The following is a 226,088-nucleotide window of genomic DNA, read 5'->3' as shown; positions in this document are numbered from 1 at the left end:
CACGCCGCTGGCGGCATAATCCAGCGCTTCGCCGAGCGTTTCGAAATCGGCCAGGCGGCGCGACAGCACGTCGTCGGTCGGCGTGGCGACCAGAGTCGCCGCGGCAACCCGCTCATCCTGTCGCCCATCCGATGGTAATATATCGGTCGTCATGTATTTTTGCGCCCTGGTAGCGGCGCTTCGCGTGCCGCTTTTATAAGCGTGCACCTCTGCTCCGCGCTGGCGTTCAAAATCGGGTCCGACTGTGGCACAATGATGGCGCATGCCTAACGACCGGCCTTTCAAGCAGCGCGAGCGGCGCGTTGCCCCGCCTTTGGACGCCGCCGCGCTGGATCGACTCGCGCTGCGCTATGTCGAGCGTTTCTCGACAACCCGAGCCCGCCTCGTCGACTATCTGAGGCGCAAGATCCGCACGCGCGGCTGGGACGGAGAGAGCGCCGACCCGGCGGCGATCGCCGAGAAGATGGCCGAGCTTGGTTATATCGACGATCGCGCGTTCGGTGAGGCGCGGGCCTCGGCGATGGCGCGGCGTGGGCTGGGTAAGCGGCGCGTGACGGGCGCGTTCCGCCAGGCGGGGATCGGAGAAGAGGATGCCGAGGCACTGGCGCCGGCGATCGAGGCGCGGGCGCTCGATGCGGCGCTGACCTTTGCACGCAAGAAGCGCATCGGCCCGTTCGCGCAGGACCAGGCCGATCGACCGCTGCGCGAGAAGCAGATTGCGGCGATGATTCGTGGCGGACATGATTTTACCCTGTCGCGACGCATCGCGACGATGGCCCCCGGAGGGGATGTCGGGGACCTGTCCAGCGATTGATCGCGCGGCACGTCGAACTGGGGCTTTTTCCCGCCGCAACGATCGTGCTATGGCGGTTTGCGGGGGAAGTTACGTATGCGTATCGAAACGCAACCGGTGGACTGGGACCGGCTTAACGAAGCGACTGTGTCTGACGCAATGGGGTCTGACGCACCGGACGGGGATTCTGTCTCCGACGGAATGTTGTATGCCGGTACGCTGAAATGGTTCGACGTGACGCGGGGCTTTGGTTTCGTGGTCGGCGACGATCCATCGGTCGGGGATATATTGATCCATTTCTCCGTGTTGCAGCCGCATGGTCGCCGTAGCCTGCCCGAGGGCGCGCGGATCGAATGTCGTGCCGTGGTGCGTGACCGCGGCCTGCAGGCGGTCGAGATCGTCTCGATCGACCTGACCAATGCGGTCGAGCCAGCGCCGCGCACGCGATCCCCGGGCGACCGGATCGACCCCGTGGCGCTGATCGAGGCCGCCGGGCCGTTCGAGGCGGTGACGGTCAAATGGTTCAACCGATTGAAGGGTTACGGTTTTCTGGTGCGCGAAGCCGATTCTGCGCATATATTCGTACACATGGAAACATTGCGCCGGGCCGGGTTGATCGAAGTCGATCCCGAGCAGCGGTTGCGGGCGCGGATCGTCGAAGGGCGTAAAGGCCCGCTGGCAGTGGCAGTGGAAGAGGAAGCACGATGAACACCGCTCGGCCCCTGATGGCGGCGCTCGCGCTCGGCGTGATGGCGTTGACCGGGGGATGCACCAAGGAAGGCGCCGCTTCGCCGGCGAGCGAGGTCGCCGCGGCAACCATTGTCACGATCAAGAGCGCTAATGGCGCGCATGTCTTCAAAGTCGATCTTGCCGATACCGTCGCCCAACAGCAGCGCGGGCTGATGTACCGCACCGGCATTCCCAAGGACGGCGGCATGCTGTTCGCACCCTATCCGCCCGAGGGCGGTGGCCCGCGCGAGGCGAGCTTCTGGATGAAGAACACGCCGAGCACGCTCGACATCATCTTCATCCGGCCCGATGGCACGATCGCGCATATCGCGGAGAATACCGTACCCTTTTCGGAGAGCCCGATCCCGTCGGGCGAACCGGTCGGCGCGGTGCTCGAGATCAACGGCGGACGCGCGCTGGAGCTTGGCATCGTCGAGGGCGATAGTGTCAGCTGGACGAAGAAGGCCGGTTGATCGCGGTTGATGACGGCCCACTGGACGGCTAAGCGCGGATCATGGGCATCAATCTCAATCCATTCACCTGGTGGAACGGCGCCAGCTGGGGCACCATGATCGGGCTGCGCGGCAAGGTCCGCGTCGGCGACGACGCGCTCGGCAACGTCTATTATGAGGGCGGCAAGGACACTAACGGCAATCCGCGCCGCTGGGTGATCTATGCCGGCGCGAACGATTCGAGTCGCGTCGCGCCCGAATGGTTCAGCTGGCTGCATCATCAGGTCGATGATTTGCCCGATCGCTCGCTCCCCGCGGCGCGGGTGTGGGAAAAGCCCGCTTTGCCTAACCTGACCGGTACGGCGCTCGCCTATCGCCCGTCTGGCGCGCTCGAAAAGGGCGGCCGCCGCGCCGCCGCGACGGGTGATTACGAAGCCTGGACGCCTGAAGCGTGATCGATCGCCGCTGGTTGCTTGGGGGCGGGCTTGCCCTGGTCCTGGGGATTGGCGGCTGGCTCGGTTACGGGTGGTGGCAGGACCGCGCCCGCACCGCCTCGCCCGGAGCACGCCCCACGCCACGGACCTCGCTCGATGACGAAATACCTTCGTCCGACGTGACCACGATCGACGTGTCGTCGAGCGTCGATCCCTCTTTCGGCGCGACGCCGATGGCGCAGCGAATCGCGGTGATCGGCCTGCTCAACAAGCGCAACGGCGTGTCGCGCGACCTGAAGCTCAAGCCGGGCCAGGCGGTGCGCGTCGGCGATGTCGTGATCCGGCTGCGCGCCTGCGAACGTACCGCGCCGTGGGAGCAGCAGCCCTATACCGGCGCGTTCGTGCAGGTCGATGTCGAGCAGAACAACAAGAGCTGGCGGCGGGTTTTCTCGGGCTGGTTGTATAAAGAACGGCCGCAGCTAAACGTCGTGCTGCACCCGATCTATGACGTGTGGACCAAGAGCTGCGAGATGACCTTCCCCGAGGGCGGGCCGGATTCGGTGAGCGCCGGCGATAGCGCGCCGAAGGATGGTACCGCGACGCCACGGTCGAGCGAGAAGAAGTCCCCCGCCGCGCCCGAAGCGACTCCTTCGCCGGTGCCGACCACGCCCGCGATCGCGCCGGTCAACAACCCGACATAGTCGCTTCGCGTGATTTCCACCGCGCCGAGCGAGGCGAGGTGGTCGGTCATGAACTGGCAATCGAGCAAGATGAATCCGCCGACGCGCAACCGCGCGACGAGCCACGCGATCGCCACTTTCGACGCGTCGCGCGCGCGGCTGACCATGCTCTCGCCGAAGAACGCCTTGCCGAGCGCGAGACCATAGAGTCCGCCGACCAGATCATCGCCGTCCCACACCTCGATCGAATGCGCGAAGCCTATCGTGTGGAGCTTGAGGAAGACGTCTTCGATCTGCGTGTTGATCCAGGTGTCGGGACGGTCCTGTGCGGATTCGGCGCATAGTGCGATGATCCGCGCAAAGGCGGTATCGGCGGTGACGCGGTAACGGTCGGCGACGATCGTCTTCTTCAGCGAGTGCGAGAGGCGGAAACCATCGAGCGGGAGGATCGCGCGCTCCTTCGGTTCGACCCAATAGACGCTGTCCGCGTCCCGCGCATCGGCCATCGGGAAGACGCCGACCGCATAAGCGCCGAGCACCAGATTGGGGTCGAGCGGAACAAGGTCGAACGCCGCGTCGGGCGTCCCCTTCATGCCGCGAGCCGCTTCTCGATCGCCTGCCACAATTCTGTAAAGGCCTGCCCGCCGGCCGATCTGGCGGCGAAGCTGCCGACCGGTGCGCGCCTTACCGCCATCGATTCGACCACGCTTGCCATCGGCACCACCGGCCAGTCGGGGTGGCGGGCGAGCGCCTCGGCATGGAGCTTGCGGCGGCGATCGACCATCGAATGGACCGGGAGGAGGTTGGCCTTGCCGCCGAGATGCTTCACCACCTCGGCATAGGCGCGCTCAGACAGCGGCGATGGAATGACCGGAATGACGATCAGGTCGGCGGCGCGCATCACCTGGTCGCTCGTCTCGGTCAGCCCGGGCGGGCAATCGAGCAGGATGCGGTCATAGGATTTGCGCAAGCCTGTGAGCAGTTTTTGCAGCCGTTTCTTCTTGTCGAGTTCGTGGAACAGCAGGTCGAGCCCGCGCAACGAGGCGTCCGCGCCGATCAGGTCGAGCCGCTCGATCGTGGTCTTGCGCACCAGCTTCTCCGGCTCGACATCCTTGGAGAAGACCGATTGGGCCTGCTCCTTCGTCTTGCCGTCGGACAGAAGGAAGCTGCTCGCGGCCTGCGGGTCGAGATCCCAGAGCAGGGTACGACGCGACGACTGGATCGCCGAGCACCAGGCAAGATTGACCGCCAGCGTGGTCTTACCGACACCGCCCTTCAGGCTGTAGATCGCGATCGTCGCCACGCGCGTCCTTCCGCTGTTGCCCGCGCATCGTGCCGGAGGGTTGTGACGGAGGCAAGGCGATGGATGGGCCTCACCTGAATTTCCGCTGTATCATGACTCGATTCCCTTGGCTTCAGGAGCCTCCTGCAGAACCAGGGCGGTCCGCTACGAAAGCAGATATGGCAGGGTCCGAGCGTGAGGTGAATCGATCTCTGATCTCTAGGTCAGCGCGGCGAGTTTGGTGGACGGTCGGGCGAGATATGGGACACCCTATGTTGCATATCTCCGGGGTCGGATGATTGCAGTAAACCTATGATATATAACAGGATTATGGTAAAAGTTATGGCGCGCGCAAGGCTGCGCTAATTAGTATTGTGTCCCCGAATTACCGTGCCGCCACGCCCAGCCGCCGATAAGCCTTGCGCCAATCGTATAGCAGCTTGCGCCGCACACCCAGCTCGATCGCCAGCGCTGAAAACTGCTCGCCAGCTTCCAGCCGCAAAACGGCCCCCTCCTTGAACTCTGTTGTGAACACTCGGTTCGTTCGTTCTGACACGCTACCTCCTCGGATACCGTGTCACTCAATTACCCTGTCTCACTCAAGGGGTGCACTCCAATTTTGTGCCCAAAATAGGAGCAGGGCTCCCGGTGATCGGCGCGCTATGGCAAGCGCTCAGGTCGACAGTCAAATGAGGCCGTGGCGCCCGACAAATTCAAAGTGATGAACGTGCGCCGACCTACGTGCCGAACATCGATGCTTGGGGAACCCAAAGCAACTAAATGCCAGACAATTAGCGGGGTGCCATTCGTTTCATCAACAATACGGCCCGGTATCCCGTTTAGCGACGCCGTCGCCCTTTTAAAGTCGAGTATCAGTCTAACCGACTTGTCTTTTGCTGAGACCCGATTGCCGAGGCACAACGAGTCCGGCTCATCGGAGCAGGCACCCTGTCCAGACAGGGTGCAATTATATCGCCCTTGTTCGACAGATGCGGCAATACTTGGGCTGGCGAGCGCCGCTGCCCAAACCATAGAAAGACGTGGATCGATCTTCATTGGCAGAAGGTGGCACGCCGAACGGCCTTTGCAATTAGAAATGTCCGCATAACCATCTTTCCGATGGAAAAGACGGGGCCGTTGCAAAGTCGCTCTGAGCGGACATCGATGATCGCGTTTTCCAATCATCACAAAAAAGGCCGGTGGATCGCTCCACCGGCCGCTTGTTTCGTTTACGCGTAACCGTTCAGGCGCGGCAGGTGAGCGTGCCCTTGCCCGGCTGGGTTAGCGTGATGTTCTTCGGGTTTCCGGTCAGCGAGTAACCCTCGGCGACCAGTGGCTTACCGGCTTCGTCGGCCTTGAGCACGATCGTCGGACCGGCCTTTTCCAACTTCAGCATCGCCTGCTTGTCGCCCTGGAAGAAGGTGACATAGGCCAGGCTGTTGTCCTTGCAGCGGAAAGTGACCTCCGCCTTCATCGCCGGCGGCAGTTCGACCGGCGCGCGGTTGGCGATCGCTTCCGCTTGAGGATCGGATGAAACGCTGGTCACCACTTCCGGTGACTTGCTGTTGTTACAAGCCGACAGCGCGAGCAGCGCGACGGCGACGAGCGGGATGGTGCGGTTGATCATGTCGAGGGGACGCTTCGCGCACGCGAAAGAGTTCGTCAAGAGCGCAGATTTCCGGCCGAAGCGAGCCTTTTGCGCTGCAGCAAATGGACATTTATGTTTGCTGAACAAACAACTGGTTATTCATGGAATTCGTCGAGATCGGGGATGCGGCCAAACGCGATCTTGGTGCCGACGCGGTCGATGCGACCGCCCGATTGCGGGCCGAGGCTGACCGCGTTGCGGCCGAATTTCTCATTGATGCGGTCCATCGCGCGGCTGAGCGACAAGGTGCGAGTCTCGCGGGCGAGCGGATCATTGGGGTCAAGCAGGCCGAACAAGGATTGTTGCTCGCCGATAACCGGCTCGATCTCGGCCAGGGTCACGCCGATCATGCGGATCTGAAAATCGCCGGGGCGCACCTTGCCGGCCGCATAGAGCAGGGGAAACAACGTCTCGAGCGCGGCGAGGACGGCGAAGCTGTCCTGAGTCGAGGAGAGTTTACGGCTCGCGCGCCAGGTCGATTTGTCGTCCTCGAACCGCGCATGGAGGATCAGCAGTCGGCTGCGATAGGATTTCCGGCGCAAGCGGCTCGTCGCCTTGAGTGCGAGGCGGCGCGCGGTGAGCCGTACCGCCTCGGCACCGCGTTTGCTCGGCGACAGGACATGGCTGTGGCCGATCGAGCGGCTCTGCGTGGCTTTTTCGGGCAAGTCGACGCCGTGCAGCAGATACCAGAGCCGGTCGCCATTGGTGCCGCCCCAGGCGTTGCCGGCATCGCGCGGGCGGCGTTCGCACAACTGGCGGATGTCGTTGACTCCGTCCTGTGCGAGCCGTTTCTCCATCTTCGCGCCAATCCCGCAAATGTCGCGTAAAGCAAGATCGTAGAGCCGTTCGGGTAGGGTCTCGGCGTCGAGGATGACCAACCCATCGGGTTTCTGCATGTCCGAGGCGAGCTTGGCGAGCAGGCGGTTGGGCGCTATGCCGACCGAACTGGTCATGCACTCGCCGATATTGGCGTGGATCCCCGCCTTGATGCGGTGGGCAAGTGCGATCGCGTCGACGCGGCTATTCTCATTGTCGAGCAGGCGGCAAGCGACTTCGTCGATCGAACAGACCTTTGTCACGGGCACATGCTTCCAGACTTCCGCGACGATCGCATCGTGGAACTCGACATATTTCTCATGTCGGGCGGGCGTGATGATCAGGTCGCGACACAATCGTTTGGCTTCCCAGACCGGCGTGCCGGTGGTGATGCCATAGCGCTTCGCCTCGACGCTGGCGGCGATCGCAACGGTGGTATCGCTATCGACCGGCGCGACCAGCACCGGCTTGCCGCGCAATGCCGGATCGAGCTGCTGTTCCACGCTGGCGAATTAGCTATTCAGATCGAGGAACAGCCAACGCAGCGGCCGCGGGGGCAGGATGAGCGAGTCGTTGGGCATAATCGGAACAATAGCAGAACATATGGGCACGCAACAGGATGCCGTAGCGTCGGATAATTCGCTGAACGCGCGGCGAAATTAATCGCAACGACACGCTTTCGGCCCTATATAAGAAAGGTGAGCACCGCGATTCCCCACCAGTACAGCGTCGGCATCGATCCGGCGGACATCGACTTTATGGGTCATGTGAACAACGCATCCTACCTGAAATGGGTACAGGACGCGGTGGTCAACCACTGGCAGCGTTTCGCGCCGGCCGAGGCGGTATCAGGGCATCTGTGGGTCGCGCTGAAGCACGAAATCACATATCGCAAGCCGACCTTTCTGAATGACGAAGTGATCGCCACCGTGCTGCTCGAAAAGGTGCAGGGCGCGCGCGCCTTCTACCAGACGATCATCAAGCGCGGCGAGGAAGTGCTTGCCGAGGTTCAGTCGAGCTGGTGCTGCCTCGACGCCAAGACTTTGCGTCCGGCGCGAATCGCCGAAAGCATCTCGGAGCTGTTTTTCCACAAGGATTGAGCCTTGCGGTCATGTGGCGAGCACGACAGGCAGCGTGAATTTCCCATAGAGCAATTGGCACGCCCGAGACGATCGTGGCCGGCGGCCGCAGCTTGATCGGATAGCAATTGCTCCAATCCGGTGCGTGTAGCGCTGGCCGCGTTTCGTCATCGGCGCTAGGGTCGTGGCGGGGGATGAGCCTTGTCCGCCAGACAGGCGGGGGCGCCCTATGCATAAACCGTTCAATTTCGTTCAGGCGGCGATCCTGAAGGCGATGACCGAGGCGCTGTTCCACGGTGTCGATATGAAGATATCCTCACCGCAGGTCGTCGCCAATATCCAGCATCAGTTCGGCATGGTTGTGGGCGGCAAGCCGAAGCAGATCGGGTTGTCGCTCTATCTGATCTGCCTGGTGATGGGTGGGCCGTTCTTCCTGCTGTTCGGACCGGCGTGGCGCGCGCGACGGGTGGAGAAACGGCTGCATATGTCGCGTAACAATCTGATGCAGGATCTCGCGCGGACCAGGGGCATTATCTATGCCGGTTATTACGGTCATTGGGACGGCGTCAGCGAAGACGATAATCGCGACAATGTGGTGCTGGCGTCAATCGGTTTCACGCTGCCCGGGCATCGCGTGCGCGCGCCGGGCGAGGTGCCGATCGTGCCGTTTCTTGGCCGCGAGCTGGGCGATGGCGATATTCTCGGCATGGATCAGGTGCCCGACTCCGCGGGCGTGATCGTGATTGGGTCGGGCGCGGGCGGGGCGGTGGCGGCGGCGAACCTCGCCGCGCAGGGCCATGACGTGTTGATCATCGAGGCGGGCGCGCATTTCCCGTCGAGTGCGATGACCCATGAGGAGCGCAAGATGACCGCGCGGTTGTTCGTCGATGGCGGCGTGCAGACCAGCCGCGACAATGACGTGGTGCTGTTCCAGGGACGCTGTGTCGGCGGGTCGACCGCGATCAACAACGGCATCTGCCTGCGGGTGAAGCAGGACGGCCTGACCCATCCGGCGGCGCGCGACGTGTTCGCGAGTTGGGCCGCGCTGGGCGGACCGGTAGACGAAGCGCGCTTCGTCAAAGCCTATGAGGCGGTCGAGACGCGGCTGGGGATCGAGCCGGTCGATCCGCAAAGCGGGCGCAACAACGGCACGCATTTGCTGCGCGGCTGGGCGGCACACGCCGCATCGAGCGACGATCCGATCGATGCGGGGGCGGTCGCGACCTGGTTCAGCAAGAATTATGGCCCGCGCAGCATTGGGGCTGCGTGCGCCTATTGTGGTTATTGCAACACCGGCTGCCCCTATGGCCGCAAACAGGGGATGGCGCAGTCCTATCTGCTCGATGCGCGGCGCGCCGGAGCGACTATCCTGGCGGACACGACGGTCGGCCGGATCCGTTGGCGGCCCGGCCTGACAGGCGACAAGCGCGTCGCCGACGGGGTCGAAATCAAATTGGCCGACGGCGGCACGCGGTTCGTGCGCGCCACCACCGGCGTGGTGGTCGCGGCGGGGGCGATGGCGTCGAGCCGGCTTCTCGCGGCGAGTGATGTGGGGAATAGCGGTACCGGTATTTCGCTCAACATCGCCTGTCCGGTGGTCGCGCTGATACCCGAAGGCACGGGCATAGCCGGGGACATGCGATCCTGGGACGAGGACCAGATGGCGACTTATGTCGATCGCGGCGACTTCCTGCTCGAATCGCATTTCCAGCCGCCGATGAGCATGTCGACGCTGATGCCGGGCTGGTTCGACACCCATGCCGGGCGGATGCGCCAATATGGCCGGCTGGCCTCGGCCGGCGTCCTATTTCCGGTCGACCGGCAGGGCAGCATGAAGGGGGGCAAGCTGCACCTCAAGTTTCGCGAGGATGTCGAATTGCCGCTGCTGCGGCGGGCACTGTCCACGCTGGTGCGGGTGCATTTCGCGGCCGGCGCGATCGAGGTCTATCCCGGGCTGGCGCGGGGACAGACGTTGCGGCCTGACGATGATGTCGAGGCTTTCTTCGATGAGGCGATTCAGGCGGCGGACGATGTCGTGCTGTCGAGTTCGCACCCGCATGGCGGCAATGCTCGTAACGCTGATCCCGAAAAGGGGGTGGTCGATCTCGAATGCCGGTTGCATGGGGTGAGCAATGTGCTGGTTACCGACGCGAGCACGTTCACCAGCTGTATTCGCGTCAATGCGCAGCTGACGACGATGGCGATGGCGCACTATGCAACGAGCCGGGATCCGTTTGCCGGGGTGTGATCGGCGGTTGGCATCGACCCGATATTCCTTTGTGGGAGGGAGGGCTTAGCGGCGGGTGGGGCTCGATGCCCCGTTCGACGCTTCGCGTCGAGCGATGCGCTTCGCGATCGCACCCTCCCCCGGCCCCTCCATAAAGGGAGGGGAGAAGGGTGGTGGGGCTTACTGGGCGATCAAATAAGCCTGCAATGCCTGCCATGCGGGAAGTTTCGCGGCCAGCCCGACGGTGTGCAGCGGGCTGCTCGAGGGCAGGGCGATCCGAGCGATGTACGGCGCGGTGTCGCCGATCTGCGCCACGCCGTGGCGATAGGCGGTGGCGCCGTTGAAGCCGATTGCGCGGAGCTCGGGCAGGGTGCGGATCAGCGCGGTCAGGTCGTTGGCGACATGGTCCTGGATCGCCGCGTCGCTGCTGCCTTCGCGCCGCGCGCTGGCTACGACATCCCACAGGCCGATATGCGCATCGCGCAGCGTGGCGAGGCGCCCGTCATAGTTTAACGGGACGAGATCGCGAGCGATCACCGCCGACATCAGCCACCAGAACTGGTTCTGCGGATGCGCATAATAACGCGCCTCTGCGAGTGACCGATCACCGGGCAGGCTGCCGAGTATGAGCAGGCGGGTGGCTGGATCGGTGATGGGCGGGAAGCTGCGCTTGGTGGTCATCTGTCCAGATTTAGGTCGGTCAGACGGCGCGTCCAGCGTCGATCTGGTCCAGGCGCGACTGTAGGAATCGGCGCTCGGCGGGCTGGCGGGTGAGGTGGAGCGCAGTCCAGTAGGAAGTCCGTGCCGCCGCGGTGCGGCCGAGCCTGCGCTGCATGTCGGCGCGTGCGGCATGGGCGAGGTGATAGGTGTCCAGCGCGCCCTGCGCGAGGATCGTCTCGACTGCGGCCAGGCCGACCTCGGGACCGTCGCGCATGCCGAGCGCAACGGCGCGGTTGAGTGCGACCACCGGCGATGGATCGAGGCGGTGCAGCACGTCGTAGAGCGCGACGATCTGCGGCCAGTCTGTCTGTGCGCTGCTCGGGGCGTCGGCATGGATCGAGGCGATCGCGGCCTGGAGAAGATAGGGGTCGATGCGACGCGAAGCCGTGCCGCGCTCGATCAGCAACTGCGCCTCGGCAATGCTGCCACGATTCCACAAGGACCGGTCCTGATCCTCGAGCAGGATCAGGTCGCCAGCGGCATCGACCCGGGTGGCGCGCCGCGCGTCGTGTAGCAGCATCAGCGCGAGCAGGCCTAAAGCCTCCGGGTCGGCTATCAGCTCGACGACCAGCCGGGCGAGGCGAATCGCCTCCGATGACAGGTCGGGGCGGGTCAGGCTCGGGCCGTCGGTCGCCGCATAGCCTTCGTTGAAGATCAGATAGAGGGCGCGCAGTGCGCTATCGAGCCGGGCCGGCAGATCGGCGGGCGCCGGCACTTCATAGGGGATCGCGTTGTCGCGGATCTTCGCCTTGGCGCGCACGATGCGCTGCGCGATGGTCGGGGTGGGGGTAAGATAGGCGCGCGCGATCTCCTCGGTAGTCAGGCCGCCGACCTCGCGCAGGGTCAGCGCGATGCGTGCATCGGGCGCAAGCGCGGGATGGCAGCAGATGAAGATCAGCCGCAGTTCGTCGTCCTGGATGGTGTCGGGCATGACCATTTCCTCGGCCGGCTCCGTATTCGGCTCGGTCAGGGCGACGAGGTCTGGCAGGACGTCCGACAGCCGCGCCTGTCGACGCCAGCGATCGATCGTCTTGAAACGCCCGGTGGAGACGAGCCAGGAATAGGGGTTCGTCGGCACGCCTTCACGCGGCCAGCGGTCCGCCGCGGCGGCAAAGGCCTCGTGCAAGGCTTCCTCCGCCGCGTCGAAGCCGCCGAGCAGGCGGATCAGGGTCGCCAGCACGCGCCGCTTTTCGGTGCGATAAGCTGTCTCGACGGCGGCGCGTGCGTCGGCGGTCATGATCCCGGGCTCAGCGTGCCAGGCTCAAAGCATTGGTCGGGGCTGGCTATAATCGACCACCGGCCGAACCTCGATCGAGCCGATCCTGGCCAGCGGGTGACCGCTGGCAACGCGTACCGCCTCGTTCAGGTCGGGCGCTTCGATCACGACGATGCCGCCCAATATCTCCTTGGTTTCCATGAACGGTCCGTCGATCGTCGACATCTTGCCGTCACGGACCTGCAGAGTCATCGCCTCTTCCGGGAAGACCAGCGCCTCGCCCATGACGAAATGGCCGCTTTCGCGCAGCACGACATCGTAGGTCGAGCATTCGGCAAGTGCCGCATCAGCCTCGGGACTGCCGCCGAACAGGGTCTGGGGGTGATAATAGATCAGGCAGGCGTAGCGCATGATAGGGCTCCTTTGGTTAGCGCCGTCAGTGCCACTGGTCGTTCGCGATCGGGCGGATTCGACAATTCCCGAAATCTTTTTTTAGGGTGGGGGAGACGAGGCGGCATTTGCGGCCGCCTCATTTCCAAGCAAGGGGTTAGGCTGCCCCGAGATAATCCAGCTTGCCCACCGGCACGCCGTTATGGCGCAGGATCGCGTAGGCCATGGTGATGTGGAAATAGATGTTGGGCAGCGCGAAGGTCAGGACATAGCTGCGGCCGGTGAAGGTGAGGGTACGGCCCGGCGTCTGGAACGAGACCTCCGCCTCCTCCTTGCCGTCGAGCGAGTCGCGCGGGACGGTCGCGAGCAGCGCCTTTGCCTTGGCGATGCGCGCCTGGAGTTCGGCGAAGCTGGTTTCATTGTCCTCGAACACGACATTTTCGACCCCGCCGACGCGAGTCGCCACGCCCTTGATCGAATCGGTGACGCGCTGCACCTGAGCGGTGAGTGTCGCCATGTCGGGCGCGAGGCGCGAGCCGAGCAGCACCGCCGGATCGAAGCCCTTTTCGACGGCGAAAGCCTCGCCCTTGATGAGCACGCCCGAAAGGGCATCAAGTGCGCGGCCGAAGACGGGCACGGTGAGGTCGTAGAGTGATGTTGTCATGGCGGCGGTCTAGGCCGACGCCGGCGTCGCGTCGATGGGTTTTTGAGCTGCGAGCGCCCCATTCGAATGGAGGATGCAGTGATCGCCGACGTGCGTCACCAAGCCCAATAATCAAAGGAATTCGATATGCGGCTTGTCTTACCTGCGATCATCCTCGCGAGCATCATGGGCCATCCCGCAAGCGCCTCCCCGACCGATTGCAGGCAATTCCTGGCCGGCCATTGGGTGGGCAAGGGAAAGGTCGAGGGATTCGGCAAGCCGGTGCAAGTCGACAATGACTATAGTTATAGCAAGGATGGGTCGTTCGCGACGATCAACCGCTATCTCGGGAAGAACGGGCGCTGGAACAAACAGCGGCTGGTCGGCACCTGGAAGGTCGTCGCGGGCAAGGGAGCGAACGAATGCACGCTCACCCTGACCGGGACAGGCGTGAGCATGGGATCGAGCTCCACGTCCGATTTCAGCATCATCGACAGCGACACATTTCGGTCGCTCGGTTTCGACATGAAGCGCGTGCGGCAATAGCCATATCACATGAAGGATATCGACCGGAGATATCGCGGCTTGGCATCGCAGAAGGGCTCGTTTAGCCTGTGACGATGGCGGAAAAGATCACCAGCTATGCGGAATTCTGGCCCTTCTATCTGCGTGAGCATGCGAAGATGGAGACGCGGCGGCTGCACTATATCGGCACGACGCTGACCGTCCTGTTCCTGGCGCTCGCGCTGGTAAAAGGCGGTTGGTGGTGGGCGGTGGTGCCGATCGCCGGATATGGCTTTGCCTGGGTCGCGCACTTCACCGTCGAGAAGAACCGCCCGGCGACCTTCACCTATCCGCTTTGGTCGCTGGTCAGCGATTACCGGATGTATCTCCTGGCGGTGACCGGGCGGCTGGCACCGCATCTGCGCACAGCAGGGGTGGTCTGACCACCCCGCTTCAGCCGCGCGGCCGGTGGCTGCCGCCACCGCGATCGTAGCCGAAGGCGAAACCGGGGATGCCGCATTTGACGACCTTGCCGTTGCGGCTCGACTGAAGCTCGAGATAGGCGTTGTTCGACATGTTGAACGGGTAGGATGTCGAGTTCACATTGCTGACCGTGCCGACCAGTTTGGTGTCGGTCCAGGTGGTGAAGCTGATGATATAGCCGCCCTGGCCGGCGACGAAGGGCGGAGGGGCGCCCCAGAGCGTCGCCATGCTGTAATCGCTGCGCGGGCCGAAGCCGGTGCCAGTGATCGTCACCATGCTGCCACGGATCAGGCGGCCGGGAAAGCGGCTGCCATTGATGCTGTAGATCGTCGCGGGAAATGCGGGGCACGAGGCCATGGCGATGCGCAGCCGTGGCGACACCGTGTCCGTAGCGATGTCGCCCGGGCGCGGGATAACGCGGATCGGTTGGGTGGAGCGGGGCGTGGCGGCCGGCCGGGGCGGATGTATCTGAGTCAATGCAAGGGCAAGCAGAATGATCATGGCATGTCTCCGAACAGGGTGACGGCACACCCGAGGATTGGAGATGCGCAGTCGATTCCGTTCGAGCAGGGCGAAGATGGTTTGGCTTCCATCGTTTGTAGGAGGCCTGTGCTTGCCGATCGGGCATCGCCGCCCCTATCTAGCCCGATGACCATCGTCCCCAATACGCTCGCCCTGATCGGCAACACCCCACTCGTTCGGCTGAACGGGCCGAGCGAGGCCAGCGGCTGCGACATTTTCGGCAAATGCGAATTCGCCAATCCGGGCGCGTCGGTGAAGGACCGCGCCGCGCTTTATATCGTGGAGGACGCCGAGGCGCGGGGCGCGATCGAGCCGGGTGGGACGATCGTCGAGGGCACGGCGGGCAATACCGGGATCGGGCTGGCGCTGGTCGCCAATGCCAAGGGTTACAAGACGATCATCGTCATGCCCGAGACGCAGAGTCGCGAGAAGATGGAGACGCTGCGCGCGCTCGGTGCCGAACTCGTGCTGGTGCCGGCCGCACCCTATTCGAACCCGGCGCATTTCGTGCACACCAGCCGCCGCATCGCGGAAGAAACGCCGAATGCGATCTGGGCCAATCAGTTCGATAATATCGCCAATCGCCGCGCACATATCGTCGGCACCGCGGAAGAAATCTGGACGCAGATGGACGGCCGTATCGATGGCTTCACCTGTGCGGTCGGGACCGGCGGGACCCTGGCCGGGGTCGGCCTGGGATTGAAAGCCAAGGACGAGGCCGTGTGCATCGCGCTGAGCGATCCGCACGGCGCCTCGCTGTACGATTATTATGCGCATGGCGAGTTGAGGTCGGAAGGGTCGTCGGTGGCCGAGGGGATCGGGCAGGGGCGGATCACCGCCAATCTCGAGGGCGCGCCGGTCGATACCCAATTCCGCATTTCCGACGCGGAAGCGATGGGGTGGGTGCGCCGATTGCTCGCCGAGGAGGGGCTGTGCCTGGGGCTCTCGTCGGGGATCAACGTCGCCGGCGCGATCGCGCTCGCGAAGCAGCTCGGGCCGGGCAAGCGTGTCGCGACGATCCTGTGCGACACTGGATTCCGCTATCTCTCGACGCTCTACAATGCCGAATGGCTAAAGGCGAAGGGCTTGCCCATATTGCCATGGCTCGCGACGGATTGAGCCTTGGCATCGACAAGATGGTGCTCATGCGATAGTTTTGCCCGATAAGCATGAAAATGGTCGCACCGGATCCTGGACAGAGGACGCAACGCGTTAAGGTCGGTATGATCGGCCTTGCCGCCGTTCTGCTGCTGATTGGCCTTGCCGCAGCGATTTTCGCAACAGCAAGCCGCGAGCGTGGCGTGCTCGGTGGTGCAAACCCCGATGTCGTCGCCAATCTAACGATCAGCAACGACATGGTTGCGGTCGGCGATGGCAGCGAGCCGCTCGCCGATCTCGGCCTGACGCCAAGCACCGCTACCGAACAGGTCAACGTTGCCGAGATTGCCAACAACGCGGCCACGCCGCGGTGAATCGCGTCGCGGCCATTGTGGATTCGGCCGGGTGGCGCGGGGAAATCATGGTCGATGACTCGGTGGGGCCGGGCGGTTGCCGCTTCTGTAGGCGAATGAGCGTGAACACACAGAGAACAGATTGTTATGGTTAAGAAAAAATCGTCCTGAATCCCGTCAGGATAGCCAATTACCCCGGTTTTCCCGCGAATTCCCCTTGAATCCCCGGCTCACCCAAAGTAACCTTCTTTTCTTAGAGGGGCATACTCTTTCGCCTGCGCGAGACAGGGCCACGAGGACGGTTAACGCCGCTTTCGTGGAACGGAGGTTTGTGTCTGCCTCACATGGGGTAGGCTTTGGTGGATCGGATCGACTATCAAGGGGACGGTATCGGACTTGTCGATGACAAGTGCCGGGTCGCGATCCCCTCGTCGCTTCGGGCGGCGCTCGCCACCAACAGCCCGCGTGCCGACGGCAAGGACGGCGGCACCGTCATCATCGGCGTTCACGAAAGCAGCCCCTGCCTGATCGCCTATGACGAGGGTTATCGCACCGTCCTGAAAGATCGCGCCGCCCTGCGCGAGGCCGCTTACATGGCCGAACACGGTGCGCATAACCCCAATTTTCGCCGTGAAGCCTCACAGGGCGAGCCGGTGCCGTTCGACGGCAGCGGTCGCTTCATCATGCCCGCCTTTCCCAGGTTCCACGCCAATATCGACACCAACGCCTTCTTCTACGGCACGTTCGACTGTTTCGAGATCTGGGACCCGAAGACCTTGCTCGAATCCAACGTGGCCGACGTAATGAAGTCGTGCGTGCGCTTCCACTGCCAGCAGAAGGGGATCGTGCTGTGATCTCCGACGCCGCTCTCGACGCCCCTCATGTCCCCGTCATGCTCGCCGAAGTCATCGACGCGCTCACCATTGCCCCCGGTGAACGCCATGTCGATGCAACCTTTGGCGCCGGCGGCTACACCAGGGCGATGCTCGCCGCCGGTGCGCGCGTCTATGGTTTCGACCGTGATCCCGACGCGATTGCGGCCGGCCGGGCGTTGGAGGCGCAGTCGAGCGGCGCGCTGACGCTGGTGCCTGCGACCTTTTCCTCGATGGAGGCGGAGCTGGCGGCGCGCGATGCGATGCCGGTCGATGGCGTGACGCTGGATATCGGCGTGTCCTCGATGCAGCTCGACCAGGCCGAGCGCGGTTTTTCGTTCCAGACGGACGGGCCGCTCGACATGCGCATGAGTCAGGAGGGCCCCACTGCGGCCGACTTCGTCAACACCGCCGACGAGAGCGACATCGCCGATGTGCTGCATGATTATGGCGATGAGCCCCGCGCTCGCCGCGTCGCGCGCGCGATCGTCGCGGCGCGGCCGATCACGCGGACCGGCGAGCTGGCGCACGTCGTGCGCCGTGCGCTCGGCTATAAAGCGCATGACAAGAAGGACCCGGCGACGCGCACGTTCCAGGCACTGCGCATCGAGGTCAATCGCGAGCTCGGCGAACTGGCCGATGGGCTGGCTGCGGCGGAGCGTGTGCTCAAGCCCGGTGGGACGTTGGCGGTGATCACCTTTCACTCCGGCGAAGATCGTCTGGTGAAGCGCTTCCTGCGCGAACGGAGTGGTTCGATGCCCGGGGGTTCGCGGCATCTTCCCGAGTTGTTGGCCAGAGAAAAGCCGAGTTTTGAAGACGTTGGACGCGCAGTGCGGGCCGGCGATGCCGAAATCGCCGGCAATCCGCGGGCGCGGTCGGCGACATTGCGGACGGCGCGGCGGACTTCGGCCGCAGCGTGGCCCAGTTCGGGGCCGAGCACTGGGCCGAGCACCGGGCCGAGCACTGGGCCGAGTAAAGGAGCGTAACGATGTTGGCAGTTGCATGGAAAGGTCTGGGCTGGTTCCTCGGCAGCGTCGCCGTGACTCTGGGGTTCCTGCTGGTCCCCCTGCAGGTTGCGGCCGAGCGTAAGAAACTCGACCGGACGGTGAGCGAGATCACCCGGGCACAGCGTGACATCCGCGCGCTCGAGACCGAGTTCGAGACGCGTGCGAACATTGCCCAGCTCGAAAAGTGGAACGGCGATACGCTGCGCCTCGGTGCGCCGGTGTCGATGCAGTTCATGCCCAACGAGGCGGCGCTGGCGCAGGTCGATTTCACGCGCCCTGCGCAGGGCGGTGCAGAGGTTCAGATGGCGTCGCTGGTGCCATCGCGTGGCGAAACGATTACGCCTGCGGTGGCGACCAGTGCCCCGACCGCCATGGCGACCTCGATCGCTGTCCGCCCCGCAATTGCTGTCGCTTCGGTCACGTTGAGTCGGCAGGTCAGCCAGCAGACGGCGGTGGCGGCGCCAGTGCGCACCGCGACGATCAGGCGTCCGAAGCTTCAGGCCGTGGCGATGCTCGATCGCCAGTTGCTCAGCGATACGGTCCTGGGTGATCTGGCCACCGGTGCCTCGCGGGAGTCTCGCTTGCGGTGAGTGTCCTCGTCGCCCGTCCCCTGCCGCAACGGCGCCTGACCGGCCAGCGTCATGCGCTGGTCGCGACTGCGCATATGCGGCTGATGATCCTGATGCTGTTGTTCACCGCGGCGATCGCTGTGGTGCTGATCCGGCTGGCGGTGTTCGGTCTGTTCGCCGAAGCGTCCACGCCCCGCCTCGCGCAGATCGGGCCGGATTGGGCGCGGGGTGACATCGTCGATCGTAATGGCGAGCCCCTGGCGCGCACCATCGAGGCCTGGGCGATCGGGGTCCATCCTGACAAGCTGCTTGGCGACAAGCACGAGCTTGCGTCGCGTCTGGCCGAACTGATGCCGACGCATGACGCCGGCTGGTTCTATCAGCGCCTGATGCTCGACGTGAATTTCACGTATCTGGAGCACCACGCATCGCCGTCGCTGGTCGAGCAGGTCCATGCATTGGGCGAGCCGGCCTTGGTTTTCGACAAGGAAGCCGAGCGCCTCTATCCGCAGACCACGCTGGCGGCGCATGTTCTAGGCTTTCTCGGCCAGAACAAGGACGACAAGCGCATCATCGAAGGACAGGGCGGAATCGAACGCGCGTTCGAAGAACGGCTGACCGATCCGGTGCAGCGCGGCACGCCGCTGGCGCTCTCGATCGATTATCGCGTGCAGGCCGCCATGGAGAGCGAACTGGGCGCGGCGATGGCGTCGTTCCAGGCCAGGGGCGCGACCGGCGTGGTGCTCGACGTACACACCGGAGAGATTATTTCGATGGTGTCTTTGCCGGTATTCAATCCCAACAAGGTCGGTGCGGCCAACCGGGAATCGCTGCGTAACAACGTGACGCAGAGCGTCTATGAGCTGGGCTCGACTTTCAAGCCGATCACCATGGCGGCGGCGATCGAGAGCGGCGTGGTTACCTCGATGTCCAAGCGTTACGATGCGACCCAGCCGCTGCACGTCGGCGGGTTCACCATCCATGACGACCATTCGCAGAAGCGTTTTCTCAACGTGCCTGAGACACTGATCCATTCGTCGAACATCGTCACCGCGCGGATCGCCGACGAAATCGGCAAGGACCGCATGCAGGCGATGTTCAAGGCGATGGGGTTCGATACCAAGCCCGATATCGAGATCCGCGAGAAGCAGAAGCCGATCTGGCCCGTGTTCTGGGCGCGCACTACGGTGATGACCACGGGATATGGGCACGGTATCGCGGTGACGCCGCTGCATCTCGCCAACGCCTATGCGACATTGGTCAATGGCGGCATCTGGCGGCCGACGACCCTGGTCAAGGTTGCGCCGGGCAAAGCACCGACCGGCCGCCGCGTACTGTCCGAAGCGACCAGCGCGCGGATGCGCCAGTTGTTGCGGCTGATCGTGACGCAAGGCACCGGCCGCAAGGGAGAGGCGCCGGGTTACCGCGTCGGCGGCAAGACCGGCACTGCAGAGGTTGCCGGCGCGGGCGGTTATTCGAAGAAGGCCAATGTCTCGACCTTCGCTGCGGCCTTCCCCATGGACGCGCCGCGCTATGTTGTGGTCGCTATGCTCGATTCTCCCGTCGGCAATGCTCAGTCCTTCGGCTTGACCACCGCCGCCTGGACCGCCGCGCCGGTGGTCAGCCGTGTGATCACGCGCACCGGGTCGATGCTCGGCGTGATGCCGGACAATGGCCGCGACGTGGACGTGTCCGACCTGCTGCCGTTGCTCTGGCATGCGCCGGGCGAAAACTCGGCTGATCCGGAATGAAACTCGGCACGCTGACCGGTGGCGGCGAGATCGGCACGGTCAGCGGCTTCGCGATCGACCACCGCAAAGTGGCGAACGGCACGATCTTCGGCGCGTTCGAGGGCGCGAAGGTCAATGGTGAGGATTTCATTCCCGCAGCGGTGACATCGGGCGCGATAGCGGTCGTTGCCCGGCCCGAAGCCAAGGTGGTCGGGGCGGTGCATATCGCGGATGCCAATCCGCGCCGGAAATTCGCCCAGCTGGCTGCGCGATTCTTCGCGCCGTTTCCGGAAACTGCGATCGCCGTGACGGGGACCAACGGCAAGACCTCGACCGTCGAGATGGTGCGGCAATTGTGGCGCATGTCCGGCTATAATGCCGCGTCGATCGGCACGCTCGGCGTGGCCACCGCCGACGACCGGGTGTCGACCGGACTGACCACGCCGGACATCGTGACTTTCCTGTCCAACGTGGCGGGCCTGGCGCGCGAGGGCGTGAGCCATGTCGCGTTCGAAGCATCGAGCCACGGCCTGTCGCAATATCGCATCGAGGGGCTGCCGGTATGCGCGGCGGCGTTTACTAATCTGAGCCGCGACCATCTCGATTATCACGGTACGATGGAGGCCTATCTGCAGGCCAAGCTGCGGCTGTTCTCCGAAGTGCTAGAAGGCGATGGCGTGGCCGTGGTATGGGCTGACGATCCGAGTTCAGCACGCGTCGCGGAGATTATCAAAGCGCGCGGTATCCGCCTCGTCAGCGTTGGCACGCAGGGCGAGACGCTGAAGCTGGTGTCGCGCGACCCGACCCTGCTTGGCCAGGGTCTGGTGATCGAGGCGGAGGGCAAGTCCTACAAGATCAACCTGCCGCTGATCGGCGCTTATCAAGTGGCTAACGCACTGACCTCAGCCGGGCTGGTCATCGCGACTGGCGGCGATATCGCGGCGACGCTGGCGACGCTGTCACGGCTGCAGCCGGTACGTGGGCGGCTCGAGCGTGCGGTGATCGCGCGGTCGGGCGCGCCGGTCTATGTCGACTATGCGCACACGCCGGATGCGCTCGAAGCGGCGATCGCTGCGCTCAAGCCACATGCGGCGGGGCGATTGATCGTGGTGTTCGGTGCAGGCGGCGACCGCGATCAAGGCAAGAGATCGGCGATGGGCGCGATCGCGGCGTCGATGGCCGACAAGGTCATCGTGACCGACGACAATCCGCGTTCCGAAGACGCCGCGGCGATCCGCGCAATGGTCATGCACGGCGCACCGGGCGCGACCGAGATCGGTTCGCGGCGCGACGCGATTGGCGCGGCGATCGCCGAAGCCGGGCCGCAGGATATCGTGCTGGTCGCGGGCAAGGGGCATGAGCAGGGGCAGATCGTCGGCGACATGGTGCTGCCGTTCGACGATGTCAGCGTCGCGCGGGAGATGGCGGCGTGACGGGCCCGGGCATCTTATATCCCCTCTCCCCTTGTGGGAGATGGAGGGGCCCAAGCGAAGCTTGGGAGGGTGAGGGGAACTGCCTTAGCTGTTCCGCACATCATTCCCCCTCATCCGGCCCTTCGGGCCACCTTCTCCCACGGGGGGAAAAGGAATGAGTCTCTGGACCTCCGCCGAGATCGCCGCTGCGACCGGGGGCACCGCCTCATCGCCGTTTGAAGTGACCGGCGTGACCTTCGATTCGCGCGAAGTCGGCCCCGGCGATTTGTTCATCGCATTGTCGGGCGAAGCGACCGACGGACATAAATTCCTCGATCAGGCCTCCGAGCGGGGAGCGTCGGGTGCGATCGTCGCGCAAGCGACGACGCACCCGCATGCTCCGGCGCACACTTTACCGTATGTGCTCGTCCCCGACACGATGGCGGCGCTCGAAGCTCTCGCTATCGCGTCGCGTGCGCGGACCAAGGCACAGATCATCGGAGTGACCGGATCGGTCGGCAAGACCAGCACCAAGGAGGCGCTGTTCGCGGCGCTCGACCGGGGCGATCCAGGTGCCGCGCATCGTTCGGTCAAGAGCTACAACAATCATACCGGCGTGCCGCTGAGCCTTGCCCGCATGCCGGCCGATGCGCGTTTCGGGGTGTTCGAGATGGGCATGAACCATGCCGGCGAACTGGCCCATCTGACCAATCTGGTCCGCCCCAATGTCGCGATGGTCACCGCGATTGCGCCGGCACATACCGCATTCTTTCCCGACGAATCGGCCATTGCAGACGCCAAGGGCGAGATTTTCGCCGGACTTGAGCCAGGCGGGATGGCGATCATCCCGTTCGACAGCCCACACCGCGACCGGTTGATCGCCGCGGCGCTGCCGCATGCCGACCGGATCGTCACGTTCGGGCTCGACGATGGTGCCGATGTCTGCGCGATCGAAACGATGCGCCTGTCAACCGGCGCGACCTTCGTCACGGCGCGGGTCGGCGAACGCGAATTGAGCTTCACGATGGCGCAGCCGGGGCTGCACTGGGTCTCAAATGCACTGGGCATGCTAGCGGCGGTCGATGCGGTGGGCGGTGACTTGGCGCTGGCCGGTCTGGCACTTGCCGAACTCGGCGGGCTGCAGGGACGCGGCGCACGCTTCATGGCGAAGATTGCAGGCGGTGAAGCGCTGGTGATCGACGAGAGTTATAATGCCAATCCGTCATCAATGCGCGCGACGCTCGCCGTGCTCGGCGCGGAGACGGTGCCGCGCAAGATCGCGGTGCTCGGCGAGATGCGCGAACTGGGCGAGGGAAGTGCGGCCTATCATGCCGCTCTGGCCGAACCGATCGACGAAGCGGGCGTGGCGTACGCCGTACTGGTCGGTCCGGAAATGCTGTACCTCGCGAACACGCTTGAGGGTCGCGTGCAATTCGTTCATGTGCCCGACACCGCTGCTGCCCGAACGAGCCTGATGAAAATATTGGCGCCGGGCGATGCGGTGCTCATCAAGGGATCGAACGGAGTGGGGCTTTCGGCATTGGTCGCAAGCCTCGCGAACGGGACAGCATAATGCTTTATTTCATCGCCGAGTATCTGGGTTTTCCCGGGGCACTGAACCTCATCCGCTATCTGTCGTTCCGTTCCGGCGGAGCGGTGACGACGGCACTGGTGATCGGGCTGATCATCGGGCCGAAATTCATCGGCTGGTTGCGCGTACGGCAGGGCAAGGGCCAGCCGATCCGCAGCGATGGGCCGCAAAGCCATCTCGCCAAGCGCGGTACCCCGACCATGGGCGGGCTCATGATCCTGACCTCGATGGTGCTGTCGAGCCTGTTGTGGATGGATCTCCGCAGCCCATTCGTTTGGGCGTGCCTGTTCGTCACGTTGGGCTTCGGCGCGATCGGCTTCCTCGATGACTACGACAAAGTGAAGAAGGCGAGCGCCGCTGGCATCTCGAGCCGGATGCGCCTGATCGCCGAGTTCGCCGTCGCTGGGATCGCGAGCTGGATCATCGTCGGGCAGAACGGCACGCACCTGTACGTGCCGTTCTTCAGCGGCGTCTCGCTCGACTTGGGTTATTTCTACATCGCTTTCGCCGCATTCACGATCGTGGCGTTCGGCAATGCGGTGAACCTGACTGATGGGCTGGATGGCCTCGCCACCATGCCGGTCATCATTGCGGCGGTCGCGTTCATGTTGATCGTGTATCTCGTCGGGCGCGCCGACTACGCCCATTATCTCGGTATTCCGCACGTGCCGGGGGCGGGCAATCTGGCGATCTTCTGCGGCGCGATCGTCGGCGCGGGGCTTGCCTTTCTGTGGTTCAATGCGCCGCCGGCGGCGGTGTTCATGGGCGATACCGGCAGCCTTGCGCTGGGTGGCGCCCTCGGCGCGATCGCGGTCGTCGCACATCACGAACTGGTGCTGGGCATCATCGGCGGCCTGTTCGTTGTCGAGGCGTTGAGCGTCATCATTCAGGTGTTCTTTTACAAGCGCACCGGCCGCCGCGTGTTCAGGATGGCGCCGATCCATCACCATTTCGAACAACTCGGTTGGAGCGAGCCGACGGTCGTGATCCGTTTCTGGATCATCGCGCTGGTACTAGCGCTGGCCGGGCTTTCGACGCTGAAGCTCAGGTGATCACCTCGCCGACCTGGCGCGGCAAACGCTTTGCGGTACTAGGGCTGGCGCGCTCCGGCGTCGCGACGGTGCGCGCGTTGGTGGCGAGTGGCGCGCAGGTAACGGTATGGGATTCGAAGGAGACGGCGCGAGCCTCTGTCTCCGGCGTCGATATCGCCGATCCGGAGATGATCGATCTTGCCAGCTTTGACGGGCTGGTCGTGTCACCCGGTGTGCCGATCAACCGTCACCCGGTGGCCGATAAGGCACGTGCGGCCGGTGTTCCGATCATCGGCGATATCGAATTGTTCGCCCAGGCACGTCGCGACCTGCCGACGCATAAAATTGTCGGGATCACCGGCACCAACGGCAAGTCGACCACCACCGCGCTGATCCATCATATCCTGGAAACCGCGGGTATCCCGGCGCGGCTCGGCGGCAATATCGGCAAGCCGATCCTCGGCGAGGAGCCGCTGGCGGCCGGCGGTGTCTATGTGCTCGAACTGTCGAGCTATCAGATCGACCTCACCTTCAGCCTCGATTGCGATGTCGCGATCCTGCTCAACATCACGCCCGACCATCTCGACCGCTATCACGGGTTCGCGGGGTATGCCGCATCCAAGGCGCGGCTGTTCGCGATGCAATCGCCCGAGCATGCCGCGATCATCGGTATCGGTGACACGGCGTCGGCGCAGATCGCGCGCGGCCTGTCCGCGCGCGTCGAGCACCTCACCAAGATCGCGCCCGGCCTGTGCATGGATCAGTCGCGCTGGCCTTCGCTGCAAGGCCCGCACAACGCGCAGAACGCACTTGCCGGGATCGCCGCCTGCCAGGCGCTTGGCGTGAGCGAGGCGCTGATCGACCGAGGGCTGGAAAGCTTCAAGGGCCTGCCGCACCGAATGGAACTGGTCGCCACACGGAACGGCGCTGCTTTCGTCAACGACAGCAAGGCGACCAACCCGGATTCGACCGCGCCGGCGCTGGCCGCGTTCGATCGCATTCATTGGATCCTTGGTGGACAGGCCAAGTCGGATGACCTCGATGCCTGCGCCCCGCATTTCGGTAATGTCGCACGCGCCTATACGATCGGGGAGGCCGGACCGCGCTTCGCCGCGCTGCTCGCCGACGAATTCCCGGTCGAACAAAGCAATACGCTCGCGGCCGCGGTGATGAGTGCCGCAAGCCATGCCGCGTCGGGTGAGACGGTGCTGTTGTCGCCCGCTTGCGCCTCGTTCGACCAGTTCCGCGATTTCGAAGATCGCGGCGACGCCTTCCGCGCGGCCGTGGCGGCGCTGGCATGACCGACCTGCGCACCCAGGGCCGCAAGGGCGGCATGTGGAGCCGGATGAAGGATCGCGGCGGACGTGGCGATCGCTCGCCGCTTGGCCTGTGGTTCTGGGATATCGACCGCGTGCTGCTCTTGCTCGCGCTGTTGCTGATCGCGATCGGATTGGTCGCGGTGGGCGCCGCATCGCCTGCCGCCGCGCAGCGTTATTCGGACGAGAAGCATCATATCCCGCCGCTCTTCTATCTGTGGTGGCAGCTCGCCTGGGTCGGTGTGTCGCTTCCGGTGTTGTTCGTCGTGTCGATGCTGCCAGTCGCGTTCGCGCGGCGCATGGCATTGATCGGCACAGTGGTGTGCCTCGTGCTGCTGATGCTTGTGCCGTTCTTCGGAATCGAGCGTAACGGCGCGACTCGCTGGCTCGACTTTGGTGTTTCGCTGCTCCAGCCGTCGGAATTCCTCAAACCCTTTTTCATTGTCACGACGGCGTGGCTGCTCTCGTTGCGTGCGCAGGACAGCGACCTGCCTGTGGTGACGATCACCGGCGCGCTGACCGCGCTGGTCGCGCTGCTGCTGATGATGCAGCCCGATTTCGGCCAGACCGTGGTGTTCGCGGCGGTGTGGCTCGCGCTGCTGATGATCTCCGGCACGCCGGTAAAGGTCATGGCGACGCTGATCGGCTGCGTGCCCGCCGGGCTGCTCGCGGCCTACATCTTCTACGATACCGCGCGGGTGCGGATCGATGCCTTCCTGTTTCCGGGCGCTGAGGGCGGATCGGACAATTTCCAGACCAATGCCGCGCACAATGCGATCACTGCGGGCGGCTGGCGGGGTACGGGGCCTGGCGGCGGTTCGATGAAGTTCCGCCTGCCGGAAGGGCATACCGACTATATCTTCTCGGTGATCGGCGAAGAGTTCGGACTGGTCGCCTGTGCGGTGATCGCGATCCTGTTCCTGGCGATCGTGGTGCGGGTGTTCGTCAAGCTGCTCGATGAGCAGGATGAGTTCCGTTTGTTCGCCGCCGCCGGCCTGGCGACCCAATTCGGGGCACAGGCGCTGATCAGCATGGCGGTCAATACCGGCCTTGCGCCTTCGAAAGGCATGACTTTGCCGTTCATCAGCTATGGCGGATCCTCGCTGATCGCCTTGTCGATCGGCATGGGATTGCTGCTTGCCTTTACCCGCCGAAATCCGTTCGTATCGCGGTCACCCTATATCGCACGGTGGAGCGGCGAATGAGCAAGACACGGCATTTCGTCCTCGCGGCGGGCGGCACCGGCGGCCATATGGTGCCGGCGGCAGCGCTGGCGACTGAGCTCAAGGGGCGTGGGCACCATGTTTCGTTGGTCAGCGACGAGCGCGGCGTGCGGTTTCCCGGTCTGTTCGAAGGCATCCAGACACACATCCTGCCCGCCGGGCGGTTGAGCGGCGGCCCGGTCGGCTGGGTCAGAGCGGCATCGGCGATGTATAGAGGCCGGGCGCTGGCGATCGAGCTCTATCGGCATCAGCGTCCCGCAGCGGTGATCGGCTTTGGCGGGTATCCCGCGCTCCCGGCCCTGCTCGCGGCATTCAATCAGGGCATTCCGACCGCAGTGCATGAACAGAATGCCGTGCTCGGCCGGGTCAACCGGCTGGTCGCAGGCAAGGTCAGCGCGATCGCCACCTCCTATGCCGAGGTCGAGCGACTGAAGGACGCGCATCGCGGCAAGACCCATCTGGTCGGCAATCCGGTACGCGACGTGGTGCTCGCGCTGCGCAACCAGCCTTATCCGCTGCTTGAGGAAGACGGTATCTTCCGCGTGCTCGTCACCGGCGGCAGCCAGGGTGCGAGCGTGCTGAGCCAGGTCGTGCCCGACGGGCTGTCACTGCTGCCGATCGGCTTTCGCCGCCGCTTGCAGGTGACACACCAGGCGCGGATCGAGGATATCGACGCGGCGCGAGCGAAATATGCCGAACTGTCGATCGCTGCGGATCTCGCGACGTATCTGCCCGACATGCCGGAACATCTCGCTTGGGCGCATGCGGTGATCGCGCGGGCGGGTGCGTCGACGATCGCCGAACTGACGGCGGCGGGACGGCCCGGTATCCTCGTGCCCTTGCCCACGGCAACCGACGATCATCAAACCGCGAATGCGCGCGAGATCACCATGGCGGGCGGCGCTCGCACGATCGAGCAGCGCAATTTCACTCCCAAGGAACTGGCCAAGCAGATGCAGCGGCTCGGGCTCGATCCGGCGGCACTTCAGAATGCGGCCGGGCGCGCGCGCAGCTGCGGGCGGCCCGATGCCGCGCGCGATCTCGCGGACCTAGTCGAGAGCCTCGACGCGCCGGCCGGCGATATGCTGATCGGCGAGGGGCGCCCCAAGAAATTCGGTGATAAGGCGGCATTCGCATGAGAGGTGTCGCGACAGATATCGGCACGATCCATTTCGTCGGCATCGGCGGTATCGGCATGTCGGGCATCGCCGAGGTGATGAAGAATCTCGGCTATGACGTGCAGGGGTCGGACGTGGCCGAGGGTTATGTCGTGCAGGGGCTGCGCGACAAGGGCATCGTGGTGCACATCGGCCATCATGCCGACAATCTTGGCGATGCGGCGGTGGTCGTTACGTCGACGGCGATCAAGCGCGACAACCCGGAAGTGAATGCCGCACTCGAACGGCGCATCCCCGTCGTCCGGCGCGCGGAGATGCTGGCCGAACTGATGCGGCTCAAATCGACCGTTGCGGTGGCGGGAACGCATGGCAAGACGACGACGACCTCGATGGTCGCGGCGTTGCTAGATGCCGGCGGGGTCGATCCGACCGTGATCAATGGCGGGATCATCAACAGCTATGGTTCCAACGCGCGGCTCGGCGCGAGCGACTGGATGGTGGTCGAGGCCGATGAGAGCGACGGCAGTTTCCTGCGGCTCGACGGCACGATCGCGGTGGTCACCAATATCGATCCCGAACATCTCGACCATTACGGTTCGTTCGATGCGGTGAAGGCCGCGTTCGTCGACTTTATCGAGAATGTGCCGTTTTACGGCGCGGCCTTGCTGTGCCTCGATCATCCCGAAGTGCAGGCGATCATCCCGCGTGTGCGCGATCGCCGCGTCGTGACTTACGGCTTTGCCGCACAAGCCGATGTGCGCGGCGTCAATGTGACGCCGATCCCCGGCGGCAATCGCTTCGAATGCCTGGTGCGCAGCCGCGACGGATCGGTGCGCTCGATCGAAGGGATCGAAATGCCGATGCCCGGCCGGCACAATGTGCAGAACGCACTGGCGGCGATCGGCGTGGCGCTGGAACTCGGCATCGACGATGCGACGATCCAGCAGGGCTTCGCGAAGTTTGGCGGCGTGAAAAGGCGCTTCACCAAGGTCGGCGAGGTTCCGGTCGAAGGCGGTGTGGTCACGATCATCGACGATTACGGCCATCACCCGGTCGAGATTCGTGCCGTGCTTGCCGCGGCTCGCGAAGGCGTGGAGAACCGAGTCATCGCGGTTGTCCAGCCGCATCGTTTCTCGCGTCTCGGCAATCTGATGGAGGAGTTCCAGCAGGCGTTCAACGATGCCGACATGGTGCTGGTTACGCCGGTCTATGCGGCGGGCGAGGTACCGATCGAGGGTGTCGACGCCGATGCGCTGGTCGAGGGACTGAAACGGCGCGGGCATCGCTCGGCCGCAACCGTTGCCGACGCCGATGCGCTCGCGAGCGTCCTGGCGACGGCGATCCAGCCTGGCGATATGGTCGTATGTCTTGGCGCCGGCGACATCACCAAATGGGCGGCGGGCCTGGCCGACGCGATCGAGGCAAAGCGGTGACCGTCTGTTACGCTCTTCCACCCATGCGTGGTGCGGCCACGCATGAGGGCAGCCTTGCCGATTTCATCTGGTTCCGCACCGGCGGGCCGGCGGAATGGCTGGTGCGGCCGGAAGACGTGAATGACCTTGCCGCGTTTATGGCCGGACTCGATCCGTCCACGCCGGTGTTGCCCGTGGGTGTCGGATCGAATCTGATCGTGCGCGACGGCGGCGTGCCCGGTGTGGTGGTGCGCCTGCCCAAGGCAATGGCCAAAGTTTCCGTTGAGCCCGGCGCTAGCGGATCTTGGCGCGTTCGCGCTGGCGGCGCGGCGATGGGTATTTCGGTGGCGAGCGGTGCGCGCGATGCTGGCATTGCCGGTCTCGAATTTTTGCGTGGCATTCCGGGCACGGTCGGCGGCGCGGTGCGCATGAATGCCGGTGCCTATGGCCGCGACACGAGCGATATCCTGATCGAAGCGACGATTGTGACGCGCGACGGATCGGTCGAGATCTGGCCCGCGGCGAAACTTGGCTACACCTATCGCCATTCCGATCTGCCGGTGGGTGCGGTGGTGGTCGAGGCCTTGTTCGAGGGTATGCCCGGCGATCCCAAGGTGATCGGCGCGGAGATGGACCGGATCGCGGCCGAGCGCGAAGCGTCACAGCCTTTGCGATCGCGCACCGGCGGATCGACTTTCAAGAATCCGGAAGGGCACAAGGCCTGGGCGTTGATCGATGCCGCCGGATGTCGTGGCCTGATGCGCGGCGATGCGCAGGTCAGCGAGAAGCATTGCAACTTCTTGCTCAATCTCGGGTCGGCGACCAGTGCCGATATCGAAGCGCTGGGCGAGGAGGTTCGCGAGAAGGTAAGGGCTCATTCGGGGGTGGTGTTGGAGTGGGAGATTCAGCGTGTCGGCGTGTTCGCCGACGACGCCAACAAATACAGCATGGGGGTCGTCACGTGAGCCAGCTCCACGTTGCAGTCCTGATGGGCGGCTGGTCCGCCGAGCGTGAAGTGTCGTTGATGTCGGGACGCGACATCGCCAATGCGCTGGAAAGCCGTGGCCACCGCGTGACACGGATCGACATGGGACGCGATGTCGCCGCGAAGCTGACCGAAGCCGCGCCGGATGTCGTGTTCAACGCGTTGCACGGCACGCCCGGCGAAGACGGCACCGTGCAGGGCATGCTCGACCTGATGGGGCTGAAATACACCCATTCGGGGCTCGTCACCTCGGTCATCGCGATCGACAAGGTGCTGACCAAACAGGCGCTGGTGCCGCACGGCATTCCGATGCCCGGCGGCCGCATCGTCAAGAGCGCGAGCCTGTACGAAGGCGATCCGCTCACCCGGCCCTACGTGCTCAAACCAGTCAATGAGGGATCCTCGGTCGGCGTCGCGATCGTCACCGACAGCGGCAATTATGGCAATCCGATCGCGCCGGGTGCGGTGGGGCCGTGGCAGGAATTCGACGAGTTGCTTGCCGAGCCGTTCGTGCGTGGGCGCGAACTGACCACCGCGGTGCTGGGCGGCGAGGCGCTTGGCGTCACGGAACTCAAACCGAAGAGCGGTTTCTATGATTACGAATCCAAATATACTGAGGGCCTGACCGAGCATATCTGCCCGGCCGACATTCCCGACGAGATTGCCGAGGCGTGCAAGGTGATCGCGGTCGAATCGCATCGGCTGCTCGGCTGCAAGGGCGCGTCGCGATCGGACTTCCGCTGGGACGACGAACGCGGCGTGGACGGGCTGTTCCTGCTCGAGATCAATACTCAGCCGGGCATGACGCCGCTTAGCCTGGTGCCCGAACAGGCACGGCATATCGGCATGAGCTATGCCGAGCTGGTCCAGAGAATCGTCGATGACGCGCTCGTTGGGGGAGACGTGTAATGGCCGCTACGCTCAAGCGAGCACCGGCGCGGCGCCCGGTCCAGAAGCGCAAGCAGCCGCGTACCTCGATCATCGATCGCATCATCGCCGCGCTGCCGATTAGCGAAGCAATGCTGCACCGTATCGCGACCTGGTCGATCACCGGCGCGGTGATTGCCGGGCTAGGGATGTTCGCGGTCTGGATGGGTGTGCCCGGCGCGATCGGCGTGGCGGTGGCCGAGGGGGTCGGCCGCGCGGGTTTTCGTGTCGAGCAGATCGAGGTGACCGGACTGAGCCGGATGGACCGGATGTCGGTCTATGCCGTTGCGCTCGACCAGCAATCGCGCGCGATGCCGCTGGTCAGCCTGGAGGAAGTGCGCACCAAGTTGCTGAAATATGGCTGGATAGCGGATGCCCATGTCTCGCGCCGGCTGCCCGATACCTTGCTCGTCCATATCGTCGAGCGGCGGCCTACCGCAGTGTGGCAGGACAGGGGGCAATTGTCACTGATCGCGGCGAACGGCGTGTGGCTCGAACCGGTCCGGGCCGATGCGATGCCCGATCTGCCACTGGTCATTGGCCCCGGCGCGAACGAACAGGAGGCGGCGTATCAACGCTTGCTCAACGCGGCGCCCGCGCTGCGCCCGCTGGTCAGGGCGGCGACCTGGGTCGGCAACCGGCGCTGGAACGTGACCTTCGAGAGCGGCGAGATATTGCTGCTGCCGGAGGGCAATGCGCCCGCCGCGCGGGCGTTGGTCAAGTTCGCGGAGATGGATGGGGTAAAGCCCTTGCTAGGCAGGGGCTTTCTGCGGTTCGATATGCGCGATCCATCGAAGATGGTTGCACGCAAGCCGGGCGAGGAAACGACGCGGACGATCGCGGATCCGACCGATGAGAACGCGGCACCGCGACCGGCGGTGATCGAAGCGAAGAAACATGTTGGCGTAACGGGGCAGGGGTAATTGGCATGGCGAAGGTAGCACCAGAGGGGTTGATCACTGCACTCGACATCGGGTCGTCGAAAGTGTCGGCGATGATCGCGCAAAAGGGCGATGGCGGCGAGTTGATCGTGCTCGGCACCGGCCAGCGCGAGAGCCGCGGCGTGAAGCGCGGTTATATCGCCGATGCCGACGCGACCGAGGCAGCGGTGCGCGAAGCGGTCGAGCAGGCCGAGCGGATCGCCGGGGTCAATATCCAGAATGTCTGGGTGAGCTTCTCGGCTGGCGGGCTGGTGTCGGATGTCGCGTCGATCGAGTTCGAGCTGGGCGGCCACCGCGTCGAGCAGTCCGACATCGATGCATTGCTGCAGGCCGGGCGCGAGTCGATCGATCCGGCTGGTCGAATGGTGCTTCACGCACAGCCCGCGCTCTACACGCTCGACGGCCTCACCGGCGTCAAAAAGCCGCTCGGGCTGCATGCCGACCGGCTTGGCGTCCATATCCACGTCGTCGCCGCCGACGGATCGCCGGTGCGCAACCTGGGCCTGTGTGTCGCCAATGCGCATCTCGAAGTGAAGTCGATCATCGCGTCGCCGGTCGCGACCGGCATGGCCTGCCTGTCGGATGACGAACGCGAGCTGGGTGTAGCGCTGGTCGAAATGGGTGCGGGCGTGACCAACGTCTCGCTTTATGCCGGCGGCATGCTGGTCGGACTGACCTCGATCCCGTTCGGCGCGTCGGACATCACCAGCGATATCGCCTCGACCTTCGGCATGACGCCCGCCCAGGCGGAGCGGATGAAATGCTTCTACGGCTCGGCCAATGCGTCACCGCGCGACAATCACGAGATGATCGAGGTCGCACCGATCAACGCCGAGGACGATGTCCGCGAAGGCAGCCGGATCACCCGGGCACAATTGATCGCGGTGATTCGCCAGCGGCTCGATCACTTGATCGGCGAAGTGCAGAAGGCGCTGGTCGATCTGAAATTCTCCGGACCCGTCGGGCGCCAGGTGGTGCTGACCGGCGGCGGGGCGGAATTGAAGGGCATCGCCGATTATGCGCAGCAGGCATTGGGGCGCTCGGTCAGGATCGGGCGGCCACGTGGACTCACCGCCCTGCCGGAGGCGCATAGCGGCCCCGCTTTCGCGACTCTGGCAGGGCTGGCTTATTACGCAGCATCCGACCCGATCGACCTGCGCGAACTGTCGCCCGCACATACCATGGTGCATCGGCCAAAGGGTTTTGCGGTGATTCGCCGTTTGATCGCGATGGCTCGGGCCAATTATTAAAGAATTACGACATTCTGTATCTTTCCCGCTGGATACACCGCTAGCGATGGTGCAGAACGGAACAGACTAATTGGCGCCGCGGGGTTATTGGGGCGCAGTGGAGACGAAGGTCATGAGCATCGAATTCCTTCCACCCGAAGTTGACGAACTGACGCCACGTATCGCCGTTATCGGCGTGGGTGGAGCCGGCGGCAACGCGATCGCCAACATGATGCGCGCCGACGTGCAGGGGGTCGACTTCCTGGTCGCCAACACCGACGCGCAGGCATTGAAGCAGTCGGACGCGCCGCACCGTATCCAGCTCGGCGCGAAGATCACGCAGGGCCTCGGCGCCGGAAGCCGGCCGGAGATCGGTCGTGCCGCGGCGGAAGAGACGATCGACCAGCTAACTAAGACGCTGGAAGGCGCGCATATGTGCTTCATCGCCGCCGGCATGGGCGGCGGCACCGGCACCGGCGCCGCACCGGTCATCGCCAAGGCGGCGCGCGACATGGGCATCCTGACGGTCGGCGTCGTGACCAAGCCGTTCGCTTTCGAAGGAAGCCGCCGCGCCAAGGCGGCCGAGGCCGGCATCGAAGAATTGCAGAAATATGTCGATACGCTGATCGTCATCCCCAACCAAAATCTGTTCCTCGTCGCCAATGCCAACACCACCTTCAAGGAGGCGTTCCAGATGGCGGACGAGGTGCTCCAGCAAGGCGTGCGCGGCATCACCGACCTGATGGTCATGCCAGGCCTGATCAACCTCGACTTTGCCGACGTCCGATCGGTGATGCAGGAAATGGGCAAGGCGATGATGGGCACCGGCGAAGCGTCGGGCGACAATCGCGCGATCGAGGCGGCGTCGAAGGCGATCGCCAACCCGTTGCTCGACGGCGTCAGCATGAAGGGCGCAAAGGGCGTCATCGTGTCGATCACCGGCGGCGACGATATGCGCCTGCTCGAAGTCGATGAAGCGGCCAATCATATCCGTGAGCTGGTCGACGAAGACGCCAACATCATCTGGGGTTCGGCATTCAACCCCGACCTTGAGGGCAAGATTCGCGTGTCGGTTGTCGCGACCGGCATCGAAGCGACGGCTCGCCCGATCGAATCCGCGGCGCCAGCATCGCGCGCCTTCACCTTCTCCGCACCGAAAAAGGCGGAAGAACCAGCTGCTGAAACGCTCGAGACTTATGGATCGGCGATGACCGACGCTGAGGTTGCCGCAGAGCCTGCCGAGGCCGATGCCTTCGCCTCCGAGGCGGTCGAAACGTCGGATACCGACGAACTGATCCTGGGCAGCGAGACCGAGGTTCCAGCGGCAGATGGCGAAGAAGCGCAGCCGATCAAGGTATTCGGCGACGACATGCCGGCCGCCGCCGCGCCGGCCAAGGATGTCGGGGCGGCCACCGATGGCGGCGCCCGCCGCCGCTGGCTGTCGCCTGGAACACCCGTTGCCGAGCAAGAAGCGGCCGCCGAAACGCCGGCCCCGCCCGCCGCGCCACGAGTCAAGCTCGGCGGCACCTTGTTCGAACGCATGTCGGGCGCGTCACGCGGTGCCGCGCGTGAGGAAGAACCGGCCGACAAGGACCCGCTCGACATCCCTCGTTTCCTGCATCGCCAGAATAATCAGTAAGATCGCACGGCGCGCGCCCAGCTTGTCGTCGGCGCGCGTCAGCTGGTCGCGCAGGGGCGATGACAGACATTGTCGGCGCGGCATCGTTCAGGTCTAGGCAAGATGATCTGCGTCAACCCGGACCTGTTCCGGCATCCACTGTGCCATGCGCCAGCCCATGGTGTGATTACGGAACAGCGGATGCTGGACAGGTCCGGCATGACCACTTCTCTGGGACAGGCAAGGCGCTGAGCTGACACATTGATGCACGCCCGGCGTCTTCATATCCTGGCCCTGATGGCCTCTCCTTTGCCGTTCATGGCGGAATCGCCCGCGTCCGCGCAATATGAGGTCGTTCAGGCGGCGACGCCTGATGCCGACGAACTTGCCTCGGAAATGCGATCGCTCGCGGTAAACCCTGCCGATCTCAACGCCCTTATTCGCGCCGGCGAGCTGACTCTAAAGCTCGACGACACGACCGCCGCGTCGGGCTTCTTTGCACGCGCGGAACGGCTTGATCCCCGCAATCCGCGCATCAAGGCGGGAATGGGAACGTTGCTCGTCAAGGCCGGCCGACCGGGCGAAGCATTGCGCCGGTTCGCCGAAGCCGAATCGTTTCGCGGCGACGTGCGGCGCTTCGCTGCCGATCGCGGACTCGCCTATGATCTCATCGGCGAACAGGAGCGTGCGCAGCGCGATTACCGCCTTGCCCTCAACGATGGCGCGATGGACGAAACGATCCGTCGCTACGCCTTGTCGCTGGGCATTTCCGGCAGGCGCGACGAAGCGCTGGCAAAGCTCGAGCCGCTGCTTCGCCGCAGCGACCGCGGCGCATGGCGCGCGCGCGCTTTCATCCTGGCGATGACCGGTGATGCGCCGGGCGCGGAGCGCATCGCGACCAGCATGATGCCGGGTGGTCTCGCTCAAGGGTTGGGGCCATTTTTCCAGCGCCTGCCGCAACTCGGCGCGGTCGATCGCGCCTTTGCGGTGCATTTCGGCGAAGTGCGCGGATCACCACAGCGGACCGCAGACGCGCGGCTGGCGCCGGCGATGCCGGCGTTGCAGCCCGAACCGGGACGCCCGGTCGTCATGGCGAGCGCAGTGACGACTTCACCCGCGGCCGAAGTGAAGAAAGATCGCCGCGACCGCAAGAAGGACAAGAAGAAGCGCGGACCGGATCGCTTCCAGGTCGCCACCGCCACACCACCAGTGCCGTTGCCCGCGCCGCCTGCTTATGTCGGATCGCCGGCCGGCGCTGAAGTCGTCCAGGAAATGCCCGGTCGCTCCGAGGTGGTGCAACAGATTCCGGGGCGGACGGAGGTCGTGCAGGCGCTGTCAGGCCGGAACGAGGTCGTTCAAGCGGCGGCGCCAACTCAGTTGCAGTCAAGTGATCGCGCACCGCTGCCGTCGGTCGCTTATGCATTGGCAAGACCGGTGACGGTGACGGCAATGCCCGCACCGCGCCGTGTAGAAGCCTCGCAGGCGGCGCAGCCGCCAGGCCGACTGGCCGCCGACGCGCCGGCGCCAAGGCCATCGACTGAGGCAAAGCGCGTCCCCGAGCCCGAGGTCGCCGATAACGAACCGGATGTGGTCGAGCCAGACACTCAGCCGGTCACGAACGTCGCTGCACCGAAGCCGGTCGAGAAGTCCGCCAAGGTAGCGTCCGAGCCGGTTTCTGGACCGCCGGCAGAGCAACCGGTCGCGCCCGCTCCCACGCCTGCCGCATCCACTCCCACCGCCGCTCCCGCACTCGAACTGCGCACGCCACCATCCGGACTGGCGCGCGGCGAGGATTCGATCCTGGCGAAGATCATTGCCAATATCACCGTGCCCGGCTCCGAACTCGACGTCGAACCGGCCACGCTCGCGCCGGTCAGGGTTGCCGAGGCGGCCCCGGCCAGGGTCGAACCACGGCCAGTCGCGGCAGCGGGGGCTGGTCCTGACAGTTCGGCGGCCGACGCCCAGGCGCTGGCCGACCAGAAGGCGGCGGACAAGAAGGCCAGCGACAAGAAACTTGCCGACAAGAAACTGGCGGACAAGCAGGTCGCCGACAAAAAGCTTGTCGACAAGAAGCTCTCCGATGCCAAAAAGGCGGAGGAGCTGAAAAAGAAGAACGATCCCAAGATCCTGGAACCGGCGCGTATCTGGGTGCAGGTGGCGGGCGGTGCCAATGAAGCGAGCCTGGCCAAGGCGTGGGAGCAAGTCAGCGCCAAGGCGCCGGTCGCGTTCAAGGGCAAGGCGGGCTGGACCACGCCGCTCAGGCTGACCAACCGCGTCCTCGCTGGTCCTTTCAAGACCGGCGATGAAGCACGCTCCTTCGTCAATTTGATCGCGAAGTCGGGCATTTCCGGTTTCACCTTTACCAGCGAAGCTGGCCAGAAGATCACCAAGCTCGGCGCGAAGTGAGGAACCCGGCACCTTGGGCTTTGGAACCGGCGCGCAGCAGAGGGCGCCTGCACAAGGAACAGGGCGACAGCGAACGCGGGCCGCGCGACGCGTTCCAGCGCGACCGCGACCGGATCGTCCATTCGATCAGCTTTCGCCGGTTGCGCCACAAGACCCAGGTATTCCTCGCCCCCGACGGCGATCATTTCCGCGTCCGCTTGACGCACAGCATCGAGGTCGCGCAGATCGGCCGGACGATCGCGCGTGCGCTGGGGTTGAACGAGGATCTGACCGAGGCACTGTGCCTGGCGCATGATATCGGCCATCCGCCGTTCGGCCATGCTGGCGAGGATGCGTTGAAGGCTGCGCTGATCGGGCAGGGCGGTTTCGACCATAATGGTCATACGCTGCGCGCTCTGATGGAGATCGACAGTCCTTATCCGCGCTGGAACGGGCTGAACCTGACTTGGGAAACGCTGGAAGGGCTGGCCAAGCACAATGGGCCGGTCAAGGCACCCGGATGGGCATTGGCCGAGGCGGATGCCGCCTTTCCGTTCGACCTTGGCCGCTGGCCGTCGCTGGAGGCGCAGGTCGCGGCGATCGCCGACGATATCGCTTATGACAATCACGATATCGACGATGGCCTGCGCGCGGGCCTGCTGACACTCGATCAGTTGCTCGACGTGCCGGTGATCGCACGCGGATGGGCTCGCACCCTGGCGCGCTTTCCCGATGTCGCTGTAGAAAGGCTCACCGGTGAACTGGTGCGCAGCCAGATCGGCGCCATGGTCAACGACGTCATCGCGGAGTCTCGCGCGAGACTGACTGCGGCTGGCGTCGAAACCGCCGACGATGTTCGCGCGGCGGGGCAGCTCGTCGGCTTTTCCAGGGCGATGCGCGACGACGAGCGTGCGCTGAAGAAATTCATGTACGCGTGCCTTTATCACCATCCGCGTCAGATGGCGGCGGCCGACGCGGCGCACGGCGTGGTCGCGGGCCTGTTCGCTGCCTATCTTGCCGACCCCGCGCTGATGCCGGATGACTGGGCCTCGCGCCTCCCCGAAAGCGAACCCGCGCGCAGTCGTCATATCGCCGATTTCATCGCCGGTATGACCGACCGCTATGCCGTGAACCGCTATCGCAAAGTGGTCGGCCCGGTGGATTTGCCCGAGGGATTCTAAAAGCCTATGCCGCCGACTGCGGCAAGGGTGCAATCTTGCGCTGGTCGCCCGCAAGGCTCTTCTGACCGAGCAGGACAATGATCAACGCTATGGTTCCGGCGGCCACCGACACCCAGAAGCCGTTATACGCGCCGAATTTATCCACCACCAATCCTGTCGCAAACGACCCCAGCGCCATGCCTATACCGATACCGGTCGTCACCCAGGTCACGCCTTCTGTCAGCATCGCCGCCGGCACGCGGCGCTCGATCAGGCCGAACGCGGTAATGAAGGTCGGCGAGACGCCAATGCCGCTGACGAAGATCGCCAGAGCGAGCATCGGCACCGTATTTGCGACCAGCAGAGGCAATGTGGTGAGCGCGATGATGCCGACCGCGATCGCGAGCTGACGCTGCAGCGGCATGCTCAGCTTCAGCGCGCCGACGATCAGGCCGACGGCGAACGAACCAATCGCGTACACACCGATGACGAGCGTCGCGGCACTCGGCTGACCTAACTCCTTGGTGATGGCTACCGCGCTGATTTCCGCTGTTGCGAAGATCGCGCCGACGAAGATCAGGGCGAGGGTGATGATCTGTACCGGGCGCTGCCGGATTGCGGAACCGCTACCGCCTTGTCCGACCTGCCTGACGCTGGGCTCCGTCGATCGTTGCAGAATGAACGCCGCCGATCCGAATGCGAGGAACAGCGTGCTCGCCAGCACACCCGCCTCGGGAAACAAGGATACGCTGAGGCCCACCGACAAGGAGGCACCGGCGATATAAACGAGCTCATCCGCCGCCGATTCGAACGCAAAGGCGGTATTGAGTTCAGGGTGATCGCGAAAGATTTCGGTCCAGCGTGCCCGCACCATCGCTGGAATGCTGGGCATGGCCGCGGCGAGCAGCGAGGATACGAACAGCGTCCAGATCGGCCAATGCTGATGGGTCGCAACCAGCAGCGCCGCGAAGGCGATCACCGAAACAACTATAGTCGGCACGACCACTCTCGTTTGGCCAAGACGATCGATCAGCCGCGAAATCTGCGGCGCAATGACGGCGTTGGTCAGTGCATAGGTCGCCGAGACGGCGCCGGCGAGCCAATATTCCCCATGGGTCTGCGACAACATGGCGATGATGCCGATCGGTGCCATGGCGATCGGCAACCGCGCGACGAAACCAGCGGCCGCAAAGCCTTTCGTGCCCGGCGTGCGGAAGATTTCTCCATAGGGGTTGGGCATTGCAGGCTCCAGAATATCAGGACCGCAAGATTGACATACGCGGCGTATGAAATTTGGCTAATTGCATACGTTGCGTATGTCAATTAATATACGTCCCGTATGTGAAGGAAGTCCAATGGCACACAGGCCACGCAAGGAAATGATCGCGGAGACACGCGCCAAACTGGTGAGCGCGGGGCGTCATGCGTTCGGCACGGTCGGCTATGCCGAGGCGTCGATGGATGATTTTACCGCCGCTGCCGGCCTGACGCGTGGTGCGCTCTATCATCATTTCGGCGACAAGAAGGGGCTGTTTAGAGCTGTCATCGTCGAGATCGACGATGAGATGGCGGCGCGGGTCAGCGAGGTCGCCCGGAGGGCGCTTACGCCCTGGCAGGGCTTTGTCGACGAATGCACCAGCTATATCGAAATGGCGCTCGAGCCGGAAATCCAGCGCATCATGTTCCGGGACGGCCCCGCCGTTCTGGGTGATCCGTCACACTGGCCGAACGCCAGCGCCTGCGAGGCCGCAATCGCGGGCCATCTTATCGCTCTGCAACGAGAGGGGGTGGTCGTCGCCGATCTCGATCCCGCCATAGCGGCGCGGTTGATCAACGGGGCAAGCAGTCAGGCCTCGCAGTCGATCGCGAACTCAGATGACCCCGAGGCAATCTCCGGAAAGGTCGTTACGGCGTTCAAGGCGCTGCTGGAGGGATTGCTGATCAAGCCCCGATAACGCCGGCCGCATCGATTGAGCCGGGCAGCGGCTAAAGCGATCAGTCGAGGCACGCGGGCGACGAGCTGTCGGCTTGGCATATTCTTGCGACAAACGGCGCCTATTCTGGCTGTGAGCACAGTCCGGGAATGAGCATATGTCGCAGCAAAGCATCGCCCTTAACCGCTTTGGGCTTGGCGCACGGCCGGAAGAAATGGTTTCGGACGCTCCGGAAAAGTGGCTGCTGGCGCAGTTCGACAAGTTCGAGATAAAACCCGCGGTCATTACCGCTCTGCCCGGGCGTCGTCAGATCGCGGGAGAGCTGGCCGACTATCTGGTCGAGACGAAACAACTGCGCGCGGAAAAGGCGCCACGCCGCAAGGCCGCTGTGAAGACCGCAACCGCTCCTATGATGGAAGACGGCCCGGTATCGATGATGGCCGACCGTCCGGCAGCGCCGGATGCGGAGAAGGCCGATGGCAATCCAAAGGACGCGGTTCAGCAGGCACGGCAATTCGCGCGGCAGCAGGGGCGCGGCAATTATGTCGATGCGGTCGGTGCCCGGTCGGTCGTTGCGCTGACCGGCCCGGCGCCGTTCGTCGAGCGGCTGGTTCATTTCTGGGCCAATCATTTCGCTGTATCGGCCGACAAGCTGATGGTGATCGGCCTTGCCGGCCTGCTTGAATTCGAAGCGATCCGGCCGCACGTGCTGGGCAAGTTCGGCGACATGCTCGCGGCGGTCGAGCGCCATCCGGCGATGCTGCTCTATCTCGATCAAGTGCAATCGATCGGCCCCAACAGCCAGATCGGCAGCCGCGTCGCCAATCGGCCCAACCGCAAGCTCGGGCTGAACGAGAATCTGGCGCGCGAGATACTCGAGCTCCACACGCTGGGCGTGCGCACCGGCTACGGTCAGGCCGATGTCACCGAATTCGCTCGCGCCATGACCGGCTGGACCGTGGCCGGTCTGACCAGCGGCGTCGTCGCGCGGATCACCGGATCGGAGGGCGAGCCCGGAGATTTTATCTTTGCCGAACGGATCCACGAACCGGGGACGCGCACGATCATGGGCAAAGGCTATGCGCACGCCGGCGAGCGCCAGGCACAGGCGGTGCTGTCCGACCTCGCCGTGCATCCGGCGACGGCGACGCATATCGCCACCAAGCTGGCGCGGCATTTCACCGGTGACGTCCCGCCGCCCGCTTTGGTCGAACGGCTCAAGACGGCATTCCTGTCGTCAGGCGGCGACCTGCCGACGGTCTATCGCGCGCTGATCGATTCGCCCGAGGCCTGGATCGAGCAAAGCGCCAAGTTCAAGACACCATGGGACTGGTCGATCTCGGCGATGCGCGCGCTGGGCACGAAGACAGTGCAACCCCAGGCGGTGACCGGACTGCTCAACCAGCTCGGCCAGCCGATCTGGCGGCCCGGATCGCCGGCCGGTTATGACGACATCGCGGGAAGCTGGGCCGGTTCGGACGCAGTGATGCGCCGGGTCGAGGCGGCGGAACGGTTCGCGGCGCGCAGCGGCGGAACGATTGATGCGCGCGCGCTCGCGCCGAAATTGTTTCCGGCGGCGGTGAGCCCGGCAACGACCCAGGCGCTGGCGCGAGCGGAAAGTCCGGGACAGGCGCTCGCGCTGCTGCTCGTCGCGCCCGAATTCATGCGGAGATAGGTGATGATCGATCGTCGTTCCCTGATTGGTACTGGCGCGATGGGCGCGCTCGCTTTGCTCGCGCCACGCATGGCCTGGGCCAAAGCAGAAACCGATAAGCGCTTCGTATTCATCATCCAGCGCGGCGCAGCGGATGGGCTCGGCACGATCGCACCGGTCGGTGATCCGGCATTTGCCGGCGCGCGTGGTGTTCTCGCAGCGGATTTCGATGGCGCAGCGAAGCTCGATGCTATGTTCGCGCTGCATCCGTCGCTGGCCAACCTCGGCGGGCTTTACACTCGGGACCAGGCGCTGTTCGCCCATGCCATCGCCTCGCCCTATCGCGACCGGTCGCACTTCGATGGGCAGAATGTACTCGAGACGGGTGGGGCGGGGGCGTATCGGGTCAAGGATGGCTGGATGAACCGGATGCTTGGCGTGATCCCTTCGGGCGAGGCGAAGGCAATCGCGGTCGCGGCGACCGTTCCGATGGCGCTGCGCGGATCGCGCGAGGTCGCCTCCTATGCGCCCTCCGCATTGCCCGATGCTTCGGACGACCTGCTGCAACGGGTGACTATGCTGTACGAGGGCGACAGCCAGCTCCATTCGCTGTGGAGCGAGGCGATGAGCACACGCAAGCTGACCAGTGATTTGGCCGGCGACAATGGCCGTAACGCCGCGGCGACCGGGACGCTGGCCGCGAAATTGCTTGTGGCGCCCGATGGCGCGCGGATTGCCATGATCGAGACTGGCGGCTGGGATACGCACGCACAACAGCGCGGGCGGCTCGGTGCCCAGCTCAAAGGCCTGGATGCGATGATTGGCGCGCTGCAGGCTGGGCTTGGCCCGCTTTGGGCCGACACGATGGTGCTTGTCGCGACAGAATTCGGGCGAACAGTGGCGGTCAACGGAACCGGTGGAACCGATCACGGCACCGCGAGTTCAGCGATGCTGATGGGCGGTGGTGTAAAGGGGGGACGGGTGATCGCGGACTGGCCGGGACTTGGGGCAAGCGCACTTTATGAAGGTCGCGACTTGAAACCCACGATGCAGCTCGACGCGTTTATCGGCGGAGCCGTCGCAGGTCATTTTGGGGTCGATCCCAAACGCACGATGATGACGCTTTTCCCCAATACACCGGGCACGCCGGTGGTGCAGGGGTTACTACGCGCCTGACCGGCGTGCGTTCAGTTCCTCCTCTCGGGGAGGGGGTCGGCGGGGTGCCGCTATTTCGTAGGCTCAACCAAACGGTGTTGGTGCCCCGTCGATCCAATATTCTCCTCCTCCCCGGCACGGGGAGGATTTGGAGGCGCCAGCAGCTTCCGCTAAGGGCCGCGCTTGTTCTCAATCGACCGGACCAATGATGACCCTGTATACCCGTTTTGCCGCGCATCTCGATGCGGCGCTCGACACGCTTGTCGCCGCGGGCGACCTGCCCGCCGGGCTCGACCGCGGCGCCGTGACGGTCGAGCCGCCGCGCGAGGTGACGCATGGCGATCTTGCCACAAATGCCGCGATGGTACTGGCTAAGCCCGCCGCGACCAACCCGCGCGCGCTGGCCGAAAAGATCGCCGCGGAACTGGGCAAGCTCGAAGAGGTCGAAAGCGTTTCAGTCGCGGGGCCGGGGTTCATCAACCTCGCGCTGACCGAGGATACGTGGCGCGCCGAACTGTCGGCGATCCGCGACGAGGGTGATGATTATGGGCGCTCGACGCGCGGCAAGGGCATCACCGTCAATGTCGAATATGTTTCCGCCAACCCGACCGGACCGATGCACATGGGGCATTGCCGGGGCGCGGTGGTCGGCGATGCGCTGGCCACCTTGCTGCAGTTCGCCGGGCACAAGGTAATCCGCGAATATTATGTCAATGACGCGGGCGGGCAGGTCGACGTGCTCGCGCGCTCGGCGCATCTGCGCTACCGCGAGGCGCTCGGCGCGGACATTGGCGCGATCCCGGAGGGCCTTTACCCCGGCGACTATCTGGTCCCGGTCGGCCAGGCGCTCGCCCAGGAATTCGGCGACAAATATGTCGACGCCCCCGAAAGCGAATGGCTGGCGCTGTTCCGCAAGACCGCCGTCGCGTCGATGCTCGTGCTGATCAAGGCCGATCTGGCGCTACTCGGCATCCATCACGACCTATTCTCGTCCGAGGCCGAATTACAGGCGGCGGGCAAGCCCGAGGCGGCCGAGGCGGCCTTGCGCGCGCGCGACTTGATCTATGACGGCGTGCTCGAAGCGCCCAAGGGCGAGACGCCGGAGGATTGGGAGCCGGTCGTGCTGCCGCTGTTCCGCTCGACCCAGTTCGGCGACGACCAGGATCGACCGATCCGCAAGTCATCGGGTGAATGGACCTATTTCGGCGCCGATCTCGCCTATCATTACCAGAAGGCGCAGAATGCCGATGCGCTGATCGATATCTGGGGCGCGGATCATGCCGGCACGGTCAAGCGCATCGTCGCGGCGGTGCAGGCGCTGACCGGCGGCAAGACGCGCTTCGACGTAAAGCTCGTGCAGATGGTGCGGCTGCTGCGCGCCGGTGAACCGGTCAAGATGTCCAAACGCTCGGGCAATTTCGTCACGCTTGCCGATGTCGTGAGCGAGGTCGGCAAGGACGTCGTTCGCTTCACCATGCTGACGCGCAAGTCGGATGCGCAGATGGACTTCGATTTCGCCAAGGTGATCGAGGCGTCGAAGGACAACCCGGTCTTCTATGTGCAGTACGCGCATGCACGGATCGCGTCGCTCGGTCGCAAGGTGGCCGAGGCTGGGATCGTATGCGGTTCGGTCGATCTGTCCCAACTTGACACGCAGGAGCTCGCGCTGGTCAAGCTCGCCGCGCAGTTTCCGCGGATCGTCGATACTGCGGCAGCGGCGCGTGAGCCACACCGTATTGCCTTCTATCTCTATGACTTGGCTGGATCTCTTCATTCATTATGGAATCTCGGCAAGGATGATCCCGCACGGCGGTTCCTGATCGCCGACAATGCCGACCAGACATGCGCGCGGCTTTTCTTGGCCGAAGCAATAGGGCAGGTTATCCGCAACGGACTTGGCATCATGGGGGTGCAGGCGGTCCAGGAGATGTGACAGATGGCAACGTCGAACGATTTCGACATGCGCGATGAGGACCGGCTGCCCTGGCTGGAAACCGTCGATGAGGATTATGAAACGGGACCCAGCCCGCTTCGTATCATTGCGCTGATTGCGCTTGCTCTTGCGGTCATCGCCGCGGCACTGTTTGGCTACCAATATTACCATAAGGCGCGTGGCGAAGCCGGCAATGGCGCGCTGATCAACGCTCAGGAGGGCGATTACAAGGTGAAGCCCGACGATCCCGGCGGCCTGAAGGTCGAGGGTGAAGGCGATAGCGCGATCGCAACGAGCGACGGCGCCGCATCGGGCGACGCCAAGATCAATGCCGAAGCTGTGCCCGAGGCGCCGGTCGCCGGCACCAAGGCGAAGGCCGGGGCCGCCACAACAGGCGCGGCCAAGGCCGTCACGGCGATTCCGGCATCCGGCGGGGCACTCAAGGCGGCACCGACCGGCCCGGCCCGCTCCGCATCAGCAGGCACTTCGGGTGGCGCGCTGGTGCAACTCGGTTCCTTTCCCGACGAGGCATCGGCCAACGCCGCCTGGACCAAGACATCGAAGCGCTTCACCTATCTCGCGCCGCTCGGCAAATCGGTGCAGAAGGCCGATGTGAACGGCCGGACGATGTACCGTTTGCGCGTCAACGCGGGCAGCGCGGGACAGGCGTCGAGCCTATGCGGCAAGCTCAGGGTGGCGGGCGAAGCCTGCTTCGTACCGAACGACTGAGTCTCTTTTTCACCCCTCCCTTGAAAGGGAGGGGCTTGTTATGACGCGATTGCGGCGCATCAACTCGCGCGCGCCGTTTGGAGCCGTCTCGCAATGATTCCCGTTATCTATGGCCTGTCCGGCCTGACCATTACTGCCGATGAACGCGCTTTTTTCAGTGCGTCGAACCCGGCCGGTTACATCCTGTTCAAACGGAACATCGAGAATCGCGCGCAGGTCAGGGCGCTGACCGATGATCTGCGTGCGATGACCGGGCGCGGCGACCTGCCGATCCTGATCGACCAGGAAGGGGGGCGCGTCGCCCGGATGCAACCACCCGAATGGCCCGCCTTTCCCGCCGGCCCCATTTTCGACGCGCTTTATGAAACCGCACCGATCTCCGGTATCGAGGCGGCGCGCGCCAACGCCGAGGCGATCGCGCTGACACTGACCGAGGTCGGCATCACCGTCGACTGCATGCCGCTGCTCGACGTTTCACAACCCGATACGACTGAAGCGGTTTCCAGCCGTGCGCTGGGCAGTGAACCGATGCGCGTCGCGGCGATGGGGCGGGCGATCATCGACGGGTTGCGGCGCGGTGGCGTGGTCGGCGTGGTCAAACATATGCCGGGACATGGCCGGGCGAAAATCGACACACACTATCATCTACCCACCGTCACCGCATCGGAAGTGGAACTCGAGGTCGATCTTGCGCCGTTCAAGGCGCTGGCCGGCGCACCGATGGGCATGACATCGCACATCGTGTTCGAGGCATGGGATCCGGAACGGCCAGCCACGCTGTCGCCGATCGTGATCGAGGAGGTCATCCGTAAACGCATCGGCTTCGATGGACTGCTGATGACCGACGATATCGACATGAAGGCATTGAGCGGCAGTGCGGGCGACAAGGCCGCCGGCGCGATCGCCGCAGGGTGCGACCTGGTGCTCGATTGCTGGGGTCGAATGGACGAGATGGAGGATATCGCCGCTCGGCTCGGCGGGATTTCGGATTTGTCGCGCGCGCGGCTGGACAGGGCGATGGCGACGATCGCGGGCGTGCGGGTCGATGGCGATCTGGCGGCGCTGATCGCCAAGCGGGATGCGTTGCTGGCGGTGGCGTAGCCAGCGCTTGAGCCTTAAGCGAGTTCCGGCCGATGGTCTCCTGCCCGCGAGGACTGCGTCGGCGACGATTGCGTCGTCCCGGCCTTCACGCTTACACCTAGGCGTAATGACCGAAGAAAGCCTCAACCTCGACCTCGACGGATGGGAAGGCCCGCTCGACCTCTTGCTCGCGCTTGCGCGGCATCAGAAGGTCGACTTGCGCGAAATCTCGATCCTCGCGCTGGTCGAGCAATATCTGCGCTTCATCGAGGAAGCAAAAGCAATCAAGCTCGAACTAGCCGCCGATTACCTCGTGATGGCGGCATGGCTCGCTTATCTCAAATCGGCGCTGCTGCTGCCGCGTGACCCACAGGTCGAACCCGATCCGGCGGAACTTGCGCTGCGGCTGCAATTGCGCCTCGAGCGGTTGAGCGCAATGCGTGAGGGCGGTGCCCGGCTGATGGCGCGCGACCGCACCGGGCGCGACGTCTTCCTGCGCGGCGCGCCGGAAGGGCTGCGCACCGTGCGCAAGGCGCTGTGGCAGGCGGAGATTTACGATCTGATCGCTGCTTACGGCAGAATTACCGCGCGCACCCGGCCCGTGATGCATATCGTTGCCAACAGGCCGGTGATGACGCTCGACGCCGCGTTGGAACGCGTGTCGCGCCTGCTCGGCGAAAGGATCGACTGGAGTATGATCGAGAGTTTTCTGCCCGAGAGCGCGACCGGCATCTTCCGCAAATCCGCGCTCGCCTCCAGTTTTGTCGCGACGCTCGAACTGGCGCGGCAGGGCAGGCTGGAGTTGCGGCAGAAATCGCCCTTTGCGCCGCTTTATATCAGGGCGCCAATATGAATCTGCCGGTATGAATCCGCCCGACGATCTGACTCGCGCGGTGGAGGCGGTGCTGTTTGCGGCGACCGCGCCGATGACGGCGGAGGCGATTCGTGCGCATCTGAACGACGCGGCCGGCGTCCGAGAGGCGCTCGATGCCGTTCAGGAGTTTTACGCGGGGCGGGGAGTTGAACTCGTGCGGCGTGGGGAGCGCTGGCATTTCCAGACTGCCGCCGACATGGCGCACCTGCTGCGCCGCGACCGCGAGGAGCCGCGCAAACTGTCCCGAGCGGGCATCGAGACGCTGGCGATCATCGCCTATCACGAACCCGCGACTCGGGCCGAGATCGAGGCGATCCGCGGCGTTCAGATATCAAAGGGCACGATCGACGTTTTGATGGAGGCCGGCTGGGTGCGGCCCGCCGGCCGGCGCGAGGTGCCGGGGCGACCGCTGCTTTATGCGACGACGCCGGAGTTTCTGGCCCATTTCGGGCTTTCGAGCCGGCGCGACTTGCCCGGAATCGACGATCTCAGGGCGGCGGGCCTGCTTGATCCGGTAGATTTGGCATTCGAGCAGCTAGAGGTGGAAACTTCCGACGAGGAGGACTAGATAGGATCTGAAATTAGGAGATTCTGTAATGGGCGGCCTCAGTATCTGGCATTGGCTCCTCGTCGGCGTGGTCGTCATGCTCTTGTTCGGCAAAGGCCGTTTCTCCGACTTGATGGGTGACGTCGCCAAGGGCATCAAAAGCTTCAAGAAAGGCATGGCCGAGGAAGACGAGAAGCCAGAGCCGACGCGCATCGACGCTCAAAAGGCTGCTGATCCGGCGTTCGACCGCGATGGTGAAAAGCTCCGCGAGGAACGTTGATTCCGTTTCCGTTGGACCATTGAACCGCGCGATTGCGCTGACAGGCCGTTTGAATGTTCGACGTCGCGCCTACCGAACTCCTCCTCGTCGCGGTCGTCGCGCTGGTTGTTATCGGACCCAAGGACCTGCCGAAGGCGATGCGCTTCGTCGGTTATTGGGTTGGCCGGGCGCGTGGTGTGGCGCGGCAATTCCGCTCCGGCTTCGATTCTATGGTTCGTGAGGCCGAACTGCAGGATATGGAAAAACGCTGGGCCAGCGAGAATGAGCGGATCATGCGCGAACATCCGCCTACGCCCGCCCAGCATATGTTGCCGATCTCTCCGACCGATGCTCCGGGGAACGCCGAGATTGCTGCCGAAGGTGATGGTGCCGCGGTGATGGTGGAAATGCCGGTTGTCGCGCCGGCATCCGTGGATACGTCGCCTACGGCATCGAAAAAGCCGCGTGCGCCGCGCAAGAAGGCTGCATCGTGAGCGATACTGGTGAGCTCGACTCCACGCGAGCTCCTCTGCTCGATCACCTGATCGAGCTGCGCCGGCGGCTGCTTTATTGCGCGGCGGCACTGGTCGTCACCTTCGCCATCTCATTCTATTTTTCGCGGACGATCTTGTCGTTCCTGCTGCACCCGCTGGTCGTCGCGGGGCAAAGCAAGATCATCTACACGCAGATATTCGAAGCCTTTTTCGTCCAGATAAAGGTCGCATTCTTCGCCGCGATGATGGCATCGTTCCCGGTCATCGCGAACCAGCTGTGGCAGTTCGTCGCGCCGGGCCTGTATCGCCAGGAAAGGCGCGCCTTGCTGCCCTTTCTGCTGGCCACCCCCGTGTTGTTCATCATGGGTGCGGCGATGGCCTATTATATGGCGGTGCCGATGGCGCTGCATTTCCTGCTGTCGTACCAGGGTGATCTTGGCGGCATCAAGCAGGAAGCATTGCCGGCGATCGGCAATTATCTCGATTTCGTGATGCAGTTCCTGTTCGCCTTTGGCCTGTCGTTTCTGCTGCCGGTGCTGCTGATGCTGCTTGAGCGGGCCGGGATCGTGACGCGCAAGCAGTTGGTCGGCGCGCGGCGTTATGCGATCGTGGGCGCCTTTGCGATCGCCGCCGTTCTGACGCCGCCCGATATCGGGTCGCAGTTGCTGCTCGCTGTGCCGTTGGTGATGCTTTACGAGATTGCCTTGATCGGTATCTGGTTCACCGAGCGCAAGCGCGCCAAACTCGCAGCCGATACCGAGGCCGCAGAAGCCCCTTAGGCGAGAAAAAAGCCCCCTCCCGGTGCCGGGAGAGGGCTTGCCCTACGCCATTGCTGGCGAACGGGTTAGGCGAGTTGTTACTTGGCGTCGTCGGCCGTTTTCGCAACCGTATCTCCGGCAGACTTGACGTCTTTGCCGACGCCTTCGACAGTGTTACATGCGCTTACCATCAGCGCAGCCGCCACAAAGGCCATTCCCATAAGTTTGCGCATCTTTATCTCCTGAACCAAAGCTTCTTGCCGAAGATCAATGATCGACAGCGGAATTTCGTTCCGCAGTCGACATCGATTTTCGGTTAAGTGCGGGAAACGATTTGGGCCCGGATACGCCACCGGGGGGGAGGTTGACGCGTCCGGGCCCATGTCTTGGATAGCGAGAGCGGGGGGGCATAAAGTCACTATCCGAATAGCAAAACGTGCTTCCACAAATCGAGTTCCAACGATTTCGAAAAAAATTCGGAATCTTTCGAATCAGTCACGCCCCGTGACCGGAATGATGATTTCATAGGCGCCGATCAGCGGATCGTGATGGAGTTTGGAGCGAAGCTGGCGCGACAGTCCCTCGATCACGCGACCATAACGCTCGGTCACGATATCCCGCAGCATGTCGCCTTCGATCAGCGCGGGCGAGCTGACGCGCAGTACTGCACGTTCGGTTACTTCTGCGGCCTTGACCGAGATCCTGATCTGCGCCGCCGGATTGCAGCTCATCGCCAGCTCGACGATTTCGGTGATTAGAAAAGCGATGGCGGTCGCGACATCCTGATTGACCAGATAGGGCTCGACATCGATTACGATGCCGATCTGTGACGATCCTTCGGGGGCGGTCGCGCGAATGTTCGAGGCGAGCTCGCCGACGACCGAGCGCAGCGAGAGACCGCGATGCTCCTCCATTTCGGCGAAATGGTGGCGATGGACCACCGCGAGCGCATCGACGCGGCGCTGGATGCCGGCATAGGCGTCGGTCGCCTCACGCGATTTGGCACCACGCGCATGGAAATTGATCAGGCTGGCGATGACCTGAAGGTTGTTCTTCACCCGGTGATGGACTTCGCGGGTGAGACGGGTCTGCCGCACCAGCCCCTCGGCCAGACCGGCTTCATGTTCGGCAACGGTGCGGCTGATCGTGCGGAAAGTGTCGCCGAGTTCGCGTATCTCCTGAGCCGGGAGAGCACGAACCTGCGCCGGGTCGATCAGCTCACCCGGAACATAGGCGGCGACGCTAGCGCGCAATTGCCGCAACGGGCGGATCAACAGCCGGTCGACGATGAACCAGCTGATACTGGCGGCGGCCGCCCACATCAGGATCGGCAGCAGCAGCGCGATCAGCAGCGGCGAGGTGATCGGCAAGCTGCGCACACTCATCTTAAGGCTCAACTCGCCGATGCCGAGCGGCTGAATTTGCGTCTCGCGCCGCTCGAGCGGCCCGCTGGAGGGCAGGGAAACGAGTCGTAGCGATTCGACTTCGCGCACCAGTGTCGCGGCAAAAGGTGGTGTGAAACCGCTTGGCTGGCCGATCTCGGCCAGGAATTTGGCGGGAAAATAAGCACTCGCGGTCGCCGCGCCACTGGGGCCCTTGATCACAAGTACCAGTCCCTTGTCGGGCACCAAGCGGGCGGCGATCGCCGCTTCGCTGACGGCTGCCGATAGATCCATATTGGCTGGCAATGCGCTGCCGCACAGCACGCGGCCGGCCCGGTCGGTGATCACAAAGCGTGTGCCGGCGGCCGCCTGTTGGGCAAAGACGCCTTGAACGCGCGCGCAGTTCGGCGCATCGCCCGGATCGCTGTCGAGCGCGTTGAGCGCGACGCGCAGCGCGGTCATGTCGCCAACCAGCTCGATCGCCACCTTGCGCGCACTTTCGGATATCGCGACGCGCAGCCGCGCGCGGGCATCGGCGTCGGCGTTCTGGGTGGTTTTCAACGTTGCGAAAAAGGCGATGATAGCCAGCGGAAGCAGGGCCGTACTCAGGATCAGGAAGATTTTGGCGCCGGTCGGGATCTGCGACAGAAACAGCGATGACCGTCTGGCCAAAGCTGTGCGCTCTGATGTCGGTTCGATCACGCCGCCGTCAGTCGAGTTTACCCAGAAGGTCGAGCATTTCGGCTGGAATTGCCTCTTCTACCGTCTTTTGATAGACGGTGCGCAGCGCTGCTCCCATGTCGCGGTCCTTGCTCTGGACCTTGGCCGTGCCGGAAGCTTGCGGCTTTTTCGAAGACTCTTCGCCCGAACTCAATGTCGTCCCCCCTGAGCATCCGGCGAAAACCGGGCATATCGGAAAATCGACCGGAAAGAGTCCCGGCGATCCGTCGCGCATACAGTCCGCGACGATAGCATGAAACAAAAGATCGTCTCGATGGTTCCACGTCCGATGCGAAAAAGCCCGGCACTTGTGCCCGGGCAATTTAAACGCGTTGCATTGGCGTAATGTCCCTTCCAAAAGGACGACGCTTTCACGTCAGGAGACCCCGACAGCCATGTCGCTTGGACAGCAGCTTGCCCCTCATCTTCCCTTCCTGCGCCGTTACGGTCGCGCCCTGACCGGTAGCCAGTCGCATGGCGATCGCTATGTCCGTGCCACGCTGGAGGCAATCGTCGCGGCACCGGCAGAATTTCCGCGCGATGTCGATCCGCGCCTCGGTCTCTATCGGACTTTTCAGGCGATCTGGAATTCGACCAATTTTGACGAGACGCCGGAGAATTCGGGCAGCGAAGACTATGAATCGATCGCGCGCGCGCGGCTGGCGCGGATGACGCCCTTGTCGCGTCAGGCGCTATTGCTCACCGCGATGGAAGGTTTCACGCCGGAGGATGCGGCCTATCTGATCGAGGTCGAGAAGAGCGAAGTCGATACGCTGGTCGCTGAGGCGCTGACAGAGATCGAGAAGCAGACTCGCGCTCGTGTCCTGATTATCGAGGACGAGCCGATCATCGCGATGGATATCGAGGCGATCGTGCGCGATCTGGGGCATGACGTGACCGGCGTCGCCGTCACCCGTGACGAAGCCGTCGCGCTGGCGATGGAGGACCGTCCCGGTCTCGTGCTGGCCGACATCCAACTTGCTGACGACAGTTCGGGAATCGATGCGGTCAAGGACATCCTGGCCGAATTCCAGGTGCCGGTGATCTTCATCACGGCTTTCCCGGAACGACTGCTGACCGGCGAGCGGCCTGAGCCGACCTTCCTGATCACCAAGCCGTTTCAGCGTTCCACGGTCAAGGCGGCGATCAGCCAGGCTCTGTTCTTCGATCAGGCGACCGTTCCGGCCGCCTGATCGGGCGGTCGACCCAGGGTTCGTATCGGGGCGTGTTTTCGAAAAATCGATCGACGCTCAATAACGATACGGACCCAAAACGGTTTTCGCGGGTTGACCTTGCATGACCGACCAAGAAGAAACCCATATTGATGGCCAGGACGCTCGTGCAGGCGCGACGCCGAAGATGACGCGCTATATCCTCGGCATTTCCTTGCCGCTGGTTATCGTGATCTTCGCCATCATCGTGCTCTGGCGCTGACACCAAGCAGTTGAAATCATGGCAAGTGCTGGCATTCGTCCGGCGCTCTGCCTATGTTTGTCGTACGCGACACCAAACCACGCCATACGAAACGGATGTGCATGACTGATGCCGATGCGAGCGACGACGAGATCGGCCAGGAGCAGGTCGAACACGTTCCGCTTTCCGATCCCGAGTTCAAGAAGGAACTGGCGCAGGTCATTCCGCATTTGCGCGCCTTTGGCCGCTCGCTGTCGGGCAATCGCGACTTGGCCGACGATCTGGTGCAGGAAACGCTGATGAAAGCCTGGGCGGCGCGCCAGCGCTTCCAGGCCGGCACCAATATGCGCGCCTGGACCTTCATCATCCTACGCAATCTGTATCTCAGCCAGATGCGCCGTGCGCGTTTCAAGGGCGAATGGGACGATCTCGTCGCCGACCGCATCCTTGCCGCACCGGCGAGCCAGGACAAGCACGTCGAACTGGGTGATATGCAGCGTGCATTGCTTCATTTGCCGCAGCCGCAGCGCGAGGCGCTGATTCTCGTCGGCGCAGGCGGCTTCGCTTATGAAGAGGCGGCCGAGATTTGCGGCGTCGCTGTGGGCACGATCAAGAGCCGCGTTGCGCGCGGCCGTGTGGCGCTTGAGACGATCCTGAACGATGGATCGTTGCCGTCGCGGCGCACGCACACCAATGAGCCAGGAATGACGGCGCTCGATACGATCATGGGGGATGTCGAGGAACTGAGCCGCGACCGTGGCTGAGACGGTTCGGCAGAGCCTTTGTTGCTTACGACGCGGCGCGCCGTCTAAATCGCCAAGGTTCTAATTTCGCGCCGGAATTGCCTCGACATGATCGAGGCACCTGAGCAGCGCGAGCATATCGTCTGGCGTGCCATGCTGGTCGAAAACCGACCGCAAAGCGCAACCAATCGGGTCGCCAGCCCGAGGCGAACTGACCATGAAAGCGCCTTCGGTGCTTGCTCTTGGCGTCAAGGATATTGGTTTCGACATGTCCCCCCAACGTCTGGCGTTACGAATTGTTGCTTGCCAAGTATTTGTCCTTAGGCCGATGTCCGGTCTGAGCCGATGAACAACGCCCCGCCAGACCCCCGGATCATCGCTGCCGCAGGGCGCGCGACGGCCGACGCGCCGTTCCTCGCGATGATCATGGGTCGCGAGCCGGAACTCGCGGCGAGCTTGCAATATGGCGTGTTGCCAGCGCTCGACAATGTGATCATCGACGATGCGGCGATGCCCGTCGCGCGACGGTTGCGGCTGGAGCGGCGCCGGCTCGCGCTGATCGTGGCGCTGGGTGATCTCGCCGGCGTGCTCGATCTCACCGCGGTGACTGGAGCGCTCAGCGATTTCGCCGATCGCGCGCTCGATACCGCGATCCGTGCCGCGATCCAGGAACGGACACCAGGAGCCGCGCCGGCCGGCTTTGCCGCGATCGCGCTGGGCAAGCAGGGTAGCCATGAACTCAATTATTCGTCGGACATCGATCCGATCCTGATCTTCGATCCTGAAACCTTGCCATGCCGGCCGCGTGAGGACCCGCAAGAAGCGGCGGTGCGGATCGGCAAGCGCGTGGTCGAACTGCTCCAGGCGCGCGACGGCGACGGTTATGTCCTGCGCGTCGATCTGCGCTTGCGGCCATCGCCTGAGGCGACGCCGATCGCGTTGCCGGTCGAGGCGGCGATTGGCTATTATGAATCGCAGGCATTGCCTTGGGAACGCGCCGCCTTCATTCGCGCCCGCGCTGCGGCGGGCGATGTCGTCCTGGGGCGCCGTTTCCTCGAAGCAGTGCGCCCGTTCGTATGGCGGCGCGCGCTCGATTTTGGTGCGATCGGCGAGATCAGGGGCATTTCGCGTCGCATCCGCGACCATCATTCGCAGGGGCAGGCGTTCGGCCCCGGCTTTGACCTGAAGCGTGGGCGCGGCGGTATCCGCGAGGTCGAATTCTTCGCGCAGATCCATCAGTTGATCCATGGCGGCCGCGACCCCGTGCTGCGTGCGCCAGCGACGGGTGATGCGCTGGCCCGGCTGGCCGAAGCAGGATGGATCGGCAGTGACGAAGCTGCGGCGATGACGGCGGCGTACACGCTGTTCCGCACGATCGAGCACCGTGTGCAGATGGTCGATGATCGCCAGACTCATCACTTGCCGGTCGGCACGGCGCTCGATGGGGTGGCGCGCTTGCATGGCGTTGCCGATGCGGCGGCATTGCTCGACCTGCTTCGTCCGCACGTTGCGCGCACGGCGCAGATCTATGATTCGATCGAGCCCGACGATGATGCTGCCCTGTCGAGCGACCGGGAACGTCTCGCTGAGCAGCTTGGCGCGGCGGGCTTCACCGACACCGACATCGACGGCGCGGTGCAGCGCGTAGTACAATGGCGCGCGGGCAGCTATGCCGCACTGCGCAGCCCGGCCGCACTCGAGGCACTCGAAGCGGTACTCCCCGGGCTGGTCGAGGCGCTGGGAACCTCGCCCGACCCTCATGCCGCGATTCTGCGGCTCGATGCGATGCTGGCGCGGCTGCCCAGCGCGATCAATTTCCTCCGGTTGATCGAAGCGCGGCCGGCGCTGGCCCGGTTGCTCGGAGCGATCCTCAGTCACGCCGCGCCGCTGGCCGAGGCGCTCGGGCGGCGCGCGGAGCTACTCGACGGGTTGATCGACGCGACCGCGCTTGATCCCGTTGGATCGGTCGCGGCTCTGGCGGCAGAGATGGCGGCGGGTGAAGGCGATGCGGACTATCAGGCGCAGCTCGACCATGTCCGCAAAATCGTCGGCGAGAAGCGTTTCGCGTTGGGCACTCAGATCGTCGCCGGGGCGTCCGATCCGCTCGATGTCGCGGCTGGTTATGCACGCGTCGCCGAGGCGGCGATCGAGACGCTGGCGCGCGAAACGGTTACCGACTTCGCGCTGCGCCACGGCCATGTGCCGGAAAGTGAATTGGTGATTCTGGCGCTTGGGCGGATGGGCGGTGGGGCGATGACCCACGCGTCGGACCTTGATCTGATCTATCTCTTCACCGGTGATTTCGCTGTCGAGTCCGATGGCGAAAAGCCATTAGGTGCAGTGCTTTACTATAACAGGCTCGCACAACGCCTTACCGCGGCTCTGTCCGTCGCGACCGCCGCCGGCCCGCTCTATGAGGTCGACACACGGTTACGTCCGTCGGGCACGCAAGGGCCGCTGAGCGTCTCGCTCGACGGCTTTGCGCGGTATCAGCGCGAAAGCGCCTGGACCTGGGAACATATGGCGCTGACGCGGGCGCGGCCGGTGTTTGGATCGGCGGATGCGCGTGCGGCGGTGATTGCTGTAATCGATGAGGTTCTGGCCGGTGACCGGCCCCAGCGCGACATCGTGGCGGAGGCTGCCGGGATGCGCACCGAGATGGCTGCGCACAAGCCGCCACAAGGACCGCTCGATGCGAAATTGCTGCCCGGTGGCCTGGTCGATCTCGAATTCGCGGTCCATGTCGCGCAACTCACCCATCTTGCCGGGTTCGATCCGCATCTCGGCCGGGCGATCGACAAGCTCGTGGTCGCCGGTATCGCCCCTGCCGCGATGAAGCCGGCGCACGATCTGCTGACGCGCATGATCGTCACGCTGCGGCTGGTCGCCCCCGACGCGCAAATGCCCGCGCCGGCGACACAGGCGCTCATCGCCCGGGCGCTCGGTTTCGAAAACTGGGATGCGGCCATTGCCTCCTTCGAGCGGACCCGGCAGGAAGTCGATGATTTCTGGCGGTCGGTAGTGGGCAGTAATGGGCGGTAGTGGGCAGTAATGGGCGGTAGCGGACAGTAGTTGGCGGTAGCGGGGAGGGGATGATGGCGAAAACGATCGAGGAAGGCGCGACGCTGCCGGATATCGACTTGGCGACGCCGGGCGGCGGACGCGTCAATCTTCGCGGTTTTGCCGGCAAGCCGTTCGTGCTGTATTTCTACCCGAAGGACGACACGACGGGCTGTACGCGCGAAGCGCAGGACTTCAGCCTTCTCTATCCGGAATTTCGGGCGCTCGGCGCCGAAATCCTCGGCGTGTCGCGTGACACGCCGGCCAAGCATCAGAAATTCATCGACAAATATGACCTGACCGTACCGCTGGCGACCGACGATAAGGACGCGGCGATGGCGGCGTTCGGCGTGTGGATCGAAAAGAGCCTGTACGGCAGAACCTATATGGGGATCGACCGCTCGACCTGGTTGTTCGATGCGCGGGGCGTGCTGGTGCGCCTGTGGCGGCGGGTGCGCGTGCCGGGGCACGCAGCGGCGGTACTGGCGGCGGTCAGGGATCTCGGCTGAAGCCGCCAAACGCGCTGGTCGGGTCATCAATTCGGCGTCAAACGCGCGAACCGGCAATTGGTTCATCGCAATTTTCAGCATGATTACGCCAATGTTCAACGACTCGCCGTGCGACTCAGCCGGTTGAGCCCGGTAAACCACCCAAGCCCTTGCCGTATAGTGACAACGTGGGTCAGAACCCCAGTCGTCAAGAACGCGGAGGGGCTGCGATCGAGACATAAAGTCGGATACCGGCGATCCTCCCGGTGTCTTAAAATGGTCGTTGGGGACTCAATGAGCAAGATTTCAGTCGCGTCTACCGCGAATCTTATCGCGCGGTTCCGGACGTACTTCACGACCCGCGACGTGATCTTTCACGATGGCCGCGATCTTCGCCGCTTCAGCATCGGCGGCCGTACCCAGGCCCTGATGGCTGGCATTGCCGGCATCACCCTTTGTTTTTCGGCTTATGGCGTAGCGCAGGCCGCGGTCGGCGCGGTGGCGTTGAGCGGGATCGTCGATGCGCCGTTGTCGCCCGAAGCCAAGGTCGCCCAGATGCAGGCCCGCGTCACGAAGATGCAGGCCGATGTCGCCACGATCAAGAATGTCGCCCAGGCCCATGCCGTCCGTGTCGAACAACGCCAGGCGCTGATCTCTGCCGTGATGACCGGCAGGGCCGACCCCCGCGCCCTGTCGATGGCCGTTCCGGCGATCGATCCGGAGGATGCGAAGGTTGCCGCTGACGTGATCAAGCCGCTGCAACAGGTCGAAAATCGCCAGGTTTCGTTGGCGATGAGGGCGCGCAATGCGGCCGAACAGCGTTACGCGATGACCATCCAGCATGTCCGCCGCCTGGGCATCGCGCCCGAGCGCTTCGCCGGCCGCGCGTCCAAAATGCCCGCCATGGGTGGCCCGTTCGAGGCCGCCGACAGCGCCGAGGCGACCGCGGAAGCGCGCGCCGACCTGCAGTTCCGTTCATTGTTCATGACCTGGAAGAAGCTCGATTCGCTTGAGCAGGGCGTGATCGCGATCCCCTCGGCCCAGCCGGTCGCGCATGTCAGCTTCACCAGCAATTATGGCGTCCGCTCCGACCCGTTCCGTGGCACCGCCGCAATGCATGCCGGCGTCGATATTCCCGGCCCGATGGGCACGCCGGTCTATGCCACCGCTGACGGCATCATCGGCCGCGCGGAGCGTTCGGGCGGTTACGGCAATCTGGTCGAGATCAACCACGGCAAGGGCATCCAGACGCGCTACGGTCATCTGTCGAAAATCCTCGTCGTCGCCAATACCCGGGTGAAGCGCGGCCAGTTGATCGCGCTGATGGGTTCGACCGGACGTTCGACCGGCTGCCACCTTCATTATGAGGTCCGCATCGACGGCCATGCGGTCAATCCGATCCCGTTCCTGCAGACCGCCGACTATCTGCAGACGGTACAGGATCGTGCGGTTAAGCTGACGTCGACATCGATCGGCGGACCTGCCGGGCAGTAGTTTTCTTTCCGTCTGCCGTTTGCGGGGGCGAGGAGAATTGATCGGCTGGTTGCCGTCCCACGCGCGACCGCCTATCTCTCGATGATGGCCACATTAGCTCAAGCCGAGATCACCCTGACACCGTCCGCGGCGTCGCGCGTCGCGGCGATTGCCGCGCGGCAGGGAAAGCCCGCCATCCTGCGTCTGGCCGTCGATGGCGGTGGATGTTCGGGTTTTCAGTACAAGTTCGAACTCGCCGACACCGTTGCGGCTGATGATACCGTCGCGGAAACGCTGGCGGTCAAGCTGGTGGTCGATCCGATCAGCCTCGATCTGGTGCGCGGTTGCGCGGTCGATTATGTCGAATCGCTCGGCGGCGCCGCCTTCAAGGTCGAGAACCCCAATGCCGCATCGGGCTGCGGTTGCGGTTCGAGCTTTTCGGTCTGATCCGAGTTGAAGATCGTCAGCTATAATGTGAACGGTATCAAGGCGCGGCTGCCGCGCCTGATCGAGTATCTGACCGAGCAGCAGCCCGATGTGGTGTGCCTGCAGGAATTGAAGTCGAGCGACGAAACATTCCCCGAAGAAGACATCCGCGCCGCCGGTTACGGTGCCATATGGCATGGGCAGAAAAGCTGGAATGGCGTCGCGGTGCTCGCCAGGGGCAGCGATCCGGTTGAGCGCCAGCGCGGTTTGGCGGGCGAGATCGAGGACGATCATAGCCGTTATCTGGAGGCTGAGGTCGACGGCGTGGTGATCGCCTCGATCTACCTGCCCAATGGCAACCCGCAGCCGGGGCCGAAATTCGATTACAAGCTGCGCTGGATGGAGCGGCTTGCCGCCCGCGCGCGCGACTTGCTCGCCGAGGAAAAGCCGGTGGTTCTGGCGGGCGACTATAATGTCATCCCGAATGACGACGACACTTTCTCGGTACGCGCGATGCAGGACGATGCGCTGATGCAACCCGAAAGCCGCGAGGCCTTTCGCCGTCTTGTCGCGCAGGGCTGGACCGACGCGCTGCGCACACGCCACCCCAAGGGCGGCGTATGGACGTTCTGGGATTATCAGGCGGGCGCCTGGCAACGCGACGCGGGGTTCCGCATCGACCATCTGTTGCTCAGCCCGATCGCTGCCGACCGTCTGCTCGATGCGGGTATCGACAAGGATTATCGCGGGCGCGAAAAGGCGAGCGATCATGCCCCGACCTGGGCACGGCTGCGCTAGGTTTCTGACCGCGCTTTTGGTCGCGACGCGCGGCCGATCCTTCGATAATATCCCAATTTTCCAATAATACTGGAACAAGGCGGGAGAAAATCTTTGCGGATCAACGTCATGGTTGCGATCGCGGCGGCAATGCTCGGCTCATCCGCCGCCTCTGCTGAGGAGCGCGATTATTGCCCTGCGCGCCCTGGCATCGGCACGCCCGCCTGTACGATCGCGCCGGGGCGCGTCTCGGTCGAGACCGGGTTGGCGGATTGGACGCGAGAGGAAGATTCGAGCCAGCGTAGCGATACGATCCTGATCGGCGATACGCTCGTTCGGATCGGCCTGACCGATAGCATCGAGGCGCAGATCGGATGGACGCCGTTCGGGCATGTCCGCAGCCGCGACAAGCTTGTCGGAACGATCGATCGCGCGGACCGCGTCGGCGACGCGCTGCTCGGCTTCAAGGCGAACCTGCACAACCCCGATGGCAGCGGCTTCTCGGTGGCGGTACAGCCGTTCGTGACGCTGCCGGTGGGGCGCGGGCCGGTCGGGGCAGGGGATTGGGGGGGCGGGCTGATCGTGCCGCTTACCTATGACTTGAGCGATAAGCTGAACCTCCAATTCACACCCGAAATCGACGCCGCGGTCGATCAGGATGGCAATGGCCGGCATCTGGCCTTCAGCGGCACGGCGGGGCTTGCCGCCGCGATCAGCGACGCGTTGACGGGCACGGTGGAATTCCAGGCGCTGCGCGATCAGGATCCGACCGGCAGGACGACGCAAACGCTTGCCGGCCTGTCATTCGGTTGGATGACGAACAAGGCGACGCAATTCGATATCGGCGGCGCGGTGGGGCTCAATCATGTCAGTCCCGATGCCGAAATCTATGTCGGTATCTCGCGACGCTTCTAGAAGGGATCGAACTTGGCGACGGATCAGTTGCTGCCGGGAGAGCATATCCGCTGGTCGGGTCAGCCGGCGCGTGGGATCGTGTTCAGTGTACAGGACATCTTCCTGATTCCGTTCAGCCTGATGTGGTGCGGCTTCGCCATCTTCTGGACCTTCGGCGCGACGAGCAGCGGGGCGCCGGCCTTCTTCACGTTATGGGGCCTGATGTTCGTCACGGTCGGCAGCTATTTCGTGGTCGGGCGGTTTGCCGTCGATGCATGGCTGCGAAGCCGCACGCGCTACGTCGTGACCGACCGGCGCATCCTGATCGAACGCGCGCCGCCGTTTTCCGCCTCCGCAGCGATCGGTCTGGCGCAATTGCCGGATCTTGCGTTGCGCGAGGGGCGTAATGGGCGAGGCACGATCCGCTTTGGCCCATCGGCCAACGCGTTCGGCAATCGAAGCTTCGGCATCTGGTCGCCCACGCTCGATCCGACGCCTCAATTCATCGCGATCGACGATGTGCGTGGCGTGTACAACCTGATCCAGCGGCTGGCCAACGATCGTTCGCGAGCCTGATCGATGCTTCGTGCCGCGCAGAGTGGCTGCAAGAGCGATACGATCCCGCGCTCGACAAGCGAGTGCGGTAAGCGTTGGCGGGCGCAATGCACATTGGGCCGCGATCCAATCCATGGATCGCGGGTTCGCCCTCTTATCAGAGCGTCCGTTCGTAAATCTCGTAACGCTTGTTGACCGTGCATTCGATGATTTCGGCGATCGAGCGCATGCCCTGATTGTCGTCGAGGATCCAGCCGATCTCGCCGCGCGTGGCGCCGAAATTGGTCACCGCATCGCGGCGGATATATTCGATCATCATCAGCGCGAGCTGGCTGGCGAGGCGCGACGCCTGCATGCGTTTGACCACGCCCATCAACGGCACGCGCATCGTGCGTACTTTCGGCGCGCGCAGCCAGAGCAGCAGCTTGGCCCAGCCGAATGGGAGCAGATTGCCGTTGAGCGGCCTGATCGCCTCGTTAAGGTCGGGAAGCGTGATCATGAAGGCGACCGGCTCGCCATCGACTTCGGCGATGCGGATCAAATCCTCGAACACGATCGGCTTCAATTTCTTGCCGACATCGTCGATCTCGGGCTGGGTCAGCGGCACGAAGCCCCAATTGTCCGACCAGGCATCGTTGAGGATGGCCAGGATGAGCGCCGCCTCATCGGCGAATTTCGCCTTGTTGACCCGGCGGATCGTGATGCGGGCGTTCTTCTCGCCCGCCGCAATGATGCGCTGGACGATCGGCGGGAACTGCTTCGTGATATCGAGCTCATAGGTGTAGAGCGTCTTGACGCCCTTATATCCCGCTTCCTCGATCCATTCCTGATAATGCGGCTTGTGATGCCCCATCATCACCGTCGGGGGATGGTCATGCCCCTCGACCAGCAGGCCGGGTTCTTCCCAGATCGACAGGCTGATCGGCCCGAGCGCGCGGGTCATGCCCTGTTGCTTGAGCCAGCCTTCGGCCGCCGAGATCAGCGCGCGCCAGACGTTGCGATCCTCCGCTTCGACCATGCCCCAGCAACCGACGCCGGGACCAAAACCCTGTTCGGGGGGCAGGGTGAGCGCAAGCGTGTCGATATGCGCGGAGATGCGTCCGACCACCCGGTCGCCACGCGTCGCGATGAACAATTGCGCGATCGCATGGCTGAACCAGCCATTCTTCTTCGGGTCGATCTTGCCCGCCTCTTCCGACTTCAATGGCGGCACCCAATTGGGGTCGTCGCTGTTGAGCCGATAGGCGATGTCGATGAACGCCTTGCGGTCGCGCCTGGTGGCGACGGGGCGGATGGAGAGGGGCAGGGTGGCCAAGATGTGATCGCCTTTTTCAGGTGCGGCATCCAGTCCCGCCTGCATGCCATTCTGTCAAGCGGGCAGCGGGCGCTCCGGGTATAACCCTGTTATTGCCACCATCCCGCCACTATCTTTGTGCAATGCAACGACCCATGGACAGCTCTCTTACTCTGGACCGGCGCGCCGCGACGGCGCGCCTCGACGCCGCGGTTCGCGCCCGTACTCAGGGCATTGCCGACGACAAGGCCATGCTGCGCACCGCTGCGGATCTGACGCGTGAGCTCAACGCGCCGCGCGCGTGGATTTACTGGTCGGACCTGGTCGCATCCGCGCTGGTCGGCTTTGCCGCGCTGGCGGCGGCGATCCTGCTCGCGCCGACCGGCTGGGCGATCCTTGCCGGGGTCGTGGCGGTGCTCGCGCTCTATCGCGCGGAAAGCTTCATCCATGAACTGACTCACATCAAGCATGCCGCGCTGCCCGGTTTCCGGTTCGGCTGGAATGTTTTGGCCGGGATTCCGCTGCTCGTGCCGTCTTTCATGTATGAAGGCGTCCACAACCTTCACCATGCGCGCACGCGCTATGGCACGGCGGAAGACCCCGAATATCTGCCGCTTGCGCTGATGAACCCCTGGACCTTGCCGCTGTTCGTGCTCGCCGCCTTGCTCGCGCCGGTTGCGCTGCTGGTGCGGTTCGCCGTGCTCGCGCCGCTGTCCGCGCTGATCCCCGCTTTGCGCACCATCGTGGTCGAACGCTATTCGGCACTATCGATCAACCCGTCGTTCCGCCGCCGCGCGCCCGAGGGCGCCGCGAAGACGCAATGGCTCTGGCAGGAAGCGGCGGCGAGCGTGTGGGCGATCGCGCTGCTGACCATGGTCGCGACCGGTGTCGTGCCGCTGCGCGCGTTCCTGATCTTCCTTGCGGTGGCTTCGAGCGTCGCCCTGATCAATCAAGTCCGCACGCTGGTTGCGCATCTGTGGGAGAATGAGGGCGAGGTCATGACCGTTACCGCCCAGTATCTCGACACGGTAAATGTGCCGCCGCCGGCACTGCTGCCGATGCTGTGGGCGCCGGTGGGCTTGCGCTATCATGCGCTGCATCACCTGCTGCCGGGCGTGCCCTATCATGCACTGGGCGAGGCGCATCGCCGCATCTCGGCCGCGCTCGATGGGCAGTCGCCTTATCACAAGGCGAGCTATCCCGGCCTGCCCGGCCTGGTCGCGAAGATCGCGCGCAGCACGATGGTGGCGCGCTAGGAGCTGGCCGGTTGCGATGGCGTTCTGGCTTGTTCATCGCGCTGCCGGAACGGCGAGGGGAGAAGTCGGGTCGTGATCTCTTGAGGCCAGAATGACCGCTAACGCCCGTTTGCGGACGCTGTGCGAATATTTTTCCCTAGGCTGCTTCATTCCGCTAATCCTTGGAATATTGATGCGGAGAAGATGATATGGATATCGTGTCCAGGGGGTGCGACCGGTGAGCACGTTCGGCGCCCCTATGTTATCGCTGGTTTCGGCATTGTTGGGTGCGGACACCCCACAAGCCAATCTCCAAGCGGCGCTGCGATTTCAGGCCGCGGTTGCGAGTCAGAATATTGCCAAGATCGAGTCGCTCACTCGCGGCGACATTAGTTTGCAAGGTCGTCAAATCACAGCATCCGAGCTTATCGAAACCCTAAGGCATTGCTCGGGTGAAGACCCGAAGGACTCTGGTAGGATGGGGTCGCTTAATTATCGTTGCGATACGGTGCCGAGCTTGCCCGGCAAATGTAAGGCGCCCGCCTACGCAGTCTTGGTTTATCCAGACATCACGCATGTGCGGATCAACTTATTCCCCTTGCTGCGAACGGATGGTGAGTGTGTCGCCCCGAGGGCTCCGGTCACAGGATGAAAGACAAGGCTGCCGCAAGATAACTGACGCACCTCGAATCTCCACCGAAACCCGCGCGCTGCGGCGCCTCTTAGACAGATTGGTAAAGGCAGCGTCGCCATGACCGCTTTCCACCATTATCGGAAATTCCAAATGTGGCTCCGTAATGCGGATTGCCCATAAAATATTTTGGCGAGTTATCCGGGCCAAGTTGCGAAGATCGCACGCAGCATGAGGGTAGCGCGCTAATCCCCGGAGCGTTCAACGATCGCGCTGCCGGCCATCAAATCCTCCCCGTACCGGGGAGGAGCGGCTTCGGGTGTTCAATGTTCAACCGTTCAATCTGCTATACATATTGAACGGTTGAACATTGAACACCTATGTCGCCCCGTCTCCGTCCACCTCCCCGTTCTCGCGCCGCGCCTTTTTGACCAGCCGGTTGACCGTCCCCGGCGAGACGCCAAGCTCGGCCGCGACCTGGCGTTGGCTCAGGCCGTTGCCGATCAGGTCTATGATCTCATCCTGCAAGCCATTTCCGTCCGCGCCCCGGATGTCGGCGATGTCGCGCATCGTCCATTGGTTGTCGCTGAACCCCGCCTCGAACGGGGCCGCGTCAGCGCCGGTGAAACCGCGGTTCTTGGTGAAGGTGACGACGAAGCGCGCGCCATCGGTTGCGAGATAATCGTCCGGCCGGCTGAGCCGCACCACGCTGTCCATCACATCCTCGCGGCGCGAGGTGCCGCGCTGCTCGCCGCCCTTGCCGGCATGATGGACGAACAGCACGCTGCGTCCGGCGCGGCGTTGCGCCAGCGCCCAGTTTTGCACCGATGCCCAACTTTCCGCTTCATTTTCGCGCCCCGAACGGCAGATGGTCGACAGATTGTCCACCACGATCAGCTCGGCGTCGCGGATCACCGGCTCGATCTGGCGCTGCCCGACCGGTGTGGAGAGATCAGGAATGCCGAACGGGCACAGATCGGATGCCAGCACGCGCAACCCGCCATCGGCCATGCCGCCGCTCTGGTCATTCTCGGTGATCCTGGCGAGCCGCTCCTGCAGCGCGACCGCCGGCATTTCGCCGTCAAGCAGCAGCACGGGCCGGGCAGCAGGCGCTTGCCAGCGCAGGAACCGGCCGCCGGTGGCGATGGCATGGGCCACACCCAGAGCGAAATGCGTCTTGCCCACGCCGCGCGGCGCGAACACCATCGCCAGCCCCTTGGCCGGCAACCATGGCGCCAGCAACATCTCGCGGCGGGGGAAGTCCATCTGCAGGAATTCGCCGAGCGACAGCGACACCAGGCCGCCGTGCGGTGCCTGATCGTCTTCGGCTCGATCGTCTCCCATAAGGTCAAGGTCGGCAAAGTTGATCAGCATGTCGATTTCTCCTGAGTGACGATGATATTGGGGCGGCGGATGCGGCGCTCGATGATGGTATGCAGCGCGGCGGCCAGTGCCGGCGTGGCGCAGCGGATCGTGTCATGGGCGATCAGCCCGGACAGTTCGGGCGCACCCCAGTCGAGGATCACCGACCCGCGCCCCGCGGCGCGCAGCCAGTCGAGCGCGCTGACATGGAGCATCGGCTTTGCCCAGCCGACCGCGCGCAGTTCGGGCTCACCCAACGCCCAGGCGACGCCGTACCGCAGCCAGTGACGCAGCGGCTCGTCCGGTCGCCACGCGACGAGATCGATCAGCATGGTCCCGTCATGGACCGGCTGCACGAGATAGCTCCTGGTCCCGCCCGGTTCCCAAATGCCCTGGCGATCGGTCTGCGCCATCGTCAGGCCGATCGGCGGCAGGTCGATGGTGGTGCGCGCCAGCGCCGCTTCGCTCACGCCAAGCCTGGCGAGATAGTCGAGCAGGCGTTTGTCCACTGCCTCGGCCATCGCGATCATCTCTTTCTTCAAGACAGCCGTCCGCATTGCCCCGATCCCTCTGGTTCCCGAGCCTGACCGGCGATTCGCCGATGCCGGGCATGGCTCTGGCAGGAGTCGTGATGCGGTTGAATCGACGGTATCTGGAGCGAGATGGCTCCAAAGATATTTTCGTCCCTCATCCCCGTGAAAACGGGGATCCCGCTGCCTTGGACCGTGATGCTGCAGAAGAAGAAGCGGGATCCCCGTTTTCACGGGGATGACGGCGGTAGTTCATCCTGCTCGCGGGAGAAACGACGGGACCGGCCACCATTGCCCAGCGCGAGCAACCGCGCGGGTGTTCAATGTTCAACCGTTCAAAATGTATAGCCGATTGAACGGTTGAACATTGAACACCGCCCACCGGACCGGCGGATTATTCCTCGGTCCGCACCAGCACCGCTTCGCCGATCAGGAAGAACAGCAGGAACGGCGCCCAGGCGGCGAGGAAGGGCGGATAGGCGCCGAGATTGCCCATCGCGAGCGCGAAATTATCCGCCACGAAGAAGGTGAAACCAAGCATCATGCCGATCACCGCGCGCAGGAACAGCTTGCCCGATCGCGCCACGCCGAACGCCGCGACCGCGCCGAGCAGCGGCATCAGGATCGACGAAAGCGGCCCCGACAGCTTGTGCCATGCCGCGCCCTCCAGCGCCTTGGTCGGCCGCCCGGCATCGGCGAGATCGCTGATCGCCGCACGTAACGCACCGAAGGACAAACCATCGGCATCGACGGTGGCGAGCGTGAACTGGTCGGGGCGAACGCCCTGCGCCATGACGATCGTGCCGAGCGTGACAAGCTTTCCGCTCTTGACGTCGAACCGCGTCGCGCCCTCGATCCGCCAGTCCTTGCCGGTATAGGCCCCGCGCTTGCCCTCGACGATGCTGACCAGATTGCCCTTCTCGCGGTCGTACAGCCTGATACCGGCGAGCAGCGCGCCCGCGCCCTTGCCCTTGATCTGGTCGACCTGGATCAGGTCGTCACCGTCGCGCACCCAGACATTGGAACGGTCGCCACGATCGATCGGCAATGGGCCATAATCGACCTTCTGCCATTGATTGAGCGTCGCGGTCGCGCGCGAGACGATCCGGTCATTGAAAGCGAACGAAATGACCGCCACGGCGAAGCTCGCGATGATCAGCGGGGCCAGCACCTGATGCGCGGACAGGCCCGACGCCTTGAGCGCGATGATCTCGCTGTTCTGGTTCATCTGCGTCAGCGTCAGGATGGTGCCCAGCAGCACGGAGAAGGGGAGCACAAAGGCGATGATCTGCGGCGCACGCAAGCTGACATAGCGCCAGATCTCGGCATCGCCATTGCCGGCATGACCCAGGATATTGCCGGTCTGACCGAGCAGGTCGAGCGCCTGCAGCACGAGCACCATCGCGGCCAGGATCGCAAAGGTCCGCACCATGAACAGTCGCGCCATATAGACGGCGACCACGCGCGAGGGGAAGAATTGCAGAAAGTTCATGTTGCGGCCTCGGGCCGACGTCCGGGCAGGCGCCGCATGATCGCCTTGCCGATCTTGCCGATTACCCGTTCGAGCGCGCCGATCGGCTGGCCATCGGGGACATAGGCGATGGTATAGTACATCCACAGCACCAGGCCGGCAAAGATCAGGAATGGCGTCCACAGCGCGATCAGCGGGTCGATCCGGCCAAGACCGCCGATCGCCTCCGCATATTGGTTCACCTTGTGATAGGTCACGACCATCACGATCGCCAGGAACACGCCGAGCGCCGACGACGATCGCTTCGGCGGCACGCCGAGCGCAAGCGCGAGCAGTGGCAACAGGAACATCGTCGCGACTTCGACGACGCGGAAGTGGAAGGCGGACCGGCTGGTGTCACGCAATTCCGCGCCCGCCTTCGGATCACCGCCGATCCGCGCAAGTTCGGGCAGGGTCAGTTCGAGATTGCGTTCGCCACGCTGGCGGAAATTGCCATATTTGGGTAACGGGATCGGCAAATTATGTGTGCTGAAGGTCAGCACCCGGGGCGTCGCGATGCCTGGCGCCTCGTTGATCAACACGCCGTTGCTCAGCTGGAAGACGATCTCTTCGGGATTGTCGGTGGCGAGGAACTTGCCGCTTTCTGCGGTCACAGCATAAGCGCTGCCGTCCTTTGTCACCGCCTTGACGAAGATGCCCGACAATTTGCGACCCTGATCGCGGCTGCGCTCGATGCGCACCGTCATCCTGTCACTGAAATGCGTGAACTCGCCGACCTTGATCGACGCGCCAAGCGCCCCGGTGCGAAGCTCGAAGCGCAATCCTTCATAGGCATAGCGCGCATAGGGCTGGACGAAGCCGACGATTGCCAGATTGACCGCCGCGAGGAAGATCGCGAACATGTACGGCACGCGCAACAGCCGCCAATAGCTCATGCCCACGCCGCGCATCACGTCGAGCTCGGAAGTCGTGGCAAGCTTGCGAAAGGCGAGCAGCACGCCGAGCAGCAGGCCGATCGGAATGCCCAGCCCGAGATATTCGGGCAGCAAATTGGCCAGCATCTTCCACACCACGGCAACCGGCCCGCCCTCGGTGGCGACAAAATCGAACAGGCGCAGCATGCGGTCGAGCACCAGCAGCATCGCCGAGATGACGAGTGTGGAGATCAGCGGCACTGCGATAAGCCGGACCATGTAGCGATCGATGGATTTCATCGGGCGGGGGACGGGCTTTCAGGAAAAGGGCGGGATACCCAGCTAACGGCGTCAACGGGCTATATCGGGGGCGCGACGCTACGTCAGCCGGAAAATCATTCGGCCGCAATGCTATGAGTGGGATGCGCATAGTGCGGTGCGGCGGGCCGATCCAATGCCATGGCGGCGGCGATGCCGCGTTCGAGCGCGGTCATGGTGAAGGGTTTGCGCAGCACATGATTCCCGCCGAACTCCGCTTCGCTCGCCTCGCCGGCAAAACCCGTCACGAACAGCACCGCGATATGCGGGTAATCGGATCGCAGGCCGGCGATCATCTCCGGGCCGGTCTGCCCCGGCATGAGCACGTCCGACACGATCAGGTCGATATTGCCGGCCGCCCGCAGCAGCGCCGGCGCGCTCAGAGGATCGCTGCAGGCGACCGGGCGGTGGCCGATCTCCTCCAATGCGCCCATCGTCGCGGCGAGCACACGCTGGTCGTCCTCGACGACGAGAATGTCGAGCAAGGCCGGCGCCACCGGTTCGGGGGGCGCGGCGAGGGGCTCCTTGACCGATGATTGCGCGGCGGTATCGCGGGGCAAATAAAGCGTCACGGTGGTGCCCTTGCCGAGATCGGACTGCAGGCCGATCTCGCCTTCGGCCTGACGTACAAAGGCGAATATCTGGCTGAGGCCAAGGCCCGTGCCCTTGCCCACCGGCTTAGTCGTGAAAAAGGGTTCGAACACGCGCTCCATAACCTCGGGGGTCATGCCGTATCCGGTATCGGTGACCGCGATCGTCACATATTGGCCCGCCGGGCAACGGCCCACCGCATGTTCGGCCAATTGCGTGCCCGCAGTGACGATGGTCAGCGTGCCCCGGCCCTCCATCGCATCGCGCGCATTGACCGCCAGGTTGAGGACAGCATTCTCAAGCTGATGGCGGTCGGCACGGGTCAACCAGCCCTGGCCCTGGTCATGCGCGACAACGGTGATCGCATCGCCAAGCGTGCGATCGAGCAGATCGGACATGCCGGTGATCAATTCGCCCGCCGCGATCGGTTCGAGACGCAGCGATTCCTCGCGCGAAAAGGCCAGCAACTGGCGAGTGAGCGCGGCGGCGCGGTTCGCACCCTCCATCGCGCTTTCGATATGGCGCAGCGCCGGGCTGGACGCCTTGCTCAAATTGCGTTTGGCGAGCTCAAGTCCGCCGAGAACTACGGCAAGCATGTTATTGAAATCATGGGCAATTCCGCCGGTGAGCTGTCCCACTGCTTCCATCTTCTGGACTTGGCGCAGCTTGCTTTCCTGCAGGCGCAATTCCTCGGTCGCCTTGGTCACCGCGGCTTCGAGTTCAAGCGAACGTTCGCGCTCCGCCTCCGCTTCGGCCCGGGCGGTGGCGCGCTGGCCGAGCGCCTCCACGGTCAGCCAGCCGAGCGCGATCGCGCCAAGCACGATCAGGATGCCGAATATGACAAGCACGCGTGCCACGTTGTTCGACTGATCGACCGAGCGCATCGCCGTGCCGGTGCGCCGATCGAGCAACTGCCGTTCCTCCGCGATGATGCCGTCGAGCTGCTGGTTGATCTCGGTCAGCGAGGTCGCTTTGCGTGCCTGGTAATACCGCGCAAGGGCCTGGTTGTTCTTGCCGTAATTGGTGCTGAGCGCGGTCAGCGACAATTCGCTGCCGCGCTCATTATAGGCGTGGCGGAGCGCGTCGATCCGTCGTTGTTGCGGCGGATTGTCGCCGGTAACCACGTCGAGCCGGTTGATCTGCTGGCCGGCCAGCTGCCATTCCTCGAAATAGAGCCGGCCAAGTTCCTTGTCGGCGCTGATCACGTAACGGCCGAGCGATGCCTCCGATCGCGCGATCGTTCCCGACAGGGTGCGCGACAGGATCATCACCTCATAACTATGTGATTGTGCCCGGGTTGCCTGCTCTCGCTGGCGGTTGGCCTCCCCCAAAGTGAGCACGAGCGCGATGAGCACGGCAGCGCCAAGCAACGCCATCATGACCAGCATGATGGTGCGCCAGGGGGTTTGCCGCCCTGTCGAAACCTCGATCTCGCCCTCGGTCCAACTCATCGGAGGCGAAACTACACGCTCGCGCAACTCGTGGGAAGCCGCCGCTTCGGTCTTAGAGGCTGCTGGGAAAATGCGCCGGCAGGTGCATTTGGCGGTATCGGCCCGCCCCCCCTCCCGGCCACCCATTCAGGATATGCTGTGGGTGGCCGGGAGGGGGAGCGGGCCGGCACTGCCTTGAAATTCGCTCTTTCGCGAATTTTCAAACAGACTCTTAACCGATCACGCCCACGGCCCGGCCTGCGGCCTTGAACATGCCGAGAATGGTGTCGATCTGCTCAGTCGTGTGTTCGGCGCAGAGCGAGCAGCGCAGCAGATAGGTGCCGGCCGGTGTCGCCGGCGGCCGCGCCATGTTGACGTACAAGCCGCCATCGAGCAGCGCCTGCCACATCGTCACCGCTTGCTCCTGATCCTCCAGGATCACCGCGATGATCGCGCTGTCGGGCTTTTCGGTGCCGAGCTTGAAACCCATCGCGGTCAGCCCGCCGTGCAATTTGCGAGCGTTTTCCCATAGATGCTGGCGCTTGTTATGGGCGTAACGCAACTTGCGGATCGACGCCGCCGCGGTCGCGACGACCGAAGGCGGCAACGATGCGGTGAAGATATAGGGGCGGCAGGCAAGCCTGATCGCTTCGAACTTGGGGTGGTTCGAGACGCAGAAGCCGCCGACCGTGCCGACCGATTTGGAGAAGGTGCCGACGATGAAATCGACATCGCCCTCGCAGCCCTGTTCCTCATAAACGCCGCGGCCATTGGGGCCGTAAAAGCCCATCGAATGCGCTTCGTCGGACAATATCATCGCGCCGTGCTTCTTGGCGACGGCGACCATTTCCTTGAGCGGCGCGATGTCGCCGAGCATCGAATAGACGCCCTCGAGCACGACCAGCTTGCCCGGTTCCCTGGGCAAGCGGCCGAGGCGCTTGTCGAGATCCTCGACATTGTTGTGGCGGAAACGCACGATCTCGGCATTGCCCTGCTGGCAACCGTCATAGATCGAGGCATGACTGTCGGCGTCGAGGATAACATATTCGCCCTTGCCGGCGAGCGTCGAGATCATGCCGAGATTGGCCATATATCCCGTCGAAAAGACGATAGCCCCGGTCACGCCATAGAATTCGCGCAGTGCTTCCTCGACATCCATATGGTCGCGGAACGTGCCGTTGAGCATGCGCGACCCGTTGGTGCCCGATCCGAACTGGTCGAGCGCATCCTTGCCCGCCTGGATCACGTCGGGGTCGAAGGTCATGCCCATATAGTTATAGGTGCCGAGCAGGATCGTATCCTTGCCGTTGATCACGGCTTCGGTCGGCGATTTGACCTGGTCCATCACGATCGCGAACGGGTCGGTGACGCCGGTATCGATTAGTGCCTGGCGTTCGGCGATCAGTGCATCGAACTTCGACATCAGATCACGCCCAGGTGCATTGGCCGACGCGACCATGGGCGGATCGGAGGGCAGTTTCTCGGTGGTCTGGCCGGCATCGGTCATCGGCTCAGCCCTTCAGTTTCTCGACGGCATCGACGAGCTGGCCGACGGTTTCGATCTCGGCCTGCATGTTCATCGTGATGATGATCTCGAACTCGTCCTCGATCGCGGCGACGAAATCCATCACGGTCAGGCTGTCCCATTCAAGATCGCCCTGGAACGTCGTCGCATCCGACAGCGCCACACCCTTCTTGTTGAACGGCTCGATCTGGGCGGCGACGGTGTCGAAAATCTGCTGGCGGTCGCTCATGATGGTCCTTTGATGCATTTGGGCATGATCTGTCGGTGCCATCCGTGACAAGTAAATGCGGCGGCTTTCCGGCGGACTTATAGCAAGGAGTGGGCGCGATACCATGCCGCGGTCGCGGCCAGGCCCTGCGGGGTCGGTATCTGCGGCTGCCACAGGCCGGGGGCAGGGCGTTTCGCCGGATCGACCGTCCAGTCGGGATAGCTGAGATAGTCGACGCGATCCTGGGTCAGCTTGGCTTTGTCGCGGCGGAAAAACCGGTCGCCCTTTGCGGCGAGCGACAGGATTCCCTTGGGTAGGGCGAGCGGCATTATACGCTGACCGACCGCCGCACCGATCGCGCGGGCGAAGCCATCATGCGTCCAGCCGCCTTCGACGCCGTCATCGGGCTCAAGGATGACGCGGCCGGGATTCTCTGCGGCAAGGGCCAGCAACAGCCGCGCAAGATCCTCGACATGGATGATCGAAATCTTGCCCGGCGGCGGGAGCAGGGCAATGCCTCGCTTGGCCAGGCGGAACATGTCGCGCATTTCCATGTCGCCGGGACCATAGACGCCCGGTGGCCGGACGATGGTCCAGTCGAGGTCGCTGTTCTCGACCACCCGCTCCGCCTCGGCCTTGGACCAGCCATAGGCTGACAGGCCGGGTTCGCGCGCGGCGAGCGACGATACTTGGATAAATCGGCGCACCTTGGCGGCAGTCGCGGTGGCGACGATCGCGCTTGTGCCGGCGATATTACCCGCCGCAAAACCCGCGCGATCGGGGGCGTTGACCACGCCGGCGACATGGATTGCGACGTCGGCGCCGCGCATCAGGTCGCCGGTCGCGTCGAGCGATCCCTCGATCCAGCTCACGCCGTCACGGGCAGGCTGCGGTCGTCGGGTGAGAGCGCGAACCTGATGGCCCGCTGCAAGTGCCAGGTCGATCAGCTTGCCGCCGACGAAACCGGTCCCGCCGGTGACGGCAAGAACGCTCACAGCACCGCCATATGGTTGCGATGAACCAGCGCGGCACGTGGCGCGTAACCCAGGATCGCGGTGAGTTCTTCACTGCGTTTACCGATGATTCGGAGCGCATCGGCGGCATCATATTCACTCAGGCCGCGCGCGAGGGGGGTGCCATCAGGGCCGGCGATGGCGATCAGGTCGCCGCGCGCAAAGCTGCCGTCGATCCGGGTCGCACCCGCCGCGAGCAGGCTTTTGCCGCGCTTCAAAGCGGCGACCGCGCCGGCATCGATGTGCACCGTGCCGCGTGCGGTCAGGCCGCCGGCGAGCCAGGCCTTGCGTGCCGGCGCTGTCTTTTCCGCCACGAACACCGTGCCGCGCCCGGTATCGGCAAAAGCGGTAAGGGGGTTCGGCACATGGCCGGATACGATCGCGAGATGTGCGCCCGCCGCCGTGGCGATGCGTGCGGCGGCGATCTTCGACAACATGCCGCCCGACCCCATCCCCGATGCGGAGCCGGTATCTGCCATTGCCTCAATGCGCGCGTCGATCCGCTCGACCCGCTCGATCATCGTCGCATTCGGGTTGGTCGTCGGATTGGAATCGTACAGGCCATCGACGTCCGACAACAGGATCACGCCCTGTGCCCCCGCCGCCTGCGCAACACGAGCGGCGAGCCGGTCATTGTCGCCGAAGCGGATTTCGGCGGTCGCAACGCTGTCATTTTCATTGATCACCGGCACGACGTTCAGGCCAAGCAAGCGGCTGAGCGTGGCGGCGGCGTTGAGATAACGGCGACGGTCCTCAAGATCGTCAAGCGTGACGAGGATCTGCGCGGCGATCAGGCCTTCCGCGCCGAGCAGTTCCGCCCAGATCTGGCTGAGTGCGATCTGGCCGGTCGCAGCGGCGGCCTGTGCGTCTTCGAGGCTAGCACGCCCGCCCTTGGCGAGTTTCAACCGACGCGCACCCAGCGCGATCGCGCCGGACGAGACGACGGCGACCTGCTGGCCGGCCCTGGAGCGTGCGGCGATGTCGGCGACCAGGCTCGTCAACCATTCACGCCGCACCGCGCCCGATGGATCGACGAGCAACGCCGATCCGACCTTGACGATCAGACGGGGGCAAAGCGTTGGGGTGAACACGCCTAGAGCGGCGACCATTCGACCTGGTTTCCCTCATCGTCGATGTCGCGTTTTACGGGTGCCGCTTCGACCGGCCCGATCGCCTCGATCAACTTGTCGAGAATGCCCTCGACGCCGGCGCTGGTCGCGCCGGAGATCGGAAACACCTCCGCGCCGCTTTCCTCGCGCAGCTCGCCCAGCAGCATCTCGACGATATCCGCTTCCATCACATCGGTCTTGTTGAGCGCGATGACTTCGGGCTTGTCGATCAGGCCCGCGCCGTAATTTTCAAGCTCGGCGCGCACCACGCGATATGCCTCAAGCGGATCGTCGCCGCTCGCATCGACCAGATGGAGCAGAACCTTGCAGCGCTCGATATGCCCCAGGAAGCGGTCACCGATCCCCGCGCCTTCGGCCGCGCCCTCGATCAGACCGGGAATGTCGGCGACGACGAATTCGCGATTCTTGTGGCTCACGACGCCAAGCTGCGGCCGGGTGGTGGTAAAGGGATAATCACCGACCTTGGCCTTGGCATTGGTCACCGCGTTGATGAAGGTCGATTTGCCCGCATTGGGCAGGCCGACCAGCCCGGCATCGGCAAGCAGCTTGAGCCTGAGCCACACCCACATCTCTTCATAGGGCCAGCCCGTACCATGCTGTCGCGGCGTACGGTTGGTCGAGGTCTTGTAGCTGGCGTTGCCGCGCCCGCCGTCACCGCCGCGCAGGAACATCACGCGCTGCCCCGGCACGGTGAAGTCGGCCAGAACCTCCTCCTTGTCCTCGGACAGGACCTGCGTACCGACCGGCACGCGGATGACGATATCCTCGCCGCCCGCGCCGGTCATGTTCTGGCCCGCGCCCGGCGTGCCGCGCGGTGCGCGGAAATGCTGGGTATAGCGGAAATCGATCAGCGTGTTGAGGCCGGCGATGGCCTCGAACACGATGTCGCCGCCCTTGCCGCCATTACCGCCATTGGGGCCGCCATATTCGACGAACTTTTCACGCCGAAAGGCGACGGCACCGGGGCCGCCCGCGCCCGATCGGACGAAGATTTTTGCTTGGTCGAGGAAATGCATGGGCGCCCCTTAACCCGAAAGGCGCACAATCGCCAGCTTGGCGGCATTATGCCGTAGCGGCGCTCGCGTGTGAGGCGATCAATGTCTGTAGCGCCAGTTCGCGTGCCGCGGTTCGTGGCAGGCCAAGCGCCTTGGCCATCGGCCCGCCAAGCAACGCATCGCCGAGCGCGGTCAGCACCAGTTGCAGCGTCTCTTCATGGATCGAGGGGCCGTCATGCACATGGCCTTCGGCCAGATCATCGACCAGCCGGTGGATCGCCTCCAGAATCGGATCGAGCGCATCCTCGTTACCCGTCAGGATCATCCAGCTCGCCATCGCACCGGCACCGCGCGCAAACGCATCGAAGGTCATGTCGACCACTTCACGCGGATTCTGATCACCGGCGCGGGCGCGCTTCGCCGCTTCTCCGATCTGCGCTGTGATCGTGTCCGCCAGATGGGCGATCAGGGCCCTTTGCAGATCGGCGGCCGAACCGAAATGATGCAGCAGATTAGCGTGAGTGCGCCCGATACGCGCCGCGACGGCCTTCAATGTGACGGCCTGCGGGCCGAACTCGACGAGCAGGGCGCGTGCTGCTTCGATCGCGGCCTCGCGCGATTCTTCGGGGCTAAGGCGTCTGCGGGTTATTGACACGAGTGTAAGTAGGCCTTAATTGACAGTCTTGTAAGTAAATATCCGAGGTTCCTGTTTGGAGGTTTTCGTGGCGAAAGCAACAACTCCCGCCGATCTGACGATCACGCCACGTGATCTGCGCTTCGGTCGTGGCCGCGCGATGAAGCGCTGGTGGCTGAACGACGATCCGTTCGCGACCGCCTTCTATAATTCGCTGTCGGTCACTTTCCCAAAGGGGGAAGGGTTCTTCATCGATAGTGTAAGGAACTTTCGCGAGGGAACATCGCCGCGCCTCGCAGCCGAGATTCAGGCGTTCATCAAGCAGGAAGTGATCCATACCCGCGAGCATGTCGCGTTCAACCGGCACGTCACCGACCAGGGTTATGACATCTCGATGCTCGACAAGCATATCGACGCGGCGCTTGCGCTGACCAAGGGCCGCCCACCGATCGCCAGCCTCGCCGCGGCGATGGCGCTCGAGCATTTCACCGCGATCATCGCCAACCAGCTGATCGCCAATCCGCGCCACCTCGCCGGCGGCGACGAACAGGCGGTCGCGCTGTGGCGCTGGCACGCGGCGGAGGAGATCGAGCATAAGGGCGTCGCCTATGACACCTGGCTGCACGCGACGAAGGGCTGGTCGCGCTGGATGCGCTGGAAGATCAAGGCGCTGGTCATGCTCGGCACGACCGCGCGTTTCTTCGAAGGCCGGTATCGCGGGATGCTCGAACTGTTGCGGCAGGACGGCATCACCGGTTTCAGGGCGCATCGCGGCATTCTGTGGTACGCGCTCGGCCGCCCCGGCATGGCGCGCAAGGTGCTCGGCGCCTGGGTCTCGTTCTTCCTGCCGGGCTTTCACCCATGGAAGCATGACGACCGCAACCTGATCGGCCTGGCCGAGAGCGATTATCAGGCCGCCATCCTATCGCGTGAAACGGTGGCGGCCTGATTTCGTTTAAGCCGCCAGACACATGTCCGCGGTTCGGTCGTCCTCATCGAGGTCGAGGGCCATCTTGACGCTCGCCACCTCGCGTCCGCGCGCCACGCAATAGAGCGGCGCGCGGCCGGTCTCGCGGAAGCCGAGCTTGCGCAACACATTGCCCGAGGCGGGGTTGTCGATGAAATGGCCCGAGGTCAGCTTCTTCAGCCCAAGCGCGTGCCGCGCCATGTGCAGTACGGCGCGGCCCGCCTCGGTCGCGTAGCCGCGACCCCAGGCGGTCGGCGTGAGCCAATAGCCGAGATCGAACATGCCGGCTTCCTCGCGCAGGCCGATGCCGCCGACGATGCGGAAATCATGCTCGTGGCTGACGATGACGAAGTCGGTGTGAGTCGCGCTGCGCGGCTGCGACAGCCACGCGGCCGCATCGTCCTGACGATAGGGCCAGGGCAGGCGGGCAAGCTTCATCGCCACGCTTTCGTGCGCGATTGCATTGGTCAGTGCAGGCGCCTCTTCCGGCCAGCCGGGACGCAGCGTCAGTCTGGAAGTCCGAGCGAACATCGATACTCTCCTCGTCTCGCCGTCGCCAAGCACGCCAGCATGACGTGACGGCGACAATGGGTGGGGAGGGAGCATGAAAAAAGGGAGGCGGGGCGACCCGTCTCCCTTTTTAAGGTTTCCTGTTGGAAACCCGGGTCGCCCTGCTGGGCAACCCGAATGGTGCCCGTTTATTCGGCCGCGGCCGCCATAATTTCTACCGAGCAGAATTTACGTCCAAGCTTGCCTTCCTTGAAGGTGACTCGGCCGCCGGTCAGCGCGAACAGGGTATGGTCCTTGCCCATGCCGACATTGGTGCCCGGATAGAATTTGGTGCCGCGCTGACGCACGAGGATGTTGCCCGGGATGACCGCTTCGCCACCGAACTTCTTCACGCCAAGGCGACGACCGGCCGAATCACGACCGTTGCGCGATGAACCGCCTGCTTTCTTATGTGCCATCTATTCTACTCCCGGCTCAGGCGGTCGCTGCCGGGGCGTCGCCCTCGGTCGCTTCCGGCTTGGCTGCGGCCTTTTTGGGCGCTGCCTTCTTCTTTTCCTCGGCACCGATCGCAGTGATCTTCAGGATCGTGTGCTGCTGGCGATGGCCATTCTTGCGGCGATAATTGTGGCGGCGCTTCTTCTTGAAGACGATGACCTTGTCGGCCTTCGCCTGAGCAATGATCTCGGCGGAGACGGTCAGCCCCTCGACCGACTTCAGCTCGCTGCCTTCGCCGGCGAGCAGAATGTCGCTGAACGAGATCGACGAACCTGCTTCACCGTCGAGTTTCTCGACGACGATCTTGTCTCCGGCGGCGACGCGGTACTGCTTGCCGCCTGTGCGCACGACTGCGAACATGGCCTTACATCACTTTCAAAACGATAATGGCCCACGTCAGGCAAGCCCGACGCGGGAAAGAGTGGCCAGCTAGGCGAGGAGGGCGCGGCTGTCAACCGCGAAGGGAGTCGTTTTGGTGTGTTGCGGCGCAGCAACACGGTCACGGCAAAACCGTCGTGGATCAAGATGACACTTTGATTGCAGCGCCTCCAAGCGCAGGCTTGGCTCAAGATAATTATCATCCAGGGGAAACTTCATGCGCCGCGCGTTCATTGCACCGCTATTGCTTTCGACATCGCTGCTCGTCGCGCCCGCCATGGCGCAAACGGTCACCGAAACCGCCGATGAAACTGCGGTCGCGCCGACCGAGCCAGGCACGGACATCATCGTCATCGGCACGCGTGCGCGGGATCGTACCGTTGCACAGAGCGCGGTGCCGATCGATGTGATCGGCGGCGACGCGCTGGTGCAATCGGGCTATACCGAAACCAACAAGCTGCTCAATCAGCTCGTCCCGTCATTCAACTTTCCACAGCCCTCGATTACTGACGGTACCGATGTGGTCCGCCCGGCAACGCTGCGCGGGCTCTCCCCGGATCAGACGCTGGTGCTGGTCAACGGCAAGCGCCGCCACACCACTGCGCTGCTCAACCTCAACGGCTCGGTCGGGCGTGGTTCGGCTGCGGTCGATCTCAACACCATTCCGGCGCTGGCGATCGACCGGATCGACGTGCTGCGTGACGGTGCAGCATCGCAATATGGTTCGGACGCGATCGCCGGCGTGATCAATATCCAGCTCAAGAAGCGTGAGGGCGGTCGTGCCCAGGCGACTTATGGCAAGTACATCACCAACATGTCCGGCGTGCAGGGTGCGACCGGCATCCAGACCAGCGGCGGCGCACCCGTCGTGCGTGGCAGCGACGGCACCTTCGTTCTCAATACCGACGGCAAGGATTTGCACGTCGAGGACGGCGAGACGATGACCTATGCGGCGAATATCGGCCTGCCAGTCGGCACGAGCGGATATTTGAACGTGACTGGCGAATATCGCGATCGCGACGCGACCAACCGCGCCGGATTCGATCCGCGCCGCGCCTATCCGCTGGTCGGTGGCGTGCCCGGTGCCTTCGATCCGCGCGAAGCCACGTTCGACCGTCGCGGTCATCGTTATGGCGATGCGAAGACGACCGATTTCAACTTCTTCGTCAATGCCGGCGCCGATATCGGTTCGGCCGAGCTTTACACATTCGGCAGCTACAGCATCCGTGACGGTGAGAGCGCGGCCTTTTACCGCCGCGCCGCGGGAGTCGAGCCCAATGCGGCGATTCGCGGTACGATCCAGGATCTGCGCAACTGCAACTTTGCCAGCGGGGTCTGCGTGCCATTCTATGCCGATGGCTTCCTGCCGCTGATCACCAGCGAGATGGAGGATTATTCGGCGGCGGTCGGCATCAAGGGCGACCTGGCCGGGTTCAAGTATGACCTGTCCTATGTGTACGGCCACAACCGCTTCGATTTCACGATCGAGAATAGCTACAACGCCTCGTTCGGCCCCAACAGCCAGAAGCGCGTCTATGCCGGTGGCACCCGCGTCGGTCAGAACACGGTCAACCTCGATCTGCAGAAGGACCTGAACGTCGGCTTCCTCAAATCGTTGAGCCTCGCGTTCGGTGGCGAATATCGCAACGAGAATTATGTATTGGTCGCGGGTGACCTGCAAAGCTATGCGGCGGGCCCGTTCGCGACGAGCAATCTCGCCCCGGCCGGCTTTCAGGGGTTCCCGGGTTTCAAGCCGTCGAACGAGGTCGACACGTCGCGGGACAGCGTTGCCGGCTATCTCGAGCTGGATGCCGATGTCAGCGATGCCTTCAGCATCCAGGCCGCCGGCCGGTTCGAACATTTCTCCGATTTCGGCAGCACCGTGAACGGCAAGCTTGCCGCGCGATTCGCACCTGTGTCATGGGGCGCGATTCGCGGCTCGATCTCGACCGGCTTTCGTGCGCCGAGCCTTGCGCAGCAGTTCTTCTCCTCGTTCGCGACCAACAACGTCAACGGCACACTGGTCGAGGTCGGTACTTTCGCCGTCGCTGATCCGGTCGCGGTCGCACTGGGGTCGAAGCCGTTGAAGGCGGAGAAGTCGCTCAACTTCGGCGGTGGGGTCGCTCTGACGCCGGGCGGCGGGTTCACGCTGACGGTCGATTATTACAACATCAAGATCGACAATCGCATTCTGCTGACCGAGAATCTGCAGGGAGCGGCAGTGGTTTCGGTGCTCCAGGCCGCCGGCATCAACAACATCACATCGGCTCGCTTCTTCATCAACGGTATCGACACTCGCACCCAGGGCGTCGAGGCGGTGGCGAGCTATCGCGTGCCCGATTTCGGCGCGGGCAAATTCACGCTGACCGCCGGATACAATTACAACACGACGAAGATCACCAGCCGAAACGTTCTCTCGCCGATTCCCGGCGTCACGCTGTTCGGTCGTCAGGAATCGTTGCGCCTCGAACAGGGCCAGCCGCGCACCAAGCTCAATCTCGGGCTGGATTGGATCGCGGGCATCGCCGGCGCAACGCTGCGCACCAATCGTTATGGCGAAGTGCTCTCGCCGGGCGGTGTGGCCGTCAACGACGTCGTGCTGCAGCCGAAATGGATCACGGACGCGGAAATCCGCGTGACGCCCGGCCAGTTCGAGCTTGCGATCGGCGCGAACAATTTGTTCGATGTCTATCCGACCCGCGTTCCGACCAACGGAACCGCGGCGCAGATCAACAATTATTTCATTCCCTATTCAAGCTTCTCGCCGTTCGGTTTCAACGGCCGGTATCTTTATGCTCGGGTCGGCGTGAAGTTCTGATCGTACGCGATCGACCAACGGAAAAGGGGGCCCTTTCGGCCCCCTTTTTTATGTCGTGATGGGCTCGCCTCAGTGCCGGTGTTCGCGCCGCAACGTGTAGCGGCCATCGGCATAGTCGGTGAACAGACCGGAGATCGCCGGATGGTCGATCGGCTCGTCGCTATCGTCGGGAATCAGATTCTGCTGGCTGACATAGGCGACATAACTCGACTCCATGTTCTCGGCGAGCAGGTGATAGAAAGGCTGATCCTTGCGCGGCCGGATATCCTCCGGAATCGCCTCATACCATTCCTCGCTATTGGCGAAGATCGGATCGACGTCGAAGATCACGCCGCGGAAATCGAACACGCGATGGCGTACGACATCGCCGATCGTAAAGCGCGCGTGCGCAACCGGCGGCATGGCAACGTCGCGGTCAGCAGGCGTCATGGGAATATGTGATCGGGGCATTGGGCCAATCTAGTCACTGTTTTGCGCCGCACAAGCGATGATGCGGCTGCACCCGCTTGTCAGCCAATGCGCGGTACGTTAGAGGCCCGCCTTCATCGACCGGTATCGCTTCGGACTTCCATCCGGAGAGGCATCAAATGACCTTGCGGAGAGGTGGCAGAGTGGTCGAATGTACCGCACTCGAAATGCGGCGTGCCCTCACGGGTACCGTGGGTTCGAATCCCACCCTCTCCGCCAGTTTTATGTTACAGACGCGCCCGAAAGGCTCGAATACCGATGGCTTACAAGGAACCCAGCTTTCAGGACCGCGCCGCGCTCGCCGCACAGGCCAAGCAGAAGGCGTTGGACAAGCTGAAGGCCAAGCCGCCGATCGACCCGGCGGTCGCTGAGGCACGCGCCGCGGCGCGTGCCGCGAAGGAAGTGGCCGACGCCAAGCGCCGCGCCGACAAGCTCGCGGCTGTGGAACAGGCCAAGCTCGACAAGGTCGCCAAGGCCGAAGCGGTGCTGGCCGAGGCTGCGGCCGTCGTCGAACGGGCGCAACTTACCGAAGCCGAGAAAAAGGCTGCGCGAGACGCGCGATATGCCGCTCGGAAAAAAGGCAAGAAATAAGGGCGGCGAGGGGTCGGCTCTCGTCGGTGAGGCTAGTTACAGATGTCGGCGGTCAGCCAATAAGACGTAATCCTCCAATCCATCTCGATCGGCGTTGAGATGCGGTGCGGCTTTTACCGCACGCGAAGCGGCCTTGTGTCAGGCTTGCCTGGCGCGAGGCTCCTAATGCCTCGACGGTAAGCGCGGCGAACAAAGTCGCGCGGATCGTGCCGACAAATCATCGGCCCGCAACGTCCAGAACCGCAAGCCGGGATTTACGGCACATTCTTTGCCAGTTCGGCCAGCCACGGCGCCGCTGTCCCGTCGGAGGGTGCACGCCAATCCCCGCGTGGCGACAATGCGCCCCCGGCCGAAACCTTCGGCCCGTTGGGAATCGCCGACCGTTTGAACTGGCTGGTCACGAAGAAGCGGAACAGGAATTTCTCCAGCCAGCCCGTGATCGTCGCCAGGTCATATTGGTGGCGCCCGTCACGCGGAAAATCGATCGGCCAGCGCCCGGCCTGCACATCGCGCCACGCATGCAGGGCCAGGAATGCGATCTTCGACGGCGCCATGCCGTGGCGGATGGTGTAATGCAGGAAGAAGTCGTTGAGCTCGTACGGTCCGATCCGCGCCTCCGTGCTCTGCATCGCGCCATCGGTATCGGCCGGGATCAGCTCGGGCGAAATCTCCTGCCCCAGGATCGCTTCGAGTACGGCATCGGTTTCGCGGTCGAACTGATCGGTCTTGACGCACCAGCGGATCAGGAACTGGATCAGCGTCTTGGGCACGCCGGCATTGACCGCATAATGGCTCATCTGATCGCCGACGCCATAGGTGCACCAGCCGAGCGCGAGTTCGGACAGGTCGCCGGTGCCGACCACCAGCCCGCCGCGCTGATTGGCGAGGCGGAACAGATAATCGGTGCGCAGCCCGGCCTGCACATTCTCGAACGTCACGTCATAGATCGGCTCGCCCTTGGCGAACGGGTGTCCCATGTCGCTCAGCATCTGCTGCGCAGCAGGACGGATGTCGATCTCGTCGCCGGCCACGCCAAGTGCGCGCATCAACCTCCAGGCATTGCTCTTGCTGCTCTCGCCGGTGGCGAAGCCGGGCATGGTGAAACCCAGGATATGGTCGCGCGGGCGGCCGAGCCGGTCCATCGCCTTGGCCGCGACGATCAGCGCATGGGTCGAATCGAGCCCGCCGGACACACCGATCACCAATGTCTCGGCCCTGGCCGCCTCGAACCGCTTGAGCAGCCCCTCGACCTGGATATTGAACGCCTCGAAGCAATCGGCATCGAGTTTTTCGGGCGTGTTGGGCACGAACGGAAAGCGCCGGATCGCGCGTTCAAGGCCGATATCGGCGAAATTCGGCTTGTGCTCGAACGCGATGCGGCGGAACCGCGTTTCGGGGTGGCCGGCGAGCACCGCGCTGTCGTTGAAGGTGCCGACGCGCATCCGCTCCTGCAGCAGTCGCCCGCAATCGACATCGGCATAGACCGTCTCGGCATCGCGCTTGAAGCGCACAGATTCGACCAGCAACTCACCCAGTTCATGGATCATTCCCTGGCCGTCCCAGGCAAGATCGGTGGTGCTCTCGCCCGGCCCGGCGGCGGAAAAGACATAGGCGCAAGTCGCCCGCGCCGATTGCGCCGCGCACAACATTGCGCGCTCGCGCGCTTTGCCGACCACGATGTTGGAGGCGGAGAGGTTGCAGCAGATCAACGCGCCGGCCAGCGCGCCCATCGTCGAAGGCGGGGTGGGGGCCCAGTAGTCCTCGCAGATCTCGGCATGGAAGATGAAATGCGCCAGGTCGCTCGCCGCGAAGATCAGGTCCGGTCCGAACGGCACATTCTGCCCGGCGACGAAAATCTCGCCAGAGAGCCCGGCACCACTCGCGAACCACCGCTTCTCATAATATTCGCGATAGTTGGGCAGGAAGGTCTTGGGCACGACGCCAAGGATGCGGCCGCGCGCAATCACCACCGCGCAATTATACAGCCGCCCGTTACGCGGCAGCGCCGCGCCGACCAGCAGCACCGGATGGAGCTTCGTCGATGCCGTGACGACCTTTGCCAGGGCCGCGTCGGTTGCGGCGTGCAGCGCGTCCTGCAGGTGCAGATCGTCGATCGCATAGGAACTGATATTGAGTTCGGGAAAAACCAGCAGGTCAGCGCCGCGCTTGTGTCCGTCCCTGGCCAGCGCGATCGTCGCGGCGGCATTGGCCGCTGGATCGCCGACGCTCGCATGCGGGGTACAGGCGCCCGCGCGGATCAGGCCGTGACTGTGGATCGAATGAAATGGGTGTGTCTTCGCCATGGCCCCGCGTTTAGCGGCTTCTTGGCGAGAGCGCCACGCCAGCCGCATGGACTATCGCGACGGCCTAACGCCCCGGCTTGGCAAGCGTTTCTTCGGTCGCACTGAACGCGGATCGCGTCCCCGGCATTACCGGCACATCGGTCGCGAAATAAGCGACACCTGTGCCGTGCCTGCGATCGATCCACAGGCCTGAGAGCAAGCCATAGGCTTCGCCGGCGTGCCCCATGCGCGGCTGCCCATCGCCAAACGGATCATCACGACAGCCTTTGAGGTTCGTCGCCAGGAACGCCACGCCAAGGCCGTAACCGCAATGAAAGCCGTTCAACGTATCGGCATTGGTGCCGTCGAATTTCCATAACGGCTTTTCGAGCTGCGTCATCGAACGCGGGCCGAGCAGCCTGACGCCATCCACCGTACCGCCGTTCAGCAGCAATCGACCGATCTTCGCCAGCCCCCGTGCGGAGATACGCAAGCCACCCTGGGGCGAAAAGATTCCGCCATTCATTCCGGCGCGCCAGCGCGAGAGATCGCAGCTTCCGTCGCTGGCGGGCTGGACCGGGCAAGTCGGTTTGGCGCCGTGATTGTCGTCCTTCACCGGCTCGCCCGCGCGGTATTGCACGACCGCCCGGGCCGCGACGGCATCGGAGCAATTCGCCCAATTATAGCAGGCCTTGATCGCGAGCGGTGCAAGCACGAGGCGGTCCATCAACCGGTCGAACCGCTCGCCCGTCGCGCGCTCCATCACCGCCGCTATGATTGGCGAATTGAGGTTGGTGTAGCGGAAGTAGCTGCCCGGTGCATGGTCGGCATCCCATGCCTTGGGATCGGCAACAACCGTACGAAGATCGGCGTCGAGCGGCAGGACATAATCGACACCATCGGTCAGGCTCGACCGGTGCGACATCAACAGCCGCAGCGTGATCTTGCGGTCGGGAAAGGCGGGATTGCGCAACGGCCAGCTGAGCAAGGTCGAGACATCGGCATCGAGATCGAGCTTATGCTGCTCGACCAGCCGCACCACGCCGATCGCCATGACCATTTTGGAGATCGAGGCGACCCGCACCGGGTCGTCGGCGGTCACCGGACGGCCAGTGGCGAGATCGGCCACACCCGATGTGCTGGCCGAGGTCTCGCCCTTGCGATCGAAAGTCACGCGAACGGTCGCGACCGGCTGGGCGGCGGTAAGCAGGACGATCGCAAGCATCATTCGATGTGCTTATCGCTCTCTTCGTGGCGACCGCTGCGTTTGGTCCGGAAGTCTGCTTTGAAACTCGCGACATCGCGAACGAGCACAAGCGCGTTCGAAGCAGAGCCTGACGATGCCCGGCTCCATCCTTTGTGGGATGGAGCCGGCATGCCGATCAGCGCAGCTTGATACGGACGCCGACGCGGAAGGCGCGTCCGAGCAGGTCCGAATAGGTGCTGTTCGCCGCTAGGCCGGTTTCGGGTACCAGTAACGGCTCGCGATTGAACACATTCGTCACGTTGAAGAACATCTCCGCCTTGGACGAACTGCCGAACGGGATCTTTTGCGTCAGGTTTAGGTCGACGTAGAACAGCCCCGAGACGTGGTTTTCGTCATAGGTTGGCTGCTGTGTCGTCGAAAGCGGACAGCCGGTCTGACACTCGATGCCGCTGGCGACATATTTGCCCGAGCTTACGCCGCGGCCCACCACGCTGAGCGACGTGGTTTCTGAGTCATAGCCTGCGCTCCCGCGGAAGATCCAGGTTGGCGTGCTGCCTTGGCCTCCGTTTGTACCGACCGTATTAAATACGAGAGTACCGGGAATGCCGGGATCGCTGATGTTCTCGATATAGCGCGTCGCCACGCCCCGCAGGGTGAAGCTGCCTCCAGCACTGGCAAATATGTCGCTGAGCGGTACACGATATGAGGCGTCGAAATCGACACCGCGAACCAGTTTGCGAGAAAAATTGAACGGCTGGCTGCGGATCAGGATGCGTGGCGCGCTGTTCGGGTCCTGCGTGATGATGGCGCAATACTCTGCCCGCCCCTCGAAGCAGCGATTGACGATATCTTGCGCGCTAAGCGTGTCGATCGCGTCCTTCATGTCGATGCGGAAATAATCGACCGACAGGTTGAAGCCGCGCAGGAACCTCGGGGAGATGACCGCGCCAATATTCCAGGAATTGGCCTTTTCGGGACGCAAGTTCGGGTTGCCCACGTTCAGTGCCGAATAGGAGATGCTCGTCCCATAATTACCTCCATTTGGTCCACCGCCTGCTAGGAACGGATTGTTTACAGAATCGGTGTTCGACGAACCGGCCTGATACAACTCATTGAGGTTGGGCGCGCGGATGTCGCGCGAGCGCGTCACGCGGAACCGGATGTCCTCGATCGGCTGCCAGGTCGCGCCGAGCTTCCACGTCGTGACATAGCCGGACGTCGAATAGTCGGTCGCGCGCACCGCGCCGTTGAACTCCAGGCCCAAGCCAAGCGGAATGACGGTCTCGAGATAGGCTTCCTTCACGTTGTATTTGCCGTTGGTCGGCAGGTAGTTACCCACTGACCAGGTGTTTCTCGTGGTGAGGCCGCCGGTGGGGTTGGCGATGACGGTCGGCTGGAATTCAGCGGGGACGAAACCGCTGATCTTTTCCTCGCGATATTCGCCGCCGACCGCGATACTGACGTCACCCGCCCAGGTCGCGAACGGCGTCAACGACAGATTGGCGCCGACTACGGTCTGTTCGGCAACTTCGTCGCGATAAGGATTACCAAGGATGTACGCGATAGCCGCTGGATCGGCGACCCCGATGCCGAGCCGGTTGAGCGGCCGGCAATTGGAATCGTTGTTCGTGGCGCTCGCATCGACGTTGATGCGGCACTGGATCGAACCCACGGCATAGCCGCCGGGATTGCCCGCCTGGGCGAATACGGCGTCGACCGCGCTCGCCGTACGCTGCGTGTGCATGACGTTGGTCAGTTCTTCGTGCAGCTCGGCGCGACCATATTGCCCGTAAATGTCCCAGCGGGCCGCCTTGCCGAACGCCTCGAACTTGCCCTCGGCGCCGATCACATAGCGCTGCACCTTCCGTTCATTCTTCACGCCGCGGAACGGCAGGTCGGCCGCCGTCGTGCCGATCGTCACGCCGGTGATCCCCGCCAGCGCTGCGGCGCCGAGCGCGTTGATCAGATAGGCGTTGTCCGCCGCCAGCGTGCTGGCACCGGCCGCGCCGGTGCCAACATTGGCAAGACTGAAGGCCGTCGAAGTGGACGCAAGGTTGGGACCGGCGTTGAACACAACCTTCTGGCGGTTGTACGACCCCTCGGCGAACAATTCGATACTATCGCCGATCTCATAGCTGAGCCGCGCGAACCCGCCATAGCGATCATCCTGAGGATCGAGACCGATCCGGCGGCCGGAATCGTTGACTTGCCAGCTGCCGCCCTGAGTCAGCGACGGCGGAGTGGTGCCATTCGGCGAGGCAAAGGTCAGCGCGCCATATTGATATTGCTGGACTTGACCGCCCTGGCCAAAATAGGTGCCGCGCAGCCGGTTGGCCACGCCGCCGGATGAATTGAGGATCAGGCTGCCCGGGGTCGAGTTCGCCGCACCGACCTGACGGCGGATCAGATATCGCGGCGTGGTGCTTGTGCTCGTCCAATTGGGATCCTGGATGCGCACATAACCCGTCGCGTTCCAGTCGCGATCCACGCTGAAGATGCCGTCGCGGTGTGCGATCTCGCCGCTCAGCAGAATATGGCCGCGCCCGCCAGCAAACGAATGACCAGCGGTTGCCTCGAACGAATAGTTGCCGCCGTCGCCATAAGTCGTGATGCCGCTGTCGGCGGAAAGTTTCAGCCCTTCATACTTTTTGTCGAGGACGAAGTTGACGACGCCGGCAACGGCGTCCGAACCATAGGCCGCCGACGCGCCGCCGGTAACGATCTCGACGCTTTTGATCAGTCCCTGCGGGATCGTGTTGACATCGACCAGTCCGGTAATCGTCGAGCCGACCGAGCGCCGGCCGTCGAGCAGCACCAGTGTGCGGATCTCGCCTAGATTGCGCAGGTTGAGTGCGTTGATGCCGGCCTGCCCGCTGCTGAGGTTGAGGCGGGAATTGGCCGGTCGCGTCGATCCGGCGAGCGCCGGCAACTGGTTGACGAAGTCGGCGATGTTATTGGACGGCGACTGGTTCTCGATCTCTTCCTGCGTCATCACCGTGAGCGGTGTCGGCGCCTGGAAGCCGTCGCGGACGATGCGCGTGCCGGTGACGACGATCTCGCCACGGTCTTGGTCGTCGGCAGGCTGGGCCTGCGCGTCCTGGGTCGGCGCTACCTCGGTTTGCGCGAATGCGGCGCCCGGAATCGTGCAGGCCAGGGCGGCAAAAGCGGTGCCCGAAACAAGGACCGATTTGAGCGACTTGGAACTAATCATGTTAAAAACCCCCTGAGCCACGTATTCCCGTGTGATCCTGGCTATTAAGTAACAAGAATGTTGCGCTGCGCCATAGTTTCTGTGGGGAGAGCCATAGCCATATGGCATGTATCCCATGAAACATGGCCAATATCGTTGCGCCTGTGCCACACTGCGGCATTGACTGATCTCGACCGGGCGGTCGAGCCTGTGCCGACCCTCGCTGATGGAGCCGTGATGCCGCCTGTTTTGCCCATTGTTCGGGCTTTCCATTTTGGCTGACGGCGCGCTGACCGGGGGCGCTGCACCCGCTATCCGGCCGGGCCTCGGACGCATGGCTTTGTATGTGCTGCTCGGCTTCTCCGCCGGCTTGCCCTTCTACATGTTCTCGACGGTGTTGCAGCTGCGCCTGACCGCGCATGGCATCGAACTCGTCGTGATCGGTTTCTTCGGCTGGGTGCAATTGCTGCCGACGTTCAAGTTCCTCTGGGCGCCGCTGCTCGACCGGTTCGACGTGCCGGGCTTTGGGCGCTTCTGGGGCAAGAGGCGCGGCTGGATCATGCTGTCGCAACTCGGCATTTTCACCTCGATGGTGGCGATGGCGTTTACCGCTGCCGACAAGAGCCTCGCCGTGACGGCCCTTTTTGCTGTGTTGCTTGCCTTTTGGACAACAACGCTGGAGGTCGCGGCCGATGCATGGCGCATCGAACTCGCGCCGACCCAGGACGAACAAGGGCCTATCGTCGCCGCCAACCTTTGGGGATATCGTACCGCAATGGTCGCCGCGGGCAGCGGCGCGTTGATCGTTGCCGACCGGACCGGCTGGACACAGGCATATCTGTTGATCGCGGCCGCCGCGTTCCTGCCGTTTCCGTTGCTGGTGGCGATGCGCCCGGAGGTAAAAGGCGGTGGCGGCCGCTGGGTCGCATTGGCTACCGGGCTGGTCGCGAGTGTTGTGATTCTCGCGATCGCGACGGCTGTGACGGCGGCAATAGGGTCGGTGGTGCTGCACCTCGCCGTCGCTGCCGGGATCAGTTCGAAGAGCAATGTGACCCCGGTGGTGCTGATCATCTGCATGGTGCCGTTCATCATCATGGCACTGACGTTGCGGAAGATCCGCGGTGCCCCGCCGACCGCCTGGTTCCGCAAATCTCCTGCAATCGGTCCTTATGTCGATATCTTCTGGCGCTACGGTTATGGCGCGCTGGCGATCCTCGCCTTTGTCTCGCTCTACCGGATGGGCGACGTTCTTGCGCTCAATCTCTCCAAGCCGCTGGTCAAATCGATCGGCTATACGCTGACGGAGATCGGCACGGCGGATGGCGCGGTCGCGCTGGTGTCGAGCATGGCGGGCGTGGCGCTGGGTGGTTGGCTGACGACGCGCTGGTCGCAGTCATGGACTCTGGCGCTCGGCGCGGCACTCGCGGCATTCGGCAATTTCGGTTTTGTCTGGCTGGCGCATCAGGCCCCGAGCCATTCGGTTCTCTACATCGCGACCGCCGCGGATCAGTTCGGCAATGGTTTCGCCGGTGCGGTGTTCGTCGTCTATCTCTCGATGCTGGTGAACCCGCGTTACCCGGGCGCGCAATATGCCTTTCTATCGGGCTTTGCGTTCCTGTTGGCGCGCCTTCTTGCCGGTGCGGTGGGCTCGATGCAGAAAGCCATCGGCTATGATTCGTTCTTCGTCATGTCGGGCGTGCTGAGCCTCGCCGCGATCCTGTTCCTGCCGGTCATCGGCCGGATGAAGCCGCGCGCTCCGGATCACGAAACGATATGATGGAAGAACTGGTCGAACAGGCTTTCGCGCCCGCAGCTGCGGCCGTCGTTGACGGACGCATTCCGGGTGCGACGTTGGGCATGGTGACCGCAGACGGACGGCGCGCCGTGAAATTCGCCGGTCATGCCGCATTGATGCCGGAGCCGGAGTTGCTGACCGAAGCGCACTGGTTCGACCTTGCCTCGGTCTCCAAGGTCATCGCCACCACGACGATGATCCTGCGCCTCGCCGATCAAGGCCGCATCGACCTCGATCGCCCGCTGACCGACGCGATCCCCGACCTGCGCCAATATGACGTCCTGGGCGCGGCCGAGCGCCGGCTGACCTTCCGCGACTGCCTCGCGCATCGCAGCTTCCTGCCGGCGGTCGAGCCGATCTACACCTATGGCGATGATCCCGCCCGGCTGCGCGCCTTTGTGCTGCAGCGCGAATGGAAGCAGGGTCCGCTGGTCTATTCCGACATCAATTACATCCTGCTGGGCATCGCGATCGAACGCGTCACTGGTGCCTCGCTCTCGGCATGGCCGCTCGGCCCCGGCCTGAGCTACGGTCCACCGCCGGGGCCGGCAGTCGCGACCGAGGCCTGCACCTGGCGCGGCCGCGTGCTGAAGGGCGAGGTGCATGACGAGAATTGCGCCGCGCTCGGTGGCGACGCGGGGCATGCCGGCCTGTTCGGCACGGTCGCGGGCGTGCTCGATTTCGCGCAAGGATTGCTCGACGGCAGCGGTGCCTCGCCGGCAATGCTGCGCGCGATCCGCTATCCGGTAAATGGCGACCGCACCTGTGGCTGGGAACGGCACTTCATCGGCTGGCACGGCGGCAATGCCTGTTCGCCCGAAACGATCGGCCATACCGGTTTCACCGGCACCGGGTTGTGGGTCGATTTCGATCGCGGCCTCGCCTGGACTTTGCTCACCAACCGCGTGCACCCGACCCGCCACCGCGACAGCGGCATCTTCGTGCTGCGGCCCGAAGTCGGGGATGCGGTGGTAAATACCTGGGAAGCGAAGTGGACCAAGGGAATCTATGCTTAGTATCTGATATATAACGATATTAAACGATACTCTCGCCGGGGTAGGGGACTGAGAAATGTCACATACCGGTGTAACATATCTCTCGCCGCCCCTCCGCATCGCTCTGCGGTCGGCAGCGATTCAACCATGAGACATGATCGGGCATGCCCTCCCTGCCAGGCTTATACCGGTGCGCTCTCAGTGTCGGAAACAGGATTGCCACAACGCCACCACGTAATTGCCTCCGGAACTCAGTTCGCCGCCGCAATGAGCTCCAGCGCGCGGTCCACCAGCTTGGTCGCGCTGGTCCCGTCGGGCATGTCATTGGCATAGGCCGAGAAGATCAGCGTCCGCCCGCTCTGACTCGTCATATACCCCGACAGTGCCGAACTCGCGTTGAGCGTGCCCGTTTTGGCGAACAGCTTGCGTTCGAGCAGCGTTCCGGTGAAGCGTTTGGACAGCGTTCCATCCACGCCGCCGATCGGCAAGGTTTCGCGAAACGCCGCGCCCCAGGGCTGGCCCGCGATCCAGCGCAGCAGGATCGTCACGCCGCGCGGCGCGACACGATTATAGCTCGACATGCCGGAGCCGTCGGCGAAGTCATAAGCGGTGCGCGGCACACCGGCGCGTTCCAGCATCGCCCGTACCTCGGCCGCTCCATCGGCGATCGATCCGCTGCCGGCGCGATGGCCGACACGGCGCAGCATCAATTCGGCATGGAGATTCTGGCTGACCTTGTTGATCAAGGTCAGATCCTGCGTCAGCGGCAGCGGGGCGAGCTGGGCAAGTGCTGCCTCGCTCGGAGGACGTGGCGCCGGCGCTCCCTGGCGTATCGCCGGGTCGTCGGTCGGGCCGAGCGGGCGATGCCGCGCGGTCACCGTGCCGGTAACCCGAACGCCACGCGCGGCCAGCAAGCGTTTGAATGTCCAGGCAGTATAGTGCGCCGGATCGTCGATACCGAGGCGCAGCAATTCTGGCTTCGCACCGGCGACGATCGTCCCGCTCAGGCGCAGCAGGAACCCGTTGGGGGCGCGGTCGAATTCCAGATTGGTCTTGCCCGTCGCGACCGTCACCGCGCGATTATCGACGGTGTAATAGGGCGGCAGGTCGAGCAGAGGCGCCGCACCGACCGCGCCCGGCGTCACGCTCAGCGGCAGCTCATTGTCATCGAGCGTCAGCGCCGATGTCGCGGTGCCCGAGCGCGTCGGGATATTGTTCCAGCTCATCCCCGGACCCCAGCGCTGGTCGGGATAGAAGCTGTCGTCGCCGATCACGTCATGCACCACGCGCGCCTTGGCGGCGACCGCGTCGGCCAGCGTCGCCAGGCAGTCGGTAGCGCAATCGGCCGCGCTGGACAGGCGTGCGTCGCCACGGCCCTCCACGATCACGTCGGGCACGCTTTTGCCCGCGCCGTCGAGCCGCACCGCGGTACCGCCGTCCGCATCGGGCTGGTCCAGACCGCTCAGGGTCGCGAAGGCGGCGGCGGTCGTGAAGACCTTGGTGTTCGATGCGGGAATGAAGCGCTGGTCGGGATTGATCGCGATGATCTCGCGCCCGTCATCGGTCGTGACGACCAGGCCGAAGCGCGTGCCGGGCGCCGCCTCGGCCAGTGTCGTTTCGACGCGCTGCTTGAGCGACGGTGCCTCCTGCGCGGCAAGCGGGGAGGCGAGCGTCAGGCCCAGTATCGGGGCCAGTATCGCGGCCAATATCGCGGGGGTCATTTTCGATGGCGTCATTGACCGAACCTAGAGGGAATGGCGCGGGGAGCAACCGGGCACCGCTCATACAGAGCGTTGGCGCGGCCATAACCGATGCGCATAGCTGCGGCGTTCCGCGCTTGTCGGGGGGATGCACGCGGGTCAGAACAACCGGTATGGCATGGAAAACGGCTTTTCGACTGATCGCGTGCGCGGTGGCGCTGACGCTGACAAGCGTGTCGGCTTCGGCCGACTCCGATGATCTGGCGGTCGCGCTGGCGCTGCCCGTGGCCGGTGACCTGACCGGCGCGCGCGACGCGGCGCGCTTCGCCTGGGTCGCGAACAAAGCCGGCGTGCGCAATGTCTGGGTCGCAGATCGTGGCAAGCCGGCACGACAGGTCACCGCCTTTGCCGGGGATGACGGACAGCAACTGCACGATGTCGCGCTGAATGGGGATGGCACGCGCATCGCGTTTGTGCGCGGCGGTGACGAGGAATTTCCCGACGGCTCGATTCCCAATGCGAACGCCGCGACGACGCTGCCAAAACAGCTGGTATTTGTCGGCAGTGCTGACGGCGACGCGCCGGTCGCGGTGGGCGAGGGGCATTCACCGGTCTTCGCCCCCGACGGCACCCGGGTCGCTTATACCCGCAAGGGCACGATCTGGCTGTGGGACGGGACAAAGCCACGTCAACTGGCGAGCGTCGAAGGAGAAGTGACGCGGCTGCAATGGTCGCCGGATGGCGCACGGCTGTTGTTCGTCGACAATCGTGACGATCATGACTTTGTCGGCCTGCTCGACATCGCCGGCACGGCGGTCCGTTATCTCGATCCGTCGCTCGGTTCCTCGGTCGAGCCGGTTTTCTCGCCCGACGGCACACAGGTGGCCTTTATACAATATGTCGATCCGCCCGCCAGTGCGGCGGCGCAGAGCGGGCCTTACTGGTCGCTGCGCATCGCCGACGTCGCGAACGGCATATCGCGCGCGCTGTGGAGCGCGCCGGCGGGCGAGGGCGCACGCTATTACGGTACGCGCAGCCGCAACCTGTTCTGGGGCGCGGACGGACAGCTTGTCTTCCCCTGGGAACGAAGCGGCTGGCTGCATGCGTTTGCGATCGACGCGGCAAAGGGCGGCGAGCCGCGCGACCTGACCCCGGGCGCGTTCGAGGTGGAGAGCTTCCTGCTCGGCAGCGATGGGCGCTCGCTGATTTATGCCGCCAATGCCGGCGACATCGATCGCAGGCATATCTGGCGCGTACCACTCTCCGGCGGCGCGCCGCTCCGCGTGACGCAAGGATCGGGCATCGAGAGTTTCCCCACTCTGGGCGGCGATGTGCTGGCGGCGATTGCGACCGATGCGACGCACCCCGCGCACCCCGTGCTGGCGGGCCGCACGCTGACGCCGCTAGGGAAAAGGGCCGAGGCACACGCTTTCGTCATGCCAGAGCCCGTGCTCTTCAAGGCCGCGGACGGCGTAGAAGTCCACGCGCAGCTGTTCCGAGCCCGCGGCTCGGGCAAGCATCCGGCGCTGATCTTCGCGCATGGCGGGCCGCGACGGCAGATGCTGCTCGGCTTCCATCCCAGCGGTTATTATTCCAACGCCTATATCCTCAACCAGCATTTCGCCGCGCAAGGCTATGACGTGCTGGCGGTCAATTACCGCAGCGGCACGGGCTATGGCCGCGCCTTTCGCAATGCCCCCGATATCGCTCGCGACGGGGCGTCGGAATATCGCGATATCCTTGCTGCCGGGCGCTGGCTTGCCGCACAGCCTCAGGTCGATCCCACAAGGATTGGGATCTGGGGCGGCAGCTGGGGTGGGTATCTGACCGCATTGGCGCTGGCGCGGAACAGCGACCTGTTCGCCGCCGGGGTGGATTTTCACGGTGTGCATACCATGCTGCGCCGGGCCGACGACAGTCTCTCACCCGATGCGCAGGCGACCGCGCGCCAGTTGCAATGGACCTCCTCGCCAATGGGCTCGATCGATCAGTGGCGCTCGCCGGTGTTGGTGATCCATGGTGATGACGACAAGAATGTCGATTTCGCCCAATCGGTGCTGCTGGTGCGCGAACTGACCGCGCGCCATATCCCGTTCCGCTTCCTCGCCTTTCCCGACGAGCGTCATGAATTCCAGCGCTACGCCAGTTGGCTGGCCGGCTATCGCGCGACCGATGCATTCCTGGCGCAAACGCTGATGCGCAAGGAACCTTTGCCCTGACCTGGCTGCGCAACACGGTCGCTTTGGTCGCGGCAGTCGTCGGCGTCGGCGCAGCGCCGGGGGACGACCGCGCCACGCTGATCCGTGGTGCCCGCGTGTTCGATGGCACCGGCGCATCCGCGCTGGTCGAGAACGTGCTGATCAAGGGCGACCGCATCATCGCGGTCGGTCGCGACATCCGCGCGCCGTACGGCAGCCGTACGATCGACGCGCGCGGGCTGACCCTGATCCCCGGGCTGCACGACCTGCACACTCATATGCGCTCGCCGGCGTTCGACGCGCCTGACGACCTGCCCAAATCCTATGCCGGTTATTTGAGTTACGGCGTCACCACGGTGAACGAATTCTCAGTATCGGGCGAGATGCTCGAACCGATCCGCGAGATGACCGGGTCGGGCGCGGTTATCGCGCCCAATCTGAAGCTCGCGATCCGCTTCGGCGTGCCCGGTGGGCATGGCACCGAATTCGGCTGGGGCAATTTCTTCACGCTGCAGGTACAGACGCCACGCGCCGCGCATCTCGCGATGAAACAGGCGCTGGCTTACAAACCGGACCTGATCAAGGTGTTCGCCGATGGCTGGCGCTATGGCCGCGGCTCCGGACTCGACAGCATGAACCAGCCGACCCTGGCGGCAATCGTTCAGGATGCGCACGCTGCCGGCATCCCGGTGATTACTCATACCGTGACGCTTGCCGGCGCCAAGCTCGCGGCGGGCGCGGGCGTCGATGCGGTCGGGCACGGCGTCGGCGATGCGCTGGTCGATGACGAGCTGATCGCGCTGATGAAGGCGAACGGGACCGCCTATATTCCGACGCTGGTGGTGTACGAGCCGCAGGAGGACCGCAAGTTCGAACCCGCCGAATGGCGCGAACTGCGCCCCGGCGAGCGCGCCCAGGAGGAGGAACGCCTCGCCCAGCCGCCACAGCCGATCGCCGAGTTGGTATCGAAGCGCTGGACGATCATGCGCGAGAATGTGCGTCGGTTGAAGGCGTCCGGCATCCGCATCGGTGTGGGCACCGATGCCGGGATCGGCGGCGTCTATCACGGCACCTCGACGATCCGCGAGATTCGCTGGCTGACCAGGCTCGGCCACACCCCGGCCGAAGCGCTCGCGGCGGCGACCTCGACCAGCGCCAGTATCCTGCGCGAGAGCGCCGATCATGGCCGCATCGCGGTCGGCCAGCGTGCCGACCTGGTGCTGGTCGGCGGGCGCCCCGACGAACGCATCGATGATCTCTACGACGTGCGCCGCGTCTTCGTGTCCGGTCGCGAGATCGCGCTAAAGGCGCTGAGGAAAGCGCTCGACAGCGACACCATGTCGCCGCTGCCGGTGCACAGGATGGCCGGCCCGATCGATACCGGTGCCGGCCCGCCGGGCCGCACTGATCTCGATACGCTACCGGTCGAAAGCACCGAGGCGGGCGTCGACCACAGCCATCTCGATATCGTTCGCCCCGACCATGATTCCGACAAGCGCCTGTTCATGCTTGCACATCTCGGATCGGCGCCACGGCCCTTCGCGCAACTGATCCTTCCGCTGACCAAAGGCGCGGTCCAGCTTGCCGATGCGCGCGGATTCACCGGGGTCGCGTTCGACGCGCGCGGGGTGGGGCAGTACCGGCTCGAATTCGACAGCTATGGTATCCAGGATCGCGCGGCGTTCGTCGCGCCGTTCGCCGCGGACCAGAACCGGCGCGAAATCCGCATCCCGTTCAGCGCATTCCGCAGCCGGGATGACTACGCGACGCTCGACCTGGCGCGGCTCCGCGCGTTGATCGTGCAGCTCGACGGCGAGCCAGGCAGCAAGCCGTGGCTCGAGCTGGCGAATCTACGCTTTTATTAGGGCGCAGATAGCGAGCGGTTGGTTCGCCCCTCAGCCGCCGAGTTGCGACCAGCTTTGCCAGATGCCGATCGCGTGGACGATCGCGAAGACCGCGACGATCGCCGAGCTCCACATCAGGAAGGTGGCGCTCCGATCCGGCATGGCGGCGAGCATCACCGGCAGCGCGGCCGCGCGTACCGCGTAGATCGCGGCAATGGCGATCAAAGCGGGGCGGAGCAGCGGCAAGCGCGGGGTCAGCCCGGCGCCGGAAAACGCATAAGCGGACCAGGCACCCAGCATCGCGGCAATGCCGATGGTGATGATCGCCGGGCGCCAGAACCCATGCTCGGCAAGCCTCGCCATCTTCTCGCCTGCCCCGAAAAAGCGGTACCAGGACGGGCCGCCGACGATGCAGCCGAGATGCAACAGCGCGGCCAGCGCGTCGAGCGTACCGGCCGCGATCAACCAGTCATTGCGTGGCATGCCCCTGTCTCCCGCCCGCATTTTCCGGGGCTCGCTCCAGTCCTAGCATGGAATCGAGCGACCAGCGCCCGCCGCCGCGCGCGATCAGCGGCAGCAGGATCGCCGCCCAGCTGAGATGCGTCGGCCAGGCATCGGGATAGACGAAAACCTCGATCACCAATGTCATGCCGAGCAGCGCCGCGGCCGCGCCGCGTGTGCACAGGCCGAGGACAAGGAGGATCGGAAAGAAATGTTCGGAATAGGTCGCGGCATGTGCGGCGACCTCCGGCGGCACCAGCGGTAGCGCATAGTCGGTACGGAATAGTTCATAGGTCGCGTCGGTGATCGTCAACGCGCCCTCGACCTTGGTGCGTCCCGACAGGAAAAAGATCGCGGCGATGCCGATCCGCGCGACGAGCAGCAACAGGTTGCGTGATATATGCACGTCCAGCCAGTCGGCCAGCCGGGCATAATGCTTCGCCAATGCGGTCATCGCGTCTCTCCTTCCCGTCGGGTCGATGTCATGCTTTCGGCGTCAGTGAGCCGACGCCCTTGGGTGTCTTGGTCTTGACGCAGGTGCCGACCGGCACGAGCTTCCAGGCATTGCCCTGATAAGCGGTGCGGGATGTTCCGGCGCAGCTCGTGCCGGCGCCGGCCTTGCAGTCATTCTTGCCGGCCTTGGCGATGCCGTAGCATTTTTCCATTGGCTTGGCGGCCTGGGCGCCGCTCGTGGCGAGTGCGAGCGCGACGATCGCGGCGAGCGCCGCTGGGGTGGTTGGCGACATGGGTGATCCTTATGGATGACGGCCTCACGTACGGCGGAGGGTTTGGGTAACCGACTCCGCCGCACGGCGACCCGGGAGGCCTTGTGGGCGGGGTCACGACAGCTTCTTCGCCGTGTCACAACATCCGGTTACACGGATAATATATCGTCATGGCTTTGTAACTTCCGCCGCGGCGCGTACGAATGGCTTGTCGGGAGTGTATGTGCGGGCGAGCGAAGATCAGCTCAGGGTCATGATGATCGGTGGTCTCGATGGAGACTCCGGCGCCTATACCGCCTTGCTCGGTGCGCTCGTGCCCATGCTGCGATCCTTTTTCGGCCGGCGCCTCCGTGGCGCCACCGATGATGTCGAGGATCTGGTGCAGGAAACAATGATGGCAATTCATACCCGCCGGGCGACCTATGATCGCACCCGCCCTTTCGCCGCCTGGGCCTATGCGATCGCGCGCTACAAGATGATCGACCATTTCCGGCGCAGCCGCACCACCATCTCGATCGAGGGGCTGGAGGACATATTGGTCGCCGAAGGATTCGAGGATGCCTGTTCGGCAAGGATGGATGTCGCGCGGTTGCTCGAGGGAGTGTCGCCGAAACAGGCACGTGCGATTCGCGATACCAAGATCGACGGGCTGACTGTGTCCGAAGCGTCGGAACGCGGCGGACTGAGCGAAGCCGATGTCAAGGTTTCGGTGCATCGCGGCCTGCAGGCGATCGCGCGCCGGCTTGGGGTGCGCCACTGATGCGTACCGAGGATCTGGTCCTGTCGCTCGGCGGCGATGCGCCGCGTGTATCGCGGCGCGCAGTGCCGCGCCGGCTGGCAATCGGGCTTGCGGGAGGCGCGATCGTCGCCCTCGCGATCATCGCCGTCCGCATCGGATTCCGCCCCGATCTTGGCAATGCCCTGCTCGGGTCCGCATTCTGGATGAAATGGAGCTATACGCTTGCGCTCGCGGCCATTGCCATCGCCGCGACGCTCCATCTGTCGCGGCCCGAGGCGAATAGTCCGCGCTGGCTGTGGCTGCTTGCGGTGCCGGTCGTTCTGCTGGCCGGGGCGGCGATGATCGAATTGGCGCGCACGCCGGTCGCCGGCTGGTGGCCGATGCTGGAAGGGATCAGCTGGAAAAGGTGCACGGTGCTGGTGGCGTCCTATTCGCTGCCGGTGTTTGCCGGCCTGATCTGGTCGTTCCGGCAGCTCGCACCGACCCGTCTGCGGCTGACTGGCGCGGTCGCCGGCCTGGCGTCGGGCGCCTGCGCCGCGACCTTATACGGCCTGCATTGTCCCGAGGTATCGGCGACGTTCGTGCTGGTTTGGTATTCGCTCGGCATCGCCGCGGCGACGCTGTTCGGGGCGCTGACCGGTCCGCGGCTGTTACGTTGGTAAGCGTGTAACCGAACGCGAGGCGCTCCCGAAGAACAGATGCCAACCCGGCATTCAGCCTTTTCAGGAGACCCTCACATGAACACCATCCTCGGCACCGGCTTTGCCGCCACCGCAGCCCTTATCGCCATCTCCGGCGTCGCCACCACGGCTCCTGCGGTCGCCGCCGGCGCCAAGATCCATTGCTACGGCGTCAACACCTGCAAGGGGACGTCGGACTGCAAGACCGCGAAGAGCGATTGCAAAGGCCAGAATGCCTGCAAGGGGCAGGGCTTCAAGGAAATGACCGGCAACAAGTGCACCGCCGCCGGGGGTAGCCTGACCGCACCGCAATAAGCCTTTTATGCGAGCCCGGTCGAATGCCTGGGCTCGCACCTTTCGGGATCGCACTCATGATGCAAGCACCGACATTCCAGGGTTTTGGCCTCGGCCTGCGCCCGCCGCATTATCCGGACTTTATCGAGCATCGGATTGCGGTCGATTTCGTCGAAGTGATCTCGGAAAATTTCATGATCGGCGGTGGACGCCCGCGTCATGTCCTCGACCGCGTGCGCGAGAATTATCCGGTCGCGCTGCACGGCGTGTCGATGTCGATCGGATCGGCCGACGGGCTCGACCGCGATTATCTCGCGCGACTCAAAGTGCTGGTCGATCATGTCCAGCCGCTGTTCGTGTCCGACCATCTATGCTGGACGCGGATCGACGGGTTCAACTCGCACGATCTGCTGCCGTTACCCTATACAGGGGAAGCGCTCGGCGTCGTGTGCGAGAATATCGATCAGGCACAGAATGTGCTCGGCCGCGCCATGCTGATCGAGAACCCGTCGACCTATTTGCAATTCGCTGGTGGAGCGACCGAATGGGATTTCATCGCCGAGATGTGCGCGCGCACCGGGTGCGACCTGCTGCTTGACGTCAACAATATCTTAGTCAGCGCGACCAATCACGGTTTCGACCCGATCGACTATCTCGACGGCGTGCCGGCCGGGCGCGTTCGCCAGATCCATCTCGCCGGGCATAGCCAGGGCGCAGACCTGCTGATCGACACGCACGATCGTGCGGTGCCGCCATCGGTCTGGTCGCTGTACGAGGCGGCATGCGCTCGCGTCGGACCGGTCGCGACGATGATCGAGCGCGACGACGACATTCCACCGCTCGCCGACCTGCTCGGCGAGCTGGCCATCGCCCGCGCTCTGGGCCGGCCCGGTATGAAGGCTGCGGCATGAGGATTGCGGCATGAGCCTGGCGATGCTTCAACGCGCCTTTGGGCAGGATCTGGTGCGCGACCTCGATCCCGGCGAAGGGCCGGGCTTCAGGGTTTATCACAACGCTTATCGCGCGCAGCTCGCCGATTGCCTCGCCGAGACGTTCGAGCAGGCCCGCGCCTGGCTCGGCGATGCGGCGTTCATGGACGCCGCACGCGACCATATCGAACATACGCCGCCCAGCGGATGGACGCTCGGCGTTTACGGCGACGGGTTCGATCGAACGCTGGCGCGACTATATCCCGACGATCCGGAAGTCGCCGAACTCGCGTGGCTCGAATGGGCGCTCGGCCGGGCGTTCGAGGGCCGCGATGCGGTCGCCCTGGCCGCCGATAAACTGGCAGATACCGACTGGGATCGAGCCATACTCAACTTCGTACCGACGCTTTGCCTTGGTCATGCGCGCACCAATGCCGGCGCGATCTGGTCTTCATTGTCGAGTGGCGATGCTCCGCCCCCCGCCATCGTCCTGCCTGAGCCCGGCGCTATGCTGGTCTGGCGGCAGGAATTCATGCCATGTTTCCGGTCGATCGAAATGATCGAACATGGGGCTTTGGCAATGATGTCCGGCGGCGCGACTTTTGCCGCGATGTGCGGCACGCTGGTCGAGACGCAGGGCGAAACCGCCGGAGTCGCGACCGCCGGCGCAATGCTCGGCCAATGGCTGGCCGATGGACTGATCAACGATATAACCGAGGAATGACCATGCGCACGATCCTGCCCGCACTGCTGCTCTGCACCGCCGTCACCGCATCCGCCCAGGCTCCGGATACACCTTCGCCGGTCGTCGTTGAACTGTTCCAAAGTCAGGGTTGTTCGTCCTGCCCGCCGGCCGATGTCGTGCTCAACGCGCTGGCCGCGCGACGCGACGTGATCGCACTGAATTTCGCGGTGACCTATTGGGACTATCTCGGCTGGAAAGACAGTTTCGCCAAGCCCGCCTTCACTGAACGGCAATGGGATTATGCGCGGGCCGGCGGTCGCCGCAACGTATCGACGCCGCAAATGATCGTCGGTGGTCGAACCGCGATCGTCGGTAGCCGCGCGAGCGACGCCGACGCGACGATCGCCCGTGCTCGCGCCGCTGCCGCAACCGGTCCCGCGATACAGGTCGCCGGCGACACGGTGGCGATTGCTGCCGGGAAGACCGCGGCGCCAGCGACGTTGTGGCTGGTGCGCTATGACCCGCGCACCATCGCCGTGCCGATCGGCGCGGGCGAGAATGGCGGCAGGACCATTCCGCATCGTAATATCGTCCGTCAGATGGCCGCGCTGGGCACCTGGCGCGGCACGGCGGCGCGCTTCGCCTTGCCAAAGCGTGAGGGCGCTCTTGAGAGTGTCCTGCTGTTACAGGCCGGCAAAGGCGGTCCGATCGTGTCGGCGCGACGGCTGTAATCGGCGACCGTCGAGCAGATTCTCAGACGTAATGCGGCTCGCCATGTTCGCGCAGCGCTTCGTAATGAACCAGCGCGGGTTCCGGGCCGAATGCTGCCGGTTTGCCGTCGCGGAACGCCCATTCGCCCCGGTCGCAATCCTCGGCGCGGACATAACCGTTGATGTACAGCCGACGCTGGTGCGTCGACCGGTTGGTGCCAGAGCCGTGCACCAGATGGGGGCTCCACAGCGCAAGGTCACCGGGATCGAGGATCACATCGATCGCATCGTCGAGCGACAGGCCGGCCGAGAGCAAAGCTGAATCACTCATCGACCGGCCAAGTACTTCGACCGAAACGTCCAGATCGATATCGCCGCGCAAATGGCTGCCGGGAATGAAACGCATGCAGCCGGTTTCGGGCGTATGCGGATCGATCGCGAGACCGGTCTGGATATAGGAGGTGCCGAGGTTGCGATACGCGTCGTCGGGCTTGCGAAAGCGTGAATCCTGGTGCCAGGCGAAATCGCCCTGACCGCCCGGCGCCTTCCAATGGAGCTGGTTGATGATCTGCTTCAGGTCGCGGCCGATCAGCGGCGCGAGGATTTCCACGATGCGCGGATCCGTCCGCACGTCGTTGAGCACCGTTTGATGATAGGATGGCCATTGCACCATGCGCACCAGCGGCCCGTTGGATCCTTCCGCGACATTGTAGAACAGATTGCCGTGCCGGAAGCTGCGACCGTGCGCGACGCCTTCGGCATGGACACGGTCGACAGTCGCGCCGATCGTCTCGATCTCGGCCGGGGTAAAGACGCCGCGCACGATCGCATAACCGTCACGTTGATAGGCGGTGCGAAGGTCGCCGCCATCGATATTCGCCATGCCTATTCCTTCCATCGGTCACCTCAATCGTCGTTTGGCGATCGGTAGATTTCTTCATCGAGCTCGCCTTCCCAGCGCGCGACAATGGTCGCGACGGTGAGGTTCGCGCTCGCGCTTGGTACGGTGCGGGTCATGTCGAGCAACCGGTCGAACGGCAGCACGAAGCCGACCACCAGCGCGGTCTGTTCGGGCGCGACACCGACCGCCGACAGCACGGCGGCAAGCATGAACAGCGAGGCGGAAGGAACGGGTGCGGTACCGAACGCGGCGAGCGCGCCGGTCAGCAGCACCAGACCATAGACGCCGGGGGTGAGGGGCGTGCCGAACGCCTGCAGCGCGAACATGCTGAGCAGGCCGACATACATCGCCGTGCCGTCCTTGCCGATGCTCGCACCGAGCGGCAGCACGGTCGAGAAGACGGGGCGGCCGACACCGAGATTTTTCTCCGCGACGCGCATCGCGACCGGCAAGGTCGCGGAACTTGACGCGGTCGAAAAGGCGACGACCAGCGCATCGACGATGCCGCGAAAAAAGGGCAGCACCGGCAAGCGCGCGGCGAAGCGGAGCAACAAGCTGTGCACCACGACGATCTGGATCAGCGAACCGAGCACCACGGCAAGCGCGAGCCAGCCGACATGTACGAACACCGCCGCGCCATTGGCCGCGACCGCGCCGGCGATCAGCGCGAACACGCCGAACGGAGTCGCCTCCATGACGATGCCGACGATGCGTAGCAGCACCGCAGAGAGCGACTGGAGCAAGGCGGCGAAGGGTTTACCTGCTTCACCCGCGATCACCGTGCCGGCCCCGAGCAGGATCGCGACGAAGATCAACGCCAGCATGTCGCCCTTCGCCAGCGCCTCGACGATGTTGAGCGGGACGATGCCGATCAACTGGTCATAGGGTGTGACCGGATCGCCCAGCGGGTGTGCCACCGCGGTGCCGATCGGCGCGCCGATTCCCGGCCGTAGCAGTGCCGCGACCGCCATGCCGACCGATACGGCGATCGCGGTGGTGAAGGCGAACAGCCCGATGGTCTTCGCACCAAGTCCGCCGAGGCGCCTGGGATCGGCCAGCGCGGTGATGCCCGATGCGATCGTCACCAGCACGATCGGCGCGACCAGCATGCGGATCGCGCGCACGAACAAATCGCCCATGAACGCCACCGCCGGAGTCGCCGATGGCCAAACCAAAGCGAAGATCAGGCCGAGCGCCAGCGCGCCTAACACGCGCTTCCACAAGGCGATCGCGAACCAGGTGCGCAGCACGGTCAAGGGCAGGAACCGGGTGTCGGTTTATGCGGCAGGGCACGTCCGCCCGCCCGGCGCGTCAGCACGCCCTTGTCGACCGTCAGCACGCCGTTGACGATCACCGTGCCGACCCCGACGGTCAGCAACGTCGGCTGTTCATAGGTCGCGCGCGGCGCATAGCGTTTCGGGTCGAACACGACGACATCGGCGAACGCGCCGGGCTTGAGGTGTCCGCGTCCTTCGAGATGGAAAGTGTCCGCGGTCAGTGCCGAGCTGCGCTCGATGAACTCGCGCAAGCTGATGACCTTATCGGCAACGACATATTTCGCATATTTGCGCGCGAAGGTCGCATAGACGCGGGGGTGCCCGGTCGAGGCGTCGGACCCGGTCATCACCCAGGGCTGCTTCATGAAAGCGGCGATGTCGGGCTCGATCTGGTTGAACGACGCGACTGACGGGTCGTGCAGGCGGATCAGTGCGATCGCGGCGGCGAGCGGGTCCTGTTTGCGCGTCCTGGCGATGTCGGCGAGGGTGTGGCCCTTAAACTGGCCCTCAGTGATCAGCAGCGATGCCGCGCCGCCGCGCTTGCGCAGGTTCTCCGTCATGCCGGTGCGCATTCGTTCGGCGAGCTTGGGATCGTCGAAGCGCTTGAGCAATGCGACGCGTCCGCCATCCTGAGCCCAGAGCGGGATCAGCGATGCGACCAGGCTCGTGCCCGATGCCGACCAGGGATATTGATCGGCGGTAACGTCCTGGCCCGCGCGGCGCGCGGCCTCGACCTTGGCGATGATCGCGCCGGCCTGGCCCTGCACATCGACGCCAAGCGCCTTGATGTGTGAAATATGCACCGGCAATTTGCCCAGCCGCCCGACCTCGATCGCTTCGCCGATCGCCACCGCGAGGCCGACCGTATAGCTCGATTCATCGCGGATATGGCTGTCATAGATGCCGCCGCGCTTGCCCGCCTCGGCGGCGAGCGCAGCCACTTCGTCGGTCCTGGCGAAACTCTGCGGCGCGTAGAACAGGCCGGTCGAAAACCCCATCGCGCCCTGGCACATCGCGCTTGCGGTCAGCGCCTTCATCCGGCCCAGCTCGGCAGCGGTCGGTGCGCGATCGACCGCGCCGATCACGCGCCCACGGATCGCGCCGAAGCCGGCATAGGCAGCGAAGTTGATCCCGACCGGCAATTTCTTCGCGCTGGCCAGCACTTGGGCGACATTCGGATCGCCACCGCCGTCATTGCCGACGAATGCGGTGGTCACGCCCTGCATCAGGAACGGCGCGATCAGGCGCGTTGCGGCCGACCGGTCGGTCAGCGATGTCCCGACATGCGTGTGCGGGTCGATAAAGCCCGGCGCGACGATCATGCCGGTCGCGTCGATCGTCCGTTTGGCGGTCACATCGGCATGGCGGCCCACGATGCGGATGCGGTCGCCGCTGATCGCCACGTCACCGACGAACGGCGCGTCCGATCCGGTATAGACGGTGCCACCTTGGATCAGGATATCGACACTTTGCGGTGCCGGTGCCGCGCCGGGTGCAAGCGCGACGATGGTTGCCACGGCGGCGATGCGCACGATGCGTTTCATGTCGTTCCCCAGAAGCCCTTGGTTGGTGGAGCGAGCATGCCGCTATCGTCCCTGACCCCGCCCGGGCGATCCTCCCTGAGCCAGATCGGACCGTCAAGGTCGACAAAGTCCGACAGCCGCGCGATGTGCAGGGCGGGGGCAATCGACAGCGACGAACTAACCATACATCCGGTCATCAGTCCAAGCCCGCGCGCGCGCGCCGCCTGAGCCAGTTCGAGCGCAGCGGTCAGCCCGCCGGCCTTGTCGAGCTTTACGTTCACATGACTGTAGCGCCGCGCGATCATCTCCAGATCTGCGGCGACATGCACGGATTCATCGGCGCAGATCGCGATGGAGGACTTGAAGCCTTCGAGCCATGCATCGTCATCGGCCGGAACGGGCTGCTCGAGCAGGTCGACGCGTGCCTCGATCAGCACCGACTGCATCGCTTCGACCAGCGCCTGATTCCAGCTCTCGTTCGGATCGACGATCAGTGCAGCATTGGGTGCAGCATTTCGCACCGCGCGGATCTGTGCGGCAGGGTCGTTCGCGTCGACCTTGATCTTGAGCAATGGCGAGTCGGCGACCGCAGCGGCGGCCAGGGCCATCGCCTCGGGCGTATCGATCACGATGGTCAATGCGCTGGCTATCCGGCCTGGTTCGGGCATGCCGATCAGGCTCGCGACAGTCCGGCCCGATCGGCGCGCTTCAAGGTCCCAGAGCGCGCAATCGACCGCGTTGCGTGCTGCACCCGGGAGGAGCAGGGACAACAGATCTGCCCGGCTCCCGCCCAACTCGATCACCGGACGCACATCATCGATCGCGTGCAGTGCGTTCTCGATGCTTTCGCCATAGCGCGGATAAGGAACGCCTTCACCACGACCGACCAGGTCGCCATCGGTGATCGTCACCGTCACGACATCGGCAGCGGTCTTGACCCCGCGCGCGATGCGAAACGGCGCGATCAGGTCGAACCGGTCGTGCTGCGCGTGAAGGGTCAGCGTCATGCGAGCAATCGGTCGATCACGCTCTCGACCCCGAAGCGCATCGGATCGGTGCAGGGCAGGCCGAGCCGCGCGGCCGTGGCTTCGCACTGCGCCCGCGCCGCCTCCGGCGTCATCGCCGAGGTGTTGAGACACACGCCGACCGCGCGTACCGCCGGGCTGGTCAGCCGCGCGACCTGCAGATTCATCGCCAGGCATTCCTCGATGCCGGGAAGCGCGCGTCCCGGAATGCCGCGCATATCGGTGCGCATCGGATCGTGACACATCACGATCGCCTCCGCCTGGGCACCGTGCAGCAGGCCGGTCGATACACCGGCAAAGGACGGGTGGAACAGCGAACCCTGTCCTTCGATCATGTCCCAGCCATCGTCGTCGCGTGCCGGGGCAAGCTGCTCGATCGCCCCTGAAATGAAATCGGCGACAACCGCATCGACCGGTACGCCGCCGCCCGCGATCAGGATGCCGGTCTGCCCGGTCGCGCGGAAGTCGGCGGTGACGCCGCGTGTCCGCAGCGCGGTGGTCAGCGCCAGCGTGGTGTACATCTTGCCGACCGAGCAATCGGTGCCGACGGTCAGCAAGCGATGGCCGGCACGGGCATAACCATTCCCGACGATAAGGTCCGCCGGCGGATCGCGCACGTCGAACAATTGCAATCCGCGTTGCTCGGCGAGCAGGGCAAGGCGCGGCACGTCGCGCAGCCGTTGATGCAGGCCGGCGGCGACATTCATCCCCACCTCGAGCGCGGCGATGGCATCGGCGATCAGGTCTTCGCCCATCTTGCCGCCGGAATTGGCGATGCCGAGCACCAGGGTCCGCGCACCCGCCACTGCGCCTTCGACCATGTTCATGCGCGGCAGGTCGAGGGTGAACGGGCAGTCGTCGTAGCGGAATTCACCAACACAGGCGTCGGGGCGGAACACGGCGAGTCCACGCGAGGTCTTGATGCCGACGGCGTCGGTGCTGTGACCGAGATACAGGAGATAGGGTGCAGGGATCATCCGAGCGATCGTATCGCCGCCCCGCGCCGTCTTCGGCATAATGAGTGCGCGGCTGGCTATAGCTTCGCGTTATGGAGCGTCGATCACGCGCGCCAGCGTGTTGAGGAAATCGGTCGCCAGCGCGGTCGGCGGGCGATTGACCAGGAACATGGCATGCACGTCGAAGGTAAGCTGTGGTTTGAGCGGCCGGATCGACAGCCCGGGCGCAAGCGACGCCTGTGCGGTGAAGCTGTCGACCACCGTCATGCCGACGCCTTGCCGTACTAAGGCAGCGGCGATGTAGAAGGTACGCGCCGACACCATTTCATCGAGCTCGAGGTCGAGCCGCTGCAGTTCCTGGGTGAAGAGTTGTCCCATGGGGCCACTTCCCGCCAGGCTGATGAAACGCCGTCCACGCAAGGCCTCGAGCTCGATCCGCGGCGGTGCGTCGGGCATATCCTGTTCGCGATACAAGACGACCAGTTCGCCTTCGCCGAGCCAGCGATGGCTGATCGGCGTTGCCGGCGGCACCTCGAACGCGAGCGCGATATCGGTCTCGCGTTCGTACAATTTTCGCAGCAGATCGTCGTGATGGACAGTTTGCAGGTCGAACCGCACTTTTTCATGGGTACGAAGAAAGCGCGACACCGCAGTGGGCAGGGCATCGAGCGCGAGTGACGGCAATGCTGAGATGCGCAACATGCCGGTCGCGCCACGCTTCAGATTCCGCCCGGCCTCGCGCAGCGCATAGACCCGGTCCTGGATCTCGCTCACTTCGGCGAACAGGCTATGCGCGTCCTCGGTTGCGACCAGCCCGGCATTGGTACGCTGGAACAGCGGGAAGCCGAGCAGCGATTCCGCGTGGCGCAGCATCTTCGATACCGATGGTTGCGAGACGTTGAGCGCGCGCGCGGCGGCGCTGACCGAGCCGTTGACATACACAGCGTGGAAGATTTCGATATGGCGCAGGTTCATCGGTGGCCGGCTTTCGACATGAGATCAGCCTAGGGAGATTTGCCGATCATGCAAACGGCCGGCTGATCGTATCTAATCGACCGGATCGCACGGCGTTTGAATCGCGCCGCACGATGGCGGCGGCGCGCGGGGAGATATGACACACCGTAATGTGTCATATCTCGGCTGAGGTCAGGGACGGCATCGCGCGCGCCACTGTTCAAAAAGGCTGTTTATTATCAGTTGGTTAATAGCTACTGATGTTGAAATCACAGCTGCCGAAATCGTATCGCGTCTCAACAGGTCGTCAGTCCTGGACGATCCGCCCGTCATGAAAACGACCGGCTGATCGCACTCGATCGGCCGGCCGTTGGTAATGGTTGCGATGACCCGTTGGTGACCTTCAGGCCTGAGCGCCGATCACGCGTACATGGCCATTGCCGTGCGACATGCGCTTCAGGCCGGGAATGGCGGTCATCATATCGGCGAGCATGGCACCGCGACCGCCAAGTGCGGAAGTGCCACTGGTTGCCTTGAGATCGGGCACGATCGCGAGATAACCGTCGAGCGCATGGCGACGCGCTTCATTCTCGGTTTCGGCGTCGAGCGTGTCGCCCCTGGTCATGAGCACCACGACGTTGAGCTTGGTCTTGCCGCGCGGCGAGGCGAAATAACCTTCGACGATCTTGCCGTTGGCCAGCGCATAGCGACCCTTGAAGATGCTGAGGCGGCTATCGGTCGGGTCGATTGCCGCTGCCATTGATGGCGCGGCCATGGCCGGTGCGCTGAATCCGGCGACTGCCGAGGCCGCGATCGGTACGGCGGCCATTCCGCCGACCACGCTGCGGCGGTTGAGCGGCTTGGTAACGATGGTTTCCACCGGTGCTGCACCCAGATCAGTTTCGTTCGACATGCTGGCCCCCAAAATGTCACCACAACCTTATTATCGTCAGCGTAACGATACATTCAGATCGTTACAACCATTTGCTCTACCCACTTGTAACCCGGGCAAGCTTATCGAACGAGCATCACCTCGGCGATATGTCGCCGGCCGCCGGAGCGTGCGAGCTGCACAAACACATCGACGGTGCTGCGGACATAATGATGCACATCTTCGCGGCCAAGCTGCGTGCCGGTTTGCAGTACGAGCAAGGTGATTTGTTCGATCGCGCGTTCGGTGCTGTCGGCGTGAACCGTGGTCATCGATCCGGGGTGCCCGGTGTTGACCGCGCGCAGGAAAGTATAGGCCTCGTTACCGCGCAATTCGCCGACAATGATGCGATCAGGCCGCATGCGCAGCGATGCCGCGAGCAGGTCGTCGGCGGTCACCCGTGCTTCGCCGAGTTCCCCGCGCGCCGCGAGCAGGCCGATCGCGTTTTCGTGGCGCAGCTTCAATTCGGGCGTGTCCTCGATCAGGATCAGCCGTTCCGCCTCGGGGATTTCGCGGAGCAGCGCGTTGAGAAAAGTGGTCTTGCCGGTCGATGTGCCGCCGGACACCAGGATGTTCTTGCGCGACCGCACCGCCAGCGCGAGCATCGCGGCGATGTCGCCCGCATCAAGCAAGGCGGCGAGCTTGATGTCGATTTCGCTGCGAGCCGAAAGATCGCCATGCCGCGTATCGGCGAACGCCCCGGTCGCGACATAATCGTCGAGCGTCAGGTCGGGCGAGACATGTTTGCGTATCGCCAGCGCCAGACCCGACCGGGTCGCCGGCGGGACGACGATCTGCACCCGCGCGCCGTCCGGCAAGGACGCAGAAAGCAGCGGATGTTCGCGGCTGATCCCCTGGTTGGACAAAGCCGCGATCTGCCGCGCGAGCCGCGCCAATGTCGCTTCGTCCAGGCCGGGCGCGTCATGGCGTTCGATCGCGCCCGCCATGCTTTCGATCCACACTTCGCCGGGACGGTTGACATAGATGTCGGTGATATCGGGCCGCATCAGATATTCGGCGAGCGGTGCGAGATAGCTTTGCAGGTAGAGCGGGCGATCGCTGGTAATGGTGCTCGCGCTCATCGCCGTCCCTCGACCCCGGTGAAATCGAGATCGCGCGCGACGAACACGCTGATCGCGGTGCCCTGCCGGACACGCAAGGTCGGCTGAATCTGCGAACCGTTGGTCAGCGGGGCGGCACTGTTCTGCACCGCGCCGGGCAGGGCGACCACGACAGCGGAATTATTGCCGCCAACCCGCGAGGCGAGATTGACCCCGACATCAAGCGTCGATTGCAGGATCGCCGCGCCGAAACGGGCGAGAAAATGGCTGTTGACCCTGCCCTTGATGCCGACTTGGCCGAGCGGGTCGGCGGCGGGCGAATTGAGCGCGATCGTCACGCCGTCGGGGCGCACCAGCCGAGTCCACATGACTAATGCGCGGTTCTGTCCGGGCCGCAGATCGGCCTTATATTCGCCGATCAGGCGACTGCCGCGCTGGATCAATATCTTGCTGCCGTCGAAGCCGCGCACATCGCTTTGCACCAGCGCACGGGCCAACCCCGGCCGAGTCGAATCGAGCGCTGTTTCGAGCACCGCGGGGATCAGCGCGCCCTGCGGCACGGTGGTCGCGCGATTGCGCATGTAACCGGCGCGGACGCTGGCGCCACCGACTCCACCTGCGGTGCCGGCGCCCGCGCCATCGGGTGCCGCAGCCGGCGCTTCGCCGCTGCCGAGATCGACCACCAGCACAGGATCCGCCGTGCTGCGCGCCGCAACTGGCGGCGCAGGCGGCCCTTGGTATTGCGGCGGCATCTGCTGCATCGGCGGCGGCATATAAACGATACGAGGCTGCGGCGCGGGCCGAGGCGGCGGCGGAGCCGTCGTCGGCACAACCAGCGGCTGGGGTGCGACGAGAACTGCCTCCGGGGGGATATAAAGCGGCGCGGGCTGAACCGCCGCGCCGCCCGACAGGTCGGAGGCGCGCGCCTTGGTCGCGGGCGCGGTCAGTGCGCGGCGTCGGCCATCGAGGATCGTGAACAGCAGCACTGCGGCGATCACGATGCCGATCGCGATCACCCAGATCGGCACGCCCGAAGACGGCATCGCGACTACCGGACGGATATCGCCCTCACGCTGGCCGGCGATGCGTGGATCGCCACCGGATGGCCTGGTCGCCATCAGTTCTTGGCCCTGACGCGATCGGCGCGGGCGATCTTCTTGTCGAAGCGAAAAACGAGCCTTTGCTGCACGCTGTCGATGACATATTGGCCATCGCGCATCGCGCCATCGACCAGCGTTTCGCGCTTCCTCGAATCGAGTGCGAACACCGCCGGAAGCGCGCTCTCCATGGGCCAGGAGATGAAGGTCTTTTCGCCATCGTCGTCGATTGCGCTCGGCCAGATGTCGCGCGCGCCGCTCAGCTTGTAGCGTCCCGGCTGTTTTTCGGCCGTGGTCGCGACCGATGCGACGGCGGGTGCGGGGTAGGTGAAGCGCACAGTGAACGCCATGTCGGGCAGCGGACCATAAAGCGGCAGTAGCTCGAAATTATAACTTCGTGCGTCGGTCACCACCGTCATGTTGGTCGACACACCATTCTGCACCGCCTTGATGAACAGATGGTCACCGCGCTTGTTCGGGGTCACCTGCCATGCACCACTGTCCCCGACCGCGACATTCTCGACCCGCTCGCCGGGGCCGAATTCGACGGTCAATTGATAACCGCTCGCGACTTGCAGCGAGACGACCTGCGCCGCGTCGTACGCGACCGTCTGGATACGCGGGTCGCCGGGGCCAGGAACGGGACGCGTTTGTGCGGTGGCCGCGAGCGGGGCGGCGAGCAGGCAAAGAGCGAGCAATAGCCTCAAAGCGTGACCCCGCTGCCGCCTGATCGCCGAGGTGCGGGGGCCTGTTGCGGGATGCTGTTTGGATAGGCGCGCACGGCGGCGCCGGTCGGCGCTGACTCTTGCTGGATCACTACCGTGCCCGGAGGAACAACGACCACCGGATCGGCCGGAGCCAGCGCTTCGGCATCGCGGCGATAGCGCAGCACCTGGAAACCGAGCGGGTTCATGAAGCGATCCTCACGCTGCATCGGCTCGCCCGAGAAGCGATAACGGATGATCGATACCCAGGCTTGTGGTGGCTTGGCTTGGCCACCCGCGTCGCGTCGCTGCGTTTCGAACCGGACCAGCGCCGAATTGCCGCCTAGCGGGGAGATGCTCTTCACGCGGGTCGAGATTGTGGTTGATTTCGGTAGTCGCGCCAACGGGCTGTCAGGGTTGGAATATTGGACGCTCGATACATATTCCGATCGCGCCGGATCGGCCGACCAAAGCGACGCCTTGCGATAATTGGATTGCAGCGCGTCGATGTCGAAGCTTTCGCGGGCGATGACATATTGCACCAGGAACGACTGAGTCAGCGCCTTGTCCGGTGCGATCGTCGCCGCATCGAGCGGCTTCAGCGTCTCGACAAAGCCGGTGTTGCGATCGACCAACAGCGTATAGGGCACCACCGTCTTCAGCGGCATTAGCACGATCAGCGCGATCGCCTCGAACAGGGCGATCACAATCGCAGCGGTCGCAACGATCCATGCGACCTTGCGCGACGCGCGCAACGCTTCCTGCTGGTCGTTGGCCCAGGTTTCCGCAGCCTTGTAATAGCTTTCGCGCGGTATCTTCGTGGTCTTGTTCATCTGTTCCCGTCCCGCCGCGCGGCCCCTGCCGACACACGCCCCCTGGTGCGGCGGCGATTGCTTTGGCCGAGCGGCGTCGCCGCCGCCACCGGAATGTCACGCGACACCGCCTGGCTGCCGATCCGCGCACCGATCTGCGTCACCGGCGGTGGTGGTGCCGCGGCGTCGCGCCGCTGGCTCGCGGCGACCGCGTCGGCGATCGCGATCGCGCGCGAACGCGGCTCGTCCGCAATTGCCGACCGGCTCGGCGCGGGCAGCAATGCCTGTCGCCGGTCCTGACCGGACAGCGCATCGGCGAGGCGGGTAGGGGACAGCCGCCATGTATCGGGGATGCGGAAGCCATGCGCGACTTTCGCCACCGCGATCAGCGTGGCGATCAGCGTCAGCGCGAACACCAAAGTCATGACGAGCAATTCGACCGGTGCGGCCGGCGTCGAGATATCGGCGTAGCGTTGGGTCAATACGTTCGCCAACCACGGCTCGATCAGCGCCAGTTCGACACCGAGGATGATCGCGGTCGACAGCGCGCCAAGCGTCGCGCCAACCACGCCTCGCACCCATCCCTCGAACAACCCACGGGTTGCATCGAACAGCAGGAACAGTGCGAATAACGGTCCCAAGGCGAGCAACAGCCCGGCAACCAGGCGCACCGAGGCGAACCCGGCGATTGCGCCGGTGAGATAGAGGGTGCGCGCCTGCCCGAGCCGGTCATTATCCTTGGCCGGATCCCAGCGCGGGCGTTGCAGGCCGCGTTGCAGCCTTTGCTGTTCCTGCTGCTGCTGTTGCGGGGTCAGTGTCTGGGTCGGGCCGGCGATCACTTCGGCATCGTCCGGCTTGCCCGTGCCGATCGCGATCAATGCCGCGATATTATTATCGACGCCCTGCAGCCGTGCGATCAACCCGCCGCCAGAGCCCGGTAGCCCGGCCGGCTGGCCGATATTGGCCGCGAGCTGCGCCGGGCCATGCATCGCGACATTATAGGCAAGCGCACGGAATGCCGGCCAGCTCGTCGCCAGCACCAGCACCAGCCCGATCTTGACCACCGCCGCTACGCCATCGCGCGCATCGGGTGTCTGGCCCAGGATCATGCGATAGCCGAATAGCGCGATGAACAAGGTCAGCATGCCGCCGAGCATCAGCGACACGCCGGATCCCGGCGTCGCCAGCGCCTGATATCCACCCTGGCCGATCGCTTGCGCCTGGCAATCGACATAATTGAGCACGCCCGCCAGGAACGCGTCGCCGGAATAGATTGACGGACAAGCCATCAGGCGCGCTCGAGCAATTTGGGGATCCAGTCGACCGGATCGTCGCCGCTGGTCTGGCGGATCTCGTCGAGCAATCGCACCGTGCGTTCGCGCCCCGATAATATGGTCAGCAGGTCGCGCTCGCCGGTCAGGTTGAGCCGTGCGACGACGCTGTCGGTGCCGTGCTTGACCAGGAAGCAATGCGCATCGTCGGGCAGCGTTCGCACCAGTTCATATTCGTGCGGCGTCAGCCCGAAGCCGTCGATATAATCCGCCGCCCGCGCCTTGGGATTGGTCATGAAGATCTGCGTCGCGGCCTGCTCGATGATCGCGCTGGCGATCTTGCTCTCCAGCGCGTCCTGCGCGCTCTGTGTGGCGAAGCCGACGATGCCGTTGCGTTTGCGGATCGTCTTTTCCCAGTCCTTGATCCGGCGCACGAACACATCGTCGTCGAGCGCCTTCCACCCTTCATCGACGACGATGATCGCTGCCGTGCCGTCGAGCCGTTCCTCGACGCGGTGGAACAGGTACATCATTGCCGGGGTCCGTACAGTCGGATCGTCGAGGATCGCGGTCATGTCGAAGCCGACCGCTTCCGCCGACAAATCGGTCAGGTCGCGCTCGTTATCGAACAGCCAGGCGCGTTCGCCATCACCCCACCATGGCCGCAGCCGCGCCCACATGTCGGCGGCATGCGGACGATGCCCGCCACGGAACAGCTCGGCGAGATGGCGCAAGCGGCGATGTTCGATCGGCTGCGCGAAACTGGCGTCGATCGCGTCCTTGATCCTGGCGACATCGTCGATGTCCGCGCCGCCGACCAGCATTGCGACCCAGTCGATCAGGAATTGCCGGTTGGCGGCATTGTCATCGATCTGCAGCGGGTTGAGCCCCGATGCGTTGCCGGGACGGAGCAAGTCGTAGCGCCCGCCGATCGCGCGGATGAACAGTTCCGCGCCGCGATCCTTGTCGAAGAAGATGATCCGCGGCCGGAATTTGCGCGCCTGGGCGAGCAGGAAGTTGAGTACCACCGTCTTGCCCGAGCCCGATGGGCCGATGACGGTGAAATTGCCCAGGTCGCCCTGGTGGAAATTGAAATGATAGGGGCCGGCCGCGGTGGTCTCGAGCAACGTCACCGCATCGCCCCAATGATTGCCCTGCGCGCGTCCGAGCGGGAAATTATGGCTGCTGGCTAGACCAGCGAAATTGCCCGTCGAGATCAACCCACGTCGCGCGATATATTTGAAATTGCCCGGAAACTGTGCCCAGAATGCGGGCTCAAGCGCAATCTCCTCACGCACCGCGATGATGCCGAGATCGGCGAGCGATGCCTGCACTTCCGCCACGCCGTCATCGACCTCGCCCGGCGTGGTACCGCGCACCGCGATGGTCATGTGATGTTCGCCATAACCGGCGCGCCCGGCGGCGACCTCGTCCTTGGCGCTGGACAATTCTGCGCGCAGGCTGACGGCCTCATCCTCGGCCGATTTCATCCGGCGCATTGCCAGGTTCATCTTGCCCAGCGCGGCGTTGCGATCGACGAAGCCGAACGATTGCGACACGGTCAGTTCGAACGGCAGGCGCAGCAATTCGTCGAACATGCCGGGCGCGGTCTGGCCGGGGTAATCCTTGATCGAGACCATGCCGACAAAGGCGCGCGGGCTGTTGCCGGCGGGCGCCAATTCGACCGTGTCCTGCCCGAAGCTGATCCGCCGATAAGGCAGGTAATCGCCCGCATCCTGCATCGGCAGCAATACGGGGCGCATTTCGCCATTGTACAGCGAGGAGAGGAATTCGAGCGGCTCGGAACACGGGCCCTGCGCGGTGTCGTAAACGCCGAGCAGGCGCGGCGCATAACTACCGAGTTGAGCGAGCAAGGCGTCGCGCGCGGCATCGAGCTGACGCAACTCATGGACGGATTCGTCGTTCGCTGTCGTCACGGAGCGGCCGAGCAGCCCACGGACCCGATCGGCAATGCCTACGCGGCCCTGCAATGGCCGGCGTATCAAGGTCAGGAACAGTTCGTTGACATACAGCTGCTTGGCATCGAGCCGCGCGCGCCATGCCGCGTCGAGCTGTTCGGAGAAGGCATCGGGGAATTCGGCGACCATGTCGGTGTCGACGCGCCGGCGCACGACGTGATGGTTGAGCGCGAAACGCGACGATCCGATCGCCTGCAACATCGCATCGCGCAGGCCCTTGCGGTAATTGATCTCGTCGGTGTCGGCGGTCTCGAACAGCAGCCCGCGCAGATGGATCACCTGCATCAGCATCCCGTCGCGGGTCGCGATCGTGTGATCGTCGACATGCCGCGCATAAGGGAGGTGATGGCCGGCCGGTTTCTCTCGCGCTGCCGCCTTCCGGTCCTGGCTCAGGGGCGGTAGGAGTTGCATCGCCAGATCGCATGGTTGCGGACGCGCGGACAGCGCGACACACGGGTCAGCCACAGGTCGAAGATGCGTGGTTCGCGCAGGCACAACAGCACACCCGCGACATGCACGATGAGCGCCACGGCCAGCACCCAGATCGAATGGAAGATCAGGAACAATTCGGTCGCGACGACCGCGTTGACCACGAAATAACTATAGGTGACGCCGGCGAACATCTGTGGCCGGGTGAGGGCGACGAACACCGTATCGCGCTCCAACCCGGTCATGTTCAGTTACCCAGGCCGGCGGTCGATTGAATGCCCGCGACGATGCTCGCCGCGCCGAACAGGATGAAACAGCCCAGGATCACCGTCGCGCCGTAGCGCCAGTTGATCCGCCCGGTCAGCATCATGAACCCGACCACCGCGATCGCGATCACCGCGCAGACGGTGGCGACGGTGCCGAGCAAAGTGCCCTGCATCCATTGCACCGCAGAGACAAGCACGCCAGAGCCCGCGGGATCGGCAAGCGAATCCTGCGCCGCTGCCATGCTCGACTGAATCATCGCGGCGCTTCCCGCCAGCCAGAATGCCGCTGTTTTACTGTGGAACTTCACGCAATTACCCCACCCGGTCTTTCGCCACCAGAATCGATCCGCACACTGCGCGTTCGCCCGCCGATTGCCAATCCCTAGATGACGATTTGGTCCCGTTGGCGATTTGGGTGACGATGCTGCGGGTCCCGGCTGCCAGTCCGGGCGGCCAGCCCGGTTCAGGCTGCGCTGCGCAGTATCTGCGCCAGCCAGTCGTTGACCTCGCAATCGACGACGAGATGGACGCGATCCTCGGTGCCGCGATTGGCGACACGGTGCGGGTCGGCGAGCCGCAAATACCAGGCGCTGCCCGGCGCCATCGCCACCGGAATGCCGTTGAGCATGAATTCGACCCCGGGATTGGTCGTGATCGGGATATGGATCCGCGCCTTGCCCCAATCGGCGGCGAGATCATGATCATTGTGCTCCTTGATCACCGACCCCGGGGTCAGCCGCATCAGCCGCGCCGCGTGCATCGGACATTCGAAGCTCGCCAGCACCTCCGTCAGATAAGGCGAAGCGGCGAGATAGGGTCCGTCGACGAATTCTGTTGCGGTCGGATCGGCGTAGATCATCTTGATCGGGTGCGTCGCACCCTTGGCGAAGCGCAACGGCAGCACGCTCCAGTCGCCTTCGTAATTCTGCGGCACATAATGTTTGGTCCATGCATCCCGTTCGAGCCGCTCAAGATCGGCGCACAGCCTCTCGGGGTCGAACGAGAAGGGCAGGCGCAGGCGGTCGGCATAACTATGAGTGGGGCTATGAGCGGGCCTATGGGCGGATTGTTGCAGCACATCGAGCATGATAGGCGGACACCCCTGATCGGGATCGATGCCCCGATATCCGGTCAGCCTATCGGCCGCGAGGGCGGTTGGAAAGACGGCGCGCGCGATTCATGACTACAGATACCGACATCCGCAATGTTCCGGCGTTACTCGATGGTTTTCGCCGGTATTTGATGACCGACGTGCCACTGCAACAACGGCTGGCGGCACTTTACGAGGGCAATTCGTTCGCGGCGGCGGTCGCCGAGGCCGCCATCGCGGCAGGCATTTCGCTATCGAGCGAGGATGTGTGGACCGGCTTGCAGCCCGATCCGCTGGGCCTGTCGCGCTTCGACGATCGACCTGCCAACGATATTGCCTGGCCCGACAAGCATTGGCTGCCCTCTGCCATGGTCGCAGCCGGCCCGGAATTTGTCGTCGACTGGATGCACTTCGCGGGGCGGCGCCTGACCGATCCGTTTTTCAACGGATCCCTGACGCACGCGCGCGCGTTGCCGCTCAATCGGCTGATGCGGTATCGCACACCGCTCGGTGCTTTTGCGCAAGGCGCCGAGGGGGAGGCGTTGACCGTTCCCAACGGGTTCATCTTCCATCTTTCGCGCTGTGGCTCGACCCTGGCGGCACAGATGCTCGCGGCGATGGACGATACGATCGTCGTATCGGAACCACCGCCGCTCGATGCGGTCGTGCAACTTACCCACGTACGCAAGGACGTGCCGTTCGAAACACGGGTCGATGTGTTGCGCACCATGGTCGGTGCGCTGGGCCGTGACTGGACCGGCGCGGCGCGCAACTATGTGGTGAAGCTAGACAGCTGGCATGCGCTCGAACTGCCGCTGTTCCGTCAGGCATTTCCCGACACGCCCTGGGTCTTTCTTTATCGCGATCCGGTCGAAATACTTGTTTCGCATATGCGCATGCGCGGCCTGCAGGCTGTGCCGGGCGGCACAACGGTCGATTTCGGCATTATCGATGGCGGCGACATGCCGTTCGAGGAATACACCGCTCGCGTTCTGCGCAGCGTCAGCAATGCGGTGATCGACCATCACGGTTTGGGCGGCGGCCTGGTGATCAATTACGATGCGCTGCCAGGCGCGATCGAGGCCCAGATATTGCCCCATTTCGGGATCGCGCCCGGCGCCGAGGCGATCGCCAGGCTGCGTACCGCGAGCGAACGGAATGCCAAGGCTCCCGGACAGGGTTTCAACCGCGATACCGAGCGCAAGCAGCAGGACGCGACGCCGGCGATCCGCGCTGCGGCGGCCGAGTTCCTCGCCGAGCCCTTTCGTCAGCTCGAGGCGCTGCGTCTGGCGCCGGGCGCGGCGTGATCGGGAAGGCGCGATGAGCGCGATCTTCGGCGTGATCCGGACCGACCGCGGAATGGTGTCGGAACGCGAGCTGGGACGCATGGCCAATACGCTTGCGCATCGCGGACCCGATGGCCGGCATATCGAGGTCGATGACGGCGTCGGCGTCGGACATTGTCTGATGCGGGTCAATCGCGAAGACTGGTATGACGCACAGCCGATTCGTGACGGCGCGATCACGCTGGTCGCCGATCTCCGGCTCGACAATCGCGAAGCGCTGGCTGCCGCGCTCGGCATCGACGAGACGATGCTTCGCGATATGCCCGACAGTGTGTTGCTGCTCGCCGCCTATCGCGAATGGGGAGCGGATTGCGCCGATCGCCTGCTCGGCGATTTCGTTTTTGCGATCTGGGATGGCGCGTTGCGCACGCTCACGCTGGCGCGCGATCATATGGGCCAGCGCGGCGTTTTTTTTCACCATGGCGAGGGGCTGTTCGCCTTCGCCAGCGAACCGAAGGCGTTGTGGGCGGTCGAGGGCGTGCCACGCCGACTGTCCGAAGAAGCGATCGGCCAGCGGCTGCTCTTTCCGGTCGATCACAGAATCGGCGCGACCCTGTACGAGGGGATCGAGATCCTGCCGGGCGGACATGTCCTGACGCTGGCGGCTGATGGCACTCGCGCGATTCGTGCTTATTGGCAACCGCGCGCAGCGCCTGAGCATCTTGGCCGGGACGAGACCTATTATATCGATGGATATCGCCGGGTGCTGGGTGAAGCGGTGGCGTGCCGGCTACGCCGGCTCGGGCGTCCGCCTGCCTTGCTGTTCAGCGGCGGCTTCGACAGTGGCGGGATCGCCGCGCTTGCCGCGCCGGTGATGGCCGAACAGGGGCACCAAATCATCGCCTTATGTTCGGCGCTGGCCGAGGATGCGCCGCCACCGGTGCACGATTCACGCGCCGCAGCCGAGGCATTCCGCGACTATCCGCACATCGATCTGCGCTATTTCGTGCGCACGGACGAAACCCCGTTCAGCGACATCGAGACGAGTTTCGCCGCGACCGACGACAGCGCGAGCACCGCCTATGTCCGTCGCGGCCTTTATCGCATGGCGTCGGCGGCTGGCCCGCGTATGGTGCTGGACGGCATGGGCGGCGATCTCACCCTCAACGTGCGGAGTGGAGCGATGCTCGGCCGCATTTTGCTCGGCGGGCGCGTGCCCAGCTTTCTTCGTGAGCTACGCGCACGTCGTCGCGCGACCGGGCGGTCGATGCTGCATATCCTGCGCGAGGACGTCATGCCCGCGCTGACGCCGTTATGGCTATCGGCGGCAATCCGTTCCTGGCGGCGGCGCGGTGTGCCGATGTGGCGGATGCGGCCGATCAATGCGAGCTTCGCGCAACGGTTGTTCGATCAAGGCACGATCGACCCTGACCGGCTGATCGTGCCGGGGCCGGCCTATTATCGCTGGGAGGCGCGACGGCTCGATTTCCTACGCAAGGCGGCATGGAGCCAGCCGAATGAAACAATCCTGGCGGCGAGCGAGGGACTTGAATTTTCCCGCCCCTATCTGGACCGCCGCGTCGTCGAGCTTGCGCTGGCAATCCCGGATTTCCTGCATCTGCGATTCGGCAATGAGCGTTATCTGGCGCGGATGGCGCTGGCCGAATATTTGCCCGTACGGTTACTGCTCAGCGGTCCCGGCAATATGTCGGAAAGCCCCGATATGTACCATGCGACGCGCGATAGCGTGCCGGACGCTCTGGCTGCGGTGCGCGCGCTGGACCATGACGGCCGTCTATCGCGATATATCGATTTCAAGGCGCTGGCGCACTCGATCGAGGCGATTGACCCGTCGGAACGCAACGGTCTTCGCGCGCTGCACCGGGCATCACGCACGATCGCGCTGGCGCGCTTCATTGCCTGGTTCGACGACCGCAATCGCTGACGCGTGCGGTCGTCGCAATTTGGTCAGGAGCCGAACGGGCCGTACTTGGTCGTGCTGAAATCGCTACCGAAACCAACTGTGTATGCGGCGGTTTCCTGTTTCGTGCTCGCCGTGAAGACCATAGGTGTGGTCCAGGGCTTACGCTGGCTGATGGCGAAATCGTCCGACTGCGTGACGTCGCACGTCGGCAAGTCCGCGGACATTCCAGCCGTTGAGTTGTTTGCCTTCATGATCTCAGCCGCTCCCCCGGGCCCCTGCGCCCCACTACAGGGCTTTAGGGATGGCAGAACCGTTCTGCTTTCGCAACATGTTGGTTGGGGTCGCTATGCGCCGAAATTGCGACGGTCGCTCACCGGTCGAGTGCCGCATTGGCCTTTCTCAAACATTTTGTTACTTATTAGAGCAAGTTAGTGCTCACGCAGATCGTATGCCGCGTCGATTGTAAAATATTGCGGTTGTACACGACTGCGAAACGATCCATCCAAGTCGTTCACCAACCGGGGGCGGGTGGTTAACGGCAACGCCCTCGACAGAATTGGGGGGATGCCGTGACGCAACCATATCTCGGTCAGATCGTCATGACCGGTTTTGAATTTGCGCCGCGCTCGCATGCGCTGTGCAATGGGCAGCTATTGTCGATCGCGCAGAACACTGCACTGTTCGCCCTGCTCGGCACGACCTATGGCGGTAACGGGCAGACAACCTTCGGGCTGCCCGATCTTCGCGGTCGCACGCCGATCCATCGCGGGCAGGGGCCGGGGCTGGCGAATGTCCCGTTGGGCCAGGTTGCCGGTCAGGAAAAAGTATCCCTGCTCGTCACTCAGATTCCCGCGCACGAGCATGATATGGTCGGTACGTCGAACCCCGCCGACAGGCGGCCCGCCGGCGGCAATACGCAAGCGCCGGATTCGCGCGCCGATGTGCAATTCTATTCGCCCGCGACCAACTTGGTCCAGCTCTCTCCGTCTGCGCTCGGTGCGGTCGGGGCCAATGCCGGGCATGAGAATATGCAACCGTTCAGCGTCATCAATTTCGCCATTGCGCTAGAAGGTATCTTCCCCTCGCGTAACTGATGCGAACCCATTCGCCCAAGTGGCGCGGAGAATGACATGAGTGATTATTTTCTTGGTGAGATCCGGATTTTCGCAGGGAGTTTCGCGCCGCGCGGGTGGCATTTTTGCGATGGATCGCTGCAGTCGATCGCGAGCAACAGTGCGCTCTACGCGTTGCTCGGCACGGCTTATGGCGGCGACGGCGTAAATACGTTCGCGCTGCCTGATCTGCGCGGCCGGGTGCCGGTGCATCAGGGGACGGGGCCGGGCCTGACCGCGCGCGTTATGGGGCAAAAGGCGGGACAGGAAACCGTCGCGCTGACGGCGGCGGAACTTCCCGCTCATACCCATGCCGCATTTGCATCGACCACGCCGGCAACCCTCGCTGGGCCGGCCAATGCCGTGGCGGGCACCGTCAATCCGACGGCGACGAGTTATTCCTTCTATGTCAACACGGTCGGGACCAGCGCGGTTACGCTGACACCGCTCGCCGCCACTAGCGTCACGTCCGCCGGGAACGGTCAGCCACACGACAATCTTATGCCGACGGTGACCCTGTCATATATTATTGCCTTGGACGGCATATTCCCCTCGCGCAACTAATTCCGGAGTCTGGATCATGTCCACGCCATTTATCGCCGAAGTGCGCATATTCCCCTATACTTTCGCGCCGCGTGGCTGGGCCGCATGCGATGGACAAATCCTGCCGATTTCGCAGAATACCGCGTTGTTCTCGCTCATCGGGACTTATTACGGCGGCAACGGGACTTCGACCTTTGCGCTGCCCGATTTGCGCGGACGCGCTACCAACGGCGAGGGGCAGTCGTCCGGCACGTCCTCTTATGTCATCGGCGAACAAGTCGGTACGCCCATGGTGACGATCGGGTCCAACGAGATGCCAGCGCACCGTCATCCGCTGAACGCTGGTACGCTGTCACCCATCAATCAGGCGCAGAATGTGCCGACGCCTGGCGGGACCACCGTGATGGGCATTTCCAACCCCGGCAACGCCTATTCCAGCGCAGTGTCGCCACCCGTTGCGATGGCGACGGAAGCCATTCAAGGGGTCGTGGGCGGCAACCAGCCGCATAACAATTATCAGCCCTATCTCGCATTAATGTTTTGCATCGCGACACAAGGTATTTTTCCGACACGCAACTAAGTTCGGTGCAAGGCGGGGCTCGTTTCGAGCCTGACCGGGCGCCGCGCTCCCGGCGGAACCGTGATCCTTTGCCGCGGATAGCGTGTGACCGATCAGATACCCCGGTTTCGACATGCGCATGGCGCCGTCGGTTGTTTGTACCGGATGCGAAATACCTGTTGAGTCCTGACGCAAAACGATCCATCCAAATGTCTCAACACTTGGGGGCGAGTGGCTGGTGGCTTCTTTTCCCCGAAACGAAGCATGAGGGGCTGGCATGGGCACTCCGTACCTGGGCGAAATTAAGCTTTGCTCGTTCAATTTCGCGCCGAGATCCTTTGCGCAATGCAATGGGCAATTGCTCCCGATCAACCAGAATCAAGGGCTTTTCTCGTTGCTTGGCACCACCTATGGCGGTGATGGCCGGGTGAATTTCGCGCTGCCCGATCTGCGGAGTCGGACGCCGATCGGCTTTGACAATACCTATCCGCTGGGCGCGCGGGCGGGCGAGGAGGCCCATACGCTGAACATCTCCGAAATGCCGGCGCATGTTCATCAATTGAACGGCACGTCCGCCGTCGGCGACAAGCGACCGGCCAACAATGCCACGCTGGCCGCCGATTCGCGTAACGATGTACAATTTTACTCACCGCCGACCAACTTGGTTTCGCTGGCGCCGGCGTCGGTCGGCAATCGAGGGGGAAGCCAGGCGCACAATAATCTGCAGCCCTTTCTCACCATCATGTTCGTCATCGCACTGCAGGGTATCTTCCCCTCGCGCAACTGATCCACCGTTCGGCCTATCGGCACGGAGAATTTTATGTCGCAACCTTTTGTTGGTGAAATTCGCATGTTCGGAGGTAACTTTGCCCCCGCTGGCTGGGCGCATTGCGATGGCAGCTTGCAGCCGATCTCTGAGAATGAGACGCTGTTCCAGCTTATCGGAACGACGTATGGTGGCGATGGGCAAGAAACCTTTGCGCTGCCCGACCTGCGTGGCCGATTGCCAATCCATCAGGGAGCCGGATCGGGTCTGTCGAACTATGTCATAGGTGAGTCCGCCGGTACCGAAAGCGTCACGCTGACTCTTAACCAGATACCAGCGCACAGTCACACTCTGGCTGCGTCGACCACTCCCGCGACATTGCCGTCGCCAACAAATGCCGTGCCAGGCACGGTCAATCCAACCGCCAGCTCCTATTCGATGTATGTCGTGCCGGGAACCAGCACTCTGGTTCAGGCTCCGATGGCCGCGACGAGCATATCGCCGCAGGGCGGCAGCCAGCCGCATGAGAACCGAATGCCGGCGCTGGCGGTGACCTATATCATCTCGCTGTTCGGCGTCTTCCCTTCACAGAATTGATCAGGAGTTTCGGACGATGTCTTCTCCTTTCGTTGCCGAGATCCGTATCTTCGGCTTTAATTTCGCGCCTACCGGGTGGGCGCTTTGTGCAGGCCAGATCTTGGGGATTTCCCAGAACACGGCGCTCTTCTCACTGCTGGGCACGACTTATGGTGGCGACGGCCGGTCGACATTCGCGCTACCCAATTTTCAGAACAATGCCGGCATGTCGCGAGGCCAGGGCCCCGGCCTGAGCGATTATGCCCTTGGAGAGGTGAGCGGCGTGTCGAGCGTCACCTTGTTGACCAGCGAGATGCCCGCACATGACCATGTGCTCGCCGCAGCAACCCTCAGCCCGATCAATCAGGCTCAGAACGTGCCGACCCCGACCGGCGCCGCCCAACTGGGCGTTTCCAACCCCGGTAACGCGTATTCGACCGTCGCAGCGCCAGCAGTTGCATTGAACCCGCAGGCTCTCCAGGCACGGGGCGGGTCGGTGCCGCACAATAATATGCAACCCTATCTCGCGTTGAATTTTTGCATCGCGTTGCAAGGCGTTTTCCCCGCGCGCAACTAGGCGGCCCGATGATCACGCCTGCGGGTTTTCCGTTTCACCTGCCGGGGGCGCTCGCCGCGCAGGGCTTTTCGCTGCGCCCCGAAGCCGACGCGGATGTGCCGTTCGCGATGCGGCTTTATGCTTCGACGCGTGAGGAGGAACTCGCACAGGTCTCCGGCTGGAGCGAGGGGCAGAAATCCCTGTTTCTGGCGCAGCAATTCACCGCCCAGCGGCACCATTACAAGACACAGCTGGCATGCGATTTTCATGTCATCGAGCATCATGGAGAGCCGGTCGGCCGACTCTATCTCGAGCGCCGCGAGACCATCGTATCAATCGTCGACATCGCGCTGATGCCCGAGGCGCGGGGCAAGGGGGCGGGGCGCCTCATCATCGAGGCATTGATCGAGGCGGCGGCGCAAACCGGGCGCGGCGTCGGCATTTTCGTTGAAAAATTCAATCCCGCGCTTCACCTCTATCAGCGGCTCGGCTTCACCATGGTCCGTGAGCTTGAGGTCTATCTCGAAATGGAAAGAGTCAGCACTCCGGCTTCGGCTAGCTGAAGCACGCTTCGTACGTCACGCCGCTCTCGTCCTTGGCTACCGGCACCAGGAAAATGTGCTGGTCACCCATCGCCGCGTGCTGCAGCAAATAGCTGAACTGCGGCCGGACGACTGCGTCGGCCGCTTTGAACTGCAACGAGAAAGGTTCGCGCGGAGCATCCGTTCGCTTGAGCGAGCTCTGGCCCACGACCTCGGTCAGCACGAGTTCGGTTGTGGTGCCTTCTGGGTCAACCAGCGTGAAGCTCGTGCCTAGCTGCGCCGTGAAATCATCGCATGCCAGAATAACATCGACCATATCCCTATGCCTTCCCTTGTTTGTCGATCGATGCGTGGCCGATCAAATGCCGACAATCAAGCGGCACTCGTGCTCATCGACAGACCCGGCTCAAAATTTCCAGCCCAGGATGTCGCCGCGCAAGATCAGGCGAAGATATCCGACAGGGCTTCGGTCGCGGGGCCGTCCTTCCAGTCGCGCAACTCGACATAGACCGACGTCTGGATCGTGGTCGAAATTGCCGTCGAGATCGTTGAAATGACGGAGGAGATGATCAGGTACCAGATCGGCAAGCCCTGCTGGAGACCAGCGAAACCTTGCAATCCGTAGATCGAAAAGATGATCGCGCTGAGCAGCGCCAAGAATGCCCACATGACAAGCAGCAAGATCAGATTAATGCCGAACACCGGCCAGCGTGCGCCGCTGGTGAGATATCTGCTTCGGCCGAATGCACCGAAGATGCCGCTGCGTTCCTCGACCAGCGCGGGTGCCGCGACCGACCACATGATGTACAGAATGATACCGGGCACGATCAGCAGGGTAAGCCCGAACAGGACGGCTAGGCCGAGCAGCAGCCCGAGAATGAAAAGCGGCACGATGACTCGAAGACCGGCCAGCGCGGATTCCGCGAAGCTGGCTTCGCGACCTTCGCTGTGCGCGACGGTCGCCCGCACCAGTGCACCCTGGACGATCATCGCGAACGCGATCCCGAGTACTAGCTGAACGACAGGCGTGGCGATCAATACCACGGTCGAGGTGGTTCCTGTTTCAGCAGCCGCCGTGAGAGTTTGGCTGAAATAAGCCATGGCTACGGCTGGCAGAGCACCGAACAGGAACGCGATGCCAAATACTGTTACCGGATTGCTGCCCATCGTCGAAAATGCGCGGCTGAACACGCGGCCGGCTGAAACGCCGCGGTCGGTTGCGCCGCCGATATTGGTCGCCATGATATTTCCCCCGTAATTTTCGCCGTTTGCGTCGGTCCCCTCGCACGGCTTTTGCCAGATTGTCTGTACGCCTTTGCGATGTCCAGTGCCTATTCCGATTGCACGGCGGCCCATATCCGCTAATCTGCACCTTGGTGCGTGGGGCTGCCGGGGAATGATGTGAGCGCGGGGAATACGCATCAGGCGGCTGCCGATGGTTTTGCGGCTGCCCATGCGGCGCTGAAGGCCGATGCGTCGACCCAATTCACCCTCGGGCCTGCACCGCAGCGACCGCCGCCGCCGCAATGGCTGGAGGATTTTTTCAATTGGCTCGGCCATGCGCTGGGCCCCGTTGGGCGGTTCCTTCAGTGGATCAGCAGCTTCATGCCCGACGCGCCCTATGCGCGTATCTTCCTGTGGTCGGTGATCGCGCTTGCTGTGGCGACGCTGCTCTGGATGGCCTGGCAGCGCATTCGTTATGGCGAGTGGCGGCTGCCGCGACGGCGTGCCGCGGCACGGGCGACGGTCGGCTCGGTCGAGGATGAATGGGAACCCGACGCAGCGCCGGTTCGCTCCTGGCTGCGCGAGGCCGACGCGATGGCCGAACAGGGCCGCTTCGCCGAAGCGGTGCACCATTTGCTGTTCCGCTCGGTCGAAGACATCACCCGCCGCCGCCCGCGTCTCGTCCGGCCCGCGCTGACCAGCCGCGAACTGGCCGCCGCAGAGGCGATCCCACCCTCGGCGCGCGACTTGTTCGCCGGCATTGCGCGGCTGGTCGAGAAGAGCCTGTTCGGTGGCCGACCGGTCGTCGCCGAGGATTGGCAGTCGGCGCGTGCCGCCTATGCCGATTTCGCCTTGCCCGGCACGTGGCGCGCATGAGCGATATCGCGATCGGCAAGGGCGACGGCGAAGAGACGTTCCGCACGCGGACGGTGGTGCTGATTCTCGCTGTCGGAATCCTTGGGTTCGTTGCGACGCTGGTGCTCGGCGCTTTCGCCCCCGACCTGCGTTCGGGGCGCAATGGCGGCGCGCATGCGCTGTCGACTTCGGCAACCGGCTATAGCGGTATTGTGCGCCTTGCCAGGGCGACCGGCCGCAATCCCCAAGTGACGCGCGACGAACATCTGCTCAACACGCGAAACCTCGTCGTCCTGACCCCCGAGAAAGGCGCGACCGACATGTCGGGTGTCCTGGCGCAACGCGGTAAGCGGCCGACGCTCGTCGTCCTGCCGAAATGGGACACCAAGGTCGATCCGCTGCACAGCGGCTGGGCCCACTATACCGGATTGAAGTCGACCGTCGAAGCCGACGGCGTGCTCGCACCGGCGGACAAACTTCATACAGTGCGCCACCCAAGCGGTGGCCGCCCGCTACGCATCTCGACCGACCTGCCGCAGAGTATCCGCTTGTTCGCGCCGCGCCCGCTGCAGACCATTTCCGGACGGGGCATCGTCCCGTTGATCACCGACCAGGACGGGCGCATCGTGCTTGCCCGACTGCCCGGCCGCGATCTTTTCGTGCTGTCCGATCCGGACCTGCTGTCGAACATCGGCATGGCCAATGCCACTCAAGCGAAGTCGGCGCTCGAACTGCTCGACTCGCTGAATTATGCCGACGGGGGATCGATCCTGTTCGATGTTACGCTGAACGGTTTCGGCCATTCGCGCAGCCCACTCAAGCTGCTGTTCGAACCGCCCTTCCTGGCGATGACGCTCGCTGTCGCTGTCGCCGTGTTGCTGGCGGCTTTGCAGGGCGTTGCGCGCTTCGGATCACCGCGGTCGCGCGAGCGCGCGATCGCCTTTGGCAAGGCGGCGTTGATCGACAATGCCGCGATGCTGGTGCGCAAGGCGGGACGCCAGGCGATGCTCGGCCCGCGCTATGTCGACACGATTCGCGAGCGCGCAGTCACCGTATTCGGCGTATCGCCACAGCTGCGCGACGGCGCGCTCGATGCCTATCTGGACGGATTGGGGAGGCGTGAACGCTTTACCGAGCTTGCCGAAAACGCACGAAGCGCGCGTGATCGGCGGTCGGTCTTCGCGGCGGCGCAGGCGCTGCATCTATGGTTATGGGAGAAGAACAGGTGACGGTAGAAGAAGTGCGCAACCTCGCCGCGGCGATCCGTGCCGAGATCGGCAAGGCGGTGGTCGGGCAGGAAGAGACCGTCGAGTTGATGCTCGTTGCCCTGTTCTCGGGCGGTCACATTCTGCTCGAAGGGCTGCCGGGCACCGCCAAGACCCTGCTCGCGCGCAGCTTCGCGGCGGTTGTCGGGCTTGAATTCGGACGCATCCAGTTCACGCCGGATCTGATGCCGGGTGATATTATCGGCGCCAATCTGTTTAACTTCCAGACCTCGAGCTTTACGCTGACGCGGGGGCCGATCTTCACCGATCTGCTGCTTGCCGACGAGATCAACCGCGCGCCGCCAAAGACCCAGGCAGCGTTGCTTGAGGCGATGCAGGAGCGCACCGTGACGATCGACGGCGACAGCCTGGAACTTGGTGCGCGCTTCATGGTTGTCGCAACGCAGAACCCGATCGAGCAGCAGGGCGTCTACCCGCTGCCCGAGGCGCAGCTCGACCGGTTCCTGTTCAAGCAGACCGTCCATTATCCGTCCGCGAGCGAAGAACGCCGCATCATCGCCACGCATGGCGCGCGTCAGTCGGCGATGTCGCCGGCGGATTGGGGCGTCGAGCGCAAGGCCGATGCGGCAACGATCACTGCCGCAGTCGAGACCGTTGCCGCGGTGCGTCTGGTCGACGAGGTGATCGACTATATCACCACGCTGATCCGCAGCACGCGCGATGTCGCCGACCTGGAAAGCGGTGCGAGCCCGCGCGCCGGCGCGATGCTGGCCGGTGCGGCGCGCGCGCGTGCGGCGATCGACGGCCGCGATTTTGTTATCCCAGACGACGTCAAGCATCTCGCGCCGGCGCTGTTGCGCCACCGCCTGATCCTTTCGCCCGCGGCGGAGATCGACGGGCGCGCGATCGAGGACGTGGTGACCGGAATCATCGAGACGATCGAGGCGCCGCGTTGATTTATCCGACGCGAGCGGCGGTGCTCGCGGCGGTGGCGGGGGCGCCCGTCGCGCTGATGGTCGCCGTGTTCATCCCTTCGATCTGGTATGCCGGTCTGGCATGGCCGCTGGCGGTGTTGCTGTTGACCGCGGTCGACGCCTTTGTCGGCGCGCGCAAGGGTGAGGCGCGGATCGACAAGGTGCCGAGCGTCTGCGTCGGTGCGACTTTCGATGCCAAGGTCAGCGTGGTCCTGACCGGGAACCATGCACCCGGATCGGCCGAGGTGGCGATTGCCGCCAATGCGCTGTTCACCACCGAGGATGATGGGCGGCTCGTCGTGCCGCTGGCTGCCGGCCGCGGGGCGACGTTCCTGCCGCTCACCGCGGTGCGGCGCGGGCACGTGCGGATCGACCGGTTGTGGTTGCGCTGGCGCGGCCCGCTTGGCCTTGCCTGGAAGCAGCGTTCGATTGCGATCGATATCGATTTTCCGATCCTGCCCGATATTCGCCCGGTCGAGCAGCGCGGCGCGCAGATTTTTCAGCGCCACGCGCTGCAGGGGCTGATCGCACAGATCGATCGCGGCGACGGCGCCGACTTCGAATCCCTGGTCGAATTCCGCGCCGGTATGGACCGGCGCGCGATCGACTGGAAACAATCGGCGCGCCATCAAAAGCTCCACGCCAAGGAGTTTCGCACCGAACGCAACAACCAGATCGTCTTTGCGGTCGATGCCGGGCGTCAGATGTCGGAGCCGGTCGCCGGCCTGCCGCGCGTCGACCGCGCGGTATCGGCGATGTTGCTGACCGCCTGGGTCGCGCTCAAGCTTGGCGACCGTGTCGCGCTTCACGCGTTCGATTCGCGCCCACGCATCGCCAGCGGATTGATTTCCGGCGCCGCCTCCTTCGCCGAACTGCAGCGACTCGCCGCCGGCATCGACTATAGTAGCGAAGAGACGAACTATACCTTCGCGCTGACCACGCTCGGCTCGCGCCTGACGCGGCGATCGATGATCGTGCTGTTCACCGAATTCACCGACCTGACCACTGCCGAATTCCTGGTCCGCGCCGCCGCTCGGCTGGTCAAGACGCATTTGCTGCTGGTCGTCGTGCTGCGCGATGAGGAGGTCGAGACGATCGCCGACCGCGAGCCGCGCGATGTCGATGACGTGACGCGCGCGATCACCGCCGCCGCCCTGCTCAAGGATCGCCGCGTCGTACTCACCCAGCTCCACCATCTCGGCGTGCATGTGATCGAGAGCGAGTATGAAAGGGTCGGGGAGCGGCTGGTCGCCGGTTATGTCGATCTCAAACGGAGGAACCTGTTGTGAGTACCCGCAGCTCCGCCGTGCTCGATGCCCAGCCCGTGCTGGTCAACGCTAACCGTTTCCGCAAGGCGCACGCGGCGAATTGGGAACGGCTGGAGGCGCTGGTCAAAAGATGTGAGAAGCGATCGGTCCGGGCTTTGTCCGACGATGATTTGATTGCCTTTCCGCTGCTCTATCGTTCGGCGCTGTCGTCACTGTCGATCGCGCGCGAAACTTCGCTCGATCGCGCGCTGGTGACCTATCTCGAACAACTGAGCACGCGCGCCTATTTTCAGATTTACGGCGTGCCGACTTCGGCGCTGCGTCAGCTCGGCCGCTTCTTCGCGCATAGCTGGCCCGCTTCGGTGCGAGCGATCTGGCGTGAAACGCTCGTCGCTTTGCTCCTTACGATCGCCGGCGCGGTCGTCGGTTATCTGCTGGTCGCCAATGATCCAGGCTGGTTCTTCGGCCTGATGCCCGGCGAAATGGCGCAGGGGCGCGATCCGACCGCGTCCGCGGAATCGCTCCGCGCGACATTGTACGACAGCAAACAGGATGGGCTGGCGACCTTCGCCACCTTCCTCTTCACGCACAACGCTCAGATCGCGATCTTTGCCTTCGCGCTCGGCTTCGCTTTCGCCGTGCCGACCGCGCTGCTCATCCTCTATAACGGGCTGATGATGGGCGCGATCATGGCGGTGTTCTCGGCCAAGGGGCTTGGGTTCGAATTCGCCGGCTGGCTGATGATCCATGGCACGACGGAGATATTCGCGATCATTCTGTCGGGTGCTGCGGGAATCCGTATCGGCACCGCGATCGCCTTTCCCGGGCGCGACTCGCGCAGCGATGCCGCGATGCGTGCCGGGCGTGCCGGCGCGACCGCGATGGCCGGGGCGGTGGTGATGCTTGCCATTGCCGGCCTGCTCGAAGGGATCGGGCGGCAGACGGTCAATGTCGATGGTACGCGCTATGCGATCGGCCTTGCCATGCTCGCGGGCTGGATCGTTTATTTCTATCTGCCGCGGAAGAAAGTCTGATGCGCTGGCCGTTCCGACGCAAGGATCGCGGTCCGAAATCGATGCGCCGCAGCTTCGTCACGCCCGAAGGCGTGGATCTGCAGCTTGAGCTGGGCGGGGCGGGCGTGCGCGCAGCCGCCTTCATGATCGATGCGGTCGCGATCCTCGTCGTGCTGATCGTGCTCACGATCATCATCACATTGCTGTTCGTGGCTAGCGAATCCACGGCGCTGGCCATTTTGTGGCTGATCGGCTTCTTCATCCTGCGCAACGGCTGGTTCGTGCTGTTCGAGATGGGCGGACGCGGCGCGACGCCTGGCAAGCGTTTGCTCGGCCTGCGCGTCGTGGCGCGGGACGGCGCCCGACTGACCGGCGGGGCAGTGCTCGCGCGCAACGCGATGCGCGAGATCGAGGTGTTCCTGCCTCTATCCTTCCTGGCCGCGCAGACCGCGCAGGGTATGGCGGACTCGTTCCTGGTCATCTTTGCCCTGTCGTGGAGCGGGATCTTCCTGTTCTTCCCGCTGTTCAACCGCGACCGCTTGCGTGTCGGCGATCTCGTCGCCGGAACCTGGGTGGTGCGCACGGTCAGTGGTGAGCTCGGTGCCGACATCGTCGGCGCCACCGAGCGCCCTCGCTGGACCTTCACCGATGCCGAACTGAGTCTTTACGGCGAGTTCGAGTTGCAGACGCTCGAAAATGTGCTCCGCGGTGGCCGCGACGACGCGATCGCGACGGTCGCGGCAACGATCCGCGCCAAGGCGGGCATGGAGGATTCACGTTATCACCGCGCCGGCGACGATTTCCATTTCCTTTCGGACTATTACGCGGCGCTGTGCGCCCGGCTCGAACGCGGCATGATGGTCGGCCGCCGCCGCGCCGACAAATTCGCCAGTTCTCGCGATGGGCGAACGGTCGGCCCCATATCGGGCGCCAGCGCCGAAGGAGCGATCACGCGGCCGCGTCGGGTTTTCAGTGATGTGGAACTGAGCCTGTACGGCGAATTCGAACTGCGCAAGCTGCAGGATGTGCTGCGCGCGGGCAATGCCGAAGCGATCGCTACGGTCGCCGCGATGATCCGCGCCAGGGCCGGGGTCACGGAGCCGGCAGTCAAGTCCGCGGGCGACGATTTTCATTTCCTGTCCGATTATCAGGCTGCGCTGAGCGCGCGTATCGAACGTGGAACGGCCATCGGCAGCCGCCACATGTGACTTTTGCTTGCCCGTATATGGGCAAGCTGTCGGGAAACTGCCGGGCCTTATCGCACGCTGCCGACTTGCGACGCGACATTGCGCGCCAGCTTGACACTCAACGCTCGCAGCTATAGTACCAAATGGTTCCGGAACCATTTGGTTGGGCACAATGAGCTCGTCACTTCACGCTACGACCCCAAGCCATGTTTGGCACCTCCTTTGGCAAATCGAGGAGTTGCAAAGATATTGGGGCGACACGGGGGACGCGAGATCATGGAACTGAATAGCTCCAGAACCACAGGTGCTGCGTGATAGACACTTTAAGCTCGACATTTTCCGCTCTGGCCGACCCGACGCGTCGCGCGATCCTGGCTCGGCTGGCGATCGGCGAAGCTTCTGTTGCTGAACTCGCCACACCGTTCGGGATCAGCGTCCGCGCGGTTTCCAAGCATGTCGGCGTCCTCGAAAATGCCGGTCTCGTGACCCGGTCCCGCGATGCGCAGCGCCGCCCCAGCCAGCTGCGGATTCAGCCTCTGAAAGATGTGGATGGCTGGCTAAGCGACTACCGGAAACTGTGGAACGACCGATTTGACGGCATCGAAAACGTCATAGAACAGATTGCGGAAGGGAAGCTTCGTGACCCACGATCATGACGACGGCGGCGTTCCGGGGCCAATGATCTCGCTGACGCGAATCTTCAACGCGCCTCGCGATCTGGTTTATCGCCTGTGGACTGATCCTGGCTATGTTTCCCTGTGGTGGGGAATTGCCGGCGCGACCAATCCGGTCTGCGAAATGGATGTCAGGCCGGGCGGCAAATGGCGTATCCACATGCGGACCGCGAGCGGGACGATTTATCCGAACGAATTCGTATTTCTCGATGTGATCGAGAATGAGCGTCTGGTCTATAGCGATACGCAGAATGCGGATTCTCCCGCTTTGTCACCTTCACGACCTCTCGGAGTTATGGTTCACACCGTGACGTTCGAAGACGACGGTGCCCGCACGCGTGTCGTGCTGCAAACGTGCTTCGCTTCGCCCGAAGACCGTGAACGTCTGGTTGCGGCAGGGTTTCGGAATGGGATCGGCGAGAGCCTTGACCGGTTCCAGTTGCTTCTCGAAGATATTGAACGCGGCGACATAAACAGTCCTGATCTGGCTGTCGCCGGATGAAAAAGCCTGCTGCCGACCGCTGGCTGCCGCTCACCGCAGACGGAGAGATCATATGGTTGAAATATGACTTCGGCCCCGGCACGTGCAATGCGGTCGGCGTGAAACTGCGTGACGGAAGCTGGGCAGTTATCAGTCCGCCCCGTAACCCCTCCGAGGAGGTATTCGGCTTTTTCATGACGCGGGGCGGCGTGAGTGCGCTGATCGCGCCGAATGCCTTTCACAATATGGGCCAGGCCGAATGGCGCGCCCGATTCACCACGGCGTCGAGTTACGCGCCTGCAGGCGCAATGACTCGGCTCGCGAAGAAAACACCCGGCATATCCTATCTTCCGCTGGAGGAGCTGACTGCACGCTTCGCACCGGCCCGTTGGTTGTTGCCCGACGGGATGAAGGCGCCCGATATATTGTTTCACATGCCCGCGAACGGTGCGGACATCTGGTGGTTGGGCGATCAGTTTTCGAACATGGCACCCGATGATCAGATCCTGCCGCTCCGTTTGCTCGCGACGCTTTTTTTCGGAAGCGGCCTGGGGTTTCGCGCCAACGCAAAGCCGGAACTGGTCTATGTGGCCGACCGGACCGCCTGGCTCGATTCGATCGCTGCGTCATTGGCCGAAGCGCCGCCCACGATCGTCGTTCCAGCACATGGCGATCCCGTCATCATCGACGCTGCGGCGCGGACAATCGCTGCCGCCAACGCGATCGACCCTCGTCGGCCAAAAGCCGGCGACTGATGCGCGGATGGCCGAACTTTCGCGGGCCGCGATCATGGTTGCCGAGAAATACCAAGCCCCACCGTGTTGCCCTGCAGGGTTGAGGAGTATCTGGCGCGCCCGGCAGGAGTCGAACCTGCGGCCTCAAGATTAGAAGTCTCGTGCTCTATCCAACTGAGCTACGGGCGCGCAACGGGATGCGGTTAGCGCGGATTGCGCGCGGGTGAAACCAGCTTCATAACTTCCCTCATGAGCGATAGGAGAAATCTCGGGCCACGGCCCGTTTCGGCGCGCGAGATTGCCGGGGGGCAATTGCGCTATTTCGATTTCGTGATGGCCGCGTTCGTCGCGATTATCCTGCTGTCGAACGTGCTCGGCGCGGGGAAAGTCGCGGTGTTCAACCTACCCTGGATCGGTGCCTGGCCATTCGGTGCAGGCATTCTGTTCTTCCCGATCTCCTATGTCATCGGCGACGTGCTGACGGAGGTCTATGGTTATGCGCGTGCGCGCCGCGTGATCTGGGCCGGGTCGACCGCGGTGCTGTTCATGGCATTGATGTCCTGGGTCGTCGTTGCCCTGCCGCCGGCGCCAAGCTGGGGCAACCAGGCGGCGTATGAAACGGTGTTCGGTCAGGTGCCGCGTATCGTCTTCGCTTCGCTCTGCGCCTTCTGGGTCGGCGAGTTCGTCAATTCCTATGTGCTGGCCAAAATGAAAATATGGACCGGCGGCAAGCATCTGTGGATGCGCACGATCGGTTCGACCGTGGCCGGACAGGGGATCGACAGCCTGATCTTCTATCCGCTCGCTTTTCTGTATGTCGAGGGGTGGACGACCAGCCTCGTGCTGACCGTCCTCGTGACGCAATGGGTATTGAAAGTCGGCTGGGAAGTGATCCTGACGCCAGTGACCTATGCGGTGGTCGGCTTCCTCAAGCGCCGCGAGGGGATCGACGTGTTCGACGAAGGGACCGAGTTCACCCCGTTCAAGGCGCGTGTCTGACCGGTGAGCCTGCTGCAAACCACCAAATTATGGCTCGTGAACCATCTGCACCTCGCCAAGGATGCGCTGCATATCTACGTTGCGCTCGGTCTGTTCTTCGGGTCGGCGTTGCTCTTCGGCTGGCGCTTGCGCAGCTGGAAACCGTGGCTGGTGGTGGCCGTGGCGGCGGTACTCGGTGAAATCTGGGATATCCGCGATCGTTATACCGACGGCATCGCGCAGAATTTCGGCGCCAATTTCCATGACCTTTGGAACACGATGTTCTGGCCAAGCGTGATCCTCATCCTGGCCCGCCGGACAAGGTTGTTCCAAGGGTTTGGGCGAACCAGATAGGTTCTGGGGTCAGGTGTCGTAATCTGTCATTATGCGGGAGATTTGATCGCGCGAAAGGTCACGAAAATTAGTGCTTTAGCTTTCTAATACACGCGCTAAGATCGATCGGCCCCGGGGGAGAATCCACGTGCTCGAATTGAATGCCGTAACCCATGTCTATCCGAACGGAACGCGTGCGCTGGATGATGTGACGCTGAGTATTCCCAAGGGCATGTTCGGCTTGCTCGGCCCCAACGGCGCGGGTAAGTCGACCCTGATGCGCGCGGTCGCGACGCTGCAGACGCCGACAACGGGCAGCATCCGCTTCGGTGAGATCGACATCATCGCCCAGCCCGAGAAATTGCGCGAACGGCTCGGTTATCTGCCGCAGGATTTCGGCGTCTATCCGCGCGTGTCGGCGTACGACATGCTCGACCATATGGCGGTGCTGAAGGGCGTCGCCTCGGCGCGCGAGCGCAAGGAAACGGTCGAGACCCTGCTCGAACAAGTCAATCTCTGGTCGGTCCGCAAAAAGGCCATTGCCGGTTTCTCAGGCGGCATGCGCCAACGCTTCGGCATCGCCCAGGCGCTGATCGGCAATCCCGAACTGATCATCGTCGACGAACCGACCGCCGGCCTCGATCCGGAGGAGCGCAACCGTTTCCTCAATCTGCTCGCCGAGATCGGCGAGAATGTCGTGGTGATCCTGTCGACCCATATCGTCGAGGATGTCGCCGATCTTTGCCCCCGCATGGCGGTGCTCGCTGCCGGCAAGATCCAGCTCGAAGGCGCGCCGCTCGAATTGATCCAGCAATCACGCGGAAATGTGTGGGCGCACACGATCGACCGTGACCGGCTGGATGAATATCGCACGCGCTTCGAGGTCATCTCGACCCGTCTGTTTGCCGGCCGCACGATCGTCCATGTCCTGTCGCCGTCCGACCCTGGTGACGGGTTCGAGCTGGTCGATGGCGGGCTGGAGGATGTGTATTTCTCGACGCTCGCACGCACCCGCCGCGCGCCCGTCGCTACAGCCGCCTGAGCGCCCGCGATGTTCGGCAAGATCGCCAGCTTCGAGCTCCGGTATCAACTGCGCAACCCGGTCTTCTGGGTCGTCGCCATCCTGTTCTTTCTGCTGACCTTCGGGTCGGTAACGGTGGAACAGATCCAGATCGGTGGCGGCGGCAACCTCCACAAGAACTCGCCCGCCGCAATCGCGCTGACCTCGCAGATCATGTCGCTGTTCTTCATGTTTGTGACCACGGCGTTCGTGGCGAATGTGATCGTACGTGACGATGAAAGCGGCTTCGGTCCCATGGTCCGGTCGACGCGGGTGAGTAAACTCGATTACCTGATGGCGCGGTTCCTTGGTGCGTTTCTTGCCGCGGCGATCGCCTTTGCCGCGGTGCCGTTCGCGATCTGGCTCGGATCGCTGATGCCCTGGGTCGATTCCGAGACGCTTGGGCCGAACCGCTGGGGCGCCTATCTTCACGCCTATTTCCTGCTTGCGCTGCCCAATATCTTTCTGACCTCGGCGATCTTCTTTGCGGCCGCGACGATCACGCGATCGATGATGTACAGTTACCTCGGTGTCGTCGTGTTCCTGATGCTCTACGCCGCGTTGAACGTGACGCTACAATCCAAGCCCGAGCTGCGTGAGTTCGCCGGTTATGTCGAACCGTTCGGGCTTGCCGCGGTCAGAAACATCACGCGCTATTGGACCGCGAGCGAGGCCAATGGCATGACGGTCGGGCTCGCCGCCATGCTGATGATCAATCGCCTGATCTGGTTCGGTATCGCCCTGGCTGCGTTGGTTTTCGCCTATGCGCGTTTCAGCTTCTCCGAACGCGGCGCGTCGAAGCGCAAGCTCCGCAAACAGGCGCGGACGGCGGCCAAACTGGCCGCGACGCTGCCGATGATGGTCGCCAAATTGCCGCCGGTACGCCCTGCCGATGCCGCCTGGGCGCGGCTCTGGACGCGCTGTCGGTTCGAGATGCGGCTGGTGTTCCGCAGTCCCGCGTTTTTCGTGCTGCTGATAATCGGCTTGTTCAATGCCGTGCTCGGCCTGATCCTTGCCGACGAGATTTACGGCACGGCGCCGCACCCGCGTACCTTTGCGCTGATCGGTACGTTGACCGGGTCGTTCGTGTTCATCCCGCTGATCATCGCGATCTATTATTCTGGCGAACTTGTGTGGCGCGACCGCGAGCGCAAGATGCACGAGATCATCGACTCAACCTCGCTACCCAACTGGGGCTATATGGTGCCCAAGGCATTGGCGGTCACTGGCGTGCTGTTCGCGACATTGCTGATCTCGGTCGTCGCGGCGATCCTGGTGCAGCTGGTACGGGGCCAAACCGAACTGGCGCTCGGCCAGTATTTTGCGTGGTATCTGCTGCCGCAAACTGTCGATATGGCGATTCTCGCGATCCTCGCGGTGTTCGTCCAGGCGCTCAGCCCGAACAAATATGTCGGATGGGCGATCATGGTCGTCTATCTCGTCGCGCAGATCACCCTGTCGAACATCGGCTTCGACCATCCGCTGTACAATTACGGCACTACTGGCAGCCTGCAACTGTCCGACATGAATGGCGCGCAGATCGGCGGCGCGCTGGGTTGGTGGTTGCGGCTCTATTGGGGTGCATTCGCGGTGGTGCTGGCGGTGCTCGCGCATCTGTTGTGGCGGCGCGGGACCGAGACCCGGTTGCGGCCACGCCTCGCGCAGTTGCCGCGCCGCCTGGCCGGTCCATCGGGTGCGATACTCGGTGTCGCGCTGGTCGTCGCCGCAGTGACCGGCGGCTTCCTTTATTACAACATGAACGTCCTCAACATCTATCGCACACCGGAACAGGGCGATCGGCGGCTCGCCGACTATGAGAAGAAATATCTTAAATACGCTGCAGTGAGGCAGCCGTCCCTGACCGACATCACCATGAATGTCGCACTCTACCCCGAGGAACGGCGCGCGGAGACGACCGGACGCTATACCTTCGTCAACGACACCGGCGCACCGGTGCCGGCGTTGCATGTGCGTCTACCTGACAACCAGACGCGGATCGTCTCGATCGAGATCCCTGGCGCGACGCTGGCGATGGACGACGCGGATTTCAAATATCGGATCTATCGCTTCGCGACGCCGCTCGCCCCCGGTGCGACCGGCACGTTGCGCTTCGCGACGGAGCGCAAGACGCTGGGCCTGCGCGCCACCGGCGACGATACCTCGCTGATCGCTAACGGCACTTTCCTAAACAACGCCAACCTGGCGCCGCAGCTCGGCATGGATCGCGACAATTTGCTCAGCGACCGTGTCAAGCGCCGCAAATACGGCCTCACACCTGAACTCCGCCCGGCCAAGCTTGAGGCTGTGTCGGCCCAGCGCCGCAACTATGTCGGCGATGCCGATTGGGTGCGCTCGGACATCACCGTGTCGACCAGCGCGGATCAGACTCCGATCGCGCCGGGCCGCAAGGTTTCGGACAGTGTCGCTGCCGGCCGGCGCACCGCCCATTTCGTGTCGCAGGCTCCGATCCTGGCGTTCTTCTCGATCCAGTCAGCGCGCTATGCCGAGAAATCGGAAATGGCGGACGGCGTGCGCCTGTCGGTACTGTACGATGCCAAACACGCTTATAATGTCGATCGTATGCTCGCCGCGATGAAGCTGTCGCTTGGCTATTACCGCAAGAATTTCGGACCTTACCAGTTCGATTACGCCCGGGTGATCGAATTTCCCGGCTATGCGAGCTTCGCGCAGGCGTTTGCCGGAACCATTCCTTATTCCGAACGGATCGGTTTCCTCGCCGACGCCAGCAATCCCGAAAAGATCGACTATGTGACCTATGTCACCGCGCATGAACTGGGCCATCAATATTGGGCTCACCAGATCATCAGCGCGGACATGCAGGGCGGCACCGTGCTGGTCGAGACGATGGCGCAATATTCTTCGCTGATGGTGATGAAACACCTTTATGGCGAGGACAAGATTCGCCGTTTCCTGAAGTATGAACTCGACAATTATCTGCGCTCGCGCGGTGGCGAGCGGATCGAGGAACTGCCGCTCGATCGGGTCGAGAACCAGCCTTATATCCATTACCGCAAGGGCGCGGTCGTGATGTATTTGCTGCAGGACCGGCTGGGCGAGGATCGGGTCAACAAGATGCTTTCCGGCCTGCTCGACAAATACCGCTTCAAGAGCCAGCCCTATGCGCGCTCGCTCGACCTGGTGAACGGCTTCCTGTCGATCGCGCGGACGCCGGCTGAACGACAACTGGTGCTCGATCTGTTCGATCGCATCACGATCTATGATCTGAAGGCGAAGACGGCAACGACGCGCAAGCTTGCCGATGGCTCTTTCGAGACGAGCATCACGATCGATGCGGCGAAATTCTATGCCAATGGCACGGGCGTTGAAAAACAGGCTCCACTGATCGACAGCATCGATATCGGCCTGTTCGATCAGCGGCCGGGCATCGGCTCGTTCGCGGCGAAGAATGTCATCTCGATGCAGCGAATGCCGGTCAAATCCGGCCAGCAGGTCGTGCGCGTGATATCGAAACGAAAGCCGCTGTTCGCGGGCATCGACCCCTATAATAAATATATCGACCGCAACAGCGACGACAATGTCGTCGGCACGACCAGTTGATCGGGACAGAACACCCACCTCTCGTCCGTTCGCGCTAACCTCGTCGAAGGGCGGCTCGCCGCCGGCAGACCGTCGCTTGTGGCACATGTGCGCGGGTCAAGCCGTAATGGCGATTGTCGACGGCAGTCGTGGCTTTATCGCTTGCCCGACGTGCAGCGTGTCGCCTGCACTGAGGATCGGTCATTCGCGGGCTGGCAATCGGGCGTGCGGCTATCCGCGCATTGCCCCGGCTTGCGATACTCGCCCGCTGAAGAAGATGCGGGCGTGCATTGAACAATGTTGGGAGGTTTGGCATTTGCGGCGTATCGGAGTAATATCGCCGACAATTGGAGACTATCGAATGAACGATCCTGCAATGCTGGTGGCACTCACGGCCGATATCGCCGCAAGTTTCGTAAGCAACAACCGCGTTGGCACGGGTGAGATTGCCGGCATGATCACGTCGGTTCACGATGCCCTGTCAGCGCTGAGCGAGGAAGTCGAGCCGGAAGCACCGGTATTCGTCCCGGCAGTGACGGCGCGCAAGAGCCTGGCCAATCCCGCAAAGATCATTTCGATGATCGACGGAAAATCCTACAGCATGCTCAAGCGCCATATCTCACAGCATGGACTGACCCCCGTCGAATACCGTGCGCGCTATAGCCTGCCCGCCGATTACCCGATGACGGCCCCGGCCTATTCGGAGCAGCGCAAGGCACTGGCGATGAAGATCGGATTAGGGCGCAAGGCAAAGCCCGCCGCGGCTGCCGCGCCGAAGGGGCGACGGAAGCTGGGTGTCGCGACACCGGCCAAGGGAACGCCGCCAAAGGCATAAGCCCTCGCCGTCGAATCCCGGTGGCTGAGGAAATGAAGCTACTGCAGACGCGGGCTTGCGGACCCCATCGACGCTCTGCGCGCTCGATTCCGCAAGCCCGTAACTGCCAGAATTCCCCTCTGGAAATCTGCGAAGGGCTCGCCTATAGGCCTTTTCATCGTCGATCAGTGGCCTTGAAAATGCCCAGTCGGCATGCGGGCGTGGTGGAATTGGTAGACGCGCGGGATTCAAAATCCCGTTCCGCAAGGAGTGTGGGTTCGATTCCCACCGCCCGCACCATCCAAGATAGCAGGCTCTGTAAAGTCCGCCGCACGGGGGACAGGAGCCTGCATCGGCGGATCGCATGGGGTCGCACGTCCCGCGCTCCGCTGCGCGAAATGACAATCGAACGCATTGTCATGCTGGCACTTGGCAGCCCATCCGGGATGCGGCCATCGCCACAAATTGGCCTCGCGAAGCGACAATGCGTCTTTGGTGATTGACTGGCTATCGCTTTATCAATCATAATTAGGCTATGTCGTGATTGATAGAAAGGCATCCTATCGATCATGCGCTGGAATTGGCAACTTCCCGACTGGCCGGATTTCCGCTTCGACGCGGAACGCATCCGCGCGTCAGAAGAGCAATTCCTGAAAGGCTCCGGCGTCGTTATTGGTGCGCTCCACCACCTCGACACCGATGAGCGCGATGGCCTGACCATCGAACTCATCTCGCAGGAGGTTGTCTATAGCTCAGCCATTGAGGGTGAGATCCTCGACCGCGCCAGTGTCCAGTCGTCGCTCGCACGGCACCTGGGCTTTGCCGCCGACCAGCGCCGCGCAAGCGCGGCAGAGGCCGGAGCCGCCGAACTCATGGCCGATGTTTATCGCAGCCATGCTACACCGCTCGACGATCGGACTCTATTCGCATGGCACGCCATGCTGATGAACGGGCGCCGCGACATTGCTAATGTGGGGCGCTACCGAACGAACGAAGATGCAATGCAGATCGTTTCGGGCGCACTCCATGCGCCGCGTGTGCATTTCGAGGCACCGCCGTCAGATGCCGTCCCGATGGAAATGTCCCGTTTCATAGCGTGGTTCAACAATAGCGCGCCGTCGTCATCAAACCCGCTTCCCGCGATCACCCGTGCCGCAATCTCGCACCTGTGGTTCGAGAGCATCCATCCCTTTGAAGACGGCAATGGCCGGATCGGGCGCGCGATTGCTGAAAAGGCATTGGCCCAAAACCTTGCTGCCCCGACGCTGACGGCACTCTCGGAAACGATCCATCGCCATCGCAAAGCCTATTACGCCGCGCTTCAGCTTGGCAGCCAGAGCAACGACATCAATGCCTGGCTGATGTGGTTTGCAGATATTGTCATCGAGGCGCAGGCGCGGACGATCACCCGCATCCGCTTCCTGATCGACAAGACGCGACTGCTCGATCGCTTGCGCGGCGAAATCAACGAACGTCAGGAAAAGGCCCTGCTCCGTATGTTCCGCGAAGGGCCGGATGGTTTTGCGGGCGGTTTGAGTGCTGAGAATTATCGGACGATCACAGATGCCAGTCTCGCCACTACGACGCGCGATTTGAACGACCTGGTTGAAAAGGGGGCGCTGATCCGCAGCGGCGAGCGTCGTTATGCACGGTATCGACTTGCTGCTGGAATAACGGTCGATCACAGTGCAAGTGACGAATGAAATGATTACAGATTATCACTCAAAATACTTGGAGAGCGATCTTGTGCGGCGTCGATCATCCGACAGCAGCGACAAGTTGGCCGTAGCCGTCGCTGGCGCGCAGGTGGATATGAATTCTCACCAAGTTGACGCCGCACTTTTCGCGTTCGCCTCACCATTATCAAAGGGTGCTTTGCTTGCTGATGAGGTCGGGCTTGGAAAAACTATTGAAGCGGGCTTAGTCATCTCTCAAAGATGGGCCGAGGGGAAGCGACGGGTGTTTGATCATCGCCCCGTCCAACCTGCGAAAGCAGTGGTATCAGGAAATGAACGAGAAGTTCTTCATTCCCTGCTCCATCATCGAATCAAAGTCATACAACGCTGCCATCAAAGCGGGCGATTTTCGACCCTTCGATGTAAACGGCAGTGTTGTCATTTGTTCCTATCAATTTGCCCGAAACAAGGCGGCTAACGTGCATTCGACGCCTTGGGATTTCGTTGTGATCGACGAAGCCCATCGGCTGCGGAATGCCTACAAACCGTCCAATGTTATCGCCAACGCCCTGAAAACCGCCCTATCCGAGCGCCACAAACTGTTGCTAACTGCAACGCCGCTGTAAAATTCGTTGCTGGAACTGTTTGGCCTGGTCAGCTTCATCGACGAACACACCTTCGGCGATTTGAAGAGCTTTCGCAAGCAATTCGCCAATCTGTCGCAGGAGCGCACCTTCGAGATTCTGCGTGAGCGTTTGAAGCCGGTCTGTCACCGCACTCAAAAGCCACAGCGACTGAGTGAAAGGGACGAAATCTGGAAAATAAATCTCGTTAGAATTCATTAGATTAGCGACGCGCGTCGGGTCATTTGGCCTAGGCGCGCCCAACTCTGTGTAAGTCAAAGTGGGGCGCGGCTAACAGGGCGACGTTGCGCATATGCGGGCGTGGTGAAACTGGTAGACGCGCTGGATTCAAAATCCAGGTCCGCAAGGAGTGTGGGTTCGATTCCCACCGCCCGCACCATCGAGCTTAATGACCGGTTTTGGGCCGAAAGCGGACTGGCCGGTTATGGGCGGCGAGCGTGGGTTAGCTGCCCCAGGCTGATGTTGGCGCGCCTTGATGAGTCCAATGGCCTTTGTGCCGTAGGCGTACGTTAAAGCGGCCGACAGCAGCCGACTCAAAGTTTGCGCTCGGTTGAACTCGGCGATCCTGAAACCGGCCGTCAGTCCGCGTTCTTCCGCCGGCAAGCTGCCCATATCTGAGTGGATCGAATATCATTGAACGGCGTTATAACTGTCTGGCGAGTATCGGAAGATGCGTGCCGTTGCGACTGCCTGGACGCGGGTCTTACCTGACCATGTTCCCGAACGCACTTCCTCAGGTTAGAGGTGCCATATGATCGTCAGCGCATCGTGTCCCGTCGTTCTCATCGTCGAAGACGAGGCCATGATCCGCATGGGCGCAACGGCGCTCGTTGAGGATCTGGGGTGCGATTTCTTTGAAGCGTCGAGTGCCGACGAGGCGATCGCATTGCTCGAACAGCATCCGCAAATTACGATCGTATTCACCGACATTCAAATGGCAGGATCGATGGATGGATTAGAACTAGCTGCGTATGCGCGCCGCCGTTGGCCGCCGTTGAAGTTCATCATCGTATCCGGCAACCACGTTGCAACAGCAATCGAAATGCCGGAGGGTGCGCGCTTCTTTCCCAAACCCTATAATGCCGCCACGATCGGCGAGGCGATATGCGCGTTCGTTCAGTAAACGTGGCTGCGCGAGGCTAAACTGCCTGCACCTCGGGGTCCTGTGTCGCCCCATCGATCAGCCTTAGCTTGGTCTGTTTGACCGTGATCGATGTCCCGGCTCCGCCGGGTTGGACGTGAACGGTCGCGCGAAGCTGCTTGGCCAGGGCGTTGACAATCGTCGTGCCCAACCCCGCTTTGGCGTCGGCCATATCGCCGGGCATGCCGACGCCATCATCAGCTACTGTCAGCTTCCAGCCCGTGTCGCTGTCGCTATAGCCGACCTTTATCTCGCCGTGCCGGCGGCCAGGAAACGCGTGCTTTAGTGCGTTGATGACGAGTTCGGTCACGATCAGCCCGATGCTGACCGAGGCATTCGAACTGGCGCTGCTTTCGTCGGCGTCGAGGGTGATCGATAGTTGATCGTGATCGGCGATCATCGAAGCCCCGATGCTCTGGCAGAGCTGGCCGAGATAGGGCTTCATGGCGACGTCGCTCAGACTTGAAACCGCAAGCTGACGCTGCAGCTCCGCGACCGACATCACCCGGTTGTGGGCATTGGTCAGGTGATCACGCAATTCCTCGGATTGGCTTTTGCGCGCGCTCTGCAACAGGACGCTGGCGATGATCTGCAGGCTGTTGGCCACGCGGTGCTGCATTTCCTGCAACATAATCGACTTGTCGTGGACGAGTTCGTCGCGAAGCCGGTCGTTGGCGCGGGCCTCCGTCACATCAGTGATCGCCATCAACAGCCGAACCGCATCGCGGTCATCATAGTCGAGTCGGTGAGCATTGACGCATAGTCGACGAACCACTTGTTCGGGTGTGCTCAAATCAAATTCGTAAGCCTCGATTTTCGCCGCACCCGAGGCGACTGCCGTCAGCAGCGAGCGCAATCGCGGCGCATCCCATTCGCCCGTTCCCAACGAGAATATTTCCCGGCCGTTCACGCTGGCTGGCTCGACCTCGAAAGCCCGACAGAATGTGGCGCTCGCGGCGATGACATTGAGCTGGCCATCGAGCAAAAGTAGCGGGGAAGCAGCAGACGCGACCATGGCAATTGCGAGCGTCAGCTCAACAGTTGGCGGCGGCGGTATGGGGGGAGTCATGCTGTGTTCCGTTCGAGAGATGTTGAAAGGGAATCCGGCCAAGCCGTTAGCCAGTGCGCCTCAACCGTCGGTGCAGATAATTGTCGTCGAACCCGGCGATGTGCGCCAGGCGCGAGATGTCGGAAATGATCAGGCTGCCGGGGGTCACTTCCAGCGCGCCCGCCGAGCGCAAGCCCTTGATGACCCGATTGGTGTGGACGGGGGTCAGTCCCACCGCGTCGGCCAGCACGATCTGCGTGAACGGCATTTCGCAGGGGCCGTCATCCGCCAGCCCGATGTTGCGCATCCGGAAATAAAGCTCGCACAACAAGTGTGCGATGCGTTCCTGGGTGGTGCGGCGCCCCATGCTAACGATGGTCGCGCGCAGCACGCCTTGATCGACGAGCTGAGTCCACCAGAACGCCTTGGTCAATCCGTGCCGCGCATCGGTCAGGGCTTCCATCTCCGCGCGCGGTATCGTCGCCACCTTGGCCGTCGTCAGGGTCGCGATGCTGTGGTCCATTTCCGCGAGCACGGCGACGTGCACGTCGCAGCAATCGCCGGGCATCATGAACGCGATGATCTGGCGCCCGCCGTCGGGCAACATCTTATAGCGGCAGGCCCAGCCTTCGAGCATGACGAACACCACGTTCGGCTCGTCGCCTTCGCGGATCAGGTCGTGGCCCGCAGGGTATCTACGCACGCTTTGGCACGCCTCCGCGAGCGCCTCTTCGTCGGCCCGATCGAGCGGGGCGTAGCCGCGCAACTTGTTTATAAATGCATTCGGCATGAGCGCACCCCTCCTCGATGAATCGCGCGGTCGCGAATTAAGGGTGGCAGGGAACATAGATCAGGTTTGCGCAGTGCTGGCAATGTTGGCCAAGAGCCAGGCGGCGACAAAGTTTCGCGCATGCTACGTCGAACGGCGCGACCAATGCCGGCCCCCCCCCCGTGCCCACGGCAAGATTGACGACCATGGCAGCGCTTCTCAAACAGAGTGCAAGCGCCGGATTCAAGCGATGTGGAGGTTGTCCATGGATTCTGAGCAAAAGCCATCATGAATACCCCGATGTCGTCGATGGTCTGCTCCTTGGCCCGGTCATAGCAGCCACCCAGTCGGAGTAGTTGATTGTAATCAAGTGCTGTCGTGCGAACGCGCGTATGGCATAGATTAGTGTTGTGGTGAGCGGACGGTGTTGCGCCCATGGTCACTGGATCGACGGCTTTCGAACCAGCCGCCGTCGGTAGAAAAGGCGATCTCCCGCCTGAGGACGATAGGCCGATATCATGACCGAAATTGCCAACGAGAACGATCCAGCGAGGACCAAGCCCCCGGTGTTGGAGGCTGACGCTCATGGACAGGCGGCGTTGATGCTCGCCGAGAGTATGCTCCACGCGCTAATGGAGAACGGCACGTTCACAACAAAACAGGCTGTGTCGGTCGTCTCCACCGCGCAGGAGATCAAGGTCGAGTTCGCCCAAATGGCCGGCGAATCTCGCGGGCGGATGCAGGATTCGCTCGATCTCCTAACGGCGATTGGCGGCAGTCTCGAACACGAACTGACGTAGTTGTCGGGGACAACTGCGCTCAATTTGCCCGCTTCTTGATTACAATCAATCGTGGCGGAACGAACGATAAATGAGCCGTGTTGCACCTTGAATGATTGGTATGCTGCCCGTGCGATCATCGCCTTTACATCCGGAAATGCCGCCGCGTGATGGCGAGGTTAGCGATCGTCGCGCGCAGCTTGCCGAGGCGCTGACGCGCACAGGCACCGAAGACCGTGAGGCTTTCCGCATCGTCTACACGCTGACCTGTGACCAACTGTTCGGCATCTGCGTGCGAGTTTGCGGGGAAAGAGCGGCAGCGGAAGATGTCCTCGCCGAGGTTTACTTGGCCATCTGGAAACGAGCGGGTGCTTGGGACCCGGCGCGCGGCAGCGCAATTACTTGGCTATCGGCGATCGCGCGGAACCGCGCCATCGACTGGCGACGCGGACATGCGCGCGGGGCCGAGGTCGGAGGGGACATGCGCGAGCTCGCCGACCCGGAACCTTGCGCCGAGACCCGGATGCTGTTGGCAGAAACCGATCGCCACGTTCGCGACAGTCTCGCGGCGCTAGCCCCGCAGCAGCAAGCGGCGATCCGCGCGGCATTTTTCGATGGCCTGACCTATCCCGAATTGGCGGCGCGCAGCGGCGTTCCGCTCAGCACGATGAAAAGCATCGTCCGGCGAGGGCTATCGCTGATGAAGGATCATCTGGAATGTGACAATTTGGCCATCGGGCGGCCCGATCCACGAACAGTATCGCGGTCGCTCCAGCAATTATAAATTGAGAATTGCACGGCCTGACGCGATCGGCGCCGGATTCCCACGGCAGCCGTTGTGCCCCGCCTTTCCCCCCGGGCGGGGCACACTTTTGCATACCCAGGAGCGAACGCATGACCGAAGCTGACCATCCATCACCAGCGGAGCGGACAGAAATCGCTGCACGATTGAGGCAGGTCGAAGCTTATGGCAGACCTCGGCGGGTATGGGTCGATGATGGGCACGTCTTTGTGGAAGGCCACGACGGCACAGTGGTCAGCATGACACCGGAGGTCGCCATTGAGCTTGGCCGTCTCGTCGGTAATGCGGGTGCAGAATCGCTTGTCAACAAGGTCATGGATCTTAGCGGCGGCGACTGAGGGGAAGAGATTCCTGACAAAGCAGGTGCAGACATCGGTCCACCTCACTCATGCTGGTGGTCGAGCAGGCTGGCAGACTTACACAAATCCTTACACAGTTTCCGTTTGCGAAAACAATTCTAGTTCTATATCAATGATATAGGAGAGACTCGTCCCACTCAAAATCCAGTTCCGAGAGGAGTGTGGGTTCGATTCCCACCGCCCGCACCACCAATGATCAACCCCTTCCAGGCTTTTGCGCAACGAACGATCGTCTGTTGCTCGCCGCTCGCTTCGCGACCGGTGCCCGCCCTGTACGTGCTGTACCTCACCCTTTCTTGGAGGCGGCGTTACTGTGGAGGGCTGCTACCGCGGGCGCGTGAGGTCAATGCCCGGATCATGATCATCGCGTCGCCGCCGTTCGCCAGCGCGGTCGGGCCGGTGTCGTAAAGCAGGTAGTTCTGCACATCCTCCGGGATGCTGCCGTCGGGCGCGACGGGGTGTTCGGCAAGCAGTTCCTCGTAACGAGCTTCGTCGGCGTGCGGATCGCCGCTGAGGTCGGCAATGCGCTCGAGCAGAATTGCCGCGGCGACGGGCGTACCGCCTGCGTCGGCCATGCATGCGAGGCTGACTCCATCGAGGATATCGATGCGGGCCCGGTGCACGCGGTTCAGGATCGCGAATACTGAGCCGCCCGTGCTCTGATTCGTGCAACAGCAGTACATTTGATCGCCGACCGCGATTGCCCAGCCGATCATGCGGTGCGAGAAGATGCCCATGCGGAACGATAGCGGGCCGTCGCCCGTGGTCTGCATAATAACATAGTCGTGGACGAACTTGCCCGGGATCTCCGGCACCGCGCGGGTCGTTCGCCACAGGCCCGCCAGCGCCGTGCTAACTTTGCCGCTCGCCAGCGCCGCGTCGCGCAGCTTGCTGAGCCGCAGCCATTCGGCGAAGCCGCTCGGCAGATCGCTGACGACCCGCGGTGCGGGCGCGATGGTGAAGCCGAGGCGATCGGCTAACCCGACCAGGTCGAGGTCCCAGTCGATCATCGAAAATGGTGGCGTCAGGTCGGGCAGCCGCGCCGCCAACGCCTGGGTCAGTCGCGTGCAATTATGTGCCGACGGCGACACCCTGCCATTGCACCAACGCCCGACGAGCGACTTGTCGACGCTGATGTCGGCGGCCAGCCGTCCCCGGCTGATCGACAGAGCCTTGAGCGTCAACGCGAGCTTGTCTCCGAACACCTCGGTCATGCTATAATTTATCCCGCAAAAATGACGCTGGCAATCGTCAAATGCAACCGTTGCACACCCGTTGCACACCTGGTGCGCAGCGTGCGGCCCGGCGTTGCACCTGCCCCGGCCCGACAGCCGCCCCTAAAGGACCGCAATCGCCGCAGTGAAGCGGCCAATTTTTTGGGAGAGTTCAATGCTTAAGATCGTGCGCATTCGCCGTTCCGCCAAAATCCTGTTCCTGGCTACACTCTGCGCCGGAACGTCAAGCGCCGCCGTAGCGGGCGACCAGCTCGCTGTCCCGGCATTCAGCCCGGCCAAGATGGCGGCGTCGATCGAAGCGAAGATGAAGCCGTCCGTCGTCGCGTTCAGCTATACCATCGCCCAGGGCGGTAACGTGGCGCTGGAAAAGGGCTTCGGGCCGGCGCGGATCGCGTTCGACAGCTATCGCGCCCACGGTCCCCTGCAGCGCAATAATATTGCGAGCGTAACCAAGACCTTCACCGCGCTCGCCATCATGCAATTGGTCGAAGCCAACAAGAGTAAGGGCGTCTCGCTCGGTACGCCTATTGGCACGTACCTTCCCGATGGCTGGAAGCCGGGTCCCAATGTCGCGAATCTGACCTTCGCCGAGTTGATGCGCCACACATCCGGCCTCAGTTCCGGAAACATTAACGGCGTCTCCAAGCTTGGTTATGAGGGTGTCAAGGCCACCGTCGCGGGGGGCACAACGTCACATCCTCCAGGTTTTGCAGAGCGAGTTCGCGCCTATGATAATGTCAATTACGCGCTACTTCGCGAACTGATGCCGAAGTTATGGGCTGCGACGGGAACACTGAAATACGAGAAGATCGACGGTTCGCAGATATGGCCAACGCAGGGCGACTATCATTCATTCCTGTACACGAAATACGTGAACATGCATATTCTTGCGCCGATCAACATCAAGAATGTGAATTGTTTCGACAATGGGCCCACGGCAACGCTGTATTATCCGTTGAACCCGAACGCCAAGATAAATGGTGTGGTCGCGGTCGACCAGTCTAAATTCTGCGGAAGCGGCGGACTGTATCTGGCGACGAACGAGATGACGAAATTTTTCGTCTACCTCTTCAACACCGAAAAGCTGCTTTCCGCCCCTGCACGCAAAGTGATGATGGACCAACGTTTAGGGCTCGACGCCATATCGACCTCGCGCGGTGTGTCTTTCTCGCGCAACGGCATCGTAGGCACTGGATCCAACAGCCAGGGCAAGGCTGGGACCAAGGCGTGCATGATCCACTTGCCCGATGGTGTCGATGCCGCGCTGGTTCAGAATTCGCCCGACAATGTAAGCATCAGTCCCTGCTCCGTGCTGATCGCGGCCTTCGAAGCAGGCTGGAAGTAGAAGCTGTTTTCGTCCGGACATTTGCACGCCACCGACCCGGGTTTCGAGGAGATCGGTGGCGCGCAAGTCGCTGGGGCTGTCATGGGCCGCGGTTCGGAAACGGACTGCGCGCCGGCACGGTGGCGCTGCCGGGCGGGATCGAGGTCTCGGTCTTCGAAAACTGGGCCACAGCCCAGCCGCTCGACGTTTGTAACACGCTCCAGGCGGCTTGCGACGCTTCCTGGCAGTAGCCTGAACGGCGCGCGTAGATGCATGCGCGCGCCGTAGTGGCACAGCGCGGCCATTGCGCCCCTCGCGGGGCCCCGACGACAGGGCGCTATCGCGATGCAGCATTGGAAAATCACAACCGCCGCCAGCCTGATTGCGCTGACCGCCCCCGCCCGGAGCCCGCGACACGCAGGAAGGCGATAGCGCCGTCACCGTCGCCATTCATATACGCGAAGCTGCGCGGGAAGACCCGATAGATCACCGCGCCGCGCTACCGTAGATTGCGCGCGGTCATCGCTTGGCGCGGCAGCACGATGATCGCGTCGAGCCCGCCCTCCGGCCGGTTCTGCAGAACGATATCGCCACCCGCATCACGCACGATTGCGCCGGCAAGTGCCAGGCCGAGGCCGATGCCGCCGGTTCCCTTGTTGCGCGACGTTTCGAGCCGGGTGAACGGATCGAACACATCGGTGAGCCGATCCTCCGGAATGCCGGGGCCTTTGTCGGCGACGATGATTCTCACCTCGCGTTCGGTACCCAGGATGCTGACATCGGCGCGCTCGCCATATTTGATCGCGTTTTCGATCAGGTTGCGTACCGCGCGACGCATCAGCGAGGGGCGCAGTTGCATGCGCAGGCGCGCGGTCTCCTCGAACGTCACGTCGTGATCGAGATCGCGGAAATCCTCGACCACCGCATCGACCAGCGCGGCGAGATCGACATCGGTCAGCGGCTCCGACGGCCGACCGAGCCGGGCGAGCGACAAGATGTCGTCGAGGGTGCGGTTCATCTCCTCGATCGTGTCCGCCATCTTGTTGCGGTCGGTGTCGTCCTCGACCGATTCAATGCGCACGCGGAGCGCGGCGAGGGGCGTGCGCAAATCGTGTCCGATCGCGCCGAGCATGCGGTCCTTCTCATCGAGCATCGCGGTGACGCGCAAGCGCAGCGCATTGAAGGCGGAGATGACGTCGCGCACATCCTGCGGCCCGCGCTCCTCGATTGGCACATCGACCTCGCCGGGTTTGAAATCGCCTGCGGCGGTGGCGAGCGTGCGCAGTGGTCTGGAGATGCGTCGGCCGATCCACAACACGGGGAGCAATACGACGCCGTAGAGGATCAGCGTCTGTGCGATCAGCCGCCAGAACAGCCATGCATCGCTACCCGGCCATGGCGTCTTGAGCACCAGCCAGCCTTCGGGGCGTTCGACCGCGATGGTCAGTTCGCCGCCGAGACGCGCCATGCGTCGTGCATGGCGAGACGTCTGATCCTTCAGGCGCGGGTCGTCGGCGCTGACCGTTTTGACCCCGGCCTGGATCCTGCCCACCTTCAGGCGAGTCTCGGTCAAGGCATCACGCAGGCCCTGCTCGACATCGTCAAGGCGCCGCGCATCGGTTGTGACAGGCGATGCCGACATCAGCCGCACCTTGCCGCGATCCGGCTGGAGGTGGGGGCCGCGGCCTGACTCGACGCGCTCGACCGCATCGACGATCCGCGCGATCGCCGGCCCGGTGACCTGTTCGAAGCGGAAAGAGCGGCGCTCCTGCAACAACATGGCGAAATTGATCGCCTGGGCGACGAACAACGCGATCGCCACCAGCAGCGCCATCTGGCCGGACAGGCTGCGCGGCCAGAGGCGTAATGCCGGCATGCGTCGGGAAGCGGCACCGGCCCGCTCCCCCACCCGGCCATGTCGAATGGGGGGACGGACCGATGCCGCCGAATGCGCGTCATCGCGCATTTCAGACCGGTCTTTCACAGCCTCGTGACTTCGGCCGCCAGCGTGTAGCCGCCGCCCCATACCGTCTTGATCAATTCCGGGTTCTTGGCATCGATCTCGATCTTGCGGCGCAAGCGGCTGATCTGGTTGTCGATCGCACGGTCGAACGCGGCGGCCTCGCGCCCTTGCGTCAGGTCGAGCAGCTGGTCGCGGGTCAATACCTGGCGCGGGCGAGTGACCAGCGCGAGCAGCAGGTTATATTCGCCGGTCGATAACGGCACCGACACGCCTTCGCGATCAACCAGCGCGCGCTCGCCCGATTTGAGTACCCAGCCGGCAAAGGCGAAGGAGCCGCGTTCCGGTGCATGCTGGCGTGCGCCACCGGCGGCGGCGCGGCGCAGGATCACCTTGACGCGTGCCGACAATTCACGCGGCGAGAATGGTTTCACGACATAATCGTCGGCGCCCATTTCAAGGCCGACGATCCGGTCGGCTTCCTCACTGCGCGCGGTGAGCAAGATCACCGGGATCTCGCCGGTCTCGCGGATATGGCGGCACAGGCTCAGTCCGTCCTCGCCCGGCATCATGATGTCGAGGATGATCAGGTCGATGGCATAGGCGGCCATGCGCGTGCGCGCCGCCTCGGCATCGCCGGCCTGGGTCACGCGGAAACCCTGCTTGGTCAGATATTGCGCGAGCGGCTCGCGGATCGAGCGCTCGTCATCGACCAGCAACAGATGGGGCGTGTCTCTCATCGGGTCAGGGCTTAGCATGATAATTTCCGGGTGAAAGTACCGGGCGGGCGGAGGATCGGCGCCCGCCCGGCAACCGGACAGCGGGGGGATTACTGGCCGGTATCTGGTTCCGGCGCATCGGCCGCCGGGCCGCCTGGCTGGCCGGCTGACCGTTGGTCGCGCATCGCCTTCATCTTCGCACGGCTCGCATCCATCTCCGCCTTGTCGATGAAGCCATCGCCGTTGGTGTCGAGCTTGGCGAACCGCCGGTCTTCCTGCGCGCGCATCTCATCGCGGCTGATGCGGCCATCGCCATTCGTATCCGCCTTCGCGATCGCACCATGACCACCGATCGGCCGACCGATTGCGCCGGGCGCGGGGGCGGGGCGAGCCATGTCGCCTCTGTGCGGCCGGTCACCGCGCTGGGCGCGCGCCGTGGCCATCTCGTCGGCTGAGATCCTGCCGTCATTGTTGGCGTCGAGTTTGGCGAAGCGCTCATCGGCCTTGGCCAGGAACGCGGCGCGGGTGATCGGCGTGGTGTCGTAGCCGGTCGCGCCCATGCGGCTGCGGCGCTTCAGTTCGTCGCCGGCGACCTGGCCGTCATTGTTGGCGTCCATGCGTGTAAAACGCGCCTCGGCCTGGGCGTGGGCCTCGGCGCGCGAAACCGCGCCGTCATTGTCGGTGTCGGCGCGCATCATACCGCCGCCGCGCTGGCCAGGTTCGGCCTGACCAGCGATAGCGGCACCGCCGGCGAGCGCTGTGCTGGCGAGCGCAGCGGCGAGAAGCAGCTTCTTCATGGCAATTCCCTCGATAGCTCAGGCCGGATCATCCGCGCCTTGGACAGCGTAATGCTTCAAGCGTGTCACGGCGCTGTGTCAACGTGGAGGAGAATTGTCGCAAATTGTCGCAGTTCTAATCCTCCCCGGCACGGGGAGGAGTGACTTACGCGAAGATCACAACGCTTTGTGCGCCTTGCGCGATCGGTACGCCGTCGGCGTTCCACAGCATCATCGTCTGGCTCGAACAGCCATTCTTGGCATGATCCGACTTGGCCGAGAGCAGCCACCAGCCGTCGGTCGTCGCCGGCGCCGGGGTCAGCAGATTGACGATCCAGGTCAGCGAGCTGATCGGGGCAGGGGCCTTGCCCAGCAGCTTGAACGCGGCGGGCGGGAGTGCGTCGGCCAACGCCATCACCTGCACCATCGGGTCGAGCCCTTCATAGGCGCGCAGCCGCGCCCAGCGCAGCCATTCCGCCTCGCCCTTTGCCTCATCCTTCAGGTCGAAGAAGTTGAAATTGCCGGTGAAGAACTCCTCAGGGCCAGTGTAGAGCTTCGCATCGGGCGCCGGCGGACGCAATGTGGTGGCGAGACCGCCCTCCAGGTCGATGCGTGATTCCTGGTCCGACATAAACACGAAGGTCGCACGGTAGCCGAGCCCGGCTTCGGACACGATATCGGCTTGAATAAAAGCGGCGTTGCGCCCGCGACGCAGCTTGATCGCGGTGACCGTCACCTCGCCCGCAAGCGGACCGATGAACGCGACCAGCGCCGAGCGCAGCGGCGGCAGGTCGGGTTCGCAGGCTTGCGCGGCGTGCAGCGCCAGCGCGCTCGACAGGCCGCCATAAGTGGTGCGCCCCTGCAGCCAGCTGGCCGGGATCGTCGCGCGAAAACCGCCTTCGACCGGCGTCGCGCCGGCGAGGATGTCGCGGATCGGCGTCACGCCGAAGTCCCCGCCAGGCGATCGCGCAGCTCACGCTTGAGCACCTTGCCGATAGTGCTGCGCGGCAGTTCGTCGATCGCATGGAGCTCGGACAGGCGCTGCGTCTTGCCGAGCTGCGCATTGGTCCAGTCGCGTATCTCCTCGACGCCGGCATCGATCCCGGTGTGCGGCACATAGAAACCGACCGGCGTCTCGCCCCAGGCTTCGGACGGCACGCCGATTACACTGCAATCCGCGACTGCCGGATGCTGCGACAGCACCGCTTCGAGGTCGGTCGGATAGATGTTGAACCCGCCGGAGATGATCAGGTCCTTCTTGCGATCCATCAGGATCAGGAAGCCATCCTCATCGAAGCGCCCGACATCGCCGTGACGGATATAACGATTGCCCTCGGCATCATACCATTCCGCGGCGGCGGTCGCTTCCTTGCGGCCATGATAGCCGGTCATCATCGTCGGCGACCGGCCGACCACTTCGCCCATCTCGCGAGGTGCGACTTCGTTGCCGTCATCGTCGATCAGGCGGATCTCATGGCCGGGCAGCGGCTGGCCGACGGTGTGGAGCTTGTCGGGAAACATCGTCGCGATAAGCGCGGTGGACGCGCCGCCTTCGGTCATGCCGTAATATTCGACCAGCAGGCCAGGCCAGCGCTTGAGGATATCGGCCTTGAGCGCGGTCGAGAACGGCGCGCTGGTGCTGGTCTTGAAGCGGAAGCTCGACAGGTCGAAACTGTCGAAATCGGGCAGCGCCATCAGCCGCTGATACTGGACGGGCACGAGCATGGTGTGCGTCGCGCGATGGCGTTCGGCCAATTGCAGATAGCCCCGCGCATCGAATTTCTTCATCAGCGCCGCGGTGCCGCCCCAACCCAGCGTGGGCAGGAAGCTGACCAGGGTGGTGTTCGAATAAAGCGGCGTTGCGATCATCGTCACCGCGTCACCGAACCCGGCGGTCGAGTTGCGTGCGATATGCGCCCAGCGCATTTCATGGCTTTGCACGATGCCTTTGGGCGTGCCGGTCGTGCCCGACGAATAGATGATGTTGAAGCCGTCTCCCGGCTTGATCTCCACCGGTTCCGGTCGCGCGCCGCCGGGCGCGAGCCAGGGGCCGAGCGATTTCAGATGCACCAGCTTGCCCGGGATGCGCTGCCCGGAAAGCGTCGTCGCGGCATCGGCATCGATGAAAGTGATCGGCGCACCGCAATCGGTGATCATCGCGACGATCGCCTCGCCGGTCGCCGACGGCGCGAGCGGAGTCGCAAGGCAGCCGGCGCGCAGCGCACCCAGGAACACGGCGGCATATTCGATCGAGGCGGCGGCGACGATCGCGACCGGATCTCCCTGTTTGACGCCGTCGCGTTGCAGCGCGGCGGCGATACGATCCATCAGCGCGTCGAGCCCGGCATAATCGAGTTCGCCACCCGCCTCGACGAGTGCGGCCTTGTCGCCGCGCTCCACCGCATGAGCGCGGATCAGATCGGGCAGGGTGGCGAAGTCACTGTCGAGCATGATCGCGGCAGAAAGGGGGGCAGTCATGGTCTCTCCGGGTTCCCGATATTCGAGTCCGCTAGGCCAAGGCAGGAAGAAATGCCATACGCCCGGTTCGAAAAACAAATCCGACAAAGAATCACAGGTGAGGGAAACATGCTCTTCTACGATGCGGTCAATCCGGCCCCCAATCCGCGCCGGGTGCGCATTTATCTCGCCGAAAAAGGGCTGAGCGTGCCGACCGAGATCCTTTCGATCGTCAAGGGCGAGCATCGCGCCGACTCGTATCTCGCGGTCAATCCGCTCGGCCAGATCCCCGCGCTGAAGCTCGATGATGGAACCGTGCTGACCGAGAGCGTGTCGATCTGCCGTTTCTTCGAAGCGATGCATGCCGAACCGCCGATGTTCGGCGGCGGGCCGAGCAGCGTGGCCGAGGTCGATATGTGGACGCGCCGGGTCGAGATGCGCCTGATGGTGCCGCTGGGCATGGTATGGGCGCACACCCATCCGTTCACCGCCCGCGTCGTGAAGCCGCAATATACCGAATATGGCGAGAGCCAGCGGCCGCGCGTGCTGGCCGCGATGGCCGAATTCGACCGCGCGCTTGCCGATCGCGAGTGGCTCGATGGCAAAAGCTATTCGATCGCCGATATCGTGCTGCTGACCACGATCGACTTCGCGGGGTTCGTCGGTATCGCGATGCCAGACGATCTGGTCGCGCTGCGGGCATGGCATAACCGCGCCTCGACGCGTCCGAGTGCGCAGGCATGAAGAGTGGGGGCATGGGTGACAGCATGAAGGGCTCGGTCGCTATCGTCACCGGCGGTGGCACCGGGATCGGCGCCGCAGTGGTGCGCCGGCTCGCCGCGCGCGGTGTGCACTGCGTGATCAACTATGCCTCGAGCCGCGACGATGCCGAAATGCTGGCGGTTGAAGTCGGGGAGGGCGCCATCGCGGCGCAAGGCGATATCGTCGAAGATGCCGCTTGCCGCGCGCTCGCCGCAGCGGCGATCGAGGCGTTCGGACGGATCGATTTCCTGGTCAACAATGCCGGGCGTACCAAGTTCGCCAACCATGAGGATCTCGATGCGCTGTCGGCGGAGGATTTCATCGACGTCTACCGGCTCAATACCATCGCGCCGTTCCAGATGATCCGCGCTTGCGCCGAAGCGATGAAGCGGGGACCGCATAGCGCGGTGGTCAATGTCGCGTCGGTCGCCGGGGTCTTCGGCAACGGATCCTCGGTCGCTTATGCCGCCTCCAAGGGCGCACTGGCGACGATGACGAAAAGCCTTGCCCGTTCGCTCGCTCCGGCGATCCGGATCAACGCGGTCGCGCCGGGTTATGTCGGCACCGGCTGGTTCGAAAAGCGTATGGGCGAGGCCGGTTTCGCCGCGCTCAATGCGACCATCGCATCGAAGACGCCAATGGCGATGGCGCCCGGACCCGACGATATCGCCGGGCCGATCGTCATGCTGCTCGACCCCGCAAGCCGGGTGATCACCGGCGAGACGATGTTGCTCGACGCGGGCGCGCATCTCGATGTCGGCCTGTCGCGCCGTCCGGGGAAGGAGATTTAGCGCTGGCCCATAGGCTTGCCCTTCTCCCGCAGGCGAGATGGGCAGGCGACGCCACCACGCTGATGACGCGCTAGCAAGGCTGTTTTCGACACTGAGAAAAAGCTGACCAGATATAGGTCCGGCAGGGACGATATGCTCGATCGCGGGCCCAGGTTGAATCGTTGCCGGCAATGAGGTGCAGGGAGATATGTTACACCCATATGTAACGTATCTCCTTTTCACCGTAGTTCAGCGAGATGATCATAATGTGTTTATATATTAGATACTTATGCTGCTTCAGCAATTTGCCGGGCACCGGCGCCGCGGGAGTGGTGCCATCCGGACCCGAAGGGTTCAGAACGGGCTTTCCGCCTTGTCGGTGCGGAACAGGCTGACATGGGTTTCGCGCCGCGCAATGTCGGGCGGATTGGCGACTTTGCGCCACGCGTCGAGCGCTGCCTGGTCCTCCCAGCGTTCGAAGACATTGATCCGCTCCGGGTCGAGCGCATCGGCGCTGATCGCGATATCCAGGCAGCCTTTATGCATCCGCGCGCGCGCCATCATTGGGGCATGTGCCGCGACGGCGGCGTCCCGGGCGTCGGCAGGTGTGCGCGTGTAGCCGGCGATGATGATCATGATCCTCTCCCATGGTTCGATATGGCATTGCTCATAATAGTTATCTTTTATAACTAAGCAACAGCCTCAGTATGCGGGAGCAATATTTGACGATCGCGGCTTGCCGGAATCGAGCCTCTTCGCCAGACTGACGACAGCGCTGACAGACTCACCGCGCCGCAGCGCATTCCAGCCCTAAAGGACCACCCCGCATGAAGGCCCGCAGCCCGTACGCATCGATCACGCTCGCCGCATTGCTCGCCACCAGTGCGATGCCGACACAGGCTGCGACCTCCGATCCCCGCGCCGGTGAACCCGCGTTCCGCGCATTGTACAAGGAACTGGTCGAAACGGATTCGAGCTGGCCCGAGGGCAGTTGCACGCTTGCGGCCGAACGCATGGGCGCGCGCCTCAAGGCCGCCGGTTACCCAGCCGAAGATGTGACCGTGATCGTCGATCCGGCGCATCCCAAGGAAGGCAATCTCTCCGCCATCCTGCGCGGCAGCAACGCGAAGTTGCCCGCGCTGTTGCTGCTTGCCCATATCGACGTGGTCGCCGCGAAGCGCGCCGACTGGACACGCGATCCGTTCGTCTTGGTCGAGGAGAAAGGCTATTTCTACGGGCGTGGCACGTCGGACGACAAGGCGATGGCCGCTTCCTTCACCGACGCGCTGATCCGTTTCCGGCAGGAGGGCTACAAGCCGAAACGTACGATCAAGCTTGCGCTGACCTGTGGCGAGGAGACCGAAAAGGCGTTGAACGGCGTCGAATATCTGCTCAAGAACAGGCGCGACGCGCTGTCCGCCGGATGGGCGCTGAACGAAGGCGGCGGCGGGTCGCTCGACGAAGCCGGCAATCCGGTCAGCAATGGCGTCCAGGCGGGTGAGAAAGTCTATCAGGATTTCACCTTCGCCGCGACCGCGCCGGGCGGCCACAGCTCGCGCCAGGCGCCCCATTTCAATGCGATCGGCTGGATGGCGGAGGCGCTCGCGCGGGTGAACGCCTTTGATTTCCCGATCGACCTGACACCCGCAGCCAAGGCGTTTTTCGGCGCGTCCGCACCGCTCTATCCCGCCCAGACCAAGGCGATGGCGGCGGTCGGTACGGGCAAGGCGAGCGAGGCGGATTATGCCGCCGTCTCGGCCGCGAACCCAAGCTGGAACGCGACGCTGCGCACTACCTGCATCCCGACGATGATCTCCGGCGGTCATGCGACCAACGCGCAGCCGCAATCGGTGACCGCGAACGTCAATTGCCGCATCATTCCGGGCGAGGGCGCTGACATGATCCTCGCCAAACTGGCCGAGCTTGGCGGCGACAAGCTCAAGGTCAGCTTTGCCGACCCGCCTCATGCCGGATCACCCGCGCCACCGCTGACACCGCAGATCATGGGGCCGATCGAGGCGATCTCGAAGGACATGTGGCCGGGCGTGCCGGTGATACCGCGTCTCGCGACCGGCGCGACCGATGGCCGTCACACCAATGCCGCCGGCATCCCGACTTATGGCGTGTCGGGCCTGTTCGCCGACCCGGACGGGCAGGGCGTGCATGGTCTCAACGAGCGGATCAGGGTCAAGTCACTGATGGATGGCCGGGCGTTCATGTACCGGCTGGTGAAGGCTTATACGCAATAGGGGCCGGCTTATTATCGGTGGGAGGCAAGAGTGACGGATCCTTGGAGTTTTGCAGCAGCGTGGTGCAACGCCTGGAACGCGCATGACCTCGAGCGCGTCTTGGGTCATTTTCACGACGACGTACTATTCACCTCGCCGATTGCGGCTACGATCCTCCCTGAAACGCGCGGCCAAGTGCGCGGCAAGCAAGCGCTGCGCGCCTATTGGTCGGAAGGATTGCGGCGCATTCCCGACCTGCATTTCACGGTCGAGCAGGTCTTTGCCGGCGTCGGCACGATCGTGATCCAGTATCGCAACCAGAGAGGTGTGTCGGTGAGCGAGGTACTGATTTTCGACGGCGAGAAGGTGAGGAGCGGGCACGGCGCCTATCCGATCGGCGCGGAGAACCCGGCGGGGGCTTGATCGGAAGGGGAGAAATCCGACTATCGCGCCGGAAGCTCAGGCGTCAGCCGGCGCCGTGACCGGCTCCGCTGATGGCCGCACGCGGCCGAGCACTTTCCAGATGATCGTGCCGAGCGCGGTCAACGCGAGCACGCCGGCGGCCAGAAACGCCGCACCGGGAAAACCATGATCCACACCGGTTGCCAGCGCTTGGGTCAGCAATAACGGCCCGAGGATCTGCGACACGCTGCCCATGCTGCCGATCCCGCCCTGCAGCGAGCCCTGGCGCGTCGGATCGACCATGCGCGAGAGTAGCCCGTTCATCGCCGGGAAGACCAGGCCCGACAGTGCGCTGAGCAGGAACAGGGCATAGGCCTGCCAGCTGGCGGTGATGAAGGCGAAGATCAGGAAGGTCAGGCCGCCGCTGCCCAGCCCCACCACCAGCGCGCGGCGTTCGCCGATGCGCGCGATGATCCTGCCCGACAGGGCTCCCTGGAAAATCACGCTGATCAGCCCGACAAAGGCGAGGCTCCAGCCGATCTCGGCGGGGCTCCAGCCGAAGCGGATCGCTGCCCAGAATGCCCAGGTCGCGGGATAAACCATGTGCGCGAGCTGCCAGAAGAACCAGGCGAGCAGCAACGGTGCGGCGTTGCCGGCGGCGAACAGCGGGCGGAACGCGCCGACGATATGCGCGTCGCGCAGGTGGAAGGGGCGGCGGTTCTCCGGCGCGAGCGTCTCGGGCATGGCGACGATCATTGCGACCGCGTTGAGCAAGGCGAGTACCGCCGCAGCCACGAACGGCGCGCGCGGCCCGAAATCGGCGAGTAGCCCGCCGATCGCCGGACCGATGATGAAACCGACACCGAATGCGGCGCCGATAAAGCCGAATACCCCCGCGCGCTTTTCGGGTGGCGTGACATCGGCCAGCACCGAACTGGCCGGGCCATAGACCGCCCCCGCGATCCCCGCGATGGCGCGACCGAGGAACAGCCAGGCGAGCGTCGGCGCGACCGCCATCAGCGCATAATCGGCGGCAAAGGCGAGCATCGACGCGATCAGCACGACCCGCCGTCCAAACCGGTCGCTGAGATTGCCCAGCACCGGCCCGGCGAAGAATTGCGTGAAGGCGAACACTACCAGCATATAGCCGGCGATGCGGGTCGCTTGCTCCAGGTCGACATGGCCAAGGCGCGTGATCAGTTCGGGAAAGACCGGCATGATGATGCCGAAGCCGATCGTATCGACCAGCACTGCCGCCAGGACGATCGGTACGGCACGGTGTTCGAATCGCATGGCTTGCTCCCCGAAGGCGCTTCTAGCGGCGGGTGCGATGGTCACAAAGTATGGATTGCCGGCCTTGGCGACTCTATCGCCTCTCCCCTTCACCCCAATCCGGCAAAATAACGAGCCGGACCTGTTTTGCAGGGGAATCCATAACGGGAGGGGTTGGGGAGGGGCGGCGGAGCGATAGCTTCGCGATCGCACCCTCCCCCAGTGAATGAGCGCTGCAGGGACAATCATGCCCCCGGTATGATTGAGAAATGCCTCGGAGGCATTTCGACCCCGCAGCACTCATTCACTCCTCCTATAAGGGGAGGGGAGAAGAACGATCTCAACCGCGATAGAAGAGCATCGCGATGCCCGAAACCGCAAGCGCGGCGATGATGACGATCGGCACCATGCGGCGGCTCAGCGCCTCGGCATCGTGGAAAGCGGCCGGGATATCGAACCAGTAACGGCCGGGCCCGACCTCGCGAACGATGCCCTTCGCGCGCAGCCGGTCGAAAGCCGGGCGATCACGCTCTTCGGGTGCATGATCGATCGCATCTCCGGGCGAGATTGCGTGGCGGGCGAGGAATATCGCCGCCGTCCGTCCGCGCACCCGCACCCCGCGTTGCCGCTCCGCCATGGCTAACGCTTACGCCCCTGATGGCGGATGTTCGCCGGCCGGCCGCGCCGCTTGATCACCCTGCCCGGCCGCTCGTCGCGCTCTGCCCGGGCACCCCTGCCGTCGACCATTTCGAAGCGCAGCGCGCCCGATACGGGATTTGCTTCCGCAAGACGGAGCGGCAGGCGCTGGCCGCTGGCATATTCGGTGCCGGTCTGGTCGCCGACCAGTTTTCGCGCAGCCTCGTCGAAGCGGAAATATTCGCCGCCGATATCGCGCACGGGCATCAGCCCGTCCCCGCCAATGCCCTCGACCGTCGCGAAGAAACCGAAATTGGTCACGCCGGTGATGCGCGCCTCCAGCACTTCGCCGACCTTTTCGGAGAGGAAGGCGGCGACATAACGGTCGATCGTATCGCGCTCCGCCTCCATCGCGCGACGTTCGAGCGCGGAAATGCCTTCGCCGATCCGCTCCATGCCCGCCGCTTCGCCCTCTGTCAGGCCGCCGTCGCCGAGCTTGTATGCGCTGACCAGTGAACGGTGGACGATCAGATCGGCATAACGCCGGATCGGCGAGGTGAAGTGCGCATAGCTGCCCAGCGCCAACCCGAAATGGCCATGATTGGCGGGGGCGTAATAGGCCTGGGTCTGGGTCCGCAGCACTTGTTCCATGACTTGCTGGCGGAAATCGACCTCGCCGACCTTGTCGAGGATATGGTTGAAGGTCGCCGGGCGCACCACCTGGCCAAGCGCGAATTCGACGCCGAAGGCCTTGAGATAATCCTTGAGCGCGATCAGCTTGTCGCGGCTCGGCTCTTCATGGACGCGGTACATTACCGGCGCCTTCTTCGCCTCCAGCGCCTTGGCCGCCGCAACGTTCGCGGCGATCATATAATCCTCGATCAGCTTGTGCGCGTCGAGCCGCTCGCGCGGCGCGACCGACATGATCCGCCCCTTTTCGTCGAGCATCACGCGGCGTTCGGGTAGATCGAGATCGAGCGGGCTGCGCTTCTCACGTGCGGCGTAGAGCGCACGCCAGCAGTCCCAGAGCGGGATAAGGGCAGCGAGTATTTCTCCCCTCCCGCCTGCGGGAGGGGTTGGCGGGCTCGCGCTTTCCTCCAACGCCGCGCCGGTGGTGAGCGCGAGCCCACCCTCGGGCCCTCCCGTAAGCGGGAAAAGGGAAGAGGATGAATCGATCGCCGCTTGCGCGTCCTCATAAGCGATGTTCGCCGCGATCCGCACCAGTGCGCGGGTGAAGCGCCATGATTTCAACTCGCCCGTCTTCGACACCTGCAAGTGGCAGACCAGGGCGGCACGATCCGCGCCTTCCTTCAACGAACAGACATCGGCCGAAAGGACTTCCGGCAGCATCGGCACGACGCGGTCGGGGAAATAGACCGAATTGCCCCGCCGCCGCGCTTCCCGGTCGAGGTCGGAACCGGGCCGGACATAGAAGCTGACATCGGCGATCGCGACGATCGCCTTCCACCCGCCCTCATTCTTTGCGTCGTCATCGGGTGCAGCCCACACCGCATCGTCATGGTCGCGCGCATCGGCCGGGTCGATCGCGACGATCGGGATATGGCGCAGATCCTCGCGTCCCTCGCCGAGCGGCGTCTTCGCGACGCGTTCGGCTTCCTCGATCGTCTCGGGTGTGAACACCGTCGGGATGCCCAGCTTGTGGATCGCGATCATCGAGAAGCTGCGCGGTGCGAAGGGATCACCGAGCACTTCGGTCACGCGCGCGGTGATGCGCGGCGGGCGACCGGCTTTCTCCGCCAGCACCAGATCGCCGGGCTTGCCCTCGCCCGCGTCAGACACCTGGAATTCGCGCCGCTCCTTCTTCTCTACGCCCTGCAGCCAGAGCTTGCCGCCTTCCTGTCGCAACACGCCGAGGATCAGTTCATCGCCCTTGGCGAGCGCCTTCATCGGATGCGCGATCCAGCCATTGCCTGCTTCCTCGGTACGCGCGAGCATGCGATCGCCTATGGCAAGCGCGCCATGCTTGCGTTCGCGCACGCGCAGGCGCGGCGCGGGCGTGTCGGCCTGCCAATTCTCCGGCACCGCCCACACGTTTCCACCGTCATCCGCATCGACGATGCGCAGCACCGTCACCTTGGGCACGCCGCCCATCTTGTGGAAAGCGCGACCCGGTGCGCTGTCGATCAGGCCCTCATCGGCCATGTCCTTGAGCACCGCCTTGAGCGTGATCTTCTGCTGCGCGGTCAGGCCGAACGCCTTGGCGATCTCGCGCTTGCCCGCGGGCGTGTCTGAAGTGGCGATGAAATCGAGGATCTGCTCGCGTGTGGGCAGGCCGGGGGCTGGTTTGGGCATGCAACGGCGATACCCTGCTTCCGCCCGCCCTGAAAGAGTGTGCCGTGCTACGCCGCCGCCGCTAGTTGCTGCCGCTTGAGCATTACGCCGCCGCGCCAATAATGGAAGATCGCCCAGGGCGTCGCCGACACTGCAGCGACGAGCGCCCAGCGCAGCGATTCTTCCTTGCCGACCAGCGGGACCAGGGCATCGCTCAACACGCCAATCATCGTTGGCCCAAGTCCGAGCCCGACCAGATTGATGACCAGCAGCGTGATCGCCGCCCACATCGCCCGCATCCGCAAAGGCGCCAAGCCCTGCAGCATGGCGAAGGTCGGGCCGAGATAGCTATTGGCGAAAAGCATGTTGAACACATAAGCGGTGATCGCGACCGCCGGGATATCGGTGGTGAAGAACAGGATGGTGAATGGCAACGCTGCGCATTTGAGCAAGCCGATCATCCAGCTCTGCGCATGAATGCCCCAGCGCTTCGCAGCCCAGTCGGCGACACGGCCACCGCCGACGCCCGACACTGTGCCGACGACCGCGGCGATGGGCGCGACGATCAGCGCGACCTGCCCGACCGAGAAACCGAGCGATCGCTGCAGGTAGCTCGGGCCCCAATAAGTCGTCGCGTAACCGATTAGCGAGGTCAGCGTCACTGCCAGCACCAGATGCCGCGCCGCGCCATTACGCCACATATCGGCAAAGACCGACCACACGCTCGGCATCTGGCTGGTATCGGCAACTTGCGAAGCGTCCGACAGGCCGCGCTTTGGTTCGACCACGAAAAGGCGGACCAGCACGGCGAGCAAGATGCCCGGAATACCAATCGCGATGATCGCGATTCGCCAGCCATATTGGCTCGCCAGCCAGCCGCCGATCATCGTGCCGAACCCGCCACCGAGCACGACGCCGAGCGAATAGATCGCCATCGCGCTGGCGCGCTTTTCGACCGGATAGAGATCGGCGATGATCGAGTGGCTCGGCGGGCTCGACCCCGCTTCTCCCACGCCGACGCCGATCCGCGCTGCCAGCAATTGCATGAAATTCTGCGCCAGGCCGCACATGGCAGTCATCGCACTCCACAGGGCGAGCGATACGGCGATGATGTTGCGTCGATTGGAGCGGTCGGCCAGCCGAGCGACCGGAATGCCGAGGCCGGCATAGAAGACCGCGAAGGCCAACCCGCCGAGCATGCCCATCTGCGTGTCTGACAAATGCAGGTCGGCCTTGATCAGTTCGACCAGGATGGCGAGGATTTGCCGATCCATATAGCTGAAGAAATAAGTCAGCGTCAGCAGGCCGAGGGTCAGGGTACGGCGACGCATCGCCAGCGTTTGGTCGATTTCGGGATGGCTTACGGCCAGAGTCATGGGCGTACCTGTCACCAAAAAAAGCCCCCCGCCGGTGATGCCGGGCGGAGGGCAATCCGTCACTCTTTTCCCGGGCTTACCCGGTTATTTATTGTTGCTGTCAGAACTTGCCGCGCAGCGTCACGCCATAAGTGCGCGGCTCGGCGAGGAACTGCGACAGGAGCTGGCGGCCACCCGGATACTGCGGATCCTGGAAAGCGGCGCTGGTCCCGCCCTGCTGGAACGGCGAGTTGAACGCGACCTGGGCATAATCCTGCTTGAAGATATTCTGCCCCCAGATTTCGATCGCCCAATGCTCGTTGGGCCCGCGGATACCGACACGTGCGTTGACCAGGGCAAAGCCGTCCTGCTCCTTTTGCGGGAAGAGGTCGGAGCCTGTATTATAATCGCTCGACATGCGCGTATCGACGTAGAACAGGGCCGAAAGTCCGCTGCTGCCAAGTTCCGGCGTCCAGGCGGCCGAGCCGGTCACGACCAGCTCGGGCGCGTTCGACAGATTGTCGCCGGGGAGTTTGCGGAGCGCCTGATTGAGCGGAGCGCCGGAGTTATTGCCGACCAGATTGTCGCGATACTTGGTCTTGGCATAAGTCAGGCCGGCCGAAACGCGGAAGTTTCGCGCCGGGACCAGCGACGCTTCCATCTCGACACCCTGCGACAGGACGCCATAACCGACATCGCCGGCTGCGCACCGACCCGACGAGGCGGCTGCCGCATTGTAGTTGGGCGCGCCGGTATAGGTGCTTTGATCGCGATCGGCACCGCCGAGATTGGCGTTGCAGCCATTGACGTTCTGCACGATGAAGACGGCGCCGTCGAAGGTGTTCAACTGGAAGCTCTTGAATTCCTGACGGAAGACCGCGAGCGACAGGCTGAACGGTCCGGTCGAATATTTCGCGCCGATTTCGTAGGCGGTGACCTTTTCCGGCTCGAACTGCAGATTGCCGACCAGTGCCTGAGCACCGCCAACCGCCGCGAAAGTTGTCGTCGGGAGGGGCGATGTCGCCGTCGGTGCGACGATCGGCGACTTGAGCGCGGAGCGGTCGAAGTTGAAACCGCCGGCCTTATAGCCGCGCGAATAGCTGCCGTAGAGCAACAGATCGTCGATCGGCTTCCACGACAGGATCGCCGTGCCGGTGAATTCATCTTCATGGCGCTTGTCGCTGATGCTGACGCCGTTCAACTCGGCGCTCGAATTGCCCTGGCAACCCAGGCCGATCAGCCCCGCGGCAAGCGCACGCGTCGTCGCGCTGGCGCTGACCAGATCGTCGGTGAGCGTCGATTGCAGCGTGGTACAACCAACATTGTCGTTGCCGAACGTCGCCGAGAAGCGCTTGCGCTCATCGGTGTAGCGTAGCCCGAGCGTCAGATCGACTTTGCTGGTGAGGTGGATGATGTTGTGCGTGAATGCCGCAAAACTGCGGCTGTTCTGGTTGTAGCGGTCAACCGTCGACCCGCGGTTGTTGATGCCATCGAGCGTCAGGAAGCCCGCCGCGACATCGGCGCCACCCACTGCGGCCAGTGTCGCCGGCCCCACGCCGGGGGCGACACAACCCGGGCTGGTCGGCGAATACAGTCCGGCAAGGCCGCCGCCGGAGATGATGCGGCACGTCGCGAAGCGGCCATATTGGCTGCCGAAGCGCAAATTGCTCTTGCCGCGGAATTTCTCGTCCGAATAGAAGCCGCCGATCAGCCAGTCGAGCTTGTCGTCGAAGGCGCTCCCCTGCAACCGGACTTCCTGCGTGAACGTCTTGAACGCGCGGCGGTTGTTCCCGTCGTTCGCGTTATAGAGGATGTCGACCGTGCCATAGTCGGTATCCGTCCCCTGCTGGCTGTAATAGTCGCGATAGGCGGTGATCGAGGTCAGGTTGACGCCACCAAGATCCCAGTCAAGCTGGCCCGAAATGCCATAGTCCTGCGTCCTACCCTCGTAGGTGCGCCCTGGCGAAACCGAGATGTTGCGCGAATATCCCTGATTGAGCGCACCGAGATTCTGTCCGAGATCGCGCAGCACGTTGACGATGTTGTTGCCGCCTGGAAGGCCGGTGGTCAGCGGCGTCGCCGGGTTGTTGAGGTTGCCGATAAAAGGATTGACGCTGCGATCGACATAGGTCGCCGCGCAGCATGCTTCGGTCCGGCGGCTGAAATCGCCGATCAGGCGAAAGCTCAGGTCCGAAGACGGCTCAAACAGAATCTGGCCGCGAACGAAATACCGGTCGCGATTGTTCACGTCCGTTCCGTTCGTCGCGTCGCGATAGAAGCCGTCGCGCTTCACATACACGCCGTCGAGCCGCACCGCGATCTGTTCCGAGACGGGCCCGGTCACGCCGCCGGCGAGGCGGATGAAATCGTAATTGCCATAAGTCGCCTCGGCATTCGCACCGAAGGTGAAGGATGGCTTCTTGCTGATTATGCTGATCAGGCCAGCCGAGGAGTTGCGGCCACCGAGTGTGCCCTGCGGCCCGCGCAGCACTTCGATGCGCTCGATCTCGCCGAGTTCGTTGAGCCCGATGCCCGACCGCGAGCGATAGACGCCGTCGATGAACACCACGACCGAACTTTCGAGGCCGGGATTGTCACCAACCGTGCCGATACCACGGATACGCGGCGAACCGTTCGCCTCCGACCCGGTCGAGGAAACCAGCAGCGACGGTGCCAGCTGGTTGAGCTGGCGAATATCATTGGCGCCGGAATTCTGCAACGACTCGGCGGTGACGGCGGAGATGGCGACCGGCACATCGGCCAGCGCCTGGGCACGCCCTTGCGCGGTCACGACGATATCGTCGGTCGCGCTATCGGCCCGATCGGCTTCCTGGGCGGCGGTGGATGGGGGTGCGGCGGCATCGGCGGTTTGCGCAGATGCCGGCGTCGCCAGACCCATTGCGAGAACGGTGAAGGCGCACGCCGACATATATTGCTTCTTGAGCATCTCTATCTCCCGTTGGGTCGGAACGCTGATCGGTTCCGTACCCCATACTCGAATAGATAGATGGAGTTCCGTTACGTCAAGCGGAACCCGAACCACAACACCTCTTGGTTTCCGTATGTTGCCAAAAAGTCATACCTGCCAAAACAGCCGGATCGGGCAGAACGACTATTCGAAACCGTCAAGATGCCCGTTCGGGTCGGCGCGCGCGCGGGGTTCCGTCAATAACCGTTCAACCGCGCGAAGCGTTCGCGGTGATACGCCGCATTGCCCCACATGGTTTCGAGCACATAGGCGCGCTTGAGATAAAGGCCTGCATCATGTTCGTCGGTCATGCCGATGCCGCCGTGCAGCTGAACCATCTCGCGGCTGACCAGATGGAGCGTATCGCCCATGATCGCCTTGGCTAGGCTGGCCGCCTGATCGACATCGGAACGGCCGGCGTCGATCGCCTCGAGCGCTCCCTCGACCGCCGAGCGCGCCAGTTCGAGTTCGGTGAACATCTTGGCCATTCGATGCTGCAGCGCCTGAAAGGTCGACAGCTGCTGGCCGAACTGGACGCGGACTTTGAGATAATCGTTGGTCACGGCAAAGGCTTGTTCCGCCATGCCGAGCATCTCCGCACAGAGCGCGGCGGTCGCACGATCGACCGTTTTGCTGGTCAGGTCGGTGCCGCCGAGCTTCTCCGCTTTGGCGCCATCGAATGTCACCTGCGCGTGGCTGCGCGAATCCGCCATGTGCCGCGCCGATCGCGATACACCGGCATCGCCCGATACGAGATAGAGGCCGTCGGTCGCGGCGACCACGAACAGCTGCGCGCTGTCCCCTTCCGCGACGAATTGCTTGGTGCCGGTCAGCTTGCCGTCGACGACGGTCGTTGCGATCTTTGCCGGGTCGTGCACCGGGCCTTCGTCGATCGCGAGCGTCGCTACCATTTCGCCAACGGCGATCTTCGACAACCATTCGGCCTTGACCGCTTCATTGTCGCCGAGCGCAATCGCGCTCGACGCCGCGGCGGTCGCGGCGAGCGGTGACGCGGCCAGGTTACGGCCAAGCTGTTCGAGCACCAGCCCAAGCGAGAGGTAACCGAACGCAGACCCGCCAAACTCTTCGGGGACGATCACGCCGGCCCAGCCCATCTGGCCCATCGCGGCCCAGGCATCCGCGTCATAACCTTGCGCCGGCGCGGCGTTGCGCATCTTGCGAAAGGCGGTGGTCGGCGCTTCATTGTCCGCCCATTCGCGCGCCATGTCGCGCAACATCGTCTGTTCGTCGTTGAGTACGGCCATTTCTTAACTCCCTCTCGCCTCCGGGGAAGAGGGCGGGGGAGAGGGGCAGCGTGTCCCACCGCCCTCTCCGCACTGCCCCTCTCCCGGGGTCGCTTCGCTCGCCTGCCCTCTCCCCGGAGGGGAGAGGGCGTAAGTCACTGATGATCCAGCATGCCCAGGATGCGTTTGGCGATGACATTGTTCTGGATTTCGCTCGATCCGCCATAGATCGACACCGCCTTGCCCCACAGCCAGGTGCGGGTCTGGGTCAACTCCTCCTCGGTAAAACCTTCGCCTTCCCAGCCCAGGCCGTTCATGCCCATGATCTCGATCGATAATTCGGCACGGTCCTGAGTGATGCGCGCGCCGACATTCTTCATGATCGATGTCGCCGCCGACGGCCCCTGGTTCGATTTCGATTCCAGCGCGGCGCGACGCAGCGTGAGCATGAAGGCGCGGCTGTCCATTTCATGGCGCACGATGCGCATGCGCAGGTCGCCGTCATTGACTCGGCCCTGATCGTCGGTGCCGCGATATTCCCTGGCCAGTGCGCTGACCGGCTTGCCGGCGAACATGCGGCCCGCCGCCGAACCACCGCCCGACAGATTTTGCCGCTCGTGCTGAAGCAGGCGCTTGCCGATCGTCCAGCCTTCGCCCTCCTGCCCCACCAAATTTTCCTTGGGCACTTTCACATCGGTGAAGAAGGTCTCGCAAAAGGGCGACGACCCGGAGATCAGCCGGATCGGCTTCACCTCGACGCCCGGGCTGGTCATGTCGATCAGCAGGAAGCTGATCCCTTCATGCTTTTTCGATTTATCGGTGCGCACCAGCGCGAAGCATTTTTCCGCCCATTGCCCGCCCGAGGTCCAGGTCTTCTGACCGTTGACGACGTAATGGTCGCCCTTATCTTCGGCGAACATCTGGAGCGATGCCAGATCGGATCCGGCACCCGGCTCCGAATAGCCCTGGCACCAGCGCACCTCGCCCTGGGCGATTGCCGGGATATGCTCGCTCTTCTGCGCTTCATTGCCATATTCGAGCAGGGTCGGGCCGAACATCATCACACCCATGCCGCCGATCGGGTTCCACGCGCCGACCCGGCCCATCTCCTCCTGCAGCACGCGCGCCTGCGCGCGGTCGAGGCCGCCCCCGCCATATTGCGCCGGCCAGGTGGGCACACCCCAGCCCTTGTCGCCCATCGCCTTTTTCCAGGCGGCTTCGTCGGCCGACAGATCAGTCGGCCCGTCGATCGCCGACATGGCATTGTCCTTGCCCTTCAGCGCGGTCGGGAAGTGTGCTGCAAGCCACTCGCGCACGTCGGCGCGGAAGGCGTCGAGCGGGTTAACGGAAACGTCGAGTTCGGCGGCGGTAGCCATAAATCCTCTCCTTCGGGACCGAATCTGAATATCGGGTATGGTAAGGTTAGTGGCACAGATCAGCGAACAGTGAAAGGGAGGCTGGGGATGTAAAGCGCTAAAACCCCTCTCCCCCTGTGGATTCCTCTGCAAAGGAGTGGCGTGTTTGGGGGGTGTGATTCAGTGTTGCTGACAGGAGAGTTGGCGATGGGTGATCAGATGTGATTGGCGGAAGCGCTGGTTGATCCGCGGCTGGGGACGAACGCGAAGCTTGAGCGCCTGGACAATCTGGTCGAGTGGCAGCGTCTGGTGCCGTTTCTGGCGGTGCTGCGGTCGGCAGAGACGGGGCGACCACCTTATGCGGCGTTGTCGATGCTGAAGGCGCTATACCTTCAGGCCTTGTATGATCTGTCGGATCCGGGGCTTGAGGAGTCGTTGCTGGATCGCTTGTCGTTTCGGCGGTTCTGCGGTTTCGCGCTGGATGGCGGCACGCCTGACGAGACGACGATCTGCCGGTTCCGGGCGGCGATGGCCAAGGCGGGCGTTCTGGAGAAGTGCTTCGAGGAGATGACCCGGCAACTCGATGCGCGTGGTCTGATCCTCAGGAAGGGCACGCTGATGGATGCGACGATCGTCAGGGCAACGCATAACCCACCGGGCGCCGAAGTCGGCCCCGGCGGCGCCCATCCGCGCGAGCCCGGTGCGGATTGGACCCGGAAGAACGGCAAGAGCTATTTCGGCTATCGCTTCCATATCGGCGTCGATCAAGGCTCAGGGTTGATCCGCCGCGCCCGCTTCACCCCGGCGCGCACGCCCGAACCAGATGCCACTCGCTCGAACGCAACAAAGCCGACTTCTTCGCCTTCGCCGCCATCTACCTACGACGTGCCGTCATCTGGGCGCTGCCTGATACCCACAATCAGCCGCCGCTGATCAATCATCGGCAAAATCTCCCCCAAACGCTGCCAGCATCACACCCCAATCCGGCAAAATAACGAGCCCGACCTGTTTTGCAGAGGAATCCATAACGGGAGGGGCATAAACTGGCTCGCTTCGGAACCGTTCACCCCGCCGTAAAAGTCAGCCCCGCATTATCCATCAGCCGCTTGCGCAACGCATCGCCCATCAGCGCGCCGGGCGTCCAGATGCCGCCGCCCGCACTCTGCACGTCATGAACCAGGCACAACGCAGCCTCGGCGATCATCTTGCTGGTCGATCCGTAACCGGGGTCGCGGTCGCCGGTGACCACCGCGTCGATCCGCGTCCCGTCAGGCATCTCGCCGACGAACAGCACATCGTAAAAGCCGCTCTCGCGTTCTTCCTTTGAAGGGCCTTCGCCTGGCTTTGGCCCCTTGTCGCTGGCCAGCGGATTGATCTTGGCGATCGCTTCCGCCGCCGCCTTGCCCATGTCGCCCAAGCCCGGCGCGACGAGCATCTCGTCATAGACGAAGTCGGCGCCATAGCTCTGATCGAGCAGGAAATTGGTGCGATGGACATTCTTGGTATTGATCGGCGCCATGATGAACGGCGCGACCCAGGCCTCGATCGTGCGATCATATTCGGGCAGCAAGCCCTTGGGCTGGCTCGGCCCGTTAAAGCCCGGAGCGAGCGCGAACGGGTTGATCAACAGGCCGAGGATCGACGGATCCCTGGCCGCAGCGGCGAGCGTCGCCTTGAGGCTGGCCGCGGTGCCACCGGAAAAGCCGCCCTGCATCTTGCGCACCCGGCATTTCACGCGTGGCGCCGGCTTGCCGTATTTGGCCTTTGCCGTCTCCTGCAGCGTCAGCACGCCGAGGTCGAATGGGATCGAATCGAACCCGCAACTGAACACGATCCGCGCGCCGGTGCGCTGGGCGGTTTCATGATGCGCATCGATCATGTGGCGCATCCAGGCCGGCTCGCCGCACAGGTCGACATAGGCGGTGCCGGTTTCCGCACAGGCGGCGACGAGGTCATTGCCGTAAAGCTGATACGGGCCAACGGTGGTCAGCACGACTTGGGTTCGCTCGCACATCGTCTTCAGCGTGGCGGGATCGTCCGAATTGGCGGTGATCAGCGGCGTATCGGCAGGCGCGCCGATCTCATCGCGCACTTCCTGCAGCTTGGTCAGCGAACGCCCGGCCATCGCCCAGCGCGGCGTCCCCGTCTGGACGAGATATTCGGCGACCAGGCGGCCGGTGAAACCGGTGGCGCCATACACGATGATGTCGAAGTCGCGGGCCATGTCGGCTCTCCCCAGGTTCGTCACCCCGGTGCCGGGGTCCACCGCTCCAATGGCGATGCCGCATCTTGCGGCACGGTGGATGCCGGAACAAGCCCGGCATGACGTTATTCGTTGGGGATCAGGCGGCCTCGCTGAACTGCAAACTCGCCAGCCGGGCATAGAGGCCGTTCTGCCCGATGAGGCCGCCATGCGTGCCGCTCTCGACGATCTGTCCGTCGTTCATCACGATGATCCGCTTCGCCGCTCGCACGGTGGCGAGGCGGTGCGCGATGACCAAAGTGGTGCGCTGCGCCATCAGCCGCTCAAGTGCATCCTGGACGAGGCGTTCGCTCTCCGCGTCGAGCGCGCTGGTCGCCTCGTCGAGCAGCAGGATCGGCGCGTCGCGCAGCAGCGCGCGGGCGATCGCGATGCGCTGGCGCTGGCCGCCAGACAGGCGTGCACCGCCTTCGCCCATGAAGGTGTTCAGCCCATCGGGAAGCTTGCGCAGGAATTCGGCGGCATTGGCGGCCTCGGCGGCGGCCCAGAGCTCGTCGTCGCCTGCTTCCCATTTGCCATAGCGCAAATTGTCTCGCGCCGACGCGCCGAAGATCACCGTTTCCTGCGGCACCATCGCGATGCGGCGGCGGATTTCGGCCGGATCGGCCTGGGGCAGGGGCACGCCGTCCATGCGAATCTCGCCCGCATCGGGATCGTAGAAACGCTGAATCAGCTGGAACAGGGTCGTCTTGCCCGCACCAGACGGTCCGACCACCGCGACGGTCTCGCCCGGCGCGATGGCGAGCGAGAAATCGGACAGTGCCGACACTTCGCGACGAGTCGGATAATGGAACCGGACATGATCGAACTCGATCGCGCCGCGTTCCGGCAAGGGCAGCGACGTCGGATTGGCCGGCGGCGCGATCTCGGGCCGCTCATTGAGGAGCTCGCCGAGCCGACCGGCGGCGCCCGCGCCACGCAGAAGGTCGCCATAAACCTCGGTCAGCGCACCGAATGCGCCGGCGACAATTCCGCCGGTCAGCACGAATGCGGCGATCGACCCGCCGCTGATCCGGCCCGCCGCGACATCGACCGCGCCCTCCCACAGTACCAGGGTGATCGAGCCGAAGATCATGCAGATGACGATCGCGGTCATCACCGCGCGGGTGGCGATGCGCCGACGTGCCGCTGCAAAAGTTGCCGCGACCGCGTCGGAGAAGCGCGTCGCCTCGCGACTTTCCTGGCCGAACGCCTGGACGATCTTCATCGCGCCGAGCGTTTCGGTCGCAATCGATCCGACATCGGCGACGCGGTCCTGCGACGCGCGCGACTGATTGCGCACGCGACGGCCGAGCAAGGTCATCGGCAGGATGATCGCCGGGATGCCAAGCATGAGCATACCGGCGAGCTTGGGCGAGATGGCGAAGAGATAGATCAGGCCGCCGATGCCGGTGAAGCTGTTGCGCAGTGCGACCGACACGGTCGTGCCGACCACCTGTTCGATCAGCGTCGTGTCGGAGGTCAGGCGCGAAGCGATCTCCGACGGGCGATTCTCCTCGAAGAAACGCGGCGTCAGCGTGAGCAGATGGCGTTGGACCGAAGTGCGGATATCGGCGACCACTCGCTCGCCGAGCCAGGAAACGTAATAGAAACGCAGCGCGGTCGCGAGCGCGAGCACGACGACGATCATCAACAGATAATGGAAGGACGAGGCGACCGCATCGGTCTGGCCCACGCCGAAACCGCGATCGATCACCCGCTTGAAACCATAGGGAATCGCGATCGTCGCCGCAGAGGTGGTGATCAGTGCAAAACCGGCAATAGCGATCTGGCGCGGATAGCGCGATGCATGGTGCCACACCATGGCCAGGTCGCCCAGCCGGCGCTTGGTGACGGGGTCGCCCGACGCGGCGGCAGGAGCGGGGATCGCGGGAGCGATCTGCGGAGTTTCAGCCATCGCCAGCGCCTAGCAGGACGAGGGCAGTCTCTCAACGGGCGATACTTATCGTTGGGGATGATCGTTTTGGGGTTACCGTTTGGGTATTGATTGCTTGTGCTGCACTGCACCACTATGTCGGTATGTCGAAGTAACCGTTTTCAGATTATAAGGGCGCCCATGCTTTACAATGCCTATGAAATGCAGCGGTCGATGCTGGCGGGCGCCAGCGCGTTCGCTGATTTCAGCGCCGGAATGCTGTCGAATCCGGCCAATCCATTCGCCTATTTCGGCGGTGGTCCGATCATAGGCTCCGCGCTGGAGGTGTTCGCGCACGCCTCGGCGCCGCGCGGCAAGCCGGCCTTCGGGCTCGACCACATTGCGATCGACGGGCGCAACGTGCCGGTGGTCGAGGAAGTCGTGCTGCGTAAGCCGTTCGGCCAGTTGAAGCGCTTCGTACGCGAAGGCGTCGAGGGCCAGCCCAAATTGCTCATCGTCGCGCCGATGTCCGGTCATTATGCCACGCTGCTGCGCGGTACGGTCGAGCGCATGCTGCCGGTCGCCGATGTGTATATCACCGACTGGCGCGACGCGAAGCTGGTGCCGCTGTCGGACGGCAAGTTCGACCTCGACGATTATATCGACTATCTGGTCGAATTCCTTGAAGTCATTGGCAAATCGACCGACGGAAAGCCCGCACACATGCTCGCGGTCTGCCAGCCATCGGTGCCCTGCTATGCCGCCGCCTGCCTGATGAGCGCGGACAAGCACCCCTATCGTCCCAAGACGCTGACCATGATGGGCGGCCCGATCGACACCCGCGAAGCGCCAACCGCAGTCAACACGCTGGCCACCGAGCGGCCCTATTCTTGGTTCGAACAGAATGTCATCGCGACTATCCCGGCGACCTATCCCGGCGCCGGCCGTCGCGTTTATCCCGGTTTCCTGCAGCTTGCCGGCTTCATGACGATGAACCTCGGCAATCACATGATGTCGCATTGGGAGATGTTTAAACATCTCGTCCAGGGCGATGAAGAGGGTGCGGATTCGACCAAGGATTTCTACGAGGAATATCGCTCGGTTTGCGACATGACCGCTGAATTCTACCTGCAGACGATCGATGTCGTGTTCCAGGCGCATGCGCTGCCCAACGGCACGATGACGCATCGCGGCCGCAAGGTCGATCCGGCGTCGATCACCGATATTGGCATTCTCGCGATCGAGGGTGAACGCGACGATATTTCAGGAATCGGTCAGACCAAGGCCGCGCTGACTATCGCGACCAAGCTGCCCGCTTCGAAGAAGAAATACATGATGGCCGAGGGTGCGGGGCATTACGGCATTTTCAACGGCAGCAAATGGCGCACCAAGATCGCGCCCGTGCTGGAAGAGTGGATGAAGAAGAACGGCTGAGTCCCGGTGCGCATATCGGTTTCCGAACGCGCCCCTCAACCGTCACCCCAGCCCTCGCTGGGATGACGATAGTGACTCGGGATAACGAGGGAATGTGAGGTCAGGCCGCGGTCGTCTCGACCTTGGCGTGGCTGCCTTCCTCGCTTTTGTCGATCTTGCCACCGAACAGCATCTTGACCTTGCCGGCGAGCGACAGGTCGCTTTCCCACAGCTCTGCGCTGTCGATGTCGAAACGGATCAGCGCGAGATTGGGGTCGTCCTTGCCGCCCTGGAACCAGGCTTCGACCGGTTTCGACCAGAGCTTTTCGATCATCGCGAAATCATTGTCGTGGCGCACGCTGCCTGACAGGCAGGCGAAGAAATCATGCCCCTTGGACACGAACTGCGCCATCGCGGCGCCGCCGTTGATCAGGCGATTGTCCTTGCCGACGAAGAAGTACAACGTGTCGACCTGATCCTTGTCGAGCTGCGCGGTCAGCGGTTCGCTATGCTCGCCACTGTCGGTCAGGCCAATCATCAGGAACGGGCTGTCGGACATCTTGTCCCATAGGGTCTGCTTGATTGCTGCGGTGTCGGTCATGATGAGCTCCTCTAAGTATCGAGGACACAACGCTTCTTGATGCTCAGGTTTCCGCAGGCAACCCTAATTCATCGATATAAGGTTTGGGCCGGGGATCAGGTCCGAAGCGATTGTCGCCTGGAGTTTCAGGAAGGAATAACAGGATCAGGGGAACAAGGATGGCGCCCACGAAGACCACGGAGAGGGTAATCGTCCAAGGCGTCCACGCCACTGTTCGCGCGAAGGTACCGAAGCGGATGGTTGGGCCACCCTCGCCGACAGGCAGCGCCAAGATGGCAGCGATAGGTATTGCAGCGATGCCGTAAGTCATCGCCCACCACCCGGAGCGATCCTGATCGTGAAGTCGCCGGACGAACAGGGCTATCCAGGGAAATCCCCAAACGACCGACCATATAATGCTCGCCGACGACAAAAATCTCGATACCGGCGACGGGCCGTCTGTCGTGACTGTCAGGACATTTGCCAGCATCGTGAGGAGTTGGAACGCGACAACTTGCGTTCGGGTTGACCGGCCATCGAACTTGAAGGCGTCGGTGAATGTCCGAAATGCAAGTCGGAAGGAAAGCCTGTTGCTCATCGCGGAAGAGGGCGCCCTCGTCGGATTAATGCGTCAATCGCATCCTGCGTTTTCTTCATCACGCAACTTTACTCGTTCACGTTTCACTGTGCAAATTCATGCATAGCTCACCACCTCGAACTCGATCCCGTCCGGATCGAGGAAATAGAAGCGGCGCCCGGGCGCGTAGTCACCATGCGAGAAGGGCTCGAGCCCCAGTGCGATGACGCGCTTTTCGACCTCATCGAGGTCGTCGACCAGCACGCCGATATGGTTGAGCGGCTCACCTTTGGGATAACGCTTGGTGGGGTGCTGACCATGTGGCCCGGTGTAGAAGGCGATATAGTCGGTCTCGTTGCCGACATGGATGGTGAAGCCGCCGTCGCGTGCGGGACCGCGCCAGCGCTCCTCCCAGCCGAACAGCATTTCCGCCATATGCGCCGAGCGTTCGGGATCGCTGACCGTCAGATTGGCGTGTTCGAGTTGTGCGTGCGTCATAGGGTCGGGCTCCTTATTGCCGATTCGGGTTGACGCAGGCCTTTTGCAACCTCAACCTAAGTTGAGGTCAAGCTATTTTCGAAAGGCTCGGACATGCGGGCAAACGACATCATTTCGATCGGCGATCTCGCCGCCCGTGCCGGCGTATCGGTATCGGCAATCCGCTTCTATGAGGCGAAGGGTCTGCTCAGCCCATTTCGAAACGCGGGCCGGCAACGGCGTTTCCTGCGCTCCGACATCCGCCGCCTGTCGTTTATCCTGATCGCGCAGCAGCTCGGCTTGTCGATCGAGGCGATCAGGGCGGAGCTGGCGAAACTGCCGGGCGAACGCACGCCCAATGCGAGCGATTGGCGACAGATGAGCGCCGGCATGCGCATCATGCTCGACGATCGGATCGCGGCGCTGACCCGGACCCGCGACCTGCTCGATGGCTGTATCGGCTGCGGCTGCCTGTCGCTCAGGAAATGCGCATTGTACAATCCTGGGGACCGCGCCGCCGCGAAGGGAGCGGGGCCGCGTTATGTGATCGGTGACCGAGTCGGCGAGTAGTTTTCATCTGAAACATTCAGGATGAAAGGTGCTCGTCGGACAATAAGAAAGAGCGAGCCGGTTCAAGCCCGGCAAGCGCTAATTTCCAGAAATCCTGCAATGGTTGAATCGGCATCACCGGCAGTGCTGTCGAAAGTGTCGGGCAGAGATATGTTACACCCATATGTAACATATCTCTGGCCGAGGCCCCATCAATAAAATCATTTTATATCAGTAATCTAGAACCCTATTCGATAGCCATTGCACGGGCGTTGTCGAGATGGTGGTGGCAAGAGCTGCGCGTCCGATGATCAAGTCGCAAATGTTTGAGCCCCGGTCGCTGACGCGGCCGGGGCTCATATTTTCTCCCATTGTGTCAACGACGCAGTGGTACAGAATCTGACTTGTCGGCCGCTCAAAGCACCTCGAACAGACCGGCGGCACCCTGGCCGCCACCGATGCACATCGTCACGACGACGTACTTCGCGCGGCGGCGCTTGCCTTCGATCAGCGCATGGCCGGTCGCGCGCGCGCCGGTCATGCCATAAGGATGGCCGATCGAGATCGCGCCGCCGCTGACGTTGAGCAGTTCGTCAGGAATGCCGAGCTTGTCGCGGCAATACAGTACCTGCACCGCGAATGCTTCGTTCAGCTCCCACAGGCCGATATCGTCCATTTTCAGGCCGAAACGCTGCAGCAGCTTGGGGATCGCGACGACCGGGCCGATGCCCATTTCGTCGGGCTCGGTGCCGCCGACCGCCATGCCGACATAGCGGCCAAGCGGGGTCAGGCCGCGCTTCGACGCGATCGCTTCTTCCATCAGCACGCTCGCCGACGAACCGTCGGACAGCTGGCTGGCGTTGCCGGCGGTGACGTTCATGCCCGGACCCATTACCGGCTGCAGCGCCTTCAGGCCCTCCAGCGTGGTTTCGGGCCGGTTGCCTTCGTCCTTGCTGAGCGTCACTTCCTTGTAAGTGACCTCCTTGGTCTCCTTGTTGACGATCGCCATGTTCGCGGTGACCGGCACGATTTCCTTGTCGTAATAACCCGCGGCCTGGGCGGCGGCGGTACGCATCTGCGACTGATAGGCATATTCGTCGCACGCATCGCGGCTGATGCCGTAGCGCTTGGCGACGACTTCGGCCGTGCCGAGCATCGGCATGTACACGTCCTTGTGCATCGCGATCAGTTCGGGGTCGGGCGCGACGCGCATCTGCGGGGTCTGGACGAGCGAAATGCTCTCCACGCCGCCGCCGATGGTGATGTCCATGTTATCGGTGATGATCTGCTTTGCCGCGGTGGCGATCGCCATCAGGCCCGACGCGCATTGGCGGTCGATCGACATGCCGGCGACCGAGACGGGCAGTCCGGCGCGGAGCAACGATGTGCGTGCGATATTGCCGGCCTGGTGACCCTGCTGCAGCGCGCAGCCGAACACCACGTCATCGACCTCGGCGCCATCGATCCCGGCGCGCTCGACCGCCGCCTTGATCGAATGGCTGGCGAGCGTCGGGGCAGGGGTGTTGTTGAACGCACCGCGATAGGCGCGGCCGATCGGGGTACGGGCGGTGGAGACGATGACGGCGGAACGCATGGGTGGTTATCCTTTTTGTGATCGTCACCCCAGCGAAGGCTGGGGTCTCCCGGTTGGCTGATGCTTCGGCCCTAACCTGGAGATGCCAGCCTGCGCCGACATGACGGTGATGGGTTGGGCGTCAAACGAAAATCTGGCTGATCCATTCGGCGATCATCGCCGGCTTGTCCTCACCCTCGATCTCGACGGTGAATTCGTTGGTCTGCTGCCACTGGCCGGGGCGCTTTTCGGCGAATTCGATCAGCTTGAAACGGCCGCGCACGCGCTTGCCGGAGCGGACGGGCGTCAGGAAGCGGACTTTGTTGCCGCCATAGTTCACGCCCATCTTCACGCCGTCGATCTTCACCGGATCGATGATCTTGGACGACAGCAAAGGCATCAGCGACAAAGTCAGGAAACCATGCGCGATGGTCCCGCCGAACGGCGTCATCTTGGCCATTTCCGGGTTCACATGGATGAACTGATGGTCGCCGGTCGCGTCGGCGAACTTGTCGATCATCTCCTGGCTCACCTCGACCCAGTCGGAAACGGATTCGGTGCCGATCCGGCCCGCCATTTCCTGTACGCTGATCGTCGTCATCGCATTCCTTTCGCGCCTGCTCGCTGTTGCGGGTCAGATAGGCGTCGTCACCCCATTTCGGCAAGCCTCGACCGACCGTAAACCGGAAGATCGTTGATACCGTAGCGTCGGGCGCTGCAAATCCGCGTGCCTTGGGACGGGAAATAGCGAACCCTATATTCAAAAACCTGCGCCGCGCGGCTCGACTTGACCCACGCCACGGAGTCGGGCGAGGTTTGTCCGCGGCGAATCGCCGTTTAATCGGGGGATTAGGGGCATGAGGATCAAGGTTGCGACCGGCGCGATGGCGCTGAGCATGGCAGTAGCGCTGGGCGCGCCTGCGCATGCGCAGAACGATGCGGCGCAGCGCCTTCCACCCGCGCTCGTTCAGTTCGAAAAGGGATTGCACAAGCAGAAGGGCGATGTGGCGATACCGGGCGCCAAGGCGGTGCTGCATCTCGGCGACAATTACTATTTCCTCGGTCCGGACGAAGCGAAGAAGGTGCTGACCGATGTGTGGGGCAATCCGCCTGCCGCGGTCAGCGACGTGCTCGGCCTGGTCCTGCCCGCCGACAAGACAGTGACCGACAATATCTGGGGCGCGGTCGTCACTTACGAACCATCGGGTTATGTCCCGGACAGCGACGCCGCGACCGCCGACTATAATCAGGTACTGGCCGATGTGCGCAGCGGCGAGGTCGAGCGCAACGCTGCGCGCAAACAGGCCGGTTACCCCGAATCCCACCTGGTCGGCTGGGCGCAGCCGCCCGCCTATGACGCCAGGCGGCACGCGCTGATCTGGGCGCGTGATTTCCGCGTCGACGGCGACCAGGTGGATTCGCTCAATTACGATGTTCGCCTGCTTGGACGGCGCGGCGTACTCAGCCTCAATATGGTGTCGGATATGGGCCATCTCGCCGAGGTGCGCGACGCTGCGGCCATTTTCGGCAAGGCGGCGACGTTCTCGCCCGGCGCGACCTATGCCGATTTCGATTCGAACATCGACAAAAAGGCCGAATATGGCCTGGCCGGCCTGGTTGCCGCCGGCGTCGGCGTGGCTGCGGCGAAGAAGCTCGGCTTCCTCGCGCTGGTCCTTGGCTTCGGCAAGAAATTCATCATCCTGCTGCTCGTCGCCGGCGCGGCGATCGGACGCTGGGCCAAGGGCCTGTTCGGCAAACCCAAAGACCCCGACATGATTTGATCGCCTAGGACGGCGGTTTGGCGACGAACTTGCCGGCTTCATAGCTTGCGCCGAAATACACATCGACGCTGTGTATCTGGCCGTCATGGACGGTCAGATATTCCGTGTTGCGAAACTGCGCGCCGCCATCGGCCGTGACAAGATAGGTCACGAACGCTCCCTGAGCATCGCTCGTCACGCGCTCTATGTCGAAACTGGTGAAGCGATCGCCATTGGGCCAGCAGCGTTCGAAAAAGGCGGCGCGGTCGATCGCGTCGTCATAGGGGCTGGTGAACGTGAAGTCATCCGCCAGCAGCGCCTCGCTGTCGGCACGGCGGCGATCGCGAAATGCCTCGCACTGGGCGCGCACGATCGCTTCGTGGCTGTCCTGTTCGGTCATGAATGCCCATCCTGATCGACCGCCGAACGGTCATGCGACAGCACAGGGGGCCCTTTTGCTTCGGGCGGCGGTGCCTTCACTCTAGGCTTCACCGGTTCCACCGGTTCCTCGGTGGGATAGGGATAGATCATCCCGCCCTGCGGCGCGGCGGTGAATGCAGTCTGGGTCGGATAGGCGAGCTCGATATCCTCGTTGTTGAAACGTCGAATTATCGCGAGGCCGACGGCGTTGCGCGCGTTGAAGAAATCCTCGAACGCGGCGGTCTCGGAATCAAACTCCAGGTCGAAATCATAGCTGTTGGCGCCGAAGTTGAGGAATCCGGCGCGTACGAACTTGTATCCGCATCCCTCGACGACTTCTTTGAGCATGTCAGACAGGCGGTCCATTACCTCGATCGGCGTCCATTGCACCAGTGTGAGCGTGAATTTGACCCGCCGATAAGCGCGCTGCGTATTGTTGAGGATTTCCTTGTCGAGCAGGTTCTTGTTGGCGATGATCCGCTCTTCCCCGGTGGGGGCGCGGATCCGCGTCGATTTCAGTCCGATCGCCTCGACCGTGCCCGACGATGTGTCATAGGTGATCGCGTCGCCGCGCCGGAACGGCCGGTCGAAGATGATCGCCAGTGCCGCGAACAGATCGGCAAAGATGCCTTGCGCGGCGAGGCCGATGGCGATGCCACCGACACCCAGGCCGGCGACCAGGCCAGTGACGTTTACCCCGAGATTGTCGAGCACGACGATCAGCGCGATCGCGAACAGCGCGAAGGTCACGAGCAGGCGGATGATGCCCATCGCGCTGCCCAGCGCCTCGCCCGAATAATGCTCCGATTGGGTGCGATGCTCGATCGTGCCGAGGATGATCTCGCGCGCCCAGATCGCTGCCTGGAACACGGCGGAAAGGGTGAACAGGAAATTGATCGTCGTGGAGATTTGGGGGGGCGCATTGGCATAGCCGCTGACCAGTTTCGCCGCGACCATGATGATGAAGAAATTGCCGGTCTTACCGATCGCCTGGCCGAACACCTTGCCCCAGCCGGCTGTCCCCGGGCTGCGCTCGCACAATTTGTTACCAAGGTGGCGCGCGAAATGAAGCGCCAGTACGATTGCGGTAGCGACACCGATTGCGATGATGATTTGTAACCAATGGGTCTGAACCCAGACGAGGCTGACATTGACGAGGCTCTGCGCCTGGTCGTCAAAGCTCGTTGAATCGATCTTGCGCGCCGAAGCGGCGGCGGTGATGTTGCTGCTTGCCATGCCGGGGGACCTAGGCGGCCTTGGCGTTGGGGCCAAGTCTTTCGGATTCGAGGAAATCGATCAGGCCGCGCTCGGCTCGCGACAGATGTTGCCCGCGACGGGGCAGCGCGCAGCCCTCGCGGAACACCGTCTGCCCGTCCTTGACCAGCGCGATCAGCGCGGGATGGACATAGGATTTACGCGCGATGGCCGGCGTGTTGCCAAGGGCCTCGGTGACCGGCTCGAGCATCGTCTTCAGGCTGATGTCGCGGTCAGCACAGGCCAGTGCCTCGAACGCAAGCACGCTTGCGCTCCAGGTGCGGAAATGCTTGGCCGTATAATCCTCGCCCATCGCCTCGCGGATATAGTCGTTGACGTCGGACGACGTGACCGGCCGCGCCTCGCCGTCGCTGGCGAGCCAGCGGAACAGATGCTGGCCGGGCAAGTCCGAACATTTCTTGACGAAGCGGCTGAGCGACCGGTCGGTGATGGTCAGCACGCGCAGCTTGCCCGACTTGGCCTTGTATTGAAGTTTCAGCGTCTGGCCCCTGAGCTTGGCGTGGCGCTTGCGCAGGGTGGTCGCGCCAAAGCTCTTATTCGCCTTCACATATCCTTCATTGCCGATCCGCACATGGCCCAGATCGAGCAACCGAACGATCGCCGCGACCGCCGTTTCCTTGCCGATGCCACGGCGCTTGAGATCCTTTTCGACGCGGGCACGCAGCTTGGGCAAGTCGCGGCCGAACGGCGCGCACAGCTCATACTTGGCGGATTCCTGCGCCTCGCGGAATTCGGCGTGATAGCGATATTGCTTGCGGGCTTTCTCGTCCCAGCCGACCGCCTGGATATGGCCATTGGCCTTCGGGCAATACCACGCGTCACGATAGGCGGGCGGGAGGCCGACCGCGTTGAGCCGGTCGATCTCGTCGCGATCGGTGATGCGCTTGCCGTCGGTGTCGAAATATCCCCAGCCATGGCGCATCTTCTTGCGCGTGATGCCGGGCTCGCTGTCGTCGCAATAGATGATCTTCGCCATGCGACGGGAAATGCGCGGGGCAGGGAGGAGGTTCCGTTCGTTCACTCCTCCCCGGCACGGGGAGGGGGACCATGCACGGCATGGTGGAGGGGGTGGGCCGGCAACGTTCCGCTTGGGGAGCGCCCCCTCCCCGTGTCGGGGAGGAGTTTTATTGAATTGACCCATTTCTGTGCCGGCCGCTCGACCAGATGGTAGAGCGCGACCGAGCTCCCGAGCACGAGCAACAGGAACAGCGCGACCAGTATCGGCGGGACCGCGCGCGGATCGTCGACCAGCGCGAGCTTGAACACCACGAACAGCAGGAAGTGACCGAGATAGGTCGCATAGCTGATCTCGCCGAGATAATGCAGCGCGCCATTGTCGAGCGGATTGCGCCGTATGCCAGAGGTCAGTGCCAGCGCCAGCAGCAGCGCAGCGAACAGCGCGGGCACCGCAAGCGTTTCGGGCATGCCCGCCGCCCAGAGCAGCGCGATCACTAGCGCGATCATCGCCGAAATGGTCGCCGGTGTGCCCGGACGCGCTTTCCACCTTACCCAGAGCGCACAGATCGCGGTCCCGGCGGCGAATTCGATCACGCAACGGATCAGCCCGAAGCGCGGGATATCTGTGCCCAGCGTCGGCGCGCCACCGCGCGCCATCGTCGCATGCAGCAGTACGATCAGCGACATGATCGCGGCCAGAACCGCCCAACTCGGCACGCGCCGCCAGTCGATCGCCAGGGTGAGCAGCGGGAAGAGCAGGTAGGCGCCCAGCTCCGTGCTGATCGACCAGCTTGGATCGTTCCAGCTCAGCTGTCCGGTGAACCCCCAATTCTGCACCAGTGCGATGTGCAGCGGGAGTTCGCGTAATGGATAATCCGCCTCGTCCAGGCGCCCGGTCGCGGTGAATAACAAGGCAAGGCCGACCGCGCACCCGAGCATGAATAGATGCAGCGGCCAGATCCGCGCGATACGCTTGTGCAGGAAGCCGGGCATCGCGGCGAACCCGACGTCGCGGAACTTCTCGCCCCAGCTCAACCAGATCACGAAGCCCGAGAGCAGGAAGAAGAAATCGACCGCCAAATATCCTTTGGCGAAGAAACCGACCCAAGACGCGGGCAGGCCGGCGATCGACAGGCGGATATGATAAAGCACGACGAACCACGCCGCGATGCCGCGCATGCTGGTCAGCGCACGCAGTTCGTGTTTTGCGATCATGCCAACCATCAGGGCAGGATCGGCTCAAGCGCCGCCGGGCGTTGTTTGCGGATCGGTCGCCATGCCTCTTCGCGGCGCTTGCGCTCGAGATAGGTGTCGAGCCCGATCTGCGCCCCCATCAGCATATAGACAAAGGGCTGGAAGGCGATCGCGATGAACGCCGCGCCGAGCAGATAGACGATGTGCCCGCTTTGCAGTGCGCTGGCGAGTGGCGCGATCCATTCCTGACCCGGCAGGGGCTTGCGGTAACGCCGCCGCACCACTTCCATGCGCACGATGCCTGTCACATTGATGATCAGCCACAGCACCAGGCCGGGATAACCCTGTTCGCCGAGCATTTCGAAATAGGCGCTGTGGAATGCGCGAGCCTTGTCGACCGTCAGTTTCTTCTCGACCGTTTGCTGCCCGTCGACATTCTCGACCTTTTCGGTGTCGTAGCGGATCTGGTTCTGGCGGTACATTTCGAAACCGCCGCCGAACGGATGGATCTTGGCGTACTCCATCGTCCATTTCCACACCGCAAGCCGGGTCGATGCGGATTCATCCGCCTTGTAGCTCTTGATCGTGCTCATCCGGTCGGTGAAGGTGCTGGGCAGGAACGGGATCGCCGCGACGCCCATCATCGCCAGTACGCCGATATAAAGTCCCTTGCGCTTGGTATCGCGGATCATCAGCGCGGCGAGCAAGCCGATGCACAACAACCCGGTGCGCGTCGAAGTGCCGACCGGGATCAGCAAACAGGCGAAGATCAGCGCGTAGCAAAAGCCCTTCACCTTCCAGTCGGGCTTGAAGATCGTGCCGTGGCGGGTGAACCACAGGATCACCGGGATGATCGCGATCGCCACCGCGGAGATTGTGCTCCCCTCATAGAGACCGGAGTTGTTGGTCACCATCAGGTTGAGTTCGCCATATCCGCCGCCGCCCGAAGCGATCGTCTTGATTCCGCCGACGATGATGATCGACGCCGCCGACAGAATCATGATCAGCAGCAGCGATTCGATGCGCAGTTTGGTGCGGAGCGTGAGCGGCAGGAACGCGGCGAAGGCCAGCGCCTTCCATACCCAGTCCCACTTATCGAGCGCCTCGATCGGGAAATCAGCCGACCGTGTCGTTTGGGAGCAGTAGAAGAGCAGCAGTACGATCAGGAACTGGCGCGGCGCGATGCGTGTGTCGCGCTTGTCGTCGATCAGCGCCCATGCCGCCACCGCCAGTCCTGCCGCGATCAGCGAGATCGGCACCGAATTGAGCATGAGATAGGTCAGCCGTTGCGGGCTGACGATGTCGATATAGACATAGACGAGCACGAACAGGAACGGCTTGCGAAAGCCGAGCGCGAAGAAGGACGCGAGGAAACCGACAAAGACGAGATCACGCACCGGGTTTTTCCCCCGGTCGCGGCTTGGCTTTGTGAATGTCGCCGGCGATATCGTTCGGACCCGGCTCGTGATCGAGATCGGGGCGGCGCAGCAACAGCCACGCGGCGAGCAGCATCAGGCCGTGGCTGATCGCGAGCGCGAGATTGTCGATCATGTCCTTCGCACGTGCCTTCAGCTGTCCTGATGCCTGGCTTAGCGCCTCCGGGTTGACGTGCCGTTAAACACTGTGTGGCAGTCACGCTGGCGATGCGCATCCTCCACGTCCTCGATCACGGTCTGCCGCTGCAGAGCGGTTATACCTTCCGCACCCGCGCCATCCTGAAAGCGCAGTTGCGCCGCGGGTGGCAGGTCGCGGCGGTTACCGGCCCGCGCCACGGCGCGAGCGACGTCATGTTCGAGCAGGTCGATGGAATCGATTTCCACCGCACGCCGCCGAAGAAGGACTGGCCGAGTCCATTTGGCGAACTGCGCGAGATCCACGGCTTCGCCAAGCGAATCGCGGCGGCGGTCGACGAATTCAAACCCGATATCCTCCACGCGCATTCGCCGGTGCTCGACGCGGTGGCCGCGCTGCGCGTCGCGCGCAAGCGCCGCCTGCCCCTGGTCTATGAGATCCGCGCTTTTTGGGAAGACGCGGCGGTCGGTAACGGCACCGGGCGCGAAGGGTCGCCGCGCTACCGCGCGACGCGTTCGCTCGAAACCTGGGCGGTGGGCAAGGCCGATGCGGTTGCGGTGATCTGCGAAGGCTTGCGCCGCGATCTGGTGGAGCGCGGTGTCGATCCGGCCAAGATCTTCGTCTCGCCCAATGGCGTCGACCTGACGGTATTTGGCGCGCCGCTCGAATATGATGCGCCGCTCGCGCTATCGCTCGGCCTCAACGGCGCCGAGGTGATTGGGTTCATCGGCAGCTTCTACGATTATGAAGGGCTCGACGACCTGATCGCGGCGATGCCCGCGCTGGTCGCCGCGCGACCCAAGGCGCATCTCGTACTGGTCGGTGGCGGCCCGATGGAGCAGGCGTTGCGCGCGCAAGCAGCGGCATCATCGGTCGCCAAACACATAAAATTCATCGGCCGTGTACCGCATACCGAGGTCGATCGTTATTACAGCGTAATCGATATCCTGGCCTATCCGCGCAAGCGTATGCGGCTGACCGATCTGGTTACCCCCTTGAAGCCGCTCGAGGCGATGGCGCAGCGCCGGCTGGTCGCGGCTTCTGATGTCGGCGGGCACCGCGAACTGATTCGCGACGGTGAAACCGGCACATTGTTTCCGCCCGACGACCCCGCCGCGATGGCGCGCGCGCTGGGTGGATTGCTCGGAGATCGGCATTTATGGGATGCGCGGCGGGAAAATGGCCGCGCGTTCGTTGAGGCGGAGCGCAATTGGCAGGTTAATATTGCTCGTTACGCTCCTGTTTACCAAAAACTTACCGACTCTGTTGCATCACGCGACTCATGGTCGCGCTTTCCCGTCGTAAACGCCTGAATTTCCCGCTCGCGCCGGTTATCGCCGCCGCCGTGGCCGCGCTTGCCGCTTTGGTCTTTGCGCTGCTGCCTGCGGACCTCCTCGGGCAAATCGTGCTCGACAGCGGTATCGCCGCGCTGGTGCCTGCCGCCGAACCGCCGCTTGGCGGCACCGCGCGCGCCGCGCTGATCCTCATCTTCGGCGGCGGACTCGGGCTGGTCGCCTGGTTCACCATGTTCCTGCTGGTTGGTGCACGGACCATTTCCTTCTCCGGCAAGGCCGGCGATGGCGTGCCGGTGCTGCGCCGCGCCGACGCGCATCCCGACGCTCCGGCGCGCCGCCCCGTCTTCGCCAACCAGGATCTCGGTACACCGTTCCTTGAGGTTCGCGCTCGCCCGATCCATGCCGTGGCCGAACCGGCGCTCGATCCGTTTATCGAATCGACCCCGGAATCTACCCCCGCGGCGATCGAGGACGCGGTATTCGAACCCGCTCCCCCCATCGATCAGGAACCGCTCGAACAGGATCTGCCGGCCGATCTCGACCAGCCATTATCGGCCTATGATCCGTCCGCTATTCCTGAAGAGCCGCTCGACTGGTTCCCGCCGTCGGCGCAAGTCATCATCGCATCGTCGCGGCCGCCGGTGTTCGACGCCAGCGAGCGGTTCGAGACCTTCGAACTGACCCCGATCACGCGTCCAGCGCCGGAGCCGGTTACCGAGTCCGCGCCTGGCACCGTCGCCGAGCTATCCGTTTTCGAACCTGTCGTCGTGCCGGCACCGCGCCGCGCGGTCGATTATGATTCGTCGGCCAGTATCCACGCCTTGCTCGATCGGCTCGAAAGGGGCGTTACGCGACGCGAGGCGGTCGCTGCCCCGCCCGCACCGCCGCCGCCACCGGCACCGCGCGAGGAATCGTTGCAGGACGCACTCGTCTCGCTCCGTCGGCTGGCGACCCGCGCGGGCTGAACCCTATTGCTCGACGGTCAGCGCCTCGAGTTCGATCACCACCTGATCCCCCGATCGCTGTATCGATTCGATCGCGACACTTGCCAGCAGATGTCCGTTCAGGTCGATCTCCGCCTCGGGTAAAGCGGTCAGCCAGGCGTCCAGCCGGGCCGATGCCGGTGCGCTCAACCTGATCGTGTGCCGTGCGCCGGAAAACGTTGCGCTGGCCCAGCGTGTCCAATCCGTCGCGCCGATGTCGATCGGGCACCGGGCAAGATCGGCGTCGCGTCCCAGTGCGCGGACCAGCAATGTCGCGGCATCGGGGCCCCGGCTCATCGTGACGCCCCCGAATCGATACGCATATCGATAAACGCCTCAATCCGCGCCGCCGTGCGCGATCCCGGCTCGCGACCGCCACGCAGGTCGCGCACCAGTCGCGAATCGTTCAGCGCCAGCCGCCCGAACTTCGTCTCGGCCATCCCGGTTTGCCGTAAATAGCGCTCGACCTTCCACAACACAGACATCTCCCGATCCTTCTCAACTCGCCCTCGACTCGGCTAATGTTCATGATCTGTTCCATCATTTCCAACTTGTCTAGGAAAATTCCTATGCTATTGATCCTGGATGGATGCGATTGACCCACGCACGGTGCTCGACGCGCTTGTCGCGGACAGCGGCGAGAGTTTTGCCGCGCTGTCGCGCATGCTCCGGCGCAATGACGCCTATCTCCAGCAATATGTGAAACGCGGCTCGCCGCGAGTACTGGCCGAGCGCGACCGTAAATTACTCGCCGCTTATTTCGGCGTGGATGAATCGGTACTCGGCGGCGCGACCAAGGCGCCAGCGCCATCGATCGTATCGGTACGCCGCCTCGATGTCGTGGCATCGGCCGGGCCGGGCGGACTGGTCGAGGAGGACAGGGCGATCGGCGACGCGCCGTTCGACCGCCGCCTGCTCGATACACTGGGTATCCGCGCCGGCACGCTCGCGATCATCCGCGCTCAGGGCGAATCGATGACGCCACTAATCGAGGATGGCGACCAGATCATGGTCGATGAGGGCGACCGGCGCGTCGCCGTCCGTGGTGGCGTCTATGTCATCCGGCTCGACGGTTCGCTGATGGTCAAGCGCGTCGCACGGGCGGGCGAGCAGTTCGCCATCACCAGCGATAATCCGGCATTTCCCGTGATGCCCGTCCGGGATGCGAACGAGGTGCAGGTAATAGGTCGCGTCGTATGGCTGTCACGCAGCCTGCGGTGATACTTCTCAAATCCCTTCCCTGAATGGAAGGGACTATAAGAAAACCTACCGCTCCCTTCCCGCCAACCAGATCCCCACCGCGATCACAACGCCGGCACCGACCCCCATCAGAAACCCCAGGGTAGGTTGGTCCAGGAACAATCCGACGCCCGCACCGACAACGGCGCCGACGGCGATCAGGAAACCGCCGGCGGCGGGGGTGCGGGGAGTATTTGTCATGGCGCCCGCTCTGCCATGTCCCACCACAGGACGCCAGCGTCCCGCAATGGGATGCGCAGGGCAGGGCGCGAACAAGCGTTTACCAATGTCTCCCGCCCATTTGCTGGCTCCGGCCGATCTGGCACGCGGATTGAAGGCACCCGTGCAGAGCCGCCGGGGAAATCCATGTCGTATATGCCGTATCTTGCCAGCCATGACGTTGCCGACGCCACCGACCTGATCGCGCGCTTCGGCGACGATGCCGGTTTCGAAGCGGCGGCGCGGGCCGACAAGAGCCGGGATATCGGCAATCAGCTTCATTTCTGCCGCTGGCGCCAGATCGAGCGGCTGATCCTTCTGCTCTCGGTCGATCGCGCGATCGGCACGATTCACTAAACTTAGCCGCTATCCCCCTGTTGCTCTGGGAATTGTCCGTCTAGGACAGGTCCATGTCGTTGTCGGTCGGGCGGCGTGGCGCGTTGTTGTGCGCTGCTGCGGGTCTTTTTGTGGTCGTCGCTCCCTGTGCCCGTGCGCAGGACAGCGCCCGGACCGACACGCCTCCCGCCGATGCCCCACCTGCGGTGCAGCCCGTCGTGCCTGATGCCGGCGCGCTCGACCCCAATTCGCCGCTCGCGCCGCTCCCGGATATCGGCGTCGACTGGCCCGACCTGTCGGCCATGCCCGCCGAACCGATCGATCCTTCCGCGACGCCCGAGATCACCGGCGAAACACGTTATGCTTATGCGATTGAAGGCATAGATGCAGTTTCCACGCCGCTGCTGCGCCAGCGTTTCGACGCGGTCTCGACCCTGAAGATGCATGACGGCGACCCGGCCAACGCGGCGCAACTCGACCGGCGCGCGCGCGAGGATGTGAACCTGCTCATCGAACTGCTCCGCGCAGAAGGGTATTACGACGCGCGCGTGACCAGCCGGATCGAACCCAAAGGCGGCCGTCCGCTGGTCACGCTCGAGGCCGATCCCGGCGTGCAGTACAAGTTCGGCGGGGTCACGCTCAACGGCCTCGCTGCGGCCGGCGACAAGACCGATGAATTGCGTGCCGCGTTCGGCATCAAGGCCGACGATCCGGTCAATTCCGACGCGGTCGTCGCGGGCGAAGCCAATCTGCGTACGCGGATCGGGCAAAAGGGCTTCCCCTTCGCGACAATCGGCGAGCCCGAGATCGTCGTCGATCGCGCCGCACGCACCGCGACGCTTGACCTGGCGGTCAGGCCGGGCGGTGAGCGGCGCTTCGGCCAGATCACGACGACTAACAACCGCGTGTTCGGAGCCGACCACATCCAGGATATCGCGCGTTTCACGCCGGGCCAGCCTTATGACCAGTCCGCGCTGGTCGATCTGCGCCGCGCGCTGATCCAGACCGGACTGATCTCGACTGTCGATATCAAGCCGGTCGAGGGCAAGGATCCGGGCACGGTCGATATCGCTGTCGCGCTCGAACCGGCACCGCCACGCACCATCGCCGCCGAACTCGGCTATGGCACCGGCGAAGGCGCGCGCGCGGAAGTAAGCTGGACGCACCGCAACCTGTTCCCGCCCGAGGGCGCGCTGACCCTGCGCGGCGTTCTCGGCACGCGCGAGCAATTGGCAGGGGCGACCTTCCGCCGCAATAATTTCCACGCGCGCGACCGCGTGCTGACATTCCAGGCGATCGCCTCCAACCTCAATCGCGATGCTTATCAGGCCAAGACCTTCTCGCTGTCCGGTGCGATCGAGCGCCAGACCAACATCTTTTTCCAGAAGACCTGGACCTGGTCGCTCGGCGCCGAGCTGGTCGCCTCTGACGAGCGCGACGTGATCGTGTCGACCGGCGCACCGCGCCGCCGCACCTTCTTCATCGGCGCATTGCCGACCAGCCTCAGCTATGACGGGTCGGACGATCTGCTCAACCCGACGCGCGGCTTCCGCCTCAGCGGACGTCTGTCGCCAGAACTGTCGCTCCAGGGCAGTGTGTTCGGCTATGCCCGGGTGCAGGTGGATGCCAGCGCTTATCAGCCGATCAAGGATGGCGTGGTCATCGCCGGACGGGTCCGGCTTGGCACGATCGCCGGTGCGCCGCGCGACGCGGTCGCGCCGTCGCGGCGCTTCTATGCCGGCGGCGGTGCATCGGTGCGCGGCTATGGCTATCAGCGGATCGGCCCACGCGATCTCAACAATGATCCGATCGGCGGGCGCAGCCTGACCGAATTCTCACTTGAGGCGCGGGTCAAGGCATTCGGCAATTTCGGCGTCGTGCCATTCATCGACGGCGGCAATATCTATACATCCGCGATCCCCAAGTTCAGCGACTTCCGCTTCGGCGCGGGTCTTGGCGTGCGTTATTATTCGAACTTCGGGCCGATTCGCGTCGATGTCGGCACGCCGATCAATCGTCAACCAGGCGACGCACGGATCGCGGTCTATGTCTCGCTGGGGCAGGCATTTTGACCGAGGCCGAGGTCGCGGTCCTGCCCGTCAAGCGCAGGCGCTGGTGGCGTTGGCTCTTGGCGGCGTTGCTGGGCCTGGTCGCACTGGTCGCGCTCGCATTGTTCGTGCTCGATACCAGCATCGGCCACCGTTGGGTCGCCGACAAGATCGCGGCGCAGAAACCGTCCAACGGCTTGCGCTATAGCGTCGGCCGCATCGATGGCTCGCTCTTTTCTAAGGCGGTGCTGATCGACGTACGCGTCCGCGATCAGAAGGGACTGGTATTCCGTGCTCCACGTGCCGAACTGACCTGGTCGCCCTTTGCCTGGCTCTCCAACCGGCTCGACATCACTCGCCTGGTCATTCCCCAGGCGCTGTTCGCCAAAATACCCGAGACGATCAAGACCGGCCGCAAGGGGCCGACCCTGCCGGACTTCGACATCCGTATTGGCGAATTGCGCATCGACCGGCTGACCATCGCGCCCGCCGTCGCCGGTAAAGCCCGCACCGCACGGCTCACGGGAAAGGCAGACGTGCATTCCGGCCGCGCGCTGGTCGATCTGGCCGCGGTCGTTGCGGGTAGCGACGCCTTGAACCTCAAGCTCGACGCCGAACCCGATCGCGACAAGTTCGACATCGGCGTGCGCGCACGCGGCACTGCCGATGGCGTGCTGGCAAAGATGATCGGCATCGCGCGCCCGATCGCGCTCGACGTCGCGGGCGACGGCACGTGGAAGATCTGGAAGGGCAGCGCACAGGGCGATATCGGCGATGTCCGTGCGGTTGACCTGAAGCTCGGCAACAAGGCGGGCAGCTATTCGCTCTCCGGCACGCTGACGCCGGCACCCTTCACCAAGGGCAAGTTGATGCGCCTGACCAGCCCGCGCATCACTGTCAACGGTGCCGCGACGCTGGCCAATCGTCAGCTCGACGGCACGCTCGCGCTGCGCACTGCCGCGTTGACCATCGACACCAATGGCGTGATCGACCTGGCCGAAGGCGCCTATCGCAACGTACGCATCGCCGCCCGACTGCTGCGTCCGCTCGCTTTGTTTCCCAATATGAGCGGGCGCAATATTCAGCTGCGCGCGATCCTCAATGGCGCCTTCGCCACCGCCGCTTTCGATTATCGCCTGACCGCCGATCGCTTCGCCTTCGACCAGAACGGCTTTGAGGTTGCGCGAGCGGCGGGCAAGGGGCGCTTTTCGAAATCGCCGATCCTCGTGCCGGTCAAATTCAGCGCGGTGCGCGTCACCGGGGTGGGCGATGTCGCCGGCGGCATATTGCGCAACCTGACGCTCGATGGTGTGCTGCGCGTGACCAGCACATTCGTCACCGGGGACAATCTGCGCTTGCGCTCCGACAAGCTTGCCGGGCGGATCAACCTGATCCTCGATCTCAAGACTGGCCGCTACGAGGTCGGCATCAACGGCGCGCTCGGTCGTTATCTGATCCCCGGCCTTGGCATCGTCGATGTCACGTCCAAACTGCAGGCCGTGCCCGGCCCCAATGGCAAGGGTCTGCGCATCATCGGAAGCGGCACCGCGCAGATGGTGCGGCTCGACAATGCCTTCTTCCGTTCGCTCGCCGGCGGCCTGCCGCGCATCGTCACCGGGCTCGAACGCACGCCCGACGGCATCCTCCACTTCAAGGGGCTGGTGCTCACCGCACCGCAGATCCGCATCACCGGTACCGGTTTCCGTCGCCGCGACGGGACTTTCTATTTCGAGGGCAGCGGACGCCAGGCGACCTATGGGCCTTTCACCATCAAGCTTGACGGGCGGATCGAAAAGCCGACGCTCGACCTGGTGTTCGATCACCCCAACGAGACGATGGGCCTGACCAAGGTCGTCGCGCATCTCGACCCGACGCCACAGGGTTTCGCCTTCGCCGCGCGCGGCGGATCGCGGCTTGGGCCGTTCACCGGCAATGGCGCGATTCTGTTGCCACCGGGCCAGGACGCGACGATCGCGATCGAGCAACTCGACGTCAGCGGCACCCGATTGAATGGCGCGCTGCAAGTGGCCGATGGTGGCTTCAACGGCCGCCTCGCGGTCACGGGCGGTGGCATTTCGGGTGAATTGCTGCTGCGCCCGATCGGTACGGTGCAGCGGATCGAGGCGCATCTCGATGCCGCTTCAGCCAAGCTCGCCGACATGATCACGCTGCGGCGCGGGCATATCGATCTCGTTGCCTTGCTCGACCCGACCGGTACCTCGATCGAAGCGACCGCGACCGGCAACGGCCTGAGGCGCGGCGCGCTGACCATCGGGCGCTTCGCCGGCAATGCAACGCTGCGTGGCGGGGTCGGGCAGATCAAGGTGTCGGTCGCCGGTTCGCGCGGCCGCGCCTTCGACATCCAGTCGGTGATTCAGGTCACGCCCGACAGTTATAGCGTCTCGGCCCAGGGGACGCTCGACCGCCGCCCGTTGAAACTGATCACCCCGGCGGTCTTCACGCGCGATGGGGATGGTTGGCGCCTCGCACCGGCCAAACTGAGCTTTGCAGGCGGCGAGGCGCAGATCGCCGGGCGCTTCACTGGCCGGTCGAGCGCGATCGACGCCAGCCTGACGCGAATGCCGCTGGCGATTCTCGATATTGGTTTTCCCGGGCTCGGCCTTGGCGGTAGCGCCTCGGGCAAGCTGGTTTTCGCCCAAGGCGAAGGGCAGGCGCCGACCGGGCGGATGGATATGACGGTGCGCGGCCTGACACGTTCCGGCCTGGTGCTGTCGTCGCAGCCGATCGATGTCGGCATCGCCGCCGTGCTCCAGCCCAACAAGGCGGTGGCCCGCGCGACCATGGCGAGTGGCGGCAAGACGGTCGGACGCGCACAGGCGCAGCTGACCCCACTCGGTTCGGGCGATCTCGCGACGCGGCTCGCCAACGCGCCGCTGTTCGCCCAGCTGCGCTATAATGGACCCGCCGATACGTTGTGGCGGCTCGCCAATATCGAATTATTCGATCTGACCGGCCCGGTTGCGATCGGGGCCGATCTTAGCGGCACGATCGAGGATCCGCGCATCCGCGGTGTCCTTCAGGCCAACGGCGCGAAGATCGAAAGCGGCACCACCGGTACCGTGCTGACCAACGTTCAGGCGCGCGGCCGCTTCGGTGGGTCGAAGCTGGCGATCGACAGCTTCGGCGCCGATGCCGGCAAGGGCGGGCGCGTATCGGGCACCGGTACCTTCGATCTCGCCGCGGCGCGTGGTTTCGGCATCGACCTCAACGTCCGCGCGGAAAGCGCCCAGTTGATCAACCGCGACGATATTGCGGCAACCGTCACTGGACCACTGAGCTTCAAGTCGGGCGGATCGGGCGGCGTCATCTCGGGCGACGTCGTGCTCGACAAGAGCCGCTACCGGCTTGGTCAGGCGACTGCGGCAAGCGCGGTACCACGTCTCAACATCCGCGAGATCAACGTGCCCGGTGGCGACGATGATGGCGATATCGCGCAACGCAAACCGTGGCGGCTCGACATCCATGCGCGCGCGCCCAACCGGTTGACGGTTAGCGGGCTGGGGCTGGCCAGCGAATGGTCGGCGGACCTGAAGATCGGCGGCGTACCTGAAAACCCGGCTATTACCGGCCGTGCCGACCTGATCCGCGGCGATTACGAATTCGCCGGGCGCGAATTCGAACTCGAACGCGGCATCATCCTGTTTGCGGGGGAGGTGCCGGCCAACCCGTCGCTCGACATCGCCGCCAACGCCGATTCGACCGGGCTGCGCGCGACGATCCGCGTCACCGGCAACGCGCTGAAGCCAGAGATCAATTTCTCCAGCGTGCCGGCGCTGCCCGAGGACGAGCTGCTTTCGCGCCTGTTGTTCGGGACCTCGATCACCAACCTGTCCGCGCCCGAAGCGCTGCAGCTGGCGGCGGCGGTGGCGGCGCTGCAGGACGGCAAGGGCGGGCTCAACCCGATCAACGCGGTGCGCCGCGCCGCCGGGCTCGACCGCCTGCGCATCCTGCCGGCGGATCCGCAGACCGGGCAGGGCACCTCGGTCGCGGCAGGCAAGTACATTACCCGGCGCCTGTTCGCGGAGATCATCACCGACGGCCAGGGCTACTCCGCGACCCAGGTCGAATTCCAGGTCACGCGCTGGCTCTCGCTATTGTCGAGCATCTCGACCATCGGCCGGCAAAGCGCCAACGTCCGCGTGTCGAAGGATTATTAGGGCCTGGCCGTTCTGTGTGAGGCGGTGGGATGCGGTTCTTGGAGTATCGAGCGTTATATCAGAGGCATGGATGGCGGCTCAGCTCGTAGTTGCTTCCGCCAGCAGTCGCCGTGCGAATCTTATTCAACACCAAGAAAGAGCGCGCCGAACAAGTCCGACAGGGGACGATATGCCCGATCCTGTGCCATGGTTGAATCGCCGTCGGTGAAAGAATTACGGGGGTAGGGCTGCGACGGCGGGAGATATGTCACACCCATATGTAACATATGTTTTCCGTCGACAGTTCGGTGGAATATTATATAATACCCTTATATATCAAATACTAGAGTGATAATATGCCAGGTGACGTGGGCGCCGCGCCGTCGGTCGAAATGGATCGCCAGCCCCACAATCGCCGCCACGACCAGCGCGCCGATCACGACATGCTCGACCGACTTTATCTTGCCGAACAGCCGTTCGATCCCGTCGGCGAAGACATAACCGATGCCGGTGAGCAGCACCGCCCACAGCATCACCGCCGCAGCAACGACCATCGTTCTCACCCTCGATCCCTGCGCCGAAAAGACCGCAGCCAGGCCGAAGCGGGCAATAAGGGTTTCAAACGCCATGCAACACGGGTTGTCCGCGATATTTGCCGAACGCCAGCCCGGGCAGGGACATTGTCGCGACGTCGCGAGTTTGACTGTTATCTTCCATCACCATGCGAGACCGGATGACGCTGCCACAATATCTGTCGATCGCCACGCTCATCGGCATGATGGCGCTCTTCATCTGGGGCAAATTCCGTTATGACGTGGTCGCGATCCTGGCGCTGCTCGCGGCGCTGGCACTGGGCATCGTTGCGCCCAAGGAAGCGTTCAAGGGTTTCTCCGACGACATCATCATCATCGTCGGATCGGCCCTGGTCATCTCGGCAGCGGTGCAGCGTTCCGGCGTGATCGAGATCGCTCTGTCGTTCGTGTCTAAACGCATCACGCGGGTGCGGACGCAATTGCTGGTGTTGACCGCTTCGGTCGGGTTCGCGTCGGGTTTCGTCAAGAATATCGGCGCGCTGGCGATGCTGATGCCCGCCGCGTTCCAGATGGCCAAGAAATCGGACACCAGCCCATCGGTGTTCCTGATGCCGATGGCTTTCGCCTCGCTGCTCGGCGGCCTGATCACCCTGGTCGGCACGTCACCCAACATTATCGTCAGCCGCGTGCGCGAACAAATGACCGGCCAACCGTTCGGCATGTTCGATTATGCGCCCGTCGGCCTCGGCCTGACCGTGATGGGCCTGATTTTCCTGCGCTTCGGCTATCGGCTGCTGCCGCGCGACCGGCGTGCCGCGCCGACCATGGGCGAAGCGCTCGACATCAAGGGCTATGTGACCGAGGCAGCAATCGCCGAAGGATCGCCCGCGATCGGCGAAGAGGTTCTGGCATTCCTCGACCGTCATGACCACGAGGTTACGATCACCGCGATCCTGCGCGCCGGCATGCGCAGCGCGCCTTTGCCCAACACTGTGCTGCGCGAGGGCGACATTCTGATCATCGGTGGTGATCCGGAAGAGTTGGAGCGCGTCATCGCCAAGGACAAGCTCGCGCTCGAAGGCCAGGAACGCGACGTGCCCGAAGGGCGGGAGGGTGAAGAGATCGGCGTGATCGAAGCGGTGATCGGTGCGGATTCGTTGCTGGTCGGCCAGACCGCCGGGCGCATGCGCCTGCAGCGGCATTACGGCATCAACCTGATCGCCGTGTCGCGGCAGGGGACTCGATTGGTCAAGCGGCTCGGCGACACCATACTCGCCGCGGGCGACGTGGTCGTGCTCCAGGGACCGCTTACATTATTGCCCGAGCGCTTGCGAGATCTCGGCTGCCTGCCGCTCGCCGAACGCGCGCTACGGCTCGGCATTTCGCGACGCGGCTGGTTGCCGATCACGATTCTCGCCGTCGCGATGGTCGCGACCGCCACCGGGTATGTCCCCGTCGCGGTGGCCTTTTTCGCAGCGGCGGGGCTGGTCATGGCGAGCGGCGCGTTGCCGGTGCGCGAGGCGTATGACCATGTCGAGTGGCCGATCCTGATCATGCTCGGCGCGCTGATCCCGGTCAGCGATTCGCTGCGCACGACCGGCGCGTCGGACGTGATCGCCACCTGGCTGTCCTCGACCGCCGCGACCCTGCCGCCCTGGGGCGCGGTCACGCTGATCCTGGTGGCAGCGATGGCGGTGACGCCGTTCCTCAACAATGCTGCGACGGTGCTGGTTATGGCGCCGATCGCCGCGACCTTTGCCGGTGATCTCGGTTACCGGCCAGAGGCGTTCCTGATGGCCACCGCAGTCGGCGCTGGGTGTGATTTCCTCACCCCGATCGGCCACCAGTGCAACACGCTGGTGATGGGGCCGGGTGGCTACAAGTTCGGTGATTATGCGCGGTTGGGTGCGCCGCTCTCAGTGATGGTGCTGCTGGTCGGCGTGCCACTGCTTATGTGGACCTGGCCGGTTCACTGACCCGCAACTTGCTGAGCAGCGCGTCCGCGAGGCGGGCGGGCAATTCAGGTTCGAGATGGGGATAGAGGTCGGGCTCGATCGCTTCGAGCTCCATCAATGCCAGACTGCCATCGGCCAGGCGGAGCAAGTCGACCCGCGTATAGAGCGCTGGCTCGGGCAAAGCAGCGATGACCCGGCCGGCGAGCGCGCGCTGCGTCGCATCGGGATCGAAGCGGGTGAAGACGCCGCCGAACTGCGGCTGGATACGAAAATCGCCTGCGGTCGCGACCTTGCGCACCGCATGGCTGAACTGCCCGGCGATATAGAGGAAAGACAATTCGCCTTCGTCCGACACGGCGGCGACGAAGGGCTGGATGATCGCATCGTCCAGCGGGTCGACGGGATCGCCGCGTCCGACGCGCACGGTACGATGGCTGCCGCCCGACACCTGTGGTTTGATCACCAGTTCGTCGACGCCGAAATGGTCGAAGGCGGCGGCCACGCTCGCCGCGTCGGCACGCCCGAACCGGCTCGGCACGATCGCGATGCCATTGGTTTCGAGCTCGGCGAGATAGGTCTTGCGCGTGTTCCAGGCGAGCAGCGCCGCAGAGTTGAGCAAAAGCCTGTCTGCCGGCCAATCCGCCAGCATCGCCTGCCAATGCGCGACGTCGAGATGATAACCCCAGGCGAAAAGCGCCAATGTCGCAGCGCCGTCGCCCGGCCCCCGATCCCAGGGCCGGGGACGAAGTGTCACGCCGCGTTCGCCGAACGCGGCGCGATAACCGCCCAGTATCGATTCGGCGGCGGCGCCATATTCGCTGTCCGCCGCCGGCATCAGGACATCGATTGTAACCGCCATGTAAGGTTACGCCGGCTCGCCGACGATCGTCTTCAACTCCATGAAGTCGGCCAGGCCATATTTCCCGCCTTCGCGGCCATTGCCCGATTGCTTGTAGCCGCCAAACGGTGTGCCACCGCCGCCGCTCCAGGCGTTGATCGTGACCAGACCCGCGCGCAGTCTCGGCGCCACCCTCGCTGCGGCGGCGGGGTCGCCGGAGATCGTCGCCGACAGTCCATAATCGGTGTCGTTGGCCATCTCGATCGCCTGCTCGCCATCGTCATAAGTGGTGATCGTCGCGACCGGGCCGAACGTCTCCTCGCGATAGATGCGCATCTCCGGCGTCACATCGGCGAATACGGTCGGTTTGATGAAGAACCCGGCATTGCGCCCGTCGGGCCGCCCAGTGCCGCCGGTGACCAGGGTCGCACCCTCGTCGATCGCCGACTGGATCAGGCCCTGGATCTTCTCATATTGCGCCTTGTTGACCACCGGGCCGATATGCGCGCCCATCACGCTCGCCGCATCGACCGTGGCCGACTCCATGATCGACTTGACGATCTGCGTCGCTTCGCCGGCCTGGCTCTTGTGCACCAGCAGGCGAGTCGGCGCGATGCAGCTCTGGCCGCTATTGGCGAGGACGCCCTGCACCGTCGGCGGCAATACGGTGGCGAGATCGGCACCCTCCAGCACGAGGTTGGGCGCCTTGCCGCCAAGTTCCTGATGGACGCGCTTGACCGTCGCTGCGGCGGCTTGCGCGACCGCGATGCCGGCGCGAGTCGAGCCGGTGAAGCTGACCATGTCGACATGCTTGTGCGTCGACAGTGCCGCGCCGACGCCTGGACCATCGCCATTGACCAGATTGAACACGCCCGCCGGCACGCCGGCCTTGTCGAGGATTTCGGCGAGGATCACCGCACAACCCGGCGCTTCCTCCGACGGTTTCAGGATCATCGTATCGCCGGCGGCAAGGGCAGGGGCGACCTTCGCGCAAATCTGGTTGAGCGGCCAGTTCCACGGCGTGATCATCGCGACCACGCCGAGCGGCTCATGCACCACGCGGTTCTTGCCGACCTGCTCCGAGAAGCTGAATTCCTGCAGCGCCTTCAGCGTGCCGAGGAAATAGCCGAGGCCGGCGGGCGCTTGCGCCATGGTCGCAAAGCCGATCGGCGCACCCATTTCTTCGCTGGTCGCCGCTGCCAGATCGGGCATACGCGCCTTATATTCCTCGATCACGCGGCCGAGCAGCGCGATGCGCTCCTCCACGCTGGTCTGCGAATAGCTGGCAAAGGCCTTTTTCGCGGCTGCCACCGCCTTGTCGACATCCGCCTGGGTACCAAGCGTGATTTCGCTCACCGGTTGCTCGGTCGAGGGGTCGATCACCTCGTGGCGCTTGCCGCCCTCGCTATCGACCCATGCGCCATCGATATAATGCTTGAGGTAGCTCTTCATCGTCGCTCTCCGATTTTTGAACCTGCGGTATGTTTCGCCCGCTTAAATGGCGGCAGCGGCGGTCAGTTGCAACCTGAAACGCAGCACCTATCTGCAACCCACCTTGTCAGGAGATCGACCGATGGCGCGCATGGCTCAAATCACTCGTACTGGCGGCCCGGAAGTGATCGAATGGGTGGATGTGGATATCCCGCCGCCCGGCCCCGGCCAGGTGCGCATGCGCAATACCGCGGTTGGCCTCAACTTCATCGACACTTATCACCGTAGCGGCCTGTATCCGATCGAAATGCCCGGCCGTCTCGGCGGCGAAGCGGTCGGCGTGATCGAAGCGCTGGGAGAAGGTGTGACCGGCTTCATGATCGGCGAGCGCGTCGGCACCTTCGGCCCGGCACGCGGTGCCTATTCGACCGAGCGCAATATTCCCGCCGATCAGCTGCTGAAGCTGCCCGACACGGTCGATGACCGCACGGCGGCGGCATTGCTGTTGAAAGGCGGCACGACCGAGTTTCTGGTCGAGCGCTGCGCCGGGGTCGAGCGCGGCCAGACGGTGCTGGTCCATGCGGCTGCGGGCGGTGTCGGCCATCTGCTTGTCGGCTGGCTGAAAGCAGTCGGCGCAACGGTGATCGGTACCGTCGGCACCGAGGAGAAAGCGGCACAGGCGCGCGCCGCCGGTGCCGATCATGTGCTGCTCCACAAGCAGGTCGATGTCGCGAAAGAGGTGCGGGCGATCACTGGCGGCAAGGGTGTATCGGTGGTGTTCGACGGGATCGGCAAGGCGACCTGGGACATCTCGCTCGCCTCGACTGCCCGGCGCGGGCTGATCGTCAGCTATGGCAATGCCGGCGGGGCGGTCGAAGGCGTCAATCTCGGCATATTGGCGCGGCACGGCTCGCTGTTCGTCTCGCGCCCGACCATGTTCGACTACTACGTCACCCCGGAAGAACGCAAAGCCGGCATCGATCGCGTGTTCGAGATGCTCGCCAAGGGCGCGATCACCGCGGAGATCGGCCAGACCTTTGCGCTGGAGGATGTCGCCGACGCCCACCGCGCGCTTGAGGCGGGCGAGACCAAGGGTGCGACGGTGCTGCTGCCATAAGGGGCGCGGCGTCGTCCTTCGTCGGCAGGGTCGTCAGCCGCGACCGGGTCCGCCCTGAGGTGCCGAACGTCGCGCTTTCCCGGCGGAGGTTGGCGGGATGAAGCGAACATGCCTCAGCCCGGATAAGGCTTGTCCTTCAGCAACCCGGCCAGATGAGCCGCGTTCCCGGCCAGCATCTTGGCGGTCTTGCTCACGGTCTCCGGCGTCTCCTTCAAATCCTTGAAATCGATCGATCCATAGGCCTCGCCGACCCAATAGATCGCGCCGACCGCCGGGATCGTCCACCCGGTATCGTTCAGCGACTGGAACAACTGCGCGGTGGAGAAATGCGCGCCATCCTCATTACCGACGATCGCCGCGACCGCGATCTTGGAATAGCTTGGCATGCGCCCCTGATCGTCGGTCTCGTCGAGGAACGCATCCATCCGTTCCAGCACGCGCTTGGCCACGCTGCCGATTTGTCCCATCCAGATCGGCCCGCCAAAGATCAATATGTCGTGTGCCAGGATCTTTTCACGCAAGCCCGGCCATTCGTCGCCATCACCCTCGTCGGAGGTCACGCCCGGCTTGATGTCGAGCGCCGCGACGCGGACCGTTTCGGTCACCTTCACACCCTTGGCCTCGAACGCTTCCTTGACCACCGCGATCATCGCGTCGGTCGATGATTCCTTGGAGGCATCGGCCTTCAACGTACAATTCAGGGCAAGTGCTGAAATAGCCATCTGTCGATTCCTCATCCCGTGTGCCGTACAGAACGAGGGGGAAGCCAAAACTATCCACGGACTGACCGGATGCGTCAGTCCAGCCGCTTTAGCGACAGCGCCACGCCATTTTCATCGGCGAACGACATGGTCATTCGCGTGCTCTTCGCCATGTAGCGCATGACGAGCCGCGAATCGACAAGATGAAGCTCACGCTCGTTTATCTCGAACGCCTCGCTCTCGTCATACTCGTCGAAGCCGACCTTCTTGCGATAGGTCAGCATCTCACGATCTTTCGTGAACTCAAGCCGGTCGCCGCGATGCAAGTCGGTGAAGCCATCGGCGTTGACGATTTCCCATTTCCCGATGACGGCGAGATGTTTGAGCGATTTGGGCAGTTCCCCAGTATAGCCGGCGAAAAAGGCGGCTTTGGTGCGCATTTCTCCAACCAGTTTCTCTTCCTGCGCCATGTCGGGGATTCCAGATCCGTGCAACCTCGTGGCGAGCCGTCGAGCACGGCAAAGGCGCGCTTTGGATTATTATCGTGATGAAAAGCTATGGTGGCGTCGCGCATCGAGAGATATTGATCGACCAGCAATTGTGCCTGACGGATCGGGGCGCTTGGCGCCTGCGTGCCGACGACCACCTTGCTTGCGTCCGCCATTGCCTTGCCATCGGCGGCGATTCGGTAATCGAGCGCGACATCCATCAACGTCGCGCCATCGCCGATCGCCGGGGCAGGCAGATTTGCGTTGCCGCCAGACTTGGCGAGAGTGGCGAAGATTCCGCCGCCATTGGCGCTTAGAAAAACCGTCGGCACGGTGATCGTGACCGCGCCTTCCGGCGCGTGGGCCATCACGCCGTCCGGCACGCCGAACACGCCTGAAATGCGATAGCCCGGTGCAGGGCGCATGGTGATCGTCAGATCATGGGCGAGCTCGCTGACCATCGTGTCGAGCTGTTTTTCGAACGTCAGCTTCACATCCTTGTCATCGGCGATGAAGAACAGATTGCCGCCGCGCACGCTCGACACTTTGGTCGCAAGCGATGCGTCGAATTGTACGCCGACGCCGATCGTGGTCAGGCCGATGCCGCGTCGCGATGCCGCCTCGGCCACGGTCATGAAGCCATCCGCATCGACACGGCCGACATTGGGCTGTTCGTCGGTGAACAACATCATCCGGGTATTGCCCCGAAAGGCGGGGGCCTCGGCGAAAGCGGTGGCGTATCCGACCTTCAGCCCGTCCTCCATCGCCGTCGACCCTTCGCTTGAGATATCGTCGATCGCCTTCATCAGCATGGCTCGATTGCCGGCATAATCAGTTGGGACGAGATAGACTGCGGCCGTGTCGCCATACAGCACGATGCCGAGCCGATCGCCCTCGCGCATCTGGTCGACGATCTGACGCAGGCTGGCGCGGACCAGCGCAAGCGGCGCGCCGTCCATTGAGCCGGATTTATCGACCACCGCGATCAGATCAAGCGGTGCGCGACGCCAGCTCTTTTCGTCGATATTCGACGCGAAGCCGAGGCCGACGAACATTCGGTCGTTACGGCCCGGCAACGTCGCGGGCATCGCCTCGGTCACCAGGCAGAAGAGCTGTGCGCAGCGCTGCGCGACGGGCAAGGTCAAGTCATGCTCACCCATCAGTCCTTCGGCGGTCAGACCTTCGGGGCGCGGCATCCCGATGTCGGTCGCGACCGACCGGAAATGCTTGATATCCTGCGCGCCACCCTGTCGCACGCGCAACGCGCCGGTGACGATGATGTCGTTATCGGATTCGACCTGCTCTTTGTCGGGTGGTGGGGCACTGTCCTGGGCGATGGCCGGAAATGGCAGCATCAATGCCGCCAGCGACCATCCAAGTTTGCGAACCGACATAGATGTCATGGCGCTTCTCCCAAGGCTATATTTTGAAGAGGCTATCATGGACGTCGAGCCGGTGGCAGCAGAATATTCTGTCGATGCCAGGTCGGCGCGTCCTGGCACAACGAGCGTCTCGATTTTGACTGGACCGGCATAAGAAAGGGCGCCCGGATCGCTCCGGACGCCCCTGTCGCGCACTGACCGATTAGGATCAGTAGCTGTAGTACATGTCGAATTCGACCGGGCTCGGGGTCATTTCCCAACGCGCCACGTCCTGATATTTCAGCTCGATATAGGATTCGATCTGCTCCTTGGAGAAGACGTCGCCCTTGAGCAGATAGTCGTGATCGGCAGCCAGGCTCTCCAGAGCCTCACGCAGCGAACCGCACACGGTCGGAACCTGAGCGAGCTCTGCCGGCGGCAGATCATACAGATTCTTGTCCATCGCTTCACCTGGATGGATCTTGTTCTGGATGCCGTCGAGGCCAGCCATGAACAGTGCCGCGTAGCACAGGTATGGATTGGCCATCGCGTCGGGGAAGCGCACTTCGACGCGCTTCGCCTTCGGGCCGGTGCCGTATGGAATGCGGCACGATGCCGAACGGTTGCGCGCCGAATAGGCGAGCAGCACCGGTGCTTCATAGCCCGGGACCAGGCGCTTGTAGCTGTTGGTGGTCGGGTTGGTGAAGGCGTTCACCGACTTGGCATGCTTGATGATGCCGCCGATGAAATAGAGGCACATGTCGGACAGGCCGGCATAACCATTGCCGGCGAATAGCGGCTTGCCGCCGTCCCAGATCGACAAATGGGTGTGCATGCCCGAGCCGTTATCTTCCTTGATCGGCTTGGGCATGAAAGTCGCGGTCTTGCCATAAGCATGGGCGACCTGGTGCACGACATATTTGTAGACCTGCATGCGATCGGCGGTGGTGGTCATCGTGCCGAAAGTCAGCCCCAGCTCATGCTGTGCAGCCGCAACCTCGTGGTGATGCTTGTCGCACGGCAGGCCCATTTCAAGCATGGTCGAAACCATCTCGCCACGGATATCGACCGCACTGTCGACCGGCGCGACCGGGAAGTAGCCACCCTTGGCGCGCGGGCGATGGCCCATATTGCCGCCGTCATAGGTCGTGCCGGTGTTGGTCGGCAGCTCGATGTCGTCGATCTTGTAATAGCTGGTATTGTAGCTGTTCTCGAACTTCACGTCGTCGAACATGAAAAACTCGGCTTCCGGGCCGATATAGATGGTGTCGCCGATGCCGGTGGTCTTCAGGTACGCCTCGGCGCGCTTGGCGGTCGAGCGTGGATCGCGGGCATAGAGTTCGCCGGTCGAGGGTTCGACGATGTCGCAGATCAGGATCAGCATCGGTGTTGCCGAAAACGGGTCGATATAGATCGCGTCCAGATCCGGCTTCAGGATCATGTCGGATTCGTTGATGACCTTCCAGCCCTCGATCGACGACCCGTCGAACATGAAACCGTCGGTCAGTTCGTCTTCGCCGACGACGCCCGCGACCATCGTCAGATGCTGCCACTTACCCTTGGGATCGGTGAATCGCAGATCGACCCACTCGATCTCCTCATCCTTGATCTTCTTCAGGACGTCGTTCACCGAATTCGCCATAATATCCCATGCCCTTTCGCGGTCGATATTCACTCCGGTCTCCCGGAGAATCATGTTAGGTGTGCAGCGTCTGCTGTCACACAATGTTGCGGTGCGTCAATTCCTTCGAACCGCCTAGATCGCGTCTTCGTTGCGCTCTCCGGTTCGGATGCGCAGCGCGGTTTCGACCGGAATGACGAAGATCTTGCCGTCGCCGATCCGCCCGGTCTGCGCCGCCGCAGCGATCGCCTCGACCACGCGCTCGGCCAGGCTGTCCTCGACAACGACCTCGAGCTTCACCTTGGGCAGGAAATCGACGACATATTCGGCGCCGCGATAGAGTTCGGTGTGACCCTTTTGCCGGCCAAAGCCCTTGGCCTCGGTCACCGTGATGCCGGATACGCCGACTTCGTGCAGAGCTTCTTTCACCTCATCCAGTTTGAACGGCTTGATGATCGCCTCGATCTTTTTCACGCGTACTTGCCCCTGATCCCGGCGAAAGCGCCTCATTCCTGCCGCGCGTCTTACAACAAGCGTGCCAGTCGCGCGAGGGGTGGTGCAGCATGTGGGCGGCCGGAAATGCGGGTTAAGCAATGCCTAACGGCCGTGCAGATGGCGGGGCGTGCCTGCTTTTAAGGCATGTTGAACTGCTGACAGAATGTAGCTACATGTTGTGGTCACAAAGGATTTCCCATGTCCGCACATGCCTCCATCGTCGGCGTCCGCGAATTGCGTGGTAAGCTCAGCGAGTACCTCCGTCGCGTCGCCTCGGGCGAGAATTTCGACGTCGTCTCGCGCGGCAAAAAGATCGCCGAATTGCGTAGTCCCGAGCCCGAACCGAATAATCGTAAGGCAGGCGCGCTGAGGGGCAAGATTTGGATGGCCGACGACTTCGACACGTGGCCGCCGGAGATGGAAAAGGTGTTTCGCGCGATCGAAGAGGATGACATTTTCCCGCCCGCGCCATGAGGTTGCTGCTCGATACTCACGTGCTGCTGTGGTGGCTTGGCGATATTCCCAGGCTCGGATCCAAAGCTCGGGCCTTGATTGAAGACACGACGAACGAGCTGATGTTCAGCGTCGCCTCGCCTTGGGAAATGGCGATCAAGGTCGGGCAGGGCCGTTTGCGGATCGATATGGAGTCGGCAATTACGGCCTTCGATAGTGCGGGATTGATCCGGCTCGACATAACATCGGGGCACCTGGCCGCACTCGCTGGTCTCGAACGCCTGCACGGCGACCCGTTCGATCGCATGATAGTCGTCCAGGCGATGGTCGAAGGCGCGACTATCATGACCCAGGATGGGGCGATCCCTCGCTATCCCGTCGTGACGATAGGCTGCGACTAGGGTGCCTGCGGTGGCGCCATCTCGCGCGAAGTGCCGGGTCGCAACATGTGTTCGAAACTTTCCGCTCAATAAGGCGGCTGGTGGAACCCGCCCGGGCTGACGGTGAAGATTTCGCAGCCATCGTCGGTGATGCCGATCGAATGCTCGAACTGTGCCGATAGCGACCGGTCGCGCGTCACCGCGGTCCAGCCGTCGTCGAGCAATTTCACGTCCGGACGACCGATATTGATCATCGGTTCGATCGTGAAGATCATGCCGGGACGCAGTTCCGGACCGGTGCCGGGGCGGCCGACATGAACTACCTCGGGCGCGTCGTGGAACAGCCGGCCGAGACCATGGCCGCAGAAATCGCGCACCACGCCATAACGATGCTTTTCGGCATGGCTCTGGATCGCATGCGCGACATCGCCCATCGTGTTGCCAGGCCGAGCCTGCTTGATGCCGAGCATGAGGCATTCATAAGTCACGTCGACCAGCCGCTTCGCCTTGATCGGCACGTCGCCGACCAGATACATGCGGCTTGAATCGCCATGCCAGCCATCGACGATCGGTGTCACGTCGATATTGACGATATCGCCGCTTTTCAACGTCTTGATGCCGGGAATGCCGTGGCACACGACATGGTTGATCGAAATGCAGCTCGCGTGCGTATAGCCGCGATAACCGAGCGTCGCCGGGATACCGCCGCCCGCCGCGATGAAATTGCGGATCAGGTCGTCCAGTTCGCCGGTGGTCACCCCGGGCACGACATGCGGCACGATCATGTCGAGCGTTTCGGCGGCAAGGCGTCCGGCCTTGTGCATGCCGTCGAACGCGTCGCGTCCGTGCAGCTTGATGGCGCCGGTCCGGCCCAATGGGGCGTCGGCGGTGACGGTTACATAGTCGGTCATAAACACGATATAGCGAGCCTCTCCGGGCTTTGCGAGGGCGGTTCGTCGGGCTATGCCCACCCGATGACGCAACGCATCTGGACGGCCGCGCTGGCGGTGATCGGCGACGAGATATTGTCGGGCCGCACACAGGACAAGAATGTCGCGCAGATCGCCGCCTGGCTCAATGTGCAGGGCATCCGACTGGCCGAGGTGCGGATCGTGCCCGACAAGACCGGCGCGATCGTCGAAGCGGTCAATGCCTTGCGCGCTCGCAACGACTATCTCTTCACCACCGGCGGGATCGGCCCGACGCATGACGACATCACCGTCGATGCTATCGCCGAGGCGCTCGGGGTGGGCGTGGTATTTCATCCCAAGGCGCTTGCCGTGCTGGAGCGCTATTATGCGGCGCGCGGTGGCCTGACCGATGCGCGCAAGCGCATGGCGCGCGTGCCCGAGGGATCCGACCTGATCGAGAATCGCATGTCGGGCGCGCCGGGCATCCGGGTCGCGAACGTGTTCATCATGGCCGGCGTGCCGCACATCACCGCCGGCATGCTCGACGCGCTTACCGGCACGCTCGAAGGCGGGCTGCCCGTATTGTCGCGCACGATCGGCTGCTGGGTGCCGGAGAGTGAGGTCGCCGACCTGCTCGGCACCGTGGAGCGCGCGCATGAGGGCGTCGCGATCGGCAGTTATCCGTTCTTTCGCGACGGCCGCACCGGCGCGAACTTCGTCGTGCGTGCGACCGATGCCGCGCTTCTCGACGCGTGCATCGCCGATCTTACGGCGCAGCTCGAGGCGGATGGGCGTATCGTAACCGCTGACGGAATCTGAACGAGCAGGGAGGAGTGACTTCGTGAAAACTCAACTGATGATCATCGTCCTGGCCTGTGCCGCGCTCGCCGGCTGCGGCGATCCGCCGCCGCGTGGCACCAATGTGACGGTCGAGGATCTCGGACCCGATCCGATGGAGGCGAACATTGCGGCCTTGCCCGAATCGTTGCAGCACGTGACTTTCTTCCGGGCGATCCAGGACGCCGATTATCCATGCCAGCGCATCGTCAACGTTGTTCCGCGCGCGCGCGTCGACGGTCAATTGGTCTGGGCGGTCGAATGCGATGTCGGCTCGCAATATGTCATCACCCTGCAGCGCGGCGGCATCTTCCAGGTCAGCGGCGTGCCCAGACCGGCCCAGCCCTGAGTCGATCGGCTGCTCAAGGACGGGCGGCCGTGCATCGGTCGTTATCGCAGACCTGTTGAGCAACTTTCGGTCGCGGGAAGACCGAGTTGAAGCTTCTCGATCACGACGCGCGCCGCGGCGAGATCCTGCGCGCCGATCCCGACGAATTTGGCGATGGTGATATCGTCGTCGCTCAGCCGCCCGGCGAGACGCCCGGCCAGGACATCACCGAGTTCGCCGGCAAGGTGGCCGGCCGCATAATCGCCGAGCGCGATCGCGTGAAACACATCACCATTGGCGACACTGGTCTCGACTGAATCCACGAACACGCGCCCGCGCCGCAATACGCCGGCGTCCAGCTCGCACTTGCTCGAATCGTCAGCACCGACCGCGGTGATATGCTGCCCCGGCCTTAGCCAGTCGCCGCGTATCAGCGGCTCGCGCGACAAAGTAGTAGTGACGATCACGTCGCTGGATCGCACGACATGCTCGAGGTCGCTCTCGACCCGGATCGCGACTTTTGGCAACGCGACCGCCAGTCGCGTCATCAGCGCTTCGGCCTTGCCCGTATCGCGCGCCCAGATCGCCAGATCGCTGAAGGGGCGTTCGCGATACAGCGCCTGCGCTTGCCACCACGCCTGGACGCCCGCACCAACCAGCCCGGCGGTCTCTATCTGGGCCGGCGCCAGCAACCGGGCCGCCAGCGCGCCGGCGGCGGCGGTGCGGATGTCGGACAGATAATGCTGGTCGTCGAGTAGCGCGATGGTGTGGCCGGTGCGGCTGTCGAACACGGCAACGAAACCGCCCTGTGACCGGCCTTGAGCGACATTTTCAGCAAACCAGGGCGAGACCTTGACGATATAGACTGGTGAGCCCTGCAACGTTCCCGTCTTCACATAGACATCGCCCGCGGCCCGGTCGGGGCCGGGCAACATCACGATCAATCCGTTCTCAGCCTGTCCGGCGCTCGATTGCTGGAACGCGAGCGACACCGGCTCGATCAAATCCTCATAGGACAGCAGGGTGCGCAGATGCTCGACACCGATTATGGGAGCACTCATGCGCCGATACTCAACAGATTGTGGTGGGTGACCTCAAAATCGGGGATCAAGCCGAACGCTTCGTCTCCGGGATAGAGCACGGCCCGCGCGAAATCAGCGCCGGCAAAGTCGCGCACGCTGTCCAGATCGCGCCATGTCGACACGAGCGTGAATTCTGCCCAACCATCGTCATCGCGGCGCCAGAGCATGATGTCCGCGCACCCGGCATGCTCGCGATATTCGCCGATCCCGGTCGCGATCAGATGCGCATGGAATCCCGCGGCCTTCGCGACCGGCACTTTCCCGGCCCAGCGTCGCACGATCATGGCAATGCCTCCAGCCAGCCCCGGCCGACGATCGCGACATCGCCGCCGACCTTGACCGAGACTTGGTCGCCGCCGCCCCAGGGCTCGACCATCAGCCGGCTCGGCCGCCCGGCGAACCGCCCCTGATGCAGCGTGAAGGATTGCCCCGACACCGCGCCGCAATGACGCAAACGATAGGCGCCGATCATGCCGGCGGCGCTTCCCGTTGCGACATCCTCGACCACGCCGTCATTGTTCCAGTGCCGCACCTCGAGCGCGACTTCGTCGAGCAGCACGGCGAACTGCGCGCCGACACCTTGCACCAGTTTCGAGATATCGACTCCGATCCTGGCGCGTTCGAGCGCACCGGGGCGAACCGGCACGATGAGGTAGCGCAGCCCCGTGCTCACCACCGCCAGCGGCAGGCTCGCGTCGAGATCGCCCGGCCCGAGACCGAACGCCGACGCCACGCCGTCCCGGTCGGCGACCTCGCCAAGGAATTCGGCGGGCCCCTGATCCAATAACCCGAAAAAGCCGGTACCGGTGCGCGTCGTGACAACCGTCACGCTCTTTTGCGCCAGGTCGAATGTCCATTCCGCGCGCTCGCCCTCACCGTTTGCCTCGTGCAGCACCGCCGCCGCGCCGACAATCGGATGCCCGGCAAAGGGTAGTTCTTCAAACAGGTCGAAAATCCGGGCACCGTGCCGCCCGGGCTCTCCGGTTGGGCTCAGGAAGACGGCCTCGAAATGCCGCAGCTCCTGCGTGATCGCCAGCATTTGCCGCACGTCGAGCCCGCCGCTGTCGGCGAACACCGCCAGGCTGTTGCCGGCATAGGGGCGCTGCGCGAACACATCGACATGACGATAGGCGAGCGGGCGACAGGCGAGCGGGTGACAGGCGGGGGTAGGCAAGGTCATCGTCTTCAAAGCCCGGTCTGCAGCAGGGCGGTGAAGTGTGCGATCGCCGCCTCGTCGCGTCGGTAGAAGGTCCAGCCCTTTTTGCGCGTGGCGATGACCAATCCGCTATCGGCCAGCAGGGTCAAGTGCCGCGATGCGGTCGCCGCCGCGATCCCAAGCCTGTCGCGCAGGAAATCCGCGCACACGCCGTCAAGGACCAGGTCGCCATCGACCTGTGGCGGGAAATTCGTGACCGGGTCTTTGAGATACTCCAGCACCGCCAGCCGCACCGGGCTGGCCAGCACCTTGAGCATTCCCAGCGTGTCCGCCTGTCGTTCACCTGATTCGTTATTTCGCATAAAAACGAAATGGACCATTGCGGGGGCCGCTGTCAAGCGACTGACCCGGCGGATTTCGGAGGATTGCGGCCCAGCACCTCAGCATGAGGGTGCCTTCCGCTGATCTGCCCGTTCACCAGCAACTCGGCCTTGTGCAGGCCGAGGTCACGTGGTGAAATCGAGCGGCGTCTGACGATAAGCAGGCTCTGTGAACTGAGCTGATCCCCCAAGGGGGAATCCAGTCAGATCGCTACAGCGCTAAAACGCAGCTTCACGTTGACCGATGCCGCTTGGCTGTGGCAATCGGCCCTCGTCGCGGGTGTAGCTCAATGGCAGAGCAGAAGCTTCCCAAGCTTACGACGAGGGTTCGATTCCCTTCACCCGCTCCACCTTTACAGTAAGTGACTCCGGAGGTTCGCGCCCGGTAGCGAGCGCGACGATACCGGCGAGCCGGCCTTCAACTTGGATCGCGACGCCTCGCCCGTCCGGATTAGGCGTCAGCACGATCCGGTCGATGAGCGCGCGCAGCGCGGTCGTAGCTTGCGGCCCGGCCTCTGGATCGGTGAGCGCCGCCTGAAGGTTGGCGACCTGCCGCCGATAGTCAGCGATGATCGCCGGATGCAGCGCCACCACCGGCAACGCGTCCTGATCCTGTAGCTCGGCCAAGGTCGCGTCACGATCCTCCCGCGCCTTGGCCATCGCGTCGCGCACTTCCTCGAATGATCCTGCGCCGGAGCCGATTGCGGCAACCAAGCGGTCGATGGTCGCGGTCGCATTCGCTAGCCGACGCTCGACGCTGCCACGCTCACGCCGCGTCTGGGCGGCACGCTTGGCATATTCCTCGCGATAATCCGCGACGAAGATCTCGACCAGGTCAGGGTCCAGCATCCGCTCGCGTAATCCCGCCAGCACCCTGCGCTCGTAGCTCTCGGTCGAGATCGTGCGACTATTGGCGCAGCCGCTTCCCTCGACGCGGCTGCCACATCCCCAGTAGGTGCCGGTCCGTACATTCCATGGGCCACCGCACACGCCGCAGACACCAAGGCCGGAGAGCATGTGACGGGCACGACGATGTTTGACTGGAACGCCACCTTCACGGCGCCGCAGCCCGCTCTGGACCTTGTCCCACAATTCCTGGTCGATGATTCGCAGGTTCGGCACGTCTACGATCACCCACTGGTCCTGCGGGTTCGGGCGGATGCGAACGCTGCGTGTCATCGGCTCGACCACCTTCGATGTGCGATTGTGGATGATACGGCCAATATACAACTGATTCTGGAGCAGGCCGTTTCCCCGCGTGCGATCGGGACGCAGGGTCGTTGCGCGCCAGCGCGTGCCGCGCGGCCCGGGAATGCCTTCTGCGTTCAATCGTTCGGCGATGCGCTTGGGGCTGATCCCATCGGCATAGTCCTGGAAGATGCGGCAGACGACTGCTGACTGGTCCGGATCGACCGCACGCAGCCCACGCACGGCTCGCCCATTCACGTCGATGCGGTTGGCCATCCGATAGCCATAGGCGAGGCCAGCCGGCGACCGCCCCTGCGCCACGGTTCCGCGCTGGCCGCGCTTGATCTTGGCGCCGAGTTCCTTGCGGAAGTTGGCATCCGTCATTCCTTTGATGGTGCCGACCATCTGTGTGATCTCGCCGTCGGTCAGTGTAAACAGCCGGACGTTCGCGAAGGCCAAGCGCTCGCGAATGGCGAAGCTGTCGCCTTCATGCCGTGCAATGCGATCGGTCGATTCCGCGAGCACCTGGTCGATCCCGCCGGCCTCGATCCGCGCGAGCATAGCCGCCAAGCCCGGGCGCTGGCTCTCGGCGATCCCCGCCGCGCCGGAAATAGCGTGATCGGTATGGACCCCTACGATCTCCCAGCTTTCACGTTCACTGCGCTCACGGCAGATCGTGATCTGGTCCTCGATCGATCGGGGGTTCTGGAGTTGGCTCGAGAAGCGGGCGTAGATCAGGGTTTTCATCGGCGGACTTTCGCGAGCGGATACCGGCAATGTCTCGCACGGCGCTCGCCCGCGCAAGCGCCTTCACGAGGTCGACGAGTCCCGGATCGAGTCGCTTCGACCCGGTCCCGTCATCCCCGGCTGGATGCGTGAATGTGGGCGTGCCCACGGCCTATGACTCCGCCGCGCCTCCCTCAGCCCTGCTCGGCCAAGCCGAAGTGGCGGCGAATCTGGACGATACATGCTTCCGCAGCGGCTTCGCGCTCGTCGGGCGACATCCCCGATACATCCGGCAGGCGGATACGATCGATGTTGTCGGCCAGACGTTCGTAGGCGGCGACTGGCTGGTCGTCGTAACCGAGGATCGGTTCGCTCTCGAGCGGCACGATCGGTTTCGACCTGGTCGCGATGCGTTCCAGCGCGTCGGAATCGACGACCTGCTCGATCTGGAGAGCCTCGAAAGCGTCGGTCGGCTTGCACCGCTCGCCGTTCGCGGCAAGATCGGCGGCGCGGTCGAGCACCGCCTGGAACTCCGGACCCATCGCCTTGCGGACTTTGTTGAGCTCGACGCCGTAGGAGATCGGCGCGCGGTCGGGCTCGTGTAGGATGTCGAACAGTGACGGATATGTCGTCTTGGTCTCGGCGGCGATCAGCATATTGCTGACCTTCGACACAGTTAGCCCCGCATAGCGGTTGGCGATCGCTGTGCGGCCGATGCCGTTGGTCTGCGTAAGGCTGAGCAGCGCCTGCGCCTGCTCGATCGCACTGGCGCCGATCGTGCCGAGCACGGCGTCGCACACCGACACGACGGCCTCGTTCTCGTCGCCATCGAACAGGATGCAGCGGACTTCGACATCCTCGTTGCCGTCATGCATCTCGTTGATCGCGGCCCACAAGAAGCGGCCATCAACGATCGGATGAATGCCATCGATCGCGGGCAGCACGACGATCGGGCGCAGCGACGCGGGATTTGCAGCGCTGAGCAGCAGCGACTTGGCGTGCGCGCCGAAGACGCGTGAACCGCGCCTGGGATGGTGTTGCCATTCGCCGAGCTTGCTGAGCCGGACAAAGAACTCGTCGGCGCGCATCGGGACGGGCTGGAAGTTTTCGCCCGCGTCGGGATCATCGTCGCGGGCCGGGCCGTCGTCCAGCGTGATTGGTTCTTCTTCGCCCGTGATCGGATATTCGGCGACCGGCTCTACGGATGTTGCTTCCTCGGGCGGGGGCTCGCTATCGGCGTTGACCGAAATGGTCGGCTCGACGCCACCGGTGTTATCGTCCTCGCTCGGATCCCCTAAGGGCAGTTCGTTCTTGTTGCTCGCGGCCATGGTATTTCTCCCGCGAGCCGCCGACGCACCATGCGCCGCGCACTCGCGGGACATTCAATCAGTCGATTCGCAGCGTGAACCTTTCCGAAGCTACCGGCCTCCGGCCGACGGGCCTTCGTTCAGGTTCTGCGCGTTGGCAGCTTCGCGCCCAAATTCGGCCGTACAGCCATACCGGCCAAAAAGCTGAAAGCTGTCATTTAATAAGCGACATACAGGTGGGTAGGCGCGCCACGAGGTTCGAGGTGTGATTGCAGGTCAATCGACCGTATTTGCTTATCAGCTCAACTCAAACGTCCCATCGCCATGTCGATCCGTAGATCGTTTGATTTTGATGTTCGGTCCATGTGTATTGCGTCCACATATTCTGTTCCGGATTGCCGCCCATCTTCGCCCACTTAAGCAAAAAACCGTAAGCGGCTTCGGTCAGCCACGTTGTCGGCGCATCGTTCAGTTCCGTAAGCTTTGCCGCATAGTTCGCCGCCCGTCCCACCCATACAATGTCATTGCCGCCGCGGACGCCGGTCCGCACCGCCCGGATTTCGCTGGTGTCAATTCCAACGACATGACGGGCGTTGTAATTCGCACCTGGATATCGCGCCTTCAATTTCGGGTTGATGATTTGCAATACCGCATAATTGATCTTCAGCGCGCAGCGAGCGGCCGTCGACGTTTGCTGCTTCCCCAAAAAAATCGCCATTATTCTGTCACCATCGTATGAGATGATGGAACCGCCTTGGGCGCGAATGATCTTTCCCGCACAATGCAAGAAGGTCTTGTAGACCTCTGCAGCAAACCACCACGTCTTATTGTCGATCAGCTTGGTCGAACTACGCAGGTCGGCATAAAGGATCGTCGCGCGTTCCAGTACGACGGCATCGTTGCTTCCGAGAAGGAGATCCTCCGGCGCAGGCACGACTTGACCAATCCGTGTGGTCCATTGGTCGCGAAAAGTCGTTGCGACGTGTTCCTCTAGATCTTCCTTGAGAGCCATATGCTAACCGTTGTTCGGGCCAAGCGCTAATATGTGCTCCCGCAGTCGATTGCAGGCAGGGGCAAGCAGTGCCGCGGCGTCAGCGCCAGGCTCGTACCTGTAGGTAATCGTGGTAATCCCGGTCAGATCGCTCGGCAATTTCACTTTCTCTTCCCGTGGTTCCATCAAGATCGCGCGGGCTCTGCTCAACCGACCCATAAAAAGCCCCAGTTCGAAGACCACATTGTCACGCGGGCTAGGCCAATCTTTGCCCCGACTCTCGGTTAGGTCGTCGGCGTGAGCAATCGCCACGGCGAAATCGGACTGATCGATCTGCGCCTCGAGGTCTGACAGGGGGTAATTCGCTACCTTGAAAACGCCGTCGGTCCAAATGACGGTGAGAAACGGGTCGTGCTCAAATGCGTCCTGAACTAACCGGGCAACTGGTAGCGCTTCCGCCGAGGAAATGATGAAGACTCTTATCTTATCATGGTAAGCCCCTATCGTAGCGTTGCGCTCCAACAAGCGCCTAGCCAGCTCCTTGCTGATCGCTCGATAGATCTCAGGAAAGGCAGCTCCAAGCGCCGCGAACGCGGGCTCAGACAGCTTGAGTACGACCATGTCGTCGGCCGCGAGGCATGTTGCCGACCGTTTTTGGGTTGGCTGGACGACAGCCATTTCCCCAACGTGCGTTCCGGGCCCACGCTTGGCCACCACTCTGCCGTTTATCACGACATCACAAATTCCCGCGAGAATTAGATATACATCGTTATCCTCGCCGCCTTGTTCGATAAAAACGTTCCCTGCAGGGATGTCGATGAGTTCGGCCGCTTCGTCGATCTCCCTCGCGAGCTTTTCGTTTTCTCCGACGAGTGGCATGGCTGCGATAGTCTCGATGCGAAGCCGGTCGTTTGATTTGAACCGCTCGTACATTTTATACAACTTTCTGCCCTTCATAGTTTGAAATTGTGTCGTATTGCCTTGGCGAGGCCACATTGGGCGCGATCTTCGGCCCCCTCAAAACCGTCTATTTCGAAAACAGGGGAAACGCTCCCGTCTCAACGGCGCTGCCGATCAGGAATAGGAGCCAGGGCGCGATCGATACGCACGTCAGAATGTACGACCGATTCAGCCTTGAAAACTTCATCGCCAAGATCTCAGAATTGCGCCAAATCTGGCACAAGGCGTCATCAAGTAGATCATCGTTGGAGACTGCTTTGACCTTAGCGATGTATTCGTCGGCCTGCTGACGAGAGATGTCCGCGAAATATATGAGTGAGGGGCGCACTTTATTGCCCAGATGAGAAAATGACACTGCGATTAGGCAAACGAGCGCTGCCCCAATGAGGATCAGGGCAACTCCAGCAACGCAGATCCAATGCGTCTTGAAGATTTCGGCGCTGAGATTGAGCGCAACGACGCCCGCCATCGCCAGATTGAGCGTGAGCAGTTCCGCGGCGCGCGTTTCGATGCGGCCGTGAAACGACTGCGTTCGATCAAGCTGCGCTAACGCAAACGCCAACCGTTCTTCTTTTGTCATTGTCCAGCCCCCCGCTTAGCGAACGTGAACTTGCCTTCACTCTTGTACGTCGGCTCGCGCAGTTCGCATGATCGCATTCTGCCGCAACACTGAAGGCCTTCAGCACGCACATGACTCCAATATTCGGCGAGGGCCGTTCGCCGCTTGCGCTCCAACCTCACAAGATCGAGCAGCTTGGCACGGTGGTCGCAGCTCCGACGGAGCATCGGGCGGCTCCGGTTTCCTTTCACCATGCAGCGATCGCGACAACCCCGTGGGCAGGGAGCTCGCCCATTGATCGGCTCACCTTTTCTGCCCAGCAAACGTAAGTCTGGATCTGTGATCCAAGACGGTTCGTTTAGCCGTGCCGCCTTATATTCTTCGTCGATGCTGAGTTCGCCCGCAATGGCGAGCGCCTGCTCGTGAAACTCTCCAGCGTCACCATGATCGAGCGCATGTTCTGGGGGCCAAATTCCAGTTAGCTCGGCTACACCCTGTAGCCGTAAGAACTGACGAAGTTGCTCCCACCACTGAATTGCTTTCTCGGCATCGTCTACCGTAAGGTACCGCAAACCAAGGCAGAACGTCTCATCGTACTGGATGTGTCGTTCAGGACATCGGGCCGGAAAGCATGTGCCAAGCGGATGCTCGCCAACCTTTGGTATGGGAAAATTAGATATTCGAAGCGGCACGCCTGACGTCGCCCAAGGCGTGTGTTCGACAAACGCACGGCCCTCGACCGTCTTGCCAACTCGCACAGCACTAGTGAACCACGCAGGCTGTTGCCCAAGAAGGATATCAATGCTTGCTCGAGGGTTGATCACCAGCGCGAATGGGCCCTGAACGGCTGTTCGGGCTGATGCGCGCGCAAGGGCTCGGGATCGCTTTTGGCAACATATGGGGAAGACATTGTGCCCACCAACAATTCGGCCGTGTCGAACGTCAGATTTGGCACAATCCGGCCTGCTGCGAACACCTCGCGAATAGCAGCGGGCGCCTCCTTATAAGCGTCTGGTCCAAGGGCCGTCTCCGTCCCGTCACAACGCTGCTGCTCAGACTCGGAAACGCACGTAGCTCGGCTTGCCGCAGACCGAACGCTCGCCGCGCCGCGAAGGCCAAGCCGGCACACGGGAGTCTGACCGAAATCGATTCCAATCGCGATCCCGAGCCCCTCGATGCCCGGCAACATCTTCACACAGAGCTCAAAGGATGACCGAATACCCCCAGCTGCCAGTACGGCAGACCGGATCGTATCCATCGTATTGGTATTGAACCGATCACCCTCCGCAATCAGCCCATGAACGCAGTCGCCGATGAATCGGACCTTGCGGCCGTCGAAATCGTCTCGCAGCACTGCTGCCATCTCTGCCCTAAGCACGTGCAGGTTCGCCACGGCCTCCGCGACAGCGCCGATCGCGATCGCGTTGTCGATGTAAGCTGTGAAGCCGTCGAGATCGGCGAATATGGACGCCAAGGGCATGCGAATTGCGCGGCTTGGTGGATGTTCACCAAACACGATGTCCTTAAGCGGCGGCTCCTTGTGATGGAACGTGAATGCGGCGTTTGACGCGGCACTCCGTTGCTCATCGATCGACCTACGCGCTTCGTCGAAGGCCGCGTCAAGCCGCTGGGTCGCGCCAGATTCATAGCCGGCTGCAACGAACTCCTCGTTCAGCGCAGCAGTTTCGAATGATTTCCGAAGCGTCGATGCGCCATCCATAAACAAACCACCGACAAGCTCGAAGGCCTCGGGCGACTTATGGCTGGCCATCTTTGCCCGTGGGCTAAGGAAGATACCTTCGTCGCCGCCTATTGCGAGTTTCGCAGCATGGTTAGCCGGGCTGCCGATGAAGAGAGGCTCAGGCTCGTCCTTTTTACCGCCGTCGATGGCGACGGCAGGGCCGCTGTCGATTCCTACGCGAACCCGCGTACGAAACTCCGGGTACGCGACACCTAAGCGTTCCACCATCTTGCGAAATGCCGCAGCGAACGCTATCGCACGCCGAACGCGCTCGGGTTCGTTGTCCTGCCCTTCCGGGGTTAGAACAACCGCATGCAACCGAGGCCCGTGAAAATCGACACGCTGAAGTTCGAACTCTGAAATCAGTTCATCGCACGCGCTGTATTGCGCGTG

222 protein-coding genes, 5 tRNA genes and 2 pseudogenes (2 of these 229 cut by a window edge) are annotated in these 226,088 nt (G+C 63.5%); 119 read left to right on the top strand and 110 right to left on the bottom strand.

Annotated features, from left to right (window positions below; genetic code table 11):
- Positions 1–153, bottom strand: partial view of a fatty acyl-AMP ligase gene (locus ACVWZA_RS10455; protein WP_457311133.1) — the 5' portion only. It extends 1,626 nt beyond the left edge of the window; 153 of the gene's 1,779 nt are visible here — the first part of the coding sequence; it begins with the start codon at positions 151–153; its stop codon lies off the left edge, out of view.
- 109 nt (positions 154–262) lie between these two features.
- Here ACVWZA_RS10455 and ACVWZA_RS10450 point away from each other — a divergent pair, with 109 nt between their 5' ends.
- From ACVWZA_RS10450 to ACVWZA_RS10430, 5 genes and pseudogenes are all read left to right on the top strand, one after another.
- Complete coding sequence (locus tag ACVWZA_RS10450) at positions 263–814, top strand: regulatory protein RecX (RefSeq protein ID WP_457311132.1); 552 nt, start codon at positions 263–265, stop codon at positions 812–814.
- A 75-nt stretch (positions 815–889) separates the two neighbouring features.
- Positions 890–1,501, top strand: a complete 612-nt coding sequence (locus tag ACVWZA_RS10445) for a cold-shock protein (protein ID WP_457311131.1) — start codon at positions 890–892, stop codon at positions 1,499–1,501.
- Positions 1,498–1,995 (top strand): DUF192 domain-containing protein, encoded by a 498-nt coding sequence (locus ACVWZA_RS10440; protein WP_457311130.1) that lies wholly within the window; start codon positions 1,498–1,500, stop codon positions 1,993–1,995. Before ACVWZA_RS10445 ends, ACVWZA_RS10440 begins: the two co-directional genes overlap by 4 nt.
- Before the next feature lie 41 nt (positions 1,996–2,036).
- Positions 2,037–2,429 (top strand): NADH:ubiquinone oxidoreductase subunit NDUFA12, encoded by a 393-nt coding sequence (locus ACVWZA_RS10435; protein ID WP_457311129.1) that lies wholly within the window; start codon positions 2,037–2,039, stop codon positions 2,427–2,429.
- A 212-nt stretch (positions 2,430–2,641) separates the two neighbouring features.
- Positions 2,642–2,875, top strand: a pseudogene (locus ACVWZA_RS10430) (DUF2155 domain-containing protein); the annotation flags it as partial.
- Positions 2,876–2,910: 35 nt separating this feature from the next.
- Here ACVWZA_RS10430 and aat read toward each other — a convergent pair.
- From aat to ACVWZA_RS10405, 5 genes are all read right to left on the bottom strand, one after another.
- Positions 2,911–3,681: a leucyl/phenylalanyl-tRNA--protein transferase gene (gene aat / locus ACVWZA_RS10425; protein ID WP_457311128.1), complete on the bottom strand. Its 771-nt coding sequence runs from the start codon at positions 3,679–3,681 to the stop codon at positions 2,911–2,913.
- Positions 3,678–4,391, bottom strand: coding sequence for a ParA family protein (locus ACVWZA_RS10420; protein WP_457311127.1), 714 nt, complete (start codon positions 4,389–4,391; stop codon positions 3,678–3,680). Before ACVWZA_RS10420 ends, aat begins: the two co-directional genes overlap by 4 nt.
- Positions 4,392–4,755: 364 nt before the next feature.
- Positions 4,756–4,926, bottom strand: coding sequence for a transposase (locus ACVWZA_RS10415; protein WP_457311126.1), 171 nt, complete (start codon positions 4,924–4,926; stop codon positions 4,756–4,758).
- Between the two features lie 687 nt (positions 4,927–5,613).
- Positions 5,614–5,997, bottom strand: coding sequence for a hypothetical protein (locus tag ACVWZA_RS10410; RefSeq protein ID WP_457311125.1), 384 nt, complete (start codon positions 5,995–5,997; stop codon positions 5,614–5,616).
- Between the two features lie 116 nt (positions 5,998–6,113).
- Positions 6,114–7,337 carry a Y-family DNA polymerase gene (locus ACVWZA_RS10405; protein WP_457311124.1) on the bottom strand — a complete coding sequence of 408 codons (1,224 nt, stop codon included), beginning with the start codon at positions 7,335–7,337 and terminating at the stop codon, positions 6,114–6,116.
- Positions 7,338–7,532: 195 nt separating this feature from the next.
- Here ACVWZA_RS10405 and ACVWZA_RS10400 point away from each other — a divergent pair, with 195 nt between their 5' ends.
- Both ACVWZA_RS10400 and ACVWZA_RS10395 read left to right on the top strand, forming a co-directional pair.
- On the top strand, positions 7,533–7,934 hold the full coding sequence (locus tag ACVWZA_RS10400; protein ID WP_457311123.1) for an acyl-CoA thioesterase: 402 nt from the start codon (positions 7,533–7,535) through the stop codon (positions 7,932–7,934).
- Positions 7,935–8,142: 208 nt separating this feature from the next.
- Positions 8,143–10,161, top strand: a complete 2,019-nt coding sequence (locus ACVWZA_RS10395; RefSeq protein ID WP_457311122.1) for an FAD-dependent oxidoreductase — start codon at positions 8,143–8,145, stop codon at positions 10,159–10,161.
- A gap of 159 nt (positions 10,162–10,320) precedes the next feature.
- Here ACVWZA_RS10395 and ACVWZA_RS10390 read toward each other — a convergent pair whose 3' ends face one another.
- The 4 genes from ACVWZA_RS10390 to ACVWZA_RS10375 form a co-directional block, all read right to left on the bottom strand.
- Positions 10,321–10,821 (bottom strand): DNA-deoxyinosine glycosylase, encoded by a 501-nt coding sequence (locus ACVWZA_RS10390; RefSeq protein WP_457311121.1) that lies wholly within the window; start codon positions 10,819–10,821, stop codon positions 10,321–10,323.
- 19 nt (positions 10,822–10,840) lie between these two features.
- Entirely contained in the window at positions 10,841–12,097 is a 1,257-nt protein-coding gene (locus ACVWZA_RS10385; protein WP_457311120.1) for an RNA polymerase sigma factor, read from the bottom strand.
- Between the two features lie 24 nt (positions 12,098–12,121).
- Entirely contained in the window at positions 12,122–12,487 is a 366-nt protein-coding gene (locus ACVWZA_RS10380; RefSeq protein ID WP_457311119.1) for a YciI family protein, read from the bottom strand.
- Between the two features lie 136 nt (positions 12,488–12,623).
- Positions 12,624–13,130: a DUF1993 domain-containing protein gene (locus ACVWZA_RS10375; protein ID WP_457311118.1), complete on the bottom strand. Its 507-nt coding sequence runs from the start codon at positions 13,128–13,130 to the stop codon at positions 12,624–12,626.
- Positions 13,131–13,256: 126 nt separating this feature from the next.
- Here ACVWZA_RS10375 and ACVWZA_RS10370 point away from each other — a divergent pair, with 126 nt between their 5' ends.
- Entirely contained in the window at positions 13,257–13,655 is a 399-nt protein-coding gene (locus ACVWZA_RS10370; RefSeq protein WP_457311117.1) for a hypothetical protein, read from the top strand.
- A 74-nt stretch (positions 13,656–13,729) separates the two neighbouring features.
- Entirely contained in the window at positions 13,730–14,056 is a 327-nt protein-coding gene (locus ACVWZA_RS10365) for an Mpo1-like protein (RefSeq protein WP_457311116.1), read from the top strand.
- A gap of 10 nt (positions 14,057–14,066) precedes the next feature.
- Here ACVWZA_RS10365 and ACVWZA_RS10360 read toward each other — a convergent pair whose 3' ends face one another.
- The gene (locus ACVWZA_RS10360; RefSeq protein ID WP_457311115.1) at positions 14,067–14,597 is read right to left on the bottom strand and encodes a hypothetical protein; all 531 of its coding nucleotides are present in this window, start codon (positions 14,595–14,597) and stop codon (positions 14,067–14,069) included.
- A 147-nt stretch (positions 14,598–14,744) separates the two neighbouring features.
- Here ACVWZA_RS10360 and ACVWZA_RS10355 point away from each other — a divergent pair, with 147 nt between their 5' ends.
- The 20 genes from ACVWZA_RS10355 to ACVWZA_RS10260 all read left to right on the top strand — a co-directional run bounded on the left by ACVWZA_RS10355 (position 14,745) and on the right by ACVWZA_RS10260 (position 38,616).
- Complete coding sequence (locus ACVWZA_RS10355) at positions 14,745–15,737, top strand: cysteine synthase A (protein WP_457311114.1); 993 nt, start codon at positions 14,745–14,747, stop codon at positions 15,735–15,737.
- 104 nt (positions 15,738–15,841) lie between these two features.
- Positions 15,842–16,090 carry a hypothetical protein gene (locus ACVWZA_RS10350; RefSeq protein WP_457311113.1) on the top strand — a complete coding sequence of 83 codons (249 nt, stop codon included), beginning with the start codon at positions 15,842–15,844 and terminating at the stop codon, positions 16,088–16,090.
- A 338-nt stretch (positions 16,091–16,428) separates the two neighbouring features.
- The gene (locus tag ACVWZA_RS10345; RefSeq protein WP_457311112.1) at positions 16,429–16,923 is read left to right on the top strand and encodes a division/cell wall cluster transcriptional repressor MraZ; all 495 of its coding nucleotides are present in this window, start codon (positions 16,429–16,431) and stop codon (positions 16,921–16,923) included.
- Entirely contained in the window at positions 16,923–17,927 is a 1,005-nt protein-coding gene (gene rsmH, locus ACVWZA_RS10340) for a 16S rRNA (cytosine(1402)-N(4))-methyltransferase RsmH (protein ID WP_457311159.1), read from the top strand. Before ACVWZA_RS10345 ends, rsmH begins: the two co-directional genes overlap by 1 nt.
- A 2-nt stretch (positions 17,928–17,929) precedes the next feature.
- A complete protein-coding gene (locus ACVWZA_RS10335; protein WP_457311111.1) occupies positions 17,930–18,538 on the top strand; it encodes a hypothetical protein in 609 nt (202 codons plus the stop codon).
- Positions 18,535–20,268 carry a peptidoglycan D,D-transpeptidase FtsI family protein gene (locus ACVWZA_RS10330; RefSeq protein ID WP_457311110.1) on the top strand — a complete coding sequence of 578 codons (1,734 nt, stop codon included), beginning with the start codon at positions 18,535–18,537 and terminating at the stop codon, positions 20,266–20,268. Before ACVWZA_RS10335 ends, ACVWZA_RS10330 begins: the two co-directional genes overlap by 4 nt.
- Positions 20,265–21,680 (top strand): UDP-N-acetylmuramoyl-L-alanyl-D-glutamate--2,6-diaminopimelate ligase, encoded by a 1,416-nt coding sequence (locus ACVWZA_RS10325; RefSeq protein ID WP_457311109.1) that lies wholly within the window; start codon positions 20,265–20,267, stop codon positions 21,678–21,680. The genes ACVWZA_RS10330 and ACVWZA_RS10325 overlap by 4 nt, the downstream gene beginning before the upstream one ends.
- Before the next feature lie 154 nt (positions 21,681–21,834).
- The gene (locus tag ACVWZA_RS10320) at positions 21,835–23,232 is read left to right on the top strand and encodes a UDP-N-acetylmuramoyl-tripeptide--D-alanyl-D-alanine ligase (RefSeq protein ID WP_457311108.1); all 1,398 of its coding nucleotides are present in this window, start codon (positions 21,835–21,837) and stop codon (positions 23,230–23,232) included.
- A complete protein-coding gene (gene mraY / locus ACVWZA_RS10315) occupies positions 23,232–24,302 on the top strand; it encodes a phospho-N-acetylmuramoyl-pentapeptide-transferase (RefSeq protein WP_457311107.1) in 1,071 nt (356 codons plus the stop codon). The genes ACVWZA_RS10320 and mraY overlap by 1 nt, the downstream gene beginning before the upstream one ends.
- Positions 24,299–25,582 (top strand): UDP-N-acetylmuramoyl-L-alanine--D-glutamate ligase, encoded by a 1,284-nt coding sequence (gene murD, locus ACVWZA_RS10310; protein WP_457311106.1) that lies wholly within the window; start codon positions 24,299–24,301, stop codon positions 25,580–25,582. The genes mraY and murD overlap by 4 nt, the downstream gene beginning before the upstream one ends.
- The gene (locus ACVWZA_RS10305) at positions 25,579–26,802 is read left to right on the top strand and encodes an FtsW/RodA/SpoVE family cell cycle protein (RefSeq protein WP_457311105.1); all 1,224 of its coding nucleotides are present in this window, start codon (positions 25,579–25,581) and stop codon (positions 26,800–26,802) included. The genes murD and ACVWZA_RS10305 overlap by 4 nt, the downstream gene beginning before the upstream one ends.
- Positions 26,799–27,959, top strand: a complete 1,161-nt coding sequence (murG, locus tag ACVWZA_RS10300; RefSeq protein ID WP_457311104.1) for an undecaprenyldiphospho-muramoylpentapeptide beta-N-acetylglucosaminyltransferase — start codon at positions 26,799–26,801, stop codon at positions 27,957–27,959. The genes ACVWZA_RS10305 and murG overlap by 4 nt, the downstream gene beginning before the upstream one ends.
- A complete protein-coding gene (gene murC, locus ACVWZA_RS10295) occupies positions 27,956–29,371 on the top strand; it encodes a UDP-N-acetylmuramate--L-alanine ligase (protein WP_457311103.1) in 1,416 nt (471 codons plus the stop codon). The genes murG and murC overlap by 4 nt, the downstream gene beginning before the upstream one ends.
- The gene (murB, locus tag ACVWZA_RS10290) at positions 29,329–30,315 is read left to right on the top strand and encodes a UDP-N-acetylmuramate dehydrogenase (RefSeq protein ID WP_457311102.1); all 987 of its coding nucleotides are present in this window, start codon (positions 29,329–29,331) and stop codon (positions 30,313–30,315) included. Before murC ends, murB begins: the two co-directional genes overlap by 43 nt.
- Positions 30,312–31,244, top strand: a complete 933-nt coding sequence (locus ACVWZA_RS10285) for a D-alanine--D-alanine ligase (RefSeq protein WP_457311101.1) — start codon at positions 30,312–30,314, stop codon at positions 31,242–31,244. Before murB ends, ACVWZA_RS10285 begins: the two co-directional genes overlap by 4 nt.
- Positions 31,244–32,185 (top strand): cell division protein FtsQ/DivIB, encoded by a 942-nt coding sequence (locus ACVWZA_RS10280; protein ID WP_457311100.1) that lies wholly within the window; start codon positions 31,244–31,246, stop codon positions 32,183–32,185. The genes ACVWZA_RS10285 and ACVWZA_RS10280 overlap by 1 nt, the downstream gene beginning before the upstream one ends.
- A 5-nt stretch (positions 32,186–32,190) precedes the next feature.
- On the top strand, positions 32,191–33,453 hold the full coding sequence (gene ftsA, locus ACVWZA_RS10275; RefSeq protein WP_457311099.1) for a cell division protein FtsA: 1,263 nt from the start codon (positions 32,191–32,193) through the stop codon (positions 33,451–33,453).
- Between the two features lie 112 nt (positions 33,454–33,565).
- Positions 33,566–35,071, top strand: coding sequence for a cell division protein FtsZ (gene ftsZ, locus ACVWZA_RS10270; RefSeq protein WP_457311098.1), 1,506 nt, complete (start codon positions 33,566–33,568; stop codon positions 35,069–35,071).
- Positions 35,072–35,347: 276 nt separating this feature from the next.
- Positions 35,348–37,456, top strand: coding sequence for a tetratricopeptide repeat protein (locus ACVWZA_RS10265; RefSeq protein WP_457311097.1), 2,109 nt, complete (start codon positions 35,348–35,350; stop codon positions 37,454–37,456).
- The gene (locus ACVWZA_RS10260) at positions 37,453–38,616 is read left to right on the top strand and encodes a deoxyguanosinetriphosphate triphosphohydrolase (protein ID WP_457311096.1); all 1,164 of its coding nucleotides are present in this window, start codon (positions 37,453–37,455) and stop codon (positions 38,614–38,616) included. The genes ACVWZA_RS10265 and ACVWZA_RS10260 overlap by 4 nt, the downstream gene beginning before the upstream one ends.
- Positions 38,617–38,620: 4 nt before the next feature.
- On the opposite strand, the gene ACVWZA_RS10255 is transcribed toward ACVWZA_RS10260, so the two are convergent.
- Complete coding sequence (locus tag ACVWZA_RS10255; RefSeq protein WP_457311095.1) at positions 38,621–39,835, bottom strand: MFS transporter; 1,215 nt, start codon at positions 39,833–39,835, stop codon at positions 38,621–38,623.
- A gap of 115 nt (positions 39,836–39,950) precedes the next feature.
- Here ACVWZA_RS10255 and ACVWZA_RS10250 point away from each other — a divergent pair, with 115 nt between their 5' ends.
- The 11 genes from ACVWZA_RS10250 to tatC all read left to right on the top strand — a co-directional run bounded on the left by ACVWZA_RS10250 (position 39,951) and on the right by tatC (position 50,033).
- The gene (locus ACVWZA_RS10250; protein ID WP_457311094.1) at positions 39,951–40,550 is read left to right on the top strand and encodes a TetR/AcrR family transcriptional regulator; all 600 of its coding nucleotides are present in this window, start codon (positions 39,951–39,953) and stop codon (positions 40,548–40,550) included.
- Between the two features lie 136 nt (positions 40,551–40,686).
- The gene (locus tag ACVWZA_RS10245) at positions 40,687–42,204 is read left to right on the top strand and encodes a DUF1800 domain-containing protein (protein ID WP_457311093.1); all 1,518 of its coding nucleotides are present in this window, start codon (positions 40,687–40,689) and stop codon (positions 42,202–42,204) included.
- A 3-nt stretch (positions 42,205–42,207) separates the two neighbouring features.
- On the top strand, positions 42,208–43,359 hold the full coding sequence (locus ACVWZA_RS10240; protein WP_457311092.1) for a DUF1501 domain-containing protein: 1,152 nt from the start codon (positions 42,208–42,210) through the stop codon (positions 43,357–43,359).
- 187 nt (positions 43,360–43,546) lie between these two features.
- Positions 43,547–45,271 carry an arginine--tRNA ligase gene (gene argS, locus ACVWZA_RS10235; RefSeq protein ID WP_457311091.1) on the top strand — a complete coding sequence of 575 codons (1,725 nt, stop codon included), beginning with the start codon at positions 43,547–43,549 and terminating at the stop codon, positions 45,269–45,271.
- 3 nt (positions 45,272–45,274) lie between these two features.
- Entirely contained in the window at positions 45,275–46,000 is a 726-nt protein-coding gene (locus tag ACVWZA_RS10230; protein WP_457311090.1) for an SPOR domain-containing protein, read from the top strand.
- A gap of 93 nt (positions 46,001–46,093) precedes the next feature.
- Positions 46,094–47,101, top strand: a complete 1,008-nt coding sequence (locus ACVWZA_RS10225) for a glycoside hydrolase family 3 N-terminal domain-containing protein (RefSeq protein ID WP_457311089.1) — start codon at positions 46,094–46,096, stop codon at positions 47,099–47,101.
- A gap of 106 nt (positions 47,102–47,207) precedes the next feature.
- The gene (locus ACVWZA_RS10220) at positions 47,208–47,933 is read left to right on the top strand and encodes a segregation and condensation protein A (RefSeq protein ID WP_457311088.1); all 726 of its coding nucleotides are present in this window, start codon (positions 47,208–47,210) and stop codon (positions 47,931–47,933) included.
- A gap of 10 nt (positions 47,934–47,943) precedes the next feature.
- Complete coding sequence (gene scpB / locus ACVWZA_RS10215; RefSeq protein WP_457311087.1) at positions 47,944–48,522, top strand: SMC-Scp complex subunit ScpB; 579 nt, start codon at positions 47,944–47,946, stop codon at positions 48,520–48,522.
- 28 nt (positions 48,523–48,550) lie between these two features.
- Positions 48,551–48,781: a twin-arginine translocase TatA/TatE family subunit gene (locus tag ACVWZA_RS10210; protein WP_457311086.1), complete on the top strand. Its 231-nt coding sequence runs from the start codon at positions 48,551–48,553 to the stop codon at positions 48,779–48,781.
- A 53-nt stretch (positions 48,782–48,834) separates the two neighbouring features.
- Positions 48,835–49,254 (top strand): Sec-independent protein translocase protein TatB, encoded by a 420-nt coding sequence (gene tatB, locus ACVWZA_RS10205; RefSeq protein ID WP_457311085.1) that lies wholly within the window; start codon positions 48,835–48,837, stop codon positions 49,252–49,254.
- Complete coding sequence (tatC, locus tag ACVWZA_RS10200) at positions 49,248–50,033, top strand: twin-arginine translocase subunit TatC (protein WP_457311158.1); 786 nt, start codon at positions 49,248–49,250, stop codon at positions 50,031–50,033. The genes tatB and tatC overlap by 7 nt, the downstream gene beginning before the upstream one ends.
- Before the next feature lie 77 nt (positions 50,034–50,110).
- Here tatC and ACVWZA_RS10195 read toward each other — a convergent pair whose 3' ends face one another.
- From ACVWZA_RS10195 to ACVWZA_RS10185, 3 genes are all read right to left on the bottom strand, one after another.
- Complete coding sequence (locus ACVWZA_RS10195) at positions 50,111–50,245, bottom strand: entericidin A/B family lipoprotein (protein WP_457311084.1); 135 nt, start codon at positions 50,243–50,245, stop codon at positions 50,111–50,113.
- A gap of 258 nt (positions 50,246–50,503) precedes the next feature.
- The gene (locus tag ACVWZA_RS10190) at positions 50,504–52,066 is read right to left on the bottom strand and encodes a sensor histidine kinase (protein ID WP_457311083.1); all 1,563 of its coding nucleotides are present in this window, start codon (positions 52,064–52,066) and stop codon (positions 50,504–50,506) included.
- Positions 52,067–52,103: 37 nt separating this feature from the next.
- A complete protein-coding gene (locus ACVWZA_RS10185; RefSeq protein WP_457311082.1) occupies positions 52,104–52,349 on the bottom strand; it encodes a NepR family anti-sigma factor in 246 nt (81 codons plus the stop codon).
- 160 nt (positions 52,350–52,509) lie between these two features.
- On the opposite strand from ACVWZA_RS10185, the gene ACVWZA_RS10180 reads away from it, so the two are divergent.
- The 10 genes from ACVWZA_RS10180 to ACVWZA_RS10135 all read left to right on the top strand — a co-directional run bounded on the left by ACVWZA_RS10180 (position 52,510) and on the right by ACVWZA_RS10135 (position 61,964).
- Entirely contained in the window at positions 52,510–53,307 is a 798-nt protein-coding gene (locus tag ACVWZA_RS10180) for a response regulator (RefSeq protein ID WP_457311081.1), read from the top strand.
- A 103-nt stretch (positions 53,308–53,410) separates the two neighbouring features.
- Positions 53,411–53,548: a hypothetical protein gene (locus ACVWZA_RS10175; protein ID WP_183112030.1), complete on the top strand. Its 138-nt coding sequence runs from the start codon at positions 53,411–53,413 to the stop codon at positions 53,546–53,548.
- Between the two features lie 101 nt (positions 53,549–53,649).
- Positions 53,650–54,291, top strand: a complete 642-nt coding sequence (locus ACVWZA_RS10170) for a sigma-70 family RNA polymerase sigma factor (RefSeq protein ID WP_457311080.1) — start codon at positions 53,650–53,652, stop codon at positions 54,289–54,291.
- 324 nt (positions 54,292–54,615) lie between these two features.
- Positions 54,616–57,312: a bifunctional [glutamate--ammonia ligase]-adenylyl-L-tyrosine phosphorylase/[glutamate--ammonia-ligase] adenylyltransferase gene (glnE, locus tag ACVWZA_RS10165; RefSeq protein WP_457311079.1), complete on the top strand. Its 2,697-nt coding sequence runs from the start codon at positions 54,616–54,618 to the stop codon at positions 57,310–57,312.
- Positions 57,313–57,365: 53 nt separating this feature from the next.
- Entirely contained in the window at positions 57,366–57,839 is a 474-nt protein-coding gene (locus ACVWZA_RS10160) for a peroxiredoxin (RefSeq protein WP_457311078.1), read from the top strand.
- Between the two features lie 273 nt (positions 57,840–58,112).
- A complete protein-coding gene (locus ACVWZA_RS10155) occupies positions 58,113–59,312 on the top strand; it encodes a peptidoglycan DD-metalloendopeptidase family protein (protein ID WP_457311077.1) in 1,200 nt (399 codons plus the stop codon).
- Between the two features lie 84 nt (positions 59,313–59,396).
- Positions 59,397–59,738, top strand: a complete 342-nt coding sequence (erpA, locus tag ACVWZA_RS10150) for an iron-sulfur cluster insertion protein ErpA (RefSeq protein ID WP_457311157.1) — start codon at positions 59,397–59,399, stop codon at positions 59,736–59,738.
- Between the two features lie 6 nt (positions 59,739–59,744).
- Positions 59,745–60,515 carry an exodeoxyribonuclease III gene (xth, locus tag ACVWZA_RS10145; RefSeq protein WP_457311076.1) on the top strand — a complete coding sequence of 257 codons (771 nt, stop codon included), beginning with the start codon at positions 59,745–59,747 and terminating at the stop codon, positions 60,513–60,515.
- A gap of 93 nt (positions 60,516–60,608) precedes the next feature.
- Positions 60,609–61,409 (top strand): transporter, encoded by an 801-nt coding sequence (locus tag ACVWZA_RS10140; RefSeq protein WP_457311075.1) that lies wholly within the window; start codon positions 60,609–60,611, stop codon positions 61,407–61,409.
- A gap of 12 nt (positions 61,410–61,421) precedes the next feature.
- Positions 61,422–61,964 (top strand): hypothetical protein, encoded by a 543-nt coding sequence (locus ACVWZA_RS10135; RefSeq protein ID WP_457311074.1) that lies wholly within the window; start codon positions 61,422–61,424, stop codon positions 61,962–61,964.
- A gap of 136 nt (positions 61,965–62,100) precedes the next feature.
- On the opposite strand, the gene ACVWZA_RS10130 is transcribed toward ACVWZA_RS10135, so the two are convergent.
- Positions 62,101–63,258, bottom strand: coding sequence for an N-acetyltransferase (locus tag ACVWZA_RS10130; RefSeq protein ID WP_457311073.1), 1,158 nt, complete (start codon positions 63,256–63,258; stop codon positions 62,101–62,103).
- Positions 63,259–63,392: 134 nt separating this feature from the next.
- Here ACVWZA_RS10130 and ACVWZA_RS10125 point away from each other — a divergent pair, with 134 nt between their 5' ends.
- Positions 63,393–64,493: a fatty acid desaturase family protein gene (locus ACVWZA_RS10125; protein ID WP_457311072.1), complete on the top strand. Its 1,101-nt coding sequence runs from the start codon at positions 63,393–63,395 to the stop codon at positions 64,491–64,493.
- A 988-nt stretch (positions 64,494–65,481) separates the two neighbouring features.
- Here ACVWZA_RS10125 and ACVWZA_RS10120 read toward each other — a convergent pair.
- The 11 genes from ACVWZA_RS10120 to ACVWZA_RS10070 form a co-directional block, all read right to left on the bottom strand.
- The gene (locus ACVWZA_RS10120; protein ID WP_457311071.1) at positions 65,482–66,477 is read right to left on the bottom strand and encodes an AAA family ATPase; all 996 of its coding nucleotides are present in this window, start codon (positions 66,475–66,477) and stop codon (positions 65,482–65,484) included.
- Positions 66,471–67,022 carry a hypothetical protein gene (locus ACVWZA_RS10115; protein ID WP_457311070.1) on the bottom strand — a complete coding sequence of 184 codons (552 nt, stop codon included), beginning with the start codon at positions 67,020–67,022 and terminating at the stop codon, positions 66,471–66,473. The genes ACVWZA_RS10120 and ACVWZA_RS10115 overlap by 7 nt, the downstream gene beginning before the upstream one ends.
- A gap of 367 nt (positions 67,023–67,389) precedes the next feature.
- Positions 67,390–68,487 carry an LPS export ABC transporter permease LptG gene (gene lptG, locus ACVWZA_RS10110; RefSeq protein WP_457311069.1) on the bottom strand — a complete coding sequence of 366 codons (1,098 nt, stop codon included), beginning with the start codon at positions 68,485–68,487 and terminating at the stop codon, positions 67,390–67,392.
- Positions 68,484–69,659 carry an LptF/LptG family permease gene (locus tag ACVWZA_RS10105; RefSeq protein WP_457311068.1) on the bottom strand — a complete coding sequence of 392 codons (1,176 nt, stop codon included), beginning with the start codon at positions 69,657–69,659 and terminating at the stop codon, positions 68,484–68,486. Before ACVWZA_RS10105 ends, lptG begins: the two co-directional genes overlap by 4 nt.
- A 116-nt stretch (positions 69,660–69,775) precedes the next feature.
- On the bottom strand, positions 69,776–71,740 hold the full coding sequence (locus ACVWZA_RS10100) for an ATP-binding protein (protein ID WP_457311067.1): 1,965 nt from the start codon (positions 71,738–71,740) through the stop codon (positions 69,776–69,778).
- A gap of 211 nt (positions 71,741–71,951) precedes the next feature.
- Complete coding sequence (gene spt / locus ACVWZA_RS10095) at positions 71,952–73,178, bottom strand: serine palmitoyltransferase (RefSeq protein WP_457311156.1); 1,227 nt, start codon at positions 73,176–73,178, stop codon at positions 71,952–71,954.
- Positions 73,179–73,230: 52 nt separating this feature from the next.
- Positions 73,231–73,473 carry an acyl carrier protein gene (locus ACVWZA_RS10090; protein ID WP_457311066.1) on the bottom strand — a complete coding sequence of 81 codons (243 nt, stop codon included), beginning with the start codon at positions 73,471–73,473 and terminating at the stop codon, positions 73,231–73,233.
- 77 nt (positions 73,474–73,550) lie between these two features.
- Positions 73,551–74,447 carry an SDR family oxidoreductase gene (locus tag ACVWZA_RS10085; protein WP_457311065.1) on the bottom strand — a complete coding sequence of 299 codons (897 nt, stop codon included), beginning with the start codon at positions 74,445–74,447 and terminating at the stop codon, positions 73,551–73,553.
- A complete protein-coding gene (gene proB, locus ACVWZA_RS10080) occupies positions 74,444–75,574 on the bottom strand; it encodes a glutamate 5-kinase (RefSeq protein ID WP_457311064.1) in 1,131 nt (376 codons plus the stop codon). The genes ACVWZA_RS10085 and proB overlap by 4 nt, the downstream gene beginning before the upstream one ends.
- Positions 75,559–76,611 carry an Obg family GTPase CgtA gene (gene cgtA / locus ACVWZA_RS10075; RefSeq protein ID WP_457311063.1) on the bottom strand — a complete coding sequence of 351 codons (1,053 nt, stop codon included), beginning with the start codon at positions 76,609–76,611 and terminating at the stop codon, positions 75,559–75,561. The genes proB and cgtA overlap by 16 nt, the downstream gene beginning before the upstream one ends.
- A gap of 46 nt (positions 76,612–76,657) precedes the next feature.
- Positions 76,658–77,245: a TetR/AcrR family transcriptional regulator gene (locus ACVWZA_RS10070; protein ID WP_457311062.1), complete on the bottom strand. Its 588-nt coding sequence runs from the start codon at positions 77,243–77,245 to the stop codon at positions 76,658–76,660.
- A gap of 67 nt (positions 77,246–77,312) precedes the next feature.
- Here ACVWZA_RS10070 and ACVWZA_RS10065 point away from each other — a divergent pair, with 67 nt between their 5' ends.
- Entirely contained in the window at positions 77,313–78,173 is an 861-nt protein-coding gene (locus ACVWZA_RS10065; RefSeq protein ID WP_457311061.1) for a metal-dependent hydrolase, read from the top strand.
- A 6-nt stretch (positions 78,174–78,179) separates the two neighbouring features.
- Here ACVWZA_RS10065 and ACVWZA_RS10060 read toward each other — a convergent pair whose 3' ends face one another.
- The 3 genes from ACVWZA_RS10060 to rplU all read right to left on the bottom strand — a co-directional run bounded on the left by ACVWZA_RS10060 (position 78,180) and on the right by rplU (position 79,556).
- Positions 78,180–78,722, bottom strand: a complete 543-nt coding sequence (locus ACVWZA_RS10060) for a GNAT family N-acetyltransferase (RefSeq protein WP_457311060.1) — start codon at positions 78,720–78,722, stop codon at positions 78,180–78,182.
- 167 nt (positions 78,723–78,889) lie between these two features.
- Positions 78,890–79,159, bottom strand: a complete 270-nt coding sequence (gene rpmA / locus ACVWZA_RS10055; protein WP_457311059.1) for a 50S ribosomal protein L27 — start codon at positions 79,157–79,159, stop codon at positions 78,890–78,892.
- Between the two features lie 16 nt (positions 79,160–79,175).
- Entirely contained in the window at positions 79,176–79,556 is a 381-nt protein-coding gene (rplU, locus tag ACVWZA_RS10050) for a 50S ribosomal protein L21 (RefSeq protein ID WP_457311058.1), read from the bottom strand.
- A gap of 235 nt (positions 79,557–79,791) precedes the next feature.
- Between rplU and ACVWZA_RS10045 the strand changes: the two genes are divergently transcribed.
- Positions 79,792–82,392 (top strand): TonB-dependent receptor plug domain-containing protein, encoded by a 2,601-nt coding sequence (locus ACVWZA_RS10045; protein ID WP_457311057.1) that lies wholly within the window; start codon positions 79,792–79,794, stop codon positions 82,390–82,392.
- Between the two features lie 69 nt (positions 82,393–82,461).
- Here ACVWZA_RS10045 and hspQ read toward each other — a convergent pair whose 3' ends face one another.
- The gene (hspQ, locus tag ACVWZA_RS10040; protein WP_457311056.1) at positions 82,462–82,842 is read right to left on the bottom strand and encodes a heat shock protein HspQ; all 381 of its coding nucleotides are present in this window, start codon (positions 82,840–82,842) and stop codon (positions 82,462–82,464) included.
- A 147-nt stretch (positions 82,843–82,989) separates the two neighbouring features.
- Between hspQ and ACVWZA_RS10035 the strand changes: the two genes are divergently transcribed.
- Together ACVWZA_RS10035 and ACVWZA_RS10030 are read left to right on the top strand one after the other, a co-directional pair.
- A tRNA-Ser gene (locus ACVWZA_RS10035) sits at positions 82,990–83,079 on the top strand.
- A 39-nt stretch (positions 83,080–83,118) separates the two neighbouring features.
- Positions 83,119–83,451: a DUF6481 family protein gene (locus ACVWZA_RS10030; protein ID WP_457311055.1), complete on the top strand. Its 333-nt coding sequence runs from the start codon at positions 83,119–83,121 to the stop codon at positions 83,449–83,451.
- Between the two features lie 254 nt (positions 83,452–83,705).
- On the opposite strand, the gene ACVWZA_RS10025 is transcribed toward ACVWZA_RS10030, so the two are convergent.
- The 3 genes from ACVWZA_RS10025 to ACVWZA_RS10015 form a co-directional block, all read right to left on the bottom strand.
- The gene (locus tag ACVWZA_RS10025) at positions 83,706–85,754 is read right to left on the bottom strand and encodes an NAD(+) synthase (protein WP_457311054.1); all 2,049 of its coding nucleotides are present in this window, start codon (positions 85,752–85,754) and stop codon (positions 83,706–83,708) included.
- Between the two features lie 64 nt (positions 85,755–85,818).
- Complete coding sequence (locus ACVWZA_RS10020; protein ID WP_457311053.1) at positions 85,819–86,961, bottom strand: serine hydrolase domain-containing protein; 1,143 nt, start codon at positions 86,959–86,961, stop codon at positions 85,819–85,821.
- Positions 86,962–87,115: 154 nt separating this feature from the next.
- Positions 87,116–90,151, bottom strand: coding sequence for a TonB-dependent receptor plug domain-containing protein (locus tag ACVWZA_RS10015; protein WP_457311052.1), 3,036 nt, complete (start codon positions 90,149–90,151; stop codon positions 87,116–87,118).
- A gap of 313 nt (positions 90,152–90,464) precedes the next feature.
- On the opposite strand from ACVWZA_RS10015, the gene ACVWZA_RS10010 reads away from it, so the two are divergent.
- Complete coding sequence (locus tag ACVWZA_RS10010) at positions 90,465–91,907, top strand: permease (protein ID WP_457311051.1); 1,443 nt, start codon at positions 90,465–90,467, stop codon at positions 91,905–91,907.
- Positions 91,904–92,941, top strand: coding sequence for a serine hydrolase domain-containing protein (locus ACVWZA_RS10005; RefSeq protein ID WP_457311050.1), 1,038 nt, complete (start codon positions 91,904–91,906; stop codon positions 92,939–92,941). Before ACVWZA_RS10010 ends, ACVWZA_RS10005 begins: the two co-directional genes overlap by 4 nt.
- A gap of 230 nt (positions 92,942–93,171) precedes the next feature.
- Here ACVWZA_RS10005 and dacB read toward each other — a convergent pair whose 3' ends face one another.
- Positions 93,172–94,656 (bottom strand): D-alanyl-D-alanine carboxypeptidase/D-alanyl-D-alanine endopeptidase, encoded by a 1,485-nt coding sequence (dacB, locus tag ACVWZA_RS10000; RefSeq protein WP_457311049.1) that lies wholly within the window; start codon positions 94,654–94,656, stop codon positions 93,172–93,174.
- Positions 94,657–94,832: 176 nt separating this feature from the next.
- On the opposite strand from dacB, the gene ACVWZA_RS09995 reads away from it, so the two are divergent.
- Together ACVWZA_RS09995 and ACVWZA_RS09990 are read left to right on the top strand one after the other, a co-directional pair.
- Positions 94,833–96,839 carry a S9 family peptidase gene (locus ACVWZA_RS09995; RefSeq protein WP_457311048.1) on the top strand — a complete coding sequence of 669 codons (2,007 nt, stop codon included), beginning with the start codon at positions 94,833–94,835 and terminating at the stop codon, positions 96,837–96,839.
- Positions 96,767–98,683 carry an amidohydrolase family protein gene (locus tag ACVWZA_RS09990; protein WP_457311047.1) on the top strand — a complete coding sequence of 639 codons (1,917 nt, stop codon included), beginning with the start codon at positions 96,767–96,769 and terminating at the stop codon, positions 98,681–98,683. Before ACVWZA_RS09995 ends, ACVWZA_RS09990 begins: the two co-directional genes overlap by 73 nt.
- A gap of 30 nt (positions 98,684–98,713) precedes the next feature.
- On the opposite strand, the gene ACVWZA_RS09985 is transcribed toward ACVWZA_RS09990, so the two are convergent.
- Genes ACVWZA_RS09985 through ACVWZA_RS09975 form a run of 3 tightly spaced genes read right to left on the bottom strand, consistent with a single transcriptional unit; the run spans position 98,714 to position 99,909 of the window.
- Positions 98,714–99,145: a hypothetical protein gene (locus ACVWZA_RS09985; protein WP_457311046.1), complete on the bottom strand. Its 432-nt coding sequence runs from the start codon at positions 99,143–99,145 to the stop codon at positions 98,714–98,716.
- Positions 99,132–99,617, bottom strand: coding sequence for a DoxX family protein (locus tag ACVWZA_RS09980; RefSeq protein WP_457311045.1), 486 nt, complete (start codon positions 99,615–99,617; stop codon positions 99,132–99,134). Before ACVWZA_RS09980 ends, ACVWZA_RS09985 begins: the two co-directional genes overlap by 14 nt.
- A 28-nt stretch (positions 99,618–99,645) precedes the next feature.
- Entirely contained in the window at positions 99,646–99,909 is a 264-nt protein-coding gene (locus ACVWZA_RS09975; protein ID WP_457311044.1) for a BufA1 family periplasmic bufferin-type metallophore, read from the bottom strand.
- Positions 99,910–100,111: 202 nt separating this feature from the next.
- Here ACVWZA_RS09975 and ACVWZA_RS09970 point away from each other — a divergent pair, with 202 nt between their 5' ends.
- From ACVWZA_RS09970 to ACVWZA_RS09945, 6 genes are all read left to right on the top strand, one after another.
- A complete protein-coding gene (locus tag ACVWZA_RS09970; RefSeq protein ID WP_457311043.1) occupies positions 100,112–100,648 on the top strand; it encodes a sigma-70 family RNA polymerase sigma factor in 537 nt (178 codons plus the stop codon).
- On the top strand, positions 100,648–101,289 hold the full coding sequence (locus ACVWZA_RS09965) for a DUF1109 domain-containing protein (protein WP_457311042.1): 642 nt from the start codon (positions 100,648–100,650) through the stop codon (positions 101,287–101,289). Before ACVWZA_RS09970 ends, ACVWZA_RS09965 begins: the two co-directional genes overlap by 1 nt.
- 75 nt (positions 101,290–101,364) lie before the next feature.
- Positions 101,365–101,622 carry a BufA2 family periplasmic bufferin-type metallophore gene (gene bufA2 / locus ACVWZA_RS09960; protein ID WP_457311041.1) on the top strand — a complete coding sequence of 86 codons (258 nt, stop codon included), beginning with the start codon at positions 101,365–101,367 and terminating at the stop codon, positions 101,620–101,622.
- A 59-nt stretch (positions 101,623–101,681) separates the two neighbouring features.
- Positions 101,682–102,512, top strand: coding sequence for an MNIO family bufferin maturase (gene bufB / locus ACVWZA_RS09955; protein ID WP_457311155.1), 831 nt, complete (start codon positions 101,682–101,684; stop codon positions 102,510–102,512).
- A gap of 10 nt (positions 102,513–102,522) precedes the next feature.
- Positions 102,523–103,254 (top strand): HvfC/BufC family peptide modification chaperone, encoded by a 732-nt coding sequence (locus ACVWZA_RS09950; protein WP_457311040.1) that lies wholly within the window; start codon positions 102,523–102,525, stop codon positions 103,252–103,254.
- Positions 103,255–103,256: 2 nt separating this feature from the next.
- Complete coding sequence (locus tag ACVWZA_RS09945; protein ID WP_457311039.1) at positions 103,257–103,946, top strand: DUF1223 domain-containing protein; 690 nt, start codon at positions 103,257–103,259, stop codon at positions 103,944–103,946.
- 22 nt (positions 103,947–103,968) lie between these two features.
- Here ACVWZA_RS09945 and ACVWZA_RS09940 read toward each other — a convergent pair whose 3' ends face one another.
- The 16 genes from ACVWZA_RS09940 to ACVWZA_RS09865 form a co-directional block, all read right to left on the bottom strand.
- Entirely contained in the window at positions 103,969–104,808 is an 840-nt protein-coding gene (locus ACVWZA_RS09940) for a phytanoyl-CoA dioxygenase family protein (RefSeq protein ID WP_457311038.1), read from the bottom strand.
- A gap of 23 nt (positions 104,809–104,831) precedes the next feature.
- On the bottom strand, positions 104,832–106,082 hold the full coding sequence (locus ACVWZA_RS09935) for a dicarboxylate/amino acid:cation symporter (RefSeq protein ID WP_457311037.1): 1,251 nt from the start codon (positions 106,080–106,082) through the stop codon (positions 104,832–104,834).
- Positions 106,079–107,647: an N-acyl-D-amino-acid deacylase family protein gene (locus ACVWZA_RS09930; RefSeq protein WP_457311036.1), complete on the bottom strand. Its 1,569-nt coding sequence runs from the start codon at positions 107,645–107,647 to the stop codon at positions 106,079–106,081. Before ACVWZA_RS09930 ends, ACVWZA_RS09935 begins: the two co-directional genes overlap by 4 nt.
- Positions 107,644–108,633: an N-acetyl-D-Glu racemase DgcA gene (gene dgcA / locus ACVWZA_RS09925; RefSeq protein ID WP_457311035.1), complete on the bottom strand. Its 990-nt coding sequence runs from the start codon at positions 108,631–108,633 to the stop codon at positions 107,644–107,646. The genes ACVWZA_RS09930 and dgcA overlap by 4 nt, the downstream gene beginning before the upstream one ends.
- Positions 108,630–109,628 (bottom strand): N-acetyltransferase DgcN, encoded by a 999-nt coding sequence (gene dgcN / locus ACVWZA_RS09920; RefSeq protein WP_457311034.1) that lies wholly within the window; start codon positions 109,626–109,628, stop codon positions 108,630–108,632. Before dgcN ends, dgcA begins: the two co-directional genes overlap by 4 nt.
- Before the next feature lie 69 nt (positions 109,629–109,697).
- Positions 109,698–110,582, bottom strand: a complete 885-nt coding sequence (locus ACVWZA_RS09915; protein ID WP_457311033.1) for a LysR family transcriptional regulator — start codon at positions 110,580–110,582, stop codon at positions 109,698–109,700.
- Between the two features lie 382 nt (positions 110,583–110,964).
- Positions 110,965–111,474 (bottom strand): hypothetical protein, encoded by a 510-nt coding sequence (locus tag ACVWZA_RS09910; RefSeq protein WP_457311032.1) that lies wholly within the window; start codon positions 111,472–111,474, stop codon positions 110,965–110,967.
- 101 nt (positions 111,475–111,575) lie between these two features.
- Entirely contained in the window at positions 111,576–112,574 is a 999-nt protein-coding gene (virB11, locus tag ACVWZA_RS09905; RefSeq protein ID WP_457311031.1) for a P-type DNA transfer ATPase VirB11, read from the bottom strand.
- The gene (locus ACVWZA_RS09900; protein WP_457311030.1) at positions 112,571–113,671 is read right to left on the bottom strand and encodes a TrbI/VirB10 family protein; all 1,101 of its coding nucleotides are present in this window, start codon (positions 113,669–113,671) and stop codon (positions 112,571–112,573) included. The genes virB11 and ACVWZA_RS09900 overlap by 4 nt, the downstream gene beginning before the upstream one ends.
- Entirely contained in the window at positions 113,671–114,357 is a 687-nt protein-coding gene (locus tag ACVWZA_RS09895) for a TrbG/VirB9 family P-type conjugative transfer protein (protein ID WP_457311029.1), read from the bottom strand. The genes ACVWZA_RS09900 and ACVWZA_RS09895 overlap by 1 nt, the downstream gene beginning before the upstream one ends.
- On the bottom strand, positions 114,354–115,187 hold the full coding sequence (locus ACVWZA_RS09890; protein ID WP_457311028.1) for a virB8 family protein: 834 nt from the start codon (positions 115,185–115,187) through the stop codon (positions 114,354–114,356). Before ACVWZA_RS09890 ends, ACVWZA_RS09895 begins: the two co-directional genes overlap by 4 nt.
- Complete coding sequence (locus ACVWZA_RS09885) at positions 115,184–116,455, bottom strand: type IV secretion system protein (RefSeq protein WP_457311027.1); 1,272 nt, start codon at positions 116,453–116,455, stop codon at positions 115,184–115,186. Before ACVWZA_RS09885 ends, ACVWZA_RS09890 begins: the two co-directional genes overlap by 4 nt.
- Positions 116,455–118,827 (bottom strand): VirB4 family type IV secretion/conjugal transfer ATPase, encoded by a 2,373-nt coding sequence (locus ACVWZA_RS09880; RefSeq protein WP_457311026.1) that lies wholly within the window; start codon positions 118,825–118,827, stop codon positions 116,455–116,457. Before ACVWZA_RS09880 ends, ACVWZA_RS09885 begins: the two co-directional genes overlap by 1 nt.
- Positions 118,806–119,090, bottom strand: coding sequence for a type IV secretion system protein VirB3 (locus ACVWZA_RS09875; RefSeq protein WP_457311025.1), 285 nt, complete (start codon positions 119,088–119,090; stop codon positions 118,806–118,808). Before ACVWZA_RS09875 ends, ACVWZA_RS09880 begins: the two co-directional genes overlap by 22 nt.
- A gap of 2 nt (positions 119,091–119,092) precedes the next feature.
- The gene (locus ACVWZA_RS09870; protein WP_457311154.1) at positions 119,093–119,368 is read right to left on the bottom strand and encodes a TrbC/VirB2 family protein; all 276 of its coding nucleotides are present in this window, start codon (positions 119,366–119,368) and stop codon (positions 119,093–119,095) included.
- 206 nt (positions 119,369–119,574) lie between these two features.
- Positions 119,575–120,198, bottom strand: a complete 624-nt coding sequence (locus tag ACVWZA_RS09865; RefSeq protein WP_457311024.1) for an aspartyl/asparaginyl beta-hydroxylase domain-containing protein — start codon at positions 120,196–120,198, stop codon at positions 119,575–119,577.
- Positions 120,199–120,290: 92 nt separating this feature from the next.
- Between ACVWZA_RS09865 and ACVWZA_RS09860 the strand changes: the two genes are divergently transcribed.
- Positions 120,291–121,508 carry a hypothetical protein gene (locus ACVWZA_RS09860; protein WP_457311023.1) on the top strand — a complete coding sequence of 406 codons (1,218 nt, stop codon included), beginning with the start codon at positions 120,291–120,293 and terminating at the stop codon, positions 121,506–121,508.
- A gap of 13 nt (positions 121,509–121,521) precedes the next feature.
- Positions 121,522–123,432 (top strand): asparagine synthase-related protein, encoded by a 1,911-nt coding sequence (locus ACVWZA_RS09855; RefSeq protein ID WP_457311022.1) that lies wholly within the window; start codon positions 121,522–121,524, stop codon positions 123,430–123,432.
- 23 nt (positions 123,433–123,455) lie between these two features.
- On the opposite strand, the gene ACVWZA_RS09850 is transcribed toward ACVWZA_RS09855, so the two are convergent.
- A complete protein-coding gene (locus ACVWZA_RS09850; RefSeq protein WP_457311021.1) occupies positions 123,456–123,662 on the bottom strand; it encodes a hypothetical protein in 207 nt (68 codons plus the stop codon).
- A 318-nt stretch (positions 123,663–123,980) separates the two neighbouring features.
- On the opposite strand from ACVWZA_RS09850, the gene ACVWZA_RS09845 reads away from it, so the two are divergent.
- The 7 genes from ACVWZA_RS09845 to ACVWZA_RS09815 all read left to right on the top strand — a co-directional run bounded on the left by ACVWZA_RS09845 (position 123,981) and on the right by ACVWZA_RS09815 (position 128,086).
- Entirely contained in the window at positions 123,981–124,505 is a 525-nt protein-coding gene (locus tag ACVWZA_RS09845) for a phage tail protein (protein WP_457311020.1), read from the top strand.
- Positions 124,506–124,541: 36 nt separating this feature from the next.
- Positions 124,542–125,087, top strand: a complete 546-nt coding sequence (locus ACVWZA_RS09840) for a phage tail protein (RefSeq protein ID WP_457311019.1) — start codon at positions 124,542–124,544, stop codon at positions 125,085–125,087.
- Positions 125,088–125,103: 16 nt separating this feature from the next.
- The gene (locus tag ACVWZA_RS09835) at positions 125,104–125,646 is read left to right on the top strand and encodes a phage tail protein (RefSeq protein WP_457311018.1); all 543 of its coding nucleotides are present in this window, start codon (positions 125,104–125,106) and stop codon (positions 125,644–125,646) included.
- 256 nt (positions 125,647–125,902) lie between these two features.
- Complete coding sequence (locus tag ACVWZA_RS09830; RefSeq protein WP_457311017.1) at positions 125,903–126,412, top strand: phage tail protein; 510 nt, start codon at positions 125,903–125,905, stop codon at positions 126,410–126,412.
- Between the two features lie 33 nt (positions 126,413–126,445).
- The gene (locus tag ACVWZA_RS09825) at positions 126,446–126,988 is read left to right on the top strand and encodes a phage tail protein (RefSeq protein WP_457311016.1); all 543 of its coding nucleotides are present in this window, start codon (positions 126,446–126,448) and stop codon (positions 126,986–126,988) included.
- A 16-nt stretch (positions 126,989–127,004) separates the two neighbouring features.
- Positions 127,005–127,544: a phage tail protein gene (locus tag ACVWZA_RS09820; protein WP_457311015.1), complete on the top strand. Its 540-nt coding sequence runs from the start codon at positions 127,005–127,007 to the stop codon at positions 127,542–127,544.
- Between the two features lie 8 nt (positions 127,545–127,552).
- Complete coding sequence (locus ACVWZA_RS09815) at positions 127,553–128,086, top strand: GNAT family N-acetyltransferase (RefSeq protein ID WP_457311014.1); 534 nt, start codon at positions 127,553–127,555, stop codon at positions 128,084–128,086.
- Here the strand turns inward: ACVWZA_RS09815 and ACVWZA_RS09810 are convergent.
- Together ACVWZA_RS09810 and ACVWZA_RS09805 are read right to left on the bottom strand one after the other, a co-directional pair.
- Positions 128,079–128,381: a DUF6916 family protein gene (locus ACVWZA_RS09810; protein WP_457311013.1), complete on the bottom strand. Its 303-nt coding sequence runs from the start codon at positions 128,379–128,381 to the stop codon at positions 128,079–128,081. The genes ACVWZA_RS09815 and ACVWZA_RS09810 overlap by 8 nt on opposite strands.
- A 125-nt stretch (positions 128,382–128,506) precedes the next feature.
- On the bottom strand, positions 128,507–129,307 hold the full coding sequence (locus ACVWZA_RS09805; RefSeq protein WP_457311012.1) for a hypothetical protein: 801 nt from the start codon (positions 129,305–129,307) through the stop codon (positions 128,507–128,509).
- A 159-nt stretch (positions 129,308–129,466) separates the two neighbouring features.
- Between ACVWZA_RS09805 and ACVWZA_RS09800 the strand changes: the two genes are divergently transcribed.
- The 9 genes from ACVWZA_RS09800 to ACVWZA_RS09760 all read left to right on the top strand — a co-directional run bounded on the left by ACVWZA_RS09800 (position 129,467) and on the right by ACVWZA_RS09760 (position 137,722).
- Positions 129,467–130,165 (top strand): DUF4129 domain-containing protein, encoded by a 699-nt coding sequence (locus tag ACVWZA_RS09800; protein WP_457311011.1) that lies wholly within the window; start codon positions 129,467–129,469, stop codon positions 130,163–130,165.
- A complete protein-coding gene (locus ACVWZA_RS09795) occupies positions 130,162–131,373 on the top strand; it encodes a DUF4350 domain-containing protein (RefSeq protein WP_457311010.1) in 1,212 nt (403 codons plus the stop codon). Before ACVWZA_RS09800 ends, ACVWZA_RS09795 begins: the two co-directional genes overlap by 4 nt.
- Entirely contained in the window at positions 131,370–132,326 is a 957-nt protein-coding gene (locus ACVWZA_RS09790; RefSeq protein ID WP_457311009.1) for an AAA family ATPase, read from the top strand. The genes ACVWZA_RS09795 and ACVWZA_RS09790 overlap by 4 nt, the downstream gene beginning before the upstream one ends.
- On the top strand, positions 132,323–133,633 hold the full coding sequence (locus ACVWZA_RS09785; RefSeq protein ID WP_457311008.1) for a DUF58 domain-containing protein: 1,311 nt from the start codon (positions 132,323–132,325) through the stop codon (positions 133,631–133,633). The genes ACVWZA_RS09790 and ACVWZA_RS09785 overlap by 4 nt, the downstream gene beginning before the upstream one ends.
- Entirely contained in the window at positions 133,630–134,646 is a 1,017-nt protein-coding gene (locus ACVWZA_RS09780) for a stage II sporulation protein M (RefSeq protein ID WP_457311007.1), read from the top strand. The genes ACVWZA_RS09785 and ACVWZA_RS09780 overlap by 4 nt, the downstream gene beginning before the upstream one ends.
- A complete protein-coding gene (locus ACVWZA_RS09775; RefSeq protein WP_457311006.1) occupies positions 134,646–135,833 on the top strand; it encodes an RDD family protein in 1,188 nt (395 codons plus the stop codon). Before ACVWZA_RS09780 ends, ACVWZA_RS09775 begins: the two co-directional genes overlap by 1 nt.
- A gap of 290 nt (positions 135,834–136,123) precedes the next feature.
- A complete protein-coding gene (locus ACVWZA_RS09770) occupies positions 136,124–136,468 on the top strand; it encodes an ArsR/SmtB family transcription factor (RefSeq protein ID WP_457311005.1) in 345 nt (114 codons plus the stop codon).
- Complete coding sequence (locus ACVWZA_RS09765) at positions 136,452–136,988, top strand: SRPBCC domain-containing protein (protein ID WP_457311004.1); 537 nt, start codon at positions 136,452–136,454, stop codon at positions 136,986–136,988. The genes ACVWZA_RS09770 and ACVWZA_RS09765 overlap by 17 nt, the downstream gene beginning before the upstream one ends.
- Positions 136,985–137,722 carry a hypothetical protein gene (locus tag ACVWZA_RS09760; protein WP_457311003.1) on the top strand — a complete coding sequence of 246 codons (738 nt, stop codon included), beginning with the start codon at positions 136,985–136,987 and terminating at the stop codon, positions 137,720–137,722. Before ACVWZA_RS09765 ends, ACVWZA_RS09760 begins: the two co-directional genes overlap by 4 nt.
- 91 nt (positions 137,723–137,813) lie before the next feature.
- On the opposite strand, the gene ACVWZA_RS09755 is transcribed toward ACVWZA_RS09760, so the two are convergent.
- A tRNA-Arg gene (locus ACVWZA_RS09755) sits at positions 137,814–137,890 on the bottom strand.
- 60 nt (positions 137,891–137,950) lie between these two features.
- On the opposite strand from ACVWZA_RS09755, the gene ACVWZA_RS09750 reads away from it, so the two are divergent.
- From ACVWZA_RS09750 to ACVWZA_RS09700, 11 genes and pseudogenes are all read left to right on the top strand, one after another.
- Positions 137,951–138,700: a queuosine precursor transporter gene (locus ACVWZA_RS09750; protein WP_457311002.1), complete on the top strand. Its 750-nt coding sequence runs from the start codon at positions 137,951–137,953 to the stop codon at positions 138,698–138,700.
- Positions 138,701–138,703: 3 nt separating this feature from the next.
- On the top strand, positions 138,704–139,033 hold the full coding sequence (locus ACVWZA_RS09745) for a hypothetical protein (protein ID WP_457311001.1): 330 nt from the start codon (positions 138,704–138,706) through the stop codon (positions 139,031–139,033).
- Between the two features lie 127 nt (positions 139,034–139,160).
- Entirely contained in the window at positions 139,161–140,054 is an 894-nt protein-coding gene (locus ACVWZA_RS09740; protein ID WP_457311000.1) for an ABC transporter ATP-binding protein, read from the top strand.
- A 9-nt stretch (positions 140,055–140,063) separates the two neighbouring features.
- Positions 140,064–143,651, top strand: coding sequence for a M1 family aminopeptidase (locus ACVWZA_RS09735; RefSeq protein WP_457310999.1), 3,588 nt, complete (start codon positions 140,064–140,066; stop codon positions 143,649–143,651).
- 340 nt (positions 143,652–143,991) lie between these two features.
- Positions 143,992–144,465 carry a MucR family transcriptional regulator gene (locus ACVWZA_RS09730; protein WP_457310998.1) on the top strand — a complete coding sequence of 158 codons (474 nt, stop codon included), beginning with the start codon at positions 143,992–143,994 and terminating at the stop codon, positions 144,463–144,465.
- Positions 144,466–144,659: 194 nt separating this feature from the next.
- Positions 144,660–144,744 (top strand) — tRNA-Leu (locus ACVWZA_RS09725).
- Between the two features lie 269 nt (positions 144,745–145,013).
- Positions 145,014–146,147 carry a Fic family protein gene (locus ACVWZA_RS09720; RefSeq protein ID WP_457310997.1) on the top strand — a complete coding sequence of 378 codons (1,134 nt, stop codon included), beginning with the start codon at positions 145,014–145,016 and terminating at the stop codon, positions 146,145–146,147.
- A gap of 257 nt (positions 146,148–146,404) precedes the next feature.
- Positions 146,405–146,746: pseudogene (locus ACVWZA_RS09715) on the top strand (SNF2-related protein); the annotation flags it as partial.
- A gap of 6 nt (positions 146,747–146,752) precedes the next feature.
- Complete coding sequence (locus ACVWZA_RS09710) at positions 146,753–146,965, top strand: hypothetical protein (RefSeq protein ID WP_457310996.1); 213 nt, start codon at positions 146,753–146,755, stop codon at positions 146,963–146,965.
- Between the two features lie 93 nt (positions 146,966–147,058).
- Positions 147,059–147,143 (top strand) — tRNA-Leu (locus tag ACVWZA_RS09705).
- 372 nt (positions 147,144–147,515) lie between these two features.
- A complete protein-coding gene (locus ACVWZA_RS09700; RefSeq protein WP_457310995.1) occupies positions 147,516–147,887 on the top strand; it encodes a response regulator in 372 nt (123 codons plus the stop codon).
- A gap of 16 nt (positions 147,888–147,903) precedes the next feature.
- Here the strand turns inward: ACVWZA_RS09700 and ACVWZA_RS09695 are convergent, their stop codons facing one another.
- A complete protein-coding gene (locus ACVWZA_RS09695) occupies positions 147,904–148,974 on the bottom strand; it encodes a sensor histidine kinase (RefSeq protein WP_457310994.1) in 1,071 nt (356 codons plus the stop codon).
- 46 nt (positions 148,975–149,020) lie between these two features.
- Complete coding sequence (locus ACVWZA_RS09690) at positions 149,021–149,743, bottom strand: Crp/Fnr family transcriptional regulator (RefSeq protein ID WP_457310993.1); 723 nt, start codon at positions 149,741–149,743, stop codon at positions 149,021–149,023.
- A gap of 497 nt (positions 149,744–150,240) precedes the next feature.
- Here ACVWZA_RS09690 and ACVWZA_RS09685 point away from each other — a divergent pair, with 497 nt between their 5' ends.
- The 3 genes from ACVWZA_RS09685 to ACVWZA_RS09675 all read left to right on the top strand — a co-directional run bounded on the left by ACVWZA_RS09685 (position 150,241) and on the right by ACVWZA_RS09675 (position 151,641).
- A complete protein-coding gene (locus tag ACVWZA_RS09685; protein ID WP_457310992.1) occupies positions 150,241–150,522 on the top strand; it encodes a hypothetical protein in 282 nt (93 codons plus the stop codon).
- A 91-nt stretch (positions 150,523–150,613) separates the two neighbouring features.
- On the top strand, positions 150,614–151,285 hold the full coding sequence (locus tag ACVWZA_RS09680) for a sigma-70 family RNA polymerase sigma factor (RefSeq protein WP_457310991.1): 672 nt from the start codon (positions 150,614–150,616) through the stop codon (positions 151,283–151,285).
- 110 nt (positions 151,286–151,395) lie between these two features.
- Positions 151,396–151,641 (top strand): hypothetical protein, encoded by a 246-nt coding sequence (locus ACVWZA_RS09675; RefSeq protein ID WP_457310990.1) that lies wholly within the window; start codon positions 151,396–151,398, stop codon positions 151,639–151,641.
- Positions 151,642–151,970: 329 nt separating this feature from the next.
- Here ACVWZA_RS09675 and ACVWZA_RS09670 read toward each other — a convergent pair whose 3' ends face one another.
- On the bottom strand, positions 151,971–152,876 hold the full coding sequence (locus ACVWZA_RS09670; RefSeq protein ID WP_457310989.1) for a helix-turn-helix transcriptional regulator: 906 nt from the start codon (positions 152,874–152,876) through the stop codon (positions 151,971–151,973).
- Between the two features lie 175 nt (positions 152,877–153,051).
- Between ACVWZA_RS09670 and ACVWZA_RS09665 the strand changes: the two genes are divergently transcribed.
- Positions 153,052–154,242 (top strand): serine hydrolase domain-containing protein, encoded by a 1,191-nt coding sequence (locus ACVWZA_RS09665; RefSeq protein ID WP_457310988.1) that lies wholly within the window; start codon positions 153,052–153,054, stop codon positions 154,240–154,242.
- 478 nt (positions 154,243–154,720) lie between these two features.
- Here ACVWZA_RS09665 and ACVWZA_RS09660 read toward each other — a convergent pair whose 3' ends face one another.
- The 5 genes from ACVWZA_RS09660 to ACVWZA_RS09640 all read right to left on the bottom strand — a co-directional run bounded on the left by ACVWZA_RS09660 (position 154,721) and on the right by ACVWZA_RS09640 (position 160,154).
- A complete protein-coding gene (locus tag ACVWZA_RS09660) occupies positions 154,721–156,097 on the bottom strand; it encodes a HAMP domain-containing sensor histidine kinase (protein WP_457310987.1) in 1,377 nt (458 codons plus the stop codon).
- A 104-nt stretch (positions 156,098–156,201) separates the two neighbouring features.
- Positions 156,202–156,921: a response regulator gene (locus ACVWZA_RS09655; protein ID WP_457310986.1), complete on the bottom strand. Its 720-nt coding sequence runs from the start codon at positions 156,919–156,921 to the stop codon at positions 156,202–156,204.
- 89 nt (positions 156,922–157,010) lie between these two features.
- Positions 157,011–157,697 (bottom strand): EF-hand domain-containing protein, encoded by a 687-nt coding sequence (locus ACVWZA_RS09650; protein WP_457310985.1) that lies wholly within the window; start codon positions 157,695–157,697, stop codon positions 157,011–157,013.
- Between the two features lie 145 nt (positions 157,698–157,842).
- Positions 157,843–158,619 (bottom strand): thioesterase family protein, encoded by a 777-nt coding sequence (locus ACVWZA_RS09645; RefSeq protein ID WP_457310984.1) that lies wholly within the window; start codon positions 158,617–158,619, stop codon positions 157,843–157,845.
- Entirely contained in the window at positions 158,616–160,154 is a 1,539-nt protein-coding gene (locus tag ACVWZA_RS09640) for a class I adenylate-forming enzyme family protein (protein WP_457310983.1), read from the bottom strand. Before ACVWZA_RS09640 ends, ACVWZA_RS09645 begins: the two co-directional genes overlap by 4 nt.
- Positions 160,155–160,262: 108 nt before the next feature.
- Here ACVWZA_RS09640 and ACVWZA_RS09635 point away from each other — a divergent pair, with 108 nt between their 5' ends.
- Entirely contained in the window at positions 160,263–160,877 is a 615-nt protein-coding gene (locus ACVWZA_RS09635) for a glutathione S-transferase family protein (RefSeq protein WP_457310982.1), read from the top strand.
- 11 nt (positions 160,878–160,888) lie between these two features.
- Positions 160,889–161,686 (top strand): SDR family NAD(P)-dependent oxidoreductase, encoded by a 798-nt coding sequence (locus ACVWZA_RS09630; RefSeq protein WP_457310981.1) that lies wholly within the window; start codon positions 160,889–160,891, stop codon positions 161,684–161,686.
- A 333-nt stretch (positions 161,687–162,019) separates the two neighbouring features.
- Here the strand turns inward: ACVWZA_RS09630 and ACVWZA_RS09625 are convergent, their stop codons facing one another.
- Positions 162,020–162,301, bottom strand: a complete 282-nt coding sequence (locus tag ACVWZA_RS09625) for a putative quinol monooxygenase (protein WP_457310980.1) — start codon at positions 162,299–162,301, stop codon at positions 162,020–162,022.
- 191 nt (positions 162,302–162,492) lie between these two features.
- Here ACVWZA_RS09625 and ACVWZA_RS09620 point away from each other — a divergent pair, with 191 nt between their 5' ends.
- Together ACVWZA_RS09620 and ACVWZA_RS09615 are read left to right on the top strand one after the other, a co-directional pair.
- Entirely contained in the window at positions 162,493–163,914 is a 1,422-nt protein-coding gene (locus tag ACVWZA_RS09620; protein WP_457310979.1) for a M20/M25/M40 family metallo-hydrolase, read from the top strand.
- A gap of 30 nt (positions 163,915–163,944) precedes the next feature.
- Positions 163,945–164,316, top strand: coding sequence for a nuclear transport factor 2 family protein (locus ACVWZA_RS09615; RefSeq protein ID WP_457310978.1), 372 nt, complete (start codon positions 163,945–163,947; stop codon positions 164,314–164,316).
- A 36-nt stretch (positions 164,317–164,352) separates the two neighbouring features.
- Here ACVWZA_RS09615 and ACVWZA_RS09610 read toward each other — a convergent pair whose 3' ends face one another.
- From ACVWZA_RS09610 to ACVWZA_RS09580, 7 genes are all read right to left on the bottom strand, one after another.
- Complete coding sequence (locus ACVWZA_RS09610; protein WP_457310977.1) at positions 164,353–165,588, bottom strand: MFS transporter; 1,236 nt, start codon at positions 165,586–165,588, stop codon at positions 164,353–164,355.
- Positions 165,589–165,907: 319 nt separating this feature from the next.
- Positions 165,908–166,204, bottom strand: coding sequence for a hypothetical protein (locus ACVWZA_RS09605; RefSeq protein ID WP_457310976.1), 297 nt, complete (start codon positions 166,202–166,204; stop codon positions 165,908–165,910).
- A gap of 2 nt (positions 166,205–166,206) precedes the next feature.
- Entirely contained in the window at positions 166,207–168,516 is a 2,310-nt protein-coding gene (locus ACVWZA_RS09600; RefSeq protein ID WP_457310975.1) for a ribonuclease R family protein, read from the bottom strand.
- A 47-nt stretch (positions 168,517–168,563) separates the two neighbouring features.
- A complete protein-coding gene (locus tag ACVWZA_RS09595) occupies positions 168,564–169,871 on the bottom strand; it encodes a spinster family MFS transporter (protein ID WP_457310974.1) in 1,308 nt (435 codons plus the stop codon).
- A gap of 100 nt (positions 169,872–169,971) precedes the next feature.
- A complete protein-coding gene (locus ACVWZA_RS09590) occupies positions 169,972–172,797 on the bottom strand; it encodes a TonB-dependent receptor (RefSeq protein WP_457310973.1) in 2,826 nt (941 codons plus the stop codon).
- Positions 172,798–173,015: 218 nt separating this feature from the next.
- The gene (locus tag ACVWZA_RS09585) at positions 173,016–174,083 is read right to left on the bottom strand and encodes an acyl-CoA dehydrogenase family protein (protein WP_457310972.1); all 1,068 of its coding nucleotides are present in this window, start codon (positions 174,081–174,083) and stop codon (positions 173,016–173,018) included.
- A gap of 134 nt (positions 174,084–174,217) precedes the next feature.
- Positions 174,218–175,438 (bottom strand): acyl-CoA dehydrogenase family protein, encoded by a 1,221-nt coding sequence (locus tag ACVWZA_RS09580; RefSeq protein WP_457310971.1) that lies wholly within the window; start codon positions 175,436–175,438, stop codon positions 174,218–174,220.
- Positions 175,439–175,642: 204 nt separating this feature from the next.
- Here ACVWZA_RS09580 and ACVWZA_RS09575 point away from each other — a divergent pair, with 204 nt between their 5' ends.
- On the top strand, positions 175,643–176,350 hold the full coding sequence (locus tag ACVWZA_RS09575) for an IS5 family transposase (protein WP_457310970.1): 708 nt from the start codon (positions 175,643–175,645) through the stop codon (positions 176,348–176,350).
- A gap of 130 nt (positions 176,351–176,480) precedes the next feature.
- On the opposite strand, the gene ACVWZA_RS09570 is transcribed toward ACVWZA_RS09575, so the two are convergent.
- Positions 176,481–177,641: a saccharopine dehydrogenase family protein gene (locus ACVWZA_RS09570; RefSeq protein WP_457310969.1), complete on the bottom strand. Its 1,161-nt coding sequence runs from the start codon at positions 177,639–177,641 to the stop codon at positions 176,481–176,483.
- A gap of 118 nt (positions 177,642–177,759) precedes the next feature.
- A complete protein-coding gene (locus tag ACVWZA_RS09565; RefSeq protein ID WP_457310968.1) occupies positions 177,760–179,574 on the bottom strand; it encodes an ABC transporter transmembrane domain-containing protein in 1,815 nt (604 codons plus the stop codon).
- Positions 179,575–179,733: 159 nt separating this feature from the next.
- On the opposite strand from ACVWZA_RS09565, the gene ACVWZA_RS09560 reads away from it, so the two are divergent.
- Entirely contained in the window at positions 179,734–180,966 is a 1,233-nt protein-coding gene (locus ACVWZA_RS09560; protein WP_457310967.1) for a polyhydroxyalkanoate depolymerase, read from the top strand.
- A 100-nt stretch (positions 180,967–181,066) separates the two neighbouring features.
- Here ACVWZA_RS09560 and ACVWZA_RS09555 read toward each other — a convergent pair whose 3' ends face one another.
- The 3 genes from ACVWZA_RS09555 to ACVWZA_RS09545 form a co-directional block, all read right to left on the bottom strand.
- Complete coding sequence (locus tag ACVWZA_RS09555) at positions 181,067–181,546, bottom strand: pyridoxamine 5'-phosphate oxidase family protein (protein ID WP_457310966.1); 480 nt, start codon at positions 181,544–181,546, stop codon at positions 181,067–181,069.
- A gap of 43 nt (positions 181,547–181,589) precedes the next feature.
- The gene (locus tag ACVWZA_RS09550; protein WP_457310965.1) at positions 181,590–182,123 is read right to left on the bottom strand and encodes a DUF805 domain-containing protein; all 534 of its coding nucleotides are present in this window, start codon (positions 182,121–182,123) and stop codon (positions 181,590–181,592) included.
- A 96-nt stretch (positions 182,124–182,219) separates the two neighbouring features.
- Positions 182,220–182,600, bottom strand: a complete 381-nt coding sequence (locus ACVWZA_RS09545) for a VOC family protein (RefSeq protein WP_457310964.1) — start codon at positions 182,598–182,600, stop codon at positions 182,220–182,222.
- A gap of 93 nt (positions 182,601–182,693) precedes the next feature.
- Here ACVWZA_RS09545 and soxR point away from each other — a divergent pair, with 93 nt between their 5' ends.
- A complete protein-coding gene (gene soxR / locus ACVWZA_RS09540; RefSeq protein WP_457310963.1) occupies positions 182,694–183,149 on the top strand; it encodes a redox-sensitive transcriptional activator SoxR in 456 nt (151 codons plus the stop codon).
- A gap of 394 nt (positions 183,150–183,543) precedes the next feature.
- Here soxR and ACVWZA_RS09535 read toward each other — a convergent pair whose 3' ends face one another.
- Both ACVWZA_RS09535 and ACVWZA_RS09530 read right to left on the bottom strand, forming a co-directional pair.
- Positions 183,544–184,722 carry an acetyl-CoA C-acyltransferase gene (locus ACVWZA_RS09535; protein WP_457310962.1) on the bottom strand — a complete coding sequence of 393 codons (1,179 nt, stop codon included), beginning with the start codon at positions 184,720–184,722 and terminating at the stop codon, positions 183,544–183,546.
- A 121-nt stretch (positions 184,723–184,843) separates the two neighbouring features.
- Positions 184,844–185,302, bottom strand: coding sequence for a MaoC family dehydratase (locus ACVWZA_RS09530; protein WP_457310961.1), 459 nt, complete (start codon positions 185,300–185,302; stop codon positions 184,844–184,846).
- A gap of 256 nt (positions 185,303–185,558) precedes the next feature.
- Between ACVWZA_RS09530 and ACVWZA_RS09525 the strand changes: the two genes are divergently transcribed.
- Complete coding sequence (locus tag ACVWZA_RS09525; protein ID WP_457310960.1) at positions 185,559–186,482, top strand: DUF2167 domain-containing protein; 924 nt, start codon at positions 185,559–185,561, stop codon at positions 186,480–186,482.
- 4 nt (positions 186,483–186,486) lie between these two features.
- Here the strand turns inward: ACVWZA_RS09525 and ACVWZA_RS09520 are convergent, their stop codons facing one another.
- The 6 genes from ACVWZA_RS09520 to ACVWZA_RS09495 are packed head-to-tail and all read right to left on the bottom strand — an operon-like array spanning position 186,487 to position 191,858.
- Positions 186,487–186,861 (bottom strand): nuclear transport factor 2 family protein, encoded by a 375-nt coding sequence (locus tag ACVWZA_RS09520; RefSeq protein ID WP_457310959.1) that lies wholly within the window; start codon positions 186,859–186,861, stop codon positions 186,487–186,489.
- Positions 186,858–188,117, bottom strand: coding sequence for a mechanosensitive ion channel family protein (locus ACVWZA_RS09515; protein ID WP_457310958.1), 1,260 nt, complete (start codon positions 188,115–188,117; stop codon positions 186,858–186,860). The genes ACVWZA_RS09520 and ACVWZA_RS09515 overlap by 4 nt, the downstream gene beginning before the upstream one ends.
- A gap of 10 nt (positions 188,118–188,127) precedes the next feature.
- Positions 188,128–189,132 (bottom strand): DNA topoisomerase IB, encoded by a 1,005-nt coding sequence (locus tag ACVWZA_RS09510; protein ID WP_457310957.1) that lies wholly within the window; start codon positions 189,130–189,132, stop codon positions 188,128–188,130.
- Between the two features lie 41 nt (positions 189,133–189,173).
- Positions 189,174–190,328, bottom strand: a complete 1,155-nt coding sequence (locus ACVWZA_RS09505) for an acyltransferase family protein (protein WP_457310956.1) — start codon at positions 190,326–190,328, stop codon at positions 189,174–189,176.
- Positions 190,329–190,336: 8 nt separating this feature from the next.
- Positions 190,337–191,704, bottom strand: coding sequence for a putative O-glycosylation ligase, exosortase A system-associated (locus ACVWZA_RS09500; protein WP_457310955.1), 1,368 nt, complete (start codon positions 191,702–191,704; stop codon positions 190,337–190,339).
- The gene (locus ACVWZA_RS09495) at positions 191,697–191,858 is read right to left on the bottom strand and encodes a hypothetical protein (RefSeq protein ID WP_457310954.1); all 162 of its coding nucleotides are present in this window, start codon (positions 191,856–191,858) and stop codon (positions 191,697–191,699) included. The genes ACVWZA_RS09500 and ACVWZA_RS09495 overlap by 8 nt, the downstream gene beginning before the upstream one ends.
- Positions 191,859–191,950: 92 nt before the next feature.
- Here ACVWZA_RS09495 and ACVWZA_RS09490 point away from each other — a divergent pair, with 92 nt between their 5' ends.
- Both ACVWZA_RS09490 and ACVWZA_RS09485 read left to right on the top strand, forming a co-directional pair.
- Positions 191,951–193,192 carry a TIGR04063 family PEP-CTERM/XrtA system glycosyltransferase gene (locus ACVWZA_RS09490; RefSeq protein ID WP_457311153.1) on the top strand — a complete coding sequence of 414 codons (1,242 nt, stop codon included), beginning with the start codon at positions 191,951–191,953 and terminating at the stop codon, positions 193,190–193,192.
- On the top strand, positions 193,162–194,139 hold the full coding sequence (locus ACVWZA_RS09485; RefSeq protein WP_457310953.1) for a hypothetical protein: 978 nt from the start codon (positions 193,162–193,164) through the stop codon (positions 194,137–194,139). Before ACVWZA_RS09490 ends, ACVWZA_RS09485 begins: the two co-directional genes overlap by 31 nt.
- Before the next feature lie 3 nt (positions 194,140–194,142).
- On the opposite strand, the gene ACVWZA_RS09480 is transcribed toward ACVWZA_RS09485, so the two are convergent.
- Together ACVWZA_RS09480 and ACVWZA_RS09475 are read right to left on the bottom strand one after the other, a co-directional pair.
- On the bottom strand, positions 194,143–194,454 hold the full coding sequence (locus tag ACVWZA_RS09480; RefSeq protein ID WP_457310952.1) for a hypothetical protein: 312 nt from the start codon (positions 194,452–194,454) through the stop codon (positions 194,143–194,145).
- Positions 194,451–194,642, bottom strand: coding sequence for a hypothetical protein (locus ACVWZA_RS09475; RefSeq protein ID WP_457310951.1), 192 nt, complete (start codon positions 194,640–194,642; stop codon positions 194,451–194,453). The genes ACVWZA_RS09480 and ACVWZA_RS09475 overlap by 4 nt, the downstream gene beginning before the upstream one ends.
- A gap of 100 nt (positions 194,643–194,742) precedes the next feature.
- Between ACVWZA_RS09475 and ACVWZA_RS09470 the strand changes: the two genes are divergently transcribed.
- On the top strand, positions 194,743–195,378 hold the full coding sequence (locus tag ACVWZA_RS09470; protein ID WP_457310950.1) for a S24 family peptidase: 636 nt from the start codon (positions 194,743–194,745) through the stop codon (positions 195,376–195,378).
- Between the two features lie 45 nt (positions 195,379–195,423).
- On the opposite strand, the gene ACVWZA_RS09465 is transcribed toward ACVWZA_RS09470, so the two are convergent.
- Positions 195,424–195,597 (bottom strand): hypothetical protein, encoded by a 174-nt coding sequence (locus tag ACVWZA_RS09465; RefSeq protein WP_457310949.1) that lies wholly within the window; start codon positions 195,595–195,597, stop codon positions 195,424–195,426.
- Between the two features lie 165 nt (positions 195,598–195,762).
- Here ACVWZA_RS09465 and ACVWZA_RS09460 point away from each other — a divergent pair, with 165 nt between their 5' ends.
- Genes ACVWZA_RS09460 through ACVWZA_RS09450 form a run of 3 tightly spaced genes read left to right on the top strand, consistent with a single transcriptional unit; the run spans position 195,763 to position 202,177 of the window.
- The gene (locus ACVWZA_RS09460; protein WP_183112261.1) at positions 195,763–195,972 is read left to right on the top strand and encodes a hypothetical protein; all 210 of its coding nucleotides are present in this window, start codon (positions 195,763–195,765) and stop codon (positions 195,970–195,972) included.
- A 53-nt stretch (positions 195,973–196,025) separates the two neighbouring features.
- The gene (locus ACVWZA_RS09455) at positions 196,026–198,023 is read left to right on the top strand and encodes an autotransporter assembly complex protein TamA (protein ID WP_457310948.1); all 1,998 of its coding nucleotides are present in this window, start codon (positions 196,026–196,028) and stop codon (positions 198,021–198,023) included.
- On the top strand, positions 198,020–202,177 hold the full coding sequence (locus tag ACVWZA_RS09450) for a translocation/assembly module TamB domain-containing protein (RefSeq protein WP_457310947.1): 4,158 nt from the start codon (positions 198,020–198,022) through the stop codon (positions 202,175–202,177). Before ACVWZA_RS09455 ends, ACVWZA_RS09450 begins: the two co-directional genes overlap by 4 nt.
- A gap of 308 nt (positions 202,178–202,485) precedes the next feature.
- Here the strand turns inward: ACVWZA_RS09450 and ACVWZA_RS09445 are convergent, their stop codons facing one another.
- Positions 202,486–202,719, bottom strand: a complete 234-nt coding sequence (locus tag ACVWZA_RS09445; RefSeq protein ID WP_457310946.1) for a hypothetical protein — start codon at positions 202,717–202,719, stop codon at positions 202,486–202,488.
- Between the two features lie 170 nt (positions 202,720–202,889).
- On the opposite strand from ACVWZA_RS09445, the gene ACVWZA_RS09440 reads away from it, so the two are divergent.
- A complete protein-coding gene (locus ACVWZA_RS09440) occupies positions 202,890–204,665 on the top strand; it encodes an SLC13 family permease (protein WP_457310945.1) in 1,776 nt (591 codons plus the stop codon).
- Here the strand turns inward: ACVWZA_RS09440 and ACVWZA_RS09435 are convergent.
- Positions 204,640–205,503 carry an ATP-grasp domain-containing protein gene (locus ACVWZA_RS09435; protein WP_457310944.1) on the bottom strand — a complete coding sequence of 288 codons (864 nt, stop codon included), beginning with the start codon at positions 205,501–205,503 and terminating at the stop codon, positions 204,640–204,642. The genes ACVWZA_RS09440 and ACVWZA_RS09435 overlap by 26 nt on opposite strands.
- 6 nt (positions 205,504–205,509) lie before the next feature.
- Positions 205,510–206,934 (bottom strand): aldehyde dehydrogenase family protein, encoded by a 1,425-nt coding sequence (locus ACVWZA_RS09430; protein WP_457310943.1) that lies wholly within the window; start codon positions 206,932–206,934, stop codon positions 205,510–205,512.
- A 121-nt stretch (positions 206,935–207,055) separates the two neighbouring features.
- Between ACVWZA_RS09430 and ACVWZA_RS09425 the strand changes: the two genes are divergently transcribed.
- The gene (locus ACVWZA_RS09425; RefSeq protein WP_457310942.1) at positions 207,056–208,030 is read left to right on the top strand and encodes a quinone oxidoreductase family protein; all 975 of its coding nucleotides are present in this window, start codon (positions 207,056–207,058) and stop codon (positions 208,028–208,030) included.
- Between the two features lie 113 nt (positions 208,031–208,143).
- Here ACVWZA_RS09425 and ACVWZA_RS09420 read toward each other — a convergent pair whose 3' ends face one another.
- The 5 genes from ACVWZA_RS09420 to ACVWZA_RS09400 form a co-directional block, all read right to left on the bottom strand.
- Complete coding sequence (locus tag ACVWZA_RS09420) at positions 208,144–208,752, bottom strand: flavodoxin family protein (RefSeq protein ID WP_457310941.1); 609 nt, start codon at positions 208,750–208,752, stop codon at positions 208,144–208,146.
- A 74-nt stretch (positions 208,753–208,826) separates the two neighbouring features.
- On the bottom strand, positions 208,827–209,015 hold the full coding sequence (locus ACVWZA_RS09415) for a hypothetical protein (RefSeq protein ID WP_457310940.1): 189 nt from the start codon (positions 209,013–209,015) through the stop codon (positions 208,827–208,829).
- Positions 209,009–210,622, bottom strand: coding sequence for a vWA domain-containing protein (locus tag ACVWZA_RS09410; protein WP_457310939.1), 1,614 nt, complete (start codon positions 210,620–210,622; stop codon positions 209,009–209,011). Before ACVWZA_RS09410 ends, ACVWZA_RS09415 begins: the two co-directional genes overlap by 7 nt.
- Positions 210,623–210,809: 187 nt before the next feature.
- Positions 210,810–212,222 carry a type I glutamate--ammonia ligase gene (glnA, locus tag ACVWZA_RS09405; RefSeq protein ID WP_457310938.1) on the bottom strand — a complete coding sequence of 471 codons (1,413 nt, stop codon included), beginning with the start codon at positions 212,220–212,222 and terminating at the stop codon, positions 210,810–210,812.
- A gap of 114 nt (positions 212,223–212,336) precedes the next feature.
- The gene (locus ACVWZA_RS09400; protein ID WP_034161401.1) at positions 212,337–212,675 is read right to left on the bottom strand and encodes a P-II family nitrogen regulator; all 339 of its coding nucleotides are present in this window, start codon (positions 212,673–212,675) and stop codon (positions 212,337–212,339) included.
- Positions 212,676–212,894: 219 nt separating this feature from the next.
- On the opposite strand from ACVWZA_RS09400, the gene ACVWZA_RS09395 reads away from it, so the two are divergent.
- Together ACVWZA_RS09395 and ACVWZA_RS09390 are read left to right on the top strand one after the other, a co-directional pair.
- Entirely contained in the window at positions 212,895–213,170 is a 276-nt protein-coding gene (locus tag ACVWZA_RS09395; RefSeq protein WP_457310937.1) for a type II toxin-antitoxin system Phd/YefM family antitoxin, read from the top strand.
- Positions 213,167–213,550: a type II toxin-antitoxin system VapC family toxin gene (locus ACVWZA_RS09390; protein WP_457310936.1), complete on the top strand. Its 384-nt coding sequence runs from the start codon at positions 213,167–213,169 to the stop codon at positions 213,548–213,550. The genes ACVWZA_RS09395 and ACVWZA_RS09390 overlap by 4 nt, the downstream gene beginning before the upstream one ends.
- Positions 213,551–213,615: 65 nt before the next feature.
- Here the strand turns inward: ACVWZA_RS09390 and map are convergent, their stop codons facing one another.
- Complete coding sequence (gene map, locus ACVWZA_RS09385; RefSeq protein ID WP_457310935.1) at positions 213,616–214,440, bottom strand: type I methionyl aminopeptidase; 825 nt, start codon at positions 214,438–214,440, stop codon at positions 213,616–213,618.
- Positions 214,441–214,503: 63 nt separating this feature from the next.
- Here map and ACVWZA_RS09380 point away from each other — a divergent pair, with 63 nt between their 5' ends.
- Together ACVWZA_RS09380 and ACVWZA_RS09375 are read left to right on the top strand one after the other, a co-directional pair.
- Positions 214,504–215,259, top strand: a complete 756-nt coding sequence (locus ACVWZA_RS09380) for a competence/damage-inducible protein A (protein ID WP_457310934.1) — start codon at positions 214,504–214,506, stop codon at positions 215,257–215,259.
- Between the two features lie 22 nt (positions 215,260–215,281).
- The gene (locus ACVWZA_RS09375; RefSeq protein WP_457310933.1) at positions 215,282–215,626 is read left to right on the top strand and encodes a hypothetical protein; all 345 of its coding nucleotides are present in this window, start codon (positions 215,282–215,284) and stop codon (positions 215,624–215,626) included.
- Between the two features lie 41 nt (positions 215,627–215,667).
- Here ACVWZA_RS09375 and ACVWZA_RS09370 read toward each other — a convergent pair whose 3' ends face one another.
- From ACVWZA_RS09370 to ACVWZA_RS09355, 4 genes are read right to left on the bottom strand one after another with little or no spacing between them, the layout of a single operon-like run.
- Positions 215,668–216,666, bottom strand: coding sequence for an ornithine cyclodeaminase family protein (locus ACVWZA_RS09370; RefSeq protein ID WP_457310932.1), 999 nt, complete (start codon positions 216,664–216,666; stop codon positions 215,668–215,670).
- Positions 216,663–216,971: a hypothetical protein gene (locus tag ACVWZA_RS09365; protein ID WP_457310931.1), complete on the bottom strand. Its 309-nt coding sequence runs from the start codon at positions 216,969–216,971 to the stop codon at positions 216,663–216,665. The genes ACVWZA_RS09370 and ACVWZA_RS09365 overlap by 4 nt, the downstream gene beginning before the upstream one ends.
- Positions 216,968–217,867, bottom strand: coding sequence for a PhzF family phenazine biosynthesis protein (locus ACVWZA_RS09360; protein ID WP_457310930.1), 900 nt, complete (start codon positions 217,865–217,867; stop codon positions 216,968–216,970). The genes ACVWZA_RS09365 and ACVWZA_RS09360 overlap by 4 nt, the downstream gene beginning before the upstream one ends.
- Positions 217,868–217,872: 5 nt before the next feature.
- Positions 217,873–218,205, bottom strand: coding sequence for an ArsR/SmtB family transcription factor (locus ACVWZA_RS09355; RefSeq protein WP_457310929.1), 333 nt, complete (start codon positions 218,203–218,205; stop codon positions 217,873–217,875).
- A gap of 294 nt (positions 218,206–218,499) precedes the next feature.
- Between ACVWZA_RS09355 and ACVWZA_RS09350 the strand changes: the two genes are divergently transcribed.
- Positions 218,500–218,573 (top strand) — tRNA-Gly (locus ACVWZA_RS09350).
- Here the strand turns inward: ACVWZA_RS09350 and ACVWZA_RS09345 are convergent.
- The 7 genes from ACVWZA_RS09345 to ACVWZA_RS09315 all read right to left on the bottom strand — a co-directional run.
- Positions 218,539–220,158: a recombinase family protein gene (locus ACVWZA_RS09345; RefSeq protein ID WP_457310928.1), complete on the bottom strand. Its 1,620-nt coding sequence runs from the start codon at positions 220,156–220,158 to the stop codon at positions 218,539–218,541. The two genes, ACVWZA_RS09350 and ACVWZA_RS09345, sit on opposite strands and share 35 nt — an antisense overlap.
- A 173-nt stretch (positions 220,159–220,331) precedes the next feature.
- Positions 220,332–221,465, bottom strand: a complete 1,134-nt coding sequence (locus ACVWZA_RS09340) for a hypothetical protein (protein ID WP_457310927.1) — start codon at positions 221,463–221,465, stop codon at positions 220,332–220,334.
- Between the two features lie 286 nt (positions 221,466–221,751).
- Positions 221,752–222,456, bottom strand: coding sequence for an adenylate/guanylate cyclase domain-containing protein (locus ACVWZA_RS09335; protein ID WP_457310926.1), 705 nt, complete (start codon positions 222,454–222,456; stop codon positions 221,752–221,754).
- A 3-nt stretch (positions 222,457–222,459) separates the two neighbouring features.
- Positions 222,460–223,368, bottom strand: coding sequence for a TIR domain-containing protein (locus tag ACVWZA_RS09330; RefSeq protein ID WP_457310925.1), 909 nt, complete (start codon positions 223,366–223,368; stop codon positions 222,460–222,462).
- Positions 223,369–223,462: 94 nt separating this feature from the next.
- Positions 223,463–223,975: a Pycsar system effector family protein gene (locus ACVWZA_RS09325; RefSeq protein WP_457310924.1), complete on the bottom strand. Its 513-nt coding sequence runs from the start codon at positions 223,973–223,975 to the stop codon at positions 223,463–223,465.
- Positions 223,972–224,712, bottom strand: a complete 741-nt coding sequence (locus tag ACVWZA_RS09320; protein WP_457311152.1) for an E2 domain-containing protein — start codon at positions 224,710–224,712, stop codon at positions 223,972–223,974. Before ACVWZA_RS09320 ends, ACVWZA_RS09325 begins: the two co-directional genes overlap by 4 nt.
- Before the next feature lie 62 nt (positions 224,713–224,774).
- On the bottom strand, positions 224,775–226,088 hold the 3' portion of the coding sequence (locus ACVWZA_RS09315) for a hypothetical protein (protein ID WP_457310923.1). Its footprint extends 297 nt past the window's final position; 1,314 of the gene's 1,611 nt are visible here — the last part of the coding sequence; the start codon falls outside the window, past its right edge; the stop codon is at positions 224,775–224,777.

Source organism: Sphingomonas sp. UYAg733 (assembly GCF_054057355.1).
Note: the sequence above shows the minus strand (reverse complement) of the source record. Positions and strands in the feature narration are given on the sequence as shown.

Coding starts and splice junctions, on each gene's coding strand:
- ACVWZA_RS09435 (WP_457310944.1), bottom strand. CDS start 205,503: ATGGCGGTTACAATCGATGTCCTGATGCCGGCGGCGGACAGCGAATAT.
- ACVWZA_RS10360 (WP_457311115.1), bottom strand. CDS start 14,597: ATGATCATTCTGCTTGCCCTTGCATTGACTCAGATACATCCGCCCCGG.
- ACVWZA_RS10375 (WP_457311118.1), bottom strand. CDS start 13,130: ATGACAACATCACTCTACGACCTCACCGTGCCCGTCTTCGGCCGCGCA.
- ACVWZA_RS09840 (WP_457311019.1), top strand. CDS start 124,542: ATGAGTGATTATTTTCTTGGTGAGATCCGGATTTTCGCAGGGAGTTTC.
- ACVWZA_RS09880 (WP_457311026.1), bottom strand. CDS start 118,827: ATGCAACTCCTACCGCCCCTGAGCCAGGACCGGAAGGCGGCAGCGCGA.
- ACVWZA_RS09865 (WP_457311024.1), bottom strand. CDS start 120,198: ATGCTCGATGTGCTGCAACAATCCGCCCATAGGCCCGCTCATAGCCCC.
- ACVWZA_RS09810 (WP_457311013.1), bottom strand. CDS start 128,381: ATGGTCGATGTTATTCTGGCATGCGATGATTTCACGGCGCAGCTAGGC.
- ACVWZA_RS09890 (WP_457311028.1), bottom strand. CDS start 115,187: ATGAACAAGACCACGAAGATACCGCGCGAAAGCTATTACAAGGCTGCG.
- ACVWZA_RS09640 (WP_457310983.1), bottom strand. CDS start 160,154: ATGACTGCCCCCCTTTCTGCCGCGATCATGCTCGACAGTGACTTCGCC.
- ACVWZA_RS09335 (WP_457310926.1), bottom strand. CDS start 222,456: ATGGCTCTCAAGGAAGATCTAGAGGAACACGTCGCAACGACTTTTCGC.
- ACVWZA_RS09390 (WP_457310936.1), top strand. CDS start 213,167: ATGAGGTTGCTGCTCGATACTCACGTGCTGCTGTGGTGGCTTGGCGAT.
- ACVWZA_RS09355 (WP_457310929.1), bottom strand. CDS start 218,205: ATGCGAAATAACGAATCAGGTGAACGACAGGCGGACACGCTGGGAATG.
- ACVWZA_RS10395 (WP_457311122.1), top strand. CDS start 8,143: ATGCATAAACCGTTCAATTTCGTTCAGGCGGCGATCCTGAAGGCGATG.
- ACVWZA_RS10240 (WP_457311092.1), top strand. CDS start 42,208: ATGATCGATCGTCGTTCCCTGATTGGTACTGGCGCGATGGGCGCGCTC.
- ACVWZA_RS09510 (WP_457310957.1), bottom strand. CDS start 189,132: ATGGCGAAGATCATCTATTGCGACGACAGCGAGCCCGGCATCACGCGC.
- ACVWZA_RS09675 (WP_457310990.1), top strand. CDS start 151,396: ATGACCGAAGCTGACCATCCATCACCAGCGGAGCGGACAGAAATCGCT.
- ACVWZA_RS09550 (WP_457310965.1), bottom strand. CDS start 182,123: ATGAGCAACAGGCTTTCCTTCCGACTTGCATTTCGGACATTCACCGAC.
- ACVWZA_RS10435 (WP_457311129.1), top strand. CDS start 2,037: ATGGGCATCAATCTCAATCCATTCACCTGGTGGAACGGCGCCAGCTGG.
- bufA2 (WP_457311041.1), top strand. CDS start 101,365: ATGAACACCATCCTCGGCACCGGCTTTGCCGCCACCGCAGCCCTTATC.
- glnE (WP_457311079.1), top strand. CDS start 54,616: ATGAACAACGCCCCGCCAGACCCCCGGATCATCGCTGCCGCAGGGCGC.
- ACVWZA_RS10245 (WP_457311093.1), top strand. CDS start 40,687: ATGTCGCAGCAAAGCATCGCCCTTAACCGCTTTGGGCTTGGCGCACGG.
- ACVWZA_RS09410 (WP_457310939.1), bottom strand. CDS start 210,622: ATGACATCTATGTCGGTTCGCAAACTTGGATGGTCGCTGGCGGCATTG.
- ACVWZA_RS10170 (WP_457311080.1), top strand. CDS start 53,650: ATGACTGATGCCGATGCGAGCGACGACGAGATCGGCCAGGAGCAGGTC.
- ACVWZA_RS09360 (WP_457310930.1), bottom strand. CDS start 217,867: ATGACCTTGCCTACCCCCGCCTGTCACCCGCTCGCCTGTCGCCCGCTC.
- ACVWZA_RS09505 (WP_457310956.1), bottom strand. CDS start 190,328: ATGATCGCAAAACACGAACTGCGTGCGCTGACCAGCATGCGCGGCATC.
- ACVWZA_RS09585 (WP_457310972.1), bottom strand. CDS start 174,083: ATGGCCGTACTCAACGACGAACAGACGATGTTGCGCGACATGGCGCGC.
- dgcA (WP_457311035.1), bottom strand. CDS start 108,633: ATGACGCTGACCCTTCACGCGCAGCACGACCGGTTCGACCTGATCGCG.
- ACVWZA_RS09930 (WP_457311036.1), bottom strand. CDS start 107,647: ATGAAACGCATCGTGCGCATCGCCGCCGTGGCAACCATCGTCGCGCTT.
- bufB (WP_457311155.1), top strand. CDS start 101,682: ATGCAAGCACCGACATTCCAGGGTTTTGGCCTCGGCCTGCGCCCGCCG.
- ACVWZA_RS09520 (WP_457310959.1), bottom strand. CDS start 186,861: ATGACCGAACAGGACAGCCACGAAGCGATCGTGCGCGCCCAGTGCGAG.
- ACVWZA_RS09980 (WP_457311045.1), bottom strand. CDS start 99,617: ATGACCGCATTGGCGAAGCATTATGCCCGGCTGGCCGACTGGCTGGAC.
- ACVWZA_RS09985 (WP_457311046.1), bottom strand. CDS start 99,145: ATGCCACGCAATGACTGGTTGATCGCGGCCGGTACGCTCGACGCGCTG.
- ACVWZA_RS10385 (WP_457311120.1), bottom strand. CDS start 12,097: ATGACCGCCGACGCACGCGCCGCCGTCGAGACAGCTTATCGCACCGAA.
- mraY (WP_457311107.1), top strand. CDS start 23,232: ATGCTTTATTTCATCGCCGAGTATCTGGGTTTTCCCGGGGCACTGAAC.
- ACVWZA_RS09630 (WP_457310981.1), top strand. CDS start 160,889: ATGGGTGACAGCATGAAGGGCTCGGTCGCTATCGTCACCGGCGGTGGC.
- ACVWZA_RS09610 (WP_457310977.1), bottom strand. CDS start 165,588: ATGCGATTCGAACACCGTGCCGTACCGATCGTCCTGGCGGCAGTGCTG.
- ACVWZA_RS10250 (WP_457311094.1), top strand. CDS start 39,951: ATGGCACACAGGCCACGCAAGGAAATGATCGCGGAGACACGCGCCAAA.
- ACVWZA_RS09535 (WP_457310962.1), bottom strand. CDS start 184,722: ATGCGTTCCGCCGTCATCGTCTCCACCGCCCGTACCCCGATCGGCCGC.
- ACVWZA_RS09875 (WP_457311025.1), bottom strand. CDS start 119,090: ATGACCGGGTTGGAGCGCGATACGGTGTTCGTCGCCCTCACCCGGCCA.
- aat (WP_457311128.1), bottom strand. CDS start 3,681: ATGAAGGGGACGCCCGACGCGGCGTTCGACCTTGTTCCGCTCGACCCC.
- ACVWZA_RS09695 (WP_457310994.1), bottom strand. CDS start 148,974: ATGACTCCCCCCATACCGCCGCCGCCAACTGTTGAGCTGACGCTCGCA.
- ACVWZA_RS10335 (WP_457311111.1), top strand. CDS start 17,930: ATGTTGGCAGTTGCATGGAAAGGTCTGGGCTGGTTCCTCGGCAGCGTC.
- ACVWZA_RS09735 (WP_457310999.1), top strand. CDS start 140,064: ATGTTCGGCAAGATCGCCAGCTTCGAGCTCCGGTATCAACTGCGCAAC.
- ACVWZA_RS09555 (WP_457310966.1), bottom strand. CDS start 181,546: ATGACCGACACCGCAGCAATCAAGCAGACCCTATGGGACAAGATGTCC.
- ACVWZA_RS09565 (WP_457310968.1), bottom strand. CDS start 179,574: ATGGCTGAAACTCCGCAGATCGCTCCCGCGATCCCCGCTCCTGCCGCC.
- lptG (WP_457311069.1), bottom strand. CDS start 68,487: ATGAACTTTCTGCAATTCTTCCCCTCGCGCGTGGTCGCCGTCTATATG.
- ACVWZA_RS09345 (WP_457310928.1), bottom strand. CDS start 220,158: ATGAAAACCCTGATCTACGCCCGCTTCTCGAGCCAACTCCAGAACCCC.
- ACVWZA_RS10380 (WP_457311119.1), bottom strand. CDS start 12,487: ATGCGCTACGCCTGCCTGATCTATTATCACCCCCAGACCCTGTTCGGC.
- ACVWZA_RS09885 (WP_457311027.1), bottom strand. CDS start 116,455: ATGGCTTGTCCGTCAATCTATTCCGGCGACGCGTTCCTGGCGGGCGTG.
- ACVWZA_RS09915 (WP_457311033.1), bottom strand. CDS start 110,582: ATGAACCTGCGCCATATCGAAATCTTCCACGCTGTGTATGTCAACGGC.
- ACVWZA_RS10320 (WP_457311108.1), top strand. CDS start 21,835: ATGAGTCTCTGGACCTCCGCCGAGATCGCCGCTGCGACCGGGGGCACC.
- ACVWZA_RS10365 (WP_457311116.1), top strand. CDS start 13,730: ATGGCGGAAAAGATCACCAGCTATGCGGAATTCTGGCCCTTCTATCTG.
- glnA (WP_457310938.1), bottom strand. CDS start 212,222: ATGGCGAATTCGGTGAACGACGTCCTGAAGAAGATCAAGGATGAGGAG.
- ACVWZA_RS10020 (WP_457311053.1), bottom strand. CDS start 86,961: ATGATGCTTGCGATCGTCCTGCTTACCGCCGCCCAGCCGGTCGCGACC.
- dgcN (WP_457311034.1), bottom strand. CDS start 109,628: ATGATCCCTGCACCCTATCTCCTGTATCTCGGTCACAGCACCGACGCC.
- ACVWZA_RS10105 (WP_457311068.1), bottom strand. CDS start 69,659: ATGGTCCGGCTTATCGCAGTGCCGCTGATCTCCACACTCGTCATCTCG.
- ACVWZA_RS09455 (WP_457310948.1), top strand. CDS start 196,026: ATGTCGTTGTCGGTCGGGCGGCGTGGCGCGTTGTTGTGCGCTGCTGCG.
- ACVWZA_RS09420 (WP_457310941.1), bottom strand. CDS start 208,752: ATGGCTATTTCAGCACTTGCCCTGAATTGTACGTTGAAGGCCGATGCC.
- ACVWZA_RS09665 (WP_457310988.1), top strand. CDS start 153,052: ATGCTTAAGATCGTGCGCATTCGCCGTTCCGCCAAAATCCTGTTCCTG.
- ACVWZA_RS09720 (WP_457310997.1), top strand. CDS start 145,014: ATGCGCTGGAATTGGCAACTTCCCGACTGGCCGGATTTCCGCTTCGAC.
- ACVWZA_RS09690 (WP_457310993.1), bottom strand. CDS start 149,743: ATGCCGAATGCATTTATAAACAAGTTGCGCGGCTACGCCCCGCTCGAT.
- ACVWZA_RS09395 (WP_457310937.1), top strand. CDS start 212,895: ATGTCCGCACATGCCTCCATCGTCGGCGTCCGCGAATTGCGTGGTAAG.
- ACVWZA_RS09670 (WP_457310989.1), bottom strand. CDS start 152,876: ATGACCGAGGTGTTCGGAGACAAGCTCGCGTTGACGCTCAAGGCTCTG.
- ACVWZA_RS09940 (WP_457311038.1), bottom strand. CDS start 104,808: ATGGCGAATATCGATGGCGGCGACCTTCGCACCGCCTATCAACGTGAC.
- ACVWZA_RS09485 (WP_457310953.1), top strand. CDS start 193,162: ATGGTCGCGCTTTCCCGTCGTAAACGCCTGAATTTCCCGCTCGCGCCG.
- cgtA (WP_457311063.1), bottom strand. CDS start 76,611: ATGCATTTCCTCGACCAAGCAAAAATCTTCGTCCGATCGGGCGCGGGC.
- ACVWZA_RS09425 (WP_457310942.1), top strand. CDS start 207,056: ATGGCGCGCATGGCTCAAATCACTCGTACTGGCGGCCCGGAAGTGATC.
- ACVWZA_RS09870 (WP_457311154.1), bottom strand. CDS start 119,368: ATGATTCAGTCGAGCATGGCAGCGGCGCAGGATTCGCTTGCCGATCCC.
- ACVWZA_RS09480 (WP_457310952.1), bottom strand. CDS start 194,454: ATGAGCCGGGGCCCCGATGCCGCGACATTGCTGGTCCGCGCACTGGGA.
- ACVWZA_RS09805 (WP_457311012.1), bottom strand. CDS start 129,307: ATGGCGACCAATATCGGCGGCGCAACCGACCGCGGCGTTTCAGCCGGC.
- ACVWZA_RS10195 (WP_457311084.1), bottom strand. CDS start 50,245: ATGCGCAAACTTATGGGAATGGCCTTTGTGGCGGCTGCGCTGATGGTA.
- murB (WP_457311102.1), top strand. CDS start 29,329: ATGGGCGGCGGGCCTGGCCGACGCGATCGAGGCAAAGCGGTGACCGTC.
- ACVWZA_RS09655 (WP_457310986.1), bottom strand. CDS start 156,921: ATGAGAGACACGCCCCATCTGTTGCTGGTCGATGACGAGCGCTCGATC.
- ACVWZA_RS09835 (WP_457311018.1), top strand. CDS start 125,104: ATGTCCACGCCATTTATCGCCGAAGTGCGCATATTCCCCTATACTTTC.
- ftsA (WP_457311099.1), top strand. CDS start 32,191: ATGGCGAAGGTAGCACCAGAGGGGTTGATCACTGCACTCGACATCGGG.
- ACVWZA_RS09340 (WP_457310927.1), bottom strand. CDS start 221,465: ATGGCCGCGAGCAACAAGAACGAACTGCCCTTAGGGGATCCGAGCGAG.
- ACVWZA_RS10255 (WP_457311095.1), bottom strand. CDS start 39,835: ATGCCCAACCCCTATGGAGAAATCTTCCGCACGCCGGGCACGAAAGGC.
- ACVWZA_RS10015 (WP_457311052.1), bottom strand. CDS start 90,151: ATGATTAGTTCCAAGTCGCTCAAATCGGTCCTTGTTTCGGGCACCGCT.
- ACVWZA_RS09600 (WP_457310975.1), bottom strand. CDS start 168,516: ATGCCCAAACCAGCCCCCGGCCTGCCCACACGCGAGCAGATCCTCGAT.
- ACVWZA_RS10125 (WP_457311072.1), top strand. CDS start 63,393: ATGGACAGCTCTCTTACTCTGGACCGGCGCGCCGCGACGGCGCGCCTC.
- ACVWZA_RS10440 (WP_457311130.1), top strand. CDS start 1,498: ATGAACACCGCTCGGCCCCTGATGGCGGCGCTCGCGCTCGGCGTGATG.
- ACVWZA_RS09975 (WP_457311044.1), bottom strand. CDS start 99,909: ATGTCGCCAACCACCCCAGCGGCGCTCGCCGCGATCGTCGCGCTCGCA.
- ACVWZA_RS10090 (WP_457311066.1), bottom strand. CDS start 73,473: ATGAGCGACCGCCAGCAGATTTTCGACACCGTCGCCGCCCAGATCGAG.
- ACVWZA_RS09635 (WP_457310982.1), top strand. CDS start 160,263: ATGCTCTTCTACGATGCGGTCAATCCGGCCCCCAATCCGCGCCGGGTG.
- ACVWZA_RS09430 (WP_457310943.1), bottom strand. CDS start 206,934: ATGAAGAGCTACCTCAAGCATTATATCGATGGCGCATGGGTCGATAGC.
- ACVWZA_RS10185 (WP_457311082.1), bottom strand. CDS start 52,349: ATGCGCGACGGATCGCCGGGACTCTTTCCGGTCGATTTTCCGATATGC.
- ACVWZA_RS10155 (WP_457311077.1), top strand. CDS start 58,113: ATGAGCAAGATTTCAGTCGCGTCTACCGCGAATCTTATCGCGCGGTTC.
- ACVWZA_RS09415 (WP_457310940.1), bottom strand. CDS start 209,015: ATGCTGACCTATCGCAAGAAGGTCGGCTTCGACGAGTATGACGAGAGC.
- ACVWZA_RS09560 (WP_457310967.1), top strand. CDS start 179,734: ATGCTTTACAATGCCTATGAAATGCAGCGGTCGATGCTGGCGGGCGCC.
- ACVWZA_RS10265 (WP_457311097.1), top strand. CDS start 35,348: ATGGCCTCTCCTTTGCCGTTCATGGCGGAATCGCCCGCGTCCGCGCAA.
- rpmA (WP_457311059.1), bottom strand. CDS start 79,159: ATGGCACATAAGAAAGCAGGCGGTTCATCGCGCAACGGTCGTGATTCG.
- ACVWZA_RS10115 (WP_457311070.1), bottom strand. CDS start 67,022: ATGCGGACGGCTGTCTTGAAGAAAGAGATGATCGCGATGGCCGAGGCA.
- ACVWZA_RS09330 (WP_457310925.1), bottom strand. CDS start 223,368: ATGTACGAGCGGTTCAAATCAAACGACCGGCTTCGCATCGAGACTATC.
- ACVWZA_RS10060 (WP_457311060.1), bottom strand. CDS start 78,722: ATGTTCGCTCGGACTTCCAGACTGACGCTGCGTCCCGGCTGGCCGGAA.
- murC (WP_457311103.1), top strand. CDS start 27,956: ATGAGAGGTGTCGCGACAGATATCGGCACGATCCATTTCGTCGGCATC.
- rplU (WP_457311058.1), bottom strand. CDS start 79,556: ATGTTCGCAGTCGTGCGCACAGGCGGCAAGCAGTACCGCGTCGCCGCC.
- ACVWZA_RS09625 (WP_457310980.1), bottom strand. CDS start 162,301: ATGATCATCATCGCCGGCTACACGCGCACACCTGCCGACGCCCGGGAC.
- ACVWZA_RS10445 (WP_457311131.1), top strand. CDS start 890: ATGCGTATCGAAACGCAACCGGTGGACTGGGACCGGCTTAACGAAGCG.
- ACVWZA_RS09605 (WP_457310976.1), bottom strand. CDS start 166,204: ATGGCGGAGCGGCAACGCGGGGTGCGGGTGCGCGGACGGACGGCGGCG.
- virB11 (WP_457311031.1), bottom strand. CDS start 112,574: ATGAGCGCGAGCACCATTACCAGCGATCGCCCGCTCTACCTGCAAAGC.
- tatB (WP_457311085.1), top strand. CDS start 48,835: ATGTTCGACGTCGCGCCTACCGAACTCCTCCTCGTCGCGGTCGTCGCG.
- ACVWZA_RS09945 (WP_457311039.1), top strand. CDS start 103,257: ATGCGCACGATCCTGCCCGCACTGCTGCTCTGCACCGCCGTCACCGCA.
- hspQ (WP_457311056.1), bottom strand. CDS start 82,842: ATGCCCCGATCACATATTCCCATGACGCCTGCTGACCGCGACGTTGCC.
- ACVWZA_RS10410 (WP_457311125.1), bottom strand. CDS start 5,997: ATGATCAACCGCACCATCCCGCTCGTCGCCGTCGCGCTGCTCGCGCTG.
- ACVWZA_RS09685 (WP_457310992.1), top strand. CDS start 150,241: ATGACCGAAATTGCCAACGAGAACGATCCAGCGAGGACCAAGCCCCCG.
- ACVWZA_RS10370 (WP_457311117.1), top strand. CDS start 13,257: ATGCGGCTTGTCTTACCTGCGATCATCCTCGCGAGCATCATGGGCCAT.
- argS (WP_457311091.1), top strand. CDS start 43,547: ATGACCCTGTATACCCGTTTTGCCGCGCATCTCGATGCGGCGCTCGAC.
- ACVWZA_RS09370 (WP_457310932.1), bottom strand. CDS start 216,666: ATGAGTGCTCCCATAATCGGTGTCGAGCATCTGCGCACCCTGCTGTCC.
- ACVWZA_RS09465 (WP_457310949.1), bottom strand. CDS start 195,597: ATGACAAATACTCCCCGCACCCCCGCCGCCGGCGGTTTCCTGATCGCC.
- ACVWZA_RS09855 (WP_457311022.1), top strand. CDS start 121,522: ATGAGCGCGATCTTCGGCGTGATCCGGACCGACCGCGGAATGGTGTCG.
- soxR (WP_457310963.1), top strand. CDS start 182,694: ATGCGGGCAAACGACATCATTTCGATCGGCGATCTCGCCGCCCGTGCC.
- ACVWZA_RS09760 (WP_457311003.1), top strand. CDS start 136,985: ATGAAAAAGCCTGCTGCCGACCGCTGGCTGCCGCTCACCGCAGACGGA.
- scpB (WP_457311087.1), top strand. CDS start 47,944: ATGAATCCGCCCGACGATCTGACTCGCGCGGTGGAGGCGGTGCTGTTT.
- ACVWZA_RS09950 (WP_457311040.1), top strand. CDS start 102,523: ATGAGCCTGGCGATGCTTCAACGCGCCTTTGGGCAGGATCTGGTGCGC.
- spt (WP_457311156.1), bottom strand. CDS start 73,178: ATGGTCGCGTCGGCCAATGCACCTGGGCGTGATCTGATGTCGAAGTTC.
- ACVWZA_RS09910 (WP_457311032.1), bottom strand. CDS start 111,474: ATGTCGAACGAAACTGATCTGGGTGCAGCACCGGTGGAAACCATCGTT.
- ACVWZA_RS10100 (WP_457311067.1), bottom strand. CDS start 71,740: ATGAGTTGGACCGAGGGCGAGATCGAGGTTTCGACAGGGCGGCAAACC.
- ACVWZA_RS09460 (WP_183112261.1), top strand. CDS start 195,763: ATGTCGTATATGCCGTATCTTGCCAGCCATGACGTTGCCGACGCCACC.
- dacB (WP_457311049.1), bottom strand. CDS start 94,656: ATGACGCCATCGAAAATGACCCCCGCGATATTGGCCGCGATACTGGCC.
- ACVWZA_RS09380 (WP_457310934.1), top strand. CDS start 214,504: ATGACGCAACGCATCTGGACGGCCGCGCTGGCGGTGATCGGCGACGAG.
- ACVWZA_RS10180 (WP_457311081.1), top strand. CDS start 52,510: ATGTCGCTTGGACAGCAGCTTGCCCCTCATCTTCCCTTCCTGCGCCGT.
- ACVWZA_RS09470 (WP_457310950.1), top strand. CDS start 194,743: ATGGATGCGATTGACCCACGCACGGTGCTCGACGCGCTTGTCGCGGAC.
- ACVWZA_RS09580 (WP_457310971.1), bottom strand. CDS start 175,438: ATGGCTACCGCCGCCGAACTCGACGTTTCCGTTAACCCGCTCGACGCC.
- ACVWZA_RS10160 (WP_457311078.1), top strand. CDS start 57,366: ATGGCGAAAACGATCGAGGAAGGCGCGACGCTGCCGGATATCGACTTG.
- ACVWZA_RS09525 (WP_457310960.1), top strand. CDS start 185,559: ATGAGGATCAAGGTTGCGACCGGCGCGATGGCGCTGAGCATGGCAGTA.
- ACVWZA_RS09440 (WP_457310945.1), top strand. CDS start 202,890: ATGACGCTGCCACAATATCTGTCGATCGCCACGCTCATCGGCATGATG.
- map (WP_457310935.1), bottom strand. CDS start 214,440: ATGACCGACTATGTAACCGTCACCGCCGACGCCCCATTGGGCCGGACC.
- ACVWZA_RS10010 (WP_457311051.1), top strand. CDS start 90,465: ATGGCTTTGTATGTGCTGCTCGGCTTCTCCGCCGGCTTGCCCTTCTAC.
- ACVWZA_RS09850 (WP_457311021.1), bottom strand. CDS start 123,662: ATGAAGGCAAACAACTCAACGGCTGGAATGTCCGCGGACTTGCCGACG.
- ACVWZA_RS09815 (WP_457311014.1), top strand. CDS start 127,553: ATGATCACGCCTGCGGGTTTTCCGTTTCACCTGCCGGGGGCGCTCGCC.
- ACVWZA_RS10280 (WP_457311100.1), top strand. CDS start 31,244: ATGGCCGCTACGCTCAAGCGAGCACCGGCGCGGCGCCCGGTCCAGAAG.
- ACVWZA_RS09490 (WP_457311153.1), top strand. CDS start 191,951: ATGCGCATCCTCCACGTCCTCGATCACGGTCTGCCGCTGCAGAGCGGT.
- ACVWZA_RS10225 (WP_457311089.1), top strand. CDS start 46,094: ATGATTCCCGTTATCTATGGCCTGTCCGGCCTGACCATTACTGCCGAT.
- ACVWZA_RS09680 (WP_457310991.1), top strand. CDS start 150,614: ATGATTGGTATGCTGCCCGTGCGATCATCGCCTTTACATCCGGAAATG.
- ACVWZA_RS09660 (WP_457310987.1), bottom strand. CDS start 156,097: ATGCCGGCATTACGCCTCTGGCCGCGCAGCCTGTCCGGCCAGATGGCG.
- ACVWZA_RS09545 (WP_457310964.1), bottom strand. CDS start 182,600: ATGACGCACGCACAACTCGAACACGCCAATCTGACGGTCAGCGATCCC.
- ACVWZA_RS09900 (WP_457311030.1), bottom strand. CDS start 113,671: ATGGCGACCAGGCCATCCGGTGGCGATCCACGCATCGCCGGCCAGCGT.
- ACVWZA_RS10305 (WP_457311105.1), top strand. CDS start 25,579: ATGACCGACCTGCGCACCCAGGGCCGCAAGGGCGGCATGTGGAGCCGG.
- ACVWZA_RS09325 (WP_457310924.1), bottom strand. CDS start 223,975: ATGACAAAAGAAGAACGGTTGGCGTTTGCGTTAGCGCAGCTTGATCGA.
- ACVWZA_RS10120 (WP_457311071.1), bottom strand. CDS start 66,477: ATGCTGATCAACTTTGCCGACCTTGACCTTATGGGAGACGATCGAGCC.
- ACVWZA_RS09775 (WP_457311006.1), top strand. CDS start 134,646: ATGCGCTGGCCGTTCCGACGCAAGGATCGCGGTCCGAAATCGATGCGC.
- ACVWZA_RS09365 (WP_457310931.1), bottom strand. CDS start 216,971: ATGATCGTGCGACGCTGGGCCGGGAAAGTGCCGGTCGCGAAGGCCGCG.
- ACVWZA_RS09965 (WP_457311042.1), top strand. CDS start 100,648: ATGCGTACCGAGGATCTGGTCCTGTCGCTCGGCGGCGATGCGCCGCGT.
- ACVWZA_RS10325 (WP_457311109.1), top strand. CDS start 20,265: ATGAAACTCGGCACGCTGACCGGTGGCGGCGAGATCGGCACGGTCAGC.
- ACVWZA_RS10030 (WP_457311055.1), top strand. CDS start 83,119: ATGGCTTACAAGGAACCCAGCTTTCAGGACCGCGCCGCGCTCGCCGCA.
- ACVWZA_RS10355 (WP_457311114.1), top strand. CDS start 14,745: ATGACCATCGTCCCCAATACGCTCGCCCTGATCGGCAACACCCCACTC.
- ACVWZA_RS10210 (WP_457311086.1), top strand. CDS start 48,551: ATGGGCGGCCTCAGTATCTGGCATTGGCTCCTCGTCGGCGTGGTCGTC.
- ACVWZA_RS10175 (WP_183112030.1), top strand. CDS start 53,411: ATGACCGACCAAGAAGAAACCCATATTGATGGCCAGGACGCTCGTGCA.
- erpA (WP_457311157.1), top strand. CDS start 59,397: ATGGCCACATTAGCTCAAGCCGAGATCACCCTGACACCGTCCGCGGCG.
- ACVWZA_RS09590 (WP_457310973.1), bottom strand. CDS start 172,797: ATGCTCAAGAAGCAATATATGTCGGCGTGCGCCTTCACCGTTCTCGCA.
- ACVWZA_RS09570 (WP_457310969.1), bottom strand. CDS start 177,641: ATGGCCCGCGACTTCGACATCATCGTGTATGGCGCCACCGGTTTCACC.
- ACVWZA_RS09495 (WP_457310954.1), bottom strand. CDS start 191,858: ATGATCGACAATCTCGCGCTCGCGATCAGCCACGGCCTGATGCTGCTC.
- ACVWZA_RS09515 (WP_457310958.1), bottom strand. CDS start 188,117: ATGGCAAGCAGCAACATCACCGCCGCCGCTTCGGCGCGCAAGATCGAT.
- ACVWZA_RS10450 (WP_457311132.1), top strand. CDS start 263: ATGCCTAACGACCGGCCTTTCAAGCAGCGCGAGCGGCGCGTTGCCCCG.
- ACVWZA_RS09620 (WP_457310979.1), top strand. CDS start 162,493: ATGAAGGCCCGCAGCCCGTACGCATCGATCACGCTCGCCGCATTGCTC.
- ACVWZA_RS10005 (WP_457311050.1), top strand. CDS start 91,904: ATGATGGAAGAACTGGTCGAACAGGCTTTCGCGCCCGCAGCTGCGGCC.
- ftsZ (WP_457311098.1), top strand. CDS start 33,566: ATGAGCATCGAATTCCTTCCACCCGAAGTTGACGAACTGACGCCACGT.
- ACVWZA_RS09700 (WP_457310995.1), top strand. CDS start 147,516: ATGATCGTCAGCGCATCGTGTCCCGTCGTTCTCATCGTCGAAGACGAG.
- ACVWZA_RS09820 (WP_457311015.1), top strand. CDS start 127,005: ATGTCTTCTCCTTTCGTTGCCGAGATCCGTATCTTCGGCTTTAATTTC.
- ACVWZA_RS10230 (WP_457311090.1), top strand. CDS start 45,275: ATGGCAACGTCGAACGATTTCGACATGCGCGATGAGGACCGGCTGCCC.
- ACVWZA_RS09475 (WP_457310951.1), bottom strand. CDS start 194,642: ATGTCTGTGTTGTGGAAGGTCGAGCGCTATTTACGGCAAACCGGGATG.
- proB (WP_457311064.1), bottom strand. CDS start 75,574: ATGGTCGCCGCTCTAGGCGTGTTCACCCCAACGCTTTGCCCCCGTCTG.
- ACVWZA_RS10025 (WP_457311054.1), bottom strand. CDS start 85,754: ATGGCGAAGACACACCCATTTCATTCGATCCACAGTCACGGCCTGATC.
- ACVWZA_RS09595 (WP_457310974.1), bottom strand. CDS start 169,871: ATGACTCTGGCCGTAAGCCATCCCGAAATCGACCAAACGCTGGCGATG.
- ACVWZA_RS09825 (WP_457311016.1), top strand. CDS start 126,446: ATGTCGCAACCTTTTGTTGGTGAAATTCGCATGTTCGGAGGTAACTTT.
- ACVWZA_RS09830 (WP_457311017.1), top strand. CDS start 125,903: ATGGGCACTCCGTACCTGGGCGAAATTAAGCTTTGCTCGTTCAATTTC.
- ACVWZA_RS10390 (WP_457311121.1), bottom strand. CDS start 10,821: ATGACCACCAAGCGCAGCTTCCCGCCCATCACCGATCCAGCCACCCGC.
- ACVWZA_RS09750 (WP_457311002.1), top strand. CDS start 137,951: ATGAGCGATAGGAGAAATCTCGGGCCACGGCCCGTTTCGGCGCGCGAG.
- murG (WP_457311104.1), top strand. CDS start 26,799: ATGAGCAAGACACGGCATTTCGTCCTCGCGGCGGGCGGCACCGGCGGC.
- ACVWZA_RS09795 (WP_457311010.1), top strand. CDS start 130,162: ATGAGCGATATCGCGATCGGCAAGGGCGACGGCGAAGAGACGTTCCGC.
- ACVWZA_RS09730 (WP_457310998.1), top strand. CDS start 143,992: ATGAACGATCCTGCAATGCTGGTGGCACTCACGGCCGATATCGCCGCA.
- ACVWZA_RS10220 (WP_457311088.1), top strand. CDS start 47,208: ATGACCGAAGAAAGCCTCAACCTCGACCTCGACGGATGGGAAGGCCCG.
- ACVWZA_RS09650 (WP_457310985.1), bottom strand. CDS start 157,697: ATGAAGAAGCTGCTTCTCGCCGCTGCGCTCGCCAGCACAGCGCTCGCC.
- ACVWZA_RS09530 (WP_457310961.1), bottom strand. CDS start 185,302: ATGACGACGATCAGCGTACAGGAAATGGCGGGCCGGATCGGCACCGAA.
- ACVWZA_RS09860 (WP_457311023.1), top strand. CDS start 120,291: ATGACTACAGATACCGACATCCGCAATGTTCCGGCGTTACTCGATGGT.
- ACVWZA_RS10045 (WP_457311057.1), top strand. CDS start 79,792: ATGCGCCGCGCGTTCATTGCACCGCTATTGCTTTCGACATCGCTGCTC.
- ACVWZA_RS10350 (WP_457311113.1), top strand. CDS start 15,842: ATGATCGGCCTTGCCGCCGTTCTGCTGCTGATTGGCCTTGCCGCAGCG.